A 225,601-nucleotide genomic window follows, 5' to 3' on the forward strand; every position below is an offset into this window, starting at 1 on the left:
CGTGGCGTGCTGATCCACGATTACTAGCGATTCCAACTTCATGGGCTCGAGTTGCAGAGCCCAATCCGAACTGAGACGGCTTTTTGAGATTTGCGAAGGGTCACCCCTTAGCATCCCATTGTCACCGCCATTGTAGCACGTGTGTAGCCCAGCCCGTAAGGGCCATGAGGACTTGACGTCATCCCCACCTTCCTCGCGGCTTATCACCGGCAGTCTCCTTAGAGTGCTCAACTAAATGGTAGCAACTAAGGACGGGGGTTGCGCTCGTTGCGGGACTTAACCCAACATCTCACGACACGAGCTGACGACAGCCATGCAGCACCTGTGTTCCAGGCTCCGAAGAGAAAGTCACATCTCTGCGACCGGTCCTGGACATGTCAAGGGCTGGTAAGGTTCTGCGCGTTGCGTCGAATTAAACCACATGCTCCACCGCTTGTGCGGGCCCCCGTCAATTCCTTTGAGTTTTAATCTTGCGACCGTACTCCCCAGGCGGAATGCTTAAAGCGTTAGCTGCGCCACTAGTGAGTAAACCCACTAACGGCTGGCATTCATCGTTTACGGCGTGGACTACCAGGGTATCTAATCCTGTTTGCTCCCCACGCTTTCGTGCCTCAGCGTCAGTACCGGGCCAGTGAGCCGCCTTCGCCACTGGTGTTCTTGCGAATATCTACGAATTTCACCTCTACACTCGCAGTTCCACTCACCTCTCCCGGACTCAAGATCTTCAGTATCAAAGGCAGTTCTGGAGTTGAGCTCCAGGATTTCACCCCTGACTTAAAAACCCGCCTACGCACCCTTTACGCCCAGTGATTCCGAGCAACGCTAGCCCCCTTCGTATTACCGCGGCTGCTGGCACGAAGTTAGCCGGGGCTTATTCTTGCGGTACCGTCATTATCTTCCCGCACAAAAGAGCTTTACAACCCTAGGGCCTTCATCACTCACGCGGCATGGCTGGATCAGGGTTGCCCCCATTGTCCAATATTCCCCACTGCTGCCTCCCGTAGGAGTTTGGGCCGTGTCTCAGTCCCAATGTGGCTGATCATCCTCTCAGACCAGCTACTGATCGTCGCCTTGGTAGGCCATTACCCTACCAACTAGCTAATCAGACGCGGGCCGATCTTTCGGCGATAAATCTTTCCCCGTAAGGGCTTATCCGGTATTAGCACAAGTTTCCCTGTGTTGTTCCGAACCAAAAGGTACGTTCCCACGCGTTACTCACCCGTCTGCCGCTGACGTATTGCTACGCCCGCTCGACTTGCATGTGTTAAGCCTGCCGCCAGCGTTCGCTCTGAGCCAGGATCAAACTCTCAAGTTGGACTTGAACTTTGAACCGGCTGATCACAACGTTTGACGAGGTCCCACCATTATCGACCGAAGTCGATGTGCTGCCTGCGATTCACATCGCTGGCAACGATGGTGTTTCCTTTGAAACGTGTACCGCCGAAGTCTTTCGTCCGGTCTCGATCGGAAAAGCCGAAGCTCTTCAGAAGCGAGACCCGCAAGGACTCCGCCGTCCACGTTTCTCTTTCTTCATCTTCACTTGTCAAACAGCCCGGGACCAGGAGGCCCCAACCTTCCGGAGTGGAAGGGTTCCGACACCCTTACTGACGTCGAATGACTCCAACCGATTGTGTCGGCTGTTGTGTCACTCAACAAGTTGAGGAGCATCAGTGGCGCGTTCGCTCGCCTTGGTCAGTGACCCGGCGGCGCCGCGCTCAGTGGTTGGGGTTATAGGCCGCACCTTCCGGGCTGTCAACGCCAATCGTCAACAAATCGTCGCACAGTGGATTGTCGCAAAAAATCTAGTGATTACAGTTCATTAGCGAGCCATGGAGCGCGCGAGGCGGAGCGTCTCGGTAAAAAATCTGAAAAAAAGTTTGGGCCCGGGCGGCCTCCTGAGGGGGCCTGGGAGGGTCCTGAGGGGGGCCGGAAGAGGCCTCGGGCGCCGCGTCGCCCAAGGCCCCGCGCCCGCCATTCAGGAAACTTTTTCGATCTTAGGCGCCGTACTAGAGCCACAATCCCGCGGCGTTCTGGTATGACACAAGCTTGAATCGCAGGGATGCCAGTGGGGGCTGCCGGCGATTTGCTTGGGGTTCAGGGAAGGCGATCTGACGATGACGCGGCCTTCTTCGGACATTCGAAAGACATCGAGAGACCTTCACCTGCCCAGCTGTTCGTAATTTCGACCGGGCCCTCACTTGGGGCCTTCTGAGCGCGAGCACCTGTGCGGTACGGCTTTTTCCGCAATCCCCTGGAGAGGGCGAGCTGGGGAAGGTCTGCGGCGAGGGTTCGGATCGTTGATTGGGGGACTTGGGTTGAACCAGAGGACGTCACGCGGCGCTTACGGGCGTGAGACCGGGATCATCGATCTCGGCCACGAGCCGCCGCTGTCCGTCGATGGTTCCGAGGCCGCCGTCATCGATCGCCGCCGCGTCTCGGTGCAATGGTTCAGCGGCACAATTCTGACCGGACTCTGCGGCGCAGCCCTGATCGGCGGCGCCGTATTCGCATCTCTCGACGGCGAAATGACTTTCGCCAAGGTGCCGGAGCGGGTCGAAGGCGCGCTGCGTGGCGCCTTCGGCGCGGCCGATCGCACCGCGACCCTGCACAAGAGCGACCGTCTGCCCCCGCCGAGCGACACCACGGCCTCGCGCAACATCGTCCGCGTCTCGACGGTGGCTCGCGTCGGCAACCGTGACGTGATGCGCGTCCGCCCCTTCGTTCGGATTGCCGGCAATCTGTCGATGACGACCAGCGACCTGTCGGCGAAAATCCCGCCTTTCAACGCGCAACGTCTGCTCACCGACGTCGGCTCAGACGCGAAGACTGCTGCCGACGATCCGAACAACCCCGAAGCCGTCGAGCCCGACGCCGAGGTCTCCTTCGTCACCAAGGACCTGTCGCCGGTGCTGCCGAAGGCCAAGATTTCCGCGGTCGTGGCGCTCGACGACATCCTGATGCGGGTGCGCGATGCCGCCAATTGGCGCGGCAATGGCGGGGTGCGCTACGCATCCCTCGCCAATGCCACCGCCGACGTCTCAGGCACGACCGGACCATCCGAGATGAAGATGGCCTACGCCGCCGAAGCGTCGCCGTCCGATCCCTATGCCGGTTTCGAGACCCGCGTGGTGCCTGAAAACGTCACGCTGCTGCCGAAGACGAAGGAGCAGATCACCGGCGGCAATCCGAACGGCGAGCGCGTCCACCTGGTCAAGAAGGGCGACAGCGTCGGCTCGGTCCTCCGCGATCTCGGCGCCACCGCGGAGGAGATCAAGGCGATCACGGCAACGCTCGGCCCGCGCGGCCGCGACGGCGGCCTGAAGGAAGGCGAGAAGCTTCGCATCCTGATGGCACCCGCAAGCCCCGGCGCGCGGCTCCAGCCCTACCGCGTCGTGGTCGCCAACGACACCGTGGTCGAAGCGATCGCGGCGTTGTCCGATCTCGGCAAATACGTCGCGGTCGACGTTTCCAGCATGAATACCGTCGCCGACGCTACGGCCAACACCAACAGCGACGACGATGAAGATGACGACGGCAGCGGCGTGCGGCTCTACCAGAGCATCTACGAGACCGCGATGCGCAACAAAGTGCCGATGCCCGTCATCGACGACATGATCAAGATCTACTCCTACGACGTCGATTTCCAGCGCAAGGTGCAGCCGGGCGATTCGTTCGACGTGTTCTATGCCGGCGAAGACGAGGGCTCGACGGCGGTCGACAAGAGCGAAGTGCTGTTCGCCTCGCTCACGGTCGGCGGTGAAACCAAGAAATATTATCGCTACCAGAGCCCGGACGACGGCGTCGTCGACTACTATGACGAGACCGGCAAGAGCGCGAAGAAGTTCCTGGTCCGCAAGCCCGTCAACAGCGCCATCATGCGCTCCGGCTTCGGCGGCCGCCGCCATCCGATCCTCGGCTATGTGAAGATGCACACCGGCGTCGACTGGGCCACGGCCTACGGAACGCCGATCTTCGCTGCCGGCAACGGCGTGATCGAGAAGGCCCAGCTCGAAGGCGGCTACGGCAAATACGTCCGCATCAAGCACAACAACGGCTACGAGACCGCCTATGGCCACATGTCGGCCTTTGCCAAGGGCATGGAGCCCGGCAAGAAGGTGCGGCAGGGCCAGGTCATCGGCTTCGTCGGCTCGACCGGCCAGTCGACCGGCCCGCACGTTCATTACGAGATCCTCGTCAACGGCCGCTTCGTCGACCCGATGCGCGTGAAGCTGCCGCGCGGCCGTTCGCTCGAGGGCCCGATGCTCGCGGGGTTCGAGAAGGAGCGCGACCGCCTCGACGCCATGATGAGCGGCCGGGCCGGCGCCATCGCCCGCATGTCGGATGCGACCGGCGGGCCGTTGCAGGTCAGCAACCGCTGATTGGACAAGCGGTCGAAATCGACCTGCCATCCCCCGAAACGTGATTGCGGTGCGACGTCATTTTGACGCGCCGCAATTTCAAGTTTCGTTTGCCAAAGCGGTGTGACGAGCAAATACTTTCCAAAAAGGGGAGGTCTCGCCATGACGCACAGGTTCGCCTGCGCAGCCTTCGCCGCTGCGATTTTTGCAACCACGAGCGCTTTTGCCGATGGCTGGGAGGTCACAAAGCTTGTCCCGGGCTCGGCCTTCCACGGCGTGCACGGACTCGGAATCGATAAGGACGGCCATCTGTTTGCGGGCAGCGTCGCAGGTGCGGCGCTCTATGAAGTCGACGTTGCCGCGGGTACCGCCAAGGTTGCAATCCCCGCACCTGTGGGCATGGCCGACGACATCGCCTTCGCGCCCGATGGCACCATGGCCTGGACCGGTTTCCTGACCGGCGATCTCTATGCGCGCAAGGGCGACGGCCCGATCAAGAAGCTGGCCAGCGGCCTTCCCGGCATCAATTCGCTCGCCTATCGCAGGGATGGCCGGCTCTACGCCACCACCGTCTTCCTCGGCGACACGCTCTATGAAATCGACGTCGACGGAGTCAAACCGCCGCGCCAGATCATGGACAAGATGGGCGGCCTCAACGGCTTCGAGTTCGGGCCCGACGACAAGCTCTACGGTCCGCTCTGGTTCAAGGGACAGGTCGCAAAGGTCGACGTCGACAAGGCCGAACTGACCGTCGTCGCCGACGGATTCAAGGTCCCCGCCGCGGTGAATTTCGATTCCAAGGGCAATCTCTGGGTGGTCGACACGGCGCTCGGCCAGCTCGTTCGCGTCGATCCCAAGTCCGGCACCAAGACCGTTGTCGCGCAACTGAAGCCGTCGCTGGACAATCTCGCCATCGACGACAGGGACCGCATCTACGTCTCCAACATGGCCGACAACGGCATCCAGGAGGTCGATCCGGCGACCGGCCAGGCGAAGCAAATCATCGTCGGCAAGCTCGCTTTGCCCGGCGGCATCGGCGTTACCTCTGAAAACAGCAAGGATACGATCCACGTCGCCGACGTGTTTGCCTATCGCACGGTGGACGGCGCAACCGGCGAGGTCATCGAGAAGGCGCGCATGCACGCCGACGGCGTCACCCTCGAATATCCGATGAGCGCGACGGCGAAAGGCAACGACGTGGTCCTGTCGAGCTGGTTCACCGGCACGGTACAGGTCATCGACGGCAAGTCCGGCGCGACGCGCGAGATGCTGCACGGCTTTAAGGCGCCGCACGACGCCATCGTGCTTGCCGACGGCAGCCTGCTGGTGGCCGAACTCGGCACCAAATCTCTGGTCAAAGTCAGCGGTGAGCACGGCAAGGATCGCGCCACGCTGATCGGCGGGCTTGAAGGCCCGATCGGCCTCGTCGCCGGATCGGGCGACGAGGTCTATGTCACCGAAGCCTTTGCCGGTACCGTCTCCAGGATCGACAAGAATGGCGAGAAGACGGTGCTCGCCAAGGACCTCAAAATGCCCGAAGGTCTTGCGCGCGCAAACGACGGCCGGTTGATCGTGGCGGAGGTCGGCGCCACCAGGCTGATCGAAATCGACCCGGAGAACGGCCAGGTTACGGAGATTGCGGCCAATCTTCCGATCGGCCTGATCGGAGCGCCCAATGGCCTGCCGACCCACATCCCGACCGGGGTTGCGGTCGGCAGCTCCGGCACCATCTATTTCAGCTCGGACGTCGAGAATGCGATTTACAAGGTCGTGAAGAAGTAGGCTCGCCTGGGGGGACGCCGGCCGCGGAACAGGTGCCCCGGCTTTCCTGTTAGACGCTGACGGAAACCCCCACCAGCAGGAGGACCGTCCCATGACGCGCCTCTCACGCGACGATGTCGTCAAGGCCGTGGACCGGGCCGACGACGTCACCATAGCCCAGATCATCGAAACCGGCGCAACTGTCGAGGAACTCACTGAGGCCCAAGCCTGGCTCGCCAACGACGAACCCATGATCAACGATTTGCGGCCACTGGCACAGGGCCGCGTGCGTGAACTCGTGGATATTCTCTCGGAGCTAGAACAGGACGATGACGAGCAAGGTCCTGCCGGGCCTGGCTCGGCGTCGGCAATCAGCTAAAGCGATCAACTGACAAAAATTCGCCCCGGAGAGAGCAACCTCTCCGGAGCGAATTGCTTTGGCGATGCGCGTCGGCGCTCAGTTCAGCTTGCGCTTCGGCACCGGCGCCTCGAACGGGGCGATCTCAGCGGTCTGCGGCGCCTTGCCGTTGAAGGTCAGCACATTGCCTTCAGACGAGATCGCAACCGTGTCGCCATCCCTGACGTCGCCGGCCAGGATCATCTCCGCGAGCGGATCCTGGAGGTAGCGCTGGACCACCCGCTTCAGCGGCCGCGCACCGTAGGCCGGATCCCAGCCCTTGGCCGCGAGCCAGTCGCGGCCCGAGGCGTCGAGCGTCAGCACGATCTTGCGATCGGTCAACAGCTTCTGCAGCCGCGCGAACTGGATCTCGACGATGCGGCCCATCTCGCTGCGCTGCAGGCGATGGAACAGGATGATCTCGTCGACGCGGTTGAGGAATTCCGGCCTGAAATGCCCCCGCACCATTCCCATCACCTGCTCACGCACGGCGGATGTGTCTTCGCCCTCGGGTTGATTCACCAGAAACTCCGAACCGAGGTTCGAGGTCATGATGATCAAGGTATTGCGGAAATCGACGGTACGGCCCTGGCCATCGGTCAGGCGGCCGTCGTCGAGCACCTGCAACAGCACGTTGAAGACGTCGGGATGGGCTTTCTCGATCTCGTCGAACAGCACGACCTGGTAAGGCCGGCGCCGCACCGCTTCGGTGAGCGCACCACCCTCGTCGTAACCGACATAGCCCGGAGGCGCGCCGATCAGCCGCGAGACCGAATGCTTCTCCATGTACTCGGACATGTCGAGGCGAACCATCGCGGTCTCGTCGTTGAACAGGTACTCGGCGAGCGCTTTCGTCAACTCGGTCTTGCCGACGCCGGTGGGACCCAAGAACATGAACGAGCCGGTCGGCCGATTCGGATCCTGCAGGCCCGCGCGCGAGCGGCGCACGGCCGTTGCGACGGCACGCACGGCCTCGGCTTGGCCGACGACGCGCTTGCCGAGCTGCTCCTCCATCTTGAGGAGCTTCTCCTTCTCGCCTTCCAGCATCTTGTCGACGGGCACGCCGGTCCAGCGCGAGACCACCTGCGCGATGTGGTTGGCGGTGACCGCCTCCTCCATCATCTCGCCGGAGTTCTCCTTGGCCTCGATATCAGCCAGTTGCTTTTCCAGCTGCGGGATCCGGCCGTAGGCCAGCTCGCCCGCCTTCTGAAACTCGCCGCGCCGCTGCGCATCGGCCAGATCGACGCGCAAGGCGTCGAGCTCCGACTTCAGCTTCTGGGCGTTGGAGAGCTTGCTCTTCTCCGCACTCCAGCGCGCGGTCAGCGCGGTGGATTTCTCCTCGAGCTCGGCCAGCTCCTTCTGCAGCGTTTCGAGACGCGACTTGGAGCCGAGATCGCTTTCCTTCTTCAGCGCTTCCTGCTCGATCTTGAGCCGGATGATCTCCCGATCGAGCGAATCCAGCTCTTCCGGCTTGGAATCGACCTGCATCTTCAGCCGCGCCGCGGCCTCGTCCACGAGGTCGATGGCCTTGTCCGGCAGGAAGCGGTCTGTGATGTAACGGTTGGACAGCGTCGTCGCGGCCACGAGCGCGGAATCGGTGATCCGTACACCGTGGTGCTGCTCATACTTGTCCTTGAGGCCGCGCAGGATCGAGATCGTGTCCTCGACCGAAGGCTCGCTGACGAAGATCGGCTGGAAACGCCGCGCCAGCGCCGCATCCTTCTCGACATGCTTGCGGTACTCGTCGAGCGTGGTCGCACCGATGCAGTGCAGCTCGCCGCGGGCGAGCGCGGGCTTGAGCAGGTTGGAGGCGTCCATCGCGCCCTCGCCCTTGCCGGCGCCGATCAGCGTGTGCATCTCGTCGATGAACAGGATGAAGGTGCCTTCGCTCGCGGTCACTTCCTGGAGCACGGCCTTCAGCCGCTCCTCGAACTCACCGCGGTATTTTGCACCCGCGATCAGTGCGCCAAGATCGAGCGATAGCAGCTTCTTGTCCTGGAGGCTCTCCGGCACGTCACCGTTGACGATGCGCAGCGCGAGGCCTTCGGCGATGGCGGTCTTGCCAACGCCGGGCTCGCCGATCAGGACGGGATTGTTCTTGGTCCGGCGCGAGAGCACCTGGATGGTCCGGCGGATCTCCTCGTCGCGGCCGATGACCGGGTCGAGCTTGCCGTCGCGCGCGGCCTGGGTCAGGTCGCGGGCATATTTCTTCAGCGCGTCATAGGCGTTCTCGGCGGTCGCGGAATCCGCGGTGCGGCCCTTGCGCAGCGCCTCGATGGCGGCGTTGAGGTTTTGCGGGGTGACGCCGCCCTTCGCGAGAATCGCGCCGGCCTCGCTGGTCTTCTCCAGCGTGAGGCCGAGCAGCAGACGCTCGACCGTGACAAAGCTGTCGCCCGCCTTCTCGCCGGCTTTTTCGGCGGCATCGAAGGTGCGGGCAAGCTCGGGTGCCAGATAGATCTGGCCGGCACCGCCGCCGGAAACCTTCGGCACCTTGCCCAGGGCATCCTCGGTCGCCTTCAGAATGGCGCGGGAATTACCGCCGGCGCGGTCGATCAGGCCGGAAGCCAAGCCTTCACTGTCGTCCAGCAGCACTTTCAGGAGATGCAGGGTGGAAAACTGCTGATGTCCCTCGCGCATCGCAAGCGACTGCGCGGACTGGATGAAGCCCCTGGAGCGTTCGGTATATTTATCGATATTCATGTGGTTTCTGTCCCTCGGCCTGCCCCTGGGGCCCTAACAGGCACCCCAAACGGCATCTTCATTGGGTTTCCGCTTGCCGCGTTGACGTTGCTCAACCGGCAGCGGTCGTTATCGGCCGACACTGGCGCCGGCCTGAACCAGATGTGGGAAGCGTGCCCTCGGATCGGAAGAGGCAAGTTCACAATTTCGTGCGCAGATCGGCCCACTTGGCGAGGACAGAGCGAATCCCCTAAGTAGCCGCATGACCGCCAATCAGACGGCCGAGATCACCGGCCTTTACCGCTACCCGATCAAAGGCCTGACACCGGAACCCCTGTCCCGGGTGCCCTTGCGCTCAGGCCAGACCCTGCCCTCCGATCGCCGCTACGCGATCGAGAACGGACCCAGCGGATTTGACCCGGAAGCCCCGGGATGGCAGCCCAAAATCCAGTTTCTGATGCTGGCCCGCAATGAGCGGTTGGCCTCCCTGGACAGCCGGTTCGAGGACGCGACCAATCGCCTGACCCTTCGCAAGAACGGCCAGATCGTCGCCAGCGGCGATCTCGAGACCGCCGACGGCCGCGCCGCCATCGAGGCCTATTTCGCGGAGAATTTTCATGCGGAGCTGAAGGGGCCGCCAAAAGTTCTGTCCGGCCGTGGCCACAGTTTTTCCGACGTGGCCCGCAAGGTCGTGTCCATCATCAACATCGAGAGCGTCCGCGCCATCGAGACCATGCTCGATGGCATCGCCGTCAATCCCCTGCGCTTCCGCGCCAATCTCTACGTGACGGGCTGGCCAGCCTGGTCCGAGCTCGACCTCGTCGGCCAGACGCTCGCGATCGGGCAGGCGCGGCTGAAGGTGGTGAAGCGCATCGTCCGCTGCCCGGCCACGAATGTGGATCCGGTGACGGCGAAGCGCGATCTCGAGATACCGCCGACGTTGTCGCGCCATCTCGGCCACATGGACTGCGGCATCTATGCCGAGGTGATGGCCGACGGCGAGATCGGCGTGGGCGATGCGGTCGCCGTGGAACAACCGAGATTGGTGTGAGCTTCGTAGGGTGGGTTAGCGAAGCGGATGCGCAAGGCGCAATCCGCTAGCTAACCCACCCTACGCACCGTCACCTCAATTCGGCATCACATACGCATAGATGCGGCCGCGCGAGATCGGGGCCTCGCGGACGCGATTGCCGTTGTTGCCGGAGATCATGATCGGATTGCCGTGCGCGTCGATGCCGGTAATGATGCCGACATGCCCGCCGCGGCGGCCGCGCGACATCACCGCGATGGCCCCGACCTGCGGGCCGGAGACGCGCGTGCCGTAATGCGCGAACGAGCTCGCCATGTCGGACCCGGTGCCCTGATGGCCGGTCTTCTGAAGCACCATGTTCATGAAACGCGCGCACCACAGACTGCCGCGCCCAGTCGGATTGCCGCCGAGATAACGGCGCGCCTCGGACACGAGCCCCGATCCACCGCCGAAGCCGCCGCTCGCGACCGCGCCGCCGCCATTGGCGCTCGGATCATAGCTGGCCTGCGTGTTGGCGAATCCACTCCCCTGCAACTGCGCCGCGCTGCGCTCGAAGCGCGAGCTGCCTGCATGGTGGCGATAATGATGATGCCTGGCGTGATGCACGTAGGCGTGCCGCTCCGCGCTGTGACGATGATGGGGCCGCGCTGAGGCCGGAGAAACGAACGCGGCACAAGCCGCGAAGATGAACGCCAGCGCGACAACACAACGCGACAGGCGAGACGCAAACAACTCAACCATACTTCATCCTCGTTGACACCCCCACTTCCCAAGTCGGCCCGTGCGGTGGCCGACATCGACAGAGGCCGTTAAGCCGCCCGATGTGGCGAGAAAAAGACACCATGGCCCGTGAATAGCTGCGATGATTTTGCGGCAATGTTGGTGTGAAGCCGCCTCATTGCCGACATCTGCATTAACCGCAATTCTCAAGTCGCGGCTTGAAGAGAGGGAAACAGTTAATACCCCACGCCACGACCAGGGACGGCGTCCGCCTCCCGTTCGAGGAAGCGGGTCAGGCAACGCCGATACTTTTTCTGCACGAGTTCAAGCAGTGCCGCGCCAATGCCGATCAATTCGAGACGCTGGGCTCGGCGGGAGTCGCAAAGGTCACGCGCGAGGCGCCGAGCCGGATTCCCTTTCTGGTGAAGGGCCCGCGCGGCTTTCAGGGCTCGCGGCCGTCGATCTTTGCGATGGCTGATGCGATCAGGGGCGCTGCGACGCCCCGCGCTGATCATCTGCGGCGACGAGGATGACCCTTGCATCGGGCGCGAGACTGTTTCGAAAAGCATCTACCGGCCTCGCGATGTTTCCGAAGTCGGGACTCCGTCCGTTGCGAGCGCAGCGAAGCCATCCGGAATCCTTCCGCGGACACTCTGGATTGCTTCGTCCCAAGAGCTCCTCGCAGTGACGACGGATCGAGCTGAGTTCCTTGGGGCAAGGCGATCTTTACTTCCCCTGCCCGCGCGTGAGCAGAAACACGCCCTGTTCGCCGAACAGATTCCACACCCACCATGGCAGCCGAAGCCGCAGCGGGCGGCCGTAGAGGTCGAGCGCCTCCGCGCGCTCCATCTTGACGTGGATCTCGTCGCAGAGTTCGACGAAATCCTTGATCGTGCAGAAATGGATGTTGGAGGTGTCGTACCAGCTCGCCGGCAGGTTCTCCGTGCGCGGCATGTGGCCGCCGATCAAGAGCTGCAGGCGCATGCGCCAGAAGCCGAAATTGGGGAACGACACGATGGCGCGGCGGCCGATGCGCAGGAGGTTCTCCAGCACGACCTTGGGCTGCCGCGTCGCCTGCAGCGTCTGCGACAGGATCACGTAGTCGAAGGCATCGTCGGGATAGTTGACGAGGTCGGTATCGGCATCGCCCTGCACCACCGCGAGGCCCTTGGCCACGCAGCGGTTGACGCCCTCGCGCGACAGTTCGATGCCGCGGCCGTCGATGCCGCGGGTCTCCAAGAGCTGCAGCAGATCGCCGTCACCGCAGCCAACGTCGAGCACTTTCGAGCCGGGCTTGACCATTTCGGCGACCAGCAGATGGTCGGCGCGAAATGGACCGGGCTGTTCGGACGCGAGGCCATTGAGCGGCAGCAGTTCCTGTACAGACATCGCCAGCCGTCCTCGTCAGTCGTTCTTGCCGGTCAACCCGCGCGCCTTGCCCGCCGATTGCAGGAAGGCACGCGAGATGTCGAAGAATTCGGGCACGTCGAGCAGGAACGCGTCGTGGCCGCGGTCGGTCTCGATCTCGGCGAATGACACCCGCGCGCTCGAGGCGTTCAGCGCGTGCACCAGCGCGCGCGATTCCGACGTCGGGAACAGCCAGTCGCTGGTGAAGGAGACCACGCAGAAGCGCGTCTCGATCCCGGCGAACGCTTTCGCCAGCACGCCGCCATGGTCGCCGGCGATATCGAAATAGTCCATCGCGCGGGTCAGATACAGATAGGAGTTGGCGTCGAAGCGTTCGACAAAGGACGAGCCCTGGTAGCGCAGATAGGACTCGACCTGGAAGTCGGCGTCGAACGAGAAGGTCGGCAGCTCGCGGTCCTGCATGCGGCGGCCGAACTTGCGATGCAGCGCGGCGTCCGAGAGATAGGTGATGTGCGCCGCCATGCGCGCGACCGCAAGGCCGCGATGCGGATGGATGCCCTGATCGGCGTAGGCGCCGTTGTGCCAGTCGGGATCGGCCATCACGGCCTGGCGGCCGAGCTCGTGGAAGGCGATGTTCTGCGCGGAGTGCCGCGTCGAGCAGGCAATCGCCAGCGCGGAGTAGACGCGCGCAGGGTACGCCGCGGTCCATTGCAGCACCTGCATGCCGCCCATCGAGCCGCCGACCACGGCAAACAGCGTATCGATGCCGAGCCGGTCGATCAGCATCGCCTGCGCGCGCACCATGTCCGGGATGGTGATGACGGGGAAATCGAGGCCCCAGACCTTGCCGGTCGCGGGATTGATCGAGGCTGGACCCGTAGAGCCCATGCAGCCGCCGATCACGTTGGAGCAGATGATGAAGTACCTGGCAGGATCGAGGGGCCGACCGGGACCGACCAGCGTCTCCCACCAGCCGGATTTGCCGGTGACGGGATGCACATTGGCGACGTGCTGGTCGCCAGTCAGCGCATGGCAGATCAGAACCGCGTTGGAGCGATCGGCGTTGAGCTCGCCATAGGTCTTGTAGGCGATCTGGAACGGGGTGAGATCGACGCCGCAATCCAGCCGCAGCGGCTGGTCCGCGCCGAACAGCGCGACTTCCGAACTCGGATGATCGACCTCATGCGACCGGTCGTCGGCACTGATCGCGGGACTGGGTACGGACTTGACGCCAACCATCTCTGACCATCGACCTCGTTTGCGATCGGACTTCAGATCGCGACTGACATCAGGCCATGAAAAACCCGGCCTGAACGATAGGTTCGGCCGGGATCGAAAGCGTCCCCGGCCTGTTTAGCGAGTTTTTTAACGTGGCTGCAAGCCGGCCGGCTCAAATGACCACGGAACAGGCAAAAACCTACCGGCTTGGGCCCATTTCGTCAAGTCGCGCTCCGGATGAACCAAAATCGTCTCTCACTGGGCAGCTCTGCAGGACGTCATTTCTCTTTGCTTTCGCCGCCCTGACTGCCTAATCAGGACATTGCCCGCAGCTTCCCAACAGTCCTGTCAGACATGTCCCAACGCCCGCCCGCGCCACCATCGCTCCAGGAATTGCGCAAGGAGATCGACGCGATCGACGAGGGCATGCACCGCCTGCTGATGCAGCGCGGCGACATCATCGACCGGCTGATCCAGGTGAAGCAGACCCAGGAGGTCGGCTCCGCGTTCCGCCCGGCGCGCGAGGCCTCGATGATGCGCGAGATCGTGCAGCGCCATCGCGGCATCCTGCCGCTCGACACGGTCGAAAGCATCTGGCGCGTCATCATCTCGACCTTCACCTATGTCCAGGCGCCGTTCTCCGTGCATGCCGACATCTCGGTGAGCGAGCCCGCGATGCGCGATTCCGTGCGCTTCCATTTCGGCTTCACCGTTCCTTACGTCGCACATTTCAGTGCACAGGCAGCGGTGGAGGCGGTGGCGAAATCCAAGGGTGATCTGGCGCTGGTCTCGGCGACCTCGAGCCGCACGCCGTGGTGGCTGGAGCTCGAAGCCGACGGCGCGCCGAAGATCATCGCGCGCATGCCCTTCGTCGAGCGCGCCGACCATCCGGCCGCGCTGCCCGTGTTCGCGGTGTCCCGCGTTGCCGACAGTGCCGTGGTGACGGAGGTCGAAACGTTCAGCGTGCGTGTCTCGGGGTGGAACGCCGAGGTCGCGCGGGCGCTGTCGCCGCTCGCCGAGATCGTGGCGGTGCCCGATACCGCCTTCGACGGCGCGGCGCTGCTGGTCTCAGTCGCGGGCGCCGCCAGCATCGACAAGATCAGGGCGGCCCTGATCGCAGCGGGGGCCTCCGTGCGCTCCACGGCCCTCGTCGGCAGCCACGCAACGCGCTATACGGTGCCCCCGACCGGGTCGAAATCGTAGATCGCGAACCGCCTCAAGACCATTTTCGGAGTTGAAGATGTCCCGCCCCGTGCCGAATCCCGGCATTCTCGATATTGCGCCCTACACGCCCGGCAAGAGCCCGGTCGCCGAGCCGGGCCGCAAGGTGTTCAAGCTCTCGGCCAACGAGACGCCGTTCGGACCCTCGCCCAGGGCGATCGAGGCCTTCAAGCATGTCGCGGAGCATCTGGAAGACTACCCCGAGGGAACCTCGCGCGTGCTGCGCGAGGCGATCGGCCGCTCGTTCGGGCTCGACCCGAACCGCATCATCTGCGGCGCCGGCTCGGACGAAATCCTCAACCTGCTCGCCCACACCTATCTCAGCCACGGCGACGAGGCGATCTCGACCACGCACGGCTTTCTGGTCTACCCGATCGCAACCATGGCGGTCGGCGCCAAGAACGTGGTCGCGGCCGAGAAGAACCTGACCTGCGACGTCGACGCCATTCTCAACGCAGTGACGCCGCGCACGAAGCTGGTCTGGCTCGCCAATCCCAACAACCCGACCGGCACCTATGTGCCGTTCGACGAGGTCAAGCGCCTGCGCGCCGGCCTGCCCTCGCACGTGCTGCTGGTGCTCGATGCCGCCTATGCCGACTATGTCTCGCGCAACGATTACGAGATGGGAATCGAGCTCGTCGCCACCACGGAGAATACCGTGGTGACGCACACCTTCTCAAAGATCCACGGTCTTGCGGCACTGCGCGTCGGCTGGATGTTCGGCCCCGAACACGTCGTCGACGCGGTCAACCGCATCCGCGGACCCTTCAACGTGTCCACGCCGGCGATGTATGCCGCGGTCGCGGCGATCGAGGACACCGCCCACCAGGCGATGTCGAAGCAGTTCACCGAGACCTGGCGCAACTGGCTCACCGAGGAGATCGGCAAGCTCGGGCTGAAGGTGACGCCGGGCGTCGCCAATTTCGTGCTGATCCACTTTCCGCAGGAGGGCAAGACGGCGGACGCCGCCGACGCCTTCCTCACCAAGCGCGGCCTGGTGCTGCGGGCGTTGAAGAACTACGGCCTGCAGCATGCGCTGCGCATGACCATCGGCACCGAGGAGGCCAACCGCCTCGTCGTCGACGCCTTGCGCGACTTCATGGCCGGCAAATGAGTGTGGATCCGCACTTCCAGCGCATCGCGCTGATCGGCTTCGGCCTGATCGGCGGCTCAATCGCACGCGCTGCGAAGCGCCAGGGTCTGGCCGGCGAGATCGTCACCACCGCGCGCTCGGAGAAGACGCGTGCGCGGGTGCTGGAGCTCGGCATCGTCGACCGGGTCGTGGCGACAAATGCGGAAGCGGTGAAGGACGCCGATCTCGTCATCCTCTGCATCCCCGTCGGCGCCTGCGGGCCGGTGGCGCAGGAGATTGCGGCGCATCTCAAGCCCGGCGCAGTGATCTCGGATGTCGGCTCGGTCAAGGGCGCCATCGTCAGGGACATGGCGCCGCATTTGCCGGAGACCGTTCATTTCGTGCCGGCACATCCGGTCGCAGGCACCGAGCATTCGGGGCCGGATTCCGGCTTCGCCGAGCTCTTCATCAACCGCTGGTGCATCCTCACGCCGCCTGAAGGCACCGACGCCGAGGCCACCGCGCACCTGCGCGCTTTCTGGGCGGCTATGGGCGCCAGAGTCGAGGTGATGACGCCGGATCACCATGATCTCGTGCTCGCAATCACCAGCCATCTGCCGCATCTGATCGCCTACACCATCGTCGGCACCGCCGACGAGCTGGCGCAGGTGACGGAATCGGAAGTGATCAAGTTCTCCGCCGGCGGCTTCCGCGACTTCACCCGCATCGCAGCCTCCGATCCGACGATGTGGCGCGACGTCTTCCTCGCCAACAAGGACGCCGTGCTGGAGATGCTCGGCACCTTCACCGAGGATCTCGCCAAGCTCACCCGCGCGATCCGCCGTGGCGACGGCGAGGCGCTGTTCGACCATTTCACCCGCACCCGCGCCATCCGTCGCGGAATCGTCGAGATCGGCCAGGATTCGGCCGCAGCCGACTTCGGCCGCCAGCACGGGCAGCTCGACAAGAAGCCGGGCTAACCAATCCTTGATCCCTGCGATGCGACGGCGTCCGGCCGGCGCTTCATCATCATGGCGCGAAGGCGCCGTGAGCGCGGATCAATACAGCGGGGGAATCTGGCCGACCTTGATGGGGCCGAGCATCACGGCGCCATCGGCGAATTTGAGCGGAAAGGTACGGGCCTTCTTGCCCTCGAGCGTGCTCTCGGTGCCAATCGAATTGATGCCGGCGGCAACACCGGCATTGGCGTTCTGCTTGATGACCTTGCCGAGGCCGGGAACGGCGCGGTCGAGTGCGCCGAAGAGATTGTTGAGATCCTGCGACTTGACGCCGGGCGCGACGCGATCGAGCGTCGCCTGCGGCACGCCGTCTTCCAGCATCTTCTCGATGCCGAGCGCCGGGATGATGCGCTCGAGGCCGGTCACGGTCATCTGCAATTCGCCGTCCAATCGGCCATTGGCCGAGAGGCCCAGCGTGCCGGCTGCGACCGCGATCATCTCGCCCTGCTGGATCCGCGACTGCACGATCTCGATATGGCCGCCGGCGGCCTGGATCTCCCGGAAGCGCTGCGGCCAGGGCTTCGGTGTGAGATCGGAAAGCCCGGTGATCTTCGCGCGCGTGTCGGCCTCGAACGGCTCGGCGAGCAACGGATGGACGCCCTGAATACTGCCCTGCGAAATCTGGAGCACGGTCTCGATGACAGGATGATCTGCCGACGATCCGTCCGCGAGACGTCCATGCAGCTCGATTTCCTTGGCGCGCGCAAGGGGTACCTGCACGGCGCCGTCGACCCTGACGATGCTGGGATCGTCGAACACGATCGAGGCGCGCTCCGGGATGGCCGGCAGGCCGATCACGCTGCTGCGGCCCTTGCTCCAGTTCACCACGAAGGTGTTTTGCGTGACGCCGTCGACCAGCGTTGCGGGCGCCGAGAACTCGGCGATGACGTGCTTGGGATCGTAGACCTGTCCCACGACCAGAATGTTGTCGAGCTTGGCCGTGAAGGGGGTCTTGCTCGCATTCTGCGAGACCAAGGCGACGCTGGCGCCGGAGCACTGAATCTCGAAGCGGAACGGGAATCCCGCGATCGAGCGCCTGGCGCAATCATAGATGCGCCCGGCCTTGGCCTCCTGCGCGCGCCAGGCATCGACCGCCACCCCGGCCTGCGAGGCCGCATAGAACCAGAAGCCGCTCCAGGCGGCTGCAAGGATCAGGAGGAGGACGGGAGCAATGAAAAGCCCCCAACGGGAGCGCCGGCGTACGGCAATGGTCATATCGGACATGCGGCGACCCTTTGGTCCCAGATTTTGTCAAAATGTAAGCGAGGCAGGCCCGGGACAAAAGGCGGAGAATTCGCTTCGCTTGGGCAACCACTTCTGGTAGCGGTGCCCGAAATGTCGGAAATCACCCCCCCCTCCGTCACATCAGCCAAGGGCGACCTCTGGGTGTTCGGCTACGGCTCCCTGATGTGGCGGCCGGGCTTCGAATTCGAGGAGCGCGTCCCGGCGCGGCTGGTCGGCGAGCATCGTGCGCTCTGCGTCTATTCCTTCGTGCATCGCGGCACACCGGAACAGCCCGGCCTGGTGCTGGGGCTCGACCGCGGCGGCGCCTGCCGCGGCATCGCTTTCCGCGTCGCTGAAAAGAACCGCGCCGACGTCGTCGCTTACTTGCGCGCGCGCGAGCAGGTGACGTCGGTCTATCGCGAGGTGATGCGCTCGGTGTGGCTGGAGAATGAAGCGCGCGAGCGCGTCTCGGCGCTCGCCTACGTCGTCGACCGCGGCCATGTCCAATATGCCGGGCGGCTGTCGCTCGCCGACCAGCATCGCCATGTGCTGCAAGGCCACGGCCAGTCCGGCGCCAACCGCGATTACGTGACCGCGACCGTGAAGGCGATCGAGGCCGAGGGCTTTCGCGACACGCAATTGCATCAGCTCGCGATGATGCTGCATGGTGACGCGCATACTTCGCACGCGCCGGCGCCCGACGAAAACAGAGACAGTCGCTAGCTGCCCGACGGAGCATAACTCGGCGCGCTGCCGATCAACTGCTCCTGCTCCTTGCGGCCGGCCTCGACGAGGCGAGCGGTCGCATCTTCGATCGCGGTCTGCACGCGCGTGAGAAATTGGTCCTTGGGCAGGCTCGGCGGCAGCGGATCGAGAAACTCCACCACCAACGTGCCGGGATAGCGCATGAAGGTTCGGCGCGGCCAGAACAGGCCGGAATTGAGCGCGATCGGCAGACACGACACGCCACAGGACGAATAGATCTGCGCAAAGCCGGTTTTGTAATCCGGCGGCGCCCCCGGCGCGCGACGGGTGCCTTCGGGAAAGATGACGAGCTGACCGCCTGCGCGCACGGCCTCGCGCGCGCGCCGCGTCATGTCCAGCAGAGCCTTCACGCCGGCATTGCGATCGATCGCGATCATCCCGGTCTTGACCAGGAACTGACCGAACACCGGAATCTGCATGAGCTGGCGCTTGAGGATGAAGATCGGCCGGTGAAAGAAGCCCGGCAGCACGAAGGTTTCCCAGAACGACTGGTGCTTCGCCACGATCACCAGCGGTCCCTGCGGAATCTTCTCGACCCCGCGGAATTCGACCTTGATGTTGCAGACCACGCGCATCAGCACCAGTGTGGCCTTTGCCCACCACTCGGCCACCGTCAGCATGGCACGCGGCGGCAAGGCGAAGGTTGGCAGCGCCACGATCGCGAGGCATACCAGCACCGCGTAGAACAGCACGTTGAACAGGAGCGAACGGAGGAAAATCAGGAACATCGAAAATCCGATCAATTGGCCTGCGCCGTTGCAGGCCGCCTGGATTGCAGACCCGCAGGCTGCTCCGACATCTCGGGCGAAAGGTCAATCCCGAAATCCTCCAGCCGAACCCTGAGCTCGGCGGCGATGTACTTGACGTATTCCAACAGCAAGAGCCGCAGCGTCGAGCCCGAGGTCCACCACGGCTCCTCGCGCCATTTGTCACCCACCACCGCGAACGGGACCAGCACCGTTTCCGGCATCGCATGCGAGAATTCCACCAGCGCGCGCGGCATGTGGTAGTTCGAGGTGACCACGATCAACGATTTGAAGCCTCGTCCCTCGGCCCAGCGCCGCGCCTCTGCCGCGTTGCCGCGGGTCGTGAGCGCGGTGCGGTCGAGATCGACGCAGCAGGCCATGAAGGATTGGTTCTCCGGCAGCGTCCGGGAGATGTCATTGGCGGTTGAGGTCGGGTGCACGCCCGAGATCAGGAGCCTCTTGCCGTAGCCGGCCGCCAGCAGCTCCATCGCGTCCGGCACCCGCGAAGAGCCGCCGGTCAGCACCACAATTCCGTCGGCCTTGCGATCAGGGGCGATCTCGGCGCCGCGCAGTTGCGACAGGAACGCGACGAATCCCGCCGCAGCGGCGACAAAGGCGAACGCGATCGTCGATACGACCGTCGCGCGCAGCCAGCCGCGCGGCAGTTTCGGCGATCGATCGTCGGTCGGCGAGGTCATTATGATGTCGGTAGTCCCTTCCCGAATGATTTTAGGACGTTTTGAGGCGAAGTGGAGTCCGGTTTATCGGGCTCAATCAACGTCATTCAATGTTGCGAACAGCGTCTGGCGCGAGGCGACCGCGGTGATCGCACCGATCAGGACGGCCTGCACTGCGAGCACGACATAGCCTGATGGCCGCAGCGAGAAGGTGCCGAGCAGGGCTGCGAACTGGTCGCCGACCGGGGTGCCGGAGAACCAGCCGGCGATCGACTCCGAGAAGCCGAACAGCAACATGGCGACGCCGCCCCCGATCACGCCCCCTTCGAGACCGAGACGGAGGAAGTGCCGCAGGAAGTGATTGGCGATGTAGCGGTCGCCCGCGCCGACGAAATGCAGGACCTCGACGATCGGCCGGTTGGCCGCCATCGCGCCGCGGGTCGCGAACGAGACCGAGATGATGGTCGCGACGATGACGAGCGCGAGGATGCCGATTCCGGCGAGCACGGTGGCATTGGTCATCGAACGCATCCGCTCGATCCAGGCGCGGTGATCGTCGACGCTGGCGTTCGGCGCGACCTGCGTCACGCGCGCGCGCAAGCCGCCGAGATCGAGCACCGTTCCGGGCTGCACGCGCGCGATGATCATGCGCGGCACCGGCAGATCGTCCATCGACAGCCCGGTGCCGAGCCAGGGCTCGAGCAGCTTGCCGCTCTCCTCTTTGGTGAACGGCTTGACGTCGACGATACCGGGCTGCGCGCGTACCACCTCGCTGACCGCAGCCGTGTCGCGCTCGATGTCGCGCCCGGATTGCGGACGGACCTGGATGGTGATCTCGCTCGCGACATCCGACTGCCATTCCGCTGCCGACGCGCTGACCAGCAGCACCGCGCCCGTCGTCATCGAGGCGAGGAAGGTCATGATGGCGACGACGGCAACCAGCGCGCGGCCGTGGATCGAGGCGCGCGGCACGATCGGCGACATGTTGCGGGCCCTGGCCGGAAGCTGCGGACGCTCCTGCCCGAGATCGACCAATACGCCGCGCTCGTCGGTCCTACTCATAGACGTGCAGCCGTCCCTGATGCAGCACGAAGCGGCGCGCTTCGTACTGGTCCATCAACGCAATGTCGTGGGTTGCGATGATCACGGCCGTGCCCGACTTGTTGAGCTCGATGAAGAGCCGCAGCAAGCGTCGCCCGAGCGTCGGGTCGACGCTGCCGGTCGGCTCGTCCGCGAGCAGCAGCTGCGGCCGCGAGATCACCGCGCGCGCGATCGCCGCGCGCTGCTTCTCGCCCCCCGACAGGATCGGCGGCAGCGCATCCATGCGGTCCCCGAGCCCGACCCAGCGCAGGAGATCGATGACTTCCTTGCGGTAGCTGGATTCGCTGCGGCCCATGACGCGGAACGGCAGTGCCACATTCTCGTAGGTCGTCATGTGGTCGAGCAGGCGGAAATCTTGGAGCACGATGCCGATGCGCTTGCGCAAATCGGCGATCTCGTCCTTGCCAAGGGTGGAGATGTCGTGACCGAACAGGTTGACGAGGCCCCGCGTCGGCCGGTGCGACAGGAACAACAGGCGCAGCAACGACGTCTTGCCGGCGCCGGACGGTCCGGTGAGGAACTGGAAGGAATGCGCCGGAATCTGGAAACTGAGGTCGCGCAGGATCTCCGGCCCCAGACCGTAGCGTAATCCGACATTTTCGAACCGAACCAAGCTCAGCTCCGTTCGAGAGGGGACGTAAGCCGCATCGCGGGCGAGGTATCGCCGCATGCGAGCAAGGGGTTGTGCGACCGTTATGGTTTCCGGTTCGTTAACGGTCGCCGTGTAGCATCACCGGCTGCATCCTTAGAAGTCCCTTCTCGGGAGAACCCTGCCTCAGGAGAATCTTGGCGCCAGGTTCCCCGCGACAAGGTCATCGTCGAGGCCGTCCATGCATATCGTCTGCCCCCATTGTACGACTTCCTACGCCATCAAGCTTGCTAGCCTTGGCGCCAATGGGCGGACGGTCCGCTGCTCGCGCTGCAAGGAAACCTGGATGGCGCATCCCGCAGATGCCATCGAGGAGGCGACCGTACCGGCCATGGCCGCGGCCAGCCGGACCGACGACCAATCCGACCTCGCCGCCCAGTGGAACTCCTACGCCTCGGACGCGACCGCCGAGACGCCGGTGGTCGAAAGCCCCTCGATCGCCAGCGACTGGCCGACCGAGGATGCCGCTGAGGACGAATGGTCAGCAGCAGCCCGGCGGGCCGAGGAGGAAGTCGCCGGGGTACAGCACCAATCCTGGTTCCGAGGGCTGTTCCGCCGCCGCGGCGCGAAGGTGAGCCGGCCGAAGCCGGCCGTGGCCCCACGCAAATCCTACTACGGCCTGCCGACCACCTGCGCCGCCATGGGCGCGCTGGTGCTGGCGCTGGTGATCTGGCGCGGCGACATGGTGCGCTTGCTGCCGCAGACGGCGGCCTTCTACAAATTGGTCGGGCTCGAGGTGAACCTGCGCGGCCTCGCCTTCAAGGACGTCAAGCTCTCGACCGAGACCGTGGATGGTAAGCAGGTGCTGGTGATCGAGGGCGTGATCGTTGGCCAGGGCAAGAAGCCGCTCGATATCCCGCGCTTGCGTTTTGCCGTGCGCGATGCGCAGGGCGCTGAGATCTACGCCTGGAATTCGGTGCTGGAGCAGACCGTGCTGCAACCCGGCGAACGCGCCTTCTTCCGCTCGCGTCTGGCCTCGCCACCGCCGGAAGGCCGCAATATCGACGTTCGCTTCTTCAACCGGCGCGACATTGCCGGCGGCAGCATATAATCCGGCCTTGTAGAGTCCGCACGGGAGGCTGTCCCATGCCCAAGATATTGATCGCCGATGACGAGGATTCGATGCGCCAATTGGTGGCGCGCGCGATTGCCATGGACGGCCACCAGACCGTCACCGCACAGGACGGCGCCGAGGCGCTGGAAATTTTGACCCGCGAGGACGGCGCGTTCGACCTGTTGCTCACCGACATCCAGATGCCCGTCATGGATGGCATCGCGCTGGCCCTCTCCGCCGCGCGCGAATTTCCTCAGCTCACCATTTTGCTGATGACCGGCTTTGCCGACCAGCGCGAGCGCGCCTCGAACCTCAATGCGCTGGTGCATGATGTCGTGACCAAGCCGTTCTCGGTCGCGGATATCCGCACGGCGGTCGCGGACGCGCTCGCGGCGAAGAAGGGGTAGCGGCGGCTCCATATTCCGCTGTCATGCCCCGGCTTGACCGGGGCATCCAGAACGCCGCGGCCTCTCGGTCTAGACACAATTGTCTCTGGAAAACTGGATCGCCCGATCAAGTCGGGCGATGACGGCGAGATTGGAGTGGGGGGCTGCACAAGCCGGTCAGGATTTGCGCAACGAGTCCAGCCCTCAAAAATCCTTCAGCAGCCGCTCGATGTAGTCGAGCTCGATCTGCGGGCGCGAGGGGTCGCCGAGGCGGCGACGCAGCTCTTCGAGAATGCGGCGGACGCGCTGCACGTCGATCTCGCCGGGAATCTTGACCGTGTAATCGTCACCGAGATCGCCGCGGCGAAGCGGACGGCCGAGCGGATCGGTCTGATTCCCGCCACTCTGCTGGCGGCCGGCGCGATTGCCGGGACCATCTCCCTGGCCGTCGCCGTCGCCCTGCTGCATCGCCTCAGCCATCTTCTGCGCACCCTTGCGCATCGCATCCAGCGCCTTGCCCTGGGAATCCACCGCACCGTCGGCATTGCCTTCGCCGAGCTTCGAGCCGGCGTCACCCATGGCGCTGTCGGCGGAGTCGAGCCCGCCGTCATCATCACCCTGGTCGGCGTCCTGATCGCCGTCCTGGCCCTGGTCGCCTTGCTGACCCTGCTGCTGGTCCTTCTGTCCTTGCTGGCCTTTCTGACCCCTTTGCGAGAGGCCGCGCTTGGCCATTTCGTCCTGGAGCTTCTTGAGGCGGTCGCGCAGCGCCTGCTGGTCCTGCTGCAGGTCCGACATCGACTGGTCGCCCTGCTGCTTGCCGCGCATGCGGTCGCGGCGCGAATCCTGGCCCTGCTTGTAGGTCCTGTCCCGCAATTGCTGCTGCTTGCGGATCATGTCGCCGAGCTCGTTCAGCGCCTGCTCCATATCGCTCTCGCCGGACTGTCCCGGCTGCGCCATCTGGAGGCCCTCCAGCATCTGCTGGAGCTGGTCGAGCAGCTGCTTGGCCGCATCCTTGTCGCCGGAGCGCGACAGGCGCTCCATGCGATCGATCATGTTCTGGAGGTCCTGCTGGCGCAGGATCTTCGTGTTCGGATCGAGCGGTCGCGCGAGATTTTGCGCGTCCTTGTTGTTGCGGAACTGTTCGGCGAGCTGGCGCATGAAATTGTCCAGCGCCGCCCGCAGATCCTGCGTGAGCTTCTTGATCTCCTCGTCGCTGGCGCCGCGCTCCAGCGCCTGCTTGAGCGCGTCCTGCGCCGCGCGCAACGCCTTCTCGACGTCGGAGATGTTGCCGTCCTCGATCGTCACCGCGAGCGCCCACAGGCTCGCCACCACCTCGCGCAGCGCGTCGTCGGTGCGCGCCGCCTCGAGCTGGCGCGTGACACTGTAGAGGCCGAGATATTGTCCCGTCTCCTGCGTGAACAGTTCGGGCGCGATCATCAGCGCGTCGAGCGCGGTGTAGACGTCGGAATTCCTGTTGGCGTCGAGCGCGAGGATACGACGCTGCTCGATCAGCGCGCGCGCCAAGGGTTTGGTGAACAGACGCTCCGGCAAGCGCATGTTGAAGGGTTCGCTTCGAGCCTCGTTGCCGGCCTCGTCCTTGGCGGTGAGCGTCAACGTGACGTCGGCGCCGGCATAGGGATCCTCGCTAAGATCCTTCACCGTCTGGCCGACGCCGTTACGGGTGCGCGCGTTCGGCAGCACGAGCGGGAATTGCGGCGGCTGGAACAGCGGTCGCGCCGCGGTCTTGTTATCGGCCTTGCCATCACCGCCCTTGGCGGCATCATTGGTGCGCGCCGCAACCTGCGCCTCGGCGCCGGTGACGCCGTAATCATCCTCGATCTTGTAGACGAGTTGGAGCGCGCCGCGCGCCTGACGCTCCGGATCCTTGGCGAGCGCGATGGTCGGCGGACGGTCCGGCGTCGCTGCGAAGGCCCATTGCGGCTGGCCCGAGGGCGCGCGGACATGCGCGGTGCCGTCGCCGGCGATGGTGAAATGCTTTTCGTTGGTGCCCTTCGGTGCGGCCTCGGTCGGCGCGACTTCCTTCAGACCGCCGGAGGTGACGACATCCAGGCTGCCGCCGGACGATCGCACGATCAGGGTCGAACCCGCGGGAACGGCGAGCGGGCCGGAGACCGGCAGCGCCGCCGCCTCCTTGTTGGCGGCCGACAGGATGACCGGCGGCTTTGCGGTGTAGAGCGGCGGCGTCACCCAGGCGTCGACGCGGACATTGGTCGGCGTCAGTACGCCGTTCCAGTCGAAGGCCGCGCCCAGCCGCATCGCGCGCTCGTCGCCGGCGGCAAAGAAGGTCGCGACCAGCATCACCGTGACCAGCGCGCGCAGGGCCCAGGGGTCGTGGATGGCGAGGCGCGGGTGAGGCAGACCGGCCCGGATGCGCTTGAGCGAGGCCAGCGTGCGCTCGCGCTGAGCCCGCCAGAGCGCCTGCGCGACCGGGTCTTGCGAGGTCAGTGTGTCCGTGAGTGTCGTGGCGGGGCGGTGGCGGATGCCCGAACCGCGATCGAGCCGTGCGAGCGCCTCTTCGCGGCTTGGCCAGCGAAAACGAACCAGCGGGAACAGCGCGGCGACTGCAAGGCTCGCGAAGATGACGAGGCCGATGGCGCGCGCGACGGAGGGCAACGCCAGCCAGAGGCCCGCCCAGGACACCACCAGAAACAGGCCGATAACGGTGAGGACGCGCGCCAGACCGGGCCAGGCACGCTCCCAGGCGATAGCGTAGGTGGACCGCTCGAGGGCCTGCGCCAGCTTCAAGCGCGACACAGCATCGCCATCACGGATCGGGTCCGACGGGTCTGGGGGGGCGCCGTTCAATCAACTCTCCAGGTTGCCCGGTAGAGAAGCGTACCACAACGGCAGCACTGAGGCATCCGTTCCTGTACGGGAGAGCCCCCTTTTCCCGCATAACACGGGGACGTGACTGGCCCGGCGCAACCCCGTAACTTTCCGCGGCATCCCCTCGGGGAATGCAAGCGAAGAAGAGGAAACGTCATGGACAAGAAGATGCACGACAAGGGCCTTGAGGTCCGCAAGGCGGTGCTGGGCGAGGCCTATGTCAACAACGCCCTGAAGAACGTCGACGATTTCAACCGTCCGTTCCAGGAGATGCTCAACGAATATTGCTGGGGCACGGTGTGGGGCCGCGAGGAGTTGCCGCGCAAGACCCGCAGCATGCTCAACATCGCGATGATCGCGATCCTCAACCGACAGCACGAATTCCGCGCGCATCTGAAGGGCGCGCTCACCAACGGCGTCACCCGCGACGAGATCCGCGAGATCCTGATGCAGGTCGCGATCTATGGCGGCATGCCGGCCGCGGTCGACAGTTTCCGGATGGCGCGCGAGGTGTTCGCCGAGATCGATGCGAAGGCGTGAACGAAGCTGACGGCTCTCAACTTTATTGCTCCGTCATTGCGAGCGGAGCGAAGCAATCCGGAACTCCCTCCGCGGAAATAGCTTGGATTGCTTCGTCGCTTCAGCGCAAAATTGCTACGGCGTGGAAGGAATCAACACCATGGACATCGGATTCATCGGCCTCGGCAACATGGGTTTTCCGATGGCGCGGCGGCTGATCGAGGCCGGCCACACGCTCGTCGTGTTCGACACCCGCAAGGAGGTCGTCGACAAGCTGGTCGCACGCGGCGCGACCGCTGCGATGTCGCCGAAGGACGTCGCCGACAAGGTCGAGACCGTGATGGCGAGCCTGCCGTCGCTCAAGGCTTCGCTCGAGGTCGCCACCGGCGCGAACGGCGTGATCGAGGGCGGCCGGGTAAAACGCCTCATTGATCTGTCGACGGTCGGCTCGCAGATGGCGGCGAAAATTCACGGCCTGCTCGCACAACGCAACATCGTGCAGATCGACTGCCCGGTGTCCGGGGGCGTCGGCGGCGCCGAGAAGGGCACGCTCGCGGTGATGGTGTCGGGGCCGAAGGGCGACTTCGAGCTGCTCAAGCCTGTTCTCGACGTGATCGGAAAAGTGTTCTTCATCGGCGAGAAGCCGGGCGCGGCGCAGACCATGAAGCTCGCCAACAATTTCCTCTCGGCCACCGCCATCGTGGCGACATCGGAAGCCGTGGTGATGGGCGTGAAAGCCGGGCTCGATCCGGCCGTGATGATCGACGTCATCAATGCGGGCTCGGGCATGAACACCGCGAGCCGCGACAAGTTTCCGCGCTCGGTGCTGCCGCGCAGCTTCGACTTCGGCTTCGCCACCGGATTGATGGTGAAGGACGTCCGGCTCGCGCTGGAGGAGATGAAGCAGCTCGGCCTGTCGATGGAGGTTGCCGACGCCGTCGGACGGCTGTGGGAAGCGGTGATAGCTGCGGAAGGCGCTGAGTCCGATTTCACCGCGGCGATCAAGCCGATCGAGAAGAAGGCTGGCGTCGTGGTTGGCGGAGCGAAGGGCGGATTGGCGAGGAAATAGGACCCGAACCACTCACAGCCACGGCGCCGGGGTGTCCATGGCGATGAGCTGCTCGACCTCGATGCGAGGGCGCACGACGGCATACTGGTCGCCCTTCACCAGCACTTCCGGCACCAGCGGCCGGGTGTTGTAAGTGCCGGCCTGCACCGCGCCATAGGCGCCTGATGTCATGATGGCGACGAGATCGCCCGGCTTCGGCGTCGGCAAGGTGCGATCAAGCGCGAGATAGTCGCCGGTCTCGCAGACCGGGCCAACGACATCGGCGGTGATGGTCGCCGCCCCCTTCGCCGGCTGCATCACCGGCAGAATGTCGTGATGCGCCTCGTACAGCGTCGGCCGAATGAGGTCGTTCATGGCAGCATCGATGACGACGAAGTTCTTGCCGTCGCCGTGCTTCACATAGATCACCTTGGCGACGAGGATGCCGGCATTGCCGACGATCATGCGGCCGGGCTCGAACATCAGGGTGCAGCCTAGATTGTGGCTGACGCGCTTGACCATCGCGGCGTAGGCATCGGGCGCCGGCGGTGCCTCGCGATCCATGTAATAGGGAATGCCGAGCCCGCCGCCGAAATCGACGTGGCTGATGTTGTGGCCATCGGCGCGCAGTGTCTGCACGAATTCGGAGAGGATGCGGAACGCGATCTCCATCTTCGAAAGGTCAGTGATCTGGCTGCCGATGTGAACGTCGGCGCCTGTTACCTCGATGCCGGGAAGCCTTGCGGCGCGCGCGTAGACCTCGCGCGCGTGCACGATCGGAATGCCGAACTTGTTCTCGGATCTGCCGGTGGAGATCTTGGCGTGGGTGCCTGCATCGACATCAGGATTGACGCGGATGGAGATGCGCGCGGTCTTGCCCATGTCGGTCGCAAGCCGCGACAGCAGCTCCAGCTCGGGCTCGGATTCGACATTGAGACAGAGGATGTCGGCGGCCAGCGCCGCGCGCAGCTCGGTCTCGGTCTTGCCCACGCCGGAGAACACGATCTTGCTGGCGGGGATGCCGGCCGCCAGTGCGCGCTTCAGTTCGCCGCCCGAAACCACGTCAGCGCCGGCGCCCAGCCTGGCCAGCGTGCGCAGCACCGACTGGTTGGAGTTCGCCTTCATGGCGTAGCAGACCAGGACCTTCTCGCCGGCAAAGGCATCGGCGAAGACGCGGTAATGGCGCTCCAGCGTCGCGGTCGAATAGCAATAGAACGGCGTCCCGACGGCCGCGGCCAGCTCGGACAGGTTGATCGCCTCGGCGTGCAGCACGCCGTTGCGGTAGTCGAAATGGTTCATCACGTCAGCTCGATTGGCCCAGCCTACCGGCCGGGCGTTTCGTCCAGGAGCGGGTCAAGGATAAACGTTTTCTTCCTGCCCTTGGCCGCCGCCGGGGGTACCTCCGAACCATAGGTCGGATTGAACACGCTCGGCGTCTTCTGGGCTTCGGTCTCGGTATCACCAGGCGCGGAGATATTGGCCGTGGACGCGTTGGAGGCGGTCGGCGGAAGGTCGAGCGGGCCCCGGCGGCCACAACCGGCGAGCGCAAGCGCGCTCAGGCTCAAGACGATGATGGCCCAGCCCGAGCCGGCCGGGCGAAACTTTGACGTCACGACGAAATCCCCACTACGCGGCCGCACCATACAGAGGTTGGCCCGGTCTGGCGAGTGCAGGAAGGCCACGGAAGGTCGGTCAAATTTCGGCCCTCAGCCCAATTTTCGCTCTTTTTCCAGCCGCTTGGCCCAGGCTTTGGCCTGTGACGCCACGTTCTTCGGCGCGGTGCCGCCGAAGCTGGTGCGGCTCTTCACCGACGATTCGACCGAGAGCACGCCGAGCACGTCCCTGGTGATTTTGGGCTCGATCGCCTGCATCTCCTTCAGGGGCAGCTCGTGCAGCGCCACACCACCCTCGGCAGCCTTGGCGACGATGCGGCCGGTGACGTGATGGGCCTCGCGGAACGGCATCTTCAGCGTCCGCACCAGCCAGTCGGCAAGATCGGTCGCGGTGGCGTAACCCTCGCCGGCAGCAAGCCTCATCCTGCCTTCGTCAGGCACGAGGTCGCGGACCATGCCGGTCATGGCGCGGATCGCGAGCGACAGCGCGGCAAAGCCCTCCATCGCGCCCTGCTTGTCCTCCTGCATGTCTTTTTGATAGGCGAGCGGCAGGCCCTTCATCACGATCAGGAGACCGTTGAGCGCGCCGATGACGCGACCGGCCTTGGCACGCACGAGCTCGGCCGCGTCAGGATTGCGCTTCTGCGGCATGATCGAGGAGCCGGTGGTGAACTTGTCGCTGAGGCGGATCATGCCGACCAGCGGCGAGGTCCAGATCACGATCTCCTCGGCAAAACGCGACATATGCACGGCGCAGATCGAGGCGGCCGAGAGCGTCTCCAGCACGAAGTCGCGATCGGACACCGCGTCCAGCGAATTCGCCATCGGTCGATCGAAGGCGAGCGCCTTCGCGGTGGCGTGGCGATCGATCGGAAACGAGGTGCCGGCGAGCGCGGCTGCGCCCAGCGGCGATTCATTGAGCCGCTTGCGCGCGTCCTGGAAACGGCCGCGGTCGCGCGCGGCCATCTCGACATAGGCGAGCAGGTGGTGGCCAAAGGTCACGGGCTGCGCGGTCTGGAGATGGGTGAAGCCGGGCATCACGGTGCCGGCGTGTTCAAGCGCACGATCCACCAGCGCCTGCTGGAACGCGGCGAGCGCGGCGTCGGTCTCGTCGACGATATCGCGGACATAGAGACGGAAATCGGTCGCGACCTGATCGTTGCGCGAGCGTGCGGTGTGCAGGCGGCCGGCCGCGGGACCGATCAGCTCCGACAGGCGGCTCTCGACATTCATATGGATGTCCTCGAGCGCGCGCTTGAATTCGAAGCCGCCCTTGCCGATCTCTGACAAAATCGTGTCTAGACCCTTGCCGATATTTTTCGCATCAGAGGCCGTGATGATGCCCTGGCTGGCCAGCATCGCGGCGTGGGCCTTGGACGCGGCAATGTCCTGGGCAAAGAGGTGACGATCGACGTCGATGGAGACGTTGATCTCTTCCATGATCTCATCGGGACGTTCCGAGAACCGGCCGCCCCACATCTTGTTGCTCATGATCCCCTGCTCACGCCTTTGCCGCATGTTTGCTGGCGCAAGCCAGCCGTATTAAGAGGCCCCTGATAGCCATATCTGCGACCGGATGACAAACGATATGCTCGACCCCAAGCCCTCCGCCACGCGCCGGATCCCCATCGTGATCGCCACCGTGCTGGTTGGCGGCCTGGCCGGCTTTGCGGCGCTGTACGGACTGGGCCGGAGCCGGGCCCCGTCAGGCGATCCGGCCTGCAAGGCCGCTGTCGCCACGGCCCAGAAGATCGCTCCGCTCGCCCAAGGCGAGGTGGCGGCGCTGACCATGGCGAGCGCGCCCCTCAAGCTGCCGGATCTGACCTTCGAGGATGCCGACGGCAAGCCGAGGAAGCTGTCGGATTTCCGCGGCAAGACGCTGCTGGTGAACCTCTGGGCCACCTGGTGCGTGCCCTGTCGCAAGGAAATGCCGGCGCTGAACCAGCTCCAGACCAAGCTTTCAGGCCCTGACTTCGAGGTGGTGGCGATCAACATCGACACCCGCGACCCGGAGAAGCCCAAAAACTTCCTGAAGGACGCCAACCTGACCCGTCTCGGCTATTTCACGGATCAGAAAGCCAAGGTTTTTCAGGATCTTAAATCAATAGGTCGAGCCCTGGGCATGCCGACCTCGGTGCTGGTCGATCCGCAGGGCTGCGAGATCGCGACGATCGCGGGGCCGGCGGAATGGGCGAGCGACGACGCGCTCAAGCTGCTGCGGGCCGCGCTGGGACCGGCGGCTGCGTCCTTTTAAGCAGAGATATTGAGGTTGCCGCCGACGCCAGGGCCGACATTGGCCAGCGAAGGCTGACCGGCGCCCATCAGCGTCAGGACGGCGGACTTCTCCGCATCCGCGTTCTGCTTCATCAGCGTCGCCGCGATGTTCGACTGCAGCGCGCCTTGCTGAGAGGCCAGCATGGTGCTGACCATCGCCATCGTGTCCATTACGCAACCCTCGTACCGGCGACAGCCTAGGCGGAGCGGGTTAACGCGCCATGAATTGTCACGGGGCGTATTGGCGGCCTTACCGCGTCGGAACCGGCTTGGCGCCGCGATAGTCGTAGAAGCCGCGCTGGGTCTTGCGCCCGAGCCAGCCGGCCTCGACGTATTTCACCAGCAGCGGGCACGGCCGGTACTTGGAGTCGGCCAGCCCCTCATGCAGGACCTGCATGATCGACAGACACGTATCGAGACCGATGAAATCGGCGAGTTCCAGCGGGCCCATCGGATGGTGCGCGCCGAGCTTCATCGCCGCGTCGATGGCCTCGACGTTGCCGACGCCTTCATACAGCGTGTAGATCGCCTCGTTGATCATCGGCAGCAGAATGCGGTTGACGATGAAGGCCGGGAAATCCTCGGAGACCGCGACCTGCTTGCCGAGCTTGGCGACGAATTCCTTGGACGCCTCGAAGGTCGAATCATCGGTGGCGATGCCGCGGATCAGCTCGACCAGCTCCATCAGCGGCACCGGATTCATGAAGTGAATGCCGATGAAGCGCTCCGGCCGGTCGGTGGCGGCGGCAAGGCGGGTGATCGAGATCGATGACGTGTCGGAGGCGACGATCGCCTCCGGCTTCAAGATCGCGCAGAGGTCGTGGAATATCTTGCGCTTGACCTCTTCCTTCTCGACCGCGGTCTCGATCACGAGATCGCAGTCGGCGAGGTCGTCGAGCTTCTCGGCGAGCTTGATGCGCCCGATCGCCTTGGACTTGTCCTCCTCGGTGACCCCCTTCTTGGAGACCTGGCGGGCCAGATTGCCATTGATGGTCGCCATGCCTGACTTGAGACGATCGGCCGAGATGTCGTTGAGCACCACGTCGAAACCGGCCAGGGCCGCGACATGCGCGATGCCATTGCCCATCTGCCCCGCGCCGATCACGCCGACCTTCTTGATTACTGCCGCCATAATGTCATCCACCGGAACGGCGCGCATATCGCGCCCTGCCTATCCCCTGAGCCGGGAGGTCTGATTTCATCAGAAACCCGATTAGATCAGAATCCTGGCTCGAAACCTAGATTGGATCGCTTCGAAGGCGTGCCCCACGCCAAAGAAAAGGGGTGAGAAATGCAACACCGGCCGGAGTTTATGCCTCCGGCCGGTGTTTTTAACGCGTTTTACTTACCGAGCTTGCCGAGTTCGGCCGCCAGTTCCGGAACTGCCTGGTAGAGGTCGGCGACCAGGCCGTAATCGGCGACCTGGAAGATGGGCGCGTCCTCGTCCTTGTTGATCGCAACGATCACCTTGGAATCCTTCATGCCGGCCAGATGCTGGATCGCGCCGGAAATGCCCACCGCGACATAGAGCTCGGGGGCCACGACCTTGCCGGTCTGGCCGACCTGCCAGTCGTTCGGCGCATAGCCGGCGTCGACCGCCGCGCGCGAGGCACCGACACCGGCCCCTAACTTGTCGGCGAGCGGCTCGATGTACTTGGCGAAGTTCTCGCGGCTCTGCATGGCACGACCACCGGAGACGATGATCTTGGCCGAGGTCAGCTCCGGACGGTCGCTTTTGGCGACCTCCTCGCCGACGAAGGTCGACAGGCCGGGATCGGCCGCCGCCGCGACGGCCTCGACCGGCGCGCTGCCGCCCTCGCCGGCTGCGGCGAAGGTGGAGGTGCGGACCGTGATGACCTTCTTGGCATCCTTCGACTTCACCGTCTGGATGGCGTTGCCGGCATAGATCGGACGCTCAAAGGTGTCGGGGGCAACGACCTTGATGATCTCCGAGACCTGCATGACATCGAGCAGCGCGGCGACGCGCGGCATCACGTTCTTGAAGCGCGAGGTCGCGGGCGCGACGATCGCGTCATAGGACGGGGCCAGCGAGACGATTAGCGCGGCCAGCGGTTCGGCGAGATCGTGCGCGTAGGTCCCGCCGTCGGCGAGCAGCACCTTCTTGACGCCGGCGAGCTTGGCAGCGGCGTCCGCCGCGGCCTTTGCGTTCTCGCCGGCGACGAGCACCTCGACATCGGCGCCGAGCGCGGCGGCCGCGGTCAGGGCCTTGTTGGTTGCATCCTTTGAGCGACGCATTGTCGTGTTCGGCAATCAGCAGCGTCGTCATCAGAGCACCCCGGCTTCGTTCTTGAGTTTCGACACCAGCTCGGCGACGTCCTTGACCTTGACGCCCGCCTTGCGGCCCGCCGGTTCAGTCGTCTTGAGAACCTCGAGGCGCGCGGCGACATCGACGCCGTAATCGGCGACGGTCTTCTCCGCGATCGGCTTCTTCTTCGCCTTCATGATGTTGGGCAGCGACGCATAGCGCGGCTCGTTGAGACGAAGGTCGGTGGTGACGATCGCCGGTCCCTTCAACTTCACGGTCTGGAGACCGCCGTCGACTTCGCGGGTGACCTTGAAGTCGCTTCCGTCGACCTCGAGCTTCGAGGCAAACGTCGCCTGCGACCAGCCCAGCAGCGCGGCCAGCATCTGGCCGGTCTGATTGCTGTCGTCGTCGATCGCCTGCTTGCCGAGGATGATCAGCCCCGGCTGCTCTTCGTCCGCAACCTTCTTCAGGATCTTGGCAACCGCGAGCGGCTCGACGGTGCCTTCGGCCTTCACCAGGATGCCGCGATCGGCGCCCATGGCGAGACCGGTGCGGATCGTCTCCGACGCCTGCGCCGGTCCGATGGAGACCACCACGACTTCGGTCGCCTTGCCGGCTTCCTTCAGGCGCAGCGCTTCCTCGACCGCGATTTCGTCGAAGGGGTTCATCGACATCTTCACGTTGGCGAGTTCAACGCCCGATCCATCGCCCTTGACGCGGACCTTGACGTTGTAATCGACCACCCGCTTTACCGGCACTAAGACCTTCATCGATCCTCTTTCACTCAACTTGGGAGGGGGTTATTCAACTGGCGCGGAACCTAAAGGCCTGATCCGGCCCGGTCAACGCGCGACGGGCCTAATTTTAGCTCCCTGAAATGCCGACCTCAATGGGTCAGCGATTCTGGCCCGGGACCCAGAGCACGTCGCCGGCGCCATTCCCGTTAGCAGCGCGGCTGGCCACGAACAGGAAGTCCGACAGTCGATTCATATATTGAATGCCAGCTGCACCGACCGGCTCTCCGGGTTGGGCGGCCAGTTCCACGATCATGCGTTCCGCCCTGCGGCAAATCGTGCGGGCGACGTGGAGGTGGGCGGCGGCCGGCGTACCGCCCGGCAGCACGAAGGACGTCAGCGGCGCGAGCTTGTCGTTGAGCGCGTCGATGTCGCGCTCGAGCCGCTCGACCTGGCCTGCCACCACCCGCAGCCGCTCGGCTTTACCCTCGCGCTCAGGCACAGCTAGGTCGGCACCGAGATCGAACAGATCGTTCTGGATACGGCCGAGCATCGCATCGAGCTCGGGAGCATCCTCGGTGTGGAGGCGGACCACGCCGATCGCGGCATTGGTCTCGTCGACCGTGCCATAGGCCGCGATGCGCAGATCGTATTTCGGGCGGCGCTCGCCGGTTCCGAGCGCTGTCGTGCCGTCATCACCGGTCTTCGTGTAGATGCGGTTCAGGATAACCATGGTCAGCGTCCCATGATCCAGACGGCGAGCATGGCAATGACGATCGCGACGAACTGCAGCAGCACGCGCAGACGCATCAGCTTCTGCGAGGTGTTGGGCGAGCCGCCGCGCATCATGTTGACCAGACCAAGCAGCAGCACCAAGGCCACGGCGCCGGCTGCGACCGGCAGGATGAAAGTACTCAGGAGAGATGCCATTTGGGGGTGATAACACCGTGTGCGGCGCTCCGCCATGGCGTTCCCAATCTGGCCTTTGAGACGATAATGTCAGAAACTCATGAGATGATTTCCGATCCGCGCCCATCCCTGGCCCTGTTCGCCTCTCGCCGCTTGCGGGGAGAGGCCGACGCGCGGAACGCGCGGTGGCTGACGGGGGCTCTCCGCAAGGATGATGACGGAGGGCTTCGCGGAGACTCCCCCTCACCCGGAATCCGCGCTACGCGCGCCTTCCGGCCGCTCCCCGCACGCGGGCAGAGGCGACGTCGGAGCAAGCAGTGAGAGCAATCCGTACCATCTACGTCGTCGTAGAGGACGCCTTCTACACCTTCCTGGCCGACGACGGCTGGGCGATCGCGAGCCACATCGCGCTATCGACCCTGATGGCGCTGTTCCCGTTCCTGATCGTGTTGACTTCGCTCGCCGGCTTCTTCGGCTCCAAGGAGCTCGCCGATCAGGCCGCCAGCCTGATGCTTCAGGTTTGGCCCAAGCAGGTGTCCGATTCGATTTCGGGCGAGGTCCACGACGTGCTCACCACGACCCGCTCCGGCGTGCTGACGATCGGCGCGGTGCTGTCGGTCTATTTCGCCTCGAACGGCGTCGAGGCGCTCAGGGTCGCGCTCAACCGCGCCTATGCGGTGGTGGAGATGCGGCGCTGGTACTGGCTGCGGCTGGAATCGATCGGCTACACGCTGGTGGCGGCCGTCACCGCACTCGCCATGGCATTCCTGATCGTACTCGGGCCGCTGCTGATCGAAGCTGCGCGGCGCCATATTCCACTCTTCGTCGAATCCAACGAAAGCATCCTCACCTCGCTGCGCTACGGCATCACGATCGCCGCGCTGGTCGTCGCGCTCTTCATCCTGCATGCCTGGTTGCCGGCGGGGCGGCGCAGCTTCCTTCAGATCCTGCCCGGAATCGTCTTCACGATGGTGGCATCGCTGATCTCCGGCATCGTGTTCGGACAATATCTGGCGCGCTTCGCCAACAATTACGTGACGATGTATGCGGGGCTCGCCTCGGTGATCATCGCCCTGGTGTTTCTGTATTTTATCGCTGCGATCTTCGTTTACGGCGGCGAGCTCAACGCCGCGATCATCAAGTCACGGCTTCCTCACGGCGTGTCGCTTCAAGCAGCGCAGTCGCTAGAGCACGCGGGGACACAGGCTTGACCAGGAAAGCATCCGCGCCGGCCTCGCGCGACGCCGCCTCATCCTCGCCGCGACCGGACACGCCGATGATCGGGATCTGAGCCAGCGGCGCCTGCATCGTGCGGATCCGTCTGATCGCCTCGACGCCATCGATGCCGGGCAACACCATGTCCATCAGCACGGCATCGAAGCCGCCCTGCGCGAGCCGGTTCACCGCGTCCTCACCGCGCCCGATGAACTCGGCATGATGGCCGAGCTCGGTCAGGATCGTGTTGAGCACGACACGGCCGAACGGATTGTCTTCGACGCTGAGCACGCGCAACGCGGCCAGCGCATCCGCGGCGTCACCAGCAGGCTTGCGCCTCTTCACCGGCCCCGCCGCGTCGAGCGTGACTGTCAGCGTAAAGGTCGCACCGCCACCACGGCGCGGCGCGACCGTGATGTCGCCGCCCATCGCGCGCGCCAGCTGCTTCACCGAGGACAAGCCGAGCCCGGCGCCGCCGAAGCGTGACGCGATGGTGACATTGGCCTGGGTGAACGGGCGGAATAGTCGCTTGATCTCGGCCATGGTCAGGCCGATGCCGCTGTCGGAGACCGCAAAGGCAACGCCCACCCGGCGCTTGTCGCTCTTCCTGCTCTTGGCGGCACGCCAAGGCTTGACTGCGAACGCCACACCCCCTTGGTCGGTGAATTTGACCGCATTATCGATCAGGTTCTCGAGCGCGGCGCGCAGACGCACGGGATCGCCAACCACCAGCCCCGGCAGCTTCTCTGAGATATCGACCTGTCCCTGAAGGCCCTTGGCTGCAGCACGCCCGGCGAGCGAATCGCCGGCGCTGCGAGCCAGTGCACGCAAATCGAACAAATCCTCCCGCAGCGTGCTGCCGCCGCTCCCGTTGCCTTGGCCGGTCCTGGCGGCGTCCACGAACAGAGTCGCAAGGCTCGCCAGATGCTCGGCGCCAGCCTTGATGGTGTCGGCCCAGCGCCGTTCCCGCTCGCCGAGATCGGAGGTCGCGAGCAGGTCGCTGATCGCGAGAATGCCGGTCAGGGGCGTGCGGACCTCATGGGCAAAGGCCGCGAGGGCAGCCTGGACCACGTCCGGAGCGACCGCCTTGGTGCTGCGCTTGCGCACCTTGGCGGCCGGCCCGGGTCGCTTCCGAGGCGACCGCCTAGACGTCCGCGTGGTGCGCGCCGGGCGCGTTTCTGCCGCCATAAATCCCCTTCGAAGCAGTACCTTCGAACCCCAGCCTGTCAGGCAGCATGGCACGACGGAATAGGTGGAGTCACGGCGGTGTTGGGCTAAACCCCAGAGAAATCTAACCTAATCCCACCAGCTGGCGGATACCGGCGGGCGAGGCTCCGATTGCGCGCAACTGCCGCAGCCCGGTCGAGCGACCCGATTTCGACAGCTTCCTTCCGTCACTGTCTCGAATCAGGGCGTGGTGGCGATAAGCCGGCTCGGCCAGGCCGAGCAAAGCCTGGAGCAGGCGGTGGACCGAGGTGGCGTGAAACAGGTCCTGACCGCGCACGATCTCACTCGTCCCCTGGAGCGCGTCGTCGACCACCACGGACAGGTGATAGCTGGTCGGCGTCTCCTTGCGGGCCAGGATCACGTCGCCCCAGGCGTCAGGCCGCGCTGCGACCACGCCCCGCTCGCCATCGGGCCCCTCGCCCAGCTCGTTCCAGGTCAGCCTGGAGACGCGCCGGCGGGCCGCTGCCATGTCGAGGCGCAAGGCGTAAGGCACGCCGCTGTCGATCAAGCGCGACCGCTCGCCGGCAGACAGTAATTGGGCGTTACCAGGATAGAGCGGCGCGCCGTCGGGATCACGCGGCCATGGCCCGTCCGCCGCGCGCGCGGTCACCAGCCTGGCAATCTCGGCGCGGCTTTCGAACGCGGGATAGACGAGACCGAGCGCCGAGAGTTTTTCCAGCGCGGCGCGATAGTCGGCAAGATGCTCCGACTGTCGCCGTACCGGCATTTCCCAGGTGATGCCCAGCCAGGCAAGGTCTTCGTAGATCGCGGCCTCATATTCCGGCCGGCAGCGCGTCGCGTCGATGTCCTCGATCCGCAGCAACAGACGCCCGCCGCTGCCCCGCGCGCGATCGAAGTTCAGCAGCGCCGAATAGGCATGGCCGAGATGCAAATGGCCGTTCGGGCTGGGGGCAAATCGGAAAACGGGTGGCGGCATAGGCAAAGATCTCGTCATGGCCGGGCTGTCCGGGCCATCCACGTTCTTCGGTGCGACTTACCAACCGTGTCAAGGTCGCGAACGAACACGATGTCCCCGCCCATGCTAACAATAACGCGCGGTTGGAAAGACGCGGATGGCCGGGAAAGCCCGGCCATGACGCCGAGAGAGTTTGCCGAGCCATCATGACCATCCACCTCGAAACCCAATCCGATCTCGAAGAAGCTGTTCGCACGCTGGTGAAACGCGATCCGCGGCTCAAGCCGGTGCTTGATATCGCCGGGATGCCGGCATTGCGGCGGCGCGAGCCGGGCTTTGCGGGGCTTGCGCACATCGTTTGCGGGCAGCAGCTTTCCACCGCGAGCGCGGCGGCGATCTGGGGACGGCTGTCAGCCGCCTTCGATCCGTTCGACCACGAGGCCGTGCGCCGCGCCCGGACCGACCGGCTGGGGCGGCTCGGCCTGTCCGCGGCCAAGATCAAGACCCTGAAGCATCTCGCGCGCGAGATCATCGAGGAACGGCTGAACCTCGACGTGCTCGCGGAGGAAGATGCAGATGCCGCGCATCACACGCTGGTCTCGCTGCCCGGCATCGGCCCGTGGACCGCCGACGTCTATCTTCTGTTTTGCCTCGGTCATGGCGATGCATGGCCGGCCGGCGACCTCGCCGTGCAGGAAGGCATCAAGATCGGCCTTGGCCTTCAGGCGCGGCCGACGGAAAAACAGATGGCCCCGCTCGCCGAGCCCTGGCGCCCGCTGCGTGGTGCCGCCGCGCATCTGTGGTGGAGCTACTACCGCGCGGTCAAGAAGCGCGAGGGCATCATCGCGGGCGAAGCGAACCCTGTTTCAGACAATGTTGCTGTTGCAAAGCGCAGAGCCCTCAAGAAGAAGGCGCCGGCGCGGGGAAAACGGGGATCTTCACCATGACGCCGATCGACTGCGTCGTCGCACGCAGCGATCTCGAGCGATGCAAGCTGATCGACACTCCCCTTCCGGATGCGGCCGCACCGACCGCTTCGCATTCAGTGCCAACAACGTCACGTGTGCCGCGATGGGCGACGAGCTGAAATCCTGGCAGATCCTACCGGTGTCGCAGGGCGTTCGGAAACATTCGTGTGTGGGACTTTGGCGAGGTGATCGCCTCGGCGCGTCTCAACGCGCAGCCCTCCCAATCGCGGCGTTTTTGCGCGTTTCGCCACCCCGCCGCCGCATTGCTTGCGCCTGAATAAGTCGCTCGACGGGCTTCACAATCCCGTCACGCTGCATGTAGTATGTCAGTACATGCTGCTTCGCAGCGTATATTGGAGGCCAGGAGCGTTACTTGAACGCACATGTCTCGCAAGGCAGTTGGCCGGTGCTGGTCCTGAACGCGGACTTCCGGCCGCTGAGTTACTACCCACTGTCTCTGTGGTCGTGGCAGGACGCGATCAAGGCGGTGTTCCTCGACCGCGTCAATATCGTAGCGCATTACGATCAGGCGGTTCACAGTCCCACGCTGCAAATGCAGCTGCCGAGCGTGGTCTCGCTCAAATCCTTCGTCAAGCCGACCACCCATCCCGCCTTCACACGATTCAACGTCTTCCTGCGCGATCGTTTCGCCTGCCAATATTGCGGCTCGCCCGAAGACCTCACCTTCGATCACATCATTCCCCGCAGCAAGGGCGGCCAGACCACCTGGGAAAATGTGGTTGCGGCGTGCTCGCCCTGTAATCTGCGCAAGGGCAATCTGACGCCTGCGCAAGCCAAGATGTTTCCGCGTCAGAGCGCGTTCGCGCCGACCGTGCACCAGCTCCACCGCAACGGCCGGCTGTTCCCGCCAAACTATCTGCACGACAGCTGGCTGGACTACCTGTACTGGGATACGGAGCTGGATCCGTAAGGCATCGCTGCGTCCCGTCTCGTCGCCCTCCCCGGCGGCGACAGAACGCGGGCAAGGTCCGGCCGTGCCGGCCAACCCCTATCCTTTCGTTACCGGACCTTAACTCTCCGTCCGCAATCTCGCCGACAGATCGGCCGGCCATGTGCCCAGTAGAGGTTAGCGAACGAATGCTCACCGCAACATTGGAGCAGATCCAGGCCTCGCCGCGAAAGCGGACGATTTATGTCTGCATCATCGTCACACTGCTGGCAGCCATCCTCATCTTCAAGGCGATCCGCTTTTTCGACGGCGGCCTCTGGTATGGCGGCCAGACCGTCGACTTCGCAGCCTTCCACATTGTCGCGCAGCGGATCTGGCTCGGTGACCTCGACCTGACCTACCGGTTGGCTGCGTTCACGAAGATGCAGATGGCAGCAGCCGGCGGCGCCACCGCCGTCATGCCCTGGACCTACCCACCGCAATTCGATCTGTTGCTCGCCCCCCTGGCGTTCCTCCCGGGCTGGGCCGCCTATGCTCTGTTCACGACCGTCACGCTGGCGGCCTATCTGATGACGCTCCGCGTGATTGCTGGAAACAACCTTGCGCTCGTGCTCGTCGTGTTTTTCCCGGCGATCGCGATCACCATCGCCATCGGGCAGAATGGTCTGCTGACCGGGGCCCTGATCGGACTGATCTGCATCAACGCGGAGCGGCGCCCGGTGCTATCGGGCATCGCCCTCGGAATCATGGTCATCAAGCCTCACCTGGCGGTTGCGGCCGGCATCTACGTGCTGATGACGCGCCGCTGGACGGCGGTGCTGACCGCCGCGATCGTGGTGATCGCGAGCTCGCTCGTCTGCGCGCTCGCCTTCGGCCCGCAAATCTGGAGCGCGTGGCTCGGCAGCATCCGCGAAGCCGCGAGCTATCTGGAGGAAGGCCGCTATCAGCTGTTTCGGATGATCTCGGCCTATGCGGCCTTGTACAATGCCGGACTTCCGCCAGCCGGAGCGTTCTGGGGACAAATGGCCATGGCTGCATTGGCGCTCGTCACCGTCGCACTCGCGGTTGCGCGCGGACCGTCCCCCCGCTTCGCGCTCGGCGTCGTCGCGGTCACCTCCGTGATGATCAGCCCCTATGCCTACGACTATGACTTGCCGATCGTGGGGATCGGTCTCGCGCTGCTGCTTCCCGATCTTGCCCGGCTGGCTTGCCGGCGCGAACGCGGCGCCATCTATGCTCTCCTGCTGCTGGCCAACGCCTACGGATTGTTGCAATCGGCGCGGCTGTCCGCGGAAAACGCCCAGGCTGACAGCCTTGGGCGCACCATGACGCCGGCCGTCGGAGGCTTCGCCCTCATGGCCGTGCTCGTGATGCTGCTGTGGGTCCTGCTGCGCCAGGCGGGCCCCGCCGCGGTTCGCCTGCACGGCGAGCCTGCCTAACTTTCCTCCCGCTCGCGCACGAGGGAACCGGAATGGCCGGCGCCCGTTCAGATGAGAGGCCAAGCCGCGGCGAGGGCCGTGGTGCCAGCAACGGAGGTCCGCCATGCCCGCAACCGAGAGGGATCACGTCTACAAGATCTTGGAACTGGTCGGATCGTCCGAGGCCTCGATCGAGGATGCGATCAAGAACGCGATCGGCCGGGCCTCCAAGACCATTCGCGAAATGAAATGGTTCGAGGTGGTACAGACGCGGGGCCACATCGAGAACGGCGCGGTACGGCACTACCAGGTCACGCTGCGCGTCGGGTTCACGCTCGATGAGTGAAGCGCCGAGCGCGAGGTGACCATTACACCACGGCTGCGTGGTTAACATCCGCGTACGAGGGTCGATCAAATGTCGAGAAACCTCACCGGTTCAGTACGGCCCCGCGCAATCATCACAGTTCCTGCAACAGGCCGTTAAGACCAAAGTGAGAGGTTTGCCCAGAATTGGAGCAAACCCGATGGTCACGAGCCGCGAACTCGGCAAGACCCACCTTCCGCTCTGGGCGGCGGGATTCGTTGCGCTGATCTGCGTCACGATTCTGGGCTTGAGCCTCTGGCGCGAATGGGAAACGCGCAATGCAGAACTCCGAAACGCCGAGATCGACGTCACCAATCTGGCGCATTCGCTGATCCAGCACGCGGACGATACGTTCGAGCTCGCCGATACGATTCTGGTCGGATTGGTGCACCGGCTCGAGCTCGACGGATTGGGTCCGGACACGATCTCAAGGCTCCAGACCTATCTGCCGACCCGCAAATCATCGGACCGTATCCGCGGCATCTTCGTCTACGACGAAACCGGCCGCTGGCTCGCCACAACCGAGCATGTCGACTTCTCCGGGCTCAACAACAGCGACCGCGAATATTTCCAGCAGCATCGCGCCTCCCCGGACAAGGGCACGCTGATCGGTCGGCCCGTCAGGAGCCGCTCCGGCGGCCAGTGGATCATCACGGCGTCCCGCCGGATCAACCATCCCGATGGCAGCTTCGCCGGCGTCGCGCTGCTCACGATCGACGTCGCCTATTTCTCGAAATTCTATGAACGTTTCGACCTCGGACCGAATGGCTCGGCATCGCTGCTCAACGACGCCGGCATCCTGCTGGCCCGGACCGGTGACAAGAGCGAAGCTTTCGTCGGCCGGGACCTGTCCAAAACGCCCTTGTTCAGGGATTGGGCAAGCCGGCCCGAAGCGGCGGTCTATTACTTCAAGTCGCCGCTCGATAACCTGCAGCGCCTAAGCTACTATCAGCGCAGCAGCCGCTATCCCCTGATGGTGCTGGCGAGCAAGTCTCAGGAGGACGTGCTGGCCCCCTGGCGACGCGCGGCGGGCACGCGCATGATCTTCGTCCTCGGTCTCGTGCTGCTGATCGCCGTGATCGGCTTCTATCTGGTCCGCCAATTGCTGCAACGGCAGCGCATGGCACAGGTCCTGGTTGCCAAGGAAGCAAATTTTCGCCTGCTGGCCGAGCAATCCCGCGACATGGTGACCCGGATCGGGCTGGATAACCGGCTGCTCTACGTCTCGCCCTCGTGCGTACGCATCACCGGGTGGTCGGCCGACGAACTGCTCGATACGTCGGCCCTGGCCGGCATCCACGAGGATGACATGGAACGGGTCGAGCAGGCCATCGCCGCGCTGAAGAACGGCGAGGCCGAGGAAGCGCGGTTCATCTATCGCCAGCGCCATCGCGACAAGGGCGAGATCTGGGCCGAGGCGGCTCTGCACGTGACGCTAGCGTCTGACAGCGGCGAGATCGACGGCGTCGTCGCCGTCATGCGCGACATGACCGAGCAGAAGGACCTTCAGGACAAGCTTGCCTCGCTTGCGACGACCGACGGCCTCACCGGGCTTGCCAACCGACGCGCATTCGACGAACGCCTGGCCGACGAATGGGCGCGCGCGCGGCGCGACGGAACGCAGCTGTCGCTCCTGCTGATCGATGTCGATCATTTCAAGAAATTCAACGACCATTACGGACACCTGGCGGGCGATGGTTGCCTGCGCGCGCTGGGCCGGATTCTATCCGCCACCGCCAGGCGCCCCGCCGACCTCACCGCGCGCTACGGCGGCGAGGAGTTCGCCGTGCTGTTGCCGAACACCGGTCCGGACGGCTGCGTCGAGGTCGGCGAAGGGATTCGCCAGGCCCTGCACGACCTCGCCATGCTGCACGCGCAAAATCCACCCTCCCGTCTGGTGACTGTCAGCGTCGGCGCCGCGACGAGCCTTCCATCCCAGGCCCCGGACTCAAATACGCTGCTCGCCGCCGCCGACCGCGCACTCTACGCGGCCAAGGACAGCGGCCGTGACCGGCTGGTGATGTCGGGGCAGGTCGTCCCCTGGCCCGCGAAGAGCGCCTGACGGAATTGTCGGTCACGTTCTGACGGGATATGACTGCAGTCGTCGCCGAATGTTCGGCCTACCCGCGAGCGCAGCAGTGACCGACGAAATAAAGCTCGTCCTCTTCGACATGGACAACGTCCTCTGCGACTACGACAGGAGCAAGCGCGTGGCGCGCCTGGCGGAGCTTGCGGGATCGACCGACGAATTCGTTCACCAGGCGATCTGGGGCAGCGGCTTTGAGCTGCTCGGCGATTCCGGCACGCTCGATGCCGTCGACTACCTGCGGGGCTTCGGCGAGCGCATCGGCTATCCGCTGTCGCTCGATCAATGGGTGGAGGCGCGGCGCTGCTCGATGCGGGCCGATCGCGCGATGCTGGAGCTTGTCGGGCAGCTGCGCCGAACCGTCGATATTGCGGTCCTGACCAACAATACCACGCTGGTTGCCGATCACATCGATACGCTGCTGCCTGAATTGCGACCGCTGTTCGGAATCAAGATCTACACCTCGGCGCAGTTCAAGACGGCGAAGCCCGATCCGCTCTGCTACCGGCGCTGCGTTTCGGAGCTCGAAGTCAGACCCGAGACCGTCCTCTTTGTCGACGACCTCCCGGCCAATGTCACCGGCGCCAGGGAAGCCGGCCTGCTTGCGCATCACCACACGTCCGTGGACACGTTCAGGCAAGCCCTTTCGGGTCACGGCCTGCTTGGCCAGCGATGAGCGAATTCGACATCAGGCCAGATCGACGCCACGCCGCTCCGGGATCAGCGCGAGCAACGCCACGATATCGATGAGGTAGAGCAGTGCAAGTCCTGCGATCGCGGTCGGAAAGCCATAGGCGGCACTGACGATGCCGACGACCAGCGGACCGAAGCCGGCCACCGCCCGACCGATGTTGAAGAACACGTTCTGCGCAGTGGCGCGCGCTGCGGTCGGATAAAGCTCGCTCATCAACGCGCCGTAACCGCCGAGCATGCCATTGACGAAGAAGCCCATCACGGCTCCGCCGATCAAGAGCGCAGCAGCGGTCGTGAGCTGCGAATAGACCACCACCATGGCAGCCGCACCCAACATATAGGTCAGAAACGTCGCCCGGCGGCCGAAACGGTCGGCCGCATGACCGAACAGGAAGATGCCGAGCGCCATGCCTGCGATGGTGACTGATGTCCAGACGGCCGATTGCGTCAGGCCATAGCCGAACTGCATCGAGAGATAGTTCGGCAGCCAGATCATGATGCCGTAATAGCCGAAATTCTGCACCGAGCAGAGGATGATCAACCCGATGCCGATCCGGGTCGTCTCCGCATCGGCCACGAGCGCGCGAAGTGACGAGCCAGCACTCTCCGCCTTTGCCTTGTGCGCAATGAAGACGTCAGGCTCGTGCAGCTTGCGCCGGATCACGTAGGCGATTACTGCCGGAAACACGCCGAGCGCAAACATCCCGCGCCAGCCGATGATCGGCAACAGGACCGGTGTCACCAGCGCCGCCGTGAGCACGCCGAACTGCCAGCCCAGCCCGACATAGGAGGTGGCCCGCGCGCGTTTGCTCGCTGGCCAGACCTCGGCCACCAGCGCCATGCCGATGCCGAATTCGCCGCCGAGTCCAATACCGGCGACGGCCCGATAGGCCAGCAGGTCCCAATAGCCCTGCGCCAGCGCGCAGAGGCCGGTGAAGACCGCGAACAGAACGATGCTCCAGGTCAGAACCCGCACGCGGCCAAGCCGGTCCGACAGCACACCGAAGATGAGACCGCCGACGACCGCGCCGACCAGAGTGCCGGTCACCAGCGAGGCCGCCTGCGGCTGCGTCAGGTGAAGGTCTTTCGAAATCGCCGTCAACATGAAGCCGAGGATGAGCAGGTCGAACCCGTCCATGGCGTATCCGAGCGCCGATCCCCACAGCGCCCGACGTGCTTCCACGTCCCGACCGCTCGCACGCGCAATCTCGACCGCGCCGAGAGTCACATCCTGTACCTGGCTCATGCATCCCCCTACGCCAGCCGATCCCTTGCGATCAAGACCCCCGAAGAGCTACGCACCGCGCAACTTAGACGAGATGACACGCCACAAAATGCCCGCCCGCGCCTTCCTTCAGCTCAGGCGCGGATTCGGCGCAGCGCGGCTGGGCAATCGGACAACGGGTGTGGAAGTGACAACCCGCGGGCGGCTTCATCGGGCTCGGCACGTCGCCCTTGAGGCGGATGCGGTTGCGCTTGAGCTTGGGATCGGGCACCGGCACCGCGGAGAGCAGCGCCTTGGTGTAGGGATGCTGCGGATTGCGATAGAGATCGCTCGCCTTGGCCAGTTCGACGATACGGCCGAGATACATCACCGCGACACGGTCGGAGATGTGCTCGACCACCGACAGGTCGTGCGCCACGAAGAGATAGGTGAGGTTGAGCTCGGCCTGGAGATCTTCCAGCAGGTTGATGACCTGCGCCTGGATCGAAACGTCGAGCGCGGAGACCGGCTCGTCGCAGACGATCAGCTTCGGCTCGACCGCGAGCGCACGCGCGATCACGATGCGCTGGCGCTGGCCGCCGGAGAATTCATGCGGATAGCGGCGCATGTGCTCGGCCTTGAGGCCGACCTTCATCAGCAGGCCAGCCACGCGCTCCTCGCGCTCTTTGGCGTTGGCTGCGAGCTTGTGGATGGTAAAGGCTTCGCCGAGAATGGAGCCGACCGTCATGCGCGGATTGAGTGAGGCGAACGGATCCTGGAACACCAACTGCATGTTCCGCCGCATCGCGCGCAGGTCGTTGCCGTCGAGCTTGCCGACGTCCTGGCCGTCAAACACGACGTCGCCCTCAGTCGGCTCGATCAGGCGCAGCACACAGCGCCCCGTCGTCGACTTGCCGCAACCGGACTCGCCGACGAGACCGAGCGTCTCGCCGCGGTCGACCGAGAACGACACGCCGTCGACGGCGTAGACGGTGGCGACCTGGCGCGACATCAGGCCGCCAAGTACCGGGAAATGTTTCTTCAGGCCGCTGACGCGCAGCAAGGGCTCGCTCATGTCGCGCCTCCCAACTGCGGATCGCCGAGGTGACAAGCCATGCGATGGCCGGGCGCGATCTCGCGCAGCAGCGGCTCCTTCGCTGTGCAGACGTTCATGGCGAACTTGCAGCGCGGCGCAAAGCGGCAGCCGACCGGCGGATTGATCAGGATCGGCACCGAGCCGCCGATCGCCTCGAGCCGCGTCTTGTGCGCGCTGTCGAGATCGATGCGCGGGATCGAGCGGATCAGGCCCTGCGTATAGGGATGGCCCGGATCGGCGAAGAGCGCGTCGACACCGGCTTCTTCCACCACCTTGCCGGCATACATGACGACGACACGTTGCGCCGTTTCGGCGACGACACCCATGGCATGGGTGATCAGCATCACCGCCATGCCGAAGCGCTCCTTCATGTCCTGGAGCAAATCGAGAATCTGAGCCTGGATGGTGACGTCCAGCGCGGTGGTCGGCTCGTCGGCGATGATCAGCTTGGGCTTGCAGGCGAGCGCCATCGCGATCATCACGCGCTGGCGCATGCCACCGGAAAACTGATGCGGATAATTGTGCACGCGGCCCTCGGCGTTCGGGATCTGCACCAACTTCAGCATCTCGATGGTACGCGCGAGCGCCTGCTTCTTGGTCACGGCCTCGTGCCGGCGCAGGCTCTCGGCGATCTGCTCGCCGACCGTCAGCACCGGATTGAGCGAGGTCATCGGCTCCTGGAAGATGAAGCCGATCTCCTTGGCCCTGATGTCGTCGAGCTGGTTGCTCGTCAGCGGCACCAGGTCGCGTCCCTCGAAGATGATCTCGCCGGCCGCGATGCGGCCCGGTGGCATCGCGATCAGCTTCAGGATCGACATCGCCGTGACGGTCTTGCCGCAGCCCGATTCGCCGACGACGCAGAGCGTCTCGCCCTTGTTGATGGTGATGTCGACGCCGTCGACAGCCTGGAGGATGCCGTCATCGGTGGAGAAGTGGGTCTTGAGACCTTTGATCTCGAGCAGCGCCGCCATCAGATCACCCGTCGCGCATCCAGCGCGTCACGCAGACCGTCGCCGATGAAGTTGATGGCGACGACCGCGATGAAGATCGCCCCGCCGGGAAACAGGGCCCAATGCGGCCCGATGTCGAGAAAGTCCTTGGCGTCGTACAGCAGCCGACCCCAGGTCGGGGTGTCAGGCGGGAAGCCGAGGCCGAGGAAGGACAGCGTCGATTCCGCGATGATCGCGGCCGCAACGTCGATGGTACCGGCGATGATCACCGGACCGAGCGCATTGGGCAGGATGTGCTTCACCACCTGACGCACCGGGCTCGCACCGAGCGCGCGCGCGGCCTCGACGAACTCCTTCTCGCGGATCGACAGGAACTGTGCGCGGACGAGACGCGCCACCGGCATCCAGCGCAGGCCGCCGATCACGAGCACGATCAGGATGAAGATGCCGCCCTCCGGGCCGAACACCTGCTTCAGCCCGTCGCGGAACAGATAGATCAACAACAGCAGCAGCGGCAGTTGCGGCAGCGACAGAAACAGGTCGGTCAGCCACATCAATCCGTACCCGAGCGCGCCGCGGGACATGCCGGCGAGCGAACCAATCAGCGTGCCGATGAACACCGACACCAGCATCGCCGCGAGCCCGACGGCGAGCGAGATGCGGCCGCCATAGATCATGCGGGCGAGGATGTCCTGACCGAGATCGTCGGTGCCGAAGGGATGGGCGAGCGACGGCCCCTGCAGGCCCGCCACGATATCGATGTCGTCGATCTTGACGGGCCAGACGAAGGGGCCGGCCAGCACCGCCAGAATCAGGATGAGGAGCAGAAACGCGCTGACCACGGCAAGCCTGTGCCGGCTGAAGCGCCGCCACGTCTCGCGCGAGGGCGAGTAGACGCGCCGCTCAGCGGAAGGAGATGCGAGGGTCAAGCCAGCCATAAAGGACGTCCGCGATGAGATTGAACAGCACCACGAGGCACGCGAAGACGAAAGTGACGGCCATCACCACCGGCGTGTCGTTGGAAAGGATGGAAGAGATCAGGAGCGAGCCGATGCCGGGAATGCGGAAGATCTGCTCGGTGACGAGGGCGCCGCCGAACACCGCCGGCATCTGCAGCGCGATCAGCGTCACGACCGGGATCATGGCGTTGCGCATCACGTGCTTGACGATGACCTTGGTCTGGCCGAGGCCCTTGGCCCGCGCCGTGGTGACATAATCGAGCCTGATGACGTCGAGCATCGCCGAGCGGACGAAACGCGTCATCGAGGCCGCCTGGAACAGGCCGAGCACGGCCACCGGCATGATCGCCTGCCGGATCATCTCCAGCACATAGTGGATACCGGTGGCCTTGATGTCGGCGGTATAGACGAACGGCAGCCAATCCAGCGTCACCGAGAAGATCAGGATGAACAGGATGCCGGTGAAGAAGGTCGGCAGCGAGAAGCCGACGAAGGCGAGCGTGTTCGCGACCTGGTCGAACAGCGAATAGGGTTTTGTGGCGGCATAGACGCCGACGGGAATCGCGATCAGCAGCGCCAGGATCTGCGCCGAGCCGATCACGTAAAGCGTGGCCGGCAGGCGCTGCAGGATGAGCGTGTCCACATTCATCCGGCTGACGAAGGAGAAGCCCCAGTCGCCGTGCAGCATGGCGTTGAGCCAGTGCAAATAGCGAAGGTAGATCGGATCGTCGAGGCCGAACCTCGCCCGAAGCGCGGCTTGCACCTCGGGCGGCACGTTCGGATTGGTCGCGAGTTCGCTGAAGGGATCGCCTGGCGCAAGCGCCAGGACGACGAACAGGACCAGCGAGATTCCGAGCAGGCTCGGAATCGCGATCATCAGACGACGCAGGACGTACTGACTCATGAGCGAATAATCCGCTTAGACGCCCGTGCTCAGCCCTCGCGATACCAGTCCTGGATGTTGTCAGTCCGGTTGGCCCAGCCCGAGATGACCGGTCGCAGCGTATTGGCGCAGGCATCGACCGTAAGACGGTGCATCACCGGGATGAACACGGTGTCCTGCCACAACATGTCGTTGCACTTGATGTAGAGCGCGGCGCGCTTGACCGGGTCGATCTCGGTCTCGGCCGCATCGATGGCGGCATCGTAGTCCTTGTTGACCCAGCGCGGGAAGTTCTGCCCCTGCCATTTGTTGTCCTTGCTGGCCACCTGGCTCGAGATGTAGCGCTTCATGTGCAGCGCCGGATCCGGCTGCGTCATCGGAATCTGGAATTCCTCGATGTCGGCGTAAAACTTCGAGTAGGTGTCGGGGTTGGCTACGTCGGAAGAGAAGAACACCGAGGCGACGACGGATTTTAGTTCGACGTCGATCCCGGCTTTCTGACAGGCCTGCTTGACGATGGCCTGGGTCTTCTGCCGCGGACCGTTGGTCGAGGTCTGGTAGAGAAGCTTCAGCTTCTTTCCGTCCTTCTCGCGGATGCCGTCCGCACCGGCCTTCCAGCCGGCCTGCTCCAGCAACGCGATCGCCTTGTCGACGTTGAACTCCCATTTGGTGTTCTTCGACACGAAGTCGTCGGGGCCATTGAGGTAATTCGAGGTGGTGCGTCCGGCACGGCCGTAGATGGCCTTCTTGACGGAGGCGCGATCGACCAGCAGCGCGAGCGCCTGGCGCACCGCGGGATCCGACAGGGTCGGGTGCTTGGTCTTCATCGACGACCGCTCGCCGTCGACCTCGGTGTTGGGATCGGTGAAGTTGATGGCGATGAACTCGATGTCGCCGCCCACGGCATAGGTGGTCTTGCCCTTACCGCCCTTCTCGAGACGCAGCAGCACCTCGTCCTCGACCTGCATGTTCCAGGCGAAATCGAATTCTCCGGTCTGGATCACGGCCCGTGCTGCGGAGACGGCATCGCCGCCGCCCTTCATGTCGATTGTGTCGAAATACGGTCTGTTGGGCATGTGATAGTCGGGATTGAGCTGGCCGCGGACCAGATCGCCCGGCTTGAATTCGACGAATTTGTAAGGGCCTGTCCCGACAGGAGCCAGGTTGGTCGGCGCCTCGCGGGATTTCGATCCCTTGTAGTCGGCAAACAGATGTTTCGGAATGACGCAGCCGTAAGCGCCGACGAACGCATTCGCCCAGAATGGCGTAGGCTTGTTGAACAGAAGGCGGATGGTCAGGTCATCCACCTTTTCGACGGTCAAGTCACTGTAGGCCGTGATGGAGACGGCCGCGGTAGCGGGGTCGCTGGCATAGGCCCAGGTAAATACGAAATCATCGGCCGTCAGGGGCTTGCCGTCATGCCATTTGACGCCCGGCTTGATCTTCCAGGTCACCGACTTGCCATCGGCTGCGAGGCCGCCATTCGCGACCGAGGGGATTTCGGCGGCTAGGATCGGATTGAGGTGACCGTCGATGTCCCAGCTTGCGAGCGGCTCGTAGAACAGGCGCGAGCCGTCCTGATCCTTCGTGCCGGTGGCAAAATGCGGATTGAGCAAGGTCGGGCCCTGCCACCACAACAGCTTGAGCGGACCGCCACCACCGCGCTTGGTCGGAGGATACGGAGACGGGCTCTGGGCCATGGCTACGCCGCCGAGGGCAAGTATCTGGTTGGCGAGGGGCGCAGTGAGGCCGACCGCGGCCAGACGTTTGACGAAGGCGCGGCGATCCATCCGCCCGTCCTTCACGTCACCGATCATCGAACGCAGTTCTTTGTCCAGCATGGTTGTCCCCCGTCTGGTCCCGGATGGATGCAGGCAGCCGCGGGAGGCCGCCTGATTTTGGCTGGCGGTAGATGGCACACTGAATAGGCCGCACGTCAACTGCGACCGTGTGTATGCAAACGGTGTTCTGGCTGTCGGTTGAGCAAAACTTCGCTTCCAAGCCCAACAGTTCGGCATTCCGGCGTCAAAATCCGCCGGAAACCAAGTTGCACTGCGAAAAATTTGTTCGCGAGATCAGACGAAGTATCGAGATGGAATTCTACGCCACGGACATCGTGAGCGGCGGCGCGACATGGTCCGGCAGCGGGCAGACATAAGGCGTCTTGGCGGTCCGCTTCGTCAGATCGGCCTTCGCAGCCTTGATCAGTTCCGGTTCGGTCAACGCCTTGATTCCGAGGCCGGCCATGGCCTTGGCCGCCTGCACCATGGCCTTGTGGGCATGCGGGCTCTTGCCCTGTGCCACCACCTGCCAGGTGTGGAAAGGTGTGCCGATTGCAACCGTTGGTGCGTGAACCTGCACGGTCGGCACCACCCAGCTCACATCGCCCACGTCGGTCGAGCCGACCAGCGGGTTGCGCTTGGCATCGAGCGGCACCAGGAAGTCGGGCGAGCGGCCGATCGGTCGGCTCCATGCCGATCGCGTAATAGACCGACGCGATGTCCTTGTCGGTCAGCGTCGCGCGTATCCGACTGGCAAAGTCGTTGTCCGTATCGTCGAAATGCGGCGGTCCGAGCTCTTCCATGACCCGATGCAGCGCCTGCTCCAGCGGTGTGTTCGGCAGGATATTGGAGACCGCGGAGATGATCTTCATCTCGACCTTGGTCTCGGTCATCAGGGCAGCGCCCTCTGCGATCTTGCTGACACGCCCGACCAGTTCGTTCATTCCGGGAAGGTCGCGGGCACGAATGGAATAACGCACGCGGGCATGGGCCTGCACCACGTTGGGGGCGATGCCGCCGGTATCGAGCAGCGCGTAGTGCACGCGCGCGTCGCTCGGCATGTGCTCGCGCATGTAGTTCACACCGACGTTCATCAGCTCGACCGCATCGAGCGCGGAGCGGCCGAGATGCGGCGAAGCCGCCGCATGGGAGGTACGGCCGGTGAAGATGAAGTCGGCGCGCGTATTGGCGAGCGACGGGGTGACAGCGACTTCCCAAAAGCTGTGCGGGTGCCAGGTGATGGCGATATCGGCGTCCTCGAACGCGCCGGAGCGCACCATGAAGGCCTTGGCCGCACCGCCTTCTTCGGCCGGGCAGCCGTAATAGCGCACGCGGCCGGGCACCTTGTTCTCGGCGAGCCAGTCCTTGACCGCGGTCGCAGCCAGTAGCGCCGCAGAGCCGAGCAGATTGTGACCGCAGCCATGGCCGTGCCCGCCGGTCTCGACCGGACGGTGCTCGGCAACGCCCGCCTCCTGGCTCAGGCCCGGCAGCGCGTCATACTCACCCATGAAGGCGATGACCGGACCTCCTTCGCCCCATTCGCCCATGACAGCGGTCGGAATGCCCGCCACCTTCTCGGTGACGCGGAAACCCTGGTGGCGCAGCTCGGCGAGATGCTCGGCCACGGAACGCGCCTCGGTGTAGCAGACTTCGGGCATGCCCCAGACACCTTGTCGCTCAGGTCGATGAAACGTCCCTTGATGGTGTCGATGCCACGCCAAATGTCGCTGCGATTGTCCATGGTTCGGTCCGTGATCTCTTGGTCAAACGAAGCGGCAATGGTTAGCAGCTTCACCGGACCCCGCCTAGCACCTCGCCGGACACCAGCCATGCGACCGCTGCCGGATCAGGCAATCGTCAACCGGCTTTAGGCCAACAATTCCGGTCATCTTCGCAAATCGCCGTCACGAGTCCGGAATAGTTGCGGTCAAGTCTTTCAAGACGGCCTCCTCCGGCCTAAATTATGCTTGCTTCGCGCGTCGTTCCGCAGCCACGGCGGAGCGATGCTCTCAGCCAGGAGAACTCCATGCCCGCCCTGACCGAATGGAGAGTGCCGCCGGCCAATCAGCCGCGTGCGACCGATTACGGTTTCGATCTCGACCGCGCGCTTGCATCCGTCGTTGGCCTGCACGCCATCATCCCGTCGGATGCCTTCAGCGCCGAAACTCTCGGCACCGAACGCGCCGGCAACGGCGTCGTGATCGATCACGGGCTGGTTCTCACCATCGGCTACCTCATCACAGAGGCCGAGTCGGTGTGGCTGCATCTCGGCGACGGCCGCGTGGTGGCGGGACACGTCCTCGGATTCGACGCCGTCACCGGCTTCGGCCTGGTCCAAGCGCTCGGCCAGCTCGAGATCGAACCGCTCCCGCTCGGTTCCTCGGCAGAGACCCGGCTCGGCGACCGCGTCGTGGTCGGCGGCGCCGGTGGGCGCACGCGATCGGTTGCGAGCCAGATCGTCGCCAAGCAGGAATTTGCCGGCTACTGGGAGTATCTGCTCGACGAGGCATTGTTCACCTACCCCGCCCATCCGAATTGGGGCGGCACCGCGCTGCTCAACGACCGGGGCGAATTGATCGGCATTGGTTCGCTCCAGCTCGAACGTGAACGCGACGGCAGGGCCGAGCACGTCAACATGATCGTTCCCATCGACCTGTTGAAGCCGATCCTCGACGATCTCCGCAAATTCGGTCGCGTCAACAAGCCGGCGCGACCGTGGCTCGGACTCTACTCGACCGAAATCGACAACCGCGTGGTGGTGATCGGCACCTCCGCCAACAGTCCGGCCGCCCGTGCCGAACTCAAGACCGACGACATCATCCTGGCCGTGGACGGCGACAAGGTCACGAGCCAGACGGCCTTTTACAAGAAGTTGTGGGCGCTCGGCGCCGCCGGGGTCGACGTGCCACTCACCGTGCATCATGCAGGCGTCACTTTCGACGTCACGGTGACGTCGACCGACCGCTTCAAGCTCCTGAAGGCACCGAAGCTGCACTGACCGGACCGAACTGACGCCAAGCAAAGGAAGCGGCGATGACCGAGGCCGTCATTGACGACATCGTGGCCGTGCTGCCGCCGCTGCTCAATGCGCTCGAAGCGCTCGGTGATTTCGCCCGGCATTTGCATCCGCCGGCTTTCGGCTCGGTGATGACCGCAATCGGCGCGCCCGATAATGCGCTACAGACGGCACACGCTGCGATCGGAGAATGGCCGGAGCAGTTCGCCGGCCTGCGCGAACGGCTCGATCGCAGCTGCAAGGAGACGCTCGCCGCCTTTGCCGGCATCCGCGGCGTCGAGCGCGGCAATGGCGATCTCGTCGCGGTGTTCCGCGCGCTGCGCCATCTGCCGCGCGCCCAGGAGGCGCTTTATCCGCTGTCGCTGCAGTTTCCGCCGGTCAGCAATTTCTTCCTGAACTCAGCCAATCGCGACAACAGCGATGTGCTGGCGCGACTCGAAACGGGCGCCGGCGATGACACCGGTATCTTGCACGATCACAACGAGCCCGGCAGCCGCGGCGGCTTCTCGGTGTATGTGCCCGAGTATTACACAGCCGATCGAGCCTGGCCTCTGGTGATCGCGTTGCATGGCGGCAGCGGCAACGGACGTGGTTTCCTGTGGAGTTGGCTGCGCGATGCCCGCAGCGTTGGCGCGATCCTGGTCGCGCCAACGGCGACAGGACAGACCTGGGCGCTGATGGGCGACGACACGGACACGCCGAACCTGATGCGCATCCTCGAAATGGTGCGCAGCCGCTGGAGCATCGACCCCTCACGCATGCTGCTGACCGGCATGAGCGACGGCGGCACCTTCTGCTATGTCAGCGGGCTCGATGGCGCCTCACCCTTCACTCATCTCGCCCCGGTGTCGGCGACCTTCCATCCGCTGATGGCTGAAATGGCCGACGCCACGCGCCTGCAAGGGCTGCCTGTTTTCATCACCCACGGCAAGCTCGACTGGATGTTTCCCGTGCAGAGCGCGCGGCAGACGCAAGCCGCACTGACGGCGGCCGGTGCTGACGTCACCTATCGCGAGATCGACGACCTCAGTCACACCTATCCGCGCGAGATCAACGCGGAGCTGCTTCATTGGCTGAACGAGGGATGAACCGGATGTCCTTACCTGCGCCGCACTGTCGCGGAACCATCACTCCGGACTGACGTTATCCGCCCGTCACCGGAGGTTCGCCATGCAGACTTTTTTCGGAATGATTTTAGGCGCCCTGCTGCTCGCTTGTGGCGTCTATGTCTATGACTCCATGCAGACGTCCTCAGTCGCCAATGGCGAGGTCGCGACCAACAATCGCACCATCGTGAACTGGGATGTCGCGAAGGCCGATTGGGATCTGCTGCGCGATCGTGCGCACAAGGACTGGGTCCGGATCTCGTCGAAGTAATCTCGGTGGACCAGACATGACCAAGGCGCCGTCGCGGGTCCGCGACGGCGCCTTGGTCTTGTCTGCGATAGGTCAGTTCATCTTGGCCTTGCGGGCGTCGGCGATGACCTGCTCGAACTCGGCCATACTGAGCACGCCCGGCACGCGGTACTTGCCGACGATGAAGGACGGCGTGCCGCGGAAGCCGAAGGCTTCAGCCTGGTCGTTGTTGCGCTTGAGGATCGCCTCGATGTCCTTGCCGTGCGCGGTGAGATCACTCTTGAGGCGATCCATGTCGACGCCGACGGAAGCCAGCAGCTCGTTGGCGCGCGACTCGGTCAGGCGCGAGCTGACGCCCATCATGGCGTCGTGGGCCTGATGGTACTTGTCCTGGAATTTCGCGGCCAGCGCGATCCGCGCGGCCGTGACCGAGACAGGCCCGAGAATCGGCCAGTCCTTCAAGACCAGCCTGACCTTGCCGTCGTCCTGGATGACCTGGCGCAGCTCCGGCTCGAGCTTGCGGCAATAGGGACAGTTATAGTCGGACCACTCGATGATAGAGATGTTGCCATCGGGATTGCCGGCGACGGGAACGTCGGGATCACGCAGTACCTTGGCTTCGGTCAGCACCTCGCCATCGTCGGCAGCCGCACGCGCCAGGCTCATACCGCCAGCCGCGAAGGCGCCCACGCCGATCCACGTCAGCGCCGTACGGCGCGTCGGCCGAAGGCCTCCATCAAGGCCCTTATTCCTAAATCCAGCCATATCTCGTCCCGTTTCGGTCCCATCTCTGCAGATATGCGTCGGAACCGGAAGATGTTACACCCCTATAGAGCGTCGCGGGGACGATGTCATCGCACCAGCCGCGTGAACGAGCGCATCGGGCCGCTCAGGCCAGGCCTGGATCGTATTCGCCGGCTCAAAAGCGAGGCTTCCTTCATGAATGACGGCACGGGCGACGTCTGGGTCGAGGCCGGTTACCGAGCTCGCGATCCGGCAGTGGACCCGCGAAAGCGATCGCAGATGGCGCCGAAACTGGCCGAGAGGCTATTGGTCTGAACAAGAGGCCGGAGCTTGGCTCCGGCCTCGGCGTCATCGCGAAACTCAGGCGGCGCCTTTCAGCTTCTTGTTGCATTCGCTGTAATAGCCGCCGCCCTTTTCGATCCACTTCATGCCGCCATTGCCGTTGGTGGCCTTGTTGGCGTTGTACTGGTCGACACAGGTGTGCAGGCGCGCCTTGCCGGCCGTCTCCTTGGCATATTTCGGATCGACCGCGTTCGGGAAGATCGCGGGGCCGGCCGGCAGGGTGGGCGCCGGAGCAGCAGCGGGCGCGGCCTCCTTCTTGGCCTGCTTCGGCTCGGCCGCAGGCGGAGGCGCGGCCGCAGCCGGTGCAGCGGCCGGCGTCGCATCGGCGCCGCACTGGGCCTTGCGGAATTCATTCCACTTCATGGTACCGAGCGAGCCGTCCTTCTTGGCCGCCTGATATTTCGCGCTGCACTCCTGCGAGGTCAGCGCCTGAGCCGGCGCGCTCGCCACCAGCGCGGCAACGCCCGATACCGCAATTGCACACAACAATTTGGCTTGAATGGTCATCCTTGGTCTCCCTCGGGGAAGCAAAACGAGGGTTGCTATCCTAGCGTGTCGACGCCTTCCGACAAGGAAGCGATGGGGGCCGGGGCCAAAATATAGTGCTCGCGCCGTTCAGATTATTCATGTCGCGTTCAGCAACGCGGGCCGAGGTTTGCGTCCCTTCGCAATTCCCGCAAGAAGAGTGCAACACCATGACCATCGCTTCCCGCCTCGCCGTCGTTGCTATTGCCTCCCTGTTCGCCACCGGCACGGCGTTCGCCCAGACCGCGGCGCCGGCCGCCAAGACCGATGCCACCACGACCGCCGACAAGAAGGCGCCCAAGGAGCACTCGGCCGAATCCCTCGAATGCTCCAAGCAGGCGGACGCCAAGGGGCTGCACGGCAAGGAGCGCAAGAAATTCCGCTCCGAGTGCATCAAGACCGCCAAGGGCGGCGCCGCGCCTGCCCCCGCCGCCGACAAGAAGTAAATCCGTCACAATCCTCTCCTCGCCTTTGGCGAGAGGCGCGCGCATTGCGGCATGACGAGCCCGCAATTGTGCGTCTCTCGCCGATTTGCGATAAGGTGGTGTGAAGCAAATCACCGCCTCCCTTCCGTTCGAATGGCCGAGCCGTGCCAAGGTTTTGAGCACTGCGGAGACGCTCGTCATCGGCGCCGCCGGCGGATTGGCCTTTCTGGCCGCGGGCTTGCCGGGCGGATTGATCTCGGGATCGATGATTGCAGTCGGCGTCGCCGCGATTGCCGGACGCCAGTTGTCCGTGCCGCCGCTCCTGACCCAGACAGTGCTGGTGCTACTCGGCATTTCGCTGGGCTCCGTGGTCTCGCGTCACCTGATCCAACAGGTCAGTGCCTACCCGCTGACCATCGGGCTCCTGGCTCTCGCCACCTTCTGCTCGACTTTCGGCTCGAGCTATTACCTTCAGCGCGTCCATGGCTGGGACCGCACCTCGGCCTTCCTTGCCGGCAGCCCCGGCGCACTGTCTCAGATCTCCATCCTGGCAGTTGAGCGCGGGGCCGATCTGCCGGGAATCGCGGTGGTGCAGACCATGCGCGTGATCATCCTCACGGCGGCGCTGCCGATGGTGCTGGCAATCGCGGGCGTGGCGCCCTCTGTTGGACCGTCGCTGACGACGACGATCGCTTCACCGCGCGATCTTCTCGAACTGCTCGCCGCTTCGCTGGCGGCATCGCTGGTGCTGCGGCTCATCGGGTTTCCGGCAAGCTGGATGTTCGGGGCGATGATCGCCTCCAGCGTGCTGCACGGCGCCGGCTGGGTCGACGGCGGTCTTCCGAACTGGGTCCGCGGCGTGTCGCTGGTCGGCATTGGCGCGCTGATCGGCAGCCGCTTCGCCCGGATGCGGATCAAGACGCTGGCCGGCCACATCAACGCCGCGCTGGGCTCGTTTGCCGTGGCCATCGCCGTGTCCGCGATCTTCGTCGGCATCGTCGCGCTCACGACGCAGGTGAAGTTCTCCGACGTCGTCGTCGCCTTCGCACCCGGCGCGATGGACGCAATGCTGGCCCTGGCGCTCACGCTGCACATCGACCCGATCTTCGTCGGCGCCCACCACCTCTCGCGCTTCGTGTTCGTGACCATCGCGACACCTGGTATCGTCCACCTGTTCGGCCGCACGCAGGACGACGTCGACGATTAGCCCTGTCCTGCCGTTGCCTGCCCCTTCAGCTCGGCAATCTGCGCCTCGAGGTCCGCAATCCGCTGGTCTCTTGCCGCCAGCGCCGCCGCCACATCGGGGGCGTCGAACTTTTGCGGAATGTGCTGCGGGCAGTTGGTGTCCCACGCGGCGATCTTGAATACGATCACCTGCTCGGGCCGGGCGCGATAGCCCTTCGGCATCAGCGCATCCGTCAGTGCATCGTCATCCTCGACCACCCGTGCCTCGCCCCAGATCTTCACCCGGCGGCGATGGGCGTAATCCATCACGAAAATGTAGGCCCTGGAATTCTCGGAGAGATTACCCTGAGTGACGTATTGCCGGTTGCCGGCGTAGTCGGTGAAGGCGAGCGTTTGCTTGTCCAAGACCTTCAAAAAGCCCTTCGGCCCGCCGCGATGCTGGATATAGGGTTGGCCGTCGGCCGAGGCCGTGGCGAAATAGAAGCTGTTGGCATCAGCAAGAAAAGCCGCGAGATTCTCATCGACCTCGGTGCGCCACCCCCGCTGCTCGGCCAGGGCATAGCCTTCCCGCGATCCCTTTCGGGTCTGGATCGATTTTACTGCCGGCGAGAAGGCGACGTCGCTGGCGTAGGCGTGAGTTGCCGTCATCGGAACATCTCCTGGAATTCCGGCGCAATGCTGCGTCTGTCGGCAGATAAAATGGAGCTTCCATCTATCAAAACAATCTGGCCTGTTGACACTTCATCATTGCACTATATGCAATAATGCGCATGGACCGGCTGGAAGCCATGCACGTCTTCGTCACCGTCGCCGACCTGCGTGGCTTCGCGCCGGCAGCGCGAAAATTACGGCTGTCGCCCTCCGCGGTGACGCGACTGATCGCCTCGCTTGAAGAGCATCTCGGCGCAAGGCTGCTGCAACGGACCACGCGGCAGGTGAGACTGACCGACGTCGGGACGCGCTATCTGGAGCGCGTCCGGCGGATTCTCGCCGATGTCGAGGAAGCCGACGGCTCCGCGCGGGAGGAGCGCAACCGGCCGAGCGGGCGCCTGGTGGTGTCGGCGCCGGTCGGCTTCGGCCGGCTCCATGTCAGTCCGGTCATGACCGCCTATCTGAAGCGTTATGCCGGCGTGGCCTGCGAACTCCGGCTGTCGGATAACCTCGTCAACCTCGTGGAAGACGCTGTCGACGCCGCGGTACGGATCGGCCACCTCGCCGACTCCTCCCTGGTCGCGCGCCACGTCGGCGAGATGCGGCGGATCACGGTGGCAGCGCCGGACTATCTCAAGCGCCATGGCGAGCCGAAGACGCCGGAGGCGCTGACCGAGCATCGGACCATCCTGTTCGGTCCCGCGACGGCGTGGCGCTTCGCGCAAGGCGGCCGCGACCTCGAGGTGACGCCATCGCCGCGCTTCACCAGCAACAGCGCCGATGCCGCCCTGCAATATGCCGAGGCCGGCGGCGGCATCACGCGCGTGCTGGCCTATCAGGCCGCAGAGGGGCTGAAGCGCGGACGGCTCAAGATTCTGCTGGCGAAATACGAGCAGCCGGCGCTGCCGATTCACATCGTCTACCCGACCTCGCGCCTGCTCTCGGCCAAGGTGCGCGCGTTCATCGATCTCGTGGTGGAGAAGGCGGATTGGCGGTTTGGGTAGGCTCAGCCTTTCTTGGGCACCACCCGAAACGTCCCGCTCGCCCGCGCGATCACGACGCCGTCGGCCTTGATCAAGCTCTGCGCGAAGCAGATTGTCTTGCCGGTCTTGATCACGTCGCTCTCGATCGAGCACCATTGACCGATCTCGGCGGAGCCGACGAAATCGATAGACAGCGAAATTGTCACGAACGAAATGGTCCAGCCCGTCGCCTGCGCGCAACTGTAGCCCATGGCGTTGTCGGCGAGCGCGGTGATCAGCCCGCCATGGATCAGACCACGGCCGTTGGTGTGTGGCCTTGCCAACCGAAGACCGATGACAAAGGTCCTCTCCGTTTTCTTTGCGTAGAGCGGCTCCCAGGGTTCGGTCAGCGGACTCTTGCGGGAGAGCGGCTCGAAGCCGTCCGGGATATCGGTCATGTCAGTCTCGTGCGCGTCGCAATGATTGTTGCCACATTGAACGCGATGGACGTGACGGACGCATCAATTACAAAGTTTTAAACGGGATATGCGCGGATGTTTGAAACGGATGGCGTCCCAGTGGCGGAGCTAGAGAGATGGTGGGCACGGCGCTTCGCGACCTTGCCCACCCTACGGCACCGACTTCGTCGTGCTAAAACGGCAGCCCCACATAGTTCTCCGACAGCGACGTCATCGCGGCCCGGGACTGCGTGACGTAGTCGAGCTCGGCGATCTGGATGCGCGCGCCGATGCTGCCATTGTCAGGGAATTTGTGCAGCATCGAGGTCATCCACCAGGAGAAGCGCACGGCTTTCCAGACGCGCGCGAGCGCCTTGGCGGAATAGCCATCGATGCCGGCGCTCGATTTCTCGTCGTAGAACTCGCGGAGCGCACTCGACAGATAATGCGCATCGCTGGCCGCGAGGTTCAGCCCCTTGGCGCCGGTCGGCGGCACGATGTGGGCGGCATCGCCGCACAGGAACAGCTTGCCGAAACGCATCGGCTCGGCGACGAAGCTGCGCAAGGGCGCGATGCTCTTCTCGATCGAGGGGCCCGTCACCAGATTGTCGGCCGCCTCCTGGTCGAGCCGGCGCTTCAATTCGTCCCAGAAGCGGTCGTCGGACCACTGATCGACATGGTCGTCGAGCGAGCACTGCAGATAATGCCGGCTGCGCTTCATCGATCGCATGGTGCAGAGGGCAAAGCCGCGGGCATGGTTGGAATAGATCAGTTCGTGACTGACCGGCGGTGTCTCCGACAGGATACCGAGCCAGCCGAACGGATAGACCCGTTCGAACTGCTCGATCGCCGAAGCGGGTACGCTGGCGCGGCTGACACCGTGAAAGCCATCGCAGCCAGCGATGAAATCGCAATCGAGCGTTTGGGTGACGCCGTCCTTGACCCAGGTTACGCGCGGGTGATTGCCATCGAAATCATGCGGCTGCACGTCCTTGGCCTCGTAGACGGTGGTGAGGCCAGCCGCTTTCCGCGCGTCCATCAGGTCGAGCGTGACCTCGGTCTGGCCATAGATCATGACCGTCTTGCCGGTCGCGGCCTTCATGTCGATGCGATGCCGACGGCCGGCGAAGGCAAGCTCGATGCCTTCATGCAACAGTCCTTCGGCATGCGCCCGCGCGCCGGCGCCGATCTGGTCGAGCAGTCCAACCGTTCCCTGCTCCAGAAGGCCGGCCCGGATGCGTCCGAGCACGTAATCCGGGCTCTGTCGCTCGAGAATAACGTTGTCGACGCCGTATTGACGCAGAAGTTGCCCGAGCAACAATCCTGCCGGCCCGGCCCCGACGATTGCGACTTTTGTCCGCAATACTTGCTCCTCCCGATCCTGTAGGCTTTCGTCGCGGCCCGCTTGTCGCGTTGATCCGCCCAGGATAATTATATCATATAACGGTTGGAAAAAAGGGAGGCCGGTCGCCTGGGAAGCGACAAATCCATGCAGCATCCCTGACGTAGATGACGCAGCAGTTCCGGCTTGAACGCGCCGGCCAATTAGATAACATGTTAATTAACGAGACCGGGCCGTCGAAGCCCGCCGTCACAAAGAGGGAGAGACACGTGATGAGGAAAGCCTGTCTGGCTTTGCTGCTGGCCGCAAGCGCGACGCCAGCGTTCGCGCAGGACAAGACCGTCGATCTAAAGGTCTCGCACTGGGTGCCAGCCTCGCACCCGCTGCAAAAGTCGCTGGAAGACTGGGTGGCCGCGGTGAACAAGGACTCCGGCGGCACCATCACGGGCAAGGTGTTCCCGGCCCAGCAACTCGGCAAGGCGTTCGACCATTACGACATGGCGCGCGACGGCATCGCCGATGTCACCTATGTCAATCCCGGCTACCAGCCCGGTCGCTTCCCGATCATCGGCGCCGGCGAATTGCCCTTCCTGGTCTCGGACGCCAAGGGCGGATCGGAGGGGCTGGACGCCTGGTATCGCAAATATGCCGCGAAGGAGATGAAGGACGTCAAATACTGCCTCGCCTTCGTCCACTCACCTTCCTCGTTCCACTCCCGCACCAAGAAAATCGTGGTGCCGGAGGACGTGAAGGGCATGAAGATCCGGCCCGCCCATGCCACCATGGCGAATTTCGTGACCGCGCTCGGGGGCACCAATGTGCAGTCCTCCGCACCTGAAGTGCGCGACATCATCGAGCGCGGCGTCGCCGATGCGGTGACCTTCCCCTGGGGCTCGCTGGTGCTGTTCGGCATCGACAAGGTGACCAAGTACGACATGGACGCGCCACTCTACACGACCACGTTCGTGTTCGTGATGAACAAGGACAAGTACGATGCGATGTCCGACAAGCAGAAGGCCGCGATCGACAAGAACTGCACGACCGAGATGGCCGGCGTGGTTGGCGAGCACTGGGGCAAGTTCGAGGATGCCGGAATCGACAAGGTGAAGGCGGAAGAAAGTCACGAGATCTACAAGCTGACACCGGAGCAGACCGCCGCCTGGAAGAAGGCGGCCGACCCGCTGGTCAAGACCTGGGGTGAAGGCGCCCGAAAGGCCGGCGTCGATCCCGACGCCGCGCTGGCGGATCTCAAGGCATCGCTGAAGAAGTACAACGCGCTGGCGGAGTGAGGCCAGCTGATGCAGCGGCTTCCTTCTTGCCCCTCGCCCCGGCTAACGGGGAGAGGATCGGGGTGAGGGGCTGCTTCCGCAAAGATGGTGACAGATACTCTCGCGGAGAGTCCCCCTCACCCGGAATCCGCCCTTACGCGCGCATTCCGGCCTCTCCCCGCACGCGGGGAGAGGCGGCGGGCGCGGCGAGATCCGGATCAAAGCAATGACGGCACACGACGAGACACTCCCAACAAAGCGCTCCTGGATGGACCGCATCATCGACACGATCGAATGGATCGCGGCCGCGTTCGTCGGCCTCGTCGCGCTGGACATCTTTTTGTCGGTGCTGCTGCGGAACACGCTGAATTATTCAATTCCTGACAGTTTCGACATCGGCCGCATGCTGCTCGGCATCCTCATCTTCTGGGGCATTGCGGCGACCTCGTATCGCGGCACGCACATCACGGTGGACCTGGTCTGGGGCAATGTCGGCCCGCGCTACCAGCGCTGGATCGACGTGTTCGCGACGCTGGTGCTGCTGTTCGTCGTCACCGTGCAGACATGGACGCTGTTCGACAAGGTCCGCGGCACCTACAGGGACAACGTCCAGACCTTCGACATGCACATGCCGACCTGGCCATTCTTCGCAATTGCATGGATCGGCGACGTCTCGGCCGTGCTGCTGATCGCAATTCGCACTTACCGACTGATCTTCCATCCCGAAGAGATGCACGACCCCAAGCTGAAGGCGACGGAGTAGTCATGAGCACCGATGTCGTCGCCGTTCTCGGCTTCGTTTCCCTTTTCACATTGATGCTGCTGCGCGTGCCTGTCGGCATGGCCATGGGCCTGGTCGGCGTCTCCGGCTTCGCCTATCTCGTCGGTCCGACCCCTGCACTGAAGCTGGTCGGCCAGACTTCGATGCGCACGGTCACCGACTACACGTTCGGCGTGATCCCGATGTTTCTGCTGATGGGGTCGTTCGTCAGCAATTCGGGCATGAGCCGCGAGCTGTTCCGCGCCGCCAACGGCTTTGTCGGCCACTTGCGCGGGGGCCTCGGCATTGCCACGGTCGGCGCCTGCGGCGGCTTCGCCGCGATCTGCGGCTCCTCGGTCGCCACCGCGGCGACCTTCTCCGCCGTTGCGTATCCGGAGATGCGCCGCTTCGGCTATCCGCAGTCCTTTGCGACCGGCGTGATCGCCGCCGGGGGCACGCTGGGTGCGATGCTGCCACCCTCCACCGTGCTCGCGGTCTACGGCATCATCACCGAGCAGGACATCGGAAAACTCTTCATCGCCGGCATCATCCCCGGCCTGCTGGCGATGACCATGTACATGATCACGATTTTCCTGATCGGCTATTTCCGCCCGGATTTCCTGCCCAAGGGCAAGGTGCTGCCCTGGCGCGAGCGTTTCGCGGGCCTGAAGGAGATCTGGGCGCCGGTGCTGCTGTTCGTGTTCGTGATCGGCGGCCTTTACGGCCTGCCCTTCCTGCCGCGTTTCACGCCGACCGAAGCCGGCGGCGTCGGCGCCACCGGCGCCTTTATCATCGGCATCGTCACCGGGCGGCTCGACCGCGAGAAGGTGCTGGTCTCGCTGCTGCAGGCAACGCGCACGGCCGCCGCGGTCTTCACCGTGCTGATCGGCGCGCTGATCTTCGGCTACTTCCTCACGGTGACTCAGACGCCGCAGAAGGTGACGGAATTCCTCACTGGTCTCGGCCTCGGCTCCTACGGCGTACTGGCACTGATCATGATAATGTATCTGGTGCTCGGCTGCCTGATGGACGCGATGGCGATGATCATCCTGACCGTGCCGATCATTTTCCCCGTCATCATGCATCTCGGCTTCGACCCGATCTGGTTCGGCGTCATCATCGTCATGACCGTCGAGCTCGGCCTGATCCATCCGCCTGTCGGCATGAACGTCTTTGTCATCAAGAGCGTGGTGAAGGACGTCTCCTTCGCCACCATCTTCAAGGGCGTCATCCCGTTCGTAGCGACCGATCTCGTACGCCTGGTGATCCTGATCACCTTCCCGCTACTGGCGACATGGCTGCCGACGCGGATGATGGCACACTAGAGAGATGAAGCGATGACCACGCCGACGCTCGAGACGAAATACGTCTTCACCATCACCGCCGAGATCGGCGACGTCATCACCGCCGGCGAGACCGGCATCGGCGTGCGCCGCATCATCCCCATCGTCGGCGGCGCGGTGACGGGCGCGATATCAGGCAAGGTGCTGCCGTTCGGCGCCGATTTCCAGACCATCCGCCCCAACGAGCTGATCGACCTGGAAGCCAAATACGCGTTCGAGACCGACGACGGCGCAATCGTCTACGTCGAGAACAAGGGCATGCGCTTCGGCCCTGTCGAACTCCTGCAAAAGCTCAAACGCGGCGAACCGGTGGATCCGAAGCTGATCTATTTCCGCACCGTGCCGAGATTCGAGACGGGACACGAGAACTATCGCTGGCTGATGGAGCACATCTTTGTGGGCTCGGCCGCACGGCATGCCGACCGGGTGGTGATCGACGTGCACCAGGTGCTGTGAATACACTCCGCTGTCGTCCGGCGGGGTGAAACACCGCAGACCCCTCCTTGACTCCTCCAGAATTCGTTATACAACATAACTATTCTGATAAGGACGCAAATGACACAGGGAAACGCCGAGACCGCTGGCGCGGGCGCCTCCGGGTTGCTTCAGATCGAGAGGGTGGACCGGGTTCTGACGGTAGGTCTGAACCGGCCGGCCAAGCGCAATGCGCTCAACGACGGCATCATCCTCGAAATCGGCGAATGCTTTACGTCCCTGCCCGAGGACATCGGCGCGGTCGTCATTCACGGCATTGGCGACCATTTCTCCAGCGGTCTCGACCTCTCCGAACTGCAGGATCACGACGCCACCGGGGGCCTGCTGCACTCGCAGATGTGGCACCGGGTGTTCGACCGCATCCAATATAGCCGCGTGCCCGTGATTGCGGCGCTCAAGGGCGCGGTGATCGGCGGCGGGCTCGAGCTTGCCTGCTCCGCCCATATTCGCGTCGCGGAGCCCACAGCCTATTTCGCACTGCCGGAAGGGCAGCGCGGCATCTTCGTCGGCGGCGGCGGCTCGGTGCGGCTGCCGCGGCTGATCGGCGTCGCCCGCATGATGGACATGATGCTGACCGGGCGCGTCTACTCCGCGACCGAAGGCGCATCCTACGGCTTTGCCCAATATGTCACGGAGGCCGGTCACGGCCTCTCCAAGGCGCTGGAGCTCGCGACCAAGATCGCGTCCAACGCGCCGTTGACGAATTTCGCCGTGCTCCAGGCATTGCCGATGATCGCGGAAGCGAATCCGCAGACTGGCCTGCTCATGGAATCGCTGATGGCGACGGTTGCGCAGAGCGACAAAGAGGCAAAACGCAGGATCCGCGAGTTCCTCGAGCACAAGACCGCCAAGGTGAAGCCGAAATCATGAGCGCACAGCCGTCCTCTTCCAGCACAGAGCGCGGCGTGAGCAATTCTCCGCTGCGGCCCATTTCGTTCGGCGATCCCGTCGTGGACATCGAGCGTCGCGCCGATGGCACGATCTATCTGCGACCCAAACAGCCGCTCGGCGACTATCCGGTCCGCATCACCGACCGCCTGCATCACTGGGCGACCACGACGCCGGACCGCGTGTTCATGGCGGAGCGCGAAGGCGGCCGCGGCTGGCGCAAGATCACCTATGCCGAGCTGCTCACCGCGAGCCGGCATATTGCCTCGGGATTGATCCAGCGCGGCCTCTCGGCAGAGCGGCCGGTCGTCATCCTGTCAGGCAATTCGATCGACCACGCATTGCTCGCCTTCGGCGCATTCTATGCCGGCGTTCCGTTCTGCCCGGTGTCGCCGGCCTATTCGCTGGTGTCGAAGGATTACGGCAAGCTCTCTTACTTGATGAAGCTGCTGACGCCCGGCCTGGTTTTCGCAGACGATGCCGGCAAGTTCGCGGATGCGCTCGCCGCCAATGTCTCGCTCGGCACCGAGATCGCCGCGTCGTACGGCAGCGTGCCGGGCCGCGACGTCACCTTGCTCGCCGACCTCATGGCAACTCCGATCCGTGACGACCTCGATGCCGTGCACGGCAACATCGGCCCCGACTCGATCGCAAAGTTCCTGCTGACGTCAGGCTCGACCGGCAACCCCAAGGCCGTCATCAACACCCAGCGCATGATCTGCGCCAACCAGGTGATGCTGCGCGAGACGCTCGCCTTTCTCAAGGACGAGCCGCCCGTCATCATCGACTGGCTGCCCTGGAACCACACTTTTGGCGGTAACCACAATATCGGGCTGACCTTGTACAATGGCGGCTCGATGTTTCTCGACGCCGGCAAGCCGGTGCCCGGCGGCATCGAGGAGACCGTGCGAAATCTCCAGGAGATTTCTCCGACGGTCTATTTCAACGTGCCGAAGGGCTACGAATCGTTGCTGCCTTACCTGCGCGACGACCAGGGGCTGCGCGCCAAATTCTTCGACCGCCTGCACGCGATGTTCTTCTCCGGCGCGGCGCTATCGCCCTTCGTCTGGGATAGCCTCGACGAACTGGCCGTGAAGGAGAAGGGCTATCGCGTGCCGATGCTGACCGGACTTGGCGCGACCGAGACCGCGCCGTTCTTCATGTCGGTCAATCCGCGCACCAGCCGTTCCGGCCATGTCGGCCTTCCCGTTTCCGGCAATGACGCCAAGCTGGTGCCGAACAACGGCAAGATGGAAGTCCGAGCCAAGGGGCCGAACGTGATGCCCGGCTATTGGCGTCAACCCGACATCACCGCGAAATCCTTCGACGAGGAAGGATTTTACAAGATGGGCGATGCGCTCAAGCCCGCTGACCCCAATGATCTCAACGCCGGCTTCGACTTCGACGGCCGTGTCAGCGAGGATTTCAAGCTCGCGAGCGGCACCTGGGTCAGCGTCGGCCCGCTGCGCGCACGGCTCACCGCGGCCTGCGCGCCGCTGGTGCGCGACGTCGTCATCGCCGGCATCAACCGCGACGAAGTTTCCGCGCTCGTGCTGCTCGATCTCGACGGCTGCCGCCTGGTCAACCCGACACTGCCAGCCGACGATCTCACCGTGACCGCGCGCGACCGCCTGGTGCGCGAAGCCTTCCGCGAGCGCCTGACGCACTTCCTCAGCCAGGCCACCGGGTCCTCGACGCGGGTCACACGCGCGATCCTGATGGACACGCCACTCTCGATCGACATGGGCGAGGTCACCGACAAGGGCTCGATCAACCAGCGCGCGGTGCTCGAGCATCGCACCGCTCTGATCGAGGAGCTCTACGCTGCCAATCCATCTGACCGTGTGATATCGGTCGGCTAAGAATTCATCGAAGGAGAACGCCATGTTGTTGAAGGATCAGGCAGCCATCGTCACCGGCGGCGCATCGGGGCTTGGCGCGGCGACCGCGCGAAAGCTGGCGGCGCAGGGCGCCAAGGTCGCGGTATGCGATCTCAATGCCAAGCTCGCGGAAACCGTTGCCGCCGAGATCAAGGGCGTGGCCGTGACCTGCGACGTTTCCGATGCGGCATCGGCTGAGGCTGCGATCGCGCAGGCGACCAGGGCCCATGGCCCGGCCCGCGTGCTGGTCAATTGCGCCGGCATCGGCGTGGCGAAGCGCGTGGTTGGTCGCGACGGCCCGATGGCGCTCGCGGATTTCGACAAGGTGATCAAGGTCAATCTGGTCGGTACCTTCAACATGCTGCGCCTCGCTGCGACCGAGATGTCCAAACTCGAGCCGCAGGCGACAGGCGAGCGCGGCGTCATCATCAACACGGCCTCCGTCGCCGCCTATGACGGCCAGATCGGCCAGTCAGCCTATTCGGCCTCCAAGGGCGGCATCGTCGGCATGACGCTGCCGATCGCGCGCGAGCTCGCCCAGTTCGGCGTTCGCGTGCTGACCATTGCGCCCGGCCTGTTCCTCACGCCGCTGCTGGCCAACCTGCCGCAGGAAGCTCAGGACTCGCTTGCCGCGGCGATCCCCTTCCCGCGCCGGCTCGGCCACGCCGACGAGTTCGCGGCATTGGCGCTGCACATGGTCGAGAACTCCTACCTGAACGGCGAAGTGGTACGCCTCGACGGTTCGCTGCGCATGGCGCCGAAATAGGCGCGCAACGCATGTTCGTGAACCGGCGCGACGTCCAGATCCAGTGGGGCGACTGCGACCCCGCCAACATCGTCTACTATCCGCGTTACTTCGCGATGTTCGACGATTCGACGTCGACCCTGTTCGAAGTCGCCGGCTTCTCCAAGCAGGACCTGGTCCGCAAATACGGCTTGGTGGGCATCCCCATGGTCGATACCAGGTCCAAGTTCTACATCCCCTCGACCTATGGCGACTGGATCACCATCGAGACGAAGATCGAGAGCATCAAACGCTCGAGCTTTGAGGTGAAGCACAACGTCTACAAGGGCGAGGCCCTCGCCATCGAAGGGTTCGAGACGCGTGTTCTGGTCGGCCGCGACCCGGACAACCCGGACAGACTGAAATCGGCGCCATTCCCTCCGGAAATGGTCGCCAAATTCACGGGAAGCTAGTCCGGAGCTAACTCGCCGCATCGACAAAAGACGGGGCTGAACTCAACCCCGGTTTCTGCTTTCAAGGAAAATCGTCAAGGGAGGAACAGATGAAACGCTTTTACCTGACCGCCGCGATCGCGGCGGCGACGCTGGCGCTGCCGGCTCTGCCCGCGCTGGCGCAGACGAACGAAATCACCATCGGCATCACCACCACAACGACCGGTCCGGGCGCCGCGCTCGGAATCCCCGAGCGCAACGCGCTGGAATTCGTGCCGAAGGAAATCGGCGGCGTGCCGCTGAAGGTGATCGTGCTCGACGACGGCGGCGATCCGACCACCGCGACCACCAACGCCCGCCGCTTCGTGACCGAATCCAAGGCCGACATCATCATGGGCTCGGCGCTGACGCCGCCGACGATCGCCGTCTCAAACGTCGCCAATGAAGCCGGCATTCCGCATTTCGGGCTCGCGCCTTTTCCGATCACCCCGGAGCGCATGAAGTGGTCCGTGGCGATGCCACAGCCGATCCCGATCATGGGCAAGGTGCTCTATGAGCACATGAAGGCGCATAACGTGAAGACGGTCGGCTACATCGGCTACTCCGACTCCTACGGCGACCTCTGGTTCAATGATTTCAACGCCCAGGGCGTGCCGCTGGGCCTCGCGCTCGCGGACGAAGAGCGGTTTGCACGTCCCGATACCTCGGTCACTGGGCAGGTGCTGAAGCTCGTCGCCGCCAATCCCGACGCGATTCTGGTTGGCGCCTCCGGCACTGCCGCAGCACTGCCGCAGACCGAATTGCGCGAGCGCGGCTATCAGGGCCTGATCTACCAGACCCACGGCGCGGCCAGCATGGACTTCATCCGTATCGCGGGTAAGGCCGCCGAAGGCGTGCTGATGGCGTCGGGCCCCGTCATGGATCCCGAAGATCAGCCTGACAGCGCCCTCACCAAAAAGCCGGGATTGGCGCTGAACTCCGCCTATGAGGCCAAATATGGCCCCAACAGCCGCAGCCAGTTCGCCGGCCATTCCTACGATGCGTTTGAGATCCTCAAGCGCGTCATCCCTGTTGCGCTGAAGACCGCAAAGCCCGGCACGCCGGAATTCCGCGAGGCCATCCGTCAGGCACTGCTGTCGGAGCGGGAGATGGCCGCCAGCCAGGGCGTCTACAACTTCACCGAAAAGGATCGGTACGGCCTCGACGACCGCTCGCGTATTCTGCTTACGGTCAAGGACGGCAAATACACGCTCGCGAAATAAGCAGCCGCAGTTTCCGAGACCACGAGAGCCGGCCCACAGAGGGCCGGCTCTTTTATTTTATTGTTGCGTCCCGCGTACGCGTCAGGCCGCCTGCCTCAGCGGCGTCCAGGCGAATTCGGGATAGTAGATGTCCATCATCCGGTCGACATAAGCGGTGAGGTTCGGAAATCCTTCCGCGCGCTCGCGCAGGCTCGATTCGAAGAACGGCGTCAAAATGCCGGCCAGCGCGCCGAACGCGGTGGCATCGACCCCACTGGGCTTGTTGCCCATCAGATAGGACTTGTCGCCGAGCTGCACGGACAATGCGAACAACGAACGCACCGCCAGTTCGACGTCGTCGTCGGGTCCATGGCGACCAAGCCCGGAGAGCAGATAGTTCTCCGCGACGCGGAATTGCGCGTCCTCGCGCAATTTTTCGCGATTGTGTTCCGGCGCGCCGTCGAAGAAATGGGCAGGGCCCTTGGCGAAATTGGCCGGATCGACCCAGCGTGCGCCGACCAGCGCCCAATAGACGTGATGCTCGATCATGCGCTCGAACGCCCAGGCCTGCGCTCGTTCGGCCAGTGACAGTCCGGCATCGAAATCGAAGCCGTAGCGGCGCTCGAGATGGGCGCGGATGAAGGTGGAATCGGCCACCGCCTCGCCACCATCGTCGATGAAGGGCAGCTGCCCCTTCGGCGAGGCTGGCGGCATCGCACGCTCCTTCCGGTAGGGTAAGCCCGCCATCTTGAGCTGCACCTCCGTCTTGGTGACGAAGGGGCTGATTTCCGGCAGGCCGAAGCCGGCGCCAAAGCCATAAAGCGTGATCATGCGGGCTCTCCTGAACGAGCGAAAGAGTTGACGGAACCTAATGACGCGCTGCTGCCACCATGGTGGCAGCAGCCGTGATATCTTCTGCGAAACGGGCCCCCTGCCAGGCGCGGCTCATGACATGGCGGACCACCAAGTCCGCAGCCTGGGTTAGCGAGCGTGCCAGCATGGTCGCGAGCGCCATGCGGAGGTCGACGATTGTGACATCGAAAAACATCAGCCGGCTGAAGGCCCGGGCGTACAGCAACGCATGCAATGGAGCCTGTGCCCGCCACAGCGGACCGGCCGGACCGAAATGGCTTGGAATGATCATGGACAAATCCTCTTCAGTCGATGTGTTGTCCCGGTATAGAACTCCCCTGCTGCCAACATCCTGTCAGCAGCCACGCGGCATTTTCTGATCCGCCCCCGATGAGAGAATTGTCATGAGACGCGCCGACCGGCTGTTTCAGATCATCCAGGTGCTGAGGCGCACCCGTAAGCCGCTGACGGCGGACGCGATTGCCGCCGAGCTCGAGACGTCGAAGCGCACCATCTATCGCGACATCGCAACGCTGATGGGCCAGCGCGTGCCGATCCGCGGCGAAGCCGGCATGGGCTACATCCTGGAAAAGGGCTTTGACCTGCCGCCCTTGATGCTGACACCTGACGAGATCGAGGCGGCGGTGCTGGGCGCGCAATGGGTCGCCGGCCATGCCGATTCCACGCTGGCGCGTGCGGCCGAAGATCTGATGGCCAAAATCGCCGACACCGTGCCCGAGCGGCTGCGGCCCTTCGTGCTGGAGCCGGCGAGCCGCGCACGGCCGAGCTGGAACAGGGAGCCGGACCGGCTGGACATGGCGCGCACGCGCACCCAGATCCACGAAGGCAAGAAGATCATGCTGCGCTATCGCGACGAGCAGGGCCGCTCCAGCGAGCGCACGATCTGGCCGATCTCGGTCGGCTATCTCGAAGCCGTACGTTTGCTTGCGGCATGGTGCGAGCTGCGCAGCGACTTCCGCAGCTTCCGCACCGACCGCGTCGTGGACGCCACCTATCTCGACGAAAGATATCCCGAGAGGCGCGACGTGCTGCGCGCCAAATGGCGGCAGAGCCTGGTCTGGGGCCCGCCAAAGGACACGTGACGGCGATGGACGAGACATCCACCATCGATCTGTCGAGCTGTTGCCAGAGCTGCGGCGCCTGCTGCGGCTATTCGCAGAACTGGCCACGATTCTCGATCGAGAGCGACGAGGAGCTCGCTGCGATCCCTGAGGCGCTCGTCAACGAGCGTCAATCCGGGATGCGCTGCGAGGGCGATCGCTGTTCGGCTTTGCAGGGCGAAATTGGAAAGGCCACCGCGTGCAGCATCTACGCGGTGCGGCCGGAAGTGTGCCGCACCTGCATGCCGGGCGATGCCGAATGCGCGATGGCGCGGCGAAAGTTCGGGCTGCCTGTGATCGAGAGCGTATGACCAGGAAAACTGTGCAGCGGTTTTCCGCCGGGATCATGCCCAAACCATAGAGCCTTAGGCCGGAACGGCTTGGCTGATCTCGTCGTCGATTTCGTCGTCCAGCGGTGCGAGCACCGAGAGCGGCTTGGTCGACAGCGTGATCGGCTTGCGGCCTCCCGACAGCGACGGTGACGATTTGGCCGTGCTCGCGCGCGACAGCGCATAGAGTGTCGAGCCGACACGACCGCCGTTCTCGATCAGGTCGCGCTCGCTGCAGCTTCCTGCGATCGCGACCGCCAGCGAATGAAGATGGCTGCGGCGATAGCAAAACAGCGCCAGCCTGGCGCGCGCGTCAGGGGAAACACTCTCAATCAGCCTCGGCAGGCCACTCTCGCTGGCGCGGTACATCTCGCCAAGGAGCTCGTCGCGAACCGGGCAGAAATCGCCTTCATAATCGTCGCGGCTTGAAAACATTGCAGTTCTCCCTCGTGAAGGGAAGATGCAGCGCAATTCTCTAATGAAAGGTTAACCACCCTCGGCGGTAGTCACCCGGGGTCCTTGCCATTCTGCCGCGAATCGAAGGGGAGCCCTATCGGGTTGAATACGGGGTTGCAGCCGTCCTTCGAGATACCGGCATTCGGCGGGCTCTCAGGATGAGTCTTGAGTCTCAGTTCGCCGCCATGAAAATCGAGAGGCCGAAGCCGGTCAGGTGATGCAGCGCCTGGTCGACGCCGATCAGGGTCCAGAACCAGGGGTGCTCCTGGTTGACGCCGAAATTGGCCGAGACGAGTCCCTTGGCCCGGTCGATCGTGATGTGGATGACGAAATCGATCAGCGCCACGAACCAGAACCTCGGCGCTGCGATCAGGATCAGCGGCAACGCAACCGCAAGATGAATCAGGCAATGCACCAGAAGCGGCAATGCCCAGCCGTGCTTCTGGTCCTTGCCTTGCGCCATCCAGGCCGTCTGCAAGACGAAATCGGCGATGATGTGCTTGAAGGTGAGCAGCAACATCCAGCCAATAAGCGCTTCGACCGGAACCGCCGATGACAGGGGTGGAAACGACAAAGCTGACGCCCTCGTTGACTCGAAAAGAAAAAATGGAGCGTTCAGCGCAACTTCTTCTTGGACCCGTCAAATCATCGGGACCCATGATTTATGGCACCTCCCGGGCCGGAATGCAGCTAGGGGAACCGGAAAATCGAGAACTGTGGCTAAAGGGTGATAGGATGGGCAAGCGGCGTGGGATCGGTCGAGTAAGGTTACCTCCGGCGCGGAATTTGCATTCTCTCGCCGGCGCGCTATCATTTCCAAGCTGCGGATTGTCGTTCTTATTTTTCAGACGCTTGCAAATTTTTCGCGGGCCGCCGGCGATGGGCGCGCCGCCCGCCGTTTCAGGAATAAGGCCAGGGGGCTGCCATGGGTACTGAAGGCTCGACCTCGTCGACCGAGCTCCCGCCGCCGCGCCGCCCCAAGGTCATCAAGACCAATCAGCAGCAGGTCCTGCTGTATGTCGTGCTGACCCTGCTGCTGTCGCTTGCGACCGTCTGGGCCGGCCGCTCCCTCTTGCACAATTCGGAGACGCTGACCTTTGCCGTCGGTGCTCCCAACAGCGACGAGGCGCTGTTCGCGACCAAGCTTGCCACGCTGCTGAAGAACAACGCCTCCCGTTTCCGGATCAAGATCGTCAACAATACCGATAACGCCAAGGCGCTCGCGCAATTCGATCGCAGGCAGGCCGATCTTGCCGTCCTCCGCACCGACGCCAAGGTGCCGCTGCGAGCACGCACGCTGGCGATCCTGGAGCACGATCTCGTGCTGCTGCTGGGTGCCGGCAACAAGAAGATCAAATCGCTGGCCGAGTTGAAAAAGAAGAGGGTCGCGGTTCTCGCCGAGAACGATTCTTCGCTCGCATTCGTCCGCAGCCTGCTCGACATGCCCGACGGTCCCGACGCGGCGAAGATCCAGATGGCGCCGCAGGGCGCGACGCTGGACAAGTTGTTCGCGCCGGCCACCGGCTTCAGCGCGGTGATTGCGATCGTCCATGCCTCCAAGGCCGTGCGCGACAAGGCCTACGAGCAGGTCGCCAGGCACGGCGGCTTCACGCTGAATGCGATCGACGAGGCCAAGGCACTGGCGCTCAAGTTCCCCGGTATCTCCGATGAGACGCTGTCGGCAGGCACGCTGTCCGCATCGCCCGAAATTCCCGATGACGATCTCGACACGATCGGACTGGAATGGCTGCTCGTCGCGCAATCCAGGATGTCGGCGACCACCGCGGGCGACATTGCGCGCATCGTCTACGAGAACAAGTCCGCGCTCGGGCTCGACAACGGCTTTGCGACGCACATCGAACCCGCCTCCGTCGAGAAGGACGCCTACGTGATGGCGCATCAGGGGGCGGCCGACTACATCAACGACGACACCAAGTCGTTCATGGATAAGTATAGCGACATGATGTATCTGGGCGCCGCCGCGCTCAGCGTCATCGGCTCGATCTTCGCCGCCATCTACGCCAAGATCACCCGCATCGCGCCGGAGAAGGCGAGCGAGCTCTCCACCGCCATTCTCGACATCGGCGAACGCATCGAGCATGCGCATTCGCTGGATCAGCTCGAATGTCTGCAGGACGAGCTCGAGACCATCTTGCGCGGCGCGGTCATCGGCTTGCGCGACGGCACGATCAGCACAGACGGGCTCGACACCTTCAAGCTGGGCTACGAGTTCGTCCGGGACGAAATCAGCATGCGTCGCGACTTCCTGAAACGTCATGCCAGCGAGATCGAGAAGGTCGCCATCGGGGCGCTCCCTCCCCCGCATGACGACACCAACGTCGTGGTGGTGAAAACAGCTCAGAGTGCCTGACCTATCGATTTCGTGCTTTGGGCCGCGGGCTCTCGCATTTCGGGCGAATCGCTTCCCGCTCCGGAACCGTTTCGCTGGCGCAACCGTTGGTTACCGGCACAACCGGAGAACGCACGATGCGTATCCTCCTTCTCATCATCCTGCTGGGAATGCTGGTTGCGGTCGGCTACTTCGCCTATTCAGCCATGTCGGTTGCAGGCGACCCGATCCCGACCGAAGGCTATGTGGCACTGGCGCTGGGGGCGGGGTTCTCCGTGGTCGTCGGCGTCGGCTTGATGATGCTGCTGTTCTGGAGCAGCCGTCGCGGCTATGATGAGCCTCCGCATTTCAAATAACGACCACCCCAGGTAGCCGGCTGGCTCCCCCGAAGCATCCTGACCGTCCTGATCTGAGCGGATGGCGCCGCTGCCCGTCCCGTCGTTGACGGCCCCGGTGCGGGCGGGCACCTTGGCACCGAAGTCCCAACCGGGACCGCAGGAACCAGACCGAGCCACCGTCCCGGATGTCAAAGCCGATGTTTTCCGCTCTGGCCCAATTCATGGCCGCGACCGCCGGCCGCAACATGACCAAGGCGGCCTATGTGGCCGTGACCGTCGGCGTGCTCAGCATGGTGTTGCTGACGATCGACCCGGCCTATGACACTACGCACCGCTGGGTGGATGTCCTGCTGTGGGCCTGTCTGATCTATTTCGTGTTCGAATGGCTCGTCCGACTGCGCCACATGGCGCGGCAGCAGCGGCTGGGGCTCTACATGTCCTCCTCCGCGGGGGTGGTCGACGCGCTGGGGGCGCTGGCCGTGCCGGTCGCGCTGATGCTCGGAGCCGAACCCAAGACCGCGTGGCTGCTGAGCGTGCTCTGGGTGCTGAAAGTGGTGCCAGGCATTCCTGGCCTGCGCCAGCTCCGCCGCGTGCTGGTGCTTGAATCCGGGCCGTTGATCAGCGTGCTCGTCATCTTCCTGATGGTGGTTTTCCTCGCCTCCGTCGCCGAATATTTCCTGGAGCGGGACGTGCAGCCGCAAACGTTCGGCAGCGTCCCAGCCGCCCTGTGGTGGGCGGTCGTCACGCTGACCACGACCGGCTATGGCGACGTCGTGCCGGTCACGCCGCTCGGCCGCATGGTGGCAGCCCTGGTCATGATCTCGGGCCTCGGCGTGTTCGGTCTGTGGACCGGTATTCTGGCGACCGGGTTCGCAGCGGAAACCCGGCGTGACAATTTCCTCAAGACCTGGGAGTCCGTCAGCAAGGTGCCATTCTTCGCGGCGCTGGGTCCAGCGGCCATCGCCGACGTCACCCACATGCTGCGCACAATGGAGCTGCCGGCGCGCACCATGATCATCCGCAAGGGTGCGCAGGGCGACTGCATGTATTTCATCGCGGCCGGCGCCGTCGAGGTCGATCTCCCCGGCAAGAAGGTGCAGCTCGGCGAAGGCGCCTTCTTCGGCGAGATGGCGCTGCTCGGCAACAACATGCGCGGCGCCAACGTCTCGACCACGAAAGTGTCGCGGCTTTTGGTGCTCGACCTCGTCGATTTCCGCGTGCTGATGGCGCGGCACCCTGATCTCGCCGAGACCATCGACGCCGAAGCCAAGCGCCGCGCGCTCGAAAACAAGTAAATGGAGGCAAGAATGTCGGATATAGCCGACGCGGCAAGTCCCCCCGTGCTCGAAATCAGCGGTGCACGCGCCACCATCCGCCTGAGCCGGCCAAAACATCTCAACCGGCTCCAGGCGGAGGATCTCGGTGAACTGGTCAAGCTGTTCGACCGGGTGGAAAGCGATCCTGATATCCGGGTGCTGGTGCTGACCGGCACGGGACGAGCGTTCTCCGCAGGCTATGATCTGAATTCTGTCGCCGAGCGCGCGGTGAGCGCCAACGAGCAGCAGAGCGCGGGCTCGGCCTTCGAGGTCGTCGTCAACCGCCTGGAGGATCTCGGCGTGCCGACGATCTGCCGGCTGAACGGCGGGGTCTATGGTGGCTCGACCGATCTCGCGCTCGCCTGCGATTTCCGCATCGGCGTCGACACCGCCGAGATGTTCATGCCGGCGGCCCGGCTCGGGCTGCATTACTACAGGAGCGGCATCAAACGCTACGTGACCCGGCTTGGCGTGGATAACGCCAAAAAGCTGTTCCTGACAGCGCAGAAGATCACCGCTCCGGAGATGCTGCGGATCGGCTATCTCACCGCGATGGTGCCGGTGGAAACCCTCGACGAGGAGGTTGACAAGCTCGCCAACCTCCTCGCCGGCAATGCTCCGAACGCGATGCGCGGCATGAAGCGCGCCATCAACGAATTCGCCCGTGGCGCGCTCGATGAACAAGCCGCCGACCAGCGTCACCGCGACAGCATGCGCGGCGACGAGATCAAGGAAGGCATCAGGGCGTTCGCGGAGAAGCGGCTGCCGAGGTTCTGATCACCCACCGATAGCCTTTAACCACCCAGAGCCTTGGCATGCTGTGCCGCCATCTCGTCGTCCGCTGCATTGATGCGCTGGAACGCCGGCCGGGAGGTGATGCGCTCCGAATAGCGGACGAACACATCCTTCTTCGGCACGATGCCGAACATCATGGTCCAGTTGAACGCGACGCCCCACAGCACATCGGCGGCGGTCATGCGCTCGCCGAGCAGATATGGTCCTTTCGACAGCTGCGCCTCGAGCGCACCCAGCATTGTGTCGTAATCGGCGTAGGGTGACTGCGTGATCGGCGCGGGCTCGCGCTGCATGAACTTGTCGATCAGGGCTGGCTCGAACGAGGAGCCGTAATAGGCGGTCCAGCGCAAATAAGGACCGCGGAGCGGATCGTTCAAGGCGGGCGTAAGCCCCGCCTCCGGAAACAAATCGGCGAGATAGATGTAGATGGCGACCTGCTCGGTCACGAGCGCCTCGCCGTGCCTGACGGCCGGCACCTTGCCGAGCGGATTGAGGGCAAGGTAGGCGGGCTGCCGCTGCTCGCCGGCCTTCATGTTGAGGATATGGAGATCATAGGGCGCGCCAAGCTCTTCCAGCAGCACCCGCGTGCCGGTGGCCCGGCTCTGGGGCGAGTAATACAACGTGACGCGGTTTGGATCGGTCATGGCTAGGCTCCATCTGGCTGGCGATGGCTCGCCTTGTAGCCGAGCATACCTGACATCCTGTGTCAGGTATGGTTTAAGAGGTTATGCGCGCGAGCCGAATGTTGTCGATCCTCACCACTCTGCAGGCCAGGGGACAGGTCACTGCGCCTGAGCTTGCGGATGCCTGCGAAGTCTCGGTTCGCACGATCTATCGTGACATCGATGCGCTCGCCGCATCCGGCGTCCCCGTTTATGCCGACCGTGGTGCTGAGGGCGGCTATCGCCTGCTCGACGGCTATCGCGTGCGCCTGAACGGCTTGTCGCAGAGCGAGGCCGGCGCGCTATTCCTAGCCGGGCTCCCCGGCCCGGCGGCGGCGCTGGGGCTGGATGCGGCAATGATCGCCGCGCAGAACAAATTGATGGCGGCGTTGCCCGCGAATTTGCGCGAAGATGCCGGGCGGATGCAAGAGCGTTTCCATCTCGATGCTCCTGGCTGGTTCGGCGAGACGGAAGAACCGAAACATCTGCGCACCATCGCCGGCGCAGCACTGCGCGGGACCCTCATAAAGATCCGCTACCAGAGCTGGCGTGCCGAGAAGCAGCGCCGTGTTGCCCCACTCGGTCTGGTGCTGAAGGGAGGCAGCTGGTATCTCGCGGGCCAAGTCGACGGTACCGTGCGCACCTATCGCGTCGCGCGCGTGCTCGACTGCACGGCCCTCGATGACCGCTTCGACCGTCCCGGCGATTTCGATCTCGCCGCCTATTGGCAGGACGCGACGCTGCGGCTGGAAGCCGAGATGCATCCCAATGTCGCGATCGTGCGGCTGTCGCCGTTCGGCGTGAAGTTGCTCGATGCGCTGACCCAGCCTTACGTGAGGGCGCGCACGCAGCTCGACGAGACCGCCGATGCCGACGGCTGGCGGATTGCAAGAGTGCCGACGGGGAAAACGTCATGGCATGCCGCCTCTGAGTTGCTACGGCTCGGGGCCGAAGCTGAAGTGTTGGAGCCCGCCGATCTCCGCGAGAAGATGGCCGAGATGACGCAGGCGATGGCCGCGCGCTATCGCACGGCGCGTAAAGCCGGATCGCGGCGGATCCCGCCGCGGCCGGCGAAACAATCCTGAAACACGATTCTCCTGCCTCCCTGTGAACGTAACCGCGCTTCGCCTCGACCGAGAAGCAGGGACACAACAACGGCTTCGCGCCACACTGGAGAATGAAGATGTTTCGTAAGCTTGCACTCGGTCTGATCGCCGCCGGCTCGCTCGGCGCTGCCGCTCTCGCGCCCACCGCCGCGTCGGCGCACGGCTTCCACCACTACTGGGGTCCCGGCTGGGGCTATGGCGGCATCTACGTCAACACCGGCTTCGACAATTGCTACCAGGAGCGCGTGATCCAGACCCGCCACGGCGCACGCGTGCGCGTCGTGAATGTCTGCGGGTACACCGTTTACTGATATCGCGCCTTCGACAAAGCTCCGGTCGCGCCGCGGCCGGAGTTTTGGTCAGTCTTGGGCGCTCTGTCGATTCCGACGAAACCACGCCCAGGTCTCGCGCGTCGTTCTGATGTAGCCGCGGCCGCGATAGACGATCTCGCCGTCGACGATGCTGTTCAGCTTTGGCAGCGCATGAAACGGAATTGACGGGTACGCGTGATGCTCGACATGGTAGGGCATGTTCCACGCGATCCACTTGACGATCATGCCGGTATAGGTGGTGCGGGTATTCTGGAAGGCGTCGCGACTGCGCTCACAGCCGGTGTGCTCGGCCAGGAGATAGGGCCTGAGGAAGAATTGCCCGATGATGAGCGGGACGATCCAGACCTTGAGCAGCAGCGCGGAGGAAAACCACAGCGAGAGCGTGAGCAGCAGGACATAGAGGGCGGCATAGACGCGCGCCTCGGTCACGATAATGGCGCGCTTGTTCTCGGGAATCCAGGGCACCGTGACCTTGCCGGTGACGGCATGGCCGAGCATCAGCCGGAGGCGGCCCGCAACCTGGAGCAGGCCGCTATAGGCAAGCGCGATCTGGGTGTCGGATTTGGGCTTCACGCCGACGATCAGCTCCGGGTCCTTCTCGGGATCCTGGGTGTAGCGATGATGGTCCCAGTGGAACAGGCAGTAATATTCGTAGGGTTGCCCGATGATGAAGGCCGAGAGGTAGCCTACCGCGAGGTTGAGGCCGCGGCTCCTGAACGCGGTCTTGTGCGCAGTCTCGTGCAGCGCCATGAACAGAAAGGCGATGAAATAGCCCTGTATCACCATCAGCGGTGAGGCCCAAAGGACCCCATAGCTTGAGCTCACCGTCCAGATCAACGATCCGACCAGCACGACCACGGCGTAGTGGCAGAGGCTGCGCAGGGCACCCCTAAGATCGGAGCGAACGGACAGTTCGCGCAGCATCGCCGGTGTCAACGGCTTCACGCGGTCGCCGGGTTCTGAAATGGTCGCGTCAGTCATGAGCGGGGACCTGCACTATTTGTTGAGGAGCTCGGCGATCTCGGCTTTGAGGAAAGCCCGGTCGCGCGGATTGCTGACGGGGTTGCCGGCGCGATGGCCGTGCAGCGACGGAATCGGATGCAGCACGGCCGATTTCGCATTGATCAGCATGCCGAGTTCGTCCTCGTTGTCGCGGACGTCGAAATAGCGATCGGTCGCGCCCGGCATCAGCAGCATGTGCGCCTTGATCGCCGCCAGTGCGCGATCGAGATGGCCGCCGAACGCTGCACAAGCGCTGATGTCGCCGCGCTGCCAGATGCCGGCCTGCGCCAGCAGATCGTTGCCGTCGCGCCGGGCAAAGGTCGAATCCCAAGTTCGGACGAGATAATCCTCGAGCGACGTAAAACCCGCCTCGCGCCACAGTTCGTCGCGGTAAAAGCCGTGAGACATGGCCCAGCCGGCATAGACGCGGCCCATGGCGCGATAGCCGGCTGTCGGCTTCTCGACAAAGCGGCCGTCGCGGAAGCCGGGATCGCCCGATAGCGCAGCCTTCACGCTTTCGAGAAAAACATGGTTGTAAGGCGAGCAGCGCGCGCTGCCGCAGACCACCGCGGCGCGCTCAACCATATCCGGATGTAGCGCCGCCCAGTGATAGGTCTGCATGCCGCCCATCGACCAACCATAGACCAGCGCGAGCTTCGTAATGCCGAAGTGCTCGGTCAACAGGCGATGCTGGGCCGCAATTGCGTCGTGATAGGTGAGTTGCGGAAAGGGCCTGGCGCCGCAGTTCGAGGGCGAGGACGACAGTCCGTTGCCGAACAGGTTCGGGATGATGACGAAATAGCTGAGGGGGTCGAGCACGCCATCGGGCCCGATCAACCATTCGGTATCAAAATGTTGCGCGCTGAATGAGGTCGGATAAAGGATGACATTGTCCTTCGCCTGATTCAGCGTGCCGTAAGTCTTGTAGGCGAGCTTCATCGCGGGGAACACCGTGCCCGACTGAAGCACAACGTCGCCGGCCTCAAAGATCTCGTAGTCGCGATGCCCGGTCACTTGTCCAACTCCCGCTCACGCGGCGCAGAGTGCGCCCCGCCGCGACGACGATGCATCGATCATGCCGGACCAGCAAACGCATCGTTGCGTCGCGCTCAATAACTGTACTTTTAGTCCACTTATTTGGAAAAGGCAATGGGGGAGTCTCGCCTTCCCGGCTCAGGCGATGGCTGCAATGTATCGCTCCACCGACGCCGCGAAGACTGCTTTGGCGCCTGCGGCGATGTTGCGGCCCCACCAGGCACCATAGATGCGGTCGAAGGCGAGCGGCTCAACAGCCGCCGCGATCCGCCGCACCGCGGCGGCGTCGAGCGGGATATAATTCGGATAGGAATACATGAAGCTGAGGAAGCGGCGATCCATCGCCACCTGCGCAATATCGCCAGTGAGCAGCGCGCCTTTGCCCTCGGCACCGCGCGCATGGTGCAGCACGGTGGCGCCAGCAAAATGCCCGCCGGTGCGGAGCAGCAGAACATCTTCAGAGATGCGATGCTGATCGCCGGTCCAGTGCACGATCGAGGGATGCGGACGCGTTACCCATTGACGGTCATCGGCATGAAGATAGACAGGCACGCCGCCAAAGGCCTCGCTCCAGTCGGCGAGCGCGCCATAGTAATGAGGGTGCGAGATGGCGATCGCCGTCAGGCCGCCGAGCGATTTGACGTGTGCGATCGCCTGCGAGGTTGCCAGCGGAATACAGTCCCACATCACGCATCCCCTGCCATCGGGGATCAGCAACGCGCGCTGGCCAATCGCAAAACTCGGATCGAGTGCGATACCGGTGAGGCCGAGATCGTCGCGCCAGACGAGGCGATGGCGCTCGGCGAGCGTCTCGCGGGTCAGAAAGGTCTGCCCTTTCCAATTCACATACTGCCGTTCGTCTTCGCAGATCGGACAGGATGCGGCCGGCTTCCCGCTGTTCGGGAATTGCGCGCCGCAGGTTTCGCAGGTCCAGAGAGGCATGGCTGTGATCCGGAGGAGAACGCGATACCTGTGAGGTGGCATCGCAGCCCTCCAATCGCAAGCCCGAAGGAACCAACGCGATTAGCGCAGGTTACTTTTCTGTCCGCCTTGGGCGCGATTGGTCAGCCATCTCCGCTTGCACGAGACCCCATGCGATCCGCAGCATCACGTTCAGAGTCTCGATGATGTCGCGCCCTTCCCGAATCTGGCCCTTGTTCGCCGTCAATTTCTTCATGGCCGACATGCAGTCCGGCATCGGACCATTCGTCGGCGTATTCCTTCAAGAGCGCGGTTGGGCGACCGGGTTGATCGGCACGGCGCTGACGATCGGCAATGTCGCGGGCATGCTGGTCACGACGCCGATCGGCGGCTTCATCGATTCCAGTCGCAACAAGCGGCTGTGGGTCATCATCCCCGGAATCTGCGTCGTCCTTGCTTCCACGATCATCCTGGTCTCGCAAAATTTCTGGGCCGTGACCTTCTCGCAAGTGGCCCAGTCGCTGGCGAGTGCTGCAATCGTTCCAGCGGTCACCGGCATCACGCTCGGCATCGGCAAGCAAAAAGGCTTCAACGCGCTGAACGGGCGCAATCAGGCCTTCAACCATGCAGGCAACATGGTTGGCGCGGCATTGTCCGGATATCTCGGCTACAAGTTCGGTTACGTCGCCGTGTTCGTTCTGGCGGCGGTGTTCGGCGCCATCGCGATCGCCTGCGTGTTGATGATCCCTGCCAAATCCATCGACGATCGCCAGGCCCGCGGCAGCAAGGAGGACGAGAGCAAGAACCCGCCGGATGCCATGTCCGTCCTCCTCAAGCACAAGCCACTGCTGGTGCTGGCGCTCGCGCTCGCCATCTTTCATCTCGGCAATGCGGCGATCGTTCCGCTCTATGGCCTTGCGGCGGTGGCTCAGGGACAGGCCAACGGCCCGAGCTTCGTTGCAACCACGGTCGTCATCGCACAGGGCGTCATGGTCGTGACGTCGCTCATTGCCATGCAGGTCGCAGGAAAGCGCAATTATTGGCCGGTGATCCTGGTATCCTTCATGTTTCTGCCGATCCGCGGTGTGCTGGCGTTTTTCGTGACAGGGTGGTGGGGCGTCGTTCCGATGCAGGTGCTCGACGGCATCGGAACCGGATTGCAAACAGTTGCGGTGCCCGGGATGGTCGCGCGCTCGCTCGACGGCACCGGCCGCATCAATCTCGGCCAAGGCGCTGTCATCACGGTCCAAGGCGTAGGCGCGAGCCTCAGCCCCGCACTCGGCGGCTGGATCGCGCAGTGGATCGGCTATGGCCCGACCTTCCTGTTACTCGGCAGCTTCGGTCTCGCCTCGATGGCGCTGTGGCTGGTGTTCGGCGCGCACGTGAAGAAGTACTGAGGCGCATCGCTCTGCTTCCGCGCGCCGCGATGCGGACCAATCTGCCGGTGATGCCCATTCCACATCTGTCCGGCGCGCGCGAAGGCCGGAGAAGCTAGTCCTCTAGGATCGCGACAGCGCGTGTCCAACCCGCCGAGGCGCGCTCGATCTTCACGGGAAAGCATGACACCTTGAAGCCGGTCGACGGCAGCAGGTCGAGATTGTGCAGCTTCTCGAGATGGCAATAGCCGATGTGGCGGCCGGCCTTGTGGCCTTCCCAGATCAGGCTGGCGTCCTTCGTCTCGGCGTATTTCTTCGCGGTATGAACGAACGGTGCGTCCCAGCTCCAGCCGTCGATGCCGGTCAGACGCACACCACGCTCGAGCAGATACATGGTCGCCTCATAGCCCATGCCGCAGCCCGAGGTGACGTAGTCCTGCCGGCCATATTTGGCGCCGGCGCTGGTGTTGACCACGACGATCTCCAGCGGCTTCAGCTCATGACCGATGCGCTTGAGCTCGGCCTCGACATCTTTGGCCGTTGCGACATAGCCGTCCGGCAGGTGCCGGAAGTCGAGTTTCACGCCGGGCTGGAAGCACCATTCCAGCGGCACCTCGTCGATGGTCCAGGACCGCTCGCCGCGATTCATGGTCGGATGGAAATGCCAGGGCGCGTCGAGATGCGTGCCGTTGTGTGTCGAGAGGGTGACCTGTTCCACCGCCCACCCCTGCCCGTCCGGCAGATCCCGGGCTTTCAGTCCGTCGAAGAACTGCAGCATGCGCGGCAGGCCCTGCTGATGATCGATATACTGGATCGTCGGATGATTGCCGGGCGGATCGGCCGGCACGTCGTTCTGGAGAGGGACGGAGATGTCGATCAGCTTGGTCGTCATGACGCTTCCTCGTTGATTGTTTTGGTTGGCGGCCGTCAGGCGTCCGTTCAGGCTTCCTGCCGCTCGACGCGGTTCTTCAAGATACCGATCCTCTCGACCTCGAGCTCGATCGTATCGCCATGCTCGAGATACCATCCAAGCTCGAGGCCGCAGCCATTGCCGACCGTGCCGGAGCCGATGAATTCGCCGGGCATCAGCGTCTCGTCCTGGGTGACGTGGGCGATGATCTCCTCGAAGGAAAACAGCATGCCCTCGGAGACGCCTTTCGAGCGGGCCTCGCCGTTGACGCGCGCTTCCATCTTCAGCTTGTAGGGATCGCCGATCTCGTCTGGCGTCACGATCCAGGGGCCCATCACGTTGCCGCCATCGAAGCTCTTGCCCTTGGCCGGGCCGAGCCGCCCCTCCATCTCGATGCGCTGTGCGTCGCGCGCGGAGAAATCGTTGAAGATCGTGTAGCCGAAGATGTGATCCTTCGCTTTCGCGGCGGAGATGTTGGCGCCCTTGTTCTTTGTGATGATCCCGAATTCGAGCTCGTAGTCCATGACCTTGCTGTAGCGCGGCCATTTCACCGTGGTGTTTGTGCCGCGGACGCTAAAACGGTTGGTGATGTAAAAGATCGGCTGCTTGCGATAGACCTCGGGCAGCTCGCCGAGTGGCTCGGCATCGATGCGCGCCAACTCCGCCATGTCACCCTTGGCGCGCGCGGCGAGCTTCCGCTGCCCGCGCGGCGCTTGCAGGATGTGCAGCGCGAACGACATGCCGTCGCGCATCTGCCTGGGCTCCGGCACCGGCGCGAGGATATCGACGGCGCTGACCGCCGTTGACAGCGTCGCGTCCTCGCCGCGCTTGTCGAACAGGGCCCGGGCCTGATCGAGCGCGCTGGGCCCGGCGTCGATCAGCGCCAGCATTGAGCGGAAGGCCGGATTGGCCTCGCCGTCTCGCGCGGCGGCGGCGGCGAGATCGAACATCTGGCTGTCATTGGCATGGACGGCGCCGATCTTCTCCTGACCGGCCGATCTGAATGTTGCGAGCTTCACCTCGGATCCTTCTTGCTATCGTGAAGAATATATGATCAGATAAAATATCGATACACAACCCAAAAAAATACAGATTTGGGGAGAGCGCGTGGTGGGGCGAATGCACAATAGGGTGATGCGGGCGGGTCTCGTGCTTGGGATGTCCATTGCCTTGACGGCACCAGCGCTGGCGCAGGCCAAGATCCAGATCGGCTGCACCGCGACCTCCGACTGCGCCTCGGCCATGGTCGCGGTCGACGAAGGCATCTTCAAAAAGCACGGGCTGGACGTCGAGATGACGCCGATCGCAATCAACTCCAACATCCCGGCGGCGATCCTGTCGAATTCGATTCAGGTCGGCGGCCCAACCTCCACCGTCTTCCTCCAGGCCGTCGACGGCGGCCTCGACCTCGTCGCGATCGCCGGCGCCTCGGTCATGAACACGACTTCGAACACCGCGATCGCCGCCTTCGTCCGCAACGGCATCACCATCAAGGCGCCGAAGGATTTCGTCGGCAAGAAGGTCGGCGCCCCCGGCCTGAATGCCTTCCTGCACGTGTTGTTCGTGAAATGGCTGGTCGAGAAAGGCGTCGATCCCAAGAGCGTCAATTTCGTCGAAGTCACCTTCCCGACCATGGCCGACATCATCAAATCAGGCGGTGTGGATGCCGTACTCACCGCCGAGCCGTTCGTCACGCGCATGACCGATGCGGGGCTCGGCTCGGTTGGCGCGCGCTATGGCGCCGAGCTCGGCCGCACCGATCCGATCATCTTCTACGCCGCATCGCGCGACTGGGCGGAGAAGAATACGGCGACGGTGAAAAGATTCCGCGAAGCGGTCGCGGAGGCCGCCGCCATCGTCAACAGCGATCGCGAGAAGGCCTCCGCCTCGATCGCCAAGTTCACCAAGCAGCCGCTTCAGCTCGTCAAGGCGACGCCGCCGAACCGGTCCGAGCCGAGCCTGAAGCCGGAAGACCTCGCCTGGTGGATCGACGTGATGTCCTCGCAAAAGATGCTGCAATCGAAGCTCGACACCGCGAAACTGGTGCTGAACTGAAGGATATCGACGATGCCTGCTCCTGAGCGCACTCTCGAACGCCTGCCGACTGAGGCCGGCACCTTGAGCGAGCGCGCCGCAAACCTCATCGAGCAGGACATCCTGGCCGGACATCTCGCGCCGGGATCGCGGCTCGGCATCGTCGATCTCGTGCAGCGCTACGACATCGGCGCCACGCCCCTGCGCGAGGGCTTGTCGCGGCTGATGTCGCGCGGCCTGATCGTCGGCATCGGCCAGCGCGGCTTCCGTGTCGCCGAGGTCAGCCGTGAGGATCTCGCCGACATCACCTGTATGCGGACAGCGGTTGAGATCGAGGCCGTCAGGCTCGCCATCCTCCGCGGCGACGTCGCCTGGGAAGCCAACATCGTCAGTGCACTGCATCAGATGCGTCGGCATATCGAGCGCACCGGCAATGAATTCCGCGAAGGCGCGGCCGATTTCGACCGGCTGCACAAAGGCTTTCACACCGCGCTGCTCGCCGCCTGCGGCTCACAGCGCATGCTGGCCGCCCATTCCGACCTCTACGACCAGGCCTATCGCTACCGCCGCGTGATGATGGGCGTCATCGACAGCGGCGAGGGCTTTATCCGGAGCCACCAGATGCTCGCCGACCACGTGCTCGCCCGCGACGTTGCCGCCGCGCAAAAAATGCTGACGGCGCATCTGCACTCGACCATCAATTTCGTCTATCCGCCTGATAGCAGGGAGCAATCATGAGCGTCGTTGCCAGGCTCGACGAGGCGCGCGCCGCGCGACGTCAAAAAACGCTGATTGCGTTCAACGCCGCGACGCTGCAGCTTGGCGGCAAGACCATCATCGAGAATCTCGACCTGGAGGTGCGGCCAGGCGAATTCCTCTGCATCGTCGGCGCCTCCGGCTGCGGCAAGACCACGGCGCTGAGGCTCGCCGCGGGCCTCTATCGCCCCACGAGCGGTACAGTGACTTTCGACGACGAGTCGATCACCGGGCCGCGCCGCGAGGTCGCGATCGTGTTCCAGGATTATGGCAAGGCGCTGTTGCCGTGGCGGACCTCGTCCGGAAACATCTCGCTGGCGCTGGAGGCTTCTCGTGTGCCGGCGCGTGAGCGCGGTGTGCGCATCGAGGCGCTGTTGCGCAAGGTCGGTTTGCCCGGCCATGCCGACAAATATCCGACCGAGATGTCGGGCGGCATGCAGCAGCGTCTGCAAATCGCGCGCTGCCTTGCGCAGGAGCCGACGACGCTGCTGATGGACGAACCCTTCGGCGCGCTGGATGCGATGACGCGCCAGGGCCTTCAGGACGAGGTGCTGTCGCTGACGCAAGCGAGCCAGACGACCGTCATTTTCGTGACTCACGATCTCGACGAGGCGATCTATCTCGGCGACCGGGTCATTGGCTTGTTGCCGCATCCGGGCCGGATCGGGATCGAGCTCGATGTCGACCTGCCGCGCCCGCGCGACCAGCTCGCCACCCGCGAGCTCCCCGAATTCCTGCGGCTGCGCCGGCAGTTGTTCGACTTCATCAAGGCGACCGAACATTGAGCCTCGATCGCACCAGGCCCCTGCTGCTACCGCTGGCGCTGATGCTGGCGTTCGAGCTCTGGGCGCGCCTCACCCATCTGCAAAGCGACAGCCTGGCCCCGCCGAGCGCGATCCTCGCAGCACTGGCGGCGGCGCTTGCCGATCTCTCGATTCCGATCGCGACCCGCGACACACTGTTCGCCGCCTTTGCAGGGCTGGCGATCGGTGGCGCAATCGGACTTGCCCTCGGCATCGCCTTCGGCATCTCGCGCCCGATCGACCGGCTGATGGAGGTGACGGTCGAGGCAATCCGTCCCATTCCCTCGATCGCGCTGCTGCCGATCGCGTTGATCGCGCTGGGGTTCGGCTACCGGATGGAGATCGTGATCGTGGCGTTCGCCTGCGTCTGGCCGATGCTGATCCTGACGCGCAGCGCGGTGCGCAGCATCGAGCCGCGATTGATGGAAGTATCGCGCGCCCTGCGGCTAAGCGCGACGCAACGAATCGCGAAGATCGTGATCCCGGCGGCGCTACCGCGGATCTTCATCGCCTTTCGCCTGTCGGCTGGGATCGCCCTGATCGTCGCCGTCACCGTCGAGATTGCGATCAATCCGATCGGCCTCGGCGCCGGCATCATGCTGGCGCAGCAGGCGCTGCGCGCCGATCTGATGCTCGCCTACCTCGTGTGGATCGGCGTGATCGGCTACGCGCTGAACATCCTGTTGATTGCGATCCAGCGCCGACTATTCGGCCGTGCCGCGCTTGCCGGAGACAATGCATGAACCGCGCGGAGATCCTCTGGCGTGTCGCAAGCGTCCTCGTCGCGGCCGGCGTCTTCGCGGCCTGGCAACTCATCGCCAATCTGCGCGTGGTCTCGCCGGTGTTCCTGCCCGGTCCCGATAGGGCCTGGGCCGCGCTGCTGCGCGGCTTTTCGAGCGGAGATCTCGCCGGCAAGCTCATCGGGACGCTCGAGCACATGGCCTATGGGTGGCTCGCCGCCTCGATCGCCGGTATTGCGCTCGGTGCGCTGATCGGATCGTCGAAGGTGATGCGCGCCTATGTCGCGCCGTCCCTGGAATTCTTGCGGCCCCTGCCGGTCTCGGCGATCATCCCGGTTGCGATCGCGATGCTCGGGCTGACGCAAGGCATGGCACTGTTCGTGATCGCCTTCGGCGCGATCTGGCCGATCATGCTCGCAACCATTCATGGCTTTGCCGCAGTCGAGCCGCGGCTCTACGAGGTCGCCCGCTCGCTGCAGATGTCGCGCGCCGCCGTGATCAGCAAGATCGCACTGCCGTCGGCTTTGCCTGATATCCTCGCCGGCATGCGGCTCAGCCTGACGGTCGCGCTGATCCTCTCGGTGGTCTGCGAGATCCTGGCCGGGCTCGACGGCCTTGGTCAGTGGGTTCTGCTCTCGGCACGTGCGTTCCGGTCCGCCGACCTCTTCGCCGGCGTCATCCTGCTCGGTGCGACCGGATATCTGACGTCGATTGCAATGTCGCTCGTCGAGCAGCGACTGCTCGCCTGGCAAACTGCCGCCCGGTAGCGCGGCAGCGATTTGGACGACACCCAAGCCTAATTCTCGAAGAACCCAGGGTGCTTCTCCACGAACGCGTGCAACTCGCGTGCGACGCGATCGAGATGGTTGGCCATCTCGCTTCTGGCCCTTTCAGGATCGCGATCGGCAATGCTGCGGTAGATCGCCTCGTGCTCCGTGTACGTTCCCTTGAGCCGGCCAGGCTCCGGCAGCAGGGTGCGGCGAACGCGTTCAAGATGGGTGCGGATCGGATCGAGCACTTCGCCGACGCGCGCGAGGCTCAGGTTCTCGGTCATCTGGTGATGAAACCGGGTATCGAGCTCATGGAAGCCTTCGAGGTCTCCGCTCGCGATCGCAGCCTTTTGATAAGCGAGGTTCTGGCTCAGCGCGCCGATCGAATCGTCGGACAAGCTGGCCGCGCAGACGCCGACGACCTCGACCTCCAGCGCGCGGCGCATCAGCATCCACTGCCGGACGTCCTCGAGATGAATCCGGGCGACGTAGGAACCGCGCTGCGGCTCGACCACGACCAGTCCTTCGAAGGCGAGCCGGTTGATCGCGGTCGTGATCGACAGCTTGGACACCTCGAAGCGTGCGCACCATTCGTTCTTGTCGATCGGCGTTTCGGGCGCGAGCAAGCCGGAGACGATGGCGCGTTTCAGCGCAACATAGGCCTGGTCGACCTTTGATCCGCCTGCACTGCGCCCGCGCGCTGGCCGTGTGCCGCCACTGAAACCACCGACTGAATGCATGCTTTGATCCCCAGCCGATCTACACATTTCCATGCCGCAACGCCAAGCGCGCTGAGCAAAAGGCTTGACGAGCATCAACTGATATAACTAGCATATCAGTCAACTAATAAACCATCACCTGCGGCTCGATGTCTTCCCAGGGACTGACGGCACGCCGGGAGGAAAGCCAATGGACACACGCTTCGGCGCGCTCGGGGCAGATGACGAGCGTGGCGCGCCGCGCTCCTCTCGCGTGGTCGAGCTTGGTAGCCGCCCCGGCGTGCCGGCTGGACATGCCGTGCTCAGCGCGGAGCGGGTCTCCAAATCCTTTGCCGGCGTGAAGGCGCTCCAGGACGTCGACTTCGATCTGCGCCACGGCGAAGTGCATGCGCTGATGGGTGAGAACGGTGCCGGCAAGAGCACCCTGATGAAGATTCTTGCCGGCGTGCACACGAGCTACGACGGCACCATTCTGGTCGAGGGCCGTGCTGCATCCTTCAGCGGCGTACGCGATGCCGAAGAGGCCGGCGTCGCCATCATCCACCAGGAGCTCAACCTCGTTCCCGAGCTGAGCGTCGCCGACAATATCTTCCTTGGCCGGGAGCCGCTGATCGGCGGCGTATTGATCGACCGGCGCCGGATGATCAGAGCGGCCGGACGTCTGCTGGCGCGCCTCGGCGTCAGCATCGCGCCTGATACCAGGATCGCGGGCTTGCGCGTCGGCGAGCAGCAGCTCGTCGAAATCGCCAAGGCGCTGTCACTGAACGCGCGCATCCTCATCATGGATGAGCCGACCTCGGCGCTGTCGTCGTCGGAATGCGACACGCTGTTCAAGATCGTGCGCCAGCTCGCGCGCGAAGGCGTCGCGATCATCTATACGTCGCATCGCATCGAGGAGGTGCTGGAGCTTGCCGACCGCGTCACCGTGCTGCGCGACGGCCGGCGCGTGGTGACCGCGCCCATCGACGAGCTCTCGCGCGGCGCCATCATCTCGGCGATGGTCGGCCGCGAGATGACCGCGAACGAGCGCGGCGCGACGGCGCGGGACGGCGCGGTCGTCCTCTCGGTGCAGGGCCTGACGCTGGATACGCTCGGGCCGCACGGATGGCGAAGGACGCTGCACGGTGTCAGCTTCGAGCTGAAGCGCGGCGAGATCCTCGGCATCGGCGGCCTGCTCGGGTCCGGGCGGACGGAGATCCTGGAATCGATCTTTGGCGTGGCGCGCGGCTGGCGCACCGGCAGCATCGCGATCGACGGTGCGGCGGTCGACATCGTCTCTGCCTCCGACGCCTACCATCACGGCGTCGCGCTCGTCAGCGAGGACCGCAAGGAGCGCGGCCTGCATTTGGCTGCCTCGATCTGCGACAATGTCGCGCTGCCCTCGATCGGCGCGCTGTCGCGATTTGGCCTGCGAGCCTTCGCCCGCGAACGCGCACTCGCGGTCGACATGGTCAGGCGGCTCTCGGTTCGCTGCACCGGCATCGGTCAGGAGGCCGCCGCGTTGTCCGGCGGTAACCAGCAAAAGGTCGTGATCGGCAAATGGCTGGCGACCGAACCGCGCATCCTGCTGCTCGACGAGCCGACCCGCGGCATCGACATCGGCGCCAAGCAGGAGATCTACCGGTTGATCTTCGATCTCGCCGCGCAGGGGCTCGGCATCATCGTGGTGACCTCGGAGATGCCCGAGCTGCTGCTGTTGTCCGACCGCATCCTCGTCATGTGCGAGGGACGGCAGACCGGCATCCTGGCGCGCGAGAATGCGACGCAGGAGACGGTGATGCGCCTTGCGGCACCGGGGATGGCGAGATGGTTGCAGGAAGCCGCGTCATGAAAGCACTGATCCGCCTGCTCTCCCGCACCAAGCTCTATTGGGGTCTGCTGCTGATCTGCCTGGTCGGCGCCCTCACCTCGCCGCACACCTCATCCGGCCACAACATCTTCCTGTCCTACGGCAATCTCACCGACGTGCTGCGCCAGGTCTCGATCACCGGACTGGTCGCGACCGGCATGACCATGGTCATCCTGCTCGGCGGCATCGATCTATCGGTCGGCTCGGTGATGGGCTTTTCGACGGTGATCTGCGCGATGCTGCTGACCAAACGCGGCTGGACCTCCGCATCCGTGATCGGCGTGCCGGCCGCGATCCTCGTCGGCGGCGCGGCCGTGGCGCTGGCTGCGCGCTTCGTGTTCGCTGGTCTCGCGCGCGGCCGCGATGTCAGTGCCGGACGGCGGCGCGAGATCGCGCTGACGCGCTGGCAGAGCATGGGCATTCCGGGATTGCTCGGCCTTGTCGTCGCCATCGCCATCGGCTGGTGGACGATGAACCAGGTGCCGGCGAAATTCGGCGTGCTCGGTGTCCTCTTGATCGCGCCCTGCCTCGCGATGGTGCTCGGCGGCGTCAACGGGCTCCTGATCGTCACCGGCCGGCTGCAGCCCTTCATCGCGACGCTCGCGATGATGGTCAGCGCACTCGGCATCGCGCGATTGACGGCCGGGTCCGACAATGCCGTGGTCCCTGTCTACACCGGGACCAATGCGACCGAGGCCTTCGAGCTGTTGCGCTCGATGCTGTGGGGCGTGCTGCCGGTGCCGAGCGTGTTCTTCCTCGCGGCCATCTGCCTGTTCGGCGCGATCCTGCGCTTCACCACGTTCGGGCGCTATGCCTATGCGATCGGCGGCAATGTCGAGGCCGCCAAGCTCTCCGGCGTCAAGGTCGCGCAGGTGCAACTCACCGCCTATTTGTTGTCGGGCCTGCTCGCGGGCATCGCCGGCGTGCTGTTCGTCGCGCAATACCGGCAGGGCAAGCCCGACGCCGGCACCGGCCTCGAGCTCGATGCGATCGCCGCCGTCGTGATCGGCGGCACCAGCCTGATGGGCGGCCGCGGCGGCCTCGCCGGCACCTTCGTCGGCGTCCTGATCTTCGGCCTGCTCTCCGACATCCTGCAGCTTCAGAACATCGACTCCAACGTCCAGCTCGTGATGAAGGGGTTGATCATCGTCTGCACCGTGCTGGTGCAGGAACAGAATCTCGGTCAGCTCGTCGCGCGATGGCGGTTCCGCCGATCGGGCGGGGCAGAGGCCGATCCGAAAACAGCCGAGCCCCATCGGCTGCCAAGCGCCGCAAAGGCCCAACTCGCAAGGGAGGATCTCGATGAAGCGTCGTGAGTTCTTGAAGTTGTCGACCACCGCGGCAGGTGCCGCAATGACCATCTATCTGCCGGCCGGCTGGACGCCCGCGAAGGCCGCCGGCAAGTCGAAAGTCGGCTTCAGCCAGTGCACCACGCTGGAGCCGTGGCGCGTGCAGTTCAACAAGGACATCCTGGCCGAGGCCAAGAACCATCCGGATATCGACCTCATCATCACGGACGGCCAGGACAAGACCGAGAAAACAGGTCGCCGATTGCGACAATCTGATCGTGCAGCAGGTCAACGTGCTGCTGATCTCACCCAAGGAATCGGCCGGCCTGACCGGCGTGGTCGAGAAGGCGATCGACGCCAAGATTCCCGTCATCGTGCTCGACCGCAATGTCGACACCAAGCGCATCACCCAGTTCATCGGCGGTGACAACGTAGCGATCGGCAAGGCGGCCGGCGAGCACGCGGTGAAGCTGCTCGGCGGCCCCGGCAAGGCGGCCGGCAACGTCGTCGAAATCTGGGGCGGCATGGGCACCCAACCGGCTCACGACCGGCACGACGGCTTCCATGCCTTCACCGACAAGGAGCCTGGCATCAAATACCTGCTCAACAACCAGTCGGGCGACTGGAAGCAGGACAAGGCCTACGACATCATGACGACGGCGCTGCGCAACAACGAGAAGATCGACATGGTCTACGGCCATAACGATCCGATGGCCTACGGCGCCTATCTCGCCGCCAAGGACGCCGGCCGCGACAAGGACATCAAGTTCATCATCGGCATCGACGGATTGCCGGACGAAGGCGTCACCTGGGTCTCCAAGGGCCAGCTCACCGCGACCTTCCTCTACGCAACGCCCGGCGCGGAAGGATTGAGGCAGGCGGCAAAGCTGCTCAAAGGCGAGAAGCTCGAGCCCGTCATCACCTTGCCGACCATGCTGATCACCAAGGAGAACGCGCCTGAGATCCTGAAGAAGAACGGGCTGCTGTGATTTGAACGCCCTGACATGCGTCTCGGAGAGCCGGGGTCGCCATCGCGACCCCGGCTCTCCGTTCGCCCTGCGCTTGCGCGCCAGATCGACGTCAGGCGGAATCAAAAACTTTCACCGAGGTTTGACATGAGCGCTGCGATCTTCGCGAGGCACGATGGAGTTTGGCTGAATGAACCGGAGCGGTGGACCGCGCAGGGCGACAGGCTCGAGATCGTCACCGACAACGCCACCGATTTCTGGCAGAAGACGCATTACGGGTTCTGCCGCGACAACGGCCACTTTCTGGGCTTTCGGACCGCGGAGGCGTTTACGGCCGAGCTTCGCGTCCAGTGCGATTTTAAGGAACTCTACGATCAGGCCGGCATCATGGTGCGCATCGACGCCGAGCACTGGATCAAGGCCGGAATCGAGTTTTCGGACGGCCGCGCCATGCTGTCGAGCGTACTGACCATTGGGCAGTCGGATTGGGCAACGGCCCCGTATCAGCACGATGCCCGCGATTTCCGGATGCGCGTCACCGTCTCGGACGGCGTCGTTCGAGTGCAGGCCTCGGCTGACGGTAAAAGCTGGCCGCTCGTGCGGTTGGCTTCTTTCACGAGAGCGCCATCCTATCTCGTCGGTCCCATGGCTTGCACACCCGAACGCGCGGGATTGCCGGTCACCTTCACTGGATTTTCCCTGAAAGCGCCGCTCGGCAAGGATCTGCACGATCTCAGCTAAAGCATGTTCCAGAAAAATGTGCAGCGGCTTTCCGAAATGATATGCGCAAACAATAACCTAAAGCGCGATGACGATTCATCGCGAGCTCATCGCGCCTTGGAGCAGACCGCTTCCGTGCGTTGCATCCGGTCGGATCAGCGTCCCGCCGCCTTCGCCATCCGCGTCAGAACCCGCCGTCCAACAATGGCCTCGATGAGCACGATCAGCGTGGCCGTTCCAAGATTCCAGATCAGGTTCATGACCGTCGCATCGAGGCGATAGAGCAGCGACATGGCCGTCGACGTCATGCCCGCAACGGCCAATCCTGCCGCCAGCGTCACCAAGGTCGGACGCAGGCGGGCCGCATGACGCAGCATCACGAAAATGGACGCCGAAAGCGGCAAGCTGACGAGGAGAACCGTGGCGAAGCACTGAAACGCCGCGCCCATCCGCAGACCACCGGCGTCGTAGCTCACCCAATCTGTCAGGCAACCATATCCAAGGGTCGCCGTCCACACCGCGAGCGGCGGCAGTGGAAGCAGCAGCCAATAGCGCGAACGGTCCGGCAGGCTCGCCATCAGGCAACCGAGGGCGGCCAGCGCGCCGGTGAGGCAAGAGGCCGTCGTCCCAACGAGGAAAGACGGGTTGCGCAGCTGGTTCGCGATATCCGACCGAAGACCATGTTCGAGGGCCAGCAAAACCAGAGCGACGAGCGCGATCAGCAACCAGCAGCCCGCGCGAAGCAGCGGAGGGCGAATGACGCGGATCGGCCGCGCCGTATTCGCAAGGGACTGAATGAGATCGGAGGTCTCCATCTACGCGTCTCCGTCGCCCAGAAGACGCCTGAGCGCCTTGATCCCCCGATGAGCAGACACCTTCAGAGATGCAATGGACATCCCGCTCTGCGCGGCGGCCTCCTTCAACGATTGTTCTTGCAGCTTCAACAGCGTGATGGCCTGGCGCTGGCCCGCCGGAAGCGCCAGCAGCGCTGCTTCCACGGCCCGGCTGTTCAGTGCCGCGTCGCCGCTCTTGTCGACCGCCGCAAAGGCTTCATGTTCGATGTCCAACATCACTTCCCCTGCGGCCACCCGTCCGAGCGCGCGCAAGCGATCGGCAACACGATGTCTCGCGATGCCGGCCAGCCAGGGCTTGAACGGGCGTGCCGGGTCGTAGGTGTGCCGAACCTCATGCAGAGTCAGCAGAATATCCTGAACAGTATCTTCCGCATCGCTCGGGTTGCGATGCACCCGGTTAGCAATGGCCCGCAGATAAGGTGTGATGCCGAGCAACAGCCGGTGATAGGCCTGTGTATCGCCGCGTTGCCCCTCAACCATGAGCGCCGTCCATTCCTGTGGGTCCGCCGCGCGCAAGCCGGACATTTCAGAACCGCGTGGTGAAATCGACCAGCCAAGCCGGCGACGCGGCGACCAGCGCGCCTTCCAGGACATGATCCGCGCCGGTCAGGATCAGGATAGCCACTGTCACCGCGCTGGCACCGAGCAAGAACTTGCCGCCCTTTCCAGCATTCATCATTCTGCCCCGCCAGCGCATCAACGCCGTTCTGGACAGCGCCCCAACGATGAGCAAGGGGACCGCCGTTCCCAGCCCGAAGGCAATCATGACGGCCGTCACGCTGACGAGATTCTGGCCCTGGGACGCAAGCACCGATGCGGCTCCGAGCGTGGGTCCCACGCAGGGACTCCAGAGCGCTCCCAGCAGGATGCCCACCACGAACTGCCCCTTGAGGCCGGTCGGACTCATACGGGCGATCAGCCGGCTCCCGGCATTGCTCACACCGCTGGCAGCCAACGCGAACCGCTGTTGCAGGACGTCGCTGAGCAGGATGCCGCCCAATCCGGCGAGCAGAACGGCAGATATGTCGCGGAACACGTCACCATCGAGACCGATCGCGAAACCCATCGTGGCGACGAAGATTCCGATGCCGGTGAAAGACAGCACCAGACCTGCCAGCAGTGCCGGCACACCCAGACGATGCGCGGCCAGCGCAGGCCCGAGCACGAGCGGCAGCAACGGCAGGACGCAAGGAGACAAGGTCGAGAGCATGCCGGCGATAAAGCCGAATCCCACGCTGACGAATGACAAGGTCACCCCGATATTTCTTCAAGCAGCGCGTCCTGGCGAAACCAGCGCTGGCACGAACGAGCACGCGCCGGAACCAACGAGGCGAGCTAGTCGTTCGCCTTCCGCAGCAACGTCTTGATCGAGTTGGCATCGGTATCGCCGGTCGAGCGCCCCTTTTCGGCTGCGCCGTGGAATACGATGAGCGTGCTTTGCTTCTGGGCGCCCAAACTCCGGACGATGTCCTTTTGCGTGTCGAAGTCAACGTTGTAGACGACGAGATCCTTGAACGCCGCCTCACTCTCGATGCTGTCCAGGATCGGCCTCTGCTTGGCGCAATAGGGACACCAGGGTGCGGTGATGTGGACTAGGATCGGCTTGCCCTCGTGCTGGGCCGAATCGAATGCCTGCGCTGTGAACGGCATCTCCGTCGCAGCTGAAGCAGCGGGCGCCAGTCCCGCAGACAGGCCCAGGGCCAGCACGGCCGCAGCCATCGTTCTCGAAAAGCGCATCCCAATCTCCTGGTGGCTGATGACATCCCGGCAAACGCCGCCGGGTTCATGCTCCAAGGTTCGGATGCAGGTGCGAAAGAGTTACAGCCGTCGAAGATAAATTCGCGTCGCGGCATGGCGATGCTGGGCACACCTGGCGAAGACCAAATGCGGACGCAAAAAATAACCCCGGCAAATCACATTGCCGGGGTTATCAATTTGGTTGCGGGGATAGGATTTGAACCTATGACCTTCAGGTTATGAGCCTGACGAGCTACCGGGCTGCTCCACCCCGCGTTAAACTATTGCCTTGCCTTCGTGAAAAGGCCGGGGACGGTGGATTGAGGGCCGACGCTGTGCGCGCGGCTTGCTTCTCCCGTCCCGAAGGCTTCCTGGAAGGCAACCCCGGGCAAAACCCGTTGGGTGCGGGCGGTATGTACCAACCCGGACCGCCTTTGGAAAGGGCTGTGGGGACGTTTTTTTCGACTTTGTGACAGCTAGCCGGCGCGGTTTCCGGCCGATTTGCCGCACACTTGCCAGAAGTTCCACAAAGCGCCAGCTTGGGGCAACAAAACAGCGGCCAACCGTGTCACAGGGGGCGCAATGGATTTTCGGGTCCGCGCTGCGCGCGCCCCGGAATGACGAGAAAAAAATGGGGGAAACACAAGTGGCTGACACATTCGATTTCGTCGTCGTGGGCGCGGGTTCCGGCGGTTGCGCGGTGGCGGGGCGGCTGTCGGAGGACGCGGCGACATCGGTGGCGCTGCTCGATGCGGGTGGGCGCAACGACAACTGGCGCATCACCACGCCGTTCGGGCTCGCTCTGCCATACAAGACGGCCAACTGGGCCTTCGATACCGTGCCCCAAAAGGGCTTGAATGGCCGCATCGGCTATCAACCGCGCGGCAAGGGCCTCGGCGGCTCCTCGGCCATCAACGCCATGGTCTATATCCGCGGCCACAAATGGGACTACGACCACTGGGCCGCGCTCGGCAATGAGGGCTGGTCGTATGCGGACGTGCTGCCCTATTTCAAGCGCTCGGAAGACAACAGCGATTTCGACGACGAGTATCACGGCAAGGGCGGCCCGCTGCATGTCAACAGGCTGCGCTCGGACAATCCGATCCATGAGATCTTCCACCAGGCCGCACGCGAGGCGCAATTCCGCATCCGCGAGGACTTCAACGCCGAAGATCACGAAGGCCTCGGCAGCTATCAGGTGACGCAGCACAGGGGCGAGCGCTGGAGCGCGGCGCGGGCCTATGTGAATCCCCATCTGGACAAGCGCACCAATCTTCGCGTCGAGACCGGGGCGCATGCCACGAAGATCCTGTTCGAAGGTGGGCGCGCGATCGGCGTCGAATATGTACAGGGCAAGCAAAAGAAGCAGCTGCGCGCACGTCGTGAGGTGATCCTCGCCGGCGGCGCGTTCCAATCGCCGCAACTCTTGATGCTGTCAGGCGTCGGCGATGGTGAGGCACTTGGCAAGCACGGTATCGGCGTCACGCATCATCTGCCGGGCGTCGGGCGCAATCTGCAGGACCATCCGGATTTCGTGTTCGTCTACGCCTCCGACTATCCGCACTTCGTGCACGCCTCGCTCGGTCGACTGCCTTCCCTGCTCCGGGGCATCCAGCAGTACCGCAAGGAGAGACGCGGCCTGATGACCACCAACTTCGCCGAGTGTGGCGGCTTCCTGAAGACGCGGCCCGACCTCGAGGTGCCTGACATCCAGCTGCACTTCGTGATTGCGATGCTCGATGATCACGGCCGCAAGAAGCACAAGGAGGCAGGCTTCTCATGCCACGTCTGCCTGCTCAGGCCGAAAAGCCGCGGCAGCGTATGGCTGAAAAGCGTCGATCCACTCGCCGCGCCGATGATCGATCCGAACTTCCTGGGGGAGACGGAAGACCTCGAGTCGATGGTCGCGGGCTTCAAGACCACGCGGCGCCTGATGGAGACGCCTGCGCTGCGCGCATTGCAGAAGAAGGACATGTTCACATCAGATGTGCGCACCGACGACGACATCCGCAACATTTTGCGCAACCGGGTCGACACCGTCTATCATCCCGTCGGCACCTGCAAGATGGGCACGGATGCGATGGCCGTGGTCGATCCGAAGCTGAAGGTGCATGGCGTGGACGGTTTGCGCATCGTCGACGCCTCGATCATGCCGACGCTGATCGGCGGCAACACCAATGCGCCAACCATCATGATCGGGGAGAAGGCCGCGGATATGATCCGGGCGGAGATGCGGTAGGGCGAAGCTCACCCGCAAACTCCGCCGTGATCCCGGGCAAGCGCCGGGAAGCGATTGTGGCGAGAGCTGGCAATTCCGAATCTTCGCCGAACCACACCCGGGACTATGGGTCGCAGCCCCCGCATGCAAATTGTGCACGCCGATACCGCAACCAGAAGATGTTTTCTTTACCCGTCTCGAATAATCCTGAAAGGCGCAGTATCCGTTCCTGTGGAGCCAACGAAAACGCAGACGATTTTAGCGATCTGAAACCGAATGACCGGTTCGCCGTTCATTGGTTCGATCGGCAGGGTTTCGCTCATGAACAGCTTCGATCTCGCGGTCTATGCCGCGTTGGCAATCGCGATCGGCTTCGGCTTCAAAACCGGCCTGCTCCGCAGCGCCATGACCATTCTCGCCTATCTCCTTGCCGCCCCGATCGCGGTCTCGCTGATGCCGATGATTGCGCCGCAGATTGCGGGCAATCCGAATGTCCCGCTGGTCCAGAGCTGGATCTGGCTCTTCGGCATCTTCGTGGTGGTCGGCATGTTGCTGGGATATATCGGTCGCTTCGTCCTGGACGACACCATCCGTGACGCCGGGATCGGCGACCGCCTCGGCGGCGCCGCGCTCGGCGCCGTCAGGGTCGGGCTTGTCGCGACCTCGCTGGTGCTGGTGTTCGACCAGATCGTGCCGGCCAATCGCCAGCCGTCCTTCCTCGCGGGCTCGCATCTGCGGCCGTTGTTCTCGGCGGTCGGGCAGATGGGCTTCAAGTCACTCCCTCCAGAGGCGGCCGAGGCAATCGATCGCCTCAAGCAGGAGCGGCGCATCTGATCGTTCTCGGGCACCATCTTTTCGGAAAACCCACAGGATTTCGGATCATATCTGCGCATTTGCATCGCCAAGCGCCGCGCCATGCATTTTGACGCGGGCCCGTCCCTTATCAGGGGCACCGCAGTTGGCTAGAGTGCCGTCATCCAAAAACTTTGCCTGACACCATGGGAGTGAAACAGTGGATCTTGGGATCAAAGGTCGCCGCGCCATCGTCTGCGCATCCAGCAAGGGCCTCGGCCGCGCCTGCGCTTTCTCGTTGGCCGACGCCGGCGTTGACGTCACGCTGACCGCACGCGGCGCCGAGGCGCTGAAGAAGACGGCGGACGAAATCCGCAAGGCCTTTCCCGCGGTGAAGGTCACCGAGATCGTCGGCGACATCACCACGCCAGCCGGCCGCGAGGCCGTGCTGAAAGCCTGCCCCGAGCCCGACATCCTCATCAACAATGCCGGCGGCCCGCCGCCCGGCGATTTCCGCAACTGGACTCGCGACGACTGGATCAAGGCGATCGACGCCAACATGCTCACCCCGATCGAGTTGATCAAGGCGACCGTCGACGGCATGATGGCGCGCAAGTTCGGCCGCATCGTCAACATCACCTCGGCGGCGGTCAAGGCGCCGATCGACATTCTCGGCCTCTCCAACGGCGCGCGCGCCGGCCTCACCGGCTTCATCGCCGGCCTGTCGCGCAAGACCGTGATCAACAACGTCACCATCAACGGCCTGTTGCCGGGCCCGTTCGAAACAGATCGCCTGACCAGCACCGCGAAGGGCGAAGCCGACAAGCGTGGCGTCACGCCGGCGCAGATCCTGGCCGAGCGCGCCAAGCTCAATCCGGCCGGCCGCTTCGGCCAGCCCGACGAGTTCGGCTATGCCTGCGCCTTCCTCTGCGGCGCCAAGGCCGGCTTCATCACCGGGCAAAACATCTTGCTCGACGGCGGCGCTTTCCCCGGCACCCTGTGAGAGCTTGATGCTGTCACCTCTCCCGCTTGCGGGAGAGGTGACAGCAGAACGCGCTATGACGCCGGCGTGGTTCGCTCGTCGGTCCAGCTTATGCCGAGCTCGTCCATGCCGTCGGCGAGCAGATCACCGAGCATCGGCTCGCCCAGCAGATATTGCACCACTTCGCGCCGCGGCGCTTTGTATCCGGCGCGGGCCTCGATCGCCCGGCTACGCAGATCGTCCCACTCGTCCACGTTGCCATCGCCGCGGCCGAGCCACATCAGCGTGACGAGGTCAAGTTGCTCGTCTTCGTTCAGCGCCCGGATGAATCCAGTGAGCTCGGCTGCGACCGGGTCGGAGGCCGTGTCCTCCAGCACGTCGATTTCGTCGTCATCGGTGGCATTCGAGCCGGAATCCTCATCGGTCGCGGATTCCTTGACGTCGAATTCGCGGGCCTTCTCGATGATAAAGGCGATCTTGTCGGCAGAAATGGCAAGCTCTGGCATGGGTTTCCCCTCAGCTCGTGGCGTGACTGATTTCAGGTTCCCGAGACAACGCGGCATCACGGCAGATGATCCATTGCGTTCGACGGCGCGACGCCGCATCTTTCGCGAAAGCAAGAAATGAGGGACGCCCGATGCAGTGGAAGGTCGGCAGGGTCAAGATCACCCAGGTGGTCGAGATGGAGACAGTCGGCTCGACCCGGTTCATCCTGCCGGCCGCGACCAATGATGAAATTCGGAAGCTTCCCTGGCTGATCCCACATTTCGCCACCGAAGAAGGCCGGCTGAAAATGTCGATCCATTCGCTGGTGGTCGAGACGCCGACGCGGCGCATCGTGGTCGACACCGGCCTTGGCAATGACAAGCAGGGCCGCGGCGTCCCGACCTGGAATAACCGCAACACGCCGTTTCTCGAAACCATGATCGCAGCCGGCTTTCCGCCCGAGAGCATCGACACCGTGCTATGCACGCATCTTCACGTCGATCACGTCGGCTGGAACACGAAGCTGGTCGGGAGCAATTGGGTGCCGACGTTCCCCAAGGCGCGCTACCTGTTCGGCAGGACCGAATATGAGTATTGGCGCGACTATACGGCGGAGCCGGACAAGGTCGCGGTGTTCAAGGATTCCGTAAAGCCGATCGTCGATGCGGGCCTGGCCGAACTGATCCGGAGCGACCACCGGCTCTGCGAGGAGATCAGCCTGATCCCAACCCCGGGCCACAGCCCGGGCCACGTGAGCGTCGTGATCGAATCCGACGGCGAACAGGGGCTGCTCGGCGGCGACGTCGCCCATCACCCCTGCCAGATGGCGCATCTCGACTGGTGCTCCGTCGTGGACAGCGATCCCGCCGGGGCGGTCGCGAGCCGCTACAAGGTGTTCTCGCGCTTTGCCGATACGCCGACATTGGTGATCGGCGGGCATTTCTCGGCCGGACATGTCCGGCGGGAGGGCGATGCGTTCCGGTTTGTAGCGTTGGGGCGATAGGGTTCGTGGCCCACCCACCCGCGAATGAAGGGCTGCAATGCACGCCTTTTCGGCGGTTGAATTTCCCGCGGCCCTGTTCCATGAAGCTGTTCAACCGATCAGTCCACTCAGGGAGAGACGAGAATGAAGCTTGTTCGTTACGGCGAAAAGGGTGCGGAAAAGCCCGGCCTGATCGACAAATCCGGCCAATTGCGCGACCTGTCGGCGCATCTCAAGGACCTCACCGGCGAGGCTTATTCGCCGGAATCTCTGAAGAAGCTCGCCGCGATCGACCCGGCCTCGTTGCCCGCCGTCTCGGGCAAGCCGCGCTTCGGCGCGCCCGTCACCGGCATCTCGAAATTCGTCGCGATCGGCCTCAATTACAGCGACCACGCCAAGGAGACCGGCGCGGCCATCCCGACCGAGCCGATCATCTTCATGAAGGCCAACACCTCGCTGTCAGGCCCGAACGATAACGTCGAAAAGCCGCGCGGCTCGACCAAGCTCGACTGGGAGGTCGAGATCGCCGCCATCATCGGCACCCGGGCCAAATACGTCTCGGAAGCCGATGCGCTGGACTACGTCGCCGGCTATTGCGTCTGCAACGACGTTTCCGAGCGCAACTTCCAGACCGAGCGCCTGGGGCAGTGGACCAAGGGCAAGTCGCACGACACATTCGGCCCGCTCGGCCCCTGGCTCGCCACCAAGGACGAGATCAAGGACGTGCAGAACCTGTCGATGTGGCTCGACGTCAACGGCCAGCGCCGCCAGACCGGCTCGACCAAGACCATGATCTTCTCGATGGCCAAGTGCGTCTCCTACGTCTCGCAGTTCATGACGCTGTTGCCGGGCGACATCATCACGACCGGCACCCCGCCCGGCGTCGGCCTCGGCATGAAGCCGCCGACCTTCCTCAACGTCGGCGACGTCATCACGCTCGGCATCGAAGGCCTCGGCGAACAGCGCCAGGAGATCGTGGCGGCGTAAGGCTGCGCTCTCTCCTCGTCATTGCGAGGAGCCCGCGACAAAATTGCGAAGCAATTTTGCGCTGACGACGAGGCAATTCAGACTATTTCCACGGAAACGGACTGGATTGCTTCGCTTCGCTCGCAATGACGAAAGCCGACTGCCGATCATCCCGCAGGACAATTTCCCATGAAACTTTCCTTCTCCCCCGCCTCGCCCTTCGCCCGCAAGGTGCGCATCGCCGCGATCGAGCTCGGGCTGATCGACAAGATCGAATTCACGCCGGCAACGGTCACGCCAGGCACGGTCAACGAGGACTATTCGAAGATCACGCCGCTGAAGAAGCTGCCGGTGCTGATCACTGATGACGGCGACGTCATCCTGGATTCCTACGTCATCGTCGAATATCTCAACGAGATGGCCGGCGGCAGCCTGATCCCGGATTACGGTGCGCGGCGCTGGAAGGCCAAGACCAATCATTCGCTCATCAACGGCATGCTCGATTCCATGCTGCTGTGCCGTTACGAGAAGATGGTGCGGCCGCAGGCCCTGCAATGGCAGGCATGGTCGGATGACCATTGGAACCGGGCCTGGACCGGCATGGCGCGCTTCGAGAATATGCCCGAGGTGCTGAACGGCCCGTTCGACATTTCGCAGATCGGCCTCGTCTGCGTGCTCGGCTACGCCGACTTCCGCTTCGCCGATTGCGGCTGGCGCAAGGCCTATCCCAAGCTCGACGCCTTCCATCAGAAGATGCTGGAGCGGCCCTCGGTGAAGACCTCGGTCCCGCCCTCCGCCTAGCGGGACATGCCGGGAGAATGACGATGCGTGATCGATTCTCCCGGCTCACTTGTCTCAGTGCAGGCCTCGTGCTCGCGCTGTCGGTCTCAGCCACTCATCTGTGGGCCGAAAACATGCCGCCAGGACAACCCGACCAGGTCTGCGGATCCCCTGCAGCGATCGGCGATGGCTGGGAGATCGCCTCGCCCGACAGCGTCGGCATGGACGGCGCGCGGCTGTGCACCATCGCCGCGCGGCTCGCGCTGAGGGCAACCAAAGTCCATTCGGTCGTCGTCGTCAGGCACGGCAAGCTCGTCTTCGAGCAGTATTTTGCCGGCTACGACCAACCCTGGGGACAGCCCGACGGCCAGTACGAATTCACCGCAACGACCAAGCACGACATGCGCTCGGCAACCAAGAGCGTGACCTCGCTGCTGGTGGGAATCGCGATCGACCGCAAGCTCATCGCAGGCGTCGATGAGCCCGTTCTGAAATTCTTCCACGACTACGCAGCGGTGAAGCAGCCGGGATGGGACGCCATCACGCTGCGCCATCTGCCGCCGCGCAATACGGCCAACCGAAGGAAGGCCTGGCCGCGATCGACATTCTCACCAATCTCGTCATGCCATCCGTGCGCGACGCGCGCTGATCACGAAGGAAAGCGAGCATGAGCCTGAAATATTCGGTCGGCGATCTCACCATTCAGCGCGTCATCGAGCAGGAGACGTCGTTCGTCCCGGCGCTGGAGATGCTGCCGGGATTGACGCCCGAGGTGCTGGCCGAGAACCGAAATTGGATGCGGCAGGCACGCGCGCTGGATGAGCAGGACGTCCTGATGCTCTGCTTCCAGTCCTATGTCGTGAAGACGCCGCATCACACCATCCTGATCGACAGCTGCATCGGCAACGACAAGCCGCGACCCAATCGTCCGAAATGGAACATGAAGACTGACGACACATATTTGCGCGCACTCAATGCCGCCGGGGTCTCGGTTGATGACATCGATTTCGTGATGTGCACGCACCTGCATGTCGATCACGTGGGCTGGAACACGCGGCTGGAGAACGGCCGCTGGGTGCCAACCTTCCCCAGGGCGCGCTACCTTTTCGCCAAGCAGGAATACGACCACTGGTTCGAGCAGAATGCGACGACGGCGATCCCGCCCTTCGTCGATAGCGTGCTGCCGGTGGTCGACGCCAACAGGCATGAACTGGTCGGCAATGATCACCAGATCGGCGACCACGTCCGCGTCGTGCCGACGCCATGGCCATACGCCCGGCCACGTCGCGATCGCGATGGGACGCGGCAAGGACGACGCGGTGTTCTCCGGCGACCTCATGCACTCGCCGTTGCAGACGCTTTATCCGGAGCTGTCGATCAAATTCGACGTCGATCCGGTCAAGGCGGCCACGACGCGCCGCAGTTTTCTGGAGCGCTATTGCGACACCGACACGCTGTGCTGCACCGCGCATTTCCCTTCGCCCTCGGTCGGCAAGATCAAGCGCAAGGGCAGGGCGTTCGTGTGCGCGGCGGTTTAGCCAGATGCCGTAGGTAGACAGAAACGATGACAACACTCCCTGATATCCCCCTGCCCGCCGGTATCCGCTCGCGCTATGTCGAGGGCATCAACGGCTTGCGCATGCATGTGCTGGAAGCCGGCTTCGAGACCAAGGGCCGACCCTGCATCCTCTTGCTGCACGGTTTTCCGGAGCTCGCCTTCTCCTGGCGCAAGGTGATGCCGGCACTCGCGGCTGCAGGCTATCACGTGCTCGCGCCCGACCAGCGCGGCTATGGCCGCACCACCGGATGGCGAGCGGATTACGACGGCGATCTCACGCCGTTCTCGCTCCTGAACCTGGTGCGCGACGCGCTCGCACTGGTATCGGCGTTCGGCTACAAGCAGGTCGATCTCGCCGGACACGATTTCGGCAGTCCGGTCGCGGCCTGGTGCGCGCTGATCCGGCCCGACGTGTTTCGTTCGGTGACGCTGATGAGCGCGCCCTTCGGCGGAGCACCGGCGCTGCCGTTCGGCACAGCCGATGCACCGGCCAAGCCTCCGGTCGAAGATCCCGTGCATCGCGAGCTTGCCGCCCTGCCGCGGCCGCGCATTCACTATCAATGGTATTATGCGACACGCCCGGCCAATGCCGACATGCAGCATGCACCGCAAGGTGTGCACGATTTCCTGCGCGCCTACTATCATCACAAGAGCGCGGACTGGGCCGGCAACGAGCCATATCCGCTGAAATCATGGTCGGCGGACGAACTCGCCAAGCTGCCGACCTATTACGTGATGGACCTCGGCGAGACGATGGCCGAGACGGTTGCGAAGGAAATGCCCTCGCCCGCCGCGATCGCGGCCAACCAATGGCTGCCGGACAGCGATCTCGCTTTCTACAGTGCCGAATATGGCCGCACCGGATTCCAGGGCGGACTGCAATGGTACCGTTACGTAACCTCAGGCATGCTCAACGACGAGATGCAGCTGTTCTCAGGCCGCAGCATCGACGTCCCCTCCTGCTTCATCTCCGGCAAACAGGATTGGGGCACCTATCAGCGCCCCGGCGTTTTTGAGGCCATGCAGGGGCGAGGCTGCACGAAGATGCTCGGCTGCCATCTCGTCGATGGCGCCGGCCATTGGGTGCAGCAGGAGCAGCCGGCCGAGGTGAGCACCCTGTTGTTACAATTTCTCCACCGCACCGCAACAGCCTCTTTCGGCTGAAGCGACGCCATGCTCTCGCCACGAGGGATTAATCTGCGGTTCAGGGAACATCCGGCAACATCTGACGTTGCGAGATACCGGAATTGGATCCGGCGACCATGGAGAACGACATTGGACAAGAAGATCGCCGGGTTATTGGGAGCCGTGGCAACGCTCGGAACGCTCGGCACCGCCCAAGCGGCGCCTGCACCGACGGACGTCCTACAGGCGAATTCCTACGCCGATTTGCTGGAGCCGATCGCAAACGCCGGCGCCATTCTGCAAGCCATCGATGAAGCGCCCCGGCCAAAAGCCAACGAAAATGTTCAGGTGGCTCAATTCTACCACCACCACCATCATCACCATCATCACCACAGCTTCTATCGGCGCTATCGCTATTACGACGACGCGCCGGTCGTGGTGGTGCCGCGCTATCGCCGGTATTATCACCACCATCATCACCACCATCATCACCACAGCTTCTATCGCCGCGACTACTGAAGGCGCGACGTCAGCAACGAGACGAACAGGACCTCCGGGTCCTGTTTTGCTTTCGGTGGCCAAAAAACCGGGAAATTCAAGCAGAATCGGCATCAGCGCCGGAACACTTATTCCAGACGAAGGAATGCCCCAGGGCCAGAAACGTCATCCGCCCTGTTCGTTGCGAGCCTTGTCCTTTGCCGCGCGGTGCAGGTGGCGGTAAGTGCCGTCGAACACCGTATCCGACGACGACGTCCACTCGGTCCCGGCCGCTAGTTTGGGCCGATTGTGGTAGATGCGGCGCGCCTGCAGCTCGCGCTCTGCCGCTTCCTCCTCGCCCATGTGCTCGAGCTCGAAATTGGCTTCCTCGGGAATGACGATGATTTGCGCGAAGGGCTCGTTCGGCCGGAAGACGTGGGTTCGGCCCTCCGCCGGGGCCTTGAAGACGCAGAAGAACATCATAGGCCACCAATTGCGGATCAGCGCAGGGACGGCGATCGGCACCGTATCAGTCGGATCCGTGTAGAATCGCGGATGCGGCTCGGTACGAACCGCCAGGCCTTTTTCGACCTTCAGATCGAGCAGTATCTGATAGGTGTAGAAGGCATCACCAAATCTGCGAAACGGCGGCCATTCCGCGCCACCTTCAGGCGGTTCACCCCAATCGGCCTCGAGCAGCAAGTGTCCGTCTTTGGTCGTGACGTGAAGCTCGAAATCATACGGATAGAACAGCTCGATGCCGTATTGCGCACCCTCGGAAAAAGGCACGCAATGCCAGACCTGCTCTCGCGAACCATCCGCACGAGGCTCTCGCTTGCCGGCCCACCCGGGGATTTCGAGCTTGGTGCGCCGCGGTGCCAGCCGCGGATTGTTGAGACGAAACTTGACCTTGTCCATCGTTCACCCGTCCAGCCACACTTGCAAAGTTTCGAAGCCGTAAGCCGGGCCCCGTCTCAATGCATTGAACTAACATTGTCACGGCCCTTCGGATGCAAGCGTTTGCGCAGGAGGCGTGAATTGACCCTGAACGAATCGCGGCCTATATGCGTTTAGAACAATTCTAAACTACCCAAACGGGGTGATCAGGTGAAGAGCTTTGCTGATTTGACCGAGCGCGAGGTGCTTGCGGTCGCGATTGCCTCCGAGGAGGAGGACAGCCGCATCTATATGAGCTTCGCCGAGGACCTCCGGGAGCGCTACCCTGATACCGCCAAGATATTTGAGGAAATGGCCGAGGAAGAACGCGGACACCGGCACCGCCTGCTGAAGCTCTACGAAGAACGGTTTGGTGCGCATCTGCCGCCGATCCGCCGCGAGGACGTCAAAGGCTTTCTGCGCCGGCGCCCGATCTGGCTGACCAAGAACCTGCCGCTCGACACGATCCGGAAAGAGGTTGAGACCATGGAGCTCGAGGCCGAGCGCTTTTACGCGCGGGCCGCCGAGCAGGCCGAGGATGTCGGCGTGCGCCGCCTGCTCGGCGATCTCGCCGAGGAAGAAAAACATCACGAGAACCGCGCGGTCGCGCTCACCGACGAGATCTTGAAACCCGATGTGCGCGCGGAGGAAGACCGCACGCGGCGGCGGATGTTCGTGCTGCAATATGTGCAGCCGGGCCTTGCCGGCCTGATGGACGGTTCGGTCTCGACCTTGGCACCATTGTTCGCGGCGGCTTTCGCCACGCACCAGAACTGGCAGACTTTTCTCGTCGGCCTCGCCGCCTCGATCGGCGCGGGCATCAGCATGGGCTTTGCGGAAGCGCTGTCAGACGATGGTTCGCTGACGGGACGCGGCTCGCCCTGGCTGCGCGGCCTCACTTGCGGCGCGATGACGACGCTCGGCGGCCTCGGCCACACCATGCCCTATCTTGTGCCCGACCATTGGGCCAACGCATTCTGGATCGCGACCGGAATCGCCGGCATCGTCGTGTTCTTCGAATTGTGGGCGATCGCCTTCATCCGCGCGCGCTATATGGATACGCCGTTCCTGCAGGCCGTCTTCCAGATCGTGCTCGGCGGCGCGATCGTGCTGGCGGTGGGGATCTTGATCGGTGCGGCCTGAGGCGAGCGGGATGAAGCGGAATCTTCCATACACTGCGCTCGCAAGCCTCCTGGCCGTATTGGTCGTGTTTGCCTCGAACGCACACGCCACCGACGAGATCCAGGTCTACAACGCCGGCATCGCCGAGGTCGGCCAGTTCACGATCCAGCAGCACCTCAATTATGTTGCGCTCGGACAGAAAGACCCGCCATTTCCCGGCGGCTTTCCGTCCAACCACAGCCTCAACGGCACGCCGGAATTCGCCTACGGCATGACCGACTGGTGGGAGCTCGGGCTTTATCTGCCGTTTGCCGTGCAGGACCAGCAGTTCCTGTCCGACGCTTTCAAGCTGCGCACGTTGTTCGTCTCGCCGCATGCCGAGCAGCGGAATTTCTTCTATGGCGTGAATTTCGAGCTGAGCTACGAAATGCCCAAATTCGCGCAGACACGATGGGGGCTGGAGATCCGCCCCATTATCGGCGTGCGCAACACGCAATATGAGTTCATCGTCAACCCGATCGTGGATATCGGCTTCGGCCGCAGGGGCGAAGTCGATTTCGCACCCGCCGCCCGCTTGGCGCGTAACTTCGGCAACGACGTGTTCGCCGGCTTCGAATATTACGCCGACTTCGGCGAGATCGGGAATTTCAGCAAGCTCCCCGAACAGCAGCACATGCTGTTTGCCGTCACCGACTTCAAGGCAGGCGTGTTCGATGTGAACTTCGGCGTCGGCTACGGGTTGACCCCGGCGTCCGACCGGCTCGTGGTCAAGACCATCATCGGCTACGCCTTCCCGGTGCCGGGGCAGGCAACGGACGCCAGCACGCGGATGAGCAGTGGGCCCTTCAACCCGTTCGTTCATTCCGCAGCGCGAAACTTCCAGCCCTGATCGGTGCGATATTCAACGGCAGTCAACTCATGACCACCCACCTTCGATACGGCGCACCTGCCAAAGTCTTCCACTGGCTCATCGTCGCACTGCTCGCGGTGCAATACCCGATCGGCTGGTTCATGCCGGACATCCATCGAGGTATGAATCCAGACGCCGGCATGACGTTCCACGTCTCGACCGGAATCACGATCCTGGGGCTCACGGCGCTCCGTTTTCTCTGGCGTCTCACCCATCCCGTCGCACCCGAGAGCTCTCTTCCTGCCTGGCAGCGCATGTCCTCCGAGGCGGTCCACTGGCTGCTCTACGCGCTGGTGCTGGCGACGACGGTCTCTGGCTGGCTGTTCGCGTCGTTCCGCGGCTGGTCCGTATCGTTCTTCTATCTCGTGCCGTTGCCGATGCTCGCGTCCGACAATGCGGCGGCCGGGCGGACCATTGACGGCCTCCACCAGGCCATGGAATGGGCGTTGCTCGTCACCATCGGCATTCACATCGCGTCCGCGCTCGTACATATCTTCATCTATCGCGACCGCGTGATGGAGCGAATGCTGCCCGGATGACATCCCAGACAGATCAACCACGATCAAACGGCGGTTGCGGCATGGGATAAAACTGCGCATCATTCCTCAGTGAAGCGCAGGAGCATGCCGTGGCGAGATCGGAATGGAGTTTCAAGAGCGCGGTCGAGCTGTCGGCCGCATTAAAGGCGAAGAAGGTTTCTTCGGTCGAGCTCACGCAGGATGCGATCCACCGCATCGAACGTCACGACGGCAAGGTCAACGCGATCTGTGTCCGCGATTTCGACCGGGCGCTGGACGCCGCACGCGACGCTGACGCCGCCTTAGCCCGCGGCGAGCGGAAACCGCTGCTCGGCCTGCCCATGACGGTGAAGGAATCCTACAATATCGCCGGCCTGCCCACGACCTGGGGCAATCCCGCGCACAGGGACTTCATTGCCAAGGAAGACGCGCTGCCGGTCACGCGCGTGAAGGACGCCGGCACCATCGTGCTCGGCAAGACCAACGTGCCGCTCGCGCTCGCCGATTGGCAGAGCTACAATGACGTCTACGGCACGACCAACAACCCCTACGATCTCGGCCGCACGCCCGGCGGATCCTCCGGCGGCTCCTCTGCGGCGCTGGCCGCGGGCTATGGTCCGCTCTCGATCGGCTCCGACATCGGTGGCTCGCTGCGCGTGCCGGCGTTCCATTGCGGCGTCTACGCGCACAAGCCGAGCTTCGATCTGTTGCCATCGCGCGGCCATACGCCACCGCCTGCTGCGCCGCTGGCCTATGAGCGCGATCTCGCGGTGATCGGCCCGATGGCACGGAGCGCCGGCGATCTATCCTTGCTGCTCGACGTCATGGCCGGCCCCGATCCGCTCGAGAACGGCAAGGCCTACCGGCTCGAACTGCCTGCCGCGCGTCACGGCTCGCTGAAAGAATTCCGTGTCCTCGTGATTGACACCGATCCGGTGCTACCGACCGACGCCGCCGTGCGCGGCAGCATCAACACGCTCGCCGACAACCTCGCCAGGGCTGGTGTCAAGATCGAGCGCAGCAGTCCGCTGCTGCCGGATTTCGCGGCGTCCTCGCGCCTCTATATGCGGATGCTGCTGTCGTTCCTCGGTGCCAGCTTTTTGCCCGAATTCTACGACGGCGCAGTTGCAGCAGCAGCCAAATTGCCGGCCGACGACAACAGCCTGCAGGCCGAACGCCTGCGCGGTATCGCGCTCAGCCATCGCGATTGGCTGATCGCGCGCGGCGGCCGGACGCGGCTGCGCGCGCAATGGCACGAGCTGTTCAAATCCTTCGATGCCGTGATTTGCCCGATCATGCCGACGCCGGCTTATCCTCATGATCACTCGGAAGATCAGGAGCAGCGCCGCGTCGTGATCGACGGCAAGGAGCACGTCTATACCGACCAGCTCGCCTGGCCCGGCATCGCGACATTGCCCGGCCTGCCCTCGACCGCGATTCCGACAGGCTTTGCCCCCGATGGACTACCGGTCGGCGTCCAGATCGTCGGCCCATGGCTGGAAGACCGCACGCCGCTGAAGCTCGCCGAGCTGATCGAACGCGATTTCGGCGGCTTCGTGCCGCCGAAGATGTTTGAGGATTGACGTTCGCCCGCGCCCGTCGTTGAGAGCGCAGAGCCTCGTCCGCGCTTCGTGGCTCAGCTATCGAACACAATCACGCTGCGCAGCGTCTTGCCCGCCTTCATGCTGGCAAAACCCTCGTTGATCTCGGGGAGCCTCAGCTTGGCCGAAATCCAGTCCTCCAGGTGCAGCCGGCCGCGCAGGTAGAAATCGACCAGGCGCGGCATGTCCACACGAAAGTGGTTCGAGCCCATGGACGAGCCCTGGATCCGGCGCTCGCGCAAAAAGTCGAAGCCGTGCAGCTCGATCTTCTGGCCGAACGGGATCATGCCGACGATGGTCGCGGTACCGCCAGAGGCGAGCATGCCGAAGGCCTGCTCGGCGGTCTCCTTGCGGCCGAGCACCTCGAACGAATGATGCACGCCGCCGTTGGTGAGATCGCGCACCTGCTTCACGACATCGCCGTCGGCGGGATTGATGATGTCGGTCGCGCCCAGCTTGGTCGCGAGTTGCAGCTTGGCCGGATTGGTGTCGATGGCGATGATGCGGCCGGCGCCCGCGATCTGCGCGCCGTTGATCGCGGCCATGCCGACGCCGCCGCAGCCGATCACGGCGACGGTCTCACCCGCAGTCACCTTCGCGGTGTTCACCACTGCGCCGTAGCCGGTGATGACGCCGCAGCCGATCAACGCCGCGAGATCGAGCGGCATCTCCTCGCGGATTTTGACGATCGCGTTCTCGTGCACCAGCATCTGCTCGGCAAAGGACGACAGGTTGAGGAACTGGTTCAGTTTCTCCGGCCTGTTCCACTGCATCCGGTTCGACGCGCCCGGCAACATTTTCACGGTTGTGTCGGTGCAGAGCACGGTGCGGCCGGTGGTGCAATTGTCGCAGGTGCCGCAGAACACCGACAGACAGGTCACGACGTGGTCGCCGGGCCTGACATAGGTGACATCCGAGCCGACCTGCTCGACGATTCCGGCCGATTCATGCCCGAGCACCGCGGGCAGCGGATGCGGATAAAGGCCTTCCATGAAATGCAGGTCGGAGTGGCAAAGGCCCGCAACCGCGGTGCGGATCAACACCTCGCGCGGGCCGGGTTTCGGCAGGCTGACATCCTCGATGACCAGCGGCTTGTTGACTTCATAAAGGACGGCGGCCTTCATCGAGTGCTCCCTATCGCTTTTCTTTGGTTTGGTGGCGCGCAGCCTACGCCGCCGCAATCAGTTCGCCAATGTCACTCATAGAAGCATCGCGATCGCCAAGCAGCAGCTCCGCGACCTTCGCTTGCGTGGCATTTTCCGTCAGCCGGAACAGATCGCTCGGCGTCACGCGATGGTCGATCACCAGCCGCGACAAGAGCAGCCGGCGCGCGTCGCCGCGCATCTCGTGGACGCGGTGCGCTTCCCAGGCCAGCGCGACGGCGCTGGCGATATGATAAAGCATGCTGGTCGCGCGCCGCGCATCGGCCTCGTTCTCGGACTTGCCCGCGACCTCGCGCGCAAAGCCGACCGCCCGATCGACAAAGCCGCGCAGCTTGTCGCGCCAGACCTGCGGCACGGAGACGCTGTCGTCCAGCCGTGCATGCAGATCGGCTGCCAGCGCGGATTCCGCGCCGTGGCGGCCGACCGCGCGCCGCAGCGCATCGATCGCGACGATGTTGCCGGTACCTTCCCAGACGGAGCCGAGATGCGCGTCGCGCAGCAGACGCGCCGTGGCGAATTCCTCGATATAGCCGATGCCGCCACGCATCTCGAGCGCATCGCCGCAGACTTTCCGCGCGTCGCGGGTGGCGCGGAATTTCAGCGTCGGCGTCAGGATGCGCAGCAGCACCGCCGCATCCTGGCTACCGGCTTCCGCGCGATCGAGCGCGTCGGCCGTCAGAAAGCTCATCGACAGCGCCTGCTCGACCGGCAGCATGATCTTCAGCATCTGGCGCCGGCCGAGCGGCAGATCGATGATACGGTTGCCGAACACGACGCGGTTCTTCGCCACGGCAAGCGCATCATGATAGGCGCGCCGCATCAGCGCCGTCGATTTCACGCCATTGGAGAGCCGCGACGAATTGACCATCTCGGCCATCTGTACGAAGCCGCGGTCGAGCCGGCCTACGGCATAAGCGATCGCGCCTTCGAGCTTGATCTCGCCGGAGGCCATCGAACGCGTGCCGAGCTTGTCCTTCAGACGCACGATCCGATAATGGTTCTGGGAGCCGTCGTCGAGGAATCGCGGCATCAGGAACAGCCCGACACCGCGCGTGCCGGGGCCGGCTCCCTCGGGCCGCGCCAGCAGCATCGCGACCTTCGCATCGGCGTTCGAGCAGAACCATTTCTCGCCATAGAGGCGCCAATGATCACCCTCCTGCACCGCTCGCGTGGTGAGTGTGCCGACGTCGGAGCCCCCTTCCTTCTCGGTCATGAACTGGCCGCCCTGGGTCAGCTTGCTCATGTCGGTCTGGGTCAGGCCATCGAGATATTTCGCTTTCAGCGCTTCGCTGCCGAAGTTCGCCAGCAGCTTGGCGCAGCCGTCGGTGACGTTGATCGGGCATCCCATGCCGAACTCGGTCTGGTTGAACAGAAACGTGAAGGCGTGTTTGGCCACAACAGGATATTTGTCCGGCCAGCCCATGATGCCCTTGCGGATCGAGAGCGCATGGATGCCGAACTCGCCAAAGGCGGCGTTCTCCAGCTCACGATAGGCAGGATGATATTCGATCGACTGCACGTCACGGCCGAACTTGTCGCGCTGGTGCAGCACCGGGGTGTGCCGGTCGGCGAGCCGCGCACATTCGTCGAGACGGCCGCCGGCCAGTTCGCCGAGGCGATCGAGATGCGGCTCGATATGGCGGAAGAGGTTGTCCGGCAGATGGATGCGCAGAAGATCAGTGAGCGCCTGATCGGCACGATAGAAGTTCATGCCTGATGTATCGGGCGCCAGCAGACCCGAAGGTGCGGCCGCGACGTTATTTGGCTGCGCTGTGACCGGCTTGTGCATGATCGTCCTCTTCGCTTCCGCCCGGCGGCATTCTTGACGCTTGCCGCTTGAGATGATGTCGATCATGCTCCCGTCGCGAGCAGCGATAAAGCCGCAAATTGTCAAGGAGGCATGATCGCCCTGAAGCAGCAATTCGCTCTGCGGAATTGTGATCGACTGCTCCAACGTCCCGGCTGGTTGCCCGCGTAGCGGATGCATAGATCAGCGGCTCCCGTCCCCGAGAGATCACGCCAGAGACCACATCATGGAACACCCGACATACAAGATTGCCCTCATCGTCGGCGCCGGCGAAGGCCTGAGCGCCTCGCTGGCGCGGCTGCTGTCCGCGCAAGGCATCCGCGTCGCGCTGGCCGCGCGCAAGATCGAGAAGCTTGGCGCGCTCTGTAGCGAGACCGGCGCCAAGGCCTACGCCTGCAACGCCACCGAGCCCGAGGAGGTCGAACGCCTGTTCGGCCTGGTCGAGCGCGAGATCGGCACACCCGATCTCGTCGTCTACAATGCCAGTGGCCGCGCCCGCGGACCGTTCGTAGACCTCGTTCCGGCCGACGTCGCGAACGCGATCGCGGTCAGCGCCTATGGCGGCTTCCTGGTGGCGCAGCAGGCGGCGAAGCGCATGCTGCCGAGCAAGCATGGCGCGATCCTGTTCACCGGCGCTTCGGCCAGCGTCAAGGGCTATGCGCAATCCGCCCCATTTGCGATGGGCAAGTTCGCGCTGCGCGGGCTGGCCCAGAGCATGGCTCGTGAGCTCTCGCCCCAGGGCATCCACGTTGCGCATTTCGTGATCGACGGGGGCATCCGCAGCGCGGCACGCGCGGAGGCGGCAGACAGGCCGGATTCGATGCTCGATCCCGATGCGATCGCGGAGAGCTATTGGAACGTGTTGCAGCAACCGCGCAGCGCCTGGAGCTGGGAGCTGGAGCTGCGTCCCTGGGTGGAGAAGTTTTGAGGGAGGTAGCATGACCACCGAAACCACCATCGATACCGGCACCAGCGAACTGCTCTGCGTCATTCGCGACCGTGTCGCCGTGATCACGCTGAACCGGCCGGAGGCGCGCAATTCGCTGTCGGACACCCTGACGCCGGCCCTGCGCACGATGATCCGCAGCTGCGGCGAGAATCCCGATGTCGGCGCACTGCTCATCACCGGCGCCGGCGGGGCGTTCTGTGCCGGTGGCAACGTCAAGGGCATGGGTGCGCATCGCGACCCCAAGAAGCAGCAGATGTCGCTGGAGGATCGTGTCGCCGATCTCCAGGAGCGGCAGCGGCTGCTGACCGGCGCGCTGGTGTCGGTGCGCAAGCCGACCATCGCAGCCCTGCCCGGCCCCGCGGTCGGCGCCGGGCTGGCCCTCGCCATGGCCTGCGACCTCCGCATTGCCGCGCAGTCGGCCTTCGTCGCCACCGGCTATGCCCGCATCGCGCTCTCGGGCGATTACGGCATCGCCTGGCTGTTGACGCGCCTCGTCGGCACCGCGCGGGCGCGCGAGCTGCTGTTCACCGGCGATCGCGTCGATGCCGCGCGCGCCGAGACGATCGGCCTCGTCAACCGTGTCGTGCCCGACGACAAACTGCAAGCCGAGGCGGTCGCCCTGGCAAAATCCCTCGCCGAGGGCCCGCGCCTGGCGCTGCGCTACATGAAAGACAACCTCGACGAGGCCCTGCTGTTCGATTTCGAGACCGCCAGGGATCACGAAGCCGAACGCCTGATCCGCCTGACCACGACAGCCGATCACAAGGAGGCGGTGCAGGCATTCATCGAGAAACGGAAAGCGGTATTCACGGGGAAGTAGGCGCGGCATCGTGTGAAAGCAAAAAAAGCCCGGCTCTGGCTTGGCCAGGCCGGGCTTGGAGTGGTGTCAGGCCGAGGCTGAGGGGCGTTCGGCCTGACGGGAAAGTGCGGCGAGACGCCAACTCGCGCACGGTACGTCCTTTGGCGCGAAGTGGATCTCCTTTTCGAAGCGCACCAGCTTCCAGTCGTCGGGATGATTGACGAAAGCAAACCCGGATTTGCGCGCGAGCGAGATCATGGTCTGGTTGGAGCGCAGCGTATCGCCGAAGATATGCTGGGCGCCGAGTGCGGCGGCGCGGCATTCGAGATTTTTCAGAAGCGCAGTCGCGATGCCGTGACCCTGCCAGCGGTCGTCGACCGAGAGGCCGAACTCCAGCGTCGATGTCTCCTCATGGAGAGCATAGCGCGCCTCGGCAACGATCGTCTCGAAGCCATCGACCACCTTGGTCGCAACCACGGTGAAACGTTCGCGCTCGCCGACCGCGAGGAAGTCGTGCAACAGCCCCTTCGGTAGTTCGCTGATCGCGCCGAAGAAGCGGTTGTAGCGGGAGCGGGTCGAGAGCGAACGGAAATAATGCTGAAGCTCGTCGGTGTCACCCGGCTCGACGAAGCGGACGTTTAGAGCCTCGCCTTGCCGGGTGCGCAGCGTGTCCGAATATTGCGTCAGGTCTTCCAGGCGATAGGTGCTCATGACATGAGCCTTGACGGAAGAATGTCGGAAGAAGGGACCGCCGGCGCCCCTGTGATCAGGCGGCGCCGGCCTGGCGGCCAGTCAGGCCCGCCAGAAGGGTTTGTCGGCCTCGTAGGCAATGTCAGTCCAGGACAGGCCGACGTCATGGAGGTCGCGAGCGGTCCAGTTGGTCAGCTCACGTCGGGTCCGGTAGCGCTCATGCCAGATATGGAGGGTCTCGCCGATCTGCTGGATCAGGCCCGGTGCATGACGATTTGTCATTGAATTGTGGGTCAAAGTGGACATCTTCAGCTCCTTGAGCTAACTTGCAGGCTAATATCTGCTTCTCAGTGCGCTGCCACAAACGACATTTTGTACCCTTTCGCATGATATAGTATCATGCATCATGCTGCCAGATGATTGCCAGATTACCCTCCCTGAACGGATTGCGGGCGTTTGAGGCTGCGGCGCGCCATCTCAGCTTCACGCTGGCGGCTAGCGAACTGAACGTGACCCAGACCGCGATCAGCCATCAGATCCGCAGGCTGGAGGAGGAACTCGGCATCCGCCTGTTCATCCGGCAGAACCGCGCACTGGCGCTGACCCCGGAAGCGCGCGACTACCTGCCGGGCGTGCGCGCCGCCTTCAATGACCTTCGCCTGGCCACCGACCGTCTGCTGCGCAAGGACGACGACAAGGTGCTGACGGTCTCGACGATAGCATCGCTCGCCGCAAAGTGGCTGCTGCCGCGGCTGACCGATTTCCAGGAGAGCCACCCCGGCATCGACGTCCGCATCACCACATCGACCAGCCTCGTCGATTTCCAGCGCGACAATGTCGACGCAGCCATCCGCTACGGGCGCGGCCAATGGCCGGGCGTGCGAGCCGACTGGTTGATGGCGGATGAGTTGTTTCCCGTATGCAGCCCGTCGCTGCTGCGTGGCGACAAGCCGTTGCGGACACCCGCGGATCTGAAAGACCACGTGCTGCTCCACACCAACAACAGCGACGATTGGCGGCTCTGGCTGACCGCGGCGGGCCTCGCGACGGGCATGTCGCAGCAACCCGGCATCACCTTCGACATGACGTTCATGACCGTGCAGGCGGCCATCGATGGCATGGGGGTCGCGATGGGACGGACCTCCTACGTGCAGGACGACATCGCCAAAGGCCGTCTCGTGGTGCCCTTCAGAATCGCGCTGCCATCGAATGCCGGTTTCTATCTCGTCTCACCGGACGGCCGCCGCGAGTCAGCGAAGCTCACTGCGTTCCGGCAATGGCTGATTGCTGCGACGCAAAATAAGGCTCACGGAATCAACAGCCTGGAGCCTGAAATTCATTGACACCGGAATTGGCAGCCCGCAGGGGTATGTCGGATTGCCGCACCACATATCTGTCGCATGCTGCGAAACCAGCTTCGGTCCGGCCACGTCTTGAGGGAATAGCGTCATGGCCGGACCAGCCGCATCAACCAATCCGCCCCAGATCAAGTCTCGCATCGGCGCGATCCTGCGCGCAACATCGGGCAATTTCCTCGAACAGTTCGACTTTTTCCTGTTCGGCTTCTATGCGCAGGACATCGCGAAGGCGTTTTTCCCCGCCGCCGACGAGACCGCCGCGCTGCTCAACGCATATGGCGTGTTCTGGCTCGGCGCGCTGATGCGCCCCGTCGGCGCCATCGTGCTCGGCTCCTACATCGATCGCATCGGTCGACGCCAGGGCCTGATCGTTACGCTGGCGCTCATGGCGCTCGGCACCGTGGTGATCGCGTTCTGCCCGTCTTACGCGGCGATCGGTGTTGCCGCACCGGTCATCGTCCTGATTGGCCGCTTGATCCAGGGGTTCTCGGCCGGCGTGGAGCTTGGCGGCGTCTCTGTTTACCTGTCCGAAATCGCGACACCAGGCAATCGCGGTTTCTACACCTCGTTCCAGTCGTCCAGTCAGCAGGTCGCGATCTTCGTCGCGGCGATCATCGGCTTCATCCTGAGAGAAGCCATGCCGGGCGACACCTTCCTGGATGTCTTCGGGGGAATCGCGAAGTGGCGGATCCCGTTCTTCGTCGGTTGCATCATCATCCCCGTCATTTTCATGTTGCGGCGCTCGCTCGAGGAAACGCCGGCCTTCCTGGCCATGAAGAAGCATCCGACCGCGCGCGAAGTCTTTGCTTCGGCGATCGCGAACTGGCGCATCGTCGTCCTCGGCATGATGATCGCCGTGCTGACCACGACAACCTTCTACTTCATCACGGTCTACGCCCCCGGCTTCGGCAAGCAGCTGAACCTCTCGCCGACGGGGACGTTGCTGGTGACGCTTCTGGTCGCGGTAACCAATTTCATCTGGAATCCGGTCGGCGGCGCGGTGTCCGACCGGATCGGCCGCAAGCCGGTCCTGCTCACCATCGCCATCCTCTCGCTGCTCACCGCCTATCCGGCGTTGCACTGGCTCGCAGCGGAGCCGACTCTCGGCAAATTGCTGGCGGTGCAGATGATGTTTTCGTTCTACTTTGGCGTCTACAGCGGCACCATGCTGGGATGCCTGGTCGAGATCGTGCCGGCACATGTCCGAACCACCTGTTTCTCGATCGCCTTCGCATTGGCCGCGGGCATCTTCGGCACGTCCACGCCCGCCATCGCGACCAAACTGATCAGCGCGACCAACGGGGACAAAGCCTCACCGGCATACTGGCTCATGTTCGGCGCGGCGCTCGGCATCATCGCCGCACTGATCGTCTATCGCGGAGGCAAGCAGGCGGTGCCGGCATACGATACGGCAGCGGAGCCGACGGCAGGACACTAGGCTTACAACTCAACCACCACGTAATCGCTCTCGACCTTCACCGCGAGAGTCTCCGCGACATACGGCCCCTTCACCACAGCCGCGCCCGACTCAGCACGCGCCGGGTAGGCTTTCACGCGAAAACGGCGGGGATCGCAATAGGATTGGCCGGTGCGGATGTCGAACTCCCAGCCGTGCCAGGGGCAGCGGATGATCTCGCCGAGTTTCGTATACGCGATCTCGCCGGGGTCCTTTGACTGCGCGAGCCCGATCAGGGGTCCCTCGCACAGCGCCGCGCCCTGGTGCGGGCAACGGTTCATCAGGCCGAAATACTCGCCCTTGATGTTGAAGACCGCGATCGGCCGTCCGTCGATCTCCAGAAATTTTCGCGTGCCGGGCGGAAGCTCATCGACCGCGGCAATCACATGCCGAGCCATCAATTGATCCCGTAGAGCGCGCGTGCATTCCCGAGATAAAACGCCTCGCGGTTGGCCTCGCTCACGCCCGCCGGCAGCACGCGCGACGGCTCGTCATAATCCCAATGCGGATAGTCGGTCGCGAACAACAACCTATCCCAGCCGATCCATTTGATCACATCGAACAGGTCCTCGCGGCTTTCAGGATCTTCCATCGGTTGCGTCGTCCACCACACCTGCTCACGGATATATTCCGACGGCGGCCGCTTCACATGCGGCACCTCGCTGCGCAAGCGCTGCCAGACCTTGTCGAGCCGCCAACCCAGCGACGGCGCCCAGCCGAATCCGGCCTCGATCATCACCATCTTCAGTTTCGGGAAGCGCTCGAACACGCCTTCCAGCACGAGACTCGCAAGCGCCGATTGCTGGCACTGCGAATGGCCGACCATCTCCTCGATGTAATAAGACGGCCATCCTGACGGCGTGATCGGGTTGCCGCCGAAGCCGAAAGCGTGGACACCGACCGGCAAGCCCGCCTCCTCCGCGGCCTGGTAAATCGGCCAGTAGCGGCGCTGGCCGAGCGGCTCGACATTGCGGCTGAGCAGCAGCACCTGCACGAAGTTCTTGTCGCCTGCGCGCTCGCGGATTTCGGCCGCAGCCGACAAACCGTCTTCATTGCCGACGACGATCGAAGCTTTCAGCCGCTTGTCCTTGCTGGTCCATTTGTCGATCTGCCAGTCGTTGATCGCCGAGCAGAGTGCCGCCGAGAGGTCGTGATTGCGGATGCCCTGCCCGGTGTTGAGTGGATTGAGCACGCCAAGCTGCACATTGTTCGGATCGAGCAGCTGCTTCTGCATGAAGGAGAGCGACGATCCCTGCGGCCCGCCTTCCGGCGGATAGGCGTCACGGCGCGACGCGTTTGGCTGGGCCTTCGGATAGGGCGGGCCTTCCATCATGCCCTGATAGGCGTGAACGCCGTAGACTTCGAGGTGATGCTGCCAGCGTTTGGCCAGATAAGGATAGAGCTCGGTCCGGGTCGCGCGCGCCGGATGGATGTCGCAGTCCGCAATCGCGGTCTTTGTCGTCAGAGGGGAAGCGGCTTCTTGGCTCTCGCGGAACTGGATATTCATCGCCTTGCCTCCTTTGGCAGCGGGCTCACGTCAGGCGGGGATAGGTTGCATACGGATTGTCGATCATGATCTTGCGCACGAGATCGGGGGTGAGCCCCGCGGGCAGCGCGTCCTGGCCGTCGAACTGCCAGTGTGGATAGTCCGTGGAGAATAGGACCAATTCGTCGGACTGCATATGATCAAACAGGCGAATTAATGTCGCCTCGTCCGGCGGCGCATCAAATGGCTGTAATGAGAAACGGATGTTGCTGCGCACAATCTCGAGCGGCGCGCGATCGACCCAGGGCGTCTCCATCCGCACCCCGCGCCAGAACTTGTGCAGGCGCCAGAGATAGGGCGAGAGCCAGGAGACGCCGGACTCCAGCATGACCATCTTCAGCCGCGGATATTTGGCGAAAACGCCCTCGACGATCAGGCTGGTGAGCTGGGTCTGGAACGCCTGGGCCTGACCGGCATAATCCTCGATATGGTAGGAACCCCAGCCCACCGCAGTCGGCGGATTGTGATAGGCAGAACCGGCGTGAATGCCGATCGGCAAATCGAGCCGTTCCGCCGCCTCATAGATCGGCCACAGCGCGCGCTTGCCGAGCGGCGTGTCGCCCATGACAAGCATCAGCACCTGCACGAAGCGCATGTCCTGCGCGCAGCGCTCGATCTCGACGACTGACTTCTCGACGCTCTGCGTCGGGATCACGATCGAGCCGCGCAGCCGGGAATCGCGATCGAGCCACTCCTTTGCCAGCCACTCATTCAGCGCGCGACAGAAGGCAGTCTGCATGTCTTCGGAAAACACCATCTGCACGCCATAGAGCGGATTGCAGATGGCATGCTTGAGCTGGAAGGGATCGAGCACATGACGCTGCATGTCCTCCAGGCTTTCGCCCGGCTTGCCATTCTCTGGGCGCCAATCGGGCCGCGCCACGATCGGCGAATTCTTGGGGTAGGATTGCGAGACGAGATCGACTATGCCGCGCGTCGTCACCTGGTCGCGCCAGTAGTCGTTCAGGTAAGGTAGCAGGCTGGTCAGATGCGGCACGGCCGGATGCACATCGCAATCCACGCCACCCGCGATCAGGGACGCCATCACGTCTCCCTTCTCACGTTTCCTCTCAAGTCTCCCGTCCGCCATTCAAGCAGGCCTGCTCCTCGCCCGCAACTCGGCCAAGGCTTTTGTCATATGCTAGGAAGACACAGCTCGGTTGCGAGGAACAGAGGTGCAGGCATGAAAGAGCTCATCGGAGTTGCGGAACAGGTCGCGGCAAAACTGATCGCGCGCAAGCAAACCATCGCGGTCGCGGAGTCCTCAGCCGGCGGCCTGATCGCGGCAAGCCTGCTCGCGGTCCCCGGCGCCTCCGCCTATTTCCTCGGCGGCGCCGTGGTCTATACCCGCGATGCCAGGCGCGTGCTGATGGATATTACGGATGAAGGAATGAAGGGCTTTCGTTCTTCGTCTGAACCCTACGCGAAGCTACTCGCCGAGCAGATGCGCGGCCGCTTCAGCTCCGTTTGGGGCCTGTCCGAGACCGGCGCGGCCGGCCCCACCGGCAACCGCTACGGCGATGCCGCCGGCCATAGCTGCATGGCCGTTGCCGGGCCGGCAGCGGAGGTGATGACGCTGGAGACCGGGAGCAACGACAGGTTCGCCAACATGCAGGTGTTCGCGGCGACTGCGTTGAAGCTGTTGCTGAGGAAGCTGGAGGGGTGAGCTTTCGACCGCCGGCAGCAATCACCTTCCCAAATGCCGCACAAAAATCCGCACCACATAGCCTTTGAACCGCGGGGCCTCGTCGTAGAGGTCCGACGCGATTCGCTCGATGCTCTCGCGCAGTGACGTGAACTGCGCCAGCCGCGCGCTGCTCTCGGTGCCCTGCATGCCTGCGAGCTCGTCCATCGCGGCATCGCTGATCTGGCATTGCACGGGCTCGCCATCATTCAGCATGGTGAAGCGGAAGGCCAGCCGTTCGAGGTCGTGGCCGATGATACTGTCGCGCAAAAGCGGCATCCAACTGTCCCGTTCGCGCCCCCGAACGGGACAATGCTGAAATTCGCGCGACTTGTCACCCCTCAGGTGGCGGCGGTCTCACGACCGGACTCCCCGGACGGCTTCAATACGCGAGAGCTGTTCCAGTGGCTTTGTCCAACGCGGCGGCCAATGACTTGTACTCCTCGCAATCCGTCCCGCAAATGGCCGCGATCCGGCTGAGATGAAACATCGCCTGCTCGCGATTGCCCTGCTCGAGCTGCCATAGACCATAATATTGCCAGGTCAGCACGTGGTTCGGGTCGATCTTCAGTGCGTGCTCGTACCAGACCTGTGATTGCTTGTAGTCACCCAGCTTGCGATAGGAGTAACCGATCAGGTTCGCGACATTCGCGCTGTCGTCGTGGCCGAGTGCCTTCAACTGCGCGATCGCGGCGGTGTAGTCGTTACGCTCGTAGATGGTGTCGTAGGCCACGCGGTAGCCCGCTGCAAACGCCGGATCATCGATACTGGATTGGTGGTTGGCCTTCTTGCCCTTCTGGGTGGCTTTGGTGCCGGTGCGCGCCGGATAGGTTGGAGCTGGCGTGCTCTGGCTGGCAGCCGGGTGCGCGAAGGGATCCATGCCGCCTCCGCCTCCAGCGCCACCACCGCCGCCGCCTCCACCTCCCGCGGCAAACGCCGGCGTGATTAACAAGGCTGCCGCAAATATACCCAGCGTGACGCGCCTGATCATTTTCGTGAACATCTCCGTCTCCTGTGCGTTCAAGCGGCCCCGGACGAATTGATAACCCTGCCTCGGCAGCATTATTCCGGGACGGTGGACGCATGGAGACGTCAGCGTTCGTATGACAGTCGTATTGTCCCTTACTGGAATGCGACTTCGGCAAAGCTGCGGAGCTTGCGCGAATGCAGCCGCTCGGATTCCTGCTGCTTGAGCCGTTCCAGCGCCTTCAGCCCGATATCGAGATGCTGGCCGACGCGGCGGCGATAGAATTCGCTGGCCATGCCGGCGAGCTTGATCTCGCCATGCAGCGGCTTGTCGGAGACACAAAGCAGCGTGCCATAGGGTACGCGGAAGCGATAACCATTGGCGGCGATCGCGGCCGATTCCATGTCCAGCGCGACCGCGCGGGACTGCGACAAGCGGCGGATCACTTCGGGCCCGGAAATCTCCCAATTGCGGTTGTCGACGCTGGCGACAGTACCGGTGCGCATCAGGCGCTTGAGCTCGAACCCCTCGAGGCCGGTGACGTCCTCGACCGCTTGCTCCAGCGCGACCTGCATCTCGGCCAGCGCCGGGATCGGCACCCACAGCGGCAACTCGCGATCGAGCACGTGGTCCTCGCGCACGTAACCATGCGCGAGCACGTAGTCGCCGAGCCGCTGCGTGTTGCGCAAGCCGGCACAATGTCCGAGCATCAGCCAGGCATGCGGCCGCAGCACCGCGACATGATCGGTGACGTTGCGCGCGTTGGACGGACCGGTGCCGATATTGATCAGGCTGATGCCGCGATAGCCGGGCATCTTCAGATGAAAGGCCGGCATCTGCGGCGTACGCGCGGGCGCGTCGCCGGTCGTTGCGCCGCCGCTATGCGTGATCATGTTGCCGGGCGCGACGAATGCTTCGAGTCCGGTCTCGCCGGACTGAAGCCGCTGCTGGCAGAGCTGCGCGAAAGCATCGACATAGAACTGGTAGTTGGTGAAGATCACGAAATTCTGGAAATGCTCGGGATCAGTGCCGGTGTAGTGGTACAGCCGCCGCAGCGAATAATCGACGCGGGCGGCGCGGAACAGCGACAGCGGCTCCGGCGCGCCGGGCTGAAGCTCGAAGGTGCCGTCCGCGATGGAATCATCCATGGTGGCCAGGTCAGGCACGTCGAACGCATCGCGCAGCGATCGTGCGACCGGCGAATTCTCGCTGGTGGTGATGGCGGCTTCGATGTTGATGTCGCGGCGATAGGCGAAGTGAATCGGGATCGGCTCGGCGGACTCGCCGATCTCGACGGGGACATCGTGGTTCTGGATCAACAGGCCGATCTGCTCGGTCAGATAGGCGCGAAACAGATCCGGCCGCGTCACGCTGGTCTCGTGCACGCCTGGGCCGGCGACGAAGCCATAAGCGAGACGCGAATCCAGCCGCGCATGCGTCGAAGTGGTGAGACGGACAAAGGGATAATAAGCCCGCACCCGCGTCGTGATCGCCTCGCCCGAGACATAAGCCTCGAACCGGTCGCGAAGAAATTTGGTGTTGCGTTCGTAGATCTCCTCAAGACGGGCCACGGCGAGACCGGCGTCGGTGAAGGATTTGGTGGCGATGGAGGGCGGAGATTGCATGGTTCGACCGTCGGGTTTTAGGCACCTGAGTCGAACTATAGCAAGATCGGAGCCGCGTCGTCATCGCGCGTGCAGCGATGCGCCAAGCGGTGACGAAAGAAGGATGACGTGCCTTTCGCCCGTCACTTCTCGCGGAAGGCACGCATGAACTGGTCGTGCAGCGGTTTCAAGAGGTACGACAGCATGGTGCGGTCGCCGGTCTGGACAAAGGCTTCGACCGGCATGCCGGGGATCAGCTTGGAATCGCCGAGCCGGGCGACCTCTTCGGCGGACATCGACACGCGGATCGTATAATAGCTCTGGCCCGTGCGCTGGTCCGTCGTGACGTCGGGCGAGACGCGACTGACGACACCGTTGAGCTCGGGTGTGGTGCGCTGATTGAAGGCGGAGAGGCGCAGCAGCGTCTTCTGGCCGATCTGCAGCTTGTCGATATCGACCGGGTTGACCTTGGCTTCCACCTGGAGGTCGTCTGTCTGCGGCACGATCAGCATCAAGGTGTCGCCGGCGGTGACGACGCCGCCGACGGTATGCACCGTCGATTGCAGCACCATGCCGTCCTGCGGGGCGCGGATGTCGACGCGGCGGAGCTGGTCCTCGGCCGCGACCTTGCGCTCGATCAGCTCGCCGATCTTGTCGTTGGTCTCGCGCAGATCCTTGGAGACCTCGCTCACCATATCCTTGTCGACCTGAATGATCTGCAGCTCGGTCTCGGTGATCTTGCCCTTGGCCTGCGCCCGCGAGGCGATGTATTGCGCGCGCTCGCCGTTGAGGCGGGCAGAGTCGCGCTCCAGCGTGGTCAGGCGCGAGATCTGCACCAGGTGCTTGTCATAGAGATCGCGCACACCGGTGAGTTCTTGTTGCACCAGGGAGATCTCCTTGTCCTTGGCCGTCTCCTGTGCGACGAGCCCCTCGATCTCCTCATTGAGCTGTTGGATGCGCTCACGCAGCTGCGCCTTCTGACCGGCGCGGCCGTTGACGCGGACGTCGAACAGCTTGCTCTCGCTGTCGATCAGCACCTTGACATCGGGATCGTTGGCACGCTCGAGCAGCGATGAAGGGAACTCGATCTTGTCGAGGCCGCGCTGCTCGGCCTGAAGCCGCGCCGCGCGCGCCTGCGCGGCGTCGAGATTCTTGGTGACGATGGCGAGATTGGCCCTGGTGACGGTGTCGTCGAGCCGCACCACGATGTCGCCAGCCTTGACCACGTCGCCGTCGCGTGCGCGCACCTCGCCGACCACGCCGCCGGTCGGGTGTTGCACCTTCTTGACGTTGGACTCGACCACGATCTGGCCCGGCGCGATCAGCGCACCCGAGATCTGCACCGTCGACGCCCAGCCGCCGAGGCCGACGCCCAGGAACGCCACGATTCCGAGGCCGAGGACCAGATGAAACTTGATCGAGTCCCGCACGCCCTTCTTCGCGGCAGGCTTTGTCCCGCCAACCGTCATCGTGCTCATGCTTTCGCCACTCCGCCTTCGCTGACGACCTTGATGGGCGTGGACGGCGCGACGCGGGACTGGAGTACCTGAGCGAGCACCTGCTCCTTCGGACCGAAGGCCTGCATCCGGCCGTCGCGGAGCACCAGGATCTGGTCGACCGCCTCGACGCCGATCGGCCGATGCGCCACCACGATGACGATGGCACCGCGCTCGCGCACACTGCGGATCGCGCGCGTCAGGGCCTCGTCACCCTCGGTGTCGAGATTGGAGTTGGGCTCGTCCAGCACGATCAGGAAAGGATTGCCGTAGAGCGCACGCGCCAGCGCCACGCGCTGGGCCTGGCCTGCGGAAAGCGAGGCGCCCTGCTCGCCGACCTGCGTATTGTAGCCCTCGCGCATCTTGATGATCATCTCGTGCACGCCGGCTTCCTTGGCCGCGGAAATGATGCCGTCGGAAGTCGCCTCCGGATCAAAACGGCTGATGTTCTGCGCGATCGTACCACCGAACAATTCGACGTCCTGCGGCAGATAGCCGATGTAACGGCCGAGCACGTCGGACGACCATTGATCGAGCGCCGCGCCGTCGAGCCGGACCTTGCCGCGGACCGGGTACCAGACGCCGACCAGCGCGCGGATCAGCGAGGATTTGCCGGAGCCGCTGGGTCCGATCACGCCGAGGCCGTTGCCGGCTTCGAGCGCAAAGGTGATGTCCTGGACGATGAGGCGCTGGTCGCCCGGGGCCACCATGGCGACGCCTTCGACCGAGAGGCGGCTGGTGGGCGCCTGCAATTGCGTCGGCATCGCCTGCGCCGGCATCTGTTCCAGAAGGCGGCTGAGGCGATGCCAGCTCTGGCGGGCCGCGACGAATGATTTCCAATGCGCGATCGCGAGATCGACCGGCGCCAGCGCGCGGGCAGACAGGATCGAACCCGCGATGATGATACCGGCGGTCGCCTCCTGGTGGATGACGAGCGTTGCGCCGACCGCGAGCACTGCCGATTGCAGCATCATGCGCAGCACTTTTGCGATGGCGCCGAGGCCGCCGGCGACGTCGCTCGCACGCTGATTGCCGGAGAGATATTTTTCGTTGGCTTCGCTCCAGCGCTGGTTGAGCCGGCCGGTCATGCCCATCGACACCAGCACTTCGGCGTTGCGGCGGCTGGACTGGGCGAGGTCGTTGCGCTGCGCGGCAAGGCTCATCGCCTCCTTCGCCGGCTGGCGGGACAGGAACTCGGTGACCAGCGTCAGGCCGACCAAGATGACGGCGCCGACCAGCGCGGTCAGGCCGATCATGACATGAAAGGCGAAACAGATGCCGAGATAGAGCGGCAGCCAGGGCAGGTCGAAGAATGCCCCCGGGCCCATGCTGCCGAGGAAGGAACGGACATTGTCGAGGTCGCGCAGCGGCTGCAGCCCCTCGTTGCGGCTGCCGACCCGCAGCGGCAGGCGGACGATGGTGTCGAACACGCGCTTGTTCAGCGCCTCGTCCAGCGCGGTGCCGACCCGTCCCAGGATGCGGCTGCGGATCATGTCGAGCACGCCCTGTGCCATATAGAGGCCACCGGCGAGGACGATCAGGCCGACGAGTGTCGGGATGCTGCGGCTCGGCAGCACCCGGTCGTAGACTTCCAGCATGAAGATCGACCCGGTCAGATAGAGCAGGTTGATCATGCAGCTCATCAAGCCGACGCCGACGAACGCCGTGCGGCAGGCACGCAGCGCGTCACCGAGCTCTGAACGGCGGAGGCCGGGAACGGCTGCCATCAGTCTGATCTCTTTCGGGTGAGGGGCAAAACCCCTGAATTCAAAGGCAAATCGAGGCGTGCTCGCCCCGGACTAATATCGCGTTCTCCCCGCGGGTAACGCAATCGAATTCATCCGGGCCTTGGCCACATCTACCCCGGACCGTCAGTTGCGCAAGTCCGGTTTTTCACAGTCTTTGCGGCTTTTTCTGGCAAAGACGGCGCCTCTCCCGGGCAACGGGAGAGGCGCAAGGTCGATCGAACGGCTCCCTGGCTAGAATCGGCCGCCGCCGCGCACCAGCCGAACCACCAGCAGCAGGATGACGGCGCCGATGGCGGAATAGATGATCTCCGAAACCAGCCCGAGGCCGAGATGGATGCCGAGCTTCGGGAACAGGAAACTCGCGACGAACGCGCCGGCGATGCCGATCAAGATGTCGCCGATGATGCCGAACCCGCTCCCCCGCACGACCTTGCCGGCGAGCCAGCCGGCAACCAGGCCGACGAACAGGATGATGACCAGGCTTTGACCAGAAATGTACATAAGTTGACGTCCCTCTCCGTGAACGGGGCCATGGAACCGGAACCGGGATGAATGCTGTCTGAATGGTGTTCCCGGAGCGACGGCTCGCGCCGGAAAGGCGAAAACAACCCCATGCACAGTAGCAACGGATCCGACGGCGGGCCCGGGATGGATTCTGACAACGCCATGCCGCCGTGAAGGATTTTTGGAGGAAGGCGCCTCAGCTCGCGAGCGCCTTCTCGGCTAGGTCACGACCACCGGCCCGGCCAGCACGCACCTTGTCGCCCTCCCCGGGCCGACCTCGACACTGTCAGGCAATCGCTCCAGACAACGCTGCTGGACGAGCTTGCAGCGGGGGGCGAAGGAGCAGTTGTGGGGCTTTTCGACCAGGGACGGCGGCGTACCGGGGATGGTTTCGAGACGGGCGCCGCGCTTGGCGCCATGGATGGTCGAGGCGAGCAGGCCCTTGGCGTAGGGGTGGACCGGCGAACGGACGATGTCGCGCAGGCTGGCCTGTTCCACGATCTGGCCCGCATACATCACGGCGACGCGGTCGCAGATCTCGATCGCAACACCGATGTCGTGGGTGACGAAAATGACGGACATGCCGAACTCGCGCTGCAATTCGCGCAGCAGCAGCAGGATCTGGATCTGCACGGTGGCATCGAGCGCCGTGGTCGGCTCGTCCGCCAGCAATATCTTGGGACGGCAGGCGAGCGCGAGCGCGATCATGGCGCGCTGGCGCATGCCGCCGGACATTTCGTGCGGATAGGCATCGAGCCGCCGTTTCGCCGAGGGGATGCGCACGACCTCGAGCATCTCCAGTGCCCGCGCCCGCCCGTCCGCAAAGCTCTTGCCTTCGTGACGCACGACGCTTTCGGCGATCTGCGCGCCGATGGTGTAGACGGGATCGAGCGCGAGCGCCGGCTCCTGAAAGATCATCGACACGACCCGGCCGCGGTACGACGACAGCTCCTCGTCGTGCATGGCGAGCACGTCGCGACCCATGACGTTGACGTGACCCGTGATCTGCGTGCGCTTCTTCGGCAACAGCCGCATCAGCGCACGCAAGGTCACGCTCTTGCCCGAACCGGACTCGCCGAGCAGGCCCAGCACCTCGCCATCGCCGAGCGAGAGACTGAGGTCGTTCACGGCGTGGACCGTACGTTCGCCGGTGAAGCGGATGTTGAGCCCTGAGATCTCGACGAGCTTTGTCATGACGGCAGTTCGGGCAACCTCTCGTGATAGTCGGTGACGCGCTGGAACGCGGCGCCGATGGTGAGCAGGGTCGCCTCATCGAAGGAGCGGCCGATCAGCTGCATGCCGATCGGCAGGCCGCTTTTGGCGAAGCCGGAGGGCATGGTCAGCGACGGCAGGCCCAGAAAGTTCACCGGACGGGTGAACAGCGTCAGCCGCTGCAACAGCGCCGGTGCGTTCGGCCCGCCGCCGACGTCGCTCTCCTCGATCGTCGGCGCCGGGACGGGCGATGCCGGTGCGATGATCGCGTCGACACCTGCGGCGGCCGCATTGTGCGCCGCGAGTGCCGGGCCACGCCAACGCATCGCCTCGAGATAGGTGACGGCGGGAACCGCGAGGCCGTTCTGGAGCCGCATCAGCGTCTGCGAACCGTAGTCCTGCGGCCGTTCGATCATCCAGCGCTTGTGGAAGGCGGCAGCCTCGGCTGCCAGCACGAGCTGGCTGGCGGAAGACAATTGCCGCTGGTCCGGCAGCTCGACCTTGACGATGTCGGCACCGTCACGCTTGAGCACCGCAATGGTCTCGTCCAGCACGCGCGCGACCTCGCTGTCGAGATCGTCGACATAGTACGATGCGGGCACGCCGACTTTGAGGCCCTTCAGCGAGCCTCTGGTCGCGCCGACGTAATCCGACAGCGGTTCGTGGCTGGCGGTCGAATCTTCGGGGTCCGGGCCGGCCATCAGCGCCAGCAGCAAGGCGCAGTCTTCGGCGGTGCGCGCGAGCGGCCCGACCGTGTCGAGCGATTGCGACAGCGGCATCGCACCGGCGCGGCTGACGCGACTCCAAGTCGTCTTCAGACCCGTGACGCCGCAGAAATGCGCGGGCATGCGGATCGAGCCGCCGGTGTCGGAGCCCAGCGCCGCAAAAGTAAGCCGCGCGGCGACCGCCGAGCCCGAGCCAGAGGACGAGCCGCCGGTGATATGCGCGACGTTCCAGGGATTGCGCACCGGACCATAATGGGCGTTGTGCCCGGTCGGCCCATAGGCGAACTCGGCCAGATGCAGCGTGCCGAGCCTGATCTGGCCGGCATCCTTGAGCCGCTGCAGGGCGGTCGATGTCACGGTCGGCACGAAATCGCGGCGGATCCGCGAGCCGCAGGTCGCGACCTTGCCCGCATCGTAATACATGTCCTTGTGGGCGAGCGGCACGCCGTGCAGCGGACCACGCAGCTCGCCCTTGGCAAGCTCGGCATCGGCGGCATCGGCCGCCTTCAGCGCGGCTTCGGGCTCGACCGACATGAAGGCGTTGAGATGCGGCTGCCACTGCGCGATGCGATGCAGCAGCGCGCGTGTCACCTCATGCGAGGAGACCTGCTTCATCGCGATCGCACGCGCGACCTCGGTGAGCGTCATCAAGGCAGGCTCAGCGCTCATTTCGACACCTTCCGGGTCTGCGCAAGCGGATAGAGCGCGGGCTCGAGGTCGAACGGCAGCGTGCCGGCGATGGCGGCAAAGCCTTCGAAGGCGGGTCCGATGGAGTTGGAGATGCGCGTCGCGATCTCATCGTCCAGGGGAATACCGGCGATCCGTGCCGTTGCCTGGATTTCCTTTGTCGTCGGTCTCGTCATGCGGTTTCCTCTTTGGGCGCACGGCTATGGCCTGATCCCGGAATGGCCATGTAGCAGGCGGCCTCGTGCCCCATATTATCGAGCGCGGTGAGCTTTGGTGTCGCATTTGCGCAGAGCGGCTCCGCAAACGGACAACGGGTGTGGAAGCGGCAGCCCGCAGGCGGATCGATCGGATTGGGTGGATCGCCCGAGATCGGCGGCTTCTCGGTGCGCCTGTCAGGATCAGAGGACGGCATCGCTGCAAGAAGCGCGCGCGTATAGGGATGCGCAGGCGCATCCCAGACCTGATCGACCGGGCCGAGCTCGACGACCTCGCCGAGATACATCACCAGCACCCGGTCCGAGATGTAGCGGACGACGTTGAGGTCGTGGCTGATGAAAAGATAAGTCAGGCCGAATTCGCGCTTGAGATCGGCGAGCAGATTGAGCACCTGGGCCTCGACGGATTTGTCGAGCGCCGAGACGGCCTCATCCAGGATCACCAGGCGCGGCGATAGCGCCAGCGCGCGTGCGATGTTGACGCGCTGCCGCTGGCCGCCCGAGATTTCGTGCGGATAGCGGTTGGCGAAGTTTGCAGGGACCAGACCGACCTTGCCGAGCAGCTCGCGGGCCAGCGCGTGCGCCGCACCATGGGCCATGCCGTGCACCTTCGGCCCAAACGCGATCGATTCCTCGATCGTCAGGCGCGGATTCAGTGAGGCGTAGGAATCCTGGAACACCATCTGCATGCCGCGGCGCAGATCGCGCAGCGACAACGACCGTCCGACGGTCATGCCGTCATAGATGATGTCGCCGTCATCGCGCGACATCAGGTGCATCAGCAGCCGCGCGGTGGTGGACTTGCCGCAGCCGGACTCGCCGACGATGCCGACCGTCTCGCCCTTGGCGACGGAGAAGGACACATTGTCCACGGCGCGAACGGTCCGCTTGGCGGCGAACAGCCCGCCACGCACCGGAAAATGTTTTGTGAGACCGCTGACCTGCAGCAACGGCTGCGCGAGGCCGCCGCGGTCTTCGACCTGCTCCAGCATGGCGACGGAAGTGTTGGTCTCGCTCATTGCCGCGGCCTCGTCCCCGTCGGGGAGAGGTCGCGCCGAAGGCGCGGGTGAGGGGGCGCGGCAAACTCGACGGAGCGTAACCCCTCACCCGGATTGCATGTTGCGATGCAATCCGACCTCTCCCTTCGGGAGAGGTGTGGCACCGACGTCGCCGCGCTCAGATCGTCTCTCATGGTCTCAGTTCCTGATGTCCATGGCGCTGCGCAGTCCGTCCGAGAGCAAATTGAAGCAGATCGACACCGCGAAGATCATCGCGCCCGGAAGCGCTGCGACCCAGGGATTGACGTAGATCGCGGTACGAAGCGTGTTCAGCATCAGGCCCCATTCCGGCTCCGGCGGCTTGGTGCCGAGGCCGAGGAAGGACAGACCGGCCGCCAGGATCATCGAGACCGAAATGAGACTGGTCGCATAGACGAAGATCGAACCGAGCACGTTGCCGAGGATGTGCACGCGCATGATCGTGAATGGCCCCGCACCCGAGGCGCGCGCGGCTTCAACGAAATCCATGTTGCGCACGCCGGTGGTGACGCTTTCGGCGACACGGGCGATCTGCGGCACGAACACGATGGTCAGCGCTACGATGGAGTTGAGGATGCCGGCGCCGAGCGCGCCTGATATCGCGATCGCCAGCAGCACGGAAGGGAAGGCGTAGAACACGTCGACCGTGCGCATGATCGCGGTGTTGAGCTTGCCTCCGACATAGCCGGCAACGAGGCCGAGCGAGGTGCCGATGCCGAAGGCGAGAATGACGGGCAAGATGCCGATGACGAGCGAGAGCCGGCCGCCATAGATCAGCCGCGCCAGCATATCGCGGCCAAGCTCGTCGGTGCCGAGCGGATAGCCCGCCGTGCCGATGTGGCGCAGGCGGCGGATCATCGAGCCCTTGTAGGGATCCTCGAGCCCGAGCCAGGGTGCGAGGATCGCGGAAATGAAGATCAAGAGCAGCACGATGGCGCAGGCCATGCTGACCTTGTCGCGCAGGATGCGACGGGCAACCGTCGCCCAATAGCCGCGCGCCTTGGTCGCGGGCGCAGCCTGGAGCGCGGCTTCGGTGGCGGCGGACAAAGGGAGCTCGGTCATCGGCTAGCCCCCGCAAAATTTTGGTTCGGTCGGTGCAAGCCAAGGAGGCGGTGCACCTCTCCCGCTTGCGGGAGAGGTCGCGCCCAACGGGTCGCGCCGAAGGCGCGCCCGATGGCAGGCTCCGGCGCGGGTGAGGGTTTTCTGCTCTTGGGGCTCGCGAGAGGAAACACCCTCTCCCCGACCCTCCCCCGCAAGCGGAGGAGGGAGCGCACCTCCCGTGGAGCTACAGCTCGGCTCATCCCGCTAGCCCCGTTTGATGCGCGGATCGATCGCAGCTTGGGCGATGTCGACCAGCAGATTGAGAAAGACGAAGAACAGCGCCAGCACCAGTATCGTGCCCTGCAACAGCGGCAGGTCGCGCTGGAAGATCGCGGAATTGAGCAGGAAGCCCGAGCCCGGCCACGAGAACACGGTCTCGATCAGGATCGAGCCCCCGAGCATGTAGCCGAGTTGGAGCCCCATCACGGCGAGCGCGGTGGGCGCGGCATTCTTGATGACGTGACCGAACACCCCTCGTTCGTGCAGACCCTTGGCGCGTAGCGCCTCGACGAAATCCTGGCTGAGAATGTCGCCGGTGAGCGCGCGCACGCTGCGGGTGACGATGCCCATCGGGATCACCGAGGTCGTGATCGCCGGAAGCACCAGATATCTCAGATGCGCCCAGTCCCAGGCCCAAGAGTTGGAGCCGTTCGGCCCGGCGCCGACCGCGGGCAGCCAGTTCAGCTCCACCGAGAAGATGATGACCAGCACCATGCCGAGCCAGTAGTGCGGCACCGAGACACCGGCGATGGCAAAGGACGTCGCGAGCTTGTCAATCCAGGTTTCGCGGAAATAGCCGGCGATCAGCCCGAGCAGGACGCCCATCGTGAAGCCGATGATGGCCGCCGCAATCGCCAGCGTGACCGTGTTGCCGACCGCGCGCATGACCTCGGCGAGCACGGGCCGGCCCGTCGCGATGGAATTGCCGAGATCGCCATGAAGGGCACGCAGCAACCACAGCCCGAACTGCACCGGCAACGGCCGGTCGAAACCATAGGCGGCGCGGAGCTGCGCGGCGAGCTCCTGCGAGGCATCTGCGGGGAGCACCGCAACGAGCGGATCGCCCGGTGTGATGTGCACGAGCAGAAAGCACACCAGCGCGACGCTGATGACGATCGGGATGACATAGACGATACGTCTGGCGATGTAGGCGAGCACTGACTTACCTGACGTGATGTCGCACGATACGAACGCGGGCTTCCGTATGGAGCGCGAGATGGGAGCGTTCCCTCCCCCCTTGTGGGGGGAGGGTCAGGGTGGGGGGTGGCCACAGAGGGACTGCCCGTGTGAACCCCCTTCCCCAACCCCTCCCCACAAGGGGGAGGGGAGCCCTACCAGCGTGCTCGCCTCACTTCACTACTGCATCGAAATCGGCGAGAAATCGATGAACCAGCTCTTCGGCTGGATCACCCCCGTGACCTTCGGGCTCATGGCGCGGGGCCCGACGTCGTGGGCGACATAGAGAAAGGCTGCGTCGTCGACGGAGGCCGCGTGCAGTTCAGCGAGCGCGGCGTCGCGCGCGGCGGGATCGAACGTCTGCCGCGCCTTCTTCACCAGCTCGTCGAACTTGGGATTGTTGATAAAGCCCCAATTGTTCGAGACCGGCGGGGCCATGCTCGATTGCAGGAAGCGCACCAGTGCGAAGAACGGATCCATTGCCGCATAGGTGACGTTGGTCGCGTTCGAGCCGTTGGCTGAGGGATCCTTGGCGCCGCGGCGCCAGTTGGTGAACAGCGTATTCCACTCAATGACATCAAGCTGCACGTCGAAATAACATTCGGCGAGGGCCTGCTGCAGATATTCGTTCATGGGCAGCGGCTGCATCTGGCCCGAGCCCGACGCCGAGGTCTGGATCTTCACCGTCAGCTTCTTGTTCGGACCAAAGCCTGCTTCCTGCATCAGCTTCTGCGCGGCCGGCTTGTCGTACTTGATCTCGAACGTCGGTTTTCCGCGCCAGGGATGGCCGGGCTCGAAGGTGCCGGTCGCCGGCACCATGAGCCCTGCCAGCAAGCCATCCTTGAGGCCTTCGCGATCGACGCAGAGGTTCGCAGCCTTGCGGACGCGGATATCGTTCCAGGGCGAGCCTTCGACGCGCGAGAATTGCCACGGCCAGACATGCGGCTGCTCGTTGGCGTAGAGCTTGAAGCCGCGCTGCTTGAGCTCGGGCAGCGCATCGGGCGCGGGCGCCTCGACCCAATCGACCTGCCCGGAGAGCAGCGCCGCGGTGCGCGCGTTGGCTTCCGGCATCGGCAAGAGCACCATCTTGTCGATCTTGGGCACGCGCGCCTTGTCCCAATAGTCAGCGTTCTTGACCAGCTCCAGCCGTTCGCGCGGCGTGAAGCTTGCCATCTTCCACGGGCCGGTGCCCGCGGCGTCCTTGGCAAAGGCGGTCCAGGCGGCCTGCGACTTCGCCTTGGCGTCAGCACCTTCCGCCTTGTCGTAGAAGTGCTGCCACTTCGACGGGCTCGCCATGAAGAGGTTGGTGAGGTTGATCGGCAGGAAGCTGTCGGGTTCCTTGGTGGTGAGCTCGACCGTCATGTCGTCGATCTTCCTTGCAGAAGCCAGCGTCGGCATGCGCGAGGCCGTGACGCCGACCTGGCTGGCGTCGAATTGCGGGGCGTCCTGCTTCAGGACCTTGTCCACGTTCCACACCACGGCATCGGCGTTGAACGGCGTGCCGTCATGGAAGGTGACGCCCGGGCGCAGCTTGAAGATCCATTTGGTCTTGTCCGCATCATCGACCTTCCACTCGGTCGCAAGGCCGGGGATCACCACGCTGGCCTTGTCCGCCGAGGACAGGTCCCAGCCGGTGAGCGCGTCATACATGGTGACGCCAGTGAAGCGGTTGCCCTCAAAACCCTGATCAGGTTGGCCGAGCGTGCGCGGAATGTCGGCAGCCGTCATGCCGATGCGCAGCACGGTCTCGGCGCTGGCCGCGTGCGGCCAAGCCGCCGCAGTCGTCAGCGCCAGCGCAGCAATCAGTGCTGCGCGCGCAGTTGTCTTGATAAGCATAACCCCAGTCCTCTCAATGAAATCGCTGATTAATTTTGATGCAAACGTATGCAATGGCTATGCCAAGGAGAAACTTATTCTGCAAATTAGCTCTGCGACGACAAGTCCTTGTGATCGCGGGAATGCAGCGCAACCAAAACTGCCTATTCTGGCATCAAGATTGCACGTTAGGCCCCACCTATTCTGGGAGCTTTGGGCCATGCGAATCCTCAAATCGACCTGTCTCGCGGTGCTTGCACTGGCATTATTCTCGCTCCCGGCGCGCGCCGAAACCGTGGTGCGCTATGGCATCTCGATGGCGGATATTCCGCTGACGACGGGCCAGCCCGATCGCGGCGCCGGGGCCTATCAATTCACGGCCTATACGATCTACGATCCGCTGGTGGCGTGGGAGATGGACGTGGCCGAACGCCCGGGCAAGCTGGTGCCGGGGCTCGCGACCGAATGGAAGGTCGACGTTTCAGACAAGACCAAATGGCGCTTCACCCTTCGCAAGGGGGTGAAGTTTCACGACGGCAGCGAGTTCAACGCCGATGCGGTGATCTGGAATCTCGACAAGGTGCTCAACGACAAGGCGCCGCAATTCGACAAGCGGCAGAGCGCGCAGGTGAAGACGCGGCTTCCTTCGGTCGCGAGCTACGCCAGGATCGATGACTTCACCGTGGAGATCACGACCAAGACGGTGGACTCCTTCTTCCCCTATCAGATGCTGTGGTTCCTGGTGTCGAGCCCGGCGCAGTATGAGAAGCTCGGCAAGGATTGGGACAAGTTCGCCAGCCAGCCCTCCGGCACCGGCCCGTTCAAGCTGACGAAGCTGGTGCCGCGCGAGATCGCCGAGTTCAGCAGGAATCCGGACTATTGGAACGCCAAGCGCATTCCGAAGGTCGACAAGATCGTGCTGATGCCGATGCCGGAAGCGTTGACCCGCACCAACGCGCTGCTCGCAGGCCAGGTCGATCTGATCGAGACGCCGGCGCCTGATGCCGTGCCGCAGCTGAAGGCCGCCGGCATGAAGATCGTCGACAACGTCACGCCGCATGTCTGGAATTATCATCTCAGCGTGCTGCCGGGCTCGCCCTGGACCGACATCCGCCTGCGCAAGGCGCTGAACCTCGCGATCAACCGCGACGAAGTCGTCGGCCTGATGAACGGACTTGCGAAGCCCGCGAAAGGACAAGTGGACCCCTCGAGCCCGTGGTTCGGCAAGCCGACCTTTGAATTGAAGTACGATCTTGCCGCAGCGAAGAAGCTGGTGGAGGAAGCCGGCTATTCGAAAGAAAAGCCGCTGAAGACCACCTTCATCATCGCGCAGGGCGGCACCGGCCAGATGCTGTCGCTGCCGATGAACGAATTCCTGCAGCAGAGTTTCAAGGAGATCGGCATCGACATCGACTTCAAGGTGGTCGAGCTCGAAACGCTCTATACGCATTGGCGCAAGGGCGCCGCCGACGAGATCAACGCCGGCATCACCGCCAACAACATCGCCTATGTCACCTCGGACCCGCTCTATGCCATCGTCCGCTTCTTTGCCTCCGACCAGATCGCGCCTGTCGGCGTCAACTGGGGCGGCTACAGGAATCCCGAGGTCGACGCGCTGATCAACGAGGCCAAGCAGACCTTCGACACCGCCAGGCAGAACGATTTGATCGCGCAGGCGCATGCGCTGATCGTCGACGACGCCGCGCTGGTCTGGGTGGTCCACGACACCAACCCGCATGCGCTGTCGCCGAAGATCAAGCAGTTCGTGCAGGCGCAGCACTGGTTCCAGGATCTCACGACGATCGGGGTGGAGTGAAGGCGGCGAGCACAGACATCGCAGGGTGGGTTAGCCGCAGGCGTAACCCACCTCTGCTCCCAGCCGCGGAGACAGAAGAGGTGGATTACGCCGAGCAGACGCGCTTCGCGCATCCGCTGAGCTAACCCACCCTACAGGCTACGTCCTCGCGCCCCTACTTCGTCAGCAGCGCAAACGCTCCGTTCCACCCCTCGGGCGGCGGATCGACCTTGAACTCGTTGATCCTTGCTTCGTACAGCTTGAACAGCTTCTCCAGCGTGTCGGCATCCTCGCTGCGACGGCCGCGTTCGATGGCGTCCAGTGCGCCGTGCCAGTCGCGGCTGCGGTAGCAGGCGAGCATTTCGATGGTGACGTTGCGCAGGCGCTGGAACGCGGCCGACTGCAACACATCCTCGCGGCCGGCGATCGCATAGATCACCTCCGGTTCGCTCTTGCCCTTGACCGTGATGAAGTCGAGCTCGAGGATCGCGAATCTGTCCTTGGCGGCGAGTGCGGTGCGCGAGCCCACGATGATCGGGAAGCCGTATTCCTTGGTCTGGCCTTCCAGGCGCGAGGCGAGGTTCACGCTGTCGCCGAGCACAGAATAGTTCTTCTTCAGATCGGAGCCCATGTTGCCAACCACCCCGATGCCGGTGTTGAGGCCGATGCCGACATTGAGCGGGATGTAGACATGGCCGCCATCGGCCGCTTCCTGCTCGCGCTCCTTGTTCACGACGTCGATCCTTTCCAGCATCTGGATCGCGGCCTCGCAGGCATGCACCTGGTGCTCGGCATCGTCGAGCGGCGCGTTCCAGAACGCCATGATGGCGTCGCCCATGTATTTGTCGACATAGCCCTTCTGTTCGATGATCACGTCCGTGAGCGGTGTCAGGAAGCGGTTCATCAGCGTGATCAGGCCTTGCGGATCGTGCTTGTAGCTCTCCGAGATCGTGGTGAATCCGCGCACGTCGGAGAACATGATCGTCATCTCGCGCTCCTCGCCGCCGAGCACGAGTTTCTCCGGCGATTGCGCCAGCTGTTCGACCAGCACCGGCGACATGTATTGGGCGAAGATGCCGCGGATCTGCACGCGCTGGCGCTGCTCGCGCACGAAGCTCCAGAAGATGAAAGTGAGGTAGATCGCGGTGGTCGACAGCAGTGGATAGGTGAAGTCGATCAGATAGCGATACTGCGCGTAGAAGAACCAGGACGTGCCGACCAGGATCGCGGCGAACAACGCCCCGGCCAGCACCAGCCGGACCGGGCCGAGATTCGGCGTGAAGATGATGACGAGGATGCCGATGATCATCGCCGCGAGAAGCTCGACGCCGAGCGCGTAGTTCGGCTGGGAGATGACCGCGCGGCTGAGCACGCTTTCGAGCACCTGGGCGTGGATCTCGACGCCGGGCATGGTCGAGGACACCGGCGTGGTCTTGATGTCGTTCAGACCGGCCGCGGACGTGCCGATCAACACCAGCTTGCCGTTGATCTTGTCCGGCGACACGGTGTTGTCGAGCACGTCGGACGCCGAGACATAGATCGAGGGATCGAGACGGGCGTAGTGCACCCAGAGCTGGCCGTTCTTATCGGTCGGGATCTCGACGCCCTTGAGGCGGATCGCGCGGATGCCGGTCTTGTCGGTGCGGACCAGCAGCGTCGGCGTTCGCGTGATGATCCGCAGGATCTCCAGACTCAGCGAGGGCATGATCATGTTGCCCTGGGTGCGCATGATCATCGGCACACGGCGAATCAGGCCATCGCGCTCGGTCTTGATCGAGAACAGGCCGCGGCCGGCGGCGACCTTCTCGATGACGGGCACGTTGCGGAGCAGGCCGGGAAACTCGAACAGAAATTTTTCGGCGCCTTCCTCGCCCACCGTCGCGACGCCAGTGAAGGGCAGTGTCTTGTCAAGCTCGGACTCGACCGCCGGCAGGCCGGTCTCGCCGAGGACGACGTGCGAACGCCTGATCGCTTCGGCGAGGACCTGGTCGTTGCTCGGCAGCTCGCGCAGTCTGGCGCGGGTGACGTCGTCGAGGTAGCGCATCTGGCCGGCGACCAGATCCGGACTGAGCCGGTCGGGTTCCGAAAACACCACGTCGAAGCCGATCGCCACCGCGCCGGCGGCGGTGAGGTTGATGACCAAGTCCGCGATCCGCGTCCGCGGCCAAGGCCACTGGCCGAACTTGGCGAGGCTCTTGTCGTCGATGTCGACGATCGTGACCGGCCGCACCGTCTTGTGGCGGGGATCGATCAGCTGAAACAGGTCGAAGGTGCGCACGCGCAATTCCTGCACCGGCGGCGGATCCCAGACGCGCAACCCGGCGAAGACGATCAGCAGCCCAAGCCCCAGCAGGCGCGCAATGCCGAGTCTCCGCGTGAACCACCGGCGCAGGATTTTGAGACGTTTCATGTCAGTCGAGCTTCCCGGCGCGCGTCGCGTCCCCCGGATCATGGAGCCTAAGCGTGTGATTTTCCATTCCCCGATGGCGGAGGATTGCGGATTTTTTGCCGGCGCCAAGCCGGGCATCGATCGCGGCCAGGCGGGCGGGATCGGGCGCCGATCAGGAGATGTGGAAGATGAAATCGCTGGCCTTGAGACTTGCGGCGACCACGTTCTTCAGCAGCAGCGTTTCATGTTCGGTGACCGCGCCGTCTCCCGTACCAATATGCTCCTGCCACGTAACCTGCGTTTCGCCGGACAGCTGGGTCATGTGGAGATCGTGAGTGGACGCAACGCCCGAGAACTGGCGCAGGTCGATCTTGTCGAGGCCCTCAATGAAATCGGCGATGGTGTGCGTGGCATCTTCCCCGGTCCTGCCCGGCGCGAACACGAACTGATCCTTGCCGCCGCCGCCGCTCAGCGTGTCGCCGGTCGTCGTCGCGAAGATGACGTCCTTGCCGCTGGTGCCGCTCAGCGTGACGCCATTGCGGGCGTCGCCCTCGTTGAAGATGAAGTTGACCGTGTCGCCGGCGCCGGTGGTCTGGTCCGTCACGGTCAGCGTGATCTGGTCCTGGTCGGGCGGCGTGTCTCCGGGATTGTAAGTGATGCCGTCCTGGAAGGCCGTATTGATGTCATCGAGCGAGCCGGATGCGGCCGACGGATCGACGTGGCTATCAGGCGCATGCGCAGTGACGGCTGTGACGGTGAAGTCATCCGCCGACGCGTTGGAATCGGTGTCGCTGACCGAGAGATTGAGGATGCTGTCGGTGCCGAGCTCGCGATCATGCGAGACGTAGAAATCGTCGGTGCCGATGAGCGGCCCACCGGCAGGCGCGGTCACGCTGGTGCTGATCGTGGTAGCCTCGCTCGACGCCGGCGCCGTGCCGTCGGTGGCCATCGCCGCGATGTCGGTCGTCACAGGCGCCGCTGACGTCGTGATGCCACCGCCATAGGTGTCGTCGAGCGCTTGGACGCCGAGCGCGTCCGGCGTGCCCGTAAAACCGTCGGCCGGCACGAAACGGATCGACGTGTCGGTGCCCAGCACCAGCGCATGGCAGTCACTGACCGATCCGATATCGACCCACTGGCTGGTGCCGGCGACTTCGTACTGCCAGACGCCCTCGGCGGTCGTGGCCGTGTCCGATGTGACCGCGATGGCCTGGAAGCTCGCGCCGTCGTCGACATCGTGGAACTTGCTCGCGAAGAGATCGCTGACGGTGCTTCCGGCCGGATTGCTGTCATTGCCGGCGACAGAGGTCAGCGTCGCGTCGTCGAGCATCGGCGAATCGTTGCTGCCGGTGATGTTGACCGTGACGACGTCGCCCGTGCCGGTGACGTGACCGTCATTGGGCACGATGGTGTATTGCAGCGACAGCGTGTGGCCGGCAGCGAGGAAGTCGAAGGCCTGGTCGCCCGAATTGAAGTCCCACGAGAACTGGGCGTGGTCAGCCGTGCCGTTCAGGATGTCGCCGGACTGAACCGCCAAATAGTTCACCAGATCCGCGTTCGACAGCCCGTCGATGCCGTCGGTCTGCAGGACGCCGTCGAGATAGACGGAGAGGTGATCGAGTGCCACCGTGACGTGGTCCGTGGCGTCGGCGTCGGATACGGTCAGCGTGCCGCCCTTGCTGAGCCCAGCATTGGTCTCGGGCAGGGTCACCGTGTCGACGTCGCCCGCGCCCGTCGTGATCGCGGGCGCATCGTTGGCGCCGGTGATCGTGACGGTGACCTGGGTCGTGTCGGTGCCGTGATGGCCGTCGTCGAGCGCGATGGTGGAGACGACGGTCGCGGTCTGGCCCTGGCCGAGGAAGTCCAGCGCACCGTCAGCGATCGAATAGCTCCAGTCGACGGCACCATTGTTCTTGCCTGATGTCAGGACCGCAAGCGCGCTTTCCAGCGCACTCGCCTGACCCGAGGTCGGCGTGAGCTCGGTATGGCCATCGGCGTCGAGCCAGGTCACGTCCTGGTGGGGCACGTTCGCCTGCGGACGATCGGTCAGATCGACGTCGGTGAAGGCGATCGAGCCGGCGGCGGCCGGTACCGGGTCGGGCGCCGGGGAATTGGTGGTGTTCGCCAATTCGGAGAAGCTCGCGCTCAGCCCGGCGCCATCGGCGGTGAATTTCGGCGCGTCGTCCGCGGCGTTGACGGTGATCAGCGTGTGACCCGTGCCGTCGTCGCTGCCCGCGAAGATCGTGTTGCTGTAGTCGGCGCCCGTCAGGGCCAGGCTGATGTGATGACCTGCAGCGTCGGTGATCGTCAGCGTGCCGCCGGTTTTGGCGTCGTCATTGGCGACGTAGATCGCACTGGTTCCGAGACCATAGCCGATGCTCGACAGGTCGATCTTGTCGGTCGCGATCAATCCCGCGATCGAGCCGCCGAAATCCGTCGTCTGGATGGAGAGCTCGCTGCCCTCGCCCGCGAAGGTGACCGTCTGCGACATCGTGGCGTCGAGCACCAGCGTCGCACCGGCATCGATCGTGACCGAACCGGAGCCGGACAGCGAGCCGAACAGCGACAAGGCCCCGCCGGCATGGATCTCGATCGTGTTGGTATTGGTGATGCTGCCCGTGATCGATGTCGTGCCCCAACTCTCGATGCTGCCGGAGTTGGTGATGCCGAAGGTCAGCCCGTCCGCGCTCGCGACAGAGGCGCCGTCGTGGAGATCGATTTCGCCGGCATTATCGATCGTGGACGAGGTGCCGAACGCGTTGGTGCCGGAAACGATCCAGGTGCCGGCGGATTCGTTGTCGAAGGTGGCGCTTGCAGCCGAGATGTTGCCGTTGATGTGGCCGCTATTGTTGATCGCGACCGCGCCGCCGGTCTCGACGATCGCGTAGGCGGTCGCGGTCACGCTTCCGGCGTCGTCGCGGCCGATGGTTCCGGAATTGTCGATCGTCGCGGTGCCGGTCGCGCTCTCGTGAATGGAGATCGCGGCGACGTCGCCGGCGCCGGCCACAGATCCGGTATTGGTGATGTGCGTCGAACCCGTCGCCTCGTCGCCGTCCTGGACGACACTGATGCCGTACGAACCCGTGCCTATGATATGCCCGTGATTGGTGATGGTGACATCGCCATCGCGATTGGCGAGCACGTCGAGACCGACAGCACCGGACGCCGTGCCGCCGATCGTCGCGGCGATGTCGCCCGCCCCGGTCGCCCCGTCCCGCAGCGTGATGCCCTCGCCGGCAGTTCCGGTGACATCGCCAACCGTGATCAGCGAGATAGTACCGATGCCGTTCTGGGTGACGGCAATGCCATTGTTCGCGCCGGTCAGCGTGCCTGATGGCGTCAGCACGATGTCGCCGCGGCTGTCGCTCGACCCGCCCGATGCCGTGAAGTCGAGCGCATCGCCTTCAGACGCCGTGACGTCGGCGTTACCGGTGATCGCGAAGCTGCCACCACTCGTCGCCTGGCCGGTGATGGTCCCGGTGAAGCCATGGCTGGTGTTGTCAAGCTGCAGCGTATCGGAACCGCCGCTGAAGGTGACGGTCTGCGCATCGGCTCCGCCGAGTTCCAGCGTCGCCTCGTCGTCGATGATCAACTGGCCGGCGCCGGTGAGCTTGCCGGACAGGTTCAGGGTGCCGGCCTGCACCTCGATGATCCCGGTGTTGGTCACGGCACCCGTGACATTGTTGCCGCCCGACACGGCGTAGAGATTGCCGAAATTGTTCAGGCTGCCGCCGTTGATCGAGACGTCGGTCAAATGGAGCTTCGACATTCCGTCGACCGTGACCGTGCCGGTGTTGGTGATATCCACGCCGGTGATGCCGCTGCTGCCGGTCGATTCCAGCGTACCTGATATGGTCAGCGTGCCGCCGTCGATCGTCGCGCCGTTGACGATCAGTTTGCCGTCGGCATCGACCGTGAGGTTGCCGGAATTTTTGACGACGGAGCCATGGTCGATCGTCAGCGCGCTGTCGCTCCACACCTCGATCAGGCCGCCGGCCTTGTTGGCAACGGTTTCGCTACTGAACTCTGCTGCACCCCTGACGTTGACCACGCCGCAATTGCTCAGCGTGCCGTTCTCGATCAGGCTGGTGCCGTCGAGCTCCAGCGTGCCGTAAATGGTCACGGCACCGCCATCGACCGTCGCGGCACCAACGATCAGCCTCGTACCGACATCCGCTTGGAGGATGCCGCCTGCATTGTGAATCTCGGCGAGCGTCGTCAGCGTGCCGCCGGACAGTTCGATCGTGCCGGAGTTGGTGATCGACGTAGCCTCGGCGAAGTCGCCACCGCCTGCAAGCGTCATCCCCCCGGCATTCGCCAGGACGCTCGCCCCCGAAAACTCGGCCTTGCCGCCAACCGAGACGATGCCCGTCGCCTGATTGGTGAATCTCGAATCGGCCTCGAGCGTGAGCGTCCCGGTGATCGTCAGTGTGCTCTTGTTGATCACCTCGGGGGCTGTGTGGTCCGCCTTGGTGTCGAAATCGTTCATCGTCAGCGATTTGGCGAACGCGGCTGTGTCGATCGTGACCGGATAGGACGGCGTCAGGCCGTGCAGCTGGTCGGTGATGACGATGACGTCGTCGCTGCTGGTCGGCACGGTGCCGGTTTCCCAGTTGGCGCCGTCCCCCCAGAAGCCGCCTGACGGAGCTCCCGGCTTGTTCGTCGCGATCCACACCACGGCAGGCGCATCGGTGCCCGTGACCGTGACCGTGATCGTCTGGTCTGACGTGGCGCCCTGCGAGTCCGTGACCGTCACGGTGTAGGTCAGCGTCAGCACCTCGCCCTTCGGGATGAAGTCGGCGAGGTAGACCGGGATATCTCCGAGCGACCAATTCACCGTTCCCGTGCCGGACCCCGTGCTGTCGTGACCGGGCGCGATCGAGACCGAGAGGTCCTTGGCGAGGAAGTCGTAGATGCTCTGGGGCACGGTGCCGCCGGGCAGGACCGCGCTGAACTTGGATACCGCCACCGTGTGCGTGTCGGTGAGATCGACATCGCTGAAGCTCAGCGTGCCCGAGGTGGGGACGTCGGTGGTGAGCGGGCCACCCGGCACGCTGGTGCCGCCCGAGAAGGTGATGGTCGGCACGGCCGAGGTGATCACCGGCTTGTCGTTGGTGCCGGCGATGGTGATGGTGATGTCTTTGGTGACGATCCCTGGATCGTCGGCGAAGTTGTTGTTGAGGACGATGGTGTATTTCAGCGTCAGCGTCTCGCCTGCGGCGAGGAAATCGAAGGCGCTATCGGGGACGCTGAAGGTCCAGGCCGCGGTTCCATTGCTGTCGTTGCCGGCGCCGGGAACGACGGTGATCTTGACCTCGGTGGCCAGGATATCCTGCTTCTGGAGCGCCGAAAGGCCTGCCGTCACGTCGTGCTGGCCCGAGTCCTGGTAGACATAGGTGCCGTCGGTGAGCACCACCTTCACGGTCGGACGGTCGCCAAGATTGAAGTCGACAAAGGAGGCCTTGGCGATCACCAGATCGGCCGTCGACACGCCGGTCTGACCTGCGACCTCGGTCAGGTTGAATGCGAGCTTGACGTTGTTGGCGAGGTCGAGGCTCTGCAAAAACAGCGACAGCGCGTTCGGAACACGGCTGCCCGCGGTCGCGTGATCGGTCGGCCCCTGCAGCGCAGCGTTCTGCTGGCTGAGATTGACGAAGACCGGAATCGCGACGTAGCCGGCTGGCGTCTTGATCGTCAGGCCGTCGCTGGTCTGTGTGACGGTGTCGGTGAAGTTCGTGGTCAGCTTGGTGTTGGTATTGTTGTCCGTGAACTTCAGCGTGAACACGTCCGTGATCAGCTTCTGCACATCGGGTGACAACAGCGCATTGGTGACCGAGACGTTGCCACCGCTGATCTGGATCATCTGTCCGGCCTGGTTGACCGTCGCGATCGGCAGCAAGGTCAGCTTGTCGAACAGGATGTAGGAGCCGGTGGTGCCGTTCGGCTCGACCAGCACCTGGAAGTTCGCCTGAGGCTGCGGATCGCCGCCACCTGCGGGAACGACGAAGTTGATCTCGGTCAGCACCGCCGTGCCACGGATACCCATGGTGGCGACCGGCGTGTCGATCTTCATGTCGCCGTGCTTGGCGGTCTCGCCGGCGACGAAGGTGATGGTGCCCGCGACCAGGCTGAGCAGCGAGGAATTGTTCGACCCGTTCGGGTCGTAGACCATCTCGTTCAGCACCATCCGCGCGTTGGAGGACAGGCCGAACACGGTGCCGTCGATGAAGGTCACGCCGAGTGTCGAATCCGAGCCGGTCGAGACCACGTCGCCCTTCTCGACGTTGTCGCCGTTGTTCAGGACGACCGAGACGCCGTTGCGGATCGCGGTGGCGCTCCCGGTCAGCTTGGTGACATGGCCGATGACCTGTGCCGCAGCGGCGCCGGGCGCCGCCTGCGCATATTGAACGTAACCCGTGAGCGCGCTGACGATATCGCCGGTGAGATGCGCACCGTCCGCCGAGGCGATCGCCGCGCGCTTGTCGCCCCTGAAATAATCGTGAACGACGAACGCGTGGCCGTCATGAGACAGCACGAGATCAAGCCCCGTGCGCTTGAAATCGCCATGGAAGATCAGATTGGGGTCGGCAACGACGACCGCACCATCGGGCACGTGGCCATGTGCCTTGGCGGTATAGGAGCCCGCGGTATGGGAGTTGGCGGTAAAGGAATTGGCCGTAAAGGGAACGACGTGGCCGGATGCGGGCAAGCGGAAACCCTGTCCATCCAAGGAGAGCGCGGCGTCAAATTTGCCAGCGTAATTCAACGGGGCACCGAAAAAAGGTTAATATTTATGAAAGAATCGATCGCCTAAGCTCGCATATCATTACCAAGTCCTTAGCGAAACCACCTATTGCTTGTGTGATTTGCACGACTTGGCGGCCCGCGACTATGCCTGCGGCGACACTCAAAGATGAACTGAAGTCATCGTTGTGAGATTTGCGAGTAAAGCGTCGGTATTGGAGCCCATTTCCGGTCATTCCATGTACTCTGCAGTATAATTTCAACTATGAATACTCACCTCAATCTTTGCATCATGATGCGCCGCCGCATACTGCGGCAATTACGGGGCCCAATCTGCGACCAACTAACAGAATCCGTGAAGTAGCGGGTCATTAGCCACAAGCGCAGAATTGACCGACCACAACTTTTGCCTGCATTCGATGCCATTTCGCGGCAGCCGAGCCTCTCCTACCTCCCGATTCGTAAAGTTTTATGCAATTCGGGCAGGCCCGCTTCAGCCTGTCCCGCGGTTTTGGGAGCCCGCCGCCGCGCGTTAAGCGGAACAAAACGGGCCGTCCCGCACCATCTCCGCGAAAGCAACAAAGCCGGCACGTCGAGGTCGAGGGGAATCCTTCCTCATCATCCTTGCGAAGCCGGAAGGGGATGTCAGATGGAGTCCGCCGCTCGCCTGCGCGCCTGGCGCGCAGTCATTGCTCTATGCGGGTTGATGCTGCTCGGATCCGCGGCCGATCTTCGTGCCGGCACATTGCTGTCGCCGGGCGCAGGCGTGCTCGTGCGCAAATCCGCCGAGCCATTCGGCCTGTTCGCCTTCGCCGTTTCCAGCGGCGGCCTGCGGCAGAAATGGTTCGCACTGAAGGAGCAGCTCGACGACGACATGGTGCAGCTCGCGCTGTGCGACGGCGATCGCGACCATTGCGCCTCGCCCGCGGCGCTGAAGCTGCTGGCCATCGTCGACCAGGTCCGCACCCGCGACGGTCGCGCGCGGCTGGGCGAGACCAACCGTGCCATCAACCTCGCCATCCGCGCCGAAAGTGACGGCGCCGAAGATATCTGGAGCTCGCCGCTCGCGACCTTTGCGCGCGGCGCCGGCGATTGCGAAGACTATGCCATCGCCAAGGTCGCCGCGCTGCGGCTCGCCGGCGTTGCCGATGAGGACCTCCGCATCGTGGTGGTGCGCGATGCCAGGGCCGGGGGAGAGCATGCGGTTGTCGCCGCAAGGCTCGACGGACACTGGCTGATGCTCGACAACCGCCGCATGGCCATGGTCGCGGATGACGAGGCACGCAGCTACCAGCCGCTGTTCGTGCTCTACCAGTCTGCCGTGCTGAGATATGTCGGCGAGCCCGTCCAGTTCTCGATGGTGATCCCCGGGGTGCACTGATCGCCTCGCAGCCCGAACCTGCCCGCCACAAACCCGTTTCGCCGCGTGATCCCCGGCGCTAGCATGGCGCATTCTCTGCGGGGCGAGCGGAATGCGGTTGATCGTACTGACCATACTTGCGCTGCTGGCGTTGCCGGCGGCATCAGGCTTCGCACAATCCGGTCCATCCGCTTCTTCCCTGTCCGACAGGCTGCCGCAATTCGCCAGGAACAACTGCCAGCAGATCCGCGATCCCGGCAATCAATTGTTCTGCGGCGATGCCGAGCTTGCCGCAGCCGCCGAGAAGCTCTCCACGGCCATCGAGGCGCGGCTCGCCCGCCTGCCCGATCGTCTGCCTGCGATCGAGGAGAATGCGATCTGGAATCGCCAGCGCAATCTCGGCTGCGGCATCGTCGGCCAGACCGCCGTTCGCGTCGAAGATTTCGACCGCGTGAAGGCCTGCCTGCTCAAGGTGACCGAGGATCGCGCCACCATCGTGCGGGATACGAATTTCGACTGTCTGGCCGCCAACACCGCGGCTGGCGCACTGATCTGCGCGGACCCGTCGCTGGCGCTGACCGAGACCGAGCTCAACAGCCAGGTGCTCGGCCTGATCGGCAAGCTGGACCCGACCGCGGCACGGTTTGCTTTCGCAGAATACGGCCGCTGGACCCGCGAGCGCGATCGCAAATGCAATCTGATCGGCAAGGAGAACGTGCCGCCGCAGGAGCTTGGCACCGCGGAAGATTGCCTGGCCGAATATCTGAAGCGCAAGACCGACGAGATCGCCGCAGCCGGGGGCGATCCGAAGAAGGTGTTCGGCCGGCAGGTCTCGGCCCGCGAGCCCGACGCCGACGCCGTCGACTTCTGCGCCGCGCGCATCCACGCCGCCAATTCCTGCGGCAATTTTCTCCGCATCAATCGCGTCTACGCACTCGACAGCCAGGTGACCGATCAGGAGGCGCAGGTCACCGGCGAGATCGAGATGGTGGTGCTGGCGCCATTCACCACCTGCAGCAAGGTCGCGTCCGCGTGCACCGGCACCTGTTGGGACGCCAGCACCGGCCGTCCGCAACCGGCCGCCGCCTACAAGGATCGCTCCGCAGCGGCTTTCAATGTCACGCGTCGCCTTCGCATCCAGCGTACCTTTGCCTTCGTCAAAGCGGCCGACGGCTGGCGCTGCCGCGAAGACGAGCTGGCGCCGGTGAATTCGGGGACGGCGGGCGGGGGGTCGTAGCGCTAACTTTGGTGTCTCAGGAGGTTGTCCATCTGGTCTGAACCGAGGAAGCTGAGGTTGCGAAGCTTCAGTGTTCCAGGGAGAGACCAGATGAACGTCCACAAGAATGCGCCTTTGACGCCCAAAGGTCGAGAGGCGATGGCCCGAAGCGTGGTGGAAGGTGGGCTGAACCAGGCCGACGCGGCCTATCAGTTCAACACGACGCCGAAGACCGTCGCCAAATGGGTCAAGCGGTTCCGCGCAGAAGGTGCGGAGGGGATGCGCGATCGCTCCTCCAGACCCCTTTCATCGCCAAGCCAAATCCCGCCTGCCACGCGTGCCGTCGTCGAGAGGTTGCGCCGGGAGCGTCACACCGGCAAGCAGATTGCAGCCGAGGTCAAGGTGTCACGGGCCACTGTCAGCCGCATCCTTCGTCGCTTGGGATTGAGCCGGATGCGCGATCTGGAGCCGGCCGAGCCGGTGCGGCGCTATGAGCGCGAGCATCCCGGCGAGCTCATCCATATCGATATCAAGAAGCTCGGGAGGTTCGTCAGGCCTGGCCACCGCATCACGCACGATCGCCAGAAGGGTGAAAGCCGCGGCGCGGGTCACGAGTTCGTCCACGTCGCGATCGACGATGCATCGCGCGTGGCCTTCTCTCAGATCCGACCCGACGAGAAGAAGGAGAGCGCCATCGCCTTCCTCAACAACGTCGTCTCGTACTTCCAGGGACTCGGCATAAAGGTCACGGGCATCATGACCGACAACGGCTCTTGCTATCGTGCCAAAGCGTTTGCCAAGGCCTGTAAAAGGCTCGGCCTCAAACACATCTTCACCCGGCCCTACAGGCCGCAAACAAACGGCAAGGCCGAGCGGTTCATCCAAACGGCGCTACGCGAGTGGGCCTATGCTCGCGCCTACGAAACCTCAGACCAGCGAGCCAACGATCTGCCAATCTGGCTTCATCACTATAACTGGCACCGCTCGCACGGCAGCCTGCACGCCAAACCACCGATCAGCCGCCTCGCCATCCCGGAGGACGACCTGTTGAGATTCCACAGCTAACCCTCCCTTGGAGGGGAGGGTCGGCGAAGATCAAAACATCAGATTGTCCTTGACCAGCACCCAGCGGCCGCCCTTGACCTGCTGCACCTGGGTGATGGTGTTGGCGAGATGGTCGGTCTTGGAGAATTTGGTCGGCGGCGAATTGAAGATGTCGAGGAACTTTTCGCCTGATTCCAGTGAATCGAGCATCTTCTGTCCGGTCAGATCCTTGCCGGCCTTGTCGGCATAGAACGCAAACGTCATCACCGCGTTGTAGCCGATGATCGCCTGGGTGTTGGCGTCGGCACCGAACATCTTCTTGTAGTTGATCAGCCAGTCGTGGACCTTGCCCTTGGCGGTGTCCTCATAGGGAATCTCGAAGCCCGAAGCCGCATAGAGGCCCTCGACCGCCTCCTTGCCGAGCGTCGGCACCTCCAGCACGTTGGTCGGCGTGGCGCCCAGGAAAGTGACGTCCCAGCCGAGCTTCTTCGCCTCGGTCATCGCGCCGATGGTCTCGCGGATCACGGTACCGAGCACGACGAGGTCGCAGCCGTCCGACTTCATCTTGGCGACCTGCGCACTGAAATCGGACGCGCCGCGCTTGTAGCTCGTGATCGAGGCGGGCTGCAGCTTCATTGCCGCGAGCTGCTGGTTGAAGCCGTCGAGCACGTTTTTTCCGTACTCGTCGTCCTGATGCATGATGCAGGGCTTCTGGAAATTCTTCCACTCCATCATGTATTTCAGGGCGGCGCGCGTGCTCTCGACGTAAGGCAGCAGATTGTTGAACTTGAGCCGCTCCTGCGGCTTGGCCGGATCGAACTTGAAGGTGAACTCGGCCGCCGTCAGCGGAAACAGCTGGAGCACACCGGCATCGAACAGGATGTCCTGGGCGGCCAGCACCGTCGGCGAGCCCATTGGACCGATCATCGCGAAGATCTTGTCGCGCTCGACCATCTTTTGCGAGGCCAGCACCGCCTTCTTCGGATCATAGCCATTGTCCTCCAGGACCATCTTGATCTTGCGGCCCTGGATGCCGCCGGCGGCGTTGATCTCCTCGACTGCCATCTTCATGCCGTTGGAAACAGGCACGCCCCAGACCTTGATCGGACCCGACAGATCCTGATGGGTACCGATGACGATCTCGTTGGCCGAAATGCCCTCATTGGTGACTTTGGTTTGCGCCAGGGACGGCTGACAGGTGAGTGCGAACGCACTCACAGCAAGGCCGAACGCTTTCAACGACTTCGACATTGACGTCTCCTCTCCTTAAGGCCCGTATTGCGCGAGCGGCGGGGCCATCGCCGTTCGCTGTTGATTTGCGGGTCAGGCGACCGCCCGCTCGCGATACATCGCGTCGATTTCAGCGGCGTAGCGCTTGTTCACGAAATTACGTTTCAGCTTCATGGTCGGGGTCAGCTCCTCGTCCTCCGGCGTGAGCTGGCGCTCGATCAGGTCGAACGTCTTGATGGACTCGACGCGCGCGAAGCTGGCGTTGACGGCTTCGATCTCGCGCCAGATCAGGTCCCGGATTTCGCCGGCACGGCACAGGCTGGCGTAGTTTGTGAAGGGAATGTCGTGATCCTGCGCGAACTTCTCGACATTCTCCTGGTCGATCATCACCAGGCAGGTCAGGTATGGCCGCCTGTCGCCGATCACGACAGCATCGGAAATGTAGGGCGAGAATTTGAGCTGGTTCTCGATCTCCGACGGCGTGATGTTCTTGCCGCCCGAGGTGATGATGATGTCCTTCATCCGGTCGGTGACGCGGACAAACCCCTCGTTATCGATGGTGCCGATATCGCCGGTGTGCAGCCAGCCGCCGACATCGATGGTCTCCGCCGTCTTCTCCGGCTGATTGAGGTAGCCCATGAACAGGAAGTCGCCCTTGATCAGGATCTCGCCGTCGGGAGAGAGCGCGACCTCGCCCCAGGGCACCGCCGTGCCGACCGAGCCGAGCTTGATGCGTTCGGCCGGCATCATGGTCGCGACGCCGCAATTCTCGGTCTGGCCGTAGACCTCGTGCATGTCGATGCCGAGCGCGAGGTACCAGCGGATCAGATCCGGCGCGATCGGTGCTGCTCCCGTGAAGGCGATGTGGCAACGGTCGAGCCCGATCATGCGGCGGATGTTGCGGAAAACGAGCTGATAGGCGATGCGGTTGGCGATGCGCAAGCCCAGCGACGGCGTCCGGCCCTGCAGGCGGCAATCGACCATGCGATAGCCGATCTTGATGGCACGGCGGTAGGCCCATTGCTGGAATGCCGTCGCGTCCTTCAGCGCGATGGTGATGGCGGAATAGAATTTCTCCCAGATCCGCGGCACCGCGAGAAAGACCGTCGGCTGCACCTCGCGCAGATTATCGGGCACCGTCTCCGGGCTCTCGGCGAAGTTCATGATCGAGCCAAGTGCAACGGAGATGTAGTAGCCGCCGATGCGCTCGGCGACATGACAGAGCGGCAGGAAGATCAGCCGGTCCTCCTCCTCGCGCGCCGGGATGAAGTCGTTGGCGTGCCGCATCTGATGCGTGACGCTGCGATTGGAATGCATCGCGCCCTTGGGCGGCCCTGTCGTGCCCGAGGTGTAGACGAGAACGGCGAGATCGCCGGCGCTGCGGCTGTCGATCATCTCCCGCCACAGCGCCTCGCGGCCGACCATGTGGTCACGCCCGAGCGCGCGAAACTCGTCGATCGACATCACCATGGCATCGGAAAACCCGCTGAGACCCTCCATGTCGAAGACGACGATCCGCTGCAGGCGGGGACAGCGCGCCCGGCACGCAAGAATCTTGTCGAGCTGCTCCTCGTCTTCGGCGAAGATCACCCGCGTCGCGGAATCATTGAGAAGATATTCGACCTGGGCCGACGCATCGGTCGGATAGATGCCTGACGAAACGCCGCCGGCACACAATATGCCCATGTCGGCGTAGATCCACTCCGGCACGGCGTTGGCGATGATCGAGGCGACGTCGCCGGGCATGAAGCCGCTGGCACGAAGGCCGTAGGCGATTTCCTTGGAGATCTGCAGCCATTCGCGCCAGCTGGTCGGCTGCCAGATGCCGAACGTCTTCTCGCGGATCGCAGGCCTGTCGCCGCGTACCTCCGCGGCGCGCAAGAAGCTCTTCGCGATCGTATCGGCGACCGTCAGCACCGGTCGGGCCATGCACGTCTCCTCGTTGTCGTGTTCAGTGGTTCATCGCCACGTCTTCTTCTTTTTCCAGCGCCGCTCGCCTCGCGCGCCTTGCTCCTTGGCGCCGAGGTAGAACTCCTGGATGTCCTTCGAATGCATCAAGCGGTCGCAGCTGTCATTCATGACCACGCGGCCAATCTCGAGGACATAGCCGTAATGCGCCGTCTCCAGCGCCACGCGGGCATTCTGCTCGACCAGCAGGATCGACATGCCCTGCTCCTCGTTGACGCGGCGGATGATGTTGAAGATCTCCTTCACCAGGATCGGCGACAGGCCGAGCGAGGGCTCGTCGAGCAGCAGGAGCGTCGGCCGGTTCATCAGTGCGCGCCCGATCGCCAGCATCTGCTGCTCGCCGCCGGAGAGCTGGCCGGCCGGCTGGTCGATGCGCTCTTTCAATCGCGGGAAGTAGCCATAGACCCGCTCCAGATCCTCCGCGACGCCGTCGCGATCGCTGCGCGGATAGGCGCCCATCATCAGGTTTTCGCGCACCGAGAGGAACGGGAACACCTCGCGCCCCTCGGGCACATGACTAAGCCCCAAACGCACGATGCGGTCGGCCTCCATGCGCTGGATCGGCTTGCCCATGAACTCGATCGAGCCCTTCTGCGGATCGAGAATGCCCGAGATGGTCTTCAGCACCGTGGTCTTGCCGGCGCCGTTGGCGCCGAGCAGCGTGACGATACGGCCGCGCGGCACCTCCAGCGAGATGCCGCGGATCGCCATGATCGGCCCGTAATAGCTCTCGACGTTGGAGAGTTTCAGGATGATATCCGGGGCCATGGTCGCATCCATGCGTCAGGCTCCCAGATACGCGGCGACGACGTCGGGATGCTGCTGCACCTCGGCCGGGGAGCCCGTCGCCAGCACGCGGCCGTAGTTGAGCGCAATGACGCGATCGGAGACGCGGTTGACCAGCGACATGTCGTGCTCGACCATCAGCACGGTGACGCCGAGCTCGCTCTTCATGTCGCGGATCCAGAACGACATGTCGTCGGTCTCCTCCACGTTGAGCCCCGACGACGGCTCGTCGAGCAGGATCAGCTTCGGCTCCGAGCAGAGCGCACGTGCGAGCTCGATCACCTTGCGGACGCCGTAAGGCAGGCCCGAGATCAATTTATCACGGTATGGCTCGAGATCGAGGAATTCGATCACCTGCTCGACCCGGCGGCGATGCACCTTCTCGTTGGCGCGCACGCTGGGCAGAAACAGCAATTCCTGCCAGAGCTGCGTGGTCGAGTGCCGGTGGCGCCCGACCAGGAGGTTCGACAGCACCGTGGCGTTCTCGAACAGCTCGATGTTCTGGAAGGTGCGGGCGATGCCGAGCCTTGCGATGTCGTAGGGCGGCTGTTCCGTGATGTCCTGATCCTCGAAGAAGATGCGGCCCGAGGTCGGCCGGTAGATCCGCGAGATCAGATTGAAGATCGAGCTTTTGCCCGCCCCGTTGGGGCCGATGATCGACAGGATCTCGCCCTTCTCGACCGCGAACGACACCGCGTCGACCGCCTTGAGGCCCCCGAAATGCAGCGACAGGTTTTCGGCGCGGAAATAGCTCATCGGTTCCGCTCAGACTTCACGTAGATCTTCTGTCGCTTGAAGGTCGCGCGCTTGTAGAGCGGGAACAGCTGGAAGAAGAGTTTTATCTTCAGCCAGCGGCCATAGAGGCCGAGCGGCTCGAACAGCACGAACACCATGATGATGATGCCGTAGATCGCGCCCTTCAGCCCGTTGAGCGAGGCAAAGGCCGCGACCTTGGACTGGACATTGCCTGCCGTCGCCGGGCCTGCGCCGAAGGTCGCGGCAATGCCGGCGATGATGCCGGGCATATCGTCCTTGAGGTAGGTCAGGAACGGATCGATCATCACGATGAAGATCGCACCCAGCACGGCCCCGTGCAGGCTGAAGATGCCGCCGATCAGGATCACGATGATGAATTCGATCGAGAGCTGCAGCGTGAACATCTCCGGCGAGATGAAGGAGAGCTTGTGCGCGAACAGCACGCCGGCAAAGCCTGTTATCGCCGCCGAGATCGCAAACGACTTCACCTTGTAGAGCGCGACATTGACGCCCATGCTGCGCGCCGCCGTCTCGCTGTCGCGGATCGCGACGAAGGCGCGGCCCGTCGGCGATCGCAGCAGGTTGAGCGTGCCGACGATGGTCAGCACCAGCACCGCAAGACAAAGGAAATAGAAGGTCGGGCTGTCCCGTGAGACCGTCACGCCGAGCAGCGACAGCGCCTTGACCCGCAGGCCCTCATTCCCGTTGGTGACGCTCTCCCAGCGCGCCAGGATCTCCTCGACGATGAAGGCGAAGGAGATGGTTGCGATGACGAGATAGATGCCCTGGAGCCGCAGTGCGGGAAAGCCGACCAGCGCGCCGACGCAGCCGGTCAGGACGCCGGCGGCGAGGAAATAGACCGGAAACGGCACGTTGTATTTCTGCAGGTAGGCGGCCGTGTAGGCGCCGATCGCCAGGAACGCCGCATGTCCCAGCGAGGCCTGCCCGGTAAAGCCGGTCAGGATCAGCAGCGCCACGCCGACCGTCGCATAGATGCAGACGAAGACGAGCTGGCTCATCAGATAGCTGGACAGCACGTAAGGCGCGATCAGCAGCGCCGCGAGCAGGAGACCATAGGAGACGACATAGCCCGAATGCGGGAACAGCCTGATGTCGTCATCATAGTCGGTCTTGAACAGGAAGCGCATGCGTTCAGACCTTCTTGCGGGCATGAAGGCCGAACAGGCCTTCGGGCTTCAGCAGCAGGACCGCGAGCAGCACGACGTAGGGCGCGACGTCCTTCCAGCCCTCGGGCAGATAGAAGCCGGCCATGCTCTCGATGACCCCGATCAGGACGCCGCCGACGACCGCGCCGGGGATCGAGCCGAAACCGCCGAGCACGGCGGCAGGGAAGGCCTTCAGGCCGAGCACGAGGCCGACATTGGAGTGAATGAAGGTGATCGGCGCCAGCAGCACGCCGGCGCAGGTCGCAACCGCCGCGCTGATCGCCCAGACGATGGACACCACGCGCTTGACCGGGATGCCCATGTAGTAGGCCGCCAGCATGTTCTCGGAACTGGCGCGCATCGCGGTGCCGAGCGTGGTCTTGTTGAAGAACAGCCAGAGCAGCGCACAGAGGATGATCGTCGCCGCGATCACCGACAGCTTGTCATGAGCGAGCACCAGCGAGCCGATGCGCAGCACGCCCTGGCTGAAGGGCGTCTCGATCTTGAAATCGTCGGTGCCCCAGATCATGCCGGCGACCGAGCGCAGGAAATAGCCAAGCCCGATCGTGGCCATGATGATGGAGAATTGCGGATAGCCGAGGATCGGCCGCACCACGATCCGTTCCGCCAGCATGCCGAACAGCGCCATTGCGACCACCGCGCCGGCAAAGCCAACCCAGTAGTTCAGGCCCATCATGCCGATGAAGGTGAAAGCGAAGAAGCCGCCCAGCATCATCAGATCGCCCTGGGCGAAGTTGACGACCTCGGTGGCCTTGTAGACGAGCACGAAGCCGAGTGCGATCAGGCCGTAGACACAGCCGAGCGCAACACCGCTGACCAGCTGCTGAACAAAATCCAGCATCGCCGCGTCCTCCCGATGCAACCAGCGGTTCTTGACGACCGCCCTGCCGCATCTTGTGTCCAGCCGCTACGCAGTCGCTCGGCCGCGAGCGCCATTCGTCCCGGCGCCAATTCAGCCTGAACCCCCGAGTGCTGTCAACAAACGGTGGCTTGCTAGGTGTCTTGCCTTTAGTCCAAGGTGGATGCCGGAATTGGGGCGGCCCGATTCACGGGCCGAAACATCTTCAGGTCAGGGTCGCGACCGATGCAGAACCGGATGGGGTAGCCGTGATGAAGCGGGACAGCTCGGCGCTGGAAGTCCGAGGGTTAACGAAGCGTTTTGACCGTTTGGCGGTCGATAGCCTCGATCTCACCATCCATGCCGGCGAGTTCTATGCGCTGGTCGGCCCGAACGGCGCCGGCAAGACCACCACTTTGCGCATGGTAGCCGGCCTGTTGCGGCCCGATGACGGCGGCGTCTCGATCTTCGGCATCGATGCGCTTCAAAACCCCGTGGCGGCCAAGCAGGTCATGGCGTGGGTCTCCGACGAGCCCATGATCTACGACAAGCTGACGCCGCTTGAGTACCTCGAATTCGTCGCCGGCCTCTGGGGCATTGCGCCGCCGGTCTCGAAACCGGTCGCCGAGGAGCTTCTGACTTCGCTCGGGCTCGAGCCGCACCGGCACGAGCGCTGCGAAGGCTTCTCCAAGGGCATGCGCCAGAAAGTGGCGCTGGCCGGCGCGCTGGTGCACGATCCCCGCCTCATCATTCTCGACGAGCCGCTGACGGGACTCGATGCCGTCTCGGCGCGGCATGTGAAGGGACTGCTCGGCGAGCGCGTGCGCGCCGGCTGCACCGTCATCATGACGACGCACATTCTCGAGGTCGCCGAGCGCATGGCCGACCGCATCGGGGTGATCGCCGCGGGACGCCTGGTTGCAGAGGGTACGCTGACCGAGCTGCGCCAGCAGAACGGCCATGCCGACACCAGCCTGGAAGATCTCTTCATTGCGCTGGTCACGCTTCCGGAAGCCGCATGAGCTCGGCAACCGCGCTCTCCTGGTTTGCCCGTCACGAGCTCCGGCTCGCCTGGCGCGAATGGTTCGCCATGATGACGGGCGGGCGGCGCCGGCGGGCCCGCGCAGCCGTGATCGGTCTGCTGTTCTTCGCCGCACTGCTGCACGTGCCGGCATGGGCGGTGATCGGCCGCTTCGCCAATCTCCAATTGCCGCTCGACAAATCCTCGCTGATCGTGGTCTCGGCGACGATCTTGCTCGCCTGGACCTTGATGCTGTCGCAGGCGATCGAATCGGTGACGCGGGTGTTTTACGCCCGCGCCGATCTCGACCTGATCATGTCCTCCCCCGCAACGCTCGCCAATCTGTTCTCCGTGCGCATCGCCGCGATCGCACTCACCGTGACGGTGATGGCGCTGCTGTTCGCGACGCCCTTCATCGACGTGCTTGTCATCGGCGGCGGCGCACGGTGGCTTGCGGCGTTCGGCGTCGTCGTCGCGATGGGCCTGTCGGCGGCGGCGATCGCGATCGGGGTGACCATTCTGCTGTTCCGCCTGATCGGCCCGTCGCGGACGCGCTTCGTCGCCCAGATCCTGGCCGCGATCATCGGCGCCGGTTTCGTGATCGCGCTCCAGGTCGCCGCGATCATCTCCTATGGCACGCTGTCGCGCTTCACCGTCCTGACCTCAAGCACCCTCGCTGCCCACGCGCCCGACGTCGACAGCATCTGGTGGTGGCCGGCACGGGCGGCCATGGGCGACGGCGAGGCGCTGCTGCTGCTCCTCGCGCTCGGGCTGGTGCTGCTCGGATGCGTGATGGCCGTGTTCTCGGGCCGCTTCGCCGACACCGCGATCGAGGCTGCGGCGTACGGCACATCCAGCCGCAAGCGCACAAAGGAGCGCCCGTTCCGGGGCGGCTCCCGACAACACTCGCTGCGGCGCAAGGAGTTCATGCTGCTCTGGCGCGATCCCTGGCTGATCTCGCAGACCCTGATGCAGCTGCTCTATCTGGTGCCCCCGGCGTTGTTGCTCTGGCGCAGTTTTGGCGACAGTTCCGCGGCCCTGACGCTGATCACGCCTGTCATTGTGATGGCGGCAGGACAGCTCGCCGGCGGGCTCGCCTGGCTGACGATCTCAGGCGAGGACGCGCCCGACCTGGTCGCGACCGCGCCGCTGACGTCCTCGAGCGTCATCCGCGCCAAGATCGAGGTGGTGCTGATCGCGATCGCCGCCATCTTCAGTCCGCTGGTTGCGGTGCTGATTTTCGCTTCACCATCCCAGGCTGCGATCACCGCCGCCATCATCCTCGTCAGTGCGGCCTCTGCGACCGCGATCCAGCTCTGGTTCCGCGTCCAGGCCCGGCGCAGCCAGTTCCGCCGCCGTCAGACCTCGTCGCGGCTTGCGACCATTGCCGAGGCCTTCTCCTCGATCGGCTGGGCCGCGACCGCCGCACTGCTGCTCACGCTGCCGACCGCCGGCATCGTCAGCGGCCTGATCACGGCGGGCCTGGTTGCGGTCACCTGGAAGTTCAGCCCGAGGCGGGAGTAAAGGCAGGTGCGGCATTGACGCGCTGTTGATCGCGTCCTGTTGGCGACACGCCGTTCTGCACGCTAGACTTTCCCTCGAAGTCATCGGGGATGAATTCATGCGGCGACTTGTTTCGGCGGCATTTGCGCTGTTGAGCGCATGTCTCTCACCCGCCCTCGCCCAGCAGCCGCCCCAGCGCGGCGAATGCCTGGCGTTGGCGAATGCCGCACCTCGCGCCATGCCGGTCGCCTTGCGGCAGGCGGCCGTGGCGCCGGAGGTCGAGATCACCTATGCCGGCCACTCCACCTATTTCATCGACACGCCCGGTGGCGTGCGGATCGCGACCGATTACAGCGGCGCCTATCAGGTCGGGCGTTTGCCTGACGTCGTCACCATGAACCGGGCCCACAGCACGCACTACACGCTCAATCCGGACAAGCGCATTCCGCATGTGCTGCATGGCTGGGGCGAGGACGGCAAGCCGGCCGTCGTGTCGGAGCGCATCGGCGACACTTTCATTCGCAACGTCACGACCGATATCCGCCGCTACTTCGGCGACGATTCCGGCACGGACATGATCCGCGACGGCAATTCGATCTTCATCTTCGAGGTCGCCGGGCTCTGCATCGGTCATCTCGGCCATTTGCACCACAAGCTCGACGACAGCCATTTCGCCCAGATCGGGCGCCTCGACATCGTGATGGTGCCGATCGACGGCACCTACACGATGTCGCTCGATGGCGTCTCTGAGATCACCAAACGCTTGCGCGCTTCGGTGGTGCTGCCGATGCACCGCTTCGCGACCCCGCTCGAGGAGTTCATGCGCCGCATCGGCCAGCAGTTCGAGATCGATCGGCGCACCGAGCGCTCGTTGCGGATCTCGCGCGATACGCTGCCGTCGACACCGACGGTGATCATCCTCGAAGGCGTCTGATCTGCAAAACCGGAACGCATGAACCTGCTCCGACTTGATGGCTTCGAGATCATCTTCGGATCGGAGCAATCATGAGTAGAAGGTTCCTGGTTGTCGGAGCATTCGCAGCCATTTATCTGTTGTGGGGTTCCACCTATTTCGCGATCACGCTGGGACTGAAATCGCTTCCACCATTTCTGCTGATGGCGCTTCGCTCGTTTTGCGGCGGAGTCGTTTTGCTGGCGATGAGCGGCCGGCAGATCGGCAGCGTGCCCGCTCGGGCCTGGATCGGCGCGAGCCTGTGCGGACTGCTGTTCTTTGCGGGTTGCCATGGTGTGCTCGCCTTCGCACAGCAATCGGTTCCTTCAGGTGTGGCCGCGATCGTGCTCGCCACCATTCCGTTCTGGATCCTGTTGATTGATTCGTTGTTCCCCGGCGCGCAGCGGCCAAGGCCCCTTGCCCTGCTCGCACTCGTGCCGGGCTTCTTCGGCGTCGGGCTGGTGGCATGGCAAAATGTCGAGGAGGCCGGCATCAGCATCCTGCCGGTCGTCTTGCTGCTGGCTGCGGCGCTGTCATGGTCGGTCGGCACCGTCCTGTCCCGGAGCATGTCGAAACAAGCGTCCGCCATTCTGCTTTCCGGCATGCAGCTTTCGATCGGTGGCCTCGTGTTGTTCGCGATCAGCTGGCTGACGGGCGAGATCGCAAGCTTCAGGCCACGGGATGTCTCCCCGGTCTCGCTTGCAGCCGCACTCTGGTTGATCATTTCCGGAAGCGTGATCGGATTCGTCGCCTATAATTGGCTGCTGGAAAACGTCTCGACCTCGCTGGTGTCGACCTACACCTTCGTCAACCCTGTCATCGCCGTGCTGCTCGGCACCCTCGTGCTGGGCGAGCCGTTCTCGCGCATGATGCTGCTTGGCGCAGGTCTCGTCATCATCTCCGTCATCGTCATCTGGCGCTCGGAGAGCCGCCCGACGATCGACAGGACCCGGCAGGGCGTAGGACATCTCTCCCTGCACGAGACCTGACGACGTCGGACGGCAATTTTCTCCAAGTCGGCTATCGGCCGATCGTGCTGATCTCCCGGCAAGAGGAGATCGACATGACCGACTTCAAGAGATTGCTGCACGCTGACGGACCCAACCCCGAGCACGCCGCGGAGCTGCAGCTCTACGGCCGCTTCGTCGGGGATTGGGACGCCGAGATCACCGCCCACGGGCCTGACGGCGCGACGCACACCGCACCCGGCGAAATTCATTTCGGCTGGGTGCTGGAAGGACGCGCCGTTCAGGACGTCTGGATCATTCCGCGGCCTGCGGGCGCGCCCGCCTTTCCGGTCGCAGGCAATTGGTACGGCACGACGCTTCGGGTCTACGATCCCGGCATTTCGGCGTGGCGGATTTCCTGGTTCGATCCGGCCCGATCGGTATTCCGCCAGCAGATCGGCCGCGCGCGTGGTGAGGACATCGTGCAGGAAGGCACGACCGAAACCGGCGAGCTCACGCGCTGGAACTTCGTCGACATCACACATGATTCGTTCCACTGGCTCGGCGAGGTCAAGCCCGCCACGACAACCGATTGGCGGCTGGTGGTCGATGTGAGGGCGACGCGGCGGAAGGGCTGAGGAGAACACCGCCGCGCTCGCCACGGAGCCAAGCGCCGTCACGACGCGAAAGAGGGGACGGGATGTTGGTCCCGCCCCCTCTTCCGTCGTGGCCGCTGGGAAGCGTCCTTCAAAAGGATTAGCCGGCGCCCATGAGGGGCGCGGGGCTGCGTTCGCCGGGCGAGAGGAACATCCGCTTCAGCTTGTTGACCACGCGGATCATGAAGCCGATGACGGCGGGATTTGTCTTGCGGCAGAAAGCGATCTTCTTGACGTGGCCTTCGACATGCCATTTGGCATGCGCGCCATCGCGAAAGAAAATGACGTCGCCGGCTCCATACCGCTTGGGCGGGAGCCCTTCGCTTTCCAAAACGATCGATCCTTCCAGGATCATGATGGTCTCGTCGAAATCGTAGTACCAGTTGAAGCGGCCTTCGGTGCAGGACCAGACAATGGTCGAGGATGTGCCGTCCGAGCTGGTCGACAGGATGTGCGAACGGGAGACCGGATTCCCCTCGATGATCCAGGCCGGCTCGATCGGCCGCAGCTCCAGGTCCACGTTGCAACTGGCGATTTCAATCAATGCGGCCGACATCTGTTTCCCCAGGGCATATATTAAGTATGACCGGGTCTCGGCCCGGATTGTTTCGAAAGATGGGGGAACGCTAGTAGCCTGTTTTTAATTCTTTCTTACACGAGCCCCGACAATCAGCCGCAAGTTGCAGACGCGAAATTGTTAGCGCCCCAATTTCCTGCAAATTCGCACACATGAACCCTTCTTTTCAGGGGTGCGACAAAGTGCGCGACGTCAACGAGGCGAAACAGGAAATCCGCGCCCGGCCTCGACCTGCCCGAGGCGGGCGATTCCCGTGGGTACGGCTGCGAGGCGGTCGCGGCCTGCGACGGCATCAGTGCGGGCCACCGACTGGCAGCCCGTTCACGGCACCGGTCAACCGCTTCAGCATCGACTACGGCCCGATGCTGCGCGGCGGTGCGATGCGACCCGACCTCTCCCTACGGGAGAGGTGAAGAACCCGCGCGCACGCGCGTCGGTTACTTCGCCCACTCGCCCTTGCGGAACACCGGCACCTTGCTGCCGTCGGCCAAAATGCCGTCGATGTCGGTCTCGCCCGAGCCGATCATCCAGTCGATATGGATCAGGCTTTGATTGCCGCCTTGGGCTGCGATCTGCTGCGGCGTGAGCTGCGCGCCGTTGATGAAGCATTTCGAATAGCATTGGCCGAGCGCGATGTGGGACGCCGCGTTCTCGTCGAACAGCGTGTTGTAGAACAGCAGCCCGCTCTGCGAGATCGGCGAGGAATGCGGCACCAGCGCCACCTCGCCGAGACGCCGCGCGCCCTCGTCGGTGTCGAGCACCTTGTTCAGCACCTCCGCGCCGCGCGAGGCCTTTGCGTCGACGATCCTGCCGTCCTCGAAGCGCACCGCGATGTTGTCGATCAGCGTGCCCTGGTAGGACAGCGGCTTCGAGCTCACGACATGGCCGTAGACCCGGCGGCAATGCGGAGTCGTGAAGACCTCCTCGGTCGGAATGTTGGCGTTGCAGCTGATGCCGTTCTTGGCGAGCGAGGCACCGCCTTCCCATTCATGGCCGTCGGCAAGCCCGATGGTGAGGTCGGTGCCGGGACCCGAATATTGCAGTGCGCGGAATCGCTGGCCGTTCAGCCAGTTGGTGCGCTCGCGCAGCACCGCGTTGTGGCCCGCCCAATTGGCCATCGCATCCTCGCGGTCGACGCGGGAGGCCGCGAAGATCGCATCCGCGAGCTTGCCGATCGCCACCTCTTCGGAATCATCAGGGAAAACCTGCTTCGCCCAGGTCGGGCTCGGATAGGCGATGATGTTCCAGTTGGTGTCGAAATTGACGATCTTTTCCAGCGCCGGCTGATAGGCCATGGAATTGGCCTTGCTGGCGCGCGCCACCTTGGACGGATCCTCGTTCGACAACAGCATCGGGTTGTCGCCGACGATGGCGAGGCGCGCGGTGTTGTCCGAGAACGCTTTCGCCATCCCTTCGTAGAGCCAGTCGGCGGCGCGATCAAAGCTATTGTCATGGCCGTGGCGATAGCGCGCCAGCGTCGTCTCCTCGTCGGAAAGAATCGGCGTCACGATGCCGGCGCCGGCCTTGTAGGCGTGCGCGGCGATTCGGCGCACCAGCGGCAGCGCGATCGCGGGCGCCGTCAACAGAAGGTCCTGTCCCGGCCGCAAACCCAATCCAACCTTCACCGCGACCTCGGCCAGCCGGTCGAGCTTCGCGGGATCGATGGAAGAGGCGAAATTGCGTTGATCGGTCATGCCGGGTCCTCTGTCGAATTCTCACGTACAATCTAAGTCTAGCATCACGAGGCACAAGTGCGCGAGCGTCTTGCGCGACTTGAAAGATACGGAGTTTCGTGCAGTTTGGTTTTCAACGCGTTGCCGATTTGAGCACCCGATCGACCATGGCAGGCGCAAGGCCAAGGTAATTTTTCGGTGAAGTGAGGGCCTCGATGCTGGCGCGATCGATTCGGGTCGCGACGCGCTGATCGGCCGACAGCGCATCGGCAAGGCTGATGCCCTTCTCGTTGGCGAGCCTGCAGGCATCGTAAACCACGTCGTGCGCGTCTTGCCGGCCGATCTGCGGCGCGAGCCCCATCATGACCGCTTCGGCCACGATCAGACCGCGACTAAGGGCGAGGTTGTCGTCCATCTTCTTCTCGTCCACGATGAGACCCGCGAGCGCGAACCTGGCCTGGTGCAGTGCGCCGGCGGTCAGCACGAAGCTTTCGGGGATCGCCATCCATTCGGCGTGCCACGGACCGGTCGCGCGCTCGAAATCCTGCACCAGGGCGTCCAGCATCAGACCAGCCTGCTGCCGCACCGCCTTCGATGCGGCAAGCATCAGTTCCGACGAGATCGGATTGCGTTTCTGCGGCATGGTCGAGGAGGCGCCGCGGCCCTTGACGAAGGGCTCGTAGACTTCGGCGAATTCGGTCGAGGCCATGATCATGATGTCGAGCGCGATCTTGCCGAGCGATCCGGTGAGGAGCGCAAGGAAATTCACCGCCTCGGCGAAGCCGTCGCGTGCGACATGCCATGTCGAAGCGGGCACACCCAGCTTCAGCTCGGCGCAAAGCGCCTCCTGCACCTCGAAGCCCTTGTCGCCGAGCGAAGCCAGCGTGCCGGCCGCGCCGGCGAACTGCCCGACCAGCACACGCGGCTTCAGTTGCGCGAGGCGCTCGGCGTGGCGGTCGAACATCGCAAGCCAGATCGCGGCCTTGTAGCCGAACGTCACCGGCAGCGCTTGCTGGAGATGGGTACGTCCGGCCATCGGCGTGTCGCGATGGCGCCGCGAGAGGTCGGCGAGAATTTTCCGCAAGTCCGCGATATCGCGCTCGATGATCCCGAGCCCGGCGCGCAATTGCAGCACCACGGCGGTGTCCATGATGTCCTGCGTGGTCGCACCCCAATGCACGTAGCGGCCGGCCTCGCCGCATTGCTTCGCCATCTGCTGCACCAGCGGCAGGATCGGATAGCCGACGATGTCGGTCTCCTGCCGCAACAGATCAAAATCGAACGCGGCAACATCGGTCCTCGCCGCGATCTGGTCGGCAGCCTGTTGCGGAATCACACCGCATCGCGCCTCCGCTTTCGCGAGCGCCACCTCGATCTCGGCGTAACGCGCCACCAGCGCGACATCGGAAAACACCTCGCGCATTTCCGGCGTGCCGAAGGCATCGCGGAACAGCATGGAATCGAGCACGGTGGTCGAGGCGGTAAAGGCGGGCATGGGCGCTTCTTCGTGGCTGTTGTTTTGTATGAGGATAGCTTACGCGGGCCGGGACGTTGGGCAACGGACATTCGCTGTTTAACGCACGTTCGATGGCTTGCGAGCACCTCGCCTGCCCCGTCATCCGCAGGTGCGAGACGCACGATGCGAAGCAGCGTGCGCGGAGCCTCGAAGGATCACGGCCCAGATGCAGCTCCAGACATCAGCGCGCTGCTCCGATGGCACTATCGACTGTCGCGCGGCGCGAACGCCTTCGCATGACGAGGAGACCTCAATGTTGAAATCGTTTCGCTTGCCGGGGCTCGTCTGCCGGCCTGTCGGCTGCGACATTGACCGCGGCGTCTGCTGCGCCGATCGGCCAGCGCCGCGGAATCCGGCGACGTCGCACGGTATGTTTTTCGCCCGAGCAGGCCGGTTTCCTTCGGCATCCCGCTCCGCTTCGGGAAGGCAGCAGTCACGGGCTTTTTGATCACCTGAGCGGCGGATTGGTGTTGCTCCAGGTCGGCACCGCATTGGTGACGCCGACCGACGGCCAATTATAGGTTCCGATCGAGGGCGCCGTGACGGTTCCAATCGACGGACCGGACGACCCATAGGTCCTTGGCGGCGTCGCCGTCACGACGGAGCTTCCGTAGGTAGGGACCATCACGTCCGTGCTGTAATGCCTGCTCGACCGATGCTTCTTCGCTTCAGCCGCGAAAGGCGCCACCACCAACCCGGCCGCGACGAGCGCGGCTACGGCGATTCTCATCGTTGTCATGACCATTCCCTTCGTTCGCTGCGGGCTGGTAAGTCATGTGTTCATCCGGCGGAGAATTCCCATAGGTCGCCGTTCATAATTCCGTGCGCGCAAATGTGCCGGAACGCTGCGATATGGCACGATCGGCCCGGACACACTATCACGAACGTGTCGCCTTCGGATCGACCCGAATCAGCGCTAGCGCAAGGCTTTCAGAGACTCTCGGAACGAACAGCATGACCGGCCCCGAATTGAAGCAACTGCGTGACGATCTCTCCGACGCGCTCGGGCGCAAGCTCAATGCGGCCGACATGGCGAAGTTGTGTGCGTTGCCGGAGAACGGCGGCGCGGACACGATCCGGCGCTGGGAGGTGCGCGGCCCGACGCTGGCCGCGACCAAGGTGCTGCGCGTGCTCGCAATGGCGAGCGATCGCTATCCGATCCTGGACAAGTTCGACATCTTCGATCGCCACGACATACGCGAGGAAGACCGGCCCGCGAAGCGCGCGGCGTTCCGTGCGCAGATGCGCGAGGAGGTGCGGCGGCGTCTTGGTTAACGGGACACGCGCGCAAGTTACCGCAGTCAGCGCGAATTAAACCTTCCTTCACCACTTCTTAAGCCGCCATTAAGCACGAAAATCATTTGTGGCCCAATAACTTAGGTTGGGCACCGTTATGCCACGCATGTGACAGCATTTTCGTCAAAAGCGAGCTATCTGCATAACCAAAGCGGCGCGAACTGCGCGCCTGCCGGGGACCTTAGTGTTGGAGTTAGGACGATGAAGAAGATTCTGTTTGCGACGGTTGCGCTGCTCGCGGTGGGCGCGGCTGTTCCGGCGTTCGGTGCCGATCTCGGCGCCCGCCCCTATTACAACAAGGCGCCGGCCTACGCCGCGCCGATCTACAACTGGACCGGTTTCTACATCGGCGGCCACATCGGCGGCGCGTTCTCCAGCGACAGCAATTTCAACGGCCTCTCCACCGGCAACAACGGCAACGGCCGTTTCCTCGGGGGTTTGCAGGCCGGTGCAGACTGGCAGCTCAATCCGAACTTCGTGGTCGGCGCCGAAGCCCAGTATTCCTGGCTCTCCGGCAATGTCGGCGCGGTGTTCCCGGGCGGCGTGGCCTACACCAACGACCAGCGCGGCCTCGGCTCGATCACCGGCCGCGTCGGCTACACCTGGGGCCCGGGCCTGCTCTACGTGAAGGGCGGCTACGCCTATTCCGACAACAACGAGAAGGTGACGGTCGGCGGCGTGCCGGCAGCCTTCGTCATCGACGGCAATCACAGCAGCGGCTACACCATCGGCGCCGGCCTCGAATACATGTTTGCCCCGAACTGGTCGGCCAAGGCCGAGTACCAGTATTACAATTTCGGCGATGCGCACTTCACCGCGGGGCCGCTGGTCGGCACCGGCAACTTCACCACCGACGACCACACCTTCAAGGCCGGCCTCAACTACCGCTTCAACTGGGCGAGCCCGGTCGCGTCCTACTGATCGCGCCTGAAAAACTCTCGCCACGATCAAGGGCCGGCGTGATGCCGGCCCTTTCTTTTTTCGCCCTGCGGAACTGCCAAGCATTTGGGCAACTTGCGATTTTTTAACCCGGGCCAAGGATACTCCGCAGCGAAATGACAAAAGATTACGCGTGTGGGGGAATTTCGATGGCGATCCGTCTGAGCGTTGGCCGTATCAAACCTCGTTTCAAAATGCCGAAATGGGGCCTGCGCGGCAGCCTGTTCGCGGCCTTCGCCGTGATCGCGGGCATGGCCCTCGTGATCGCAGCCGGCGCCGGCTTCGTGTTCAAGCATCTCGGCTCGACCATGATGGATTTGAGCGGCCGCGACATCCCGCGCCTCGCCGCCAGCCTTCAGCTCGCCTCGCAGAGTGCGACGCTCGCAGCACAGGGCCCGGGCCTGCTCGCCTCGCCCACCGATGATGCGCTGAACGAGCGCACCAGGAACGTAAAGGACATCCAGCAGCTCGCGATGGCCAAGCTCGGCGAGATCATCGAACTCGGCGCGGACCAGCAGACCGCGAACGCGCTGCGCGACACCACCAAGAGCATCGATGAGGCCACGCAGAGCCTGGTGTCGGCGGCCCGTGAGCGGCTCGACACCGGCGCGCTGCACGACAAGCAGTATGAAGCGCTCCGGAAGGTCCAGCGTTCCTTTGTCGGCGCTGCCGGCCCGGCCATGCTCGATGCACAGACGCGCCTCAATGCGATCCTCGGTGCGGCGGAAGTGTCGGCCGACGATGCCACCGAAGCCGCCCGCACGGTCGCCCAGATCTCGACGATCTCCGCCAACGGCAATCTGATGGCCGCCGACATGATGGCGGCGCTCTCCGCCAACAGCAGCGACACGCTCGAGGCGATCGAGAAGGAATTCAAGACGACCCGCGACCGCGTCAAGTCCAACCTCGAGGACCTCCCGAACTTCCCCTCGATGCAAGCCGTGCGCGATGCCGTCGAGAAGCTGTTCGTCTTCGGTGAAGGCAAGACCGGCGTGTTCAAGATCCGCCAGAAGGAGCTCGACGCGATCGACTATGGCCAGACCATCCTGGACGAGACGCGCAAGCTCAATGTCGGGCTCGGAATCAGCGTGCAGGCGCTCGTCGACGGCGTGCAGAAGGAGACCAACGCATCGACCTTCCAGGCGCGTCACGAGATCTCGCTCGCCACGACCGCAATGCTGGCACTCGGCGGGCTCACCCTGATCGGCTCGGCGCTGTTCGTCTGGCTCTATGTCGGCCGCAACATCCTGCGCCGCATCCGCGAGCTTCAGCGCGCCATGCAGCTGCTCTCGGCCGGCGACCTCGACACCGAGATCGTCCGCTCCCGCCAGAACGACGAGATCGGCGCGATGAAGGAAACGCTGACGGTGTTCCGCGACAGCATGATCGAGGCCCGCGCGCTCGCGAGCGAGCAGGACAAGGATCGCACCGCCAAGGCCGAGCGCGCCGCGCAAATGGAAGCCAAGATCGCCGAATTCGAGGGCACCGTGCGCACCGCGCTCGATAACCTCGCGCAATCGGCCAATTCGATGCAGTCGACGGCGCAGAGCATGTCGACCACCGCCGACCAGTCCAACGCACTGGTCAACGCGGTTGCGTCCGCCGCCGAAGAGACCTCGGTCAATGTGCAGACCGTATCGTCCGGGACCGAACAGCTCTCGTCCTCGATCGAGGAGATCAGCAAGCAGGTCGTCACTTCGGCCGCGATCGCCAAGAAGGCGGTCGACGAAGCCGGCGCCACCGACGCCACGGTGCAGAGCCTCGCCGAGAGCGCAAGCCGCATCAGCGTCGTGGTCGACCTGATCCAGACCATCGCCTCGCAGACCAACCTGCTCGCACTCAACGCCACCATCGAGGCGGCGCGGGCGGGCGAGGCCGGCCGCGGCTTTGCGGTGGTTGCCTCCGAGGTGAAGAGCCTCGCGAGCCAGACCGCGAAGGCGACCGAGGAGATCCGCACCCAGATCGCCAGCATGCAGCAGGTCACGACCTCGGCCGTCGGCGCCATCCAGGGCATCGGCCGGATCATCGGCGAGATCAACGACGTCACCACGACCATTGCCGCCGCGGTCGAGGAACAGGGCGCAGCGACCCGCGAGATCGCCCGCAACATCCAGCACGCGGCCGGCGGCACCAGCGAAGTCTCCAGCAATATCGTCGGCGTCTCCACCGCTTCAGCCGAAGCGGGTGCCGCGGCCACGGAGGTGCTCAGCGCATCGGATGCACTCCGCCGCGAAGCCGACTTGCTGCGCGGAGAGATCGACGCGTTCCTCAACAACATGCGGGCTGCGTAGGACGCCGATTCCATCCGGGCTACGGAATACGGCCGGAATGACCGCCATGCGGCGACCGGCCGGCCTTCTTTTTCGGCTGGCGCCCTGCCCGCGCTGGGTTTAAGCCGGTGGCATGAACGCAAAAACCGATACCGTGCAGTCCTCCGCCGAGGCGCTGCGCTACCCCTGGGAGCAGCATCCCGGCCCGGAAGAGGTCGTGGAGGTCAGGCCCGGCGTGTTGTGGGCGCGGCTGAAGCTGCCGTTCCGCCTCAACCATGTGAACATCTACCTGCTCGCCGACGGCGACGGCTATGCGATGGTCGATGCCGGCTTCGGCAACGAGGAGACGATCGAGGCCTGGACCAAGCTGTTCGAAGGTCCGCTCAAGGGCGTCAACATCACGCGCCTGATCGTCACCCATTCGCATCCCGATCACGTCGGCCTCGCCGGCTGGATCGTCGAGCGGTTCAACTGTCCGCTGGTGATGTCGCAGGTCGAATATCTGCAATCGGTCTATCACCAGAACCGCGGCACCGAGGAGCGGCGCGAGGCGCAGCGGCTGTTCTTCCGCCGCCACGGCATGGACGAGTCTCTCACCGAGAAGCTGCTCGGCCGCGGCCAGGATTATCTCAAACGCGTCTCGGTGCTGCCGCCGTCCTACCGCCGTATCTCGCATGGCGACGAGGTCGTGATCGGCCCGCGCCGCTTCAAGGTGATCACCGGTGGCGGGCATGCGCTCGACCAGGTGATGCTGTACTGCGCCGACGACAAGCTGTTTCTCTCCGCCGACCAGGTGTTGAGCAAGATCTCGCCGAATGTCAGCGTGTGGGCGGTCGAGCCCGACCAGAACTCGCTCGGCGAATATCTGGCCTCACTCGCGAGCCTCACCACCACCCTGCCCTATGATCTCCTGGTGCTGCCGGGTCACGGCGTACCGTTCTACGGGCTGAAGACCCGCATCAAGCAGCTCGCCGATCACCACGAGGAGCGCTGCCGCCTGATCGCGGAAGCCTGCCGCGAGGTGCCGCAGACCTCGCGCGCATTGGTGCCTGTCGTGTTCAACAAGCACGTGCTTGACGAGCACCAGATGGGCTTTGCCGCCGGCGAGCTCGTCGCTCACGTCAATTACATGATCGTCGAGGGCCGGCTGACCGCCGAGACCAAGGACGGCGTGCTGCAGTTCAGGACGACGTGAGGGCGTCCAGCCCTTGGACCGATGGTGCAGGGCAGCATCATGTCCCGCGCGAACTTGATCGGGATCAAGTTGGGTCGGGTCGGATAGGGCATTTTGCCCAATGCCCCTCACGGCCCTATAGGCGATAGCGCATGGACATTAGAGCTGGAAAAGCTCTAAACAGATGCGCCCTTTTGGTCAGTTCCGTCTCAGGTTGCACCGATGGATTACGCCGAGTTCTTCAATTCCGCCCTTGATCGCCTCCACAGCGAGCGCCGCTATCGCGTGTTCGCCGATCTGGAGCGCACGGCCGGCCGGTTCCCGCATGCAGTCTGGCACTCGCCCAAGGGCAAGCGCGACGTCGTGATCTGGTGCTCCAACGATTATCTCGGCATGGGCCAGCACCCGAAGGTGGTCGGCGCCATGGTCGAAACCGCGACCCGCGTCGGCACCGGCGCAGGCGGAACCCGCAACATCGCCGGCACGCATCATCCGCTGGTGCAGCTCGAGGCCGAGCTCGCCGACCTCCACGGCAAGGAAGCCGCGCTGCTGTTCACTTCCGGTTACGTCTCGAACCAGACCGGCATCGCGACCATCGCCAAGCTCATTCCGAACTGCCTGATCCTGTCGGACGAGCTCAACCATAATTCGATGATCGAGGGCATCCGCCAGTCCGGCTGCGAGCGGCAGGTGTTCCGCCACAACGATCTCGCCGATCTCGAAGCGCTGCTGAAGGCTGCGGGTGCGAACCGGCCGAAACTGATCGCCTGCGAGAGCCTCTATTCCATGGACGGCGACGTCGCGCCGCTCGCCAGGATCTGCGACCTCGCCGAGAAGTACAACGCGATGACCTATGTGGACGAGGTCCACGCCGTCGGCATGTACGGCCCGCGCGGCGGCGGCATTGCCGAGCGTGACGGTGTCATGCATCGCATCGACATTCTCGAAGGCACGCTGGCGAAAGCGTTCGGCTGCCTCGGCGGCTACATCGCCGGCAACGGCCATATCATCGACGCCGTGCGCTCCTATGCGCCCGGCTTCATCTTCACCACCGCACTGCCGCCGGCGATCTGCTCGGCCGCGACCGCCGCGATCAAGCATCTGAAGACCTCGAGCTGGGAGCGCGAGCGCCACCAGGACCGCGCCGCGCGCGTCAAGGCGATCCTCAATGCCGCAGGTCTCCCGGTGATGTCGAACGACACGCACATCGTGCCGCTGTTCGTCGGCGATCCCGAGAAGTGCAAGCAGGCCTCGGATATCCTGCTCGAGGACCACGGCATCTACATCCAGCCGATCAACTATCCGACCGTCGCCAAGGGCACCGAGCGCCTGCGCATCACGCCCTCGCCCTATCACGACGACGGCCTGATCGATCAGCTCGCCGAAGCGCTGCTGCAGGTGTGGGATCGTCTGGGTCTACCGCTGAGCGAGAAGTCGCTGGCCGCGGAGTAGGCGTGTTCGCTGCTCTTTGAATCCAACCCGCACCGTCCCCTGAGCTACCCCCCTCCCCACAAGGGGGAGGGAGCGCAGAAGCGTGCCCATATCTCTTTAACGACGCCCCCCAGTTCCCGCCTCTATCAGGTATTTCGCTGTCGCCTCTACCCTGCCAACGCGCTAGATTTGCAGGGAAAATGAGATCGGGCGCCTTTGCGCCCAGGGAGAAGCACGCTCGCCATGCTGCACGACTGGGGCGTGATCGCAGCCGCCTTCGGCTATATCGGGTTCCTGTTCCTGGTGGCGAGCCACGGTGATCGCCGCTCGCAGGCCGGGCCCGGCCGCGCGTCCGGGATGATCTACCCGCTCTCCCTGGCGATCTACTGCACGTCCTGGACCTTCTTCGGCTCGGTGGGCTTTGCCACCCGCACCTCGACCGACTTCCTCGCGATCTATGTCGGTCCGATTCTGATGATCGGGCTCGGCGCCGGCGTGCTCCGCCGCGTGATCCAGCTTGCCAAAGCCCACAACATCACCTCGATCGCGGACTTCATCGGTGCGCGTTACGGCAAGAGCCAGGCCGTGGCGGCGACCGTAGCGCTGATCGCCATCATCGGCTCGGTGCCCTACATCGCGCTCCAGCTCAAGGCGGTGGCCTCCTCGCTCGAAGTCATCCTGAGCGAGGACCAGGCGTTCTCCCACATCCCGATCCTCGGCGACATGGCGCTGATGGTGACGCTGGCGATGGCGGCCTTCGCGGTGCTGTTCGGCACGCGGCAGACCGACGCGACCGAGCATCAGCACGGCCTGATGCTCGCGGTCGCGACCGAATCCATCATCAAGCTGGTCGCCTTCCTCACCGTCGGCATCTTCGTCACCTTCTGGATGTTTTCGCCGCACGAACTGATCGAGCGCGCGATGAGGACCCCGGAGGCGGTGCGCGCCATCGACTATTCGCCGTCGATCGGCAATTTCCTGACCATGACGCTGCTGTCGCTGTGCGCGATCATGCTGCTGCCGCGCCAGTTTCACGTCAGCGTCGTGGAGAACTCCTCGGATGCCGAGGTCAGCCGCGCGCGCTGGCTGTTTCCGCTTTATCTCGTCGCGATCAACGTGTTCGTGATCCCGATCGCGCTCGCCGGCCTCGTCATCTTCCCGTTCGGCGCTGTCAATCCCGATATGTACGTGCTGGCCCTGCCGATGGAGGGCGGTGCGGGACTTCTCAGCGTCGCAGTCTTCGTCGGCGGCCTCTCGGCGGCGACCGCGATGGTGATCGTGGAATGCGTCGCGCTCTCCATCATGGTCTCCAACGACCTCGTGGTGCCGCTGGTGCTGCAGCGACGGCCCGAAGGACGCGCAGCCGCCACCGGCTTCGGCGACTTCCTGCTGCGCTCGCGGCGACTCGCCATCTTCGCCATCATGGTGATGGCCTATTTCTACTATCGCGCGCTCGGCAACGCCCAGCTGGCGACCATCGGCCTCTTGTCCTTTGCAGCCATCGCGCAGCTCGCGCCTGCCTTCTTCGGCGGCCTGTTGTGGCGGCGCGCGACCGCGCGCGGCGCCATCGGCGGCATGCTGGTCGGCTTCGCGGTGTGGCTCTACACACTGTTCATCCCAAGCTTCATGGACACCTCGACATCGGGCATCCTGCTGCTCCAGCATGGGCCGTTCGGCATCGAGGCGCTGCGGCCGCAGGCGCTGTTCGGCGCCGACCTGTCGCCGTTGATGCATGGCGTGGTCTGGTCTCTGTCGCTCAACATCCTCACTTACGTGCTGCTGTCGCTGGCACGTCAACCCTCGTCGATCGAGCTGGTGCAGGCCGATCTGTTCGTCCCCAACACGCTCGCCCCGATCGCTCCGAACTTCCGCCGCTGGCGCACCACTATCACGGTGCAGGATATCCAGAGCACCGTCGCGCAATATCTCGGGCCCGATCGCGCCCGGCAGTCGTTCGAGGCGTTCTCGGCACGGCGCAATATGCGGCTCGAGGCCGGAGCACCCGCCGATTTCGAGCTGCTGCAGCATGCCGAGCACCTGATCGCCTCCTCGATCGGGGCCGCGTCCTCGCGCCTCGTGATGTCGCTGCTGCTGCGCAAGCGCACGGTGTCCGCGAAAGCCGCGCTGAAATTGCTCGACGATTCGCACGCAGCGCTGCATTTCAACCGCGAGATCCTGCAGACCGCCCTCAACCATGTGCGCCAGGGCATCGCGGTGTTCGATGCCGATTTGCAGCTGATCTGCTCGAACAGGCAGTTCGGCGATCTCCTCAACGTGCCACCGCATTTCATCCAGTTCGGCACGCCCTTGCGCGAAATCCTGGAATTCATGGGCGTGAGCGATCCCTCCCAGGGTGACCGCGAAGCGATGATCGAGCAGCGGCTGGTGGCCTACACCACCGACAGCGAACCCTATCTGGAGCGCCTGCCGGAACGCCACATGGTCATCGAGGTGCTCACCAATCGCATGCCCGGCGGCGGCTTCGTCATCACCTTCACCGACGTCACGCCGACCTTCGAGGCGGCGGAAGCGCTGGAGCGCGCCAATGCGACGCTGGAAAAGCGTGTGCGCGACCGCACCGAGGAGCTGACGCGACTGAACTCGGAGCTTGCGCGAGCCAAGAGCATCGCCGAGGACGCCAGCATCTCCAAGACGCGCTTCCTCGCGGCCGCCAGCCACGACATTCTTCAGCCGCTGAACGCGGCGCGGCTCTATGTCACGAGCCTGGTGGAGCGCCAGCACGATGGCGAGGAGATGCGGCTGGTCGAGAACATCGACGAATCGCTGCAAGCGATCGAGGAAATCCTCGGCGCGCTGCTCGACATCTCCAGGCTCGACGCCGGCGCGATGACGACCTCGATCTCGAGCTTCAAGATGGCCGATCTGATGCGCTCGCTGGAGATCGAGTTCGCGCCGATCGCGCGCGCCAAGGGCCTCGGGCTCACCTTCGTGCCCTGCTCGCTGCCGGTCGAGTCGGACCGCTTGCTGTTGCGGCGGCTGTTGCAGAACCTGATCTCGAACGCGATCAAATACACCCCGCGCGGCCGCGTGCTGGTCGGCTGCCGGCGCCATGGCGCCTCGCTCAAGATCTGCGTCTACGATACCGGCGTCGGCATTCCCGCGCTCAAGCGCGGCGAGATCTTCAAGGAATTCCACCGCCTCGAGCAGGGTGCGCGGATCGCGCGCGGGCTGGGGCTGGGACTCTCGATCGTCGAACGGCTGGCGCGCGTGCTCAACCACGGCATCGCCATCGACGCCAATGCAAGCGGCGGCTCGTTGTTCACCGTGATCGTGCCGACGGCCAAGGCCGTGACGCTGACGGCGGCGTTAACAAGCGCAACGCCGCTGGCGCGCGCGCCGATATCGGGCGCTCTGATCGTCTGCATCGAGAACGACGCGGCGATCCTCGACGGCATGCGGACGCTGTTGAAGGCCTGGCACGCCGAGGTGATCGCGGTCGCAGATCCCGAAGGCGCGATATCGGCGATCGAGGCCGCCGGCAAGCGCGTCACCGGACTGCTCGTCGACTATCACCTCGACCGCGGCAACGGCATCGCCGCCATCCGCGAGATCCGCCGCCGCTTCGGCGACAGCATCCCCGCGATCCTGATCACGGCCGATCGCAGCCCCGCCGTGCAGATGGCTGCGCGCGACGAGAAGATCGCGGTGCTCAACAAGCCGGTGAAGCCGGCTTCGCTGCGTGCCCTGCTCGGGCAGTGGCGCACGCAGCAGATGGTTGCGGCGGAGTAACGGCTCAGGCGCTGCCGTCGGCATCGATGACCGCCTTGGCAAAGGCCTGCGGAGCTTCCTGCGGAAGATTGTGGCCGATGCCGCCCGTGATCAGGCGATGATCGTAGCGGCCCGAAAACTTCTTGGCGTAGGCGCCGGGATCGGGATGCGGCGCGCCGTTGGCGTCGCCTTCCATCGTGATCGCAGGCACGCTGATGATGGGAGCCGCCGCGAGCTTGTTTTCAATCTCCTCGTACTTCGTCTCGCCCTTCTCGAGCCCGAGCCGCCAGCGATAATTGTGGATCGAGATCGCGACGTGATCCTTGTTCTCGAACGCCTTGGCGCTGCGATCGAAGGTGGCGTCGTCAAACCTCCACTGGGGCGAGGCCAGCTTCCAGATCAGCTTTGCGAAGTCATGCGTGTACTTCTCGTAGCCGGCGCGGCCGCGCTCGGTCGCGAAGTAGAACTGGTACCACCATTGCAGTTCGGCCGCAGGCGGCAGCGGCGCGCTTCCCGATGCCTGGCCGGAGATCAGATAGCCGCTGACAGAGACCAGCGCGCGGCAGCGCTCCGGCCACAGCGCGGCAATGATATCGCAGGTGCGCGCGCCCCAGTCGAAGCCGGCAAGAACCGCCTTCTTGATGTCGAGCGCATCCATCAGCGCGATGACGTCGACGGCCAGCGCGGCCGGCTCGCCGTTGCGCGGCGTCTCGCTGGAGAGGAAGTTCGTCGACCCATAGCCGCGCAAATAGGGGACGATGACGCGATAGCCGGCCTGCGCCAGGATCGGCGCGACGTCGACGAAGCTGTGAATGTCGTAAGGCCAGCCGTGCAGCAGGATGGCGACCGGACCGGTCGCTGGACCGGCTTCGGCGTAGCCGATGTCGAGCACACCCGCATTGATCTGCTTGATCGCGCCGAAGGAAGCCGTTGCCGAAGACGGCGCGGCTGCCGTTTCGGCCCGCGCGAGGTCGATCACGCCAAAGCCGACGGCGGCAGTGCCGGCTGCGATGCCGAGGAAGCGGCGGCGATGCTGGTCGATGATCTCTGTCATGGTCTTGGTCCTTTGATGTCACTGAGGTCGCTGCCGGGCATCCATTTTGGCTTATGAGAGCCTCGCTGCAGTTACGCAAGTGACTATCAGCGTGCTACGCAGGACGCACGTCTGGAGTGAAAAGACGTTGTGAGGCCGGCACAGAACTCGTTTGCAGGACTCTGCAACAAAGCTTGCCGGGGAGGCTGACATCGTCGAACGGCCGAGCGGGTCAATTCCGGCCGCAGCGAGGTTTGTCCGCATCCATCCTCAGAGGATGGCGCTTGGTTCTTCTGCTCTGGGAAAACGTCAACAACTGAGTGCGCTCGCGCGTGGCGCCGATCAATTCGCACGTGTCCGGTTCACGTGCGATCCATCAGGTGCCCCACGGACATCCGCGAAATCGCGAGGAAGCGCCCTACCCCGTCGGCGTGCCCTGCTTCCACTGGCCGCCGGAGATTTTCGCCGCGGCGATCACGGCCTGGGTGCGGCTCTCGACGCCGAGCTTTTGCAGGATGGCCGAGACGTGGGCCTTGATGGTCGCCTCGGAGACACCGAGCTCATAGGCGATCTGCTTGTTCAGCAGTCCCTCCGACAGCATCATCAACACCCGCACCTGCTGCGGCGTCAGCGTCACCAGGCGGTCGCGCAGCTTGGTCATGTCGGGGTCGGAGGCGGTCGTCAGGTCGGTGTCGGCGGGAACCCAGACGTCGCCCTCCATGACCTTGAGGATGGCATCACGCAGCGTCTCGACGCCGAAGCGCTTCGGGATGAAGCCGGAGGCGCCGAAATCCAGCGAACGGCGGATCGTGGCGCTGTCGTCGGAGGCCGAGACGATCACCACCGGAATCGCCGGATATTGCGCACGCAGATAGATCAGCCCGGAAAAACCGGAGATGCCGGGCATCGAGAGGTCGAGCAGGACCAGGTCGACGTCGGAGGACTGTTCCAGCAGTTTCGTCAGGTCTTCGAACGACCCGGCCTCATCGATCTTCGCCGTGCTCAGGACGCCCGCCACCGCCTGCCGCAGCGCATCACGGAACAGCGGGTGATCGTCGGCAATGACGAGGTGGGTTGAGGGAGCGTTCATCGTTCTCTTGCTGTCGTTCACATCAGCGCCAGTAATCCGGACCGGAGCGATGGTCAATTCTTTCCCGGTCGGCCGTGGCATGCAAGGGCACATTATTCCTGCGCTGGAAAAGGGGTTAATCCTCAAACCGTGCCGGCGCGCTGCACTATAACTCGGCCGCCGTCAGTTGGGTGTCAGTGCGCAAGGCCGAAAGTCGTATATGGGCGTGTTTCACGCCGATGTTACCTTGGGGGCAAGACCTGGGGTGATCCGGCATGTCCGGACAGCCGGGACGCGAGGAAACGAACTTCGGGGAGTCCAACTATGACAATGGCAGCGGCCGCCGGCGGCGTCGGGACGCGGGGAATGACCGGCGAAGAGAAGAAGGTCATCTTCGCATCTTCACTCGGTACCGTGTTCGAATGGTATGATTTCTATCTCTACGGATGGACTGCGGCCCAGATCGGCAAGGCGTTCTACTCGGCGTTCGACGCCAACACACAGTTCATCTTTGCGCTCCTGACGTTCTCGGCAGGCTTCCTGGTTCGCCCCCTCGGCGCGCTGGTGTTCGGCCGGGTCGGCGATCTCGTCGGCCGCAAATATACCTTCCTCGTCACCATCTCGATCATGGGTCTGTCGACCTTCCTGGTGGGCCTGACGCCCGGCTACCAGACGATCGGCTGGCTGGCGCCGACGATCCTGATCGGCTTGCGCCTCCTGCAAGGGCTCGCGCTCGGCGGCGAGTATGGTGGCGCCGCCACTTACGTTGCCGAGCATGCACCGCAGGGCCGCCGCGGATTCTACACTTCCTGGATTCAGACCACCGCAACGATCGGGCTCTTCCTGTCGCTGCTCGTTGTCTACGTCGTCCGCAACAGCATGAGCGCCGACTCATTCGCCGATTCGGGCCTCTCGGGCGGCTGGCGCATCCCCTATCTGCTCTCGATCCTGCTGCTCGGCATCTCGATCTGGATCCGCATGCAGCTCTCGGAGTCGCCGCTGTTCCAGAAGATGAAGGAGGAAGGCAAGGCTTCCAAGGCTCCGCTGTCGGAAGCCTTCGGCAATTGGCAGAACGGGAAGGTTGCGCTGATCGCCCTGCTCGGCCTCACCGCCGGTCAGGCCGTGATCTGGTATGGCGGGCAATTCTATGCGCGCGTGTTCCTCGTCAATACGCTCAAGGTCCCGGCGAACTCGGCTGACATCGCGCTCATCATTGCGCTTGCGATCGCGACCGTCGGCTTCCTGTTCTTCGGCTGGCTTTCGGACAAGATCGGCCGCAAGCCAATCATCCTGGCCGGTTGTCTGCTCGGCGCGGTGACCTATCACTACGCCTTCAGCCTGCTGACATCAGCTGCAAATCCGGCGCTCGAGAAGGCGCTGGCAACTGCGCCGGTCTCCGTGGTCGCCGATCCAAAGGACTGCAATGTGCTGTTCGACCCGGTCGGCGGCAGGGCGTTCACCAGCTCCTGCGACGTCGCCCGCAACGCGCTGATCGCATCATCGGTGAACTTCAGGCTGGAGCCCGCCGCGCCCGGCAGCCTCGCCAAGGTCGTCGTCGGCACCAAGTCGTTCGAGTCCGTGAACGGAACGGGCGCCGATCCCAAGGCCTTCGCGGCCGCCCGCGCCGCGTTCACGACCGCCGTGACGGCCGCGGTCGGCGAAGCCGGCTACCCGATCAAGGGAGCTGATCCGTCGGCGATCAACATGCCGCTGCTGATCGTCGTGCTGACCTACCTCGCGATCCTCGTGACCATGGTGTACGGCCCGATCGCGGCCGCTCTCGTCGAGCTGTTCCCGACGCGGATCCGCTACACCTCCATGTCGTTGCCCTATCATATCGGCAACGGCTGGTTCGGAGGCCTGCTGCCCCCGATCGCGGTCGCGCTGGTTGCCGCGACGGGTAATATCTATGCAGGTCTCTGGTACCCGATTGCGATCGCGTCGATGACCTTCATCGTCGGCCTGATCTTCGTGCCCGAGACCAAGGACGTCGACATCACCAAGACCTGATCGCCTCGCGCGACACCGACAAACGACCGGCCGCGGAGCGATCCGCGGCCGGTCTGCTTTTGAGGCCTATTGATTGCAGCCGATGAATTGCAGCACGATTTCGCGGCGGTGCGGGCGCGCGCGATGCTCGACCAGATAGATCGCCTGCCAGGTGCCGAGCGCAAGCCCGCCGCCCAGCACCGGCACGTGCAACGACGTCTGCGTCAGCATCGTCTTGATATGCGCGGGCATGTCGTCGGGTCCTTCGGTGTCGTGTGTCCACGGCAGGTTTTCCGGCGCGAGCCGAGAGAGCGCGGTGGTGAGATCGACGAGGACGGAGGGATCAGCATTCTCCTGGATCGTCAGTGATGCCGAGGTGTGGCGGATGAACAGCGTCAGCGCGCCATCGCGGGCGCGAGCCTCGGCGATGAATTTCACGAGCTCGCTGGTGAGATCGGTGAAGCCGCGGCCCTTCGTCTGCACGGCGAGCTGCGACGAGACGATCGTCGTGGCCTGCACCGACGATGGCGCCGAGCGTGTGATTGATTTGGCCGATGTCATGACATGTCTCGCGTCACGTCATATCTTCCCCGACACGTCCCTCTGCACGCGATTGGCCATGTCGATCAGCCGCCGCCAGGCCTTTTCCAGGAACGACATCGCGCGATCGAGGTCCTGGTCGCTCGGCAGCGGGATCTCGAGCTTGCGGTCGCCCTCGGCGGACTTTGGTTCTCGTGCTTGCGGCTCGGCCTTCTTCAAGGAATCGGATTTCGGCAGCGCCTCCTCAATCTTGCCGGGGACCGCCGGCCCTGCCGCGAGCTGCCCCTTGAGCTTTTCGACCTCGGCCTGGAGACGGCCGATCTCGGCATCGAGCGCCGCGCGCTCGTCGGGCACGGCGTAGCAGGCCCAGCCGGCATCATTCCTGGTGCAGGTCGAGACCGTGCCGGTGCGGGTGTCGAGCCGCAGCACGCCGTCCGGGATCGGCGTCATGCTGTACCGGCCGTTTTCGCCGTCGGGCGCCGATTGCGCCGCAGCCAGGGTGCCGCTGACCGCCGTCAGCGCAACGACCACGGCCGCAAGCCTTGATGTTGTGGATGATTTCGCAGGTCTCATCGCGCTCTCCGCCACGCCGCGCAGGTGCCACATGGCGAAATTCTACACCCCGGCGGGCGACGACGCATCGGCGGATCGCGCGGAGAGCTGCTGCGGTGCGGCGTCACGCTGTGTGCAGCGCTGGCGTACAAGGAAATATCCTCAATGAAATCAGACGGATAAAGGATCACGACGCGATCGTGACTTGGCTTGACTTGATTATGTGCGGTCAGTATGGTCCGCGCGGCTTTTGAGGGTGGCGGGCGTAATTTCCATTCAACCGCGGCGTTTCGGGTCTTCGTGGCATGGCTCAGGACACGGGACACAACGGGAATGGAGATCGCGATAGATCGCCCGAGGAAGCTGCGCTTTCCGAACGGCTCGGAAGTCTTGATCAGCGGTTGTCCGAAATTCGCGGCCGCCACATCAAGACCGAGCAACCCGCAGGTGACGGTGAAGACGGAGCGGCCAGAGCCTCGGCGATGGCGCTTGGTTTCCGGTTATCCTCCGAGTTGATCGCCGGGGTCGTCGTCGGGGCGGGGATTGGCTGGGGTTTCGACCGCTTGCTGTCGACATCGCCTTTCGGATTTATCGTGTTCACGCTGCTGGGCTTCGTAGCCGGCGTGGTGAATGTGGTGAGAACGGCGGGCGCGGGTCAGGACAGGCGCGGCGGGTCTTGAGCGAATCCGAACAAGAGAGGAATTGATCGCGCCGGTTTCGCCGGTGCGGGCCGGCCCGGCCGGCAGACCGAGACACGCCGGCTAGCCCGGCAGACCAAGAGATGCCGCGCCGATGAAAATCGATCCGATCCACCAGTTCAACATCGAGCCGCTCTTCACGCTGGGCCATATCGGCAATCACACGATCGCCTTCACCAATTCATCGCTCTACATGCTGGTGGCGGTGGCGATCATCTCGATCCTGATGCTTGCCAGCGGCACGCAGCTCGTTCCGGGCCGCCTGCAGTCGGTGGCCGAGATTTCCTACGAGTTCGTCGCCTCGACCATCCGTTCGACCGCCGGCTCGGAAGGCATGAAGTTCTTCCCGCTGGTCTTCTCGATCTTCATGTTCCTCTGCGTGTCGAATCTCGTCGGCGTCATCCCCTATACCTTCACGATCGCGAGCCATCTGATCGTCACGGTGGCGCTGGCGCTGCTGGTCTTCTTCACGGTGCTGATCTACGGCGTCGCCAAGAACGGCCTGAAGTTCTTCAAGATCTTCATTCCTCACGGCGTCCCCGGCTACATCCTGCCGCTGGTGATGTTCATCGAGATCCTGTCCTTCTTCCTGCGGCCGGTCTCCCACAGCGTCCGTCTGTTCGCCAACATGCTGGCCGGCCACATCGCGCTGAAGGTGTTCGCGGGCTTCGTCGCCATGCTGGGCTTCTCGCTCGGCGCCATCGGCTGGGTCGGCGGCGTGCTGCCGCTGGCGCTCACGATCTCGCTGTACGCCCTCGAGATCCTGGTCGCGTTCCTGCAGGCCTATGTGTTTGCGATCCTGACCTGCATCTACCTCAACGACGCCATTCATCCGGGACACTAAGCGGTCCGGGGAATTTCCACCCAAAACCCAATCTTTCTTCCAAGGAGTCTAAAATGGATCCGACAGCAGCAAAACTTATCGGCGCGGGCATCGCGTGCATCGGCATGGGCGGCGCTGGCGTCGGCGTGGGCGTGATCTTCGGCAACTACCTCGCCGCAGCCGTCCGCAACCCGTCGGCTGCTCAGGGCCAGTTCGGCAACCTGATCTTCGGCTTCGCCGTGACCGAAGCGCTCGGTATCTTCTCGCTGCTGATCGCGCTGCTTCTGCTGTTCGTTTTCTAAAGGACGACTTCTTCCGCGCCGCTTCCTCCGGAGCGGCGCGTGACAGCAACAGGAGTACTCCATGGCCGAGAGTCCTGGCGGAGCGAAAGCACCGGCGACTGACGCCCACAGCGAAGCCGACGGCGGTCATCACGCCGGCGCGTTTCCGCCGTTCGAGAGCAGCACTTTCGCTTCGCAGCTGGTGTCGCTCGCGATCTTCTTCGTCTTGCTTTACGTGATCGTGTCCAAGCTCGCTCTGCCGAAGGTCGGCGGCGCGATCGAAGCGCGTCAGAACAAGATCGAGGGTGACCTCGCCGAGGCGCAGAAGCTGAAGGATCAGTCCGAGGCTGCGCTGAAGGCCTATGAGGGCGAGCTCGCTTCGGCGCGTTCGCGGGCACAGGCGATCGGCAACGAATCCCGCGACAAGGCGAATGCGCAGGCGGAAGCCGAGCGCAAGAGCCTGGAGGCGCAGCTGGCGGCCAAGCTCGCCGAGGCGGAAAAGACCATCGCCTCGACCCGTGCGACCGCCATGAGCAACGTCCGCGGCATCGCGGCCGATGCGGCAGGCACCATCGTGCAGCAGCTTACCGGGGTCGTTCCTGACACGGCGTCGGTCAATGCCGCCGTCGATGCGTCCTTGAAGGGTTAGTCGATATGTTCTTCGAACCAGAAACCTGGGTCGCCGTCGCCTTCCTGATCCTGATGGTCGTGTTCGGCTATCTCGGGGTCTTCAAGAAGGCAATGGCTGCGCTCGACCATCGCGCCGACCGCATCAAGGCCGAGCTCGACGACGCGACGCGCCTGAAGCAGGAAGCGGCCAAGGTGCTCGCCGACTACAAGGCGCGCAGTGCCTCGGCCGAACGCGAGGCCGCCGACATCATCGCCAATGCCAGGTCCGAAGCCGAGCGCATCGCGACCGAGGCCAAGGCGAAGATGGAAGACTTCGTCGCCCGCCGCACCAAGACCGCGGAGAGCAAGATCGCTCTGGCCGAAGCTCAGGCGCTGGCCGATGTCCGCGCCGCAGCCGCGGAAGCCGCCGTCCAGGCCGCCTCGACGATCCTGTCGCAGTCGGTCAAGGGCCAGGTCGCCGACGATCTGCTCGCCAAAGGCATCACCGAAGTTCGCCAGAAGCTGAACTGAGGGCAGACGCCTCACCCATCAAAAAGCCGGCGCGATGAGCGCCGGCTTTTTTGTTTGGGTGGTCTGTGGTGTCCCGGACGCGGTGCGGTGCAACGCTGCGCCGCAGAGCCGGGGTATGAGACCTACTTCCTCTTCCCGCGCGCCTTCGGCTCGGGCGCCAGTGCCTGGGGATCGAACCCGACGTAGAAGATGTAGGAATCGGCGACCGCAGCCGAGGGCACCGGATACGACAGATCCTCCGCGACGAAGGTGAACGGCACGCTCCCGCCTTCGGACATCGCGACCGTGGTCCGGTAGGCCTTCGAGGCGATCACCTTCTCGCCGACCCCGCCCTGGACCACGGCAACGCGCAGGGGCACCTCGACCGTGGCAGGCGCGCCGGCGGGGCCTGCGATGACGCGGCCCTGGATGCCGACCCGCGCAGTGATCTCGCCGCCGTTGCGGACACATTCGCGCGCCATCTTGGTGATCGAGGCCTGGAAGCGCACGTCGTTGCCGACGGCCGGCTTGCCCGTCGCCCCGACCCCATAGGTAGAGGCTCCCGCGCGCACCGTGACCTGCGGGCAATCGAGATCGTCATCCGCGGCCGGCTGGCCCGGCGCAGGCGTCGGCTGGGCAGGCTCGTCGGATTTGCCGCCGAACAGGCTCTTGAAGCGGTCCGTCAGCGATTGCGCCGCGACCGGCGAGACCGTCGCCGACAACACCGACAGCGCCAGCGCGATCATCGGACCCCGCCGCAGCGCATTCCGCAATGATCGAAGCTCCTTCATGAACGCCAGTACTCCATGACAACATCCCGGCCTGTCGCCGGCTCGTGCGGGTTATATCGCCAAAATCGGCGATCCCAAGGCGGGAAATCCAGGTCGGAAGAGGGTGATCTCGGCACGCGAGCAAGCGCGGCTCAGCCGCGGAAATCCTCATGCAGCAAGCCGTACAGCAGGTGGTCCTGCCACACCCCGTTGATGCAGAGATAGCGGCGGGCCAGCCCTTCACGGGAGAAGCCGCACTTCTCCAGCACCCGGATCGACGGCGCGTTGGTGGGGATGCAGGCGGCCTCGACCCGATGCAAATTGATCTCGCCGAACAGCGTCGGCAGCAGCACCCGGAGCGCCGCGGTCATGTAGCCGCGATGGGCATGGGGCTGGCCGACCCAGTAGCCGATGGTACCGGCCTGGACGATGCCACGCCGGACATTGGCGAGCGTGATGCCGCCGACCATGGCGCCGTCGAGTTCGCGGAAAATCAGAAAGGGATAGGAGCGATCCGAGGCGATATCCTCGGAATAGCGGCGCAGGCGGCGGCGGAAACCGGACCGGGTCAGATCGTCCGACGGCCAGATCGGCTCCCAGGGCGTCAAGTAATCGCGGCTGGTCTCGCGCAAATGCGCCCATTGCAGAAAGTCCGACATCTGCGGCGCGCGCAGCAGCAACCCGTTGCCACGCGGCGCGAGAGCAGCAGGTCCACTGGATGGCAAACGAAAGAGGGCCATAGTGATGCTTCCCGGAGGCGGGTCGTGCGCGGCTCCCTAGTGCAGCCGCGCCTTGGCACGCGCCTTGGTCAATCCTTCCGCAAAAGACACCGCCGTGTCCAGACCCCTCCCACTGCCCAATGCGACGACTGCAGGGCGGCTGCGCGAAAGCAGTGCACGCGCCGCATCGCGGGTCGATTCGACGCTGACGGCATCGATCCTGGCCACCAGCTCCTGCACCGTTTGCGGCCGCCCGTAGGCCAGTACGTGCCGGGCCAGTTGCTCGGCACGCGAGGAGCAGCTCTCCAGCGCCATCAGCAGACCCGCCTTCATCTGCGCCTTGGCGCGGGCGATCTCGGCCTCGGTCAGGGTCTCGACCGAATCATTCATGATGTCGACCACGACCTCCATCATTTCAGGCGCGTCGGCGGGATCGGTCCCGGTGTAGAGGCCGAAGAAACCGGTGTCGGTATAGGGCGCGTGGAAAGAGTAGATGGAGTAGCAGAGGCCGCGCTTCTCGCGCACCTCCTGGAACAGGCGCGACGACATTCCGCCGCCGAGGACGTTGGTGAACACCTGGAGCGAGAACAGCGACAGATCGGTTTGGGGCACGCCTTCCAGCGCCAGCGTCAGATGCGCTTGCTCGAGTTCGCGATGCACCACCTTGGTGCCGCCTTGGCCGAATTTGGCCGCCTGCGGTTTCGGCCCTGGCGTCGCCTCGAAGCTTGCAAAGCGCTTCTCGACCTCGGCCACCACCTGCTTGTGATCGACGGCGCCGGCCGCCGCCACCACCATGTCGGGGCCACGGTAATGCGTCGAGAGATAATCGCGCAGCGAGACCCGGTTGAAGCTCTTTAGCGTCTTGGCAGTGCCGAGCAGCGAGCGGCCCATCGGCTGGTCGGGATAGCAGAGCTCGTTGAGGTGCTCGAACACGACGTCATCAGGCGTGTCCTGGGCCGCGCCGATCTCTTGCACGATCACATTCTTCTCGCGCTCGAGCTCGTCGGGTTCGAAGGCCGGATTGGCGAGGATGTCGGCCAGCACGTCGAGCGCCAGCGGCACGTCGGCCTTCATCACCCGGGCATAATAGGACGTCGTCTCGGTCGAGGTGCCCGCGTTGAGGTCGCCGCCGACCGCCTCGATCTCCTCCACGATCTCGCGCGAGGATCGCCCGGTGGTGCCTTTGAACGCCATATGTTCCAGGAGATGGGAGATGCCATGCTCGTTGGGCTTCTCGTCGCGGCCGCCGACGCCGGCCCAGACGCCGAGCGCGGCGGTCTCGAGGTGAGGCATGTTGTCGGTGACGACGGTCAGGCCGGACGCAAGCTTGGAAATCTCGACGCTCATCCGGCAACTCCCTGCTTTGCGGCGCGGCTGACCGACAGCACGAACCGCTCAACTTCGCCCTGGTCGTTCTTCATCACCTGCATGTGCTCGGATCTGGTCATGAGACCGTCGAGCCAGGCCGGCAGCAGCGGCCGCTGACCGCAAGCCGCATCCACGGCGTCGGGGAATTTGGCGGGATGCGCGGTCGAGAGCACGATATTGGGGACGGTCGTGTCGGTGGTGTCGCGATCGGCGACCGCGAGCGCCACGGCGGTGTGCGGATCGACAAGCTCGCCGGCCTCACGCCAGGCGGCGCGGATCGCAGCCGCCGTCTCGGTCTCATCGGCGCGGCCGGCGTCGAATTCTTCGCGGATCGCGGCGAGCGTCACATCCGGCAGCACGAAGCGGCCCGACTGCTTCAGCGAGTCCATCAGGCGGCGGACGCTCGCCGCATCGCGCTTGCTCGCCTCGAACAGCAGCCGCTCGAAATTCGAGGAGATCTGGATGTCCATCGAGGGCGATGCGGTGGCGTGCACCTCGCGCACCTCGTAGATGCCGGTCTTGAGCGTGCGAGCGAGAATGTCGTTGACGTTGGCCGCAATCCGCAGCGTGCGCACGGGAAGGCCCATGCGCTTGGCGACGTAACCTGCAAAAATATCGCCGAAATTGCCTGTCGGCACGATGAAGTCTACCGCACGCGCCGGCGCGCCGACGGCGACCGCCGAGGTGAAATAGTAGACCACTTGCGCGACGATGCGCGCCCAGTTGATGGAATTGACGCCGGACAGCGACGTCGCATCGCGGAAGCGGTGGTTGTTGAACATCCCCTTCACGAGCGCCTGGCAGTCGTCGAAATTGCCCTCGATGGCGAGCGCATGCACGTTGGCCGCGCCCGTCGTCGTCATCATGCGCTGCTGGACCTCGGAGACACGGCCCTGCGGAAACAGCACGGCGAGATCGACATTCTCCAGGCCCGCAAACGCATCGACCGCAGCGCCACCGGTGTCGCCGGAGGTTGCGACCACGATGGTGGTGCGCTGGCCTCGCTTGGCGAGCACATGATCCATCAGCCGCGAGAGCAGCTGCATCGCGACGTCCTTGAAGGCGAGCGTCGGACCGTGAAACAGCTCCAGCACGAATTGATGCGGCGACATCTGGCGCAGCGGCACCACGGCCGGATGTCGGAAGGTGGCATAGGCCTCGTTCGCCATGCGGCCGAGCTCGGCGTCGGAAATCTCACCGCCGACGAAGGGACGGATGATTTCGACCGCGACTTCCCAATAGGGCCGGCCGAAGAAGCTTGCGATGGTCTCGGCCGACAGCTGCGGCCAGGTCACCGGCACATAGAGACCGCCGTCGCGGGCAAGCCCGGTCAGCATCACGTCGCAGAAGCCAAGCTCAGGGGCCTCGCCCCGGGTCGAGATATAACGAGTCAAACTGCCCTCCAAAGGCCGGCCCGAGCCGAATTCTGGCCTTAAGCCTTTGATTTCACGATGTTCCTAGTTCTTCAGCCAGAGGCTTCCGGCACCATAGAGTGTTTTGCGGGGCCACACCATGCCCAAGGAAAAAGGGCTGCGGCGATGCCACAGCCCTCTCTTGGAAGGTCTGTCGTTGATATGTGCAGACCGGTTTTCGTCGCTGGGGCGCCTGCCCCAAAAACTGCTCGTTCGAGCTATCGTCAGCCGTCACGGAATCGTCAAGGGCAAAAACGGTGCGCGACGCCAAATGTTCCTGTTTTTCCCGATGCGCCACAGCAGAGCCGATGATCAGGTCGCCCCGGAGTCTCGCCCCATGACCGTTTTTCCTGTCCCGCCGCGTGGGACCAGGAACAAGCACTGCATCCGTCCATTGTGTCGGTGGAAGCGTACCGAGCCGCCGTCCACACATGGCCGAACGCGCGGCGGCATTGATCCGTCGGCCGAACCGGCAGCATCCTGGAGCAGCCGGTTCGGTCCCTGACCCTATGTCAGTTCATCCCGATTTCCACCGCTATCCTGATCAGGTCGGAATGGTTCTTGGCCCCTAATTTCTGCTTGAGCAGGGAGGTGGTGTTGGCAACGGTCTTGTAGGAGATGCCGAGCGCCTCGGCGACCTCGACGATCTTGTTGCCGCGTCCAAGCAGGCGGAGAATCTCGAGCTCCCGCGGCGTCATCTGCGAGGCTGGATTGGCCTTGATCGCGGCGCCCGAGAACGTCACGGCCTCAGCAAGCTGTGGCGAAATGAAATGGTCGCCTGCGGCCACCCTGCGCACCGCCTTGAGCAGGATCCGGGGATCGTCGCCCTTGGAGACATAGCCCTGCGCCCCGAGCTCGACCGCGCGCACCACGAAAGCCGGATCGTCGTTCATGCTGAACATGATGATCTTGGCATCCGGGTCGTCCTTGCGGATCCGGCGCATCAGCTCGAAGCCGGAGACATCAGGCAGGTTGACGTCGATAACGGTCACGTCAGGACGCCTGCTGACATAGGCCCGGTGGCCGGACTTGGCGTCGCTCGCCTCGTCGATCCGGATCGAATGGTCGGACGAAAACAGGGTGCGACAACCTGACAGCACCACGGGATGGTCGTCAACAATCAGGATCCGGGTCCCCGGCTTGGCGGTATCTTGCATCGTGCACTCTCTTGTTGTGGCACTCATAGACCGACGGGAACAAATGGAAAGAGAGAAATCCGCCAATGCACGTTAGAATTGACCTAATGTGGCAACGACTCTCGTTCAGAACCCGGCTGTTTCTTCCGCTCGGCCTCAGCTTTCTGGCCGCGCTGGCCATGGGCGGCGTGCTGTTGCAAGCGTTTGCGACAGGCCAGCTGGCAGACGAGAGCGAACCTGGCGGACGTTCGGCGCGGGCCGTCGCTGTCGCGCTCAACAGCACTCTGAGGACGTCAGACAATCCACGGAAGATGCTCGACGCATTCGTCAGTTCCTTGAGCACCTCCTCCGATATCCAATTCCGTCCCTTACAAGCGGGTCCCCCGCCTTCGATGAAGGAGGGCCTGCACGAGGTGCATGGCGTGCCCCGATGGTTCGTGGACCTGATCGGCATCCCCGCCATGGAGGCGGCGTCTCCGGTCCTCATCGATGACAAGCCCGTCGGCGACATCGTGTTCATCCCCGACCTGTCGGCCGACCTGTTCGAGAAATGGATCGGCTTTCTGGCGCTGATGAGCCTGATCGCCCTGCTGATGCTGCTGACCGGAACGATCGCCTATCTGTTTGCGACATCGGCGCTGGGCCCCCTGCAGAATCTCGGCGCAGGCCTGACCCGCATCCGGCGTGGCGATTATACGACGCCGATTCCTGTCGCGGGGCCGCCGGAAATCCGGCAAGCCTGCGAGGAGGCCAATGCGCTGGCCATGACGCTCGCGCAATTGAGCCAGGACAATCGCAATCTCTTGCACCGACTTGTGTCGCTCCAGGACGATGAGCGGCGCGATCTCGCGCGCGAGCTGCATGACGAGCTCGGACCTTTGTTGTTCAGCATCCGCGCCGGCACGATCGCGTTGAGCGAAGGCTCGGCGCAAGCAGGACATCTCGGCAATTCCGCGCAGGAGGTGATGCGATCGATCGAGACACTGCAGTCGACCAACCGTCGCATTCTCGACCGGTTGCGGCCGCTCTACATCGCGGAATTGGGGCTCGAGGGGAGCGTGCAGACGCTGCTCAGCAATTTTCGCAGGCAGGCGCCGCATATCGGCCTCACCGCGACGATCGATCCGGCAATCGACGAGATCGAGGGGCCGCTGGCCCAGACCATCTACCGCGTGATCCAGGAGGCCTTGACCAACGTGCTGCGTCACGCGGGAGCACGGAACGTCCATGTGGCGGCGGCGATATCAGGCGATGCGGTTGCGGTGGAGGTTTCCGACGACGGTGGCGGCTTTCCGGCCGACAATGTCTTTGGCCGCGGCCTGACCGGCATGCATGAACGTGTGCGCGCGCTGAGCGGATCGCTATCACTTCTGCGCGCGGAAGAACGGACCTACGTGCGCTGTAGCCTTCCGCTCGGCGAAGCCCGGAACCCGATATCCGGCTAGCTTTGGTGTCTCAGGAGGTTGTCCATCTGGTCTGAACCGAGGAAGCTGAGGTTGCGAAGCTTCAGTGTTCCAGGGAGAGACCAGATGAACGTCCACAAGAATGCGCCTTTGACGCCCAAAGGTCGAGAGGCGATGGCCCGAAGCGTGGTGGAAGGTGGGCTGAACCAGGCCGACGCGGCCTATCAGTTCAACACGACGCCGAAGACCGTCGCCAAATGGGTCAAGCGGTTCCGCGCAGAAGGTGCGGAGGGGATGCGCGATCGCTCCTCCAGACCCCTTTCATCGCCAAGCCAAATCCCGCCTGCCACGCGTGCCGTCGTCGAGAGGTTGCGCCGGGAGCGTCACACCGGCAAGCAGATTGCAGCCGAGGTCAAGGTGTCACGGGCCACTGTCAGCCGCATCCTTCGTCGCTTGGGATTGAGCCGGATGCGCGATCTGGAGCCGGCCGAGCCGGTGCGGCGCTATGAGCGCGAGCATCCCGGCGAGCTCATCCATATCGATATCAAGAAGCTCGGGAGGTTCGTCAGGCCTGGCCACCGCATCACGCACGATCGCCAGAAGGGTGAAAGCCGCGGCGCGGGTCACGAGTTCGTCCACGTCGCGATCGACGATGCATCGCGCGTGGCCTTCTCTCAGATCCGACCCGACGAGAAGAAGGAGAGCGCCATCGCCTTCCTCAACAACGTCGTCTCGTACTTCCAGGGACTCGGCATAAAGGTCACGGGCATCATGACCGACAACGGCTCTTGCTATCGTGCCAAAGCGTTTGCCAAGGCCTGTAAAAGGCTCGGCCTCAAACACATCTTCACCCGGCCCTACAGGCCGCAAACAAACGGCAAGGCCGAGCGGTTCATCCAAACGGCGCTACGCGAGTGGGCCTATGCTCGCGCCTACGAAACCTCAGACCAGCGAGCCAACGATCTGCCAATCTGGCTTCATCACTATAACTGGCACCGCTCGCACGGCAGCCTGCACGCCAAACCACCGATCAGCCGCCTCGCCATCCCGGAGGACGACCTGTTGAGATTCCACAGCTAGCACGCCGCGCAATCGTGCGATCCCTGCTCGGCCGGCTCGCACACCGTGCTGTAGATTTTGCCTTCCGCACTGAAGCGAAACGAGGCGCGGACGCGCAACGCGCCGGCGACCGAATATTCGAGATCGATGCCGTTCTGCGCAGGATGGATTTCCTCGAGGCCGAAGCCCACCGAGGAGAAGGCGCTGAGCTTCGGTCCCCAATACGTCTCGAGCTCGCGCCGGCCACGATAGAGATGCGTGCCGTTGCACATGCATTCCACCTCGCCGTCATCGGCATAGAGGTCGAGCAGCGTCGCGAGGGCGCCTTTGCGGCAGGCATCCACCCAATCGACGACGAGTCCCATCTGATCGAAATCGCGCAAGGCCAGCAATCCTGTTGCCGCGAGAACAAGGCGAGACGCGGCTTAATGCCACCCTCGTGAATATGGACTGAATAATAAACCCCGGGCGATTCCGGGTCCTGCCCGGAACCTACCGATTTGCGTACGTGTGCCGACGTCCCTTCAGCCAGACGCCGAATGCGACCAGCACAGCGCCGGCAAGCAAGAACCACGTGACGGCATATTGCAGATGATCGTCCTTCAGATGCACATCGAGCGGCCCCGGACGCGGAATGCCGTTCTCGGGCACCGGCTGCTCGAGATCCACGTAGAACGGCGCCACCGCACCCCAGCCCAGCGCGCTTGCGATCGCCGGATGATCGCGCACGAACCACAGCCGCTTGTCCCGGTTCGCCGCCGGCGTGAGCCAGCTTGGTGCTTCGGGAAAACGAAGATAGCCGGTGAGCACGACGGGGGCGCCGGTGACGAGCTTCTTCACCGCGCGATCCTCGACGCTGCGATCCTGCATCGTGTTCTCGACGAAACCCGCATCGATCACGACCATCTCGCCGCTCGGCAGCCGCGCCGGCAGGAAGGCCCAGGTGCCCGGAGTGGATGCATCCTTGCGCACGGCGGAGCCGGAGGAATAGACCATCGCATCCGGCATCGCTGCATAGGTTGCGGTGAAGCTGACACGGCGAAATTCGTCGCGCGCGGGCGTCAGCGTGGCCCATTGCGCAGGCGGCGGCAGCGCGACCGGCGGTTCCGCGAGGCGCTCGGTGAGCGCGGCGACCAGCTCGTGCTTGGCGGTGCGGCGCTGCAATTGCCAGACTCCGAGCGCCACGAAAGTCGCGGTCAGCAGGAGCGTGAACAGCGCGAAGCCGGCCACGCGGGGCGTGCGCGCAGCCTCGTTCATTTCGCGCGGTCGACCAGCCGGCCGGGTGCCGCCTTGTGATGGAATTGCAGCGCGATCAGCAGCGATTTCATGGCGCGTAGCGGCAGCAGCGTCGTCGCGAGAATCAGCGGCAACCACAGCACGGCGTGCAGCCAGAACGGCGGCTGATATTTGACCTCGACGACGAGCGCGCAGCCGACCACGATCGCGCCGGCCAGCATGATGATGAAGATCGCCGGGCCGTCGCCGGCATCGATGAAGGCGTAGTCGAGACCGCAGCGGTCGCAGGACGGCGCGAGAGTCAAGAAGCCCGCATAGAGCTTGCCCGCGCCGCAGCGCGGGCATTTGCAGGCGAGCCCGCGCAGCGCGCTTTGCAGGACAGTTGGCTCGGCAGTCGGCTTTGGTTCAGGGGGGCCGGCAGTTTCGCTCATGACGCACACTTCTATCACAGTTTTGGCCGGGGCCTCTGGCGCTGGAAAGCGAAAGGGCGGCCCTGCGGCCGCCCTTTCCAGATCGATCCGTCGCGACCCTAGTGCGCGCCGTGGGCCATGGTCTCGGCACCATGTCCCCAGACATAGATGCACAGGAACAGGAACAGCCAGACCACGTCGACGAAGTGCCAATACCAGGCGGCGAATTCGAAGCCGAGGTGCTGCTTCGGCGTGAAGTGGCCGGCATAGGCGCGCGCCAGGCAGACGATCAGGAAGATGGTGCCGACCAGCACGTGGAAGCCGTGGAAGCCGGTCGCCATGAAGAAGGTCCCGCCGTAGACGTTGCCGGCGAACGAGAAAGCAGCGTGGCTGTACTCATAGGCCTGCACGCAGGTGAAGGTCGCCCCCAGCAGGATGGTGAGGATCAGGCCGTATTTCAGGCCCTGACGGTCATTCTCGAGCAGGGCGTGATGTGCCCAGGTGACGGTGGTGCCCGACGTGAGCAGGATCAGCGTGTTGAGCAGCGGCAGATGCCAGGGATCGAAGGTTTCGATGCCGTGAGGAGGCCAGGTGCCGGGCACCGAGCAGGCGCCGGGCGCGGTGCCGAGGCCGCAGCCGAACACGGCATCCCGGGTGGCATGGACGGCATCGGCCGGGAACAGCGCTGCGTTGAAATAGGCCCAGAACCAGGCGACGAAGAACATCACCTCGGAGGCGATGAACAGGATCATGCCATAGCGGTGATGCAGCTGCACGACGCGGGTGTGATCGCCCTTGTATTGGGCTTCCTTGATCACGTCGCCCCACCAGCTCGCCATGGTGTACAGCACGCCGACGGTGCCGACACCGAACACGATCGGCGCGGCCGCGTACATGTGGTGCATCCAGGAGATCGCACCGAGCGCCATGATGAAGGCCGAGACGGAGCCGACCGCCGGCCACGGGGAGGGATCGACCAGATGGTAGTCGTGATGCTTGCCTTGCGCGGTAGCCATTGCGGTCTGTCTCCTCAATCCCGTGCCTGTCAGGCACTTATCCCCTTATTCCAGCCCCTGAGCGTCAACCCGGCGGCTGGAGATTACCCTTGCGTTTGTCGTCGTCACCGGATGCGAGCGGCTTCACCACCGGATCCTTCACCGGATAGAACGTGTAGGACAGCGTGATCGTGCTCAGCCCGTCATTGTCGTGATCGTCGACGATCGACGGATCGACATAGAACACCACGGGCATCTCGCGCTTCTCGCCGGGCGCCATGGTCTGCTCGGAGAAGCAGAAGCAGTTGATCTTCTCGAAATAGGACCCGACCGTCAGCGGCGCGACGTTATAGGCGGCCTGGCCGGAGGTGGTGCGGGCGGCCTGGTTGGTCACGGTATAATAGATGGTCGTGACCTGGCCGATATTGACCTCGATCTCGGTCTGCTCAGGCACGAACTTCCAGGGCAGGCCCGGCGCGACGTTGGAATCGAAACGGACCGCGATCTTGCGGGCGATCGGACCGGTGGCAGGCGCCGAGGTTGCGACCTGGGTCGTTCCGTTGAAGCCGGTGGCGCGGCAGAACCAGTTGTAGAACGGCACCGCGGCGTAGGACGCGCCGACCATCAACGCGACCACGCCGCCGCAGATCGAGGCGACCAGCACATCGCGGCCCAAGCCCCCTGAACGGCCCTTCCCGTCGGTTCGGCTCTGATCCTGCGATATGGTCGGCTTCTGATCCATCTCTGTCACATCGGGCGAACTAGAACCGCCGGGCCCTTGACCATGGTGACGGCGAAGAAAAGGATGACGAGGACGCCGAGGGCGAGCGCGATTGCGATCGAGCGCTGACGACGGCTCTTCTTCTGCGCCTCGGTGAGGACGATTCCATCTGGCTCGGGTTTGTCAGCCATCCCTGCCTCATGCGCCCCATGCCATCGGAGCAACCGCCCGGAACACGACCTCGGCCAGCAAGGTCGCGAACAGCGCGAACAGATACAGGATCGAGAAGGCAAACAGCTTTCGCGTCGCGCGCAGCGACTGGCTGCGTTCGCGACGGATATAGACGTTGATCGCGAGCACAAGCATGCCGGCACCGAGGATCAGCGAGACGATGCCGTAGAGGGCATCGAAATAACCGAGCGCCCAGGGCGCAGCGGCGACCGCGATCAGCACGATGGTGTACAGCAGGATCTGGAGACGGGTCGCGTCCGGGCCGGCGACGTTGGGCAGCATCGGAATGCCGGCGCGGGCATAGTCGTCGGAGCGGAACAGCGCCAGCGCCCAGAAGTGCGGCGGCGTCCAGAAGAAGATGATCGCGAACAACAGCAGCGGCTCGACGTCGACCGTGCCTGTCACGGCAGCCCAGGCGACCACCGGCGGCAGCGCGCCGGCAGCGCCGCCGATTACGATGTTCTGCGCGGTCCAGCGCTTCAGGCCGATCGTGTAGATCACGACGTAGAAGAAGATGTTGAAGGCAAGCAGCGCGCCCGCGATCCAGTTCACGAGAATGCCGAGCGTCATCACCGAGAAGAAGGCGAGGGTCATGCCGAACGCCATCGCCTCGGGACGGGTGATGCGGCCGCGCGGGATCGGACGGTTCGCGGTTCGCGACATCTTGGAGTCGATATCGCCCTCGAGCGCCATGTTGAGCGCGCCCGAGGCGCCGGCGCCGACGGCGATGCAGAGCAGTGAGGTGATCGCCAGAACCCAGTGGAAGTGCCCCGGCGCCATCGCCATCCCGACCAGCGCGGTGAAGATCACCAGCGACATCACCCGCGGCTTGAGCAGCGCGAGATAGTCGCCAACCTCCGCCTCGGAGATGCGGGGATTGATGTCGATGGCGTTCTGATCGAGGACGGACACTTAAACCTACTCGTTTCGTTGCAGAGCCGCGGCGCCCGTCTCGGACGCCGCGGAGTCTCCTTGCTTACTGCACGCGAGGCAGCACTTCGAACTGGTGGAAGGGCGGCGGCGAGGACAGCGTCCATTCCAGCGTGGTGGCACCCGCACCCCAGGGATTGTCGCCCGCGGGCACCTTCTTCATGAAGGCATCGAGCACGCAGTATAGGAAGATCAGCACGCCGAAGCCGGAGATGTAGGAGCCGATCGACGAGATCAGGTTCCAGCCGGCGAACGCATCCGGATAGTCGACATAGCGGCGCGGCATGCCCGACAGGCCGAGGAAGTGCTGCGGGAAGAACACCAGGTTGACGCCGATGAAGGTGACCCAGAAATGCGCCTTGGCCAGCGTCTCGTTGTACATGTAGCCCGTCATCTTCGGGAACCAGTAGTACCAGCCGGCGAAGATCGCGAACACGGCGCCGAGCGACAGCACGTAGTGGAAGTGCGCGACGACGTAGTAGGTCTCCTGCAGCACGCGGTCGACACCGGCGTTCGCCAGCACGACGCCGGTGACGCCACCGACGGTGAACAGGAAGATGAAGCCCACCGCCCAGATCATCGGCGCGCGGAATTCAATCGAGCCGCCCCACATCGTGGCGATCCAGGAGAAGATCTTCACGCCGGTCGGCACAGCAATGACCATCGTCGCGGCGACGAAATAGGCCTGCGTCGCGCTCGACATGCCGACCGTGTACATGTGGTGCGCCCACACCACGAAGCCGATGCCGCCGATCGCGACCATGGCGTAGGCCATGCCGAGATAGCCGAACACGGGCTTGCGCGAGAAGGTCGAGACGATCTGGCTGACCATGCCGAAGCCCGGCAGGATCAGGATGTACACCTCGGGGTGACCGAAGAACCAGAACAGATGCTGGAACAGCACCGGGTCGCCGCCGCCGTCGGGGGCGAAGAAGGTGGTGCCGAAATTACGGTCGGTGAGCAGCATGGTGATCGCACCGGCGAGCACCGGCAGCGACAAGAGCAGCAGGAACACCGTCACCAGGATCGACCACACGAACAGCGGCATCTTGTGCAGGGTCATGCCCGGCGCGCGCATGTTGAAGATCGTGGTGATGAAGTTGATGGCGCCGAGGATCGACGAGGCACCCGCCAGATGGAGCGAGAGAATCGCGAAGTCGACCGCAGGACCGGGATGGCCCGAGCTCGACAGCGGCACATACATGGTCCAGCCGGTGCCGACGCCGTTGGCTCCCGGCTCGCCCTCGACGAAGGACGACAGCAGGAGCAGCGCGAAGGAAGCCGGCAGCAGCCAGAACGAGATGTTGTTCATGCGCGGGAACGCCATGTCCGGCGCGCCGATCATCAGCGGCACGAACCAGTTGCCGAAGCCGCCGATCATCGCCGGCATGACCATGAAGAAGATCATGATCAGGCCGTGAGACGTCACGAACACGTTATAGGTGTGCGTTTCGTGGAAAATCTGCACGCCCGGATACATCAACTCGGCACGGATCGCGATCGACATCGCGGCACCGATGATGCCGGCGATGACCGCGAAGATCAGGTACATCGTGCCGATGTCCTTGTGATTGGTCGAATAGACGTAACGCCGCCATCCGGTCGGATGGGCGTGCTCGTGATCATGTCCGTGGTCTTGCGCGTGATCGCCGTGTGCCGCTGCGCTGGTTGCCATTTTCAAATCCTGCCTTGCGTCCGTTCGGACCCCTGGAGGTCCCGCCCTTTATGTCGCTTTCAGTCCCTTGAGCCGTCGCCCGGCGCCTACTGCGTCGGGCCGGCCGCGGAGGCGAAGGTGCTGGTGCCGCCGCTCGCATATTTCTTCTTCGCCGATTCAACCCAGGAGGCGAACTCCTGGTCGTTCACGACGCGAATCGCGATCGGCATGAAGGCGTGGTCCTTGCCGCAGAGCTCCGAGCACTGGCCGTAGAACATGCCGGTCTTGGTGGCCTTGAACCAGGTCTCGTTCAGACGCCCCGGAATGGCGTCGATCTTGACGCCGAAGGCCGGCAGCGCGAACGCATGGATGACGTCGGCGCCGGTGACCTGAACGCGAATCACCTTGTTGACCGGCACCACCATCTCGTTGTCGACGCCGAGCAGGCGGGGCTGCTTGTCCTGGGCCATCAGCGAGTCGAACTCGAACTTGCCGTTGTCGGGATAGGCGTAGGACCAATACCACTGCTTGCCGGTCGCCTTGATGGTCAGATCCGCTTTCGGCACGTCGAGCTCGAGGAACAGCAGCCGGAACGACGGCACCGCGATGCCGACCAGGATCAGCACCGGCACCAAGGTCCACACCACCTCGATCAGCGTGTTGTGGGTGGTCCGCGACGGCACCGGATTGGCCCTCGCGTTGAATTTCACGACGACGATCACGAGCAGCGCCAGGACGAACAGCGTGATCGCGATGATCAGGTAGGACAGGAAATTGTGGAACGAGACGATGTTGTCCATCACCGGGGAACCCGAGCCCTGCAGGTGCCATTCCCACGGCGCCGGCTGCCCGAGCTCGGCGAATGCCGTGCCGCCCGTCACCAGCGTGATGCCAGTCGCCACCAAGGCGATGGTGGCCAATCCCAGCAATTGCCGGCCCACCCGACTCATCGACATCCTCATGCCGTTCGCGCTCCCCTTACGAAATCACCCCAAGTGCGCCCCCCTGTTTGCGGGAAACGCTTATTCGATCCGCCCGCCTGACAACCGCCGCGCAAGAATACCTCAAGGAGGAATTCGGGCCGGATCGCTAGAACGCCGAAATCAAGCCTCTCAAATCATAATTCTTGATCTATCGCAATGCAGTCTTCGGCCCCTCTGTGAGCCATGACCCGCAACATATCTCCAAGCAACATCAGACAAAAATACCGCTTCCCGGGATGCCGCCGCTTGACAGCCGGATTGCCCGCTGTAGGCACAGGCGCAGGGCCGCGCAGGAACCTGATTCGTGGCGACCATGCAGCCAAGGCCGCGCGGAATTTGCTAGTGAATTGCCTTCAAGACGCCGTCATTCCCGTATCAGTCCAGCGCGAGCGAGCGGAGGGACCGACCCCGATGGGGCATTCGAGATGCATGGCAGGATCGGTTCTAGGGCCGGCTGACCGCCTCAGGAACCTGGTCGGCCTCCTGGCTGTCGCAGTTTTCCTTGCCTTGCCCGGCCTTTTCCTGCCAAGCCTCGCCCATGCGCAGGGCGCGGTGCGCTCCGTCCATGGCGACTGGCAGATCCGCTGCGACACCCCGCCGGGTGCCCAGGCCGAGCAATGCGCCCTGATCCAGAGCGTGGTGGCGGAAGACCGCTCCAATGCCGGCCTCACCGTGATCGTGCTCAAGACCGCCGACCAGAAGAGCCGCCTGATGCGGGTGGTCGCTCCCCTGGGCGTCCTGCTGCCCTCCGGCCTTGGCCTGAAGCTCGACAACCAGGACGTCGGCCGCGCCGGCTTCGTCCGCTGCCTGCCCAATGGCTGCGTCGCCGAGGTCGTCATGGACGACAAGTTGCTGGGCCAGCTCCGCAGCGCCAAGACCGCAACCTTCATCATCTTCGAGACGCCCGAAGAGGGCATCGGCTTCCCGCTCAGCCTGAACGGCCTCGGCGAGGGCTACGACAAGCTGCCGTAGGGTCAGGCCCGCGGCGAACCTATTGTTTCCGTAATGTGAGGCGTCGCGCTCTCGCGGAACGGGTCTGAAACCATTATCTTGCCTCACATCCCCCGATAATGGACGGACGCATGACCAACCCCGCCACGACCTCCCTGCTCGACCGCGCCAATCTCGACCGTGACCAGGTTCGCAACGAGGTCGCGCGCGGCCTTGCCGGCGCCGACGACGGCGAATTGTTTCTGGAATACAGCCAGACCGAAGCGCTGATGTTCGACAATGGGCGGCTGAAGCAGGCGACCTACGACACCTCGCAAGGGTTCGGCCTGCGCGCCGTCAAGGACGATGCGGTCGGCTATGCGCATTCCTCCGACGTGTCGCTGCCGGCGCTGATTCGCGCCGCCGATGCGGTCGCGGCCGTGCGCGGCGGTTATTCCGGCAGCTTCGCGGCGCCGCCAGCGCATACCAACGTTCGGCTTTATGGTGACGACAACCCGCTCGATGCCCCGGGCTTCGAGACCAAAGTCAAGCTGCTCGCCGAGATCGACGCGTATTTGCGCGACAAGGATCCGCGGGTGCGACAGGTCAGCGTCAGCCTGGGCGCGACCTGGCAGGTGGTCGAGATCCTGCGGCCCGACGGCGAGAGCTATCGCGACATCCGCCCGCTGGTGCGCGTCAACATCTCCGTCGTGGCCGGCCAGGGTGACCGCCAGGAGAGCGGCAGCAAGGGCTATGGCGGCCGCGCCGGCTATGCCGAATTCATCGAAAGCAAGAACTGGCGCGACGCCGCCGACGGCGCGCTGCGCGAGGCGCTGGTCAATCTCGAATCGATACCCGCCCCTGCGGGCGAGATGGACGTCGTGCTCGGCGCCGGCTGGCCGGGCGTAATGCTGCATGAAGCGGTCGGCCACGGTCTCGAGGGCGACTTCAACCGCAAGAAGACCTCTGCGTTTGCCGGCCTGATGGGCCAGCAGGTCGCGGCCAAGGGCGTCACCGTGGTCGACGACGGCACCATTGCCTCGCGCCGCGGCTCGCTCTCGATCGACGACGAGGGCACCCCGACCAATCGCACCGTGCTGATCGAGGACGGCATCCTGGTCGGCTACATGCAGGACCGTCAGAACGCGCGGTTGATGAACATGAAGCCGACCGGCAACGGCCGCCGCCAGGGCTATGCCCATGTGCCGATGCCGCGCATGACCAACACCTACATGCTCGCGGGCGACCGCGACCCGGCCGAGATTCTCGCGTCGGTGAAGAACGGCGTGTTTGCCGCGAATTTCGGCGGCGGACAGGTCGACATTACCTCGGGCAAATACGTGTTCCAGTGCACCGAGGCCTACAAGATCGAGAACGGCAAGATCGGTGCGCCCCTGAAGGGCGCCATGCTGATCGGCAACGGGCCGACCGACCTGCATCGCATCCGCATGATCGGCACCGATCTCGCGCTCGATAGCGGCATCGGCACCTGTGGCAAGAACGGTCAGGGCGTGCCTGTCGGCGTCGGCCAGCCGTCGCTTCTGATGGAACGCATTACGGTGGGTGGAACAGGCGCATGAGCGTGGAAGACAAAGCAACCGTCAGCACCAAGCGGAAGAGCAGCGGCTGGGCCGGACAGCTCATGCAGCTCGCCGGCATCGTCGCCGCCGTCTTTATCGCCAAGGGCGCGCTGGCCGAGCCGTTCTACGTGCCGTCGGGCTCGATGGAGCCGACGCTGCTGATCGGCGACGCGCTGCTCGCCTCGAAATTCCCCTATGGCTACGGCACCTCGTCGCTGCCAATCCAGATCAACCTGCCGGAAACCGGCCGTGTGTTCGCGGAGATGCCGAAGCAAGGCGATGTCGTGGTGTTCCGCTGGCCCGGCGATCGTTCGCAGGCCTGGGTCAAGCGCGTCGTGGGCTTGCCCGGTGACCGCATCCAGATGCGACAGGGTCAGCTCTTCATCAACGATCGTCCTGCCGAATTGAAGCCGGATGGCGTTGGCGCCGCCGAGGACGACAATGGCAGCAGCGAGCCTGCCTACCGCTACGTCGAGACATTGCCGAACGGCGTCAAGCATCTGATCTTCAAGATGCGCGACAACGGGCCGCTGGACAACACGCCGGAAGTGACCGTGCCTCCAGGGCATCTGTTCGTGCTCGGCGATAACAGGGACAACTCGGCTGACAGCCGCGTGCCGCTGCGCTCCGGCGGCGTCGGCCTGCTGCCTGTCGACAATCTGGTCGGCCGTGCCGACGCCGTGCTCGGCTCCTGGGATCTCGGCATGCGCAGCCAGCCGGTCTGGACCTGGCTTTCCGGCTTCCGCCTCGCGCGGTTCTTCACTGCCGTGCACTGAGCGTGCTGCCATGACCTTCGACGACGTCAGAAAATTTGCGCTGACGTGGCCGGAGGTGGACGACGGCACGTCCTACGGCACGCCCGCGCTGAAGGTGCGCAAGACGATGCTGACGCGCCTGAAGGAGGATGGCGACAGCCTGATCGTGCCTGATGTCCCGATCGACGAGCGCGCGATGCTGGTCGGGAGCCAGCCGCAGATTTTCTATTTCACCGATCATTACGCCGACCATCCGATCGTGCTGATCCGCCTGTCCAAGGCGAAGCGCGCGATCGTAGAGCCGCTTCTCCGCCGGCGCTGGCGCGCTCTCGCGTCGAAGGCCGCGCGGGCGGACTATGATGCGCGTATCGGCGCGTGACTGATGCCATGGACGAGGCTCGCTTCCTCGCGCTGGCTCTGAAGAACCCGGTCAACCTCGCAATCATCGATGAACTCCACCGGCTCGCGCTCCCCGACGCTTGGCTGGTCTCGGGATGCCTGGTGCAAACCGTGTGGAACGTACTCACGAAGCGCGCCGTCGATCACGGCATTGCCGATTACGACGTCTTCTATTTCGACCCTGACACGTCCTGGGACGCGGAGGACGTTGTGATCCGCCAGTTGCAAGGACGGCTCGATCATGTCGACGCCAAAATCGAGACCCGCAATCAGGCACGCGTGCATCTGTGGTATCCAGCCAAGCACGGCCTGCCCTATCCGCCCCTGTCGCGCTCGACTGACGGCATCGACCGCTTCCTGACGCAGAATACGCAAGTGGGCGTGAGGCGCACGGACGACGGTTTCGACGTCTATGCACCGCACGGCTTGGATGACGTCGCAGGGCTGATTGTGCGTCCCAATCCGGGCCCGAATTTCTCCGCCGCGAATTACGCCTTGAAAGCCGAGCGATGGAAAGCGCTGTGGCCGGAGCTCACGGTGATTGCGGCGCCGTGATCCTGGCCTACCTCACCACGCCAGACGTGAACCCGGCTTTCCGCCGCGGCGGCTTGATTTCCTTTTTCAGAAAGCAGCGCGCCTCGCGCCCGGTATAGCCGGGACGGGCATAGGTGAAGGCCCGGCACTTGTTGTCGGCGGTGCAGGCGGCCTTGCAGGCTTCCTCGCCTTCGCCGTCCTTCAGGTCGAAATTGCGCAAATCGCCCCCCGGACGGTCGATCGAGGTCTCGACGCCCTCGACGCGTGGCTCGATCACACCGGCACCGCGCACCCCGGAGATGCAGCAATTGGCGGGCTGTCGCGGCGGCACGGTGTTCTTGAGCCAGCACACCGCCGCGGCGCCGTCGATATCAGGATAGCTGAAGCTCCACGCACGGCAGCGGCGATCGCGCTCGCAGAGCAGCGCGCAATCCTCGGGATCGCCCGACGTGACGGGCGTGTTGAAATAATCGCCGCCGGGCCGGTCGAACGCCGTCTGGGCGTGCGCGGGTACGCTCGCAAATACGAGCGACAGCAGCGTGACGCAGGCCACGACGCTTGCCAAGACCTTGGCCATGACGGCCCTGGACAGGCGGCCCTTCCCCATCGGAACAGCTTTCGAGTTATTGACGGCGCTCAGGTTTTTCGGCCGGACATTTGATCGCCGCAAACCTGTACGGGCGATGAACGGCCGAAATCCCGATCATTGGCCTCCGTTCCTGTCGGAACGGAAATGGTTCTAGAACGCATATTCGGCGTAGGCAGGTTCCACCGAGCCTTGCCAGGCGCCGTTGAACTTCTCGAGCATCTCTTCGGCCGGAGTCCGGCCGCAATCGATGATGCGATCGAGCGGCTCCAGATGCCGCGTTTCGTCGCGGCCGATCGCGTCGATGCGGCCCCGACGGCGCAAGCCTGCATGTGCGAGAACGAGGCACTCCTTGGCGATCTCGAACAGATAGCGGTCCTTGATCCGCGCCTTGAAGCCAAAGCGAGGCACGTCGTCGCGTAACGCCTGACGCTCAGGCGCGGTCCAGTGCTTCACGATGTCCCAGGCGGCATCGAGCGACACGTCGTCATAGAGCAGTCCGACCCAGAACGCCGACAGCGCCGGGAGCCGGCCCCATGGCCCGCCATCGGCGCCACGCATCTCGAGATAGCGCTTCAGCCGTACCTCGGGGAAGATCGTGGAGAGATGGTTGGCCCAGTCCGACAACGTCGGACGCTCGCCGGGAAGGTTGTTGTTGCGGCCCTCGAAGAAGGCGCGGAACGAGGAGCCCGACACATCAATGTAGTCTTCACCGCGTTTGACGAAATACATGGGCACGTCGAGCGCGTAGTCGACATAACGCTCGAAACCCATGCCGTCCTCGAATGCCCAGGGCATCATGCCGGCGCGCGCATTGTCGGTGTCGCGCCAGATCTCCGAGCGGAAGGACAGGAAGCCGTTCGGCTTGCCCTCGGTGAACGGCGAATTGGCAAACAATGCGGTCGCGACGGGCTGCAGCGCCAGCGAGACGCGCAGCTTCTTGACCATGTCGGCTTCGGAGGAGAAGTCGAGATTGGTCTGCACCGTGCAGGTCCGGTACATCATGTCGAGGCCGTATTGGCCGACCTTCGGCATGTAATTGCTCATGATCTTGTAGCGGCCCTTGGGCATGACAGGGATGTCGGCGCGCGACCAGGAGGGCGTCATGCCGAGACCAAGGAAGCCGATGCCCAGCGGGGTCGCGATCTCGCGCACCTGCGCCAGGTGCGCCATCAGCTCGCTCTGGGTCTGGTGCACGTTCTCGACCGGCGCGCCGGACAGTTCGAACTGTCCACCTGGCTCGAGCGAAATCGCACCGCCGCCGGTGACGTCGTAGAGCCCGATGATGTTGCCCCTCTCCATGATCGGCTCCCAGCCGAGCAGGAGCTTCATGCCCTCGAGCAGCGCGCCGATGCCGCGTGCGCCCTCGTAGGGCACCGGCCGATGGCCTTCGAGCGTGAACGGCGTCTTCTCGTGCTCGGTACCCATGCGGAATTCCGACGGGTCCTTGCTGCCGGCCTCGAACCACGCCACGAGCTCGTCGCGCGATTGCAGCGGCGTCATATCGATCTGGTCTCGCGCCATATCAAACTCTAATCAAAAGCGCTTCGATCGAATGCGCGCGGGTGGCGGGGATGGTCCGCGAACCCACCGGGCGCGCAGACGTGCTGGTTTGCCGCGCGATCATCGCGACGGCGAAGGTTCGGTGACGTTGACTACGGGCGGCAGCTTCATCTCGCCGCACGAGCAGCCCAGCCGGTCGAGCAGACCGCTGAGCTTGACCGCATCGGCATCGGAGAGTTTCGAGCCGACGTATTTCTCGATCGCAGCCGAGTAGGCGCCCCACATCCGCTTCTGCAACTCGCGGCCGGCCTCGGTGATCTCGACGAATTGACCACGCTTGTCGATCTTGCATTCGCGCCGGCATGCGAGCCCCTCGTCGACCAGGCGGTCGATCAGGCGCGAGGTGGAGTATTGCGGGATCAGCATTTGCCGCTCGAGCTCCACCGGGCGCAGCTCTCCGCTCGGCGCGCGCGACAATTCGAGCAGCGCATCGTACCATGCCAGCGGCGGGAACCCGGCCTTCTTCAGGTCCTGTTCGACACAGTCAAGCACACGGCTCTGCACCCGCATCAGACGGATCCAGGCACTGGTTGCCTCAGTCGATGGTTTGCGTTTCATGGTCCCGCTCAAAGTCGTCGTCCGCTTCTTACCCTACTCAATGCACCTGCATCAATCTTGACTATTGCATGCAGATGCATGTAGGCGTTCTTTCGCCCTAACCAAGCGTCAAGAGGAGAAAATTCCATGAAACTGTATTACGCGCCCGGTGCGTGCTCGCTGTCCCCCCATATCGCGCTCCTGGAGGCCGACTTGCCGTATGAGCTGGTCAAGGTCGATCTCCGGGCCAAGAAGCTCGAGAACGGCGAAGACTATCTGAAGGTCAATCCCAAGGGTCAGGTCCCCGCGCTGGGCCTCGACAGCGGCGAGATCGTGACCGAAGGCCCGGTCATTGTCCAGATGATCGCCGACAAGGCCCCGGCCAAGGCACTCGCCCCCGCGCGCGACAGTTCCGAGCGCTACAAGCTGCTCGAATGGCTGAACTTCCTGACCTCCGAGGTGCACAAGAGCTTTGGCCCGCTGTTCGCGCCGGCCCTGAACGACGACGCCAAGGCGTTCTTCAAGGACCGCGTCATGGGCAAGCTGAAGCACATCGACAGCCAGCTCGCCGGCAAGGACTACCTCATGGGCAAGCAGTTCTCGGTCGCCGACGGTTATCTCTTCACGATGCTGACCTGGGCCGACCGGATGAAGTTCGACCTCTCCGCGATGCCGAACCTCACCGCCTATAAGGCCCGCGTGGCGGCCCGGCCGAAGGTGCAGGAGGCGTTGACGAAGGAAGGGCTGGCGCAGGCGAAGTAAGCCCGTGTCGGACGGAAGATGCGAAAGGCCGGATCGACGATCCGGCCTTTTTGGTTTTCTGCGCAGCCCGGATGGAGCGCAGCGAAATCCGGGCTACAAGTGCCTTAAGCTGCCGCCTTCTTCGGCGCGAAGCGGCCGTAGAAGGTCTCGCCCTTCGCCGCCATCTCCTCCAGCAGCTTCGGCGGCGTGAAGCGCGAGCCGTACTTGGCTTCGAGCTTGTGGCAGAGCTCGACGAACTTCTTCGTGCCCATGAAGTCGATGTAGGACAGCGTGCCGCCGGTGAACGGCGCGAAGCCGAAGCCGAGGATCGAGCCGACATCCGCCTCGCGCGGATCGGTGATGACGTGATCCTCAACCGTGCGCGCGGCTTCCACGGCCTGCACCACCAGGAAGCGTTGCTTCAGCTCCTCGACGTCGAGCGTGTCAGGATCGAGCTGCTTCGGCTGCAAGGCCGACAGGCCCGGCCACAGGCTCTTCGAGCCCTTGCCCTTCTCGGGATAGTCGTAAAAACCCTTGCTGTTCTTGCGGCCGAGGCGGCCCTGGTTCTCGACCATCTCGACCATCAGCTTCTTCTGATCGGGATTGACGGCGTTGGGGCCGAGATCGGCTTCCGTCGCCTTCATGATCTTCAGACCGAGGTCGAGCGCGACTTCATCCGACAGCGAGAGCGGACCGACGGGCATACCGGCCATCTTGGCGCAGTTCTCGATCATCGCGGGCGGCACGCCTTCGAGGAACATCTCGTTGCCCTCGGCGACGTAGCGGCCGACGCAGCGGTTGGCGAAGAAGCCGCGGCTATCGTTCACCACGATCGGCGTCTTGCCGATGTGGCGGACGTAGTCGAGCGCGGTCGCGAGCGCGAGATCGCCGGTGTTCTTGCCCTTGATGATCTCGACCAGCATCATCTTCTCGACCGGTGAGAAGAAGTGGATGCCGACGAACTTGCCCTGATCCTTGAAGCTCTCCGCCAGCGACGTGATCGGCAGCGTCGAGGTGTTCGACGCGAAGATCACGTCCGGTTTCAGGTATTCCTGGGCCTTGGCGAAGGTGTCGGCCTTGACCCTGCGGTCCTCGAACACGGCCTCGATCACGAGGTCGACGTCCTTGAGCGCGGCGTAGTCCGCGGTCGGGGTGATGTGCGCAAGCAGCTTCTCGGCATCATCTGGCTTGGCGCGGCCCTTCTTGATCTGGTCCTCGATCACCTTCCGCGCATGGGCCTTGCCCTTGTCCGCGCTCTCCTGGTCGCGATCGATCAGCACGACGTCGAGGCCGGCGCGGGCCGAGACGTAGCCGACGCTCGCGCCCATGAAGCCGGCACCGATCACGGCGATCTTCTTGACCTTCGTCGGCGGCACGTCCTTCGGACGGCGCGCGCCCTTGTTCAGCTCCTGCATCGAGAGGAACAGGCTGCGGATCATCGCGGCCGCTTCCTTCGAACGCAGCACCGAGGTGAAGTAGCGCGATTCGACGCGCAGCGCCGCGTCGATCGGCAACTGCAAGCCTTCATAGACGCAGCTCATGATCGCCCGTGCGGCCGGATAGTTGTCGTAGGTCTCGCGGCGGTAGATCGCGTTGCCGGCCGGGAACATCATCATGCCGGCCTTGGAGAACACCGGGCCGCCCGGGAGCCTGAAGCCCTTCTCGTCCCAGGGCGCGACGGCCCTGCCGCCGCCCTTGATCCAGTCCTTGGCGGCCTTGATCAACTCGGCAGCCGGAACGACGGCGTGGATCAAATTCAGCGCCTTCGCCTTCTCGATCGTAACGGGATCGCCCTTGAGCAGGATCGTCATCGCGTCCTGCGGTGGCACCAGGCGCGGCACGCGCTGCGTGCCGCCCGCGCCCGGGAACAGGCCGACCTTGACCTCGGGCAGGCCGAGACGCGTCTTGGGGTTCTCCGCGGCCACGCGATAGTGGCAGCACAGCGTGATCTCGAAACCGCCGCCCAGCGCGAGCCCGTTGATCGCGGCCGCCCACGGCTTGCCTGAGGTCTCGATCGAGCGCAGCACCTGGGAGAAGCGGCGGCTCTGCTCGAACAGCATCTGGTTCGCGGCGGTCTCACCCTGCTCCTTGAAGACCTTTGCGTAGGCCTGGTTCATGCCTTCGAGCATGGAGAGGTCAGCACCGGCGCAGAACGCTTCCTTCGCCGAGGTGATGACGACGCCCTTGACCGCGGCGTCGGCCGTGGTCTCCTTGACGATCGCGTCGAGCTCGCTGGTCGAGGTCTCGTCGAGCACGTTCATCGAACGTCCCGGGATATCCCAGGTGACGAGCGCGATGCCGTCGGAATCGGTCTCAACCGCAAAGTTCTTGTAAGCCATGTTGGTTGCTCCCTACCCTTAGACGCGCTCGATGATGGTCGCGGTGCCCATGCCGCCGCCGATGCACAGCGTGACCAGAGCGGTGGACTTGTTGGTGCGCTCCAGCTCGTCGAGCACGGTGCCGAGGATCATCGCGCCGGTCGCGCCGAGCGGATGGCCGAGCGCGATCGCGCCGCCATTGACGTTGATCTTGGCGTTGTCGATGTCGAAGGCCTGGATGTAGCGCAGCACGACCGAGGCGAAGGCCTCGTTGAGCTCGAACAGGTCGATGTCCGACTTCTTCATGCCCGAGCGGGCGAACAGCTTTTCGGTGACGTCGACCGGGCCGGTCAGCATCATCGCCGGCTCCGAGCCGACATTGGCAAACGCGCGGATCTTTGCGCGCGGCTTCAGGCCGTACTTCGCGCCCGCCTCCTTGCTGCCGAGCAGCACCGCGCCGGCACCGTCGACGATGCCCGAGGAGTTGCCGGCGTGGTGCACGTAGTTGATGCGCTCGATCTCCGGATGCGACTGCACGGCGACGCCGTCGAAGCCGCCCATCTGCGCCATCATCGTGAACGACGGCTGCAGCTGCGCCAGCGACTGCATCGTCGTCGAGGGCCGCATATGCTCGTCCTTGGCGAGAATGGTGAGGCCGTTGATGTCCTTCACCGGCACGACCGACTTGTTGAAGCGACCTTCGTCCCACGCCTTGCCCGCGCGCTGCTGGCTCTGCACCGCATAGGCATCGACGTCGTCGCGCGAGAAGCCGTATTTGGTGGCGATCAGATCGGCCGAGACGCCCTGCGGCATGAAGTAAGCGGGGACCGCCATCGACGGATCCATCGGCCAGGCACCGCCGGAGGCGCCGATGCCGACGCGGCTCATCGATTCGGCGCCGCCGCCGATCACCAACTCATGCTGGCCGCTCATCACCTGCGCGGCGGCAAAATTCACGGCATCGAGGCCAGAGGCGCAGAAACGGCTGATCTGCACGCCGGGCACGGCTTCACCGAGACCCGCCTTCAGCGCGGCGAAGCGAGCGATGTCGCTGCCGGCTTCGCCGACCGGATCGACCACGCCGAGCACGACGTCGTCGACGGAATCTTCCGGCAGATGATTGCGGTCCTTCAGCGCCTTCAGCGGCACGGTGGCGAGCGCGAGCGCGGTGACTTCGTGCAGGGCGCCGTCCGACTTGCCGCGGCCGCGCGGGGTGCGAACGTGATCGTAGATGAATGCCTCAGGCATGATGCCCTCCTGATCTGTTGGTCGAATTTCGTTAGCGCGGAAGCTGGCTCAGAACGCTTCCGCAGGCAATTCCATGATGGTGGCGCAGCCGGACTGAATGCGCGCGAGATTGGCCGCGGTCTCCGGCAGCATCCGCTCCATGAAGAAGCGGCCGGTGACGAGCTTGGTGGAGAGATAGGGCGTCGCGCCGCTGGCGGCAATCTTGGCTTGGGTCACCTTGGCCATCTTCGCCCACATGTAGCCGAGGGCGACGAAACCGAAAAGATGCAGGTAATCGGTCGCGGCAGCGCCGGCATTGTCGGGCTTCGCCATCGCGTTCTGCATCAGCCACGTCGTGGCCTGCTGGAGATGGCCGAGCGAGGTCGAGAGCGGGGTGATGAAGGGCTTGAGCGCCTCGTCGCCGCCGTTTTCCTTGGCGAAGGTCATGACCTCGCCGAAGAACGCCATGATGGCGCGGCCGCCGTCGCGCGGCAGCTTGCGGCCGACGAGGTCGAGCGCCTGGATGCCGTTGGCGCCCTCGTAGATCATCGCGATGCGCGCATCACGCACGAACTGCTCCATGCCTTGCTCGGCGATGTAGCCGTGGCCGCCGTACATCTGCTGCGCCTGCACCGCGTTGGCGAAGCCGTAGTCGGTGAGGAAGCCCTTCAGCACCGGCGTCATCAGGCCCATGTGATCGTCCGCGGCCTGCCTGTCCTTCGGATCGTCGGAGCGATGGGCGACGTCGCTCTTCAGGGCGGTCCACATCACGAAGGCGCGCGCGGCCTCGTTGAAGGCGCGGATCGAGAGCAGCGTGCGGCGCACGTCGGGATGCACGATGATCGGATCGGCCGGCTTGTCCGGCGCCTTCACGCCGGTGAGCGAACGGCCCTGGATGCGTTCGCGGGCATAGGCAACCGCGTTCTGGTAGGCGACCTCCGATTGCGCGAGGCCCTGCACGGCGACGCCGAGGCGGGCCTCGTTCATCATCACGAACATGCCCTGCATGCCCTTGTTCTCTTCGCCGATCAGCCAGCCGGTCGCGTTGTCGTAGTTCATCACGCAAGTGGAGTTGCCGTGGATGCCCATCTTGTGCTCGATCGAACCACAGACGACGCCATTGCGGGCACCGACCGAACCATCGGCGTTGACCAGGAATTTCGGCACCACGAACAGCGACACACCCTTGATGCCGGCAGGCGCGCCCTCGATGCGGGCGAGCACGAGGTGGATGATGTTGGAAGCCAGGTCATGCTCGCCGGCGGAGATGAAGATCTTGGTGCCGGTGATCCGGAAGCTGCCGTCGGCCTGGCGCACGGCCTTGGTGCGAAGCATGCCGAGATCGGTGCCGCAATGCGGCTCGGTCAGGTTCATGGTGCCGGTCCATTCGCCGGCGACCATCTTCGGCACGTAGGTCTGCTTCTGCTCCGGCGAGCCATGAACGATCAGCGCCGCGGTCGCGCCCATGGTGAGACCGCCATACATCGAGAACGCCATGTTGGCGGAGATCTGGAACTCGTTGACCGCCTGCGAGAGCGTCACCGGAAGGCCCTGGCCGCCGAACTCGGTCGGTGCCGACAGACCGAGCCAGCCGCCCTCGGCGACCTGCCTGAAGGCGTCCTTGAAACCCTTCGGCGTGGTGACGCTGCCGTCATCGGCGCGTTTGCAGCCTTCGAGATCGCCGACCCGGTTGAGCGGCTGCAGAACCTCCTCTGCGAGCTTGGCGGCTTCGCCCAGGATCGCCTCGCGCACGTCGCTCGAGGCATCGGAGAAGCCGGCGAGATTGTCGTAGCGGTCGATCTGGAAGACGTCGTTGAGCAGGAAGTTCACGTCTTCGACGGGGGCTTTGTAGATCGGCATGGCGGTCTCCCGGAGTTCTCTAGGATTGGGCGGCGAGCTGCTCCGCCATCAGGCGGTGCAGCATGTTGATGGCCTTGAGCGGACGCACCATCACCTTGAAGTTGGTGATGCGTCCCTCGGCATCGAAGCTGATGATGTCGACGCCGTTGATCTCGATGCCGTCGATCATGGTCTTGAATTCGAGCACGGCGCCGTTGGCGCTGGTCCACTCGCCGACATAGGTGAACCCGGGACCGCCGAGCACCTTGTCGGCGCTGGCGAGATATTTGAAGGTGATGTCGCGCCCGCGCTGCGGCGAGTGCACGACGGGGCTCTCGAACACGGCCTCGGGATGCAGCAGGTCCCACAGTGCCGTGCGATCGTGGGACTTCATGTAAGCGTACCAGGAGTCGAGGCCGGTCATTGTCAGGTGCCTCCCAAACAGCTTTGGCAAAACGCGGAAACAACCCCATGCACAGTAGCGCGATGGGCCTGTTTCGCGGGGGGTCTCTCGCCCACCTCATATGCACATTGACGCATATGCGCCGATGCGCATAAAGTCAAGCCGGTTCGGCGAGAAGGTCAGGGAGGAAGGTCACATGGCACTGGGCGACGCGATCCTCGCATGCCTCACCGAACGTCCGATGACGGGCTACGAACTCGCCAAGACGTTCGACTCCTCCGTCGGCTTCTTCTGGAAGGCCGACCACCAGCAAATCTACCGCGAGCTGTCCAAGCTGCGCGACCGCGGCTACATCCAGGGCCGCGAGGTCGTGCAATCAGGCAAACCCAACAAGCTCATCTATACGCTCACTCCCGAAGGCCGAACAGCGCTGCAGCACTGGGCCGCGCGACCGAGCACGCCGCCTTCGATCAAGGACGATCTGCTGGTGCGGCTGCATGCGCTCGACAGCATCGACATCGAGCCGATCCGCACCGATCTGATGGACCGCCTGGAGCATCACCGCGACCGGCACGAGAACTACGCCCGTATTCTGAAAAAGCGTTTCCCCGACGGCACGGCATCGAGCGTGCTCGACCTCGGCAACCTGCTGCTGCTTCGCCTCGGCGCGCGGCATGAGCAGTTGGTTGCCGATTTCTGCGAGGAGGCGCTCGAGGCGTTGTCGGCGATGTCAGGCAAGGATAAGGGGACCGGCACGGTGGTGCCGCTGGATGACGGCAAGCGCGAGAAGGGTTAGATCGGCATCGGCATTGGCCCTCACCTCTCCCGCTTGCGGGGAGAGGTCGCGCGTCCTGGGCGATGCGCAGCATCGTCCCGCGCGCGGGTGAGGGCTTTCTCCTCTGGGGGAGTCTTCGTTGCCGAGACACCCTCTCCCCGGCCCTCCCCGCAAGCGGGGCGGGAGCGCACCAAGGGCTTATGAGCGTCCCCCGGCTTCCCGCCGCCCAACTTTAAGACACCGGCGAGGCGTTCCTTAACGCGTTATTTACCGTAACGGACAAAAGTCGGAATTCGAGGCAGACGACCCGAGCCAAATCCGATTGTCTTTACAACCGGCACGCGTGGGGAGTCTGGAGGCGCCGGGGTGGGGCGCGGGTCGGAACCGGACAGAGTCATGAATTCGCGCGTATCGTGGAGTGTTGACGGGATCGATCCATCCGTCCGGGAGCGGGCCGAAGCTGCTGCGCGCCGCGCCGGCATGTCGCTCAACGACTGGCTGAATTCAACGCTCGGCGAGACTGCTCCGCCGAATTTTCGCGGGCCTTACGAACAGCCGCGTCAAGAGCCGCGCCCCGATCCGCGCTCGGCGCAGGCGCTGAGCCAGGGAGCTGGTCAGGCGAGCCGCGAGGTCGCCGACATCCATCAGCGGCTCGACGCGATCACCCAGCAGATCGAACGGATTTCGAAGCCCGCAGCACCGCGTCCGGACATGTCACGCGAGCAGGGCGTCGCGCGCCAGCTCAACGATGCGATCTCGCGGCTCGATGCCCGCTTGTCGCAGATCTCGCGGCCACAGCAGCCGCAGCCGCAAGCGCAGCAGCTTCAGCCGCGACCCGCACCAGCACCATCGGCACCGAGCCCCGTCGAATCACGCCAACGCCAGGCCGATGCGGTCGAGCGCGCGGCAGCGCAGGTGTATCGCAGCTCACCTCCCTTGAGCCCCGCCTCGTTCGACGTCGCCGTCGCCGAGATCACCGCGCGACAGAGCGAGCTCGACGGATTGGCGCCGCGGCAAATCCCGCCGCGCGCTGCGCCCTCGATCGCCCCCTCTGCGGCTCCCTACGCCCGCCCGATGGCGCCGCCGATGGCACAACCGGCGCCTGCCTACGCTCCGCCGCCCCCGGGGCCGGATTTCTCGTCGCTCGAGCGCCATCTGCTCAAGATCACGAGCCAGATCGAGTCGCTGCAGCGGCCAGATAATACCGAGCAGGCGATCAACGGCTTCCGCTCCGAGCTCGCCGAGATCCGCAACGCCATCACCGAGGCGATGCCGCGCCGCGCGATCGAATCGATCGAGAACGAGATCCGCTCGCTGCATCGTCGCATCGACGAAACCCGCTCCAACGGCACCGACGGCCAGGTGCTGTCAGGCATCGAGCGCGCGCTCTCCGACATCAAGCAGGTGCTGCGCACGCTGACGCCGGCCGAGCAGCTCGCCGGCTATGACGAGGCGATCCGCAATCTCGGCGCCAAGCTCGATCTGATCCTGCGCGCCAATGACGATCCCTCGACGGTGCGCCAGCTCGAGGGCGCGATCTCGGCGCTGCGCGGCATCGTCTCGAACGTCGCCTCCAATGAAGCGCTGGCACGCCTCTCCGAGGACGTGCAGCTGCTGTCGTCCAAGGTCGACCAGATCGATCGCGCCTCGGACCGCAGCGACAGCTTTGCCGTGCTGGAGCAGCGCATCGCTGCGCTCACCGCCGCACTGGAAACCCGCGAGCGGCCGCAACCCGCCGAGAGCACCGAGCATCTGGAAGCCGCGATCCGCGCGCTGTCCGACCGTTTCGACCGCATGCAGGTCGGCAACGATTCGGCGTCGACCTTCGCGCATCTCGAGCAACGCGTCTCCTATCTCTTGGAGCGGTTAGAGGCCGCCTCCGACCAGCGCGGCGGCAATCTGGGCCGTGTCGAGGACGGGCTGCACGACATCCTCAGGCATCTGGAGCGGCAGCAGGCGACCTATTCCGCACTGGCCGAGAGCCGCAATTCGGCACCGTCGCCGGATTCCGGCGTGGTCGATCTCGTCAAGCGCGAACTCTCCGATATCCGCTACAGCCAGGCCGAGACCAACCGCAGCACGCAGGATTCGCTGGAGGCCGTGCACAACACGCTCGGCCATGTCGTCGATCGCCTCGCCATGATCGAGGGCGATCTGCGCGCGGTGCGCACGGCTCCTCCGGCCCCCGCCCCGATGCCGATGGCTGCGCCCATGCAGATGCCGGCTCCGGTCGAGCCGGCGCCGATGGCGCGCGAGCAATGGCAGCCACAGCCGCCGCAGCCGAAATACGATCCGAAGCCCGAGCTGCCGAATCCGGCCGCCGCGCAGCAGCCGTCGCATTCTGCGTTCGTTGCCGCGCCGCGCGAATTCCATGCAGCAGCGGCACCGCCGCCGATGCCGATGGCCGCGCAAGCCGCACCGCCTTTGCCGCCGCGCGCGATCAGCGAGATCCTGGAGCCGCACACGGCGCGTGCCGCGATCGCGCCCGAACTGCCGCCGGATCATCCCCTCGAACCCGGCACGCGTCCGGGCGGCCGCCTCGCCACCCCGTCCGAGCGCATTGCCGCCTCCGAAAGCGCGATCAGCGAAATCCCCGCCCCGCCGAAGGAGCCGGTGTCGTCGTCGAGCTTCATCGCTGCCGCGCGCCGCGCCGCGCAGGCTGCCGCCGCGCAACCGCCGGAGAAGCCCGCCCGCGGCGCCAAGGCCGCGATCGCGGGCCGCGTCAAGGACAAGAGCCAGGCAAAAGCGCAGGCCACGGGTCAGGAAGGCGGCTCGACCATCACGTCGAAAATCCGCTCGCTGCTGGTCGGCGCGAGCGTGGTCGTGATCGTGCTCGGCACTTTCAAGATGGCCATGAACCTGCTCGAAGGCGGCAGCGCGCCGCCGGCGCCGCAGGCCATGGAAGACACGTCGAGCCGGCCCGCGCCGCAGGCGCCGCCACCGGTCGAGAGCAAGCCCGCCGCGCCCGAACAGGTCACACCGTCGATGACCTCGCCGACGCCGATCGGCAAGCAGTCCCTGAACAATGCCGCGCCGGCACAAGCGACGAGTTCTTCGGTCGAAATTCCGCCCGCGCCCGTCACGGCGGCGCCGACGCCGCCCGCGCCGAACAGCGACGTGACCGGCGCCTTGTCGGGCGCGAGCCGCACCCGGCTGAGCCTCATCCAGATCCCGCCGAGCGAGAAGCTGCCTGACGGCATCGCCGGCCCCGCCCTGCGCACCGCCGCGATGAAGGGCGATGCGACGGCGGCCTACGAGATCGGCCTGCGCTTTGCCGAGGGCAAGGGCGTGGCTGCGAATTACGATGAAGCGGCGAAGTGGTACGACCGCGCGGCGCAGGCCGGGGTGGTGCCCGCCACCTTCCGCCTCGGCACGCTCTACGAAAAGGGCTTGGGCGTGAAAAGGGACGCCGATATCGCCCGCCGCTACTACACGCAGGCCGCCGAGCGCGGCAACGCCAAGGCGATGCACAATCTCGCGGTGCTCGATGCCGATGGCGGCGGACGTGGGGCCAACTACCAGAGCGCGGCGCAGTGGTTCCGTAAAGCCGCCGATCGCGGCGTCGCCGACAGCCAGTTCAACCTCGGCATCCTCTATGCCCGCGGCATCGGCGTCGAACAGAACCTCGCCGAGTCCTACAAATGGTTCAGCCTCGCGGCTGCACAGGGCGACGCGGATTCGGCCGGCAAGCGCGACGATGTCGCCAAGCGCCTCGACCCGCAATCGCTCGCCGCCGCCAAGCTCGCGATCCAGACCTTCAGCGCCGAGCCGCAACCGGACGACGCCGTCAACGTCCCGGCGCCCGCCGGCGGCTGGGACAGCGCCCCGCAAGCGGCCGCCAAGCCCGCGCCGAAGCCGGTCGCGGTGAAGAGGTCGGCGTCAGCGGCGCATTAACGCGCCTCAGGCAAACACGATCTCTCCACGCGTCATTGCGCAATCCAGAATCCCCTCCGCGGAAATGGTCTGGATTGCTCCGCTGCGCTCGCAATGACCGATGTGGCGACTAGGGCGCCTCGATCACCGTCGGCACGCCGGGCTCCAATAGCCGCAGCCGCGGTCCGAAACCCAGCACGTCGAAGGTCTTGCGCAGGTCTTCGCCGTTCTGGCGGAAATGCGCCCAGCCTTCGGTGTGCACGGGGACGATCATCGCGTCGGGGAAGGCGCGCGCGGTCTCGATGGTGTCGTTGGTATCCATGGTGAGATGGAACGGCCCGCGCGTTTGCGCCGCGCCCGCGAACGGCAGCACCACGCCGCATTTGAAACGGCGCGCGACCTCGGCGACGCCGTCGAACCAGGTGGTGTCGCCGCTGATATAGACGGGACGTGTGTCCTTGCGGCTCGACTGCACCACGAAGCCGATGACATCGCCCGACAGCGGCTCGATACCGGCAGGGCCATGACGCGCCGGTGTGGCCGTGATGGTCAGCGTGTTACCGTCATCGTCTCTCAACTGCGCGGTCGCCCAGGGCGCAAGACCTTCGACATGGCCGCCGAGGCGCTTTGCGCCGGCCTCCGTGGTCAGCGCGCGCGGCGCTTTCAGCAGATAGTCGCGGCCGGATTTGTCGAGATTGTCCGAATGCTGGTCGTGGCTGAGCAGCACGGCGTCGATCGGACCGATCGCGTCGGCCGTCATCGCCGGTCCGACCCTCTTCTCCAGCTTCACGTGCGGTAACTCGTAAGCACCGGGTGCATCGAAGGTGGGATCGGTGAGCAGGCGAAAGCCGTCGATTTCGATCAGTGCGGTGGGGCCGCCGATCAGGGTGATGGAAACAGGCATGAGGAACTCCTCTTACGCGGCCGGCTTTGCGGGGCGCGTCACCAGGTAAATGCCGAGCGCCACCGGAATGATCCCCAGCAAGTCGCGCGCCTCGACATGCTCGCCGAGCACGAGGAAGGCGAACAGCATGCCGAGCGGCGGCATCAGGAAATGATAGGCACTGGCCGCGGTCGCACCACACACTTTCAGGAGATGAAACCAGAGCCAGTAGGCGAGGATCGAGCCGCCGAGCACGAGGAACGCAAAGGCGCCGATCAGGCTGGGCGTGACATCGATGGCATGACCATCGGCGAAGGTGAATGCGACCGGCGTCAGCACGATGCCCGCGGCGAGATTCTGCACGCCGTTGCCGATCCACAAGCTGCCCTTCGGGGCGAACAGCTTGAACAGGATGGTGCCCGCGACGATGGAGGCGAGCGAGGCCAGCGTGAACATGATGCCGTGCAACGAGTCGGTTCCGACCGTGAGCCGGTGCCAGACGATCAGCGTCACGCCGATGATTCCCAGCAGCAGGCCGCTCGCCTTGCGCCAGGTCATGCCCTCGCCAAGCAAGAGTGCGGCGAGCGCGGCCGTGAACACCGGATTGGCCGAGACGATGAGGCCGCCGAGGCCGGCGGAGACCGATTGCAGGCCGGTGTAGCCGAGCCCGAGATAGAGTGCGTTGTTGGCGATGCCGAGCACGGCGAAAATCAGGGCATCGCGCCACGACAGCGACCAGTCGCCGCGGATCGCAGTGGCACCGAGGATCAGGATGCCGGCGAGCGAGAAGCGCGCGGCGAGCAGGATCAGCGGCGG

The 225,601-nt window shown here is 64.2% G+C and carries 209 protein-coding genes, 1 tRNA gene, 1 rRNA gene, 5 pseudogenes and 1 riboswitch (2 of these 217 cut by a window edge); of the genes and pseudogenes, 105 read left to right on the plus strand and 111 right to left on the minus strand.

Annotated features, from left to right (window positions below):
* Nucleotides 1-1,315 (minus strand): 16S ribosomal RNA (locus ACVIIW_RS05715) (it extends 172 nt beyond the left edge of the window).
* A 1,000-nt stretch (nt 1,316-2,315) separates the two neighbouring features.
* On the opposite strand from ACVIIW_RS05715, the gene ACVIIW_RS05720 reads away from it, so the two are divergent.
* The 3 genes from ACVIIW_RS05720 to ACVIIW_RS05730 all read left to right on the plus strand — a co-directional run bounded on the left by ACVIIW_RS05720 (nt 2,316) and on the right by ACVIIW_RS05730 (nt 6,498).
* The gene (locus ACVIIW_RS05720) at nt 2,316-4,379 is read left to right on the plus strand and encodes a M23 family metallopeptidase (protein WP_456699848.1); all 2,064 of its coding nucleotides are present in this window, start codon (nt 2,316-2,318) and stop codon (nt 4,377-4,379) included.
* A 141-nt stretch (nt 4,380-4,520) separates the two neighbouring features.
* The gene (locus ACVIIW_RS05725; protein ID WP_456699849.1) at nt 4,521-6,140 is read left to right on the plus strand and encodes a hypothetical protein; all 1,620 of its coding nucleotides are present in this window, start codon (nt 4,521-4,523) and stop codon (nt 6,138-6,140) included.
* A 91-nt stretch (nt 6,141-6,231) separates the two neighbouring features.
* Nucleotides 6,232-6,498, plus strand: a complete 267-nt coding sequence (locus ACVIIW_RS05730; RefSeq protein WP_456699850.1) for a hypothetical protein — start codon at nt 6,232-6,234, stop codon at nt 6,496-6,498.
* Between the two features lie 78 nt (nt 6,499-6,576).
* Here the strand turns inward: ACVIIW_RS05730 and clpB are convergent, their stop codons facing one another.
* Nucleotides 6,577-9,216, minus strand: a complete 2,640-nt coding sequence (clpB, locus tag ACVIIW_RS05735) for an ATP-dependent chaperone ClpB (RefSeq protein ID WP_456699851.1) — start codon at nt 9,214-9,216, stop codon at nt 6,577-6,579.
* A 241-nt stretch (nt 9,217-9,457) separates the two neighbouring features.
* On the opposite strand from clpB, the gene ACVIIW_RS05740 reads away from it, so the two are divergent.
* Nucleotides 9,458-10,246 carry an MOSC domain-containing protein gene (locus tag ACVIIW_RS05740; RefSeq protein ID WP_456699852.1) on the plus strand — a complete coding sequence of 263 codons (789 nt, stop codon included), beginning with the start codon at nt 9,458-9,460 and terminating at the stop codon, nt 10,244-10,246.
* A 75-nt stretch (nt 10,247-10,321) separates the two neighbouring features.
* Here the strand turns inward: ACVIIW_RS05740 and ACVIIW_RS05745 are convergent, their stop codons facing one another.
* A complete protein-coding gene (locus ACVIIW_RS05745) occupies nt 10,322-10,966 on the minus strand; it encodes a TIGR02594 family protein (protein ID WP_456699853.1) in 645 nt (214 codons plus the stop codon).
* A gap of 218 nt (nt 10,967-11,184) precedes the next feature.
* Between ACVIIW_RS05745 and ACVIIW_RS05750 the strand changes: the two are divergent.
* A pseudogene (locus ACVIIW_RS05750) lies at nt 11,185-11,546 on the plus strand (alpha/beta fold hydrolase); the annotation flags it as partial.
* 125 nt (nt 11,547-11,671) lie between these two features.
* On the opposite strand, the gene metW reads toward ACVIIW_RS05750, so the two are convergent.
* Nucleotides 11,672-12,334, minus strand: coding sequence for a methionine biosynthesis protein MetW (metW, locus tag ACVIIW_RS05755; protein WP_456699854.1), 663 nt, complete (start codon nt 12,332-12,334; stop codon nt 11,672-11,674).
* A gap of 15 nt (nt 12,335-12,349) precedes the next feature.
* A complete protein-coding gene (metX, locus tag ACVIIW_RS05760) occupies nt 12,350-13,552 on the minus strand; it encodes a homoserine O-acetyltransferase MetX (RefSeq protein ID WP_456699855.1) in 1,203 nt (400 codons plus the stop codon).
* Between the two features lie 93 nt (nt 13,553-13,645).
* A riboswitch (SAM riboswitch) is annotated at nt 13,646-13,725 on the minus strand.
* Between the two features lie 160 nt (nt 13,726-13,885).
* Between metX and ACVIIW_RS05765 the strand changes: the two genes are divergently transcribed.
* From ACVIIW_RS05765 to ACVIIW_RS05775, 3 genes are read left to right on the plus strand one after another with little or no spacing between them, the layout of a single operon-like run.
* On the plus strand, nt 13,886-14,734 hold the full coding sequence (locus ACVIIW_RS05765) for a chorismate mutase (RefSeq protein WP_456699856.1): 849 nt from the start codon (nt 13,886-13,888) through the stop codon (nt 14,732-14,734).
* 37 nt (nt 14,735-14,771) lie between these two features.
* Nucleotides 14,772-15,866, plus strand: a complete 1,095-nt coding sequence (gene hisC / locus ACVIIW_RS05770) for a histidinol-phosphate transaminase (protein ID WP_456699857.1) — start codon at nt 14,772-14,774, stop codon at nt 15,864-15,866.
* Nucleotides 15,863-16,804: a prephenate/arogenate dehydrogenase family protein gene (locus tag ACVIIW_RS05775; RefSeq protein ID WP_456699858.1), complete on the plus strand. Its 942-nt coding sequence runs from the start codon at nt 15,863-15,865 to the stop codon at nt 16,802-16,804. The genes hisC and ACVIIW_RS05775 overlap by 4 nt, the downstream gene beginning before the upstream one ends.
* Before the next feature lie 78 nt (nt 16,805-16,882).
* Here the strand turns inward: ACVIIW_RS05775 and ACVIIW_RS05780 are convergent, their stop codons facing one another.
* Entirely contained in the window at nt 16,883-18,067 is a 1,185-nt protein-coding gene (locus ACVIIW_RS05780; protein ID WP_456699859.1) for a DUF2125 domain-containing protein, read from the minus strand.
* 111 nt (nt 18,068-18,178) lie between these two features.
* On the opposite strand from ACVIIW_RS05780, the gene ACVIIW_RS05785 reads away from it, so the two are divergent.
* Nucleotides 18,179-18,790, plus strand: a complete 612-nt coding sequence (locus ACVIIW_RS05785) for a gamma-glutamylcyclotransferase (RefSeq protein WP_456699860.1) — start codon at nt 18,179-18,181, stop codon at nt 18,788-18,790.
* On the opposite strand, the gene ACVIIW_RS05790 is transcribed toward ACVIIW_RS05785, so the two are convergent.
* The 4 genes from ACVIIW_RS05790 to ftsE form a co-directional block, all read right to left on the minus strand.
* Nucleotides 18,787-19,560 (minus strand): lysophospholipid acyltransferase family protein, encoded by a 774-nt coding sequence (locus tag ACVIIW_RS05790; RefSeq protein WP_456699861.1) that lies wholly within the window; start codon nt 19,558-19,560, stop codon nt 18,787-18,789. The genes ACVIIW_RS05785 and ACVIIW_RS05790 overlap by 4 nt on opposite strands.
* 11 nt (nt 19,561-19,571) lie before the next feature.
* The gene (locus tag ACVIIW_RS05795) at nt 19,572-20,276 is read right to left on the minus strand and encodes a YdcF family protein (protein WP_456699862.1); all 705 of its coding nucleotides are present in this window, start codon (nt 20,274-20,276) and stop codon (nt 19,572-19,574) included.
* Nucleotides 20,277-20,348: 72 nt separating this feature from the next.
* Entirely contained in the window at nt 20,349-21,317 is a 969-nt protein-coding gene (locus ACVIIW_RS05800) for a cell division protein FtsX (RefSeq protein WP_456699863.1), read from the minus strand.
* Nucleotides 21,310-21,969 carry a cell division ATP-binding protein FtsE gene (gene ftsE, locus ACVIIW_RS05805; protein ID WP_057746699.1) on the minus strand — a complete coding sequence of 220 codons (660 nt, stop codon included), beginning with the start codon at nt 21,967-21,969 and terminating at the stop codon, nt 21,310-21,312. The genes ACVIIW_RS05800 and ftsE overlap by 8 nt, the downstream gene beginning before the upstream one ends.
* Before the next feature lie 217 nt (nt 21,970-22,186).
* Here ftsE and ACVIIW_RS05810 point away from each other — a divergent pair, with 217 nt between their 5' ends.
* Both ACVIIW_RS05810 and ACVIIW_RS05815 read left to right on the plus strand, forming a co-directional pair.
* Nucleotides 22,187-23,056, plus strand: a complete 870-nt coding sequence (locus ACVIIW_RS05810) for an MJ0042-type zinc finger domain-containing protein (RefSeq protein WP_456699864.1) — start codon at nt 22,187-22,189, stop codon at nt 23,054-23,056.
* Between the two features lie 35 nt (nt 23,057-23,091).
* Nucleotides 23,092-23,466, plus strand: coding sequence for a response regulator (locus ACVIIW_RS05815; protein ID WP_456699865.1), 375 nt, complete (start codon nt 23,092-23,094; stop codon nt 23,464-23,466).
* Between the two features lie 183 nt (nt 23,467-23,649).
* On the opposite strand, the gene ACVIIW_RS05820 is transcribed toward ACVIIW_RS05815, so the two are convergent.
* On the minus strand, nt 23,650-26,271 hold the full coding sequence (locus ACVIIW_RS05820; RefSeq protein WP_456699866.1) for a TIGR02302 family protein: 2,622 nt from the start codon (nt 26,269-26,271) through the stop codon (nt 23,650-23,652).
* A gap of 177 nt (nt 26,272-26,448) precedes the next feature.
* On the opposite strand from ACVIIW_RS05820, the gene ACVIIW_RS05825 reads away from it, so the two are divergent.
* Both ACVIIW_RS05825 and ACVIIW_RS05830 read left to right on the plus strand, forming a co-directional pair.
* On the plus strand, nt 26,449-26,832 hold the full coding sequence (locus ACVIIW_RS05825; protein ID WP_456699867.1) for a carboxymuconolactone decarboxylase family protein: 384 nt from the start codon (nt 26,449-26,451) through the stop codon (nt 26,830-26,832).
* Between the two features lie 139 nt (nt 26,833-26,971).
* On the plus strand, nt 26,972-27,880 hold the full coding sequence (locus ACVIIW_RS05830; protein ID WP_456699868.1) for an NAD(P)-dependent oxidoreductase: 909 nt from the start codon (nt 26,972-26,974) through the stop codon (nt 27,878-27,880).
* Nucleotides 27,881-27,892: 12 nt separating this feature from the next.
* Here ACVIIW_RS05830 and lysA read toward each other — a convergent pair whose 3' ends face one another.
* The 3 genes from lysA to argH all read right to left on the minus strand — a co-directional run bounded on the left by lysA (nt 27,893) and on the right by argH (nt 30,963).
* Nucleotides 27,893-29,158, minus strand: coding sequence for a diaminopimelate decarboxylase (lysA, locus tag ACVIIW_RS05835; RefSeq protein WP_456699869.1), 1,266 nt, complete (start codon nt 29,156-29,158; stop codon nt 27,893-27,895).
* Nucleotides 29,159-29,181: 23 nt separating this feature from the next.
* Nucleotides 29,182-29,472, minus strand: a complete 291-nt coding sequence (gene lptM / locus ACVIIW_RS05840) for an LPS translocon maturation chaperone LptM (protein WP_456699870.1) — start codon at nt 29,470-29,472, stop codon at nt 29,182-29,184.
* A 93-nt stretch (nt 29,473-29,565) separates the two neighbouring features.
* The gene (argH, locus tag ACVIIW_RS05845; protein ID WP_456699871.1) at nt 29,566-30,963 is read right to left on the minus strand and encodes an argininosuccinate lyase; all 1,398 of its coding nucleotides are present in this window, start codon (nt 30,961-30,963) and stop codon (nt 29,566-29,568) included.
* A gap of 97 nt (nt 30,964-31,060) precedes the next feature.
* On the opposite strand from argH, the gene tlpA reads away from it, so the two are divergent.
* Nucleotides 31,061-31,726 (plus strand): thiol:disulfide interchange protein TlpA, encoded by a 666-nt coding sequence (gene tlpA, locus ACVIIW_RS05850; protein ID WP_456699872.1) that lies wholly within the window; start codon nt 31,061-31,063, stop codon nt 31,724-31,726.
* Here the strand turns inward: tlpA and ACVIIW_RS05855 are convergent.
* The 6 genes and pseudogenes from ACVIIW_RS05855 to ACVIIW_RS05880 form a co-directional block, all read right to left on the minus strand.
* Nucleotides 31,723-31,917 carry a hypothetical protein gene (locus ACVIIW_RS05855; RefSeq protein ID WP_092230929.1) on the minus strand — a complete coding sequence of 65 codons (195 nt, stop codon included), beginning with the start codon at nt 31,915-31,917 and terminating at the stop codon, nt 31,723-31,725. The two genes, tlpA and ACVIIW_RS05855, sit on opposite strands and share 4 nt — an antisense overlap.
* A gap of 79 nt (nt 31,918-31,996) precedes the next feature.
* Nucleotides 31,997-32,878 carry a 3-hydroxybutyryl-CoA dehydrogenase gene (locus ACVIIW_RS05860; protein ID WP_456699873.1) on the minus strand — a complete coding sequence of 294 codons (882 nt, stop codon included), beginning with the start codon at nt 32,876-32,878 and terminating at the stop codon, nt 31,997-31,999.
* 209 nt (nt 32,879-33,087) lie between these two features.
* Nucleotides 33,088-34,033, minus strand: a pseudogene (locus tag ACVIIW_RS05865) (electron transfer flavoprotein subunit alpha/FixB family protein).
* Nucleotides 34,033-34,782: an electron transfer flavoprotein subunit beta/FixA family protein gene (locus ACVIIW_RS05870; RefSeq protein ID WP_456699874.1), complete on the minus strand. Its 750-nt coding sequence runs from the start codon at nt 34,780-34,782 to the stop codon at nt 34,033-34,035. The pseudogene ACVIIW_RS05865 and the gene ACVIIW_RS05870 overlap by 1 nt, the downstream one beginning before the upstream one ends.
* Before the next feature lie 124 nt (nt 34,783-34,906).
* Nucleotides 34,907-35,479, minus strand: coding sequence for a cob(I)yrinic acid a,c-diamide adenosyltransferase (locus ACVIIW_RS05875; protein ID WP_456699875.1), 573 nt, complete (start codon nt 35,477-35,479; stop codon nt 34,907-34,909).
* 2 nt (nt 35,480-35,481) lie between these two features.
* Nucleotides 35,482-35,676 carry a twin transmembrane helix small protein gene (locus ACVIIW_RS05880; RefSeq protein WP_092230919.1) on the minus strand — a complete coding sequence of 65 codons (195 nt, stop codon included), beginning with the start codon at nt 35,674-35,676 and terminating at the stop codon, nt 35,482-35,484.
* Nucleotides 35,677-35,972: 296 nt separating this feature from the next.
* Here ACVIIW_RS05880 and ACVIIW_RS05885 point away from each other — a divergent pair, with 296 nt between their 5' ends.
* Nucleotides 35,973-36,866 carry a YihY/virulence factor BrkB family protein gene (locus tag ACVIIW_RS05885; RefSeq protein WP_456699876.1) on the plus strand — a complete coding sequence of 298 codons (894 nt, stop codon included), beginning with the start codon at nt 35,973-35,975 and terminating at the stop codon, nt 36,864-36,866.
* On the opposite strand, the gene ACVIIW_RS05890 is transcribed toward ACVIIW_RS05885, so the two are convergent.
* Entirely contained in the window at nt 36,793-38,058 is a 1,266-nt protein-coding gene (locus ACVIIW_RS05890; protein ID WP_456699877.1) for an ATP-binding protein, read from the minus strand. The genes ACVIIW_RS05885 and ACVIIW_RS05890 overlap by 74 nt on opposite strands.
* A 103-nt stretch (nt 38,059-38,161) precedes the next feature.
* The gene (gluQRS, locus tag ACVIIW_RS05895) at nt 38,162-39,034 is read right to left on the minus strand and encodes a tRNA glutamyl-Q(34) synthetase GluQRS (RefSeq protein ID WP_456699878.1); all 873 of its coding nucleotides are present in this window, start codon (nt 39,032-39,034) and stop codon (nt 38,162-38,164) included.
* Nucleotides 39,035-39,219: 185 nt separating this feature from the next.
* On the opposite strand from gluQRS, the gene ACVIIW_RS05900 reads away from it, so the two are divergent.
* The 6 genes from ACVIIW_RS05900 (at nt 39,220) to ACVIIW_RS05925 (ending at nt 45,435) form a co-directional block, all read left to right on the plus strand.
* Complete coding sequence (locus ACVIIW_RS05900) at nt 39,220-39,960, plus strand: DNA-3-methyladenine glycosylase family protein (protein WP_456699879.1); 741 nt, start codon at nt 39,220-39,222, stop codon at nt 39,958-39,960.
* A 394-nt stretch (nt 39,961-40,354) separates the two neighbouring features.
* Complete coding sequence (locus ACVIIW_RS05905; protein WP_008142962.1) at nt 40,355-40,912, plus strand: HNH endonuclease; 558 nt, start codon at nt 40,355-40,357, stop codon at nt 40,910-40,912.
* Between the two features lie 167 nt (nt 40,913-41,079).
* The gene (locus tag ACVIIW_RS05910; RefSeq protein WP_456699880.1) at nt 41,080-42,330 is read left to right on the plus strand and encodes a glycosyltransferase family 87 protein; all 1,251 of its coding nucleotides are present in this window, start codon (nt 41,080-41,082) and stop codon (nt 42,328-42,330) included.
* 103 nt (nt 42,331-42,433) lie between these two features.
* Entirely contained in the window at nt 42,434-42,655 is a 222-nt protein-coding gene (locus tag ACVIIW_RS05915) for a dodecin (protein ID WP_456699881.1), read from the plus strand.
* Nucleotides 42,656-42,833: 178 nt separating this feature from the next.
* The gene (locus ACVIIW_RS05920) at nt 42,834-44,735 is read left to right on the plus strand and encodes a sensor domain-containing diguanylate cyclase (RefSeq protein ID WP_456699882.1); all 1,902 of its coding nucleotides are present in this window, start codon (nt 42,834-42,836) and stop codon (nt 44,733-44,735) included.
* Between the two features lie 49 nt (nt 44,736-44,784).
* Nucleotides 44,785-45,435, plus strand: a complete 651-nt coding sequence (locus ACVIIW_RS05925; protein WP_456699883.1) for an HAD family hydrolase — start codon at nt 44,785-44,787, stop codon at nt 45,433-45,435.
* A 12-nt stretch (nt 45,436-45,447) separates the two neighbouring features.
* On the opposite strand, the gene ACVIIW_RS05930 is transcribed toward ACVIIW_RS05925, so the two are convergent.
* From ACVIIW_RS05930 to ACVIIW_RS05960, 7 genes and pseudogenes are all read right to left on the minus strand, one after another.
* Complete coding sequence (locus ACVIIW_RS05930) at nt 45,448-46,698, minus strand: MFS transporter (RefSeq protein WP_456699884.1); 1,251 nt, start codon at nt 46,696-46,698, stop codon at nt 45,448-45,450.
* Nucleotides 46,699-46,762: 64 nt separating this feature from the next.
* Nucleotides 46,763-47,731, minus strand: coding sequence for an ABC transporter ATP-binding protein (locus ACVIIW_RS05935; protein WP_456699885.1), 969 nt, complete (start codon nt 47,729-47,731; stop codon nt 46,763-46,765).
* Nucleotides 47,728-48,723, minus strand: a complete 996-nt coding sequence (locus tag ACVIIW_RS05940) for an ABC transporter ATP-binding protein (RefSeq protein WP_456699886.1) — start codon at nt 48,721-48,723, stop codon at nt 47,728-47,730. Before ACVIIW_RS05940 ends, ACVIIW_RS05935 begins: the two co-directional genes overlap by 4 nt.
* On the minus strand, nt 48,723-49,640 hold the full coding sequence (locus ACVIIW_RS05945; protein WP_456699887.1) for an ABC transporter permease: 918 nt from the start codon (nt 49,638-49,640) through the stop codon (nt 48,723-48,725). The genes ACVIIW_RS05940 and ACVIIW_RS05945 overlap by 1 nt, the downstream gene beginning before the upstream one ends.
* Complete coding sequence (locus ACVIIW_RS05950; protein ID WP_456699888.1) at nt 49,606-50,565, minus strand: ABC transporter permease; 960 nt, start codon at nt 50,563-50,565, stop codon at nt 49,606-49,608. The genes ACVIIW_RS05945 and ACVIIW_RS05950 overlap by 35 nt, the downstream gene beginning before the upstream one ends.
* 29 nt (nt 50,566-50,594) lie before the next feature.
* Nucleotides 50,595-52,385 (minus strand): peptide ABC transporter substrate-binding protein, encoded by a 1,791-nt coding sequence (locus ACVIIW_RS05955; RefSeq protein ID WP_456699889.1) that lies wholly within the window; start codon nt 52,383-52,385, stop codon nt 50,595-50,597.
* A 259-nt stretch (nt 52,386-52,644) separates the two neighbouring features.
* Nucleotides 52,645-54,066 (minus strand): annotated as a pseudogene (locus ACVIIW_RS05960) (M20 family metallopeptidase).
* 285 nt (nt 54,067-54,351) lie between these two features.
* Here ACVIIW_RS05960 and ACVIIW_RS05965 point away from each other — a divergent pair.
* From ACVIIW_RS05965 to ACVIIW_RS05975, 3 genes are all read left to right on the plus strand, one after another.
* On the plus strand, nt 54,352-55,323 hold the full coding sequence (locus ACVIIW_RS05965) for a S1C family serine protease (RefSeq protein WP_456699890.1): 972 nt from the start codon (nt 54,352-54,354) through the stop codon (nt 55,321-55,323).
* Between the two features lie 35 nt (nt 55,324-55,358).
* Entirely contained in the window at nt 55,359-56,429 is a 1,071-nt protein-coding gene (locus ACVIIW_RS05970) for a carboxylesterase family protein (protein WP_456699891.1), read from the plus strand.
* Between the two features lie 82 nt (nt 56,430-56,511).
* Nucleotides 56,512-56,718, plus strand: a complete 207-nt coding sequence (locus ACVIIW_RS05975) for a hypothetical protein (protein WP_456699892.1) — start codon at nt 56,512-56,514, stop codon at nt 56,716-56,718.
* Between the two features lie 72 nt (nt 56,719-56,790).
* Here ACVIIW_RS05975 and ACVIIW_RS05980 read toward each other — a convergent pair whose 3' ends face one another.
* Nucleotides 56,791-57,462: a DsbA family protein gene (locus tag ACVIIW_RS05980; protein ID WP_456699893.1), complete on the minus strand. Its 672-nt coding sequence runs from the start codon at nt 57,460-57,462 to the stop codon at nt 56,791-56,793.
* A 102-nt stretch (nt 57,463-57,564) separates the two neighbouring features.
* On the opposite strand from ACVIIW_RS05980, the gene ACVIIW_RS05985 reads away from it, so the two are divergent.
* Nucleotides 57,565-57,756 carry a hypothetical protein gene (locus ACVIIW_RS05985; RefSeq protein ID WP_456699894.1) on the plus strand — a complete coding sequence of 64 codons (192 nt, stop codon included), beginning with the start codon at nt 57,565-57,567 and terminating at the stop codon, nt 57,754-57,756.
* Between the two features lie 45 nt (nt 57,757-57,801).
* On the opposite strand, the gene ACVIIW_RS05990 is transcribed toward ACVIIW_RS05985, so the two are convergent.
* On the minus strand, nt 57,802-58,290 hold the full coding sequence (locus ACVIIW_RS05990; protein WP_456699895.1) for a hypothetical protein: 489 nt from the start codon (nt 58,288-58,290) through the stop codon (nt 57,802-57,804).
* Nucleotides 58,291-58,478: 188 nt separating this feature from the next.
* Between ACVIIW_RS05990 and ACVIIW_RS05995 the strand changes: the two genes are divergently transcribed.
* Together ACVIIW_RS05995 and ACVIIW_RS06000 are read left to right on the plus strand one after the other, a co-directional pair.
* The gene (locus ACVIIW_RS05995) at nt 58,479-58,754 is read left to right on the plus strand and encodes a PsiF family protein (RefSeq protein ID WP_456699896.1); all 276 of its coding nucleotides are present in this window, start codon (nt 58,479-58,481) and stop codon (nt 58,752-58,754) included.
* A gap of 100 nt (nt 58,755-58,854) precedes the next feature.
* Complete coding sequence (locus ACVIIW_RS06000; RefSeq protein ID WP_456699897.1) at nt 58,855-59,940, plus strand: AbrB family transcriptional regulator; 1,086 nt, start codon at nt 58,855-58,857, stop codon at nt 59,938-59,940.
* Here ACVIIW_RS06000 and ACVIIW_RS06005 read toward each other — a convergent pair.
* Nucleotides 59,937-60,566, minus strand: a complete 630-nt coding sequence (locus ACVIIW_RS06005; protein WP_456699898.1) for a pyridoxamine 5'-phosphate oxidase family protein — start codon at nt 60,564-60,566, stop codon at nt 59,937-59,939. The genes ACVIIW_RS06000 and ACVIIW_RS06005 overlap by 4 nt on opposite strands.
* Nucleotides 60,567-60,688: 122 nt before the next feature.
* On the opposite strand from ACVIIW_RS06005, the gene ACVIIW_RS06010 reads away from it, so the two are divergent.
* Nucleotides 60,689-61,573 (plus strand): LysR family transcriptional regulator, encoded by an 885-nt coding sequence (locus tag ACVIIW_RS06010; RefSeq protein WP_456699899.1) that lies wholly within the window; start codon nt 60,689-60,691, stop codon nt 61,571-61,573.
* 2 nt (nt 61,574-61,575) lie between these two features.
* Here ACVIIW_RS06010 and ACVIIW_RS06015 read toward each other — a convergent pair whose 3' ends face one another.
* A complete protein-coding gene (locus ACVIIW_RS06015) occupies nt 61,576-61,989 on the minus strand; it encodes a PaaI family thioesterase (protein WP_456699900.1) in 414 nt (137 codons plus the stop codon).
* Between the two features lie 193 nt (nt 61,990-62,182).
* Nucleotides 62,183-63,352 carry a 4-hydroxybenzoate 3-monooxygenase gene (gene pobA, locus ACVIIW_RS06020; protein ID WP_456699901.1) on the minus strand — a complete coding sequence of 390 codons (1,170 nt, stop codon included), beginning with the start codon at nt 63,350-63,352 and terminating at the stop codon, nt 62,183-62,185.
* Nucleotides 63,353-63,603: 251 nt separating this feature from the next.
* Between pobA and ACVIIW_RS06025 the strand changes: the two genes are divergently transcribed.
* From ACVIIW_RS06025 to ACVIIW_RS06065, 9 genes are all read left to right on the plus strand, one after another.
* A complete protein-coding gene (locus tag ACVIIW_RS06025; protein WP_456699902.1) occupies nt 63,604-64,620 on the plus strand; it encodes a TRAP transporter substrate-binding protein in 1,017 nt (338 codons plus the stop codon).
* Between the two features lie 205 nt (nt 64,621-64,825).
* Nucleotides 64,826-65,362 carry a TRAP transporter small permease gene (locus tag ACVIIW_RS06030; protein ID WP_456699903.1) on the plus strand — a complete coding sequence of 179 codons (537 nt, stop codon included), beginning with the start codon at nt 64,826-64,828 and terminating at the stop codon, nt 65,360-65,362.
* Between the two features lie 2 nt (nt 65,363-65,364).
* Nucleotides 65,365-66,684, plus strand: a complete 1,320-nt coding sequence (locus ACVIIW_RS06035; protein ID WP_456699904.1) for a TRAP transporter large permease — start codon at nt 65,365-65,367, stop codon at nt 66,682-66,684.
* Between the two features lie 12 nt (nt 66,685-66,696).
* Nucleotides 66,697-67,158: a DUF3237 domain-containing protein gene (locus tag ACVIIW_RS06040; protein ID WP_456699905.1), complete on the plus strand. Its 462-nt coding sequence runs from the start codon at nt 66,697-66,699 to the stop codon at nt 67,156-67,158.
* Between the two features lie 99 nt (nt 67,159-67,257).
* On the plus strand, nt 67,258-68,067 hold the full coding sequence (locus tag ACVIIW_RS06045) for a crotonase/enoyl-CoA hydratase family protein (RefSeq protein WP_456699906.1): 810 nt from the start codon (nt 67,258-67,260) through the stop codon (nt 68,065-68,067).
* Nucleotides 68,064-69,947: a feruloyl-CoA synthase gene (locus ACVIIW_RS06050; RefSeq protein WP_456699907.1), complete on the plus strand. Its 1,884-nt coding sequence runs from the start codon at nt 68,064-68,066 to the stop codon at nt 69,945-69,947. Before ACVIIW_RS06045 ends, ACVIIW_RS06050 begins: the two co-directional genes overlap by 4 nt.
* A 22-nt stretch (nt 69,948-69,969) precedes the next feature.
* Entirely contained in the window at nt 69,970-70,731 is a 762-nt protein-coding gene (locus ACVIIW_RS06055; protein ID WP_456699908.1) for an SDR family NAD(P)-dependent oxidoreductase, read from the plus strand.
* Between the two features lie 11 nt (nt 70,732-70,742).
* Nucleotides 70,743-71,162, plus strand: coding sequence for an acyl-CoA thioesterase (locus tag ACVIIW_RS06060; RefSeq protein ID WP_092230816.1), 420 nt, complete (start codon nt 70,743-70,745; stop codon nt 71,160-71,162).
* Between the two features lie 89 nt (nt 71,163-71,251).
* Nucleotides 71,252-72,403, plus strand: a complete 1,152-nt coding sequence (locus ACVIIW_RS06065) for an ABC transporter substrate-binding protein (protein ID WP_456699909.1) — start codon at nt 71,252-71,254, stop codon at nt 72,401-72,403.
* Nucleotides 72,404-72,484: 81 nt separating this feature from the next.
* On the opposite strand, the gene ACVIIW_RS06070 is transcribed toward ACVIIW_RS06065, so the two are convergent.
* Nucleotides 72,485-73,213, minus strand: a complete 729-nt coding sequence (locus ACVIIW_RS06070; protein WP_456699910.1) for a glutathione S-transferase family protein — start codon at nt 73,211-73,213, stop codon at nt 72,485-72,487.
* A 37-nt stretch (nt 73,214-73,250) separates the two neighbouring features.
* Nucleotides 73,251-73,526, minus strand: a complete 276-nt coding sequence (locus ACVIIW_RS06075) for a hypothetical protein (protein ID WP_456699911.1) — start codon at nt 73,524-73,526, stop codon at nt 73,251-73,253.
* A gap of 112 nt (nt 73,527-73,638) precedes the next feature.
* Between ACVIIW_RS06075 and ACVIIW_RS06080 the strand changes: the two genes are divergently transcribed.
* A complete protein-coding gene (locus tag ACVIIW_RS06080; RefSeq protein ID WP_456699912.1) occupies nt 73,639-74,337 on the plus strand; it encodes a helix-turn-helix transcriptional regulator in 699 nt (232 codons plus the stop codon).
* A gap of 5 nt (nt 74,338-74,342) precedes the next feature.
* Nucleotides 74,343-74,666 carry a YkgJ family cysteine cluster protein gene (locus ACVIIW_RS06085; RefSeq protein ID WP_456699913.1) on the plus strand — a complete coding sequence of 108 codons (324 nt, stop codon included), beginning with the start codon at nt 74,343-74,345 and terminating at the stop codon, nt 74,664-74,666.
* Between the two features lie 54 nt (nt 74,667-74,720).
* Here ACVIIW_RS06085 and ACVIIW_RS06090 read toward each other — a convergent pair whose 3' ends face one another.
* Together ACVIIW_RS06090 and ACVIIW_RS06095 are read right to left on the minus strand one after the other, a co-directional pair.
* Complete coding sequence (locus ACVIIW_RS06090) at nt 74,721-75,119, minus strand: hypothetical protein (protein ID WP_456699914.1); 399 nt, start codon at nt 75,117-75,119, stop codon at nt 74,721-74,723.
* 193 nt (nt 75,120-75,312) lie between these two features.
* Nucleotides 75,313-75,660: a DUF3307 domain-containing protein gene (locus tag ACVIIW_RS06095; RefSeq protein WP_456705094.1), complete on the minus strand. Its 348-nt coding sequence runs from the start codon at nt 75,658-75,660 to the stop codon at nt 75,313-75,315.
* Nucleotides 75,661-76,065: 405 nt separating this feature from the next.
* Between ACVIIW_RS06095 and ACVIIW_RS06100 the strand changes: the two genes are divergently transcribed.
* From ACVIIW_RS06100 to ACVIIW_RS06115, 4 genes are all read left to right on the plus strand, one after another.
* The gene (locus tag ACVIIW_RS06100) at nt 76,066-77,511 is read left to right on the plus strand and encodes a TAXI family TRAP transporter solute-binding subunit (protein ID WP_456699915.1); all 1,446 of its coding nucleotides are present in this window, start codon (nt 76,066-76,068) and stop codon (nt 77,509-77,511) included.
* A gap of 116 nt (nt 77,512-77,627) precedes the next feature.
* Nucleotides 77,628-77,846 carry a hypothetical protein gene (locus ACVIIW_RS06105; RefSeq protein ID WP_456699916.1) on the plus strand — a complete coding sequence of 73 codons (219 nt, stop codon included), beginning with the start codon at nt 77,628-77,630 and terminating at the stop codon, nt 77,844-77,846.
* A 167-nt stretch (nt 77,847-78,013) separates the two neighbouring features.
* Complete coding sequence (locus tag ACVIIW_RS06110; protein WP_456699917.1) at nt 78,014-79,123, plus strand: cyclic nucleotide-gated ion channel; 1,110 nt, start codon at nt 78,014-78,016, stop codon at nt 79,121-79,123.
* A 12-nt stretch (nt 79,124-79,135) separates the two neighbouring features.
* Nucleotides 79,136-79,921, plus strand: a complete 786-nt coding sequence (locus tag ACVIIW_RS06115) for an enoyl-CoA hydratase/isomerase family protein (RefSeq protein WP_456699918.1) — start codon at nt 79,136-79,138, stop codon at nt 79,919-79,921.
* A 17-nt stretch (nt 79,922-79,938) separates the two neighbouring features.
* On the opposite strand, the gene ACVIIW_RS06120 is transcribed toward ACVIIW_RS06115, so the two are convergent.
* Entirely contained in the window at nt 79,939-80,583 is a 645-nt protein-coding gene (locus ACVIIW_RS06120) for a glutathione S-transferase family protein (protein ID WP_456699919.1), read from the minus strand.
* Nucleotides 80,584-80,666: 83 nt separating this feature from the next.
* On the opposite strand from ACVIIW_RS06120, the gene ACVIIW_RS06125 reads away from it, so the two are divergent.
* Complete coding sequence (locus tag ACVIIW_RS06125) at nt 80,667-81,686, plus strand: helix-turn-helix transcriptional regulator (RefSeq protein ID WP_456699920.1); 1,020 nt, start codon at nt 80,667-80,669, stop codon at nt 81,684-81,686.
* 98 nt (nt 81,687-81,784) lie between these two features.
* Entirely contained in the window at nt 81,785-82,018 is a 234-nt protein-coding gene (locus tag ACVIIW_RS06130) for a hypothetical protein (RefSeq protein WP_456699921.1), read from the plus strand.
* 48 nt (nt 82,019-82,066) lie between these two features.
* On the opposite strand, the gene ACVIIW_RS06135 is transcribed toward ACVIIW_RS06130, so the two are convergent.
* The 3 genes from ACVIIW_RS06135 to ACVIIW_RS06145 form a co-directional block, all read right to left on the minus strand.
* Nucleotides 82,067-83,020 carry a fatty acid desaturase gene (locus ACVIIW_RS06135; RefSeq protein WP_456699922.1) on the minus strand — a complete coding sequence of 318 codons (954 nt, stop codon included), beginning with the start codon at nt 83,018-83,020 and terminating at the stop codon, nt 82,067-82,069.
* Nucleotides 83,021-83,035: 15 nt separating this feature from the next.
* Nucleotides 83,036-84,055 (minus strand): alpha/beta fold hydrolase, encoded by a 1,020-nt coding sequence (locus ACVIIW_RS06140; protein ID WP_456699923.1) that lies wholly within the window; start codon nt 84,053-84,055, stop codon nt 83,036-83,038.
* 159 nt (nt 84,056-84,214) lie between these two features.
* Nucleotides 84,215-85,018, minus strand: coding sequence for an MBL fold metallo-hydrolase (locus ACVIIW_RS06145; RefSeq protein ID WP_456699924.1), 804 nt, complete (start codon nt 85,016-85,018; stop codon nt 84,215-84,217).
* A gap of 182 nt (nt 85,019-85,200) precedes the next feature.
* Here ACVIIW_RS06145 and ACVIIW_RS06150 point away from each other — a divergent pair, with 182 nt between their 5' ends.
* Nucleotides 85,201-86,394 (plus strand): MFS transporter, encoded by a 1,194-nt coding sequence (locus ACVIIW_RS06150; protein ID WP_456699925.1) that lies wholly within the window; start codon nt 85,201-85,203, stop codon nt 86,392-86,394.
* Between the two features lie 94 nt (nt 86,395-86,488).
* On the opposite strand, the gene ACVIIW_RS06155 is transcribed toward ACVIIW_RS06150, so the two are convergent.
* Both ACVIIW_RS06155 and ACVIIW_RS06160 read right to left on the minus strand, forming a co-directional pair.
* Nucleotides 86,489-87,265 (minus strand): cyclase family protein, encoded by a 777-nt coding sequence (locus tag ACVIIW_RS06155; RefSeq protein WP_456699926.1) that lies wholly within the window; start codon nt 87,263-87,265, stop codon nt 86,489-86,491.
* 47 nt (nt 87,266-87,312) lie between these two features.
* Nucleotides 87,313-88,302 (minus strand): fumarylacetoacetate hydrolase family protein, encoded by a 990-nt coding sequence (locus ACVIIW_RS06160; RefSeq protein ID WP_456699927.1) that lies wholly within the window; start codon nt 88,300-88,302, stop codon nt 87,313-87,315.
* Between the two features lie 100 nt (nt 88,303-88,402).
* Between ACVIIW_RS06160 and ACVIIW_RS06165 the strand changes: the two genes are divergently transcribed.
* From ACVIIW_RS06165 to ACVIIW_RS06185, 5 genes are read left to right on the plus strand one after another with little or no spacing between them, the layout of a single operon-like run.
* Entirely contained in the window at nt 88,403-89,338 is a 936-nt protein-coding gene (locus ACVIIW_RS06165; RefSeq protein ID WP_456699928.1) for an ABC transporter substrate-binding protein, read from the plus strand.
* A 12-nt stretch (nt 89,339-89,350) separates the two neighbouring features.
* On the plus strand, nt 89,351-90,055 hold the full coding sequence (locus ACVIIW_RS06170) for a GntR family transcriptional regulator (protein ID WP_456699929.1): 705 nt from the start codon (nt 89,351-89,353) through the stop codon (nt 90,053-90,055).
* A complete protein-coding gene (locus ACVIIW_RS06175; protein ID WP_456699930.1) occupies nt 90,052-90,858 on the plus strand; it encodes an ABC transporter ATP-binding protein in 807 nt (268 codons plus the stop codon). The genes ACVIIW_RS06170 and ACVIIW_RS06175 overlap by 4 nt, the downstream gene beginning before the upstream one ends.
* Nucleotides 90,855-91,619 carry an ABC transporter permease gene (locus ACVIIW_RS06180; RefSeq protein WP_456699931.1) on the plus strand — a complete coding sequence of 255 codons (765 nt, stop codon included), beginning with the start codon at nt 90,855-90,857 and terminating at the stop codon, nt 91,617-91,619. Before ACVIIW_RS06175 ends, ACVIIW_RS06180 begins: the two co-directional genes overlap by 4 nt.
* A complete protein-coding gene (locus ACVIIW_RS06185) occupies nt 91,616-92,383 on the plus strand; it encodes an ABC transporter permease (RefSeq protein ID WP_456699932.1) in 768 nt (255 codons plus the stop codon). Before ACVIIW_RS06180 ends, ACVIIW_RS06185 begins: the two co-directional genes overlap by 4 nt.
* A gap of 29 nt (nt 92,384-92,412) precedes the next feature.
* Here the strand turns inward: ACVIIW_RS06185 and ACVIIW_RS06190 are convergent, their stop codons facing one another.
* Nucleotides 92,413-93,126, minus strand: a complete 714-nt coding sequence (locus ACVIIW_RS06190; RefSeq protein WP_456699933.1) for a GntR family transcriptional regulator — start codon at nt 93,124-93,126, stop codon at nt 92,413-92,415.
* A gap of 169 nt (nt 93,127-93,295) precedes the next feature.
* On the opposite strand from ACVIIW_RS06190, the gene ACVIIW_RS06195 reads away from it, so the two are divergent.
* The 4 genes and pseudogenes from ACVIIW_RS06195 to ACVIIW_RS06210 all read left to right on the plus strand — a co-directional run bounded on the left by ACVIIW_RS06195 (nt 93,296) and on the right by ACVIIW_RS06210 (nt 97,952).
* On the plus strand, nt 93,296-94,936 hold the full coding sequence (locus ACVIIW_RS06195) for a sugar ABC transporter ATP-binding protein (RefSeq protein ID WP_456699934.1): 1,641 nt from the start codon (nt 93,296-93,298) through the stop codon (nt 94,934-94,936).
* Nucleotides 94,933-96,270 (plus strand): ABC transporter permease, encoded by a 1,338-nt coding sequence (locus ACVIIW_RS06200; RefSeq protein ID WP_456699935.1) that lies wholly within the window; start codon nt 94,933-94,935, stop codon nt 96,268-96,270. The genes ACVIIW_RS06195 and ACVIIW_RS06200 overlap by 4 nt, the downstream gene beginning before the upstream one ends.
* 37 nt (nt 96,271-96,307) lie before the next feature.
* Nucleotides 96,308-97,232, plus strand: a pseudogene (locus ACVIIW_RS06205) (substrate-binding domain-containing protein).
* 126 nt (nt 97,233-97,358) lie between these two features.
* Nucleotides 97,359-97,952 (plus strand): DUF1349 domain-containing protein, encoded by a 594-nt coding sequence (locus ACVIIW_RS06210; protein ID WP_456699936.1) that lies wholly within the window; start codon nt 97,359-97,361, stop codon nt 97,950-97,952.
* A gap of 134 nt (nt 97,953-98,086) precedes the next feature.
* Here ACVIIW_RS06210 and ACVIIW_RS06215 read toward each other — a convergent pair whose 3' ends face one another.
* The 5 genes from ACVIIW_RS06215 to ACVIIW_RS06235 all read right to left on the minus strand — a co-directional run bounded on the left by ACVIIW_RS06215 (nt 98,087) and on the right by ACVIIW_RS06235 (nt 100,798).
* Nucleotides 98,087-98,746: an NrsF family protein gene (locus ACVIIW_RS06215; protein ID WP_456699937.1), complete on the minus strand. Its 660-nt coding sequence runs from the start codon at nt 98,744-98,746 to the stop codon at nt 98,087-98,089.
* Nucleotides 98,747-99,379: a sigma-70 family RNA polymerase sigma factor gene (locus tag ACVIIW_RS06220; protein WP_456699938.1), complete on the minus strand. Its 633-nt coding sequence runs from the start codon at nt 99,377-99,379 to the stop codon at nt 98,747-98,749.
* Nucleotides 99,312-100,040 (minus strand): cytochrome c biogenesis CcdA family protein, encoded by a 729-nt coding sequence (locus tag ACVIIW_RS06225; protein ID WP_456699939.1) that lies wholly within the window; start codon nt 100,038-100,040, stop codon nt 99,312-99,314. Before ACVIIW_RS06225 ends, ACVIIW_RS06220 begins: the two co-directional genes overlap by 68 nt.
* Nucleotides 100,041-100,120: 80 nt before the next feature.
* Nucleotides 100,121-100,522 (minus strand): thioredoxin family protein, encoded by a 402-nt coding sequence (locus tag ACVIIW_RS06230; protein WP_456699940.1) that lies wholly within the window; start codon nt 100,520-100,522, stop codon nt 100,121-100,123.
* A 199-nt stretch (nt 100,523-100,721) separates the two neighbouring features.
* A tRNA-Met gene (locus ACVIIW_RS06235) sits at nt 100,722-100,798 on the minus strand.
* A gap of 370 nt (nt 100,799-101,168) precedes the next feature.
* Between ACVIIW_RS06235 and ACVIIW_RS06240 the strand changes: the two genes are divergently transcribed.
* The 3 genes from ACVIIW_RS06240 (at nt 101,169) to ACVIIW_RS06250 (ending at nt 104,535) form a co-directional block, all read left to right on the plus strand.
* Nucleotides 101,169-102,761: a GMC family oxidoreductase gene (locus ACVIIW_RS06240; RefSeq protein WP_456699941.1), complete on the plus strand. Its 1,593-nt coding sequence runs from the start codon at nt 101,169-101,171 to the stop codon at nt 102,759-102,761.
* 300 nt (nt 102,762-103,061) lie between these two features.
* Complete coding sequence (locus ACVIIW_RS06245) at nt 103,062-103,574, plus strand: CvpA family protein (RefSeq protein WP_456699942.1); 513 nt, start codon at nt 103,062-103,064, stop codon at nt 103,572-103,574.
* 178 nt (nt 103,575-103,752) lie between these two features.
* Entirely contained in the window at nt 103,753-104,535 is a 783-nt protein-coding gene (locus tag ACVIIW_RS06250) for an SDR family oxidoreductase (RefSeq protein ID WP_092230649.1), read from the plus strand.
* 53 nt (nt 104,536-104,588) lie between these two features.
* On the opposite strand, the gene ACVIIW_RS06255 is transcribed toward ACVIIW_RS06250, so the two are convergent.
* On the minus strand, nt 104,589-105,020 hold the full coding sequence (locus ACVIIW_RS06255; protein WP_456699943.1) for a DUF3775 domain-containing protein: 432 nt from the start codon (nt 105,018-105,020) through the stop codon (nt 104,589-104,591).
* 131 nt (nt 105,021-105,151) lie between these two features.
* Between ACVIIW_RS06255 and ACVIIW_RS06260 the strand changes: the two genes are divergently transcribed.
* The 7 genes and pseudogenes from ACVIIW_RS06260 (at nt 105,152) to ACVIIW_RS06290 (ending at nt 110,930) form a co-directional block, all read left to right on the plus strand.
* Nucleotides 105,152-106,003 carry an MBL fold metallo-hydrolase gene (locus ACVIIW_RS06260; protein WP_456699944.1) on the plus strand — a complete coding sequence of 284 codons (852 nt, stop codon included), beginning with the start codon at nt 105,152-105,154 and terminating at the stop codon, nt 106,001-106,003.
* 123 nt (nt 106,004-106,126) lie between these two features.
* Nucleotides 106,127-106,969: a fumarylacetoacetate hydrolase family protein gene (locus ACVIIW_RS06265; RefSeq protein WP_456699945.1), complete on the plus strand. Its 843-nt coding sequence runs from the start codon at nt 106,127-106,129 to the stop codon at nt 106,967-106,969.
* 168 nt (nt 106,970-107,137) lie between these two features.
* Nucleotides 107,138-107,749, plus strand: a complete 612-nt coding sequence (locus tag ACVIIW_RS06270; RefSeq protein ID WP_456699946.1) for a glutathione S-transferase family protein — start codon at nt 107,138-107,140, stop codon at nt 107,747-107,749.
* Nucleotides 107,750-107,772: 23 nt separating this feature from the next.
* Complete coding sequence (locus ACVIIW_RS06275) at nt 107,773-108,399, plus strand: serine hydrolase (RefSeq protein ID WP_456699947.1); 627 nt, start codon at nt 107,773-107,775, stop codon at nt 108,397-108,399.
* A pseudogene (locus tag ACVIIW_RS06280) lies at nt 108,396-109,266 on the plus strand (MBL fold metallo-hydrolase). Before ACVIIW_RS06275 ends, ACVIIW_RS06280 begins: the two are co-directional and overlap by 4 nt.
* Nucleotides 109,267-109,292: 26 nt before the next feature.
* A complete protein-coding gene (locus ACVIIW_RS06285; RefSeq protein ID WP_456699948.1) occupies nt 109,293-110,450 on the plus strand; it encodes an alpha/beta hydrolase in 1,158 nt (385 codons plus the stop codon).
* Between the two features lie 111 nt (nt 110,451-110,561).
* Nucleotides 110,562-110,930, plus strand: coding sequence for a hypothetical protein (locus tag ACVIIW_RS06290; protein WP_456699949.1), 369 nt, complete (start codon nt 110,562-110,564; stop codon nt 110,928-110,930).
* 144 nt (nt 110,931-111,074) lie between these two features.
* Here ACVIIW_RS06290 and ACVIIW_RS06295 read toward each other — a convergent pair whose 3' ends face one another.
* Nucleotides 111,075-111,806 carry a hypothetical protein gene (locus tag ACVIIW_RS06295; RefSeq protein WP_456699950.1) on the minus strand — a complete coding sequence of 244 codons (732 nt, stop codon included), beginning with the start codon at nt 111,804-111,806 and terminating at the stop codon, nt 111,075-111,077.
* A gap of 189 nt (nt 111,807-111,995) precedes the next feature.
* On the opposite strand from ACVIIW_RS06295, the gene mbfA reads away from it, so the two are divergent.
* From mbfA to ACVIIW_RS06315, 4 genes are all read left to right on the plus strand, one after another.
* Nucleotides 111,996-112,967 (plus strand): iron exporter MbfA, encoded by a 972-nt coding sequence (mbfA, locus tag ACVIIW_RS06300; protein ID WP_456699951.1) that lies wholly within the window; start codon nt 111,996-111,998, stop codon nt 112,965-112,967.
* A gap of 10 nt (nt 112,968-112,977) precedes the next feature.
* Nucleotides 112,978-113,835 carry a hypothetical protein gene (locus ACVIIW_RS06305; RefSeq protein ID WP_456699952.1) on the plus strand — a complete coding sequence of 286 codons (858 nt, stop codon included), beginning with the start codon at nt 112,978-112,980 and terminating at the stop codon, nt 113,833-113,835.
* A gap of 29 nt (nt 113,836-113,864) precedes the next feature.
* The gene (locus tag ACVIIW_RS06310) at nt 113,865-114,395 is read left to right on the plus strand and encodes a cytochrome b (RefSeq protein ID WP_456699953.1); all 531 of its coding nucleotides are present in this window, start codon (nt 113,865-113,867) and stop codon (nt 114,393-114,395) included.
* An 89-nt stretch (nt 114,396-114,484) separates the two neighbouring features.
* A complete protein-coding gene (locus tag ACVIIW_RS06315) occupies nt 114,485-115,957 on the plus strand; it encodes an amidase (RefSeq protein WP_456699954.1) in 1,473 nt (490 codons plus the stop codon).
* Nucleotides 115,958-116,010: 53 nt separating this feature from the next.
* Here the strand turns inward: ACVIIW_RS06315 and ACVIIW_RS06320 are convergent, their stop codons facing one another.
* Both ACVIIW_RS06320 and ACVIIW_RS06325 read right to left on the minus strand, forming a co-directional pair.
* Nucleotides 116,011-117,099, minus strand: coding sequence for a Zn-dependent alcohol dehydrogenase (locus tag ACVIIW_RS06320; protein ID WP_456699955.1), 1,089 nt, complete (start codon nt 117,097-117,099; stop codon nt 116,011-116,013).
* A gap of 43 nt (nt 117,100-117,142) precedes the next feature.
* Nucleotides 117,143-118,927 (minus strand): acyl-CoA dehydrogenase family protein, encoded by a 1,785-nt coding sequence (locus ACVIIW_RS06325; RefSeq protein ID WP_456699956.1) that lies wholly within the window; start codon nt 118,925-118,927, stop codon nt 117,143-117,145.
* A gap of 244 nt (nt 118,928-119,171) precedes the next feature.
* Between ACVIIW_RS06325 and ACVIIW_RS06330 the strand changes: the two genes are divergently transcribed.
* Nucleotides 119,172-119,873 (plus strand): SDR family NAD(P)-dependent oxidoreductase, encoded by a 702-nt coding sequence (locus ACVIIW_RS06330; protein WP_456699957.1) that lies wholly within the window; start codon nt 119,172-119,174, stop codon nt 119,871-119,873.
* A 10-nt stretch (nt 119,874-119,883) separates the two neighbouring features.
* Complete coding sequence (locus ACVIIW_RS06335; RefSeq protein ID WP_456699958.1) at nt 119,884-120,714, plus strand: enoyl-CoA hydratase; 831 nt, start codon at nt 119,884-119,886, stop codon at nt 120,712-120,714.
* Between the two features lie 66 nt (nt 120,715-120,780).
* Here the strand turns inward: ACVIIW_RS06335 and ACVIIW_RS06340 are convergent, their stop codons facing one another.
* Nucleotides 120,781-121,404, minus strand: coding sequence for an N-acetyltransferase family protein (locus tag ACVIIW_RS06340; RefSeq protein ID WP_456699959.1), 624 nt, complete (start codon nt 121,402-121,404; stop codon nt 120,781-120,783).
* Nucleotides 121,405-121,485: 81 nt separating this feature from the next.
* Complete coding sequence (locus ACVIIW_RS06345; RefSeq protein ID WP_456699960.1) at nt 121,486-121,689, minus strand: DUF1127 domain-containing protein; 204 nt, start codon at nt 121,687-121,689, stop codon at nt 121,486-121,488.
* A 110-nt stretch (nt 121,690-121,799) separates the two neighbouring features.
* Here ACVIIW_RS06345 and ACVIIW_RS06350 point away from each other — a divergent pair, with 110 nt between their 5' ends.
* Both ACVIIW_RS06350 and tcuC read left to right on the plus strand, forming a co-directional pair.
* Nucleotides 121,800-122,726, plus strand: coding sequence for a transcriptional regulator GcvA (locus ACVIIW_RS06350; RefSeq protein ID WP_456699961.1), 927 nt, complete (start codon nt 121,800-121,802; stop codon nt 122,724-122,726).
* A gap of 106 nt (nt 122,727-122,832) precedes the next feature.
* Nucleotides 122,833-124,179, plus strand: coding sequence for a tricarballylate/proton symporter TcuC (gene tcuC, locus ACVIIW_RS06355; RefSeq protein ID WP_456699962.1), 1,347 nt, complete (start codon nt 122,833-122,835; stop codon nt 124,177-124,179).
* A gap of 2 nt (nt 124,180-124,181) precedes the next feature.
* Here the strand turns inward: tcuC and ACVIIW_RS06360 are convergent, their stop codons facing one another.
* The 3 genes from ACVIIW_RS06360 to ACVIIW_RS06370 are packed head-to-tail and all read right to left on the minus strand — an operon-like array spanning nt 124,182 to nt 126,788.
* On the minus strand, nt 124,182-124,595 hold the full coding sequence (locus tag ACVIIW_RS06360; protein WP_456699963.1) for a Rieske (2Fe-2S) protein: 414 nt from the start codon (nt 124,593-124,595) through the stop codon (nt 124,182-124,184).
* Complete coding sequence (locus ACVIIW_RS06365) at nt 124,595-125,704, minus strand: amidohydrolase family protein (protein ID WP_456699964.1); 1,110 nt, start codon at nt 125,702-125,704, stop codon at nt 124,595-124,597. Before ACVIIW_RS06365 ends, ACVIIW_RS06360 begins: the two co-directional genes overlap by 1 nt.
* Nucleotides 125,705-125,729: 25 nt before the next feature.
* The gene (locus ACVIIW_RS06370) at nt 125,730-126,788 is read right to left on the minus strand and encodes an amidohydrolase family protein (RefSeq protein ID WP_456699965.1); all 1,059 of its coding nucleotides are present in this window, start codon (nt 126,786-126,788) and stop codon (nt 125,730-125,732) included.
* A 138-nt stretch (nt 126,789-126,926) separates the two neighbouring features.
* Here ACVIIW_RS06370 and ACVIIW_RS06375 point away from each other — a divergent pair, with 138 nt between their 5' ends.
* Nucleotides 126,927-127,409, plus strand: a complete 483-nt coding sequence (locus ACVIIW_RS06375; protein ID WP_456699966.1) for a CinA family protein — start codon at nt 126,927-126,929, stop codon at nt 127,407-127,409.
* A 21-nt stretch (nt 127,410-127,430) separates the two neighbouring features.
* On the opposite strand, the gene ACVIIW_RS06380 is transcribed toward ACVIIW_RS06375, so the two are convergent.
* From ACVIIW_RS06380 to ACVIIW_RS06440, 13 genes are all read right to left on the minus strand, one after another.
* Nucleotides 127,431-127,706, minus strand: coding sequence for a DUF1488 family protein (locus ACVIIW_RS06380; RefSeq protein WP_456699967.1), 276 nt, complete (start codon nt 127,704-127,706; stop codon nt 127,431-127,433).
* A gap of 103 nt (nt 127,707-127,809) precedes the next feature.
* Nucleotides 127,810-128,430, minus strand: coding sequence for a tetratricopeptide repeat protein (locus tag ACVIIW_RS06385; protein ID WP_456699968.1), 621 nt, complete (start codon nt 128,428-128,430; stop codon nt 127,810-127,812).
* Nucleotides 128,431-128,549: 119 nt separating this feature from the next.
* Nucleotides 128,550-130,019 (minus strand): AMP nucleosidase, encoded by a 1,470-nt coding sequence (locus tag ACVIIW_RS06390; RefSeq protein ID WP_456699969.1) that lies wholly within the window; start codon nt 130,017-130,019, stop codon nt 128,550-128,552.
* 122 nt (nt 130,020-130,141) lie between these two features.
* Nucleotides 130,142-131,476 carry an HlyD family type I secretion periplasmic adaptor subunit gene (locus ACVIIW_RS06395; protein WP_456699970.1) on the minus strand — a complete coding sequence of 445 codons (1,335 nt, stop codon included), beginning with the start codon at nt 131,474-131,476 and terminating at the stop codon, nt 130,142-130,144.
* Nucleotides 131,473-133,221, minus strand: a complete 1,749-nt coding sequence (locus ACVIIW_RS06400) for a type I secretion system permease/ATPase (protein ID WP_456699971.1) — start codon at nt 133,219-133,221, stop codon at nt 131,473-131,475. The genes ACVIIW_RS06395 and ACVIIW_RS06400 overlap by 4 nt, the downstream gene beginning before the upstream one ends.
* Nucleotides 133,222-133,473: 252 nt before the next feature.
* Nucleotides 133,474-133,743 (minus strand): GlsB/YeaQ/YmgE family stress response membrane protein, encoded by a 270-nt coding sequence (locus ACVIIW_RS06405; RefSeq protein ID WP_456699972.1) that lies wholly within the window; start codon nt 133,741-133,743, stop codon nt 133,474-133,476.
* A gap of 222 nt (nt 133,744-133,965) precedes the next feature.
* Nucleotides 133,966-134,940 (minus strand): ABC transporter ATP-binding protein, encoded by a 975-nt coding sequence (locus ACVIIW_RS06410; protein WP_456699973.1) that lies wholly within the window; start codon nt 134,938-134,940, stop codon nt 133,966-133,968.
* Entirely contained in the window at nt 134,937-136,352 is a 1,416-nt protein-coding gene (locus tag ACVIIW_RS06415; protein WP_456699974.1) for an amidase, read from the minus strand. The genes ACVIIW_RS06410 and ACVIIW_RS06415 overlap by 4 nt, the downstream gene beginning before the upstream one ends.
* Nucleotides 136,349-136,546 carry a hypothetical protein gene (locus ACVIIW_RS06420; protein ID WP_456699975.1) on the minus strand — a complete coding sequence of 66 codons (198 nt, stop codon included), beginning with the start codon at nt 136,544-136,546 and terminating at the stop codon, nt 136,349-136,351. Before ACVIIW_RS06420 ends, ACVIIW_RS06415 begins: the two co-directional genes overlap by 4 nt.
* Nucleotides 136,543-137,604 (minus strand): ABC transporter ATP-binding protein, encoded by a 1,062-nt coding sequence (locus ACVIIW_RS06425; RefSeq protein WP_456699976.1) that lies wholly within the window; start codon nt 137,602-137,604, stop codon nt 136,543-136,545. Before ACVIIW_RS06425 ends, ACVIIW_RS06420 begins: the two co-directional genes overlap by 4 nt.
* A gap of 177 nt (nt 137,605-137,781) precedes the next feature.
* A complete protein-coding gene (locus ACVIIW_RS06430) occupies nt 137,782-138,684 on the minus strand; it encodes an ABC transporter permease (RefSeq protein WP_456699977.1) in 903 nt (300 codons plus the stop codon).
* 243 nt (nt 138,685-138,927) lie between these two features.
* Nucleotides 138,928-139,881: an ABC transporter permease gene (locus ACVIIW_RS06435; protein WP_456699978.1), complete on the minus strand. Its 954-nt coding sequence runs from the start codon at nt 139,879-139,881 to the stop codon at nt 138,928-138,930.
* 198 nt (nt 139,882-140,079) lie between these two features.
* Nucleotides 140,080-141,735 carry an ABC transporter substrate-binding protein gene (locus tag ACVIIW_RS06440; RefSeq protein ID WP_456699979.1) on the minus strand — a complete coding sequence of 552 codons (1,656 nt, stop codon included), beginning with the start codon at nt 141,733-141,735 and terminating at the stop codon, nt 140,080-140,082.
* A 199-nt stretch (nt 141,736-141,934) separates the two neighbouring features.
* On the opposite strand from ACVIIW_RS06440, the gene ACVIIW_RS06445 reads away from it, so the two are divergent.
* Nucleotides 141,935-143,530 (plus strand): ABC transporter substrate-binding protein, encoded by a 1,596-nt coding sequence (locus ACVIIW_RS06445; RefSeq protein WP_456699980.1) that lies wholly within the window; start codon nt 141,935-141,937, stop codon nt 143,528-143,530.
* Nucleotides 143,531-143,684: 154 nt separating this feature from the next.
* Here ACVIIW_RS06445 and ACVIIW_RS06450 read toward each other — a convergent pair whose 3' ends face one another.
* Both ACVIIW_RS06450 and ACVIIW_RS06455 read right to left on the minus strand, forming a co-directional pair.
* The gene (locus ACVIIW_RS06450) at nt 143,685-145,919 is read right to left on the minus strand and encodes a CHASE2 domain-containing protein (RefSeq protein WP_456699981.1); all 2,235 of its coding nucleotides are present in this window, start codon (nt 145,917-145,919) and stop codon (nt 143,685-143,687) included.
* A gap of 151 nt (nt 145,920-146,070) precedes the next feature.
* Complete coding sequence (locus ACVIIW_RS06455) at nt 146,071-152,664, minus strand: VCBS domain-containing protein (protein ID WP_456699982.1); 6,594 nt, start codon at nt 152,662-152,664, stop codon at nt 146,071-146,073.
* 627 nt (nt 152,665-153,291) lie between these two features.
* Here ACVIIW_RS06455 and ACVIIW_RS06460 point away from each other — a divergent pair.
* The 3 genes from ACVIIW_RS06460 to ACVIIW_RS06470 all read left to right on the plus strand — a co-directional run bounded on the left by ACVIIW_RS06460 (nt 153,292) and on the right by ACVIIW_RS06470 (nt 156,283).
* Nucleotides 153,292-154,023, plus strand: coding sequence for a transglutaminase-like cysteine peptidase (locus tag ACVIIW_RS06460; protein WP_456699983.1), 732 nt, complete (start codon nt 153,292-153,294; stop codon nt 154,021-154,023).
* A gap of 91 nt (nt 154,024-154,114) precedes the next feature.
* Nucleotides 154,115-155,239, plus strand: a complete 1,125-nt coding sequence (locus tag ACVIIW_RS06465) for a lysozyme inhibitor LprI family protein (protein ID WP_456699984.1) — start codon at nt 154,115-154,117, stop codon at nt 155,237-155,239.
* 90 nt (nt 155,240-155,329) lie between these two features.
* Nucleotides 155,330-156,283 carry an IS481 family transposase gene (locus ACVIIW_RS06470; protein WP_456699844.1) on the plus strand — a complete coding sequence of 318 codons (954 nt, stop codon included), beginning with the start codon at nt 155,330-155,332 and terminating at the stop codon, nt 156,281-156,283.
* Between the two features lie 30 nt (nt 156,284-156,313).
* Here the strand turns inward: ACVIIW_RS06470 and ACVIIW_RS06475 are convergent, their stop codons facing one another.
* The 6 genes from ACVIIW_RS06475 to ACVIIW_RS06500 all read right to left on the minus strand — a co-directional run bounded on the left by ACVIIW_RS06475 (nt 156,314) and on the right by ACVIIW_RS06500 (nt 163,030).
* The gene (locus tag ACVIIW_RS06475) at nt 156,314-157,513 is read right to left on the minus strand and encodes an ABC transporter substrate-binding protein (RefSeq protein WP_456699985.1); all 1,200 of its coding nucleotides are present in this window, start codon (nt 157,511-157,513) and stop codon (nt 156,314-156,316) included.
* A 72-nt stretch (nt 157,514-157,585) separates the two neighbouring features.
* Nucleotides 157,586-159,421 carry an AMP-dependent synthetase/ligase gene (locus ACVIIW_RS06480; protein ID WP_456699986.1) on the minus strand — a complete coding sequence of 612 codons (1,836 nt, stop codon included), beginning with the start codon at nt 159,419-159,421 and terminating at the stop codon, nt 157,586-157,588.
* 30 nt (nt 159,422-159,451) lie between these two features.
* Nucleotides 159,452-160,240, minus strand: coding sequence for an ABC transporter ATP-binding protein (locus ACVIIW_RS06485; RefSeq protein ID WP_456699987.1), 789 nt, complete (start codon nt 160,238-160,240; stop codon nt 159,452-159,454).
* A 3-nt stretch (nt 160,241-160,243) separates the two neighbouring features.
* Nucleotides 160,244-161,002: an ABC transporter ATP-binding protein gene (locus ACVIIW_RS06490; protein WP_456699988.1), complete on the minus strand. Its 759-nt coding sequence runs from the start codon at nt 161,000-161,002 to the stop codon at nt 160,244-160,246.
* Nucleotides 160,999-162,150, minus strand: a complete 1,152-nt coding sequence (locus ACVIIW_RS06495) for a branched-chain amino acid ABC transporter permease (protein WP_456699989.1) — start codon at nt 162,148-162,150, stop codon at nt 160,999-161,001. Before ACVIIW_RS06495 ends, ACVIIW_RS06490 begins: the two co-directional genes overlap by 4 nt.
* A gap of 4 nt (nt 162,151-162,154) precedes the next feature.
* Nucleotides 162,155-163,030 (minus strand): branched-chain amino acid ABC transporter permease, encoded by an 876-nt coding sequence (locus ACVIIW_RS06500; protein WP_456699990.1) that lies wholly within the window; start codon nt 163,028-163,030, stop codon nt 162,155-162,157.
* 269 nt (nt 163,031-163,299) lie between these two features.
* On the opposite strand from ACVIIW_RS06500, the gene ACVIIW_RS06505 reads away from it, so the two are divergent.
* The 5 genes from ACVIIW_RS06505 to ACVIIW_RS06525 all read left to right on the plus strand — a co-directional run bounded on the left by ACVIIW_RS06505 (nt 163,300) and on the right by ACVIIW_RS06525 (nt 168,088).
* On the plus strand, nt 163,300-164,049 hold the full coding sequence (locus ACVIIW_RS06505) for an ABC transporter ATP-binding protein (protein WP_456699991.1): 750 nt from the start codon (nt 163,300-163,302) through the stop codon (nt 164,047-164,049).
* Nucleotides 164,046-165,572: a permease gene (locus ACVIIW_RS06510; protein ID WP_456699992.1), complete on the plus strand. Its 1,527-nt coding sequence runs from the start codon at nt 164,046-164,048 to the stop codon at nt 165,570-165,572. Before ACVIIW_RS06505 ends, ACVIIW_RS06510 begins: the two co-directional genes overlap by 4 nt.
* A gap of 97 nt (nt 165,573-165,669) precedes the next feature.
* Nucleotides 165,670-166,485, plus strand: a complete 816-nt coding sequence (locus ACVIIW_RS06515) for an MBL fold metallo-hydrolase (protein ID WP_456699993.1) — start codon at nt 165,670-165,672, stop codon at nt 166,483-166,485.
* A gap of 71 nt (nt 166,486-166,556) precedes the next feature.
* Nucleotides 166,557-167,492: an EamA family transporter gene (locus ACVIIW_RS06520; RefSeq protein ID WP_456699994.1), complete on the plus strand. Its 936-nt coding sequence runs from the start codon at nt 166,557-166,559 to the stop codon at nt 167,490-167,492.
* 74 nt (nt 167,493-167,566) lie between these two features.
* Nucleotides 167,567-168,088 carry a hypothetical protein gene (locus ACVIIW_RS06525; RefSeq protein WP_456699995.1) on the plus strand — a complete coding sequence of 174 codons (522 nt, stop codon included), beginning with the start codon at nt 167,567-167,569 and terminating at the stop codon, nt 168,086-168,088.
* Between the two features lie 118 nt (nt 168,089-168,206).
* Here ACVIIW_RS06525 and ACVIIW_RS06530 read toward each other — a convergent pair whose 3' ends face one another.
* From ACVIIW_RS06530 to ACVIIW_RS06545, 4 genes are all read right to left on the minus strand, one after another.
* Nucleotides 168,207-168,662, minus strand: a complete 456-nt coding sequence (locus ACVIIW_RS06530) for a cupin domain-containing protein (RefSeq protein ID WP_456699996.1) — start codon at nt 168,660-168,662, stop codon at nt 168,207-168,209.
* Nucleotides 168,663-169,120: 458 nt separating this feature from the next.
* Nucleotides 169,121-170,377, minus strand: coding sequence for an aminopeptidase (locus ACVIIW_RS06535; protein ID WP_456699997.1), 1,257 nt, complete (start codon nt 170,375-170,377; stop codon nt 169,121-169,123).
* A gap of 112 nt (nt 170,378-170,489) precedes the next feature.
* Entirely contained in the window at nt 170,490-171,851 is a 1,362-nt protein-coding gene (pcaB, locus tag ACVIIW_RS06540; RefSeq protein WP_456699998.1) for a 3-carboxy-cis,cis-muconate cycloisomerase, read from the minus strand.
* Nucleotides 171,852-172,320: 469 nt separating this feature from the next.
* Complete coding sequence (locus tag ACVIIW_RS06545) at nt 172,321-172,611, minus strand: hypothetical protein (protein WP_456699999.1); 291 nt, start codon at nt 172,609-172,611, stop codon at nt 172,321-172,323.
* A 215-nt stretch (nt 172,612-172,826) separates the two neighbouring features.
* Here ACVIIW_RS06545 and ACVIIW_RS06550 point away from each other — a divergent pair, with 215 nt between their 5' ends.
* The 6 genes from ACVIIW_RS06550 (at nt 172,827) to ACVIIW_RS06575 (ending at nt 182,732) form a co-directional block, all read left to right on the plus strand.
* A complete protein-coding gene (locus tag ACVIIW_RS06550; RefSeq protein WP_456700000.1) occupies nt 172,827-173,147 on the plus strand; it encodes a hypothetical protein in 321 nt (106 codons plus the stop codon).
* A gap of 222 nt (nt 173,148-173,369) precedes the next feature.
* Nucleotides 173,370-174,089, plus strand: coding sequence for an outer membrane protein (locus tag ACVIIW_RS06555; RefSeq protein WP_456700001.1), 720 nt, complete (start codon nt 173,370-173,372; stop codon nt 174,087-174,089).
* 167 nt (nt 174,090-174,256) lie between these two features.
* Nucleotides 174,257-176,398 carry a methyl-accepting chemotaxis protein gene (locus ACVIIW_RS06560; protein ID WP_456700002.1) on the plus strand — a complete coding sequence of 714 codons (2,142 nt, stop codon included), beginning with the start codon at nt 174,257-174,259 and terminating at the stop codon, nt 176,396-176,398.
* A 112-nt stretch (nt 176,399-176,510) separates the two neighbouring features.
* A complete protein-coding gene (locus ACVIIW_RS06565; RefSeq protein WP_456700003.1) occupies nt 176,511-177,572 on the plus strand; it encodes an MBL fold metallo-hydrolase in 1,062 nt (353 codons plus the stop codon).
* 201 nt (nt 177,573-177,773) lie between these two features.
* On the plus strand, nt 177,774-179,003 hold the full coding sequence (gene hemA, locus ACVIIW_RS06570; protein WP_456700004.1) for a 5-aminolevulinate synthase: 1,230 nt from the start codon (nt 177,774-177,776) through the stop codon (nt 179,001-179,003).
* 222 nt (nt 179,004-179,225) lie between these two features.
* A complete protein-coding gene (locus ACVIIW_RS06575; RefSeq protein WP_456700005.1) occupies nt 179,226-182,732 on the plus strand; it encodes a PAS domain-containing hybrid sensor histidine kinase/response regulator in 3,507 nt (1,168 codons plus the stop codon).
* 4 nt (nt 182,733-182,736) lie between these two features.
* Here the strand turns inward: ACVIIW_RS06575 and ACVIIW_RS06580 are convergent, their stop codons facing one another.
* Together ACVIIW_RS06580 and ACVIIW_RS06585 are read right to left on the minus strand one after the other, a co-directional pair.
* Nucleotides 182,737-183,765 carry an alpha/beta fold hydrolase gene (locus ACVIIW_RS06580; protein ID WP_456700006.1) on the minus strand — a complete coding sequence of 343 codons (1,029 nt, stop codon included), beginning with the start codon at nt 183,763-183,765 and terminating at the stop codon, nt 182,737-182,739.
* A gap of 397 nt (nt 183,766-184,162) precedes the next feature.
* On the minus strand, nt 184,163-184,834 hold the full coding sequence (locus ACVIIW_RS06585) for a response regulator transcription factor (RefSeq protein ID WP_456700007.1): 672 nt from the start codon (nt 184,832-184,834) through the stop codon (nt 184,163-184,165).
* A gap of 303 nt (nt 184,835-185,137) precedes the next feature.
* Between ACVIIW_RS06585 and ACVIIW_RS06590 the strand changes: the two genes are divergently transcribed.
* Nucleotides 185,138-186,823: an MFS transporter gene (locus ACVIIW_RS06590; RefSeq protein WP_456700008.1), complete on the plus strand. Its 1,686-nt coding sequence runs from the start codon at nt 185,138-185,140 to the stop codon at nt 186,821-186,823.
* A gap of 66 nt (nt 186,824-186,889) precedes the next feature.
* On the opposite strand, the gene ACVIIW_RS06595 is transcribed toward ACVIIW_RS06590, so the two are convergent.
* The gene (locus ACVIIW_RS06595; protein ID WP_456700009.1) at nt 186,890-187,363 is read right to left on the minus strand and encodes a secondary thiamine-phosphate synthase enzyme YjbQ; all 474 of its coding nucleotides are present in this window, start codon (nt 187,361-187,363) and stop codon (nt 186,890-186,892) included.
* 18 nt (nt 187,364-187,381) lie between these two features.
* Nucleotides 187,382-187,915, minus strand: a complete 534-nt coding sequence (locus tag ACVIIW_RS06600) for a hypothetical protein (protein ID WP_456700010.1) — start codon at nt 187,913-187,915, stop codon at nt 187,382-187,384.
* A gap of 284 nt (nt 187,916-188,199) precedes the next feature.
* Here ACVIIW_RS06600 and ACVIIW_RS06605 point away from each other — a divergent pair, with 284 nt between their 5' ends.
* The 5 genes from ACVIIW_RS06605 (at nt 188,200) to ACVIIW_RS06625 (ending at nt 190,836) form a co-directional block, all read left to right on the plus strand.
* Nucleotides 188,200-188,574: an AtpZ/AtpI family protein gene (locus ACVIIW_RS06605; RefSeq protein WP_456700011.1), complete on the plus strand. Its 375-nt coding sequence runs from the start codon at nt 188,200-188,202 to the stop codon at nt 188,572-188,574.
* 112 nt (nt 188,575-188,686) lie between these two features.
* On the plus strand, nt 188,687-189,436 hold the full coding sequence (locus ACVIIW_RS06610) for a F0F1 ATP synthase subunit A (RefSeq protein WP_092238255.1): 750 nt from the start codon (nt 188,687-188,689) through the stop codon (nt 189,434-189,436).
* A 53-nt stretch (nt 189,437-189,489) separates the two neighbouring features.
* Nucleotides 189,490-189,717 (plus strand): F0F1 ATP synthase subunit C, encoded by a 228-nt coding sequence (locus ACVIIW_RS06615; RefSeq protein ID WP_092238250.1) that lies wholly within the window; start codon nt 189,490-189,492, stop codon nt 189,715-189,717.
* 61 nt (nt 189,718-189,778) lie between these two features.
* Nucleotides 189,779-190,345 carry a F0F1 ATP synthase subunit B gene (locus ACVIIW_RS06620; protein ID WP_456700012.1) on the plus strand — a complete coding sequence of 189 codons (567 nt, stop codon included), beginning with the start codon at nt 189,779-189,781 and terminating at the stop codon, nt 190,343-190,345.
* Nucleotides 190,346-190,350: 5 nt separating this feature from the next.
* Complete coding sequence (locus tag ACVIIW_RS06625) at nt 190,351-190,836, plus strand: F0F1 ATP synthase subunit B family protein (RefSeq protein WP_456700013.1); 486 nt, start codon at nt 190,351-190,353, stop codon at nt 190,834-190,836.
* A 122-nt stretch (nt 190,837-190,958) separates the two neighbouring features.
* On the opposite strand, the gene ACVIIW_RS06630 is transcribed toward ACVIIW_RS06625, so the two are convergent.
* From ACVIIW_RS06630 to ACVIIW_RS06650, 5 genes are all read right to left on the minus strand, one after another.
* Nucleotides 190,959-191,606 (minus strand): hypothetical protein, encoded by a 648-nt coding sequence (locus ACVIIW_RS06630; RefSeq protein ID WP_456700014.1) that lies wholly within the window; start codon nt 191,604-191,606, stop codon nt 190,959-190,961.
* A 131-nt stretch (nt 191,607-191,737) separates the two neighbouring features.
* Nucleotides 191,738-192,325 carry a GNAT family N-acetyltransferase gene (locus tag ACVIIW_RS06635; RefSeq protein ID WP_092238235.1) on the minus strand — a complete coding sequence of 196 codons (588 nt, stop codon included), beginning with the start codon at nt 192,323-192,325 and terminating at the stop codon, nt 191,738-191,740.
* Nucleotides 192,326-192,361: 36 nt separating this feature from the next.
* A complete protein-coding gene (locus ACVIIW_RS06640) occupies nt 192,362-193,651 on the minus strand; it encodes a M16 family metallopeptidase (RefSeq protein WP_456700015.1) in 1,290 nt (429 codons plus the stop codon).
* Nucleotides 193,648-195,066: a threonine synthase gene (gene thrC, locus ACVIIW_RS06645; protein ID WP_456700016.1), complete on the minus strand. Its 1,419-nt coding sequence runs from the start codon at nt 195,064-195,066 to the stop codon at nt 193,648-193,650. Before thrC ends, ACVIIW_RS06640 begins: the two co-directional genes overlap by 4 nt.
* A gap of 530 nt (nt 195,067-195,596) precedes the next feature.
* Nucleotides 195,597-196,241 carry a response regulator transcription factor gene (locus tag ACVIIW_RS06650; protein ID WP_456700017.1) on the minus strand — a complete coding sequence of 215 codons (645 nt, stop codon included), beginning with the start codon at nt 196,239-196,241 and terminating at the stop codon, nt 195,597-195,599.
* Nucleotides 196,242-196,327: 86 nt separating this feature from the next.
* Here ACVIIW_RS06650 and ACVIIW_RS06655 point away from each other — a divergent pair, with 86 nt between their 5' ends.
* Both ACVIIW_RS06655 and ACVIIW_RS06660 read left to right on the plus strand, forming a co-directional pair.
* The gene (locus ACVIIW_RS06655; protein ID WP_456700018.1) at nt 196,328-197,665 is read left to right on the plus strand and encodes a histidine kinase; all 1,338 of its coding nucleotides are present in this window, start codon (nt 196,328-196,330) and stop codon (nt 197,663-197,665) included.
* Nucleotides 197,666-197,749: 84 nt separating this feature from the next.
* Nucleotides 197,750-198,703 carry an IS481 family transposase gene (locus ACVIIW_RS06660; protein WP_456699844.1) on the plus strand — a complete coding sequence of 318 codons (954 nt, stop codon included), beginning with the start codon at nt 197,750-197,752 and terminating at the stop codon, nt 198,701-198,703.
* Here ACVIIW_RS06660 and ACVIIW_RS06665 read toward each other — a convergent pair.
* From ACVIIW_RS06665 to coxB, 9 genes are all read right to left on the minus strand, one after another.
* Complete coding sequence (locus ACVIIW_RS06665; RefSeq protein ID WP_456700019.1) at nt 198,700-199,065, minus strand: nuclear transport factor 2 family protein; 366 nt, start codon at nt 199,063-199,065, stop codon at nt 198,700-198,702. The two genes, ACVIIW_RS06660 and ACVIIW_RS06665, sit on opposite strands and share 4 nt — an antisense overlap.
* A 109-nt stretch (nt 199,066-199,174) precedes the next feature.
* Entirely contained in the window at nt 199,175-199,939 is a 765-nt protein-coding gene (locus ACVIIW_RS06670; protein ID WP_456700020.1) for an SURF1 family protein, read from the minus strand.
* Nucleotides 199,936-200,349 (minus strand): DUF983 domain-containing protein, encoded by a 414-nt coding sequence (locus ACVIIW_RS06675; RefSeq protein WP_456700021.1) that lies wholly within the window; start codon nt 200,347-200,349, stop codon nt 199,936-199,938. The genes ACVIIW_RS06670 and ACVIIW_RS06675 overlap by 4 nt, the downstream gene beginning before the upstream one ends.
* A 98-nt stretch (nt 200,350-200,447) precedes the next feature.
* Entirely contained in the window at nt 200,448-201,344 is an 897-nt protein-coding gene (locus tag ACVIIW_RS06680) for a cytochrome c oxidase subunit 3 (protein WP_092238211.1), read from the minus strand.
* A 64-nt stretch (nt 201,345-201,408) separates the two neighbouring features.
* A complete protein-coding gene (locus tag ACVIIW_RS06685) occupies nt 201,409-202,065 on the minus strand; it encodes a cytochrome c oxidase assembly protein (protein WP_456700022.1) in 657 nt (218 codons plus the stop codon).
* 5 nt (nt 202,066-202,070) lie between these two features.
* Nucleotides 202,071-202,235, minus strand: coding sequence for a CoxF protein (locus ACVIIW_RS06690; RefSeq protein WP_148754405.1), 165 nt, complete (start codon nt 202,233-202,235; stop codon nt 202,071-202,073).
* A gap of 7 nt (nt 202,236-202,242) precedes the next feature.
* Entirely contained in the window at nt 202,243-203,187 is a 945-nt protein-coding gene (locus ACVIIW_RS06695) for a heme o synthase (RefSeq protein ID WP_456700023.1), read from the minus strand.
* Between the two features lie 64 nt (nt 203,188-203,251).
* A complete protein-coding gene (gene ctaD, locus ACVIIW_RS06700) occupies nt 203,252-204,880 on the minus strand; it encodes a cytochrome c oxidase subunit I (protein WP_456700024.1) in 1,629 nt (542 codons plus the stop codon).
* Nucleotides 204,881-204,966: 86 nt separating this feature from the next.
* A complete protein-coding gene (coxB, locus tag ACVIIW_RS06705) occupies nt 204,967-205,821 on the minus strand; it encodes a cytochrome c oxidase subunit II (RefSeq protein WP_456700025.1) in 855 nt (284 codons plus the stop codon).
* A 432-nt stretch (nt 205,822-206,253) separates the two neighbouring features.
* On the opposite strand from coxB, the gene ACVIIW_RS06710 reads away from it, so the two are divergent.
* From ACVIIW_RS06710 to ACVIIW_RS06730, 5 genes are all read left to right on the plus strand, one after another.
* Nucleotides 206,254-206,814: an invasion associated locus B family protein gene (locus ACVIIW_RS06710; protein WP_456700026.1), complete on the plus strand. Its 561-nt coding sequence runs from the start codon at nt 206,254-206,256 to the stop codon at nt 206,812-206,814.
* Nucleotides 206,815-206,924: 110 nt separating this feature from the next.
* Nucleotides 206,925-208,352, plus strand: coding sequence for a metalloprotease TldD (gene tldD / locus ACVIIW_RS06715; protein ID WP_456700027.1), 1,428 nt, complete (start codon nt 206,925-206,927; stop codon nt 208,350-208,352).
* A complete protein-coding gene (gene lepB / locus ACVIIW_RS06720) occupies nt 208,349-209,128 on the plus strand; it encodes a signal peptidase I (protein WP_456700028.1) in 780 nt (259 codons plus the stop codon). Before tldD ends, lepB begins: the two co-directional genes overlap by 4 nt.
* A 10-nt stretch (nt 209,129-209,138) precedes the next feature.
* The gene (locus tag ACVIIW_RS06725) at nt 209,139-209,486 is read left to right on the plus strand and encodes an MmcQ/YjbR family DNA-binding protein (protein WP_456700029.1); all 348 of its coding nucleotides are present in this window, start codon (nt 209,139-209,141) and stop codon (nt 209,484-209,486) included.
* Nucleotides 209,487-209,494: 8 nt separating this feature from the next.
* Entirely contained in the window at nt 209,495-210,061 is a 567-nt protein-coding gene (locus tag ACVIIW_RS06730) for a nucleotidyltransferase family protein (protein WP_456700030.1), read from the plus strand.
* A 7-nt stretch (nt 210,062-210,068) separates the two neighbouring features.
* Here ACVIIW_RS06730 and ACVIIW_RS06735 read toward each other — a convergent pair whose 3' ends face one another.
* The 3 genes from ACVIIW_RS06735 to ACVIIW_RS06745 form a co-directional block, all read right to left on the minus strand.
* The gene (locus ACVIIW_RS06735; RefSeq protein WP_456700031.1) at nt 210,069-210,647 is read right to left on the minus strand and encodes a PAN domain-containing protein; all 579 of its coding nucleotides are present in this window, start codon (nt 210,645-210,647) and stop codon (nt 210,069-210,071) included.
* A 132-nt stretch (nt 210,648-210,779) separates the two neighbouring features.
* Entirely contained in the window at nt 210,780-212,150 is a 1,371-nt protein-coding gene (locus tag ACVIIW_RS06740) for a glutamate--cysteine ligase (protein ID WP_456700032.1), read from the minus strand.
* Between the two features lie 99 nt (nt 212,151-212,249).
* Nucleotides 212,250-212,747, minus strand: a complete 498-nt coding sequence (locus tag ACVIIW_RS06745) for a MarR family winged helix-turn-helix transcriptional regulator (RefSeq protein WP_092238175.1) — start codon at nt 212,745-212,747, stop codon at nt 212,250-212,252.
* Between the two features lie 126 nt (nt 212,748-212,873).
* Here ACVIIW_RS06745 and gstA point away from each other — a divergent pair, with 126 nt between their 5' ends.
* Entirely contained in the window at nt 212,874-213,488 is a 615-nt protein-coding gene (gene gstA, locus ACVIIW_RS06750) for a glutathione transferase GstA (RefSeq protein WP_456700033.1), read from the plus strand.
* A 104-nt stretch (nt 213,489-213,592) separates the two neighbouring features.
* Here gstA and ACVIIW_RS06755 read toward each other — a convergent pair whose 3' ends face one another.
* Genes ACVIIW_RS06755 through ACVIIW_RS06770 form a run of 4 tightly spaced genes read right to left on the minus strand, consistent with a single transcriptional unit; the run spans nt 213,593 to nt 219,275 of the window.
* Nucleotides 213,593-215,806: an FAD-dependent oxidoreductase gene (locus tag ACVIIW_RS06755; protein WP_456700034.1), complete on the minus strand. Its 2,214-nt coding sequence runs from the start codon at nt 215,804-215,806 to the stop codon at nt 213,593-213,595.
* An 18-nt stretch (nt 215,807-215,824) separates the two neighbouring features.
* Nucleotides 215,825-217,033: an acetyl-CoA C-acetyltransferase gene (locus tag ACVIIW_RS06760; RefSeq protein ID WP_456700035.1), complete on the minus strand. Its 1,209-nt coding sequence runs from the start codon at nt 217,031-217,033 to the stop codon at nt 215,825-215,827.
* A 48-nt stretch (nt 217,034-217,081) separates the two neighbouring features.
* A complete protein-coding gene (locus tag ACVIIW_RS06765) occupies nt 217,082-218,872 on the minus strand; it encodes an acyl-CoA dehydrogenase C-terminal domain-containing protein (RefSeq protein WP_456700036.1) in 1,791 nt (596 codons plus the stop codon).
* A gap of 19 nt (nt 218,873-218,891) precedes the next feature.
* Nucleotides 218,892-219,275 (minus strand): nuclear transport factor 2 family protein, encoded by a 384-nt coding sequence (locus ACVIIW_RS06770; protein WP_456700037.1) that lies wholly within the window; start codon nt 219,273-219,275, stop codon nt 218,892-218,894.
* A gap of 175 nt (nt 219,276-219,450) precedes the next feature.
* On the opposite strand from ACVIIW_RS06770, the gene ACVIIW_RS06775 reads away from it, so the two are divergent.
* Together ACVIIW_RS06775 and ACVIIW_RS06780 are read left to right on the plus strand one after the other, a co-directional pair.
* A complete protein-coding gene (locus tag ACVIIW_RS06775; protein WP_456700038.1) occupies nt 219,451-220,050 on the plus strand; it encodes a PadR family transcriptional regulator in 600 nt (199 codons plus the stop codon).
* Nucleotides 220,051-220,425: 375 nt separating this feature from the next.
* On the plus strand, nt 220,426-223,923 hold the full coding sequence (locus ACVIIW_RS06780; protein WP_456700039.1) for a hypothetical protein: 3,498 nt from the start codon (nt 220,426-220,428) through the stop codon (nt 223,921-223,923).
* Nucleotides 223,924-224,032: 109 nt separating this feature from the next.
* On the opposite strand, the gene ACVIIW_RS06785 is transcribed toward ACVIIW_RS06780, so the two are convergent.
* Together ACVIIW_RS06785 and ACVIIW_RS06790 are read right to left on the minus strand one after the other, a co-directional pair.
* Nucleotides 224,033-224,806 carry an MBL fold metallo-hydrolase gene (locus ACVIIW_RS06785; protein ID WP_456700040.1) on the minus strand — a complete coding sequence of 258 codons (774 nt, stop codon included), beginning with the start codon at nt 224,804-224,806 and terminating at the stop codon, nt 224,033-224,035.
* A 12-nt stretch (nt 224,807-224,818) separates the two neighbouring features.
* On the minus strand, nt 224,819-225,601 hold the 3' portion of the coding sequence (locus tag ACVIIW_RS06790) for a DMT family transporter (RefSeq protein WP_456700041.1). 126 nt of this gene lie beyond the right edge of the window; only the last 783 of its 909 coding nucleotides appear in the window; its start codon lies off the right edge, out of view; it ends in the stop codon at nt 224,819-224,821.

This window comes from Bradyrhizobium sp. USDA 4449 (genome assembly GCF_054056275.1).

Coding starts and splice junctions, on each gene's coding strand:
- ACVIIW_RS06465 (WP_456699984.1), top strand. CDS start 154,115: ATGCGGTTGATCGTACTGACCATACTTGCGCTGCTGGCGTTGCCGGCG.
- tcuC (WP_456699962.1), top strand. CDS start 122,833: ATGGCCGGACCAGCCGCATCAACCAATCCGCCCCAGATCAAGTCTCGC.
- ACVIIW_RS06075 (WP_456699911.1), bottom strand. CDS start 73,526: ATGATCATTCCAAGCCATTTCGGTCCGGCCGGTCCGCTGTGGCGGGCA.
- ACVIIW_RS06745 (WP_092238175.1), bottom strand. CDS start 212,747: ATGAAACGCAAACCATCGACTGAGGCAACCAGTGCCTGGATCCGTCTG.
- ACVIIW_RS06185 (WP_456699932.1), top strand. CDS start 91,616: ATGAACCGCGCGGAGATCCTCTGGCGTGTCGCAAGCGTCCTCGTCGCG.
- ACVIIW_RS06640 (WP_456700015.1), bottom strand. CDS start 193,651: ATGAGCGTCGAGATTTCCAAGCTTGCGTCCGGCCTGACCGTCGTCACC.
- ACVIIW_RS06410 (WP_456699973.1), bottom strand. CDS start 134,940: ATGACAAAGCTCGTCGAGATCTCAGGGCTCAACATCCGCTTCACCGGC.
- ACVIIW_RS06360 (WP_456699963.1), bottom strand. CDS start 124,595: ATGGCTCGGCATGTGATTGCCGCGGTCGATGAGCTTCCGCCCGGCACG.
- ACVIIW_RS06165 (WP_456699928.1), top strand. CDS start 88,403: ATGCACAATAGGGTGATGCGGGCGGGTCTCGTGCTTGGGATGTCCATT.
- ACVIIW_RS06515 (WP_456699993.1), top strand. CDS start 165,670: ATGCGGCGACTTGTTTCGGCGGCATTTGCGCTGTTGAGCGCATGTCTC.
- ACVIIW_RS06635 (WP_092238235.1), bottom strand. CDS start 192,325: ATGGCCCTCTTTCGTTTGCCATCCAGTGGACCTGCTGCTCTCGCGCCG.
- ACVIIW_RS06610 (WP_092238255.1), top strand. CDS start 188,687: ATGAAAATCGATCCGATCCACCAGTTCAACATCGAGCCGCTCTTCACG.
- ACVIIW_RS06255 (WP_456699943.1), bottom strand. CDS start 105,020: ATGCCAGAGCTTGCCATTTCTGCCGACAAGATCGCCTTTATCATCGAG.
- ACVIIW_RS06625 (WP_456700013.1), top strand. CDS start 190,351: ATGTTCTTCGAACCAGAAACCTGGGTCGCCGTCGCCTTCCTGATCCTG.
- lysA (WP_456699869.1), bottom strand. CDS start 29,158: ATGAACCATTTCGACTACCGCAACGGCGTGCTGCACGCCGAGGCGATC.
- ACVIIW_RS06105 (WP_456699916.1), top strand. CDS start 77,628: ATGCGTATCCTCCTTCTCATCATCCTGCTGGGAATGCTGGTTGCGGTC.
- ACVIIW_RS05980 (WP_456699893.1), bottom strand. CDS start 57,462: ATGGCTGGATTTAGGAATAAGGGCCTTGATGGAGGCCTTCGGCCGACG.
- ACVIIW_RS05975 (WP_456699892.1), top strand. CDS start 56,512: ATGCAGACTTTTTTCGGAATGATTTTAGGCGCCCTGCTGCTCGCTTGT.
- ACVIIW_RS06780 (WP_456700039.1), top strand. CDS start 220,426: ATGAATTCGCGCGTATCGTGGAGTGTTGACGGGATCGATCCATCCGTC.
- ACVIIW_RS06685 (WP_456700022.1), bottom strand. CDS start 202,065: ATGGATCAGAAGCCGACCATATCGCAGGATCAGAGCCGAACCGACGGG.
- ACVIIW_RS05915 (WP_456699881.1), top strand. CDS start 42,434: ATGCCCGCAACCGAGAGGGATCACGTCTACAAGATCTTGGAACTGGTC.
- ACVIIW_RS06510 (WP_456699992.1), top strand. CDS start 164,046: ATGAGCTCGGCAACCGCGCTCTCCTGGTTTGCCCGTCACGAGCTCCGG.
- ACVIIW_RS06065 (WP_456699909.1), top strand. CDS start 71,252: ATGAAACGCTTTTACCTGACCGCCGCGATCGCGGCGGCGACGCTGGCG.
- ACVIIW_RS06050 (WP_456699907.1), top strand. CDS start 68,064: ATGAGCGCACAGCCGTCCTCTTCCAGCACAGAGCGCGGCGTGAGCAAT.
- ACVIIW_RS05740 (WP_456699852.1), top strand. CDS start 9,458: ATGACCGCCAATCAGACGGCCGAGATCACCGGCCTTTACCGCTACCCG.
- ACVIIW_RS06590 (WP_456700008.1), top strand. CDS start 185,138: ATGACAATGGCAGCGGCCGCCGGCGGCGTCGGGACGCGGGGAATGACC.
- ACVIIW_RS05810 (WP_456699864.1), top strand. CDS start 22,187: ATGCATATCGTCTGCCCCCATTGTACGACTTCCTACGCCATCAAGCTT.
- ACVIIW_RS05730 (WP_456699850.1), top strand. CDS start 6,232: ATGACGCGCCTCTCACGCGACGATGTCGTCAAGGCCGTGGACCGGGCC.
- ACVIIW_RS06310 (WP_456699953.1), top strand. CDS start 113,865: ATGACCACCCACCTTCGATACGGCGCACCTGCCAAAGTCTTCCACTGG.
- argH (WP_456699871.1), bottom strand. CDS start 30,963: ATGAGCAACAAGATGTGGGGCGGCCGGTTCTCGGAACGTCCCGATGAG.
- ACVIIW_RS06345 (WP_456699960.1), bottom strand. CDS start 121,689: ATGTCCACTTTGACCCACAATTCAATGACAAATCGTCATGCACCGGGC.
- ACVIIW_RS06530 (WP_456699996.1), bottom strand. CDS start 168,662: ATGTCGGCCGCATTGATTGAAATCGCCAGTTGCAACGTGGACCTGGAG.
- ACVIIW_RS06195 (WP_456699934.1), top strand. CDS start 93,296: ATGGACACACGCTTCGGCGCGCTCGGGGCAGATGACGAGCGTGGCGCG.
- hisC (WP_456699857.1), top strand. CDS start 14,772: ATGTCCCGCCCCGTGCCGAATCCCGGCATTCTCGATATTGCGCCCTAC.
- ACVIIW_RS05825 (WP_456699867.1), top strand. CDS start 26,449: ATGGACAAGAAGATGCACGACAAGGGCCTTGAGGTCCGCAAGGCGGTG.
- ACVIIW_RS05800 (WP_456699863.1), bottom strand. CDS start 21,317: ATGAGTAGGACCGACGAGCGCGGCGTATTGGTCGATCTCGGGCAGGAG.
- ACVIIW_RS06375 (WP_456699966.1), top strand. CDS start 126,927: ATGAAAGAGCTCATCGGAGTTGCGGAACAGGTCGCGGCAAAACTGATC.
- ACVIIW_RS06265 (WP_456699945.1), top strand. CDS start 106,127: ATGAAGCTTGTTCGTTACGGCGAAAAGGGTGCGGAAAAGCCCGGCCTG.
- ACVIIW_RS05970 (WP_456699891.1), top strand. CDS start 55,359: ATGACCGAGGCCGTCATTGACGACATCGTGGCCGTGCTGCCGCCGCTG.
- ACVIIW_RS06115 (WP_456699918.1), top strand. CDS start 79,136: ATGTCGGATATAGCCGACGCGGCAAGTCCCCCCGTGCTCGAAATCAGC.
- ACVIIW_RS06095 (WP_456705094.1), bottom strand. CDS start 75,660: ATGTTGCTGCTCACCTTCAAGCACATCATCGCCGATTTCGTCTTGCAG.
- ACVIIW_RS06335 (WP_456699958.1), top strand. CDS start 119,884: ATGACCACCGAAACCACCATCGATACCGGCACCAGCGAACTGCTCTGC.
- ACVIIW_RS05925 (WP_456699883.1), top strand. CDS start 44,785: ATGTTCGGCCTACCCGCGAGCGCAGCAGTGACCGACGAAATAAAGCTC.
- ACVIIW_RS06325 (WP_456699956.1), bottom strand. CDS start 118,927: ATGCACAAGCCGGTCACAGCGCAGCCAAATAACGTCGCGGCCGCACCT.
- ACVIIW_RS06550 (WP_456700000.1), top strand. CDS start 172,827: ATGACCGGCCCCGAATTGAAGCAACTGCGTGACGATCTCTCCGACGCG.
- ACVIIW_RS05745 (WP_456699853.1), bottom strand. CDS start 10,966: ATGGTTGAGTTGTTTGCGTCTCGCCTGTCGCGTTGTGTTGTCGCGCTG.
- ACVIIW_RS05855 (WP_092230929.1), bottom strand. CDS start 31,917: ATGGACACGATGGCGATGGTCAGCACCATGCTGGCCTCTCAGCAAGGC.
- ACVIIW_RS06730 (WP_456700030.1), top strand. CDS start 209,495: ATGGACGAGGCTCGCTTCCTCGCGCTGGCTCTGAAGAACCCGGTCAAC.
- ACVIIW_RS06070 (WP_456699910.1), bottom strand. CDS start 73,213: ATGATCACGCTTTATGGCTTTGGCGCCGGCTTCGGCCTGCCGGAAATC.
- ACVIIW_RS06150 (WP_456699925.1), top strand. CDS start 85,201: ATGATGTCGCGCCCTTCCCGAATCTGGCCCTTGTTCGCCGTCAATTTC.
- ACVIIW_RS06395 (WP_456699970.1), bottom strand. CDS start 131,476: ATGAGCACGATGACGGTTGGCGGGACAAAGCCTGCCGCGAAGAAGGGC.
- ACVIIW_RS06135 (WP_456699922.1), bottom strand. CDS start 83,020: ATGACTGACGCGACCATTTCAGAACCCGGCGACCGCGTGAAGCCGTTG.
- ACVIIW_RS06440 (WP_456699979.1), bottom strand. CDS start 141,735: ATGCTTATCAAGACAACTGCGCGCGCAGCACTGATTGCTGCGCTGGCG.
- lepB (WP_456700028.1), top strand. CDS start 208,349: ATGAGCGTGGAAGACAAAGCAACCGTCAGCACCAAGCGGAAGAGCAGC.
- ACVIIW_RS06555 (WP_456700001.1), top strand. CDS start 173,370: ATGAAGAAGATTCTGTTTGCGACGGTTGCGCTGCTCGCGGTGGGCGCG.
- ACVIIW_RS06405 (WP_456699972.1), bottom strand. CDS start 133,743: ATGTACATTTCTGGTCAAAGCCTGGTCATCATCCTGTTCGTCGGCCTG.
- ACVIIW_RS05815 (WP_456699865.1), top strand. CDS start 23,092: ATGCCCAAGATATTGATCGCCGATGACGAGGATTCGATGCGCCAATTG.
- ACVIIW_RS06100 (WP_456699915.1), top strand. CDS start 76,066: ATGGGTACTGAAGGCTCGACCTCGTCGACCGAGCTCCCGCCGCCGCGC.
- ACVIIW_RS06630 (WP_456700014.1), bottom strand. CDS start 191,606: ATGAAGGAGCTTCGATCATTGCGGAATGCGCTGCGGCGGGGTCCGATG.
- ACVIIW_RS06680 (WP_092238211.1), bottom strand. CDS start 201,344: ATGGCTACCGCGCAAGGCAAGCATCACGACTACCATCTGGTCGATCCC.
- ACVIIW_RS06210 (WP_456699936.1), top strand. CDS start 97,359: ATGAGCGCTGCGATCTTCGCGAGGCACGATGGAGTTTGGCTGAATGAA.
- ACVIIW_RS05830 (WP_456699868.1), top strand. CDS start 26,972: ATGGACATCGGATTCATCGGCCTCGGCAACATGGGTTTTCCGATGGCG.
- ACVIIW_RS06190 (WP_456699933.1), bottom strand. CDS start 93,126: ATGCATTCAGTCGGTGGTTTCAGTGGCGGCACACGGCCAGCGCGCGGG.
- ACVIIW_RS06145 (WP_456699924.1), bottom strand. CDS start 85,018: ATGCCTCTCTGGACCTGCGAAACCTGCGGCGCGCAATTCCCGAACAGC.
- ACVIIW_RS06040 (WP_456699905.1), top strand. CDS start 66,697: ATGACCACGCCGACGCTCGAGACGAAATACGTCTTCACCATCACCGCC.
- ACVIIW_RS06585 (WP_456700007.1), bottom strand. CDS start 184,834: ATGAACGCTCCCTCAACCCACCTCGTCATTGCCGACGATCACCCGCTG.
- ACVIIW_RS06365 (WP_456699964.1), bottom strand. CDS start 125,704: ATGAATATCCAGTTCCGCGAGAGCCAAGAAGCCGCTTCCCCTCTGACG.
- ACVIIW_RS06770 (WP_456700037.1), bottom strand. CDS start 219,275: ATGACCGGCCTCGACTCCTGGTACGCTTACATGAAGTCCCACGATCGC.
- ACVIIW_RS06495 (WP_456699989.1), bottom strand. CDS start 162,150: ATGCGCTTCCTGTTCAAGACCGACTATGATGACGACATCAGGCTGTTC.
- gstA (WP_456700033.1), top strand. CDS start 212,874: ATGAAACTGTATTACGCGCCCGGTGCGTGCTCGCTGTCCCCCCATATC.
- ACVIIW_RS06025 (WP_456699902.1), top strand. CDS start 63,604: ATGAGGAAAGCCTGTCTGGCTTTGCTGCTGGCCGCAAGCGCGACGCCA.
- ACVIIW_RS06675 (WP_456700021.1), bottom strand. CDS start 200,349: ATGAGCGAAACTGCCGGCCCCCCTGAACCAAAGCCGACTGCCGAGCCA.
- pcaB (WP_456699998.1), bottom strand. CDS start 171,851: ATGCCCGCCTTTACCGCCTCGACCACCGTGCTCGATTCCATGCTGTTC.
- ACVIIW_RS06370 (WP_456699965.1), bottom strand. CDS start 126,788: ATGGCGTCCCTGATCGCGGGTGGCGTGGATTGCGATGTGCATCCGGCC.
- ACVIIW_RS06260 (WP_456699944.1), top strand. CDS start 105,152: ATGCAGTGGAAGGTCGGCAGGGTCAAGATCACCCAGGTGGTCGAGATG.
- ACVIIW_RS06005 (WP_456699898.1), bottom strand. CDS start 60,566: ATGACGGCAACTCACGCCTACGCCAGCGACGTCGCCTTCTCGCCGGCA.
- ctaD (WP_456700024.1), bottom strand. CDS start 204,880: ATGGCAACCAGCGCAGCGGCACACGGCGATCACGCGCAAGACCACGGA.
- ACVIIW_RS05930 (WP_456699884.1), bottom strand. CDS start 46,698: ATGAGCCAGGTACAGGATGTGACTCTCGGCGCGGTCGAGATTGCGCGT.
- ACVIIW_RS06775 (WP_456700038.1), top strand. CDS start 219,451: ATGGCACTGGGCGACGCGATCCTCGCATGCCTCACCGAACGTCCGATG.
- ACVIIW_RS06110 (WP_456699917.1), top strand. CDS start 78,014: ATGTCAAAGCCGATGTTTTCCGCTCTGGCCCAATTCATGGCCGCGACC.
- ACVIIW_RS06650 (WP_456700017.1), bottom strand. CDS start 196,241: ATGCAAGATACCGCCAAGCCGGGGACCCGGATCCTGATTGTTGACGAC.
- ACVIIW_RS05725 (WP_456699849.1), top strand. CDS start 4,521: ATGACGCACAGGTTCGCCTGCGCAGCCTTCGCCGCTGCGATTTTTGCA.
- ACVIIW_RS06275 (WP_456699947.1), top strand. CDS start 107,773: ATGCGTGATCGATTCTCCCGGCTCACTTGTCTCAGTGCAGGCCTCGTG.
- ACVIIW_RS06595 (WP_456700009.1), bottom strand. CDS start 187,363: ATGACATCGGCCAAATCAATCACACGCTCGGCGCCATCGTCGGTGCAG.
- ACVIIW_RS05875 (WP_456699875.1), bottom strand. CDS start 35,479: ATGGTTATCCTGAACCGCATCTACACGAAGACCGGTGATGACGGCACG.
- ACVIIW_RS06170 (WP_456699929.1), top strand. CDS start 89,351: ATGCCTGCTCCTGAGCGCACTCTCGAACGCCTGCCGACTGAGGCCGGC.
- ACVIIW_RS06655 (WP_456700018.1), top strand. CDS start 196,328: ATGTGGCAACGACTCTCGTTCAGAACCCGGCTGTTTCTTCCGCTCGGC.
- ACVIIW_RS06175 (WP_456699930.1), top strand. CDS start 90,052: ATGAGCGTCGTTGCCAGGCTCGACGAGGCGCGCGCCGCGCGACGTCAA.
- ACVIIW_RS06125 (WP_456699920.1), top strand. CDS start 80,667: ATGCGCGCGAGCCGAATGTTGTCGATCCTCACCACTCTGCAGGCCAGG.
- clpB (WP_456699851.1), bottom strand. CDS start 9,216: ATGAATATCGATAAATATACCGAACGCTCCAGGGGCTTCATCCAGTCC.
- gluQRS (WP_456699878.1), bottom strand. CDS start 39,034: ATGCCGCCACCCGTTTTCCGATTTGCCCCCAGCCCGAACGGCCATTTG.
- ACVIIW_RS05880 (WP_092230919.1), bottom strand. CDS start 35,676: ATGGCATCTCTCCTGAGTACTTTCATCCTGCCGGTCGCAGCCGGCGCC.
- ACVIIW_RS05860 (WP_456699873.1), bottom strand. CDS start 32,878: ATGGCGGCAGTAATCAAGAAGGTCGGCGTGATCGGCGCGGGGCAGATG.
- ACVIIW_RS05995 (WP_456699896.1), top strand. CDS start 58,479: ATGACCATCGCTTCCCGCCTCGCCGTCGTTGCTATTGCCTCCCTGTTC.
- ACVIIW_RS05940 (WP_456699886.1), bottom strand. CDS start 48,723: ATGGCGGCGCTGCTCGAGATCAAAGGTCTCAAGACCCACTTCTCCACC.
- coxB (WP_456700025.1), bottom strand. CDS start 205,821: ATGAGGATGTCGATGAGTCGGGTGGGCCGGCAATTGCTGGGATTGGCC.
- metW (WP_456699854.1), bottom strand. CDS start 12,334: ATGTCTGTACAGGAACTGCTGCCGCTCAATGGCCTCGCGTCCGAACAG.
- ACVIIW_RS06480 (WP_456699986.1), bottom strand. CDS start 159,421: ATGGCCCGACCGGTGCTGACGGTCGCCGATACGATCGCGAAGAGCTTC.
- ACVIIW_RS06490 (WP_456699988.1), bottom strand. CDS start 161,002: ATGAGCTATTTCCGCGCCGAAAACCTGTCGCTGCATTTCGGGGGCCTC.
- ACVIIW_RS06545 (WP_456699999.1), bottom strand. CDS start 172,611: ATGACAACGATGAGAATCGCCGTAGCCGCGCTCGTCGCGGCCGGGTTG.
- tldD (WP_456700027.1), top strand. CDS start 206,925: ATGACCAACCCCGCCACGACCTCCCTGCTCGACCGCGCCAATCTCGAC.
- ACVIIW_RS05965 (WP_456699890.1), top strand. CDS start 54,352: ATGCCCGCCCTGACCGAATGGAGAGTGCCGCCGGCCAATCAGCCGCGT.
- ACVIIW_RS06605 (WP_456700011.1), top strand. CDS start 188,200: ATGGCTCAGGACACGGGACACAACGGGAATGGAGATCGCGATAGATCG.
- ACVIIW_RS06765 (WP_456700036.1), bottom strand. CDS start 218,872: ATGCCGATCTACAAAGCCCCCGTCGAAGACGTGAACTTCCTGCTCAAC.
- ACVIIW_RS06285 (WP_456699948.1), top strand. CDS start 109,293: ATGACAACACTCCCTGATATCCCCCTGCCCGCCGGTATCCGCTCGCGC.
- ACVIIW_RS06305 (WP_456699952.1), top strand. CDS start 112,978: ATGAAGCGGAATCTTCCATACACTGCGCTCGCAAGCCTCCTGGCCGTA.
- hemA (WP_456700004.1), top strand. CDS start 177,774: ATGGATTACGCCGAGTTCTTCAATTCCGCCCTTGATCGCCTCCACAGC.
- ACVIIW_RS06520 (WP_456699994.1), top strand. CDS start 166,557: ATGAGTAGAAGGTTCCTGGTTGTCGGAGCATTCGCAGCCATTTATCTG.
- ACVIIW_RS06735 (WP_456700031.1), bottom strand. CDS start 210,647: ATGGGGAAGGGCCGCCTGTCCAGGGCCGTCATGGCCAAGGTCTTGGCA.
- ACVIIW_RS06420 (WP_456699975.1), bottom strand. CDS start 136,546: ATGACGAGACCGACGACAAAGGAAATCCAGGCAACGGCACGGATCGCC.
- ACVIIW_RS06055 (WP_456699908.1), top strand. CDS start 69,970: ATGTTGTTGAAGGATCAGGCAGCCATCGTCACCGGCGGCGCATCGGGG.
- ACVIIW_RS06295 (WP_456699950.1), bottom strand. CDS start 111,806: ATGGACAAGGTCAAGTTTCGTCTCAACAATCCGCGGCTGGCACCGCGG.
- ACVIIW_RS06660 (WP_456699844.1), top strand. CDS start 197,750: ATGAACGTCCACAAGAATGCGCCTTTGACGCCCAAAGGTCGAGAGGCG.
- ACVIIW_RS05945 (WP_456699887.1), bottom strand. CDS start 49,640: ATGGCTGGCTTGACCCTCGCATCTCCTTCCGCTGAGCGGCGCGTCTAC.
- ACVIIW_RS06450 (WP_456699981.1), bottom strand. CDS start 145,919: ATGAAACGTCTCAAAATCCTGCGCCGGTGGTTCACGCGGAGACTCGGC.
- ACVIIW_RS05780 (WP_456699859.1), bottom strand. CDS start 18,067: ATGTCCGATATGACCATTGCCGTACGCCGGCGCTCCCGTTGGGGGCTT.
- ACVIIW_RS06560 (WP_456700002.1), top strand. CDS start 174,257: ATGGCGATCCGTCTGAGCGTTGGCCGTATCAAACCTCGTTTCAAAATG.
- ACVIIW_RS06755 (WP_456700034.1), bottom strand. CDS start 215,806: ATGGCTTACAAGAACTTTGCGGTTGAGACCGATTCCGACGGCATCGCG.
- ACVIIW_RS06460 (WP_456699983.1), top strand. CDS start 153,292: ATGGAGTCCGCCGCTCGCCTGCGCGCCTGGCGCGCAGTCATTGCTCTA.
- ACVIIW_RS06525 (WP_456699995.1), top strand. CDS start 167,567: ATGACCGACTTCAAGAGATTGCTGCACGCTGACGGACCCAACCCCGAG.
- ACVIIW_RS06390 (WP_456699969.1), bottom strand. CDS start 130,019: ATGCAATCTCCGCCCTCCATCGCCACCAAATCCTTCACCGACGCCGGT.
- ACVIIW_RS05950 (WP_456699888.1), bottom strand. CDS start 50,565: ATGAGTCAGTACGTCCTGCGTCGTCTGATGATCGCGATTCCGAGCCTG.
- ACVIIW_RS06710 (WP_456700026.1), top strand. CDS start 206,254: ATGGGGCATTCGAGATGCATGGCAGGATCGGTTCTAGGGCCGGCTGAC.
- ACVIIW_RS06600 (WP_456700010.1), bottom strand. CDS start 187,915: ATGAGACCTGCGAAATCATCCACAACATCAAGGCTTGCGGCCGTGGTC.
- ACVIIW_RS05910 (WP_456699880.1), top strand. CDS start 41,080: ATGCTCACCGCAACATTGGAGCAGATCCAGGCCTCGCCGCGAAAGCGG.
- ACVIIW_RS06385 (WP_456699968.1), bottom strand. CDS start 128,430: ATGTTCACGAAAATGATCAGGCGCGTCACGCTGGGTATATTTGCGGCA.
- ACVIIW_RS06580 (WP_456700006.1), bottom strand. CDS start 183,765: ATGACAGAGATCATCGACCAGCATCGCCGCCGCTTCCTCGGCATCGCA.
- ACVIIW_RS05765 (WP_456699856.1), top strand. CDS start 13,886: ATGTCCCAACGCCCGCCCGCGCCACCATCGCTCCAGGAATTGCGCAAG.
- ACVIIW_RS05955 (WP_456699889.1), bottom strand. CDS start 52,385: ATGCTGGACAAAGAACTGCGTTCGATGATCGGTGACGTGAAGGACGGG.
- ACVIIW_RS06500 (WP_456699990.1), bottom strand. CDS start 163,030: ATGCTGGATTTTGTTCAGCAGCTGGTCAGCGGTGTTGCGCTCGGCTGT.
- ACVIIW_RS05900 (WP_456699879.1), top strand. CDS start 39,220: ATGACCATCCACCTCGAAACCCAATCCGATCTCGAAGAAGCTGTTCGC.
- ACVIIW_RS06415 (WP_456699974.1), bottom strand. CDS start 136,352: ATGAGCGCTGAGCCTGCCTTGATGACGCTCACCGAGGTCGCGCGTGCG.
- ACVIIW_RS06690 (WP_148754405.1), bottom strand. CDS start 202,235: ATGGCTGACAAACCCGAGCCAGATGGAATCGTCCTCACCGAGGCGCAG.
- ACVIIW_RS06615 (WP_092238250.1), top strand. CDS start 189,490: ATGGATCCGACAGCAGCAAAACTTATCGGCGCGGGCATCGCGTGCATC.
- ACVIIW_RS05870 (WP_456699874.1), bottom strand. CDS start 34,782: ATGAAGGTCTTAGTGCCGGTAAAGCGGGTGGTCGATTACAACGTCAAG.
- ACVIIW_RS06535 (WP_456699997.1), bottom strand. CDS start 170,377: ATGACCGATCAACGCAATTTCGCCTCTTCCATCGATCCCGCGAAGCTC.
- ACVIIW_RS06010 (WP_456699899.1), top strand. CDS start 60,689: ATGGACCGGCTGGAAGCCATGCACGTCTTCGTCACCGTCGCCGACCTG.
- ACVIIW_RS06245 (WP_456699942.1), top strand. CDS start 103,062: ATGAACAGCTTCGATCTCGCGGTCTATGCCGCGTTGGCAATCGCGATC.
- ACVIIW_RS06475 (WP_456699985.1), bottom strand. CDS start 157,513: ATGTCGAAGTCGTTGAAAGCGTTCGGCCTTGCTGTGAGTGCGTTCGCA.
- ACVIIW_RS06445 (WP_456699980.1), top strand. CDS start 141,935: ATGCGAATCCTCAAATCGACCTGTCTCGCGGTGCTTGCACTGGCATTA.
- tlpA (WP_456699872.1), top strand. CDS start 31,061: ATGCTCGACCCCAAGCCCTCCGCCACGCGCCGGATCCCCATCGTGATC.
- ACVIIW_RS06470 (WP_456699844.1), top strand. CDS start 155,330: ATGAACGTCCACAAGAATGCGCCTTTGACGCCCAAAGGTCGAGAGGCG.
- ACVIIW_RS06035 (WP_456699904.1), top strand. CDS start 65,365: ATGAGCACCGATGTCGTCGCCGTTCTCGGCTTCGTTTCCCTTTTCACA.
- ACVIIW_RS06740 (WP_456700032.1), bottom strand. CDS start 212,150: ATGGCGCGAGACCAGATCGATATGACGCCGCTGCAATCGCGCGACGAG.
- ACVIIW_RS06400 (WP_456699971.1), bottom strand. CDS start 133,221: ATGGCAGCCGTTCCCGGCCTCCGCCGTTCAGAGCTCGGTGACGCGCTG.
- ACVIIW_RS06200 (WP_456699935.1), top strand. CDS start 94,933: ATGAAAGCACTGATCCGCCTGCTCTCCCGCACCAAGCTCTATTGGGGT.
- ACVIIW_RS06485 (WP_456699987.1), bottom strand. CDS start 160,240: ATGGATGCGACCATGGCCCCGGATATCATCCTGAAACTCTCCAACGTC.
- ACVIIW_RS06090 (WP_456699914.1), bottom strand. CDS start 75,119: ATGTTTTCAAGCCGCGACGATTATGAAGGCGATTTCTGCCCGGTTCGC.
- ACVIIW_RS06380 (WP_456699967.1), bottom strand. CDS start 127,706: ATGCCGCTTTTGCGCGACAGTATCATCGGCCACGACCTCGAACGGCTG.
- ACVIIW_RS05790 (WP_456699861.1), bottom strand. CDS start 19,560: ATGTTCCTGATTTTCCTCCGTTCGCTCCTGTTCAACGTGCTGTTCTAC.
- ACVIIW_RS06015 (WP_456699900.1), bottom strand. CDS start 61,989: ATGACCGATATCCCGGACGGCTTCGAGCCGCTCTCCCGCAAGAGTCCG.
- ACVIIW_RS06060 (WP_092230816.1), top strand. CDS start 70,743: ATGTTCGTGAACCGGCGCGACGTCCAGATCCAGTGGGGCGACTGCGAC.
- ACVIIW_RS06340 (WP_456699959.1), bottom strand. CDS start 121,404: ATGAGCACCTATCGCCTGGAAGACCTGACGCAATATTCGGACACGCTG.
- ACVIIW_RS05785 (WP_456699860.1), top strand. CDS start 18,179: ATGTCGGAAATCACCCCCCCCTCCGTCACATCAGCCAAGGGCGACCTC.
- ACVIIW_RS06220 (WP_456699938.1), bottom strand. CDS start 99,379: ATGTCCTGGAAGGCGCGCTGGTCGCCGCGTCGCCGGCTTGGCTGGTCG.
- ACVIIW_RS05795 (WP_456699862.1), bottom strand. CDS start 20,276: ATGACCTCGCCGACCGACGATCGATCGCCGAAACTGCCGCGCGGCTGG.
- ACVIIW_RS06725 (WP_456700029.1), top strand. CDS start 209,139: ATGACCTTCGACGACGTCAGAAAATTTGCGCTGACGTGGCCGGAGGTG.
- ACVIIW_RS06425 (WP_456699976.1), bottom strand. CDS start 137,604: ATGAGCGAGACCAACACTTCCGTCGCCATGCTGGAGCAGGTCGAAGAC.
- ACVIIW_RS05775 (WP_456699858.1), top strand. CDS start 15,863: ATGAGTGTGGATCCGCACTTCCAGCGCATCGCGCTGATCGGCTTCGGC.
- ACVIIW_RS06320 (WP_456699955.1), bottom strand. CDS start 117,099: ATGAAGGCCGCCGTCCTTTATGAAGTCAACAAGCCGCTGGTCATCGAG.
- ACVIIW_RS06350 (WP_456699961.1), top strand. CDS start 121,800: ATGATTGCCAGATTACCCTCCCTGAACGGATTGCGGGCGTTTGAGGCT.
- ACVIIW_RS06215 (WP_456699937.1), bottom strand. CDS start 98,746: ATGGAGACCTCCGATCTCATTCAGTCCCTTGCGAATACGGCGCGGCCG.
- ACVIIW_RS06670 (WP_456700020.1), bottom strand. CDS start 199,939: ATGAACGAGGCTGCGCGCACGCCCCGCGTGGCCGGCTTCGCGCTGTTC.
- ACVIIW_RS06620 (WP_456700012.1), top strand. CDS start 189,779: ATGGCCGAGAGTCCTGGCGGAGCGAAAGCACCGGCGACTGACGCCCAC.
- ACVIIW_RS06785 (WP_456700040.1), bottom strand. CDS start 224,806: ATGCCTGTTTCCATCACCCTGATCGGCGGCCCCACCGCACTGATCGAA.
- ACVIIW_RS06155 (WP_456699926.1), bottom strand. CDS start 87,265: ATGACGACCAAGCTGATCGACATCTCCGTCCCTCTCCAGAACGACGTG.
- ACVIIW_RS06045 (WP_456699906.1), top strand. CDS start 67,258: ATGACACAGGGAAACGCCGAGACCGCTGGCGCGGGCGCCTCCGGGTTG.
- ACVIIW_RS06270 (WP_456699946.1), top strand. CDS start 107,138: ATGAAACTTTCCTTCTCCCCCGCCTCGCCCTTCGCCCGCAAGGTGCGC.
- ACVIIW_RS05990 (WP_456699895.1), bottom strand. CDS start 58,290: ATGACCATTCAAGCCAAATTGTTGTGTGCAATTGCGGTATCGGGCGTT.
- ACVIIW_RS06575 (WP_456700005.1), top strand. CDS start 179,226: ATGCTGCACGACTGGGGCGTGATCGCAGCCGCCTTCGGCTATATCGGG.
- ACVIIW_RS06430 (WP_456699977.1), bottom strand. CDS start 138,684: ATGACCGAGCTCCCTTTGTCCGCCGCCACCGAAGCCGCGCTCCAGGCT.
- ACVIIW_RS06760 (WP_456700035.1), bottom strand. CDS start 217,033: ATGCCTGAGGCATTCATCTACGATCACGTTCGCACCCCGCGCGGCCGC.
- ACVIIW_RS05935 (WP_456699885.1), bottom strand. CDS start 47,731: ATGAGCGAGCCCTTGCTGCGCGTCAGCGGCCTGAAGAAACATTTCCCG.
- ACVIIW_RS05890 (WP_456699877.1), bottom strand. CDS start 38,058: ATGGCGGCAGAAACGCGCCCGGCGCGCACCACGCGGACGTCTAGGCGG.
- ACVIIW_RS06330 (WP_456699957.1), top strand. CDS start 119,172: ATGGAACACCCGACATACAAGATTGCCCTCATCGTCGGCGCCGGCGAA.
- ACVIIW_RS05920 (WP_456699882.1), top strand. CDS start 42,834: ATGGTCACGAGCCGCGAACTCGGCAAGACCCACCTTCCGCTCTGGGCG.
- ACVIIW_RS06130 (WP_456699921.1), top strand. CDS start 81,785: ATGTTTCGTAAGCTTGCACTCGGTCTGATCGCCGCCGGCTCGCTCGGC.
- ACVIIW_RS06030 (WP_456699903.1), top strand. CDS start 64,826: ATGACGGCACACGACGAGACACTCCCAACAAAGCGCTCCTGGATGGAC.
- metX (WP_456699855.1), bottom strand. CDS start 13,552: ATGGTTGGCGTCAAGTCCGTACCCAGTCCCGCGATCAGTGCCGACGAC.
- ACVIIW_RS06120 (WP_456699919.1), bottom strand. CDS start 80,583: ATGACCGATCCAAACCGCGTCACGTTGTATTACTCGCCCCAGAGCCGG.
- ACVIIW_RS06505 (WP_456699991.1), top strand. CDS start 163,300: ATGAAGCGGGACAGCTCGGCGCTGGAAGTCCGAGGGTTAACGAAGCGT.
- ACVIIW_RS06565 (WP_456700003.1), top strand. CDS start 176,511: ATGAACGCAAAAACCGATACCGTGCAGTCCTCCGCCGAGGCGCTGCGC.
- ACVIIW_RS06230 (WP_456699940.1), bottom strand. CDS start 100,522: ATGCGCTTTTCGAGAACGATGGCTGCGGCCGTGCTGGCCCTGGGCCTG.
- ACVIIW_RS06085 (WP_456699913.1), top strand. CDS start 74,343: ATGGACGAGACATCCACCATCGATCTGTCGAGCTGTTGCCAGAGCTGC.
- ACVIIW_RS06080 (WP_456699912.1), top strand. CDS start 73,639: ATGAGACGCGCCGACCGGCTGTTTCAGATCATCCAGGTGCTGAGGCGC.